Annotated in this window: 221 protein-coding genes, 1 tRNA gene, 1 other RNA gene and 3 pseudogenes (2 of these 226 running past the window's edge); 112 read left to right on the top strand and 114 right to left on the bottom strand. The window is 68.1% G+C overall.

The genetic code is table 11. From position 1 onward, the window contains the following. From ACWCPQ_RS09975 to ACWCPQ_RS09960, 4 genes are all read left to right on the top strand, one after another. Nucleotides 1-574 carry the 3' portion of a maleylpyruvate isomerase family mycothiol-dependent enzyme gene (locus ACWCPQ_RS09975; RefSeq protein WP_449896827.1) on the top strand. The gene continues 59 nt to the left of window position 1, outside the view, so 574 of the gene's 633 nt are visible here — the last part of the coding sequence; the start codon falls outside the window, past its left edge; it ends in the stop codon at nucleotides 572-574. Nucleotides 575-763: 189 nt separating this feature from the next. Then, nucleotides 764-1,834, top strand: coding sequence for a nicotinate-nucleotide--dimethylbenzimidazole phosphoribosyltransferase (gene cobT / locus ACWCPQ_RS09970; protein WP_449896749.1), 1,071 nt, complete (start codon nucleotides 764-766; stop codon nucleotides 1,832-1,834). A 25-nt stretch (nucleotides 1,835-1,859) separates the two neighbouring features. Then, nucleotides 1,860-2,609, top strand: a complete 750-nt coding sequence (locus ACWCPQ_RS09965; protein WP_449896825.1) for an adenosylcobinamide-GDP ribazoletransferase — start codon at nucleotides 1,860-1,862, stop codon at nucleotides 2,607-2,609. 109 nt (nucleotides 2,610-2,718) lie between these two features. Next, nucleotides 2,719-3,432: an MBL fold metallo-hydrolase gene (locus tag ACWCPQ_RS09960; protein ID WP_449896747.1), complete on the top strand. Its 714-nt coding sequence runs from the start codon at nucleotides 2,719-2,721 to the stop codon at nucleotides 3,430-3,432. Between the two features lie 62 nt (nucleotides 3,433-3,494). Here ACWCPQ_RS09960 and ACWCPQ_RS09955 read toward each other — a convergent pair whose 3' ends face one another. From ACWCPQ_RS09955 to ACWCPQ_RS09945, 3 genes are all read right to left on the bottom strand, one after another. Next, nucleotides 3,495-4,595, bottom strand: coding sequence for a branched-chain amino acid aminotransferase (locus ACWCPQ_RS09955; protein WP_449896745.1), 1,101 nt, complete (start codon nucleotides 4,593-4,595; stop codon nucleotides 3,495-3,497). A gap of 93 nt (nucleotides 4,596-4,688) precedes the next feature. Continuing rightward, nucleotides 4,689-5,783 (bottom strand): glycine cleavage system aminomethyltransferase GcvT, encoded by a 1,095-nt coding sequence (gene gcvT / locus ACWCPQ_RS09950; protein ID WP_449896743.1) that lies wholly within the window; start codon nucleotides 5,781-5,783, stop codon nucleotides 4,689-4,691. Between the two features lie 77 nt (nucleotides 5,784-5,860). After that, nucleotides 5,861-6,472 carry a GNAT family N-acetyltransferase gene (locus ACWCPQ_RS09945; protein ID WP_449896741.1) on the bottom strand — a complete coding sequence of 204 codons (612 nt, stop codon included), beginning with the start codon at nucleotides 6,470-6,472 and terminating at the stop codon, nucleotides 5,861-5,863. Nucleotides 6,473-6,571: 99 nt separating this feature from the next. On the opposite strand from ACWCPQ_RS09945, the gene ACWCPQ_RS09940 reads away from it, so the two are divergent. Then, nucleotides 6,572-7,369 (top strand): TetR/AcrR family transcriptional regulator, encoded by a 798-nt coding sequence (locus ACWCPQ_RS09940; protein WP_449896739.1) that lies wholly within the window; start codon nucleotides 6,572-6,574, stop codon nucleotides 7,367-7,369. Nucleotides 7,370-7,378: 9 nt separating this feature from the next. Beyond that, nucleotides 7,379-8,890: a leucyl aminopeptidase gene (locus tag ACWCPQ_RS09935; protein ID WP_449896737.1), complete on the top strand. Its 1,512-nt coding sequence runs from the start codon at nucleotides 7,379-7,381 to the stop codon at nucleotides 8,888-8,890. 285 nt (nucleotides 8,891-9,175) lie between these two features. Here ACWCPQ_RS09935 and ACWCPQ_RS09930 read toward each other — a convergent pair whose 3' ends face one another. Next, entirely contained in the window at nucleotides 9,176-9,526 is a 351-nt protein-coding gene (locus tag ACWCPQ_RS09930; RefSeq protein WP_449896735.1) for an oxidoreductase, read from the bottom strand. 255 nt (nucleotides 9,527-9,781) lie between these two features. Here ACWCPQ_RS09930 and sucB point away from each other — a divergent pair, with 255 nt between their 5' ends. From sucB to ACWCPQ_RS09895, 7 genes are all read left to right on the top strand, one after another. Continuing rightward, complete coding sequence (gene sucB / locus ACWCPQ_RS09925) at nucleotides 9,782-11,539, top strand: 2-oxoglutarate dehydrogenase, E2 component, dihydrolipoamide succinyltransferase (protein ID WP_449896733.1); 1,758 nt, start codon at nucleotides 9,782-9,784, stop codon at nucleotides 11,537-11,539. Between the two features lie 12 nt (nucleotides 11,540-11,551). After that, nucleotides 11,552-12,442 (top strand): TIGR01777 family oxidoreductase, encoded by an 891-nt coding sequence (locus tag ACWCPQ_RS09920; RefSeq protein ID WP_449896731.1) that lies wholly within the window; start codon nucleotides 11,552-11,554, stop codon nucleotides 12,440-12,442. Beyond that, complete coding sequence (locus ACWCPQ_RS09915; RefSeq protein ID WP_449896729.1) at nucleotides 12,439-12,963, top strand: N-acetyltransferase family protein; 525 nt, start codon at nucleotides 12,439-12,441, stop codon at nucleotides 12,961-12,963. The genes ACWCPQ_RS09920 and ACWCPQ_RS09915 overlap by 4 nt, the downstream gene beginning before the upstream one ends. Continuing rightward, entirely contained in the window at nucleotides 12,960-13,739 is a 780-nt protein-coding gene (gene lipB, locus ACWCPQ_RS09910; protein WP_449896727.1) for a lipoyl(octanoyl) transferase LipB, read from the top strand. The genes ACWCPQ_RS09915 and lipB overlap by 4 nt, the downstream gene beginning before the upstream one ends. 71 nt (nucleotides 13,740-13,810) lie before the next feature. Continuing rightward, nucleotides 13,811-14,833: a lipoyl synthase gene (gene lipA / locus ACWCPQ_RS09905; protein ID WP_449896725.1), complete on the top strand. Its 1,023-nt coding sequence runs from the start codon at nucleotides 13,811-13,813 to the stop codon at nucleotides 14,831-14,833. Between the two features lie 188 nt (nucleotides 14,834-15,021). Next, entirely contained in the window at nucleotides 15,022-15,627 is a 606-nt protein-coding gene (locus ACWCPQ_RS09900) for a hypothetical protein (RefSeq protein WP_449896723.1), read from the top strand. A 32-nt stretch (nucleotides 15,628-15,659) separates the two neighbouring features. Beyond that, the gene (locus ACWCPQ_RS09895; protein ID WP_449896721.1) at nucleotides 15,660-15,947 is read left to right on the top strand and encodes a putative quinol monooxygenase; all 288 of its coding nucleotides are present in this window, start codon (nucleotides 15,660-15,662) and stop codon (nucleotides 15,945-15,947) included. An 8-nt stretch (nucleotides 15,948-15,955) separates the two neighbouring features. On the opposite strand, the gene ACWCPQ_RS09890 is transcribed toward ACWCPQ_RS09895, so the two are convergent. Continuing rightward, complete coding sequence (locus tag ACWCPQ_RS09890) at nucleotides 15,956-16,684, bottom strand: nuclear transport factor 2 family protein (RefSeq protein WP_449896719.1); 729 nt, start codon at nucleotides 16,682-16,684, stop codon at nucleotides 15,956-15,958. Between the two features lie 120 nt (nucleotides 16,685-16,804). Between ACWCPQ_RS09890 and ACWCPQ_RS09885 the strand changes: the two genes are divergently transcribed. Together ACWCPQ_RS09885 and ACWCPQ_RS09880 are read left to right on the top strand one after the other, a co-directional pair. Beyond that, entirely contained in the window at nucleotides 16,805-17,422 is a 618-nt protein-coding gene (locus ACWCPQ_RS09885; protein ID WP_449896717.1) for a TetR/AcrR family transcriptional regulator, read from the top strand. Nucleotides 17,423-17,576: 154 nt separating this feature from the next. Then, nucleotides 17,577-18,650, top strand: a complete 1,074-nt coding sequence (locus tag ACWCPQ_RS09880) for a dTDP-glucose 4,6-dehydratase (protein WP_449896715.1) — start codon at nucleotides 17,577-17,579, stop codon at nucleotides 18,648-18,650. Nucleotides 18,651-18,690: 40 nt separating this feature from the next. Here the strand turns inward: ACWCPQ_RS09880 and ACWCPQ_RS09875 are convergent, their stop codons facing one another. Genes ACWCPQ_RS09875 through ACWCPQ_RS09865 form a run of 3 tightly spaced genes read right to left on the bottom strand, consistent with a single transcriptional unit; the run spans nucleotide 18,691 to nucleotide 21,206 of the window. Further along, the gene (locus ACWCPQ_RS09875; RefSeq protein WP_449896713.1) at nucleotides 18,691-19,614 is read right to left on the bottom strand and encodes an SMP-30/gluconolactonase/LRE family protein; all 924 of its coding nucleotides are present in this window, start codon (nucleotides 19,612-19,614) and stop codon (nucleotides 18,691-18,693) included. A gap of 6 nt (nucleotides 19,615-19,620) precedes the next feature. Beyond that, nucleotides 19,621-20,256, bottom strand: coding sequence for an NAD(P)-dependent oxidoreductase (locus ACWCPQ_RS09870; protein WP_449896711.1), 636 nt, complete (start codon nucleotides 20,254-20,256; stop codon nucleotides 19,621-19,623). Beyond that, nucleotides 20,253-21,206: an EamA family transporter gene (locus ACWCPQ_RS09865; RefSeq protein ID WP_449896709.1), complete on the bottom strand. Its 954-nt coding sequence runs from the start codon at nucleotides 21,204-21,206 to the stop codon at nucleotides 20,253-20,255. Before ACWCPQ_RS09865 ends, ACWCPQ_RS09870 begins: the two co-directional genes overlap by 4 nt. Nucleotides 21,207-21,284: 78 nt before the next feature. Here ACWCPQ_RS09865 and ACWCPQ_RS09860 point away from each other — a divergent pair, with 78 nt between their 5' ends. After that, nucleotides 21,285-22,154: a LysR family transcriptional regulator gene (locus ACWCPQ_RS09860; RefSeq protein ID WP_449896707.1), complete on the top strand. Its 870-nt coding sequence runs from the start codon at nucleotides 21,285-21,287 to the stop codon at nucleotides 22,152-22,154. Between the two features lie 138 nt (nucleotides 22,155-22,292). On the opposite strand, the gene ACWCPQ_RS09855 is transcribed toward ACWCPQ_RS09860, so the two are convergent. Further along, a complete protein-coding gene (locus ACWCPQ_RS09855) occupies nucleotides 22,293-22,682 on the bottom strand; it encodes a MarR family winged helix-turn-helix transcriptional regulator (protein WP_449896705.1) in 390 nt (129 codons plus the stop codon). Nucleotides 22,683-22,782: 100 nt separating this feature from the next. Between ACWCPQ_RS09855 and ACWCPQ_RS09850 the strand changes: the two genes are divergently transcribed. Further along, the gene (locus ACWCPQ_RS09850; RefSeq protein ID WP_449896703.1) at nucleotides 22,783-24,225 is read left to right on the top strand and encodes an MFS transporter; all 1,443 of its coding nucleotides are present in this window, start codon (nucleotides 22,783-22,785) and stop codon (nucleotides 24,223-24,225) included. Nucleotides 24,226-24,417: 192 nt separating this feature from the next. Next, nucleotides 24,418-24,924, top strand: a complete 507-nt coding sequence (locus ACWCPQ_RS09845) for a CAP family protein (protein WP_449896701.1) — start codon at nucleotides 24,418-24,420, stop codon at nucleotides 24,922-24,924. 216 nt (nucleotides 24,925-25,140) lie between these two features. Here ACWCPQ_RS09845 and ACWCPQ_RS09840 read toward each other — a convergent pair whose 3' ends face one another. Then, nucleotides 25,141-26,049 (bottom strand): hydrogen peroxide-inducible genes activator, encoded by a 909-nt coding sequence (locus ACWCPQ_RS09840; RefSeq protein WP_449896699.1) that lies wholly within the window; start codon nucleotides 26,047-26,049, stop codon nucleotides 25,141-25,143. A 130-nt stretch (nucleotides 26,050-26,179) separates the two neighbouring features. Here ACWCPQ_RS09840 and ACWCPQ_RS09835 point away from each other — a divergent pair, with 130 nt between their 5' ends. Then, nucleotides 26,180-26,767 (top strand): peroxiredoxin, encoded by a 588-nt coding sequence (locus ACWCPQ_RS09835; RefSeq protein WP_062998489.1) that lies wholly within the window; start codon nucleotides 26,180-26,182, stop codon nucleotides 26,765-26,767. A gap of 14 nt (nucleotides 26,768-26,781) precedes the next feature. Further along, a complete protein-coding gene (locus ACWCPQ_RS09830; RefSeq protein ID WP_449896697.1) occupies nucleotides 26,782-27,321 on the top strand; it encodes a carboxymuconolactone decarboxylase family protein in 540 nt (179 codons plus the stop codon). Nucleotides 27,322-27,508: 187 nt separating this feature from the next. On the opposite strand, the gene ACWCPQ_RS09825 is transcribed toward ACWCPQ_RS09830, so the two are convergent. Then, the gene (locus ACWCPQ_RS09825; RefSeq protein ID WP_449896696.1) at nucleotides 27,509-27,904 is read right to left on the bottom strand and encodes a hypothetical protein; all 396 of its coding nucleotides are present in this window, start codon (nucleotides 27,902-27,904) and stop codon (nucleotides 27,509-27,511) included. A gap of 351 nt (nucleotides 27,905-28,255) precedes the next feature. Here ACWCPQ_RS09825 and ACWCPQ_RS09820 point away from each other — a divergent pair, with 351 nt between their 5' ends. Then, entirely contained in the window at nucleotides 28,256-29,281 is a 1,026-nt protein-coding gene (locus ACWCPQ_RS09820; RefSeq protein WP_449896694.1) for an alpha/beta hydrolase, read from the top strand. 191 nt (nucleotides 29,282-29,472) lie between these two features. Here ACWCPQ_RS09820 and ACWCPQ_RS09815 read toward each other — a convergent pair whose 3' ends face one another. The 3 genes from ACWCPQ_RS09815 to ACWCPQ_RS09805 form a co-directional block, all read right to left on the bottom strand. Then, nucleotides 29,473-31,839: a protein kinase domain-containing protein gene (locus ACWCPQ_RS09815; protein WP_449896692.1), complete on the bottom strand. Its 2,367-nt coding sequence runs from the start codon at nucleotides 31,837-31,839 to the stop codon at nucleotides 29,473-29,475. A 247-nt stretch (nucleotides 31,840-32,086) separates the two neighbouring features. Further along, nucleotides 32,087-32,518, bottom strand: coding sequence for a hypothetical protein (locus tag ACWCPQ_RS09810; RefSeq protein WP_449896690.1), 432 nt, complete (start codon nucleotides 32,516-32,518; stop codon nucleotides 32,087-32,089). Between the two features lie 84 nt (nucleotides 32,519-32,602). Then, the gene (locus ACWCPQ_RS09805; RefSeq protein WP_449896688.1) at nucleotides 32,603-33,538 is read right to left on the bottom strand and encodes an AraC family transcriptional regulator; all 936 of its coding nucleotides are present in this window, start codon (nucleotides 33,536-33,538) and stop codon (nucleotides 32,603-32,605) included. Nucleotides 33,539-33,669: 131 nt separating this feature from the next. On the opposite strand from ACWCPQ_RS09805, the gene ACWCPQ_RS09800 reads away from it, so the two are divergent. After that, nucleotides 33,670-34,362 (top strand): NAD(P)H oxidoreductase, encoded by a 693-nt coding sequence (locus ACWCPQ_RS09800; RefSeq protein ID WP_449896686.1) that lies wholly within the window; start codon nucleotides 33,670-33,672, stop codon nucleotides 34,360-34,362. A gap of 102 nt (nucleotides 34,363-34,464) precedes the next feature. On the opposite strand, the gene ACWCPQ_RS09795 is transcribed toward ACWCPQ_RS09800, so the two are convergent. After that, nucleotides 34,465-34,857: a VOC family protein gene (locus tag ACWCPQ_RS09795; protein ID WP_449896685.1), complete on the bottom strand. Its 393-nt coding sequence runs from the start codon at nucleotides 34,855-34,857 to the stop codon at nucleotides 34,465-34,467. Nucleotides 34,858-34,953: 96 nt separating this feature from the next. On the opposite strand from ACWCPQ_RS09795, the gene ACWCPQ_RS09790 reads away from it, so the two are divergent. Continuing rightward, nucleotides 34,954-35,472 carry an AAA family ATPase gene (locus ACWCPQ_RS09790; protein ID WP_449896684.1) on the top strand — a complete coding sequence of 173 codons (519 nt, stop codon included), beginning with the start codon at nucleotides 34,954-34,956 and terminating at the stop codon, nucleotides 35,470-35,472. 63 nt (nucleotides 35,473-35,535) lie between these two features. Here ACWCPQ_RS09790 and ACWCPQ_RS09785 read toward each other — a convergent pair whose 3' ends face one another. Further along, entirely contained in the window at nucleotides 35,536-35,760 is a 225-nt protein-coding gene (locus ACWCPQ_RS09785; RefSeq protein ID WP_449896682.1) for a hypothetical protein, read from the bottom strand. A 36-nt stretch (nucleotides 35,761-35,796) separates the two neighbouring features. Further along, complete coding sequence (bla, locus tag ACWCPQ_RS09780) at nucleotides 35,797-36,702, bottom strand: class A beta-lactamase (RefSeq protein WP_449896823.1); 906 nt, start codon at nucleotides 36,700-36,702, stop codon at nucleotides 35,797-35,799. A gap of 484 nt (nucleotides 36,703-37,186) precedes the next feature. Here bla and ACWCPQ_RS09775 point away from each other — a divergent pair, with 484 nt between their 5' ends. Further along, a complete protein-coding gene (locus ACWCPQ_RS09775; protein WP_449896680.1) occupies nucleotides 37,187-37,834 on the top strand; it encodes a DUF4272 domain-containing protein in 648 nt (215 codons plus the stop codon). A gap of 19 nt (nucleotides 37,835-37,853) precedes the next feature. On the opposite strand, the gene ACWCPQ_RS09770 is transcribed toward ACWCPQ_RS09775, so the two are convergent. The 5 genes from ACWCPQ_RS09770 to ACWCPQ_RS09750 all read right to left on the bottom strand — a co-directional run bounded on the left by ACWCPQ_RS09770 (nucleotide 37,854) and on the right by ACWCPQ_RS09750 (nucleotide 43,396). Continuing rightward, a complete protein-coding gene (locus tag ACWCPQ_RS09770) occupies nucleotides 37,854-38,213 on the bottom strand; it encodes an ArsR/SmtB family transcription factor (protein WP_449896678.1) in 360 nt (119 codons plus the stop codon). Continuing rightward, entirely contained in the window at nucleotides 38,210-39,142 is a 933-nt protein-coding gene (locus ACWCPQ_RS09765; protein WP_449896676.1) for a ketopantoate reductase family protein, read from the bottom strand. The genes ACWCPQ_RS09770 and ACWCPQ_RS09765 overlap by 4 nt, the downstream gene beginning before the upstream one ends. Before the next feature lie 326 nt (nucleotides 39,143-39,468). Beyond that, nucleotides 39,469-41,778, bottom strand: a complete 2,310-nt coding sequence (locus ACWCPQ_RS09760) for an esterase-like activity of phytase family protein (protein ID WP_449896675.1) — start codon at nucleotides 41,776-41,778, stop codon at nucleotides 39,469-39,471. A 246-nt stretch (nucleotides 41,779-42,024) separates the two neighbouring features. Then, on the bottom strand, nucleotides 42,025-42,348 hold the full coding sequence (locus ACWCPQ_RS09755) for a hypothetical protein (RefSeq protein WP_449896674.1): 324 nt from the start codon (nucleotides 42,346-42,348) through the stop codon (nucleotides 42,025-42,027). A gap of 328 nt (nucleotides 42,349-42,676) precedes the next feature. Next, nucleotides 42,677-43,396: a DUF3558 domain-containing protein gene (locus ACWCPQ_RS09750; RefSeq protein WP_449896821.1), complete on the bottom strand. Its 720-nt coding sequence runs from the start codon at nucleotides 43,394-43,396 to the stop codon at nucleotides 42,677-42,679. Nucleotides 43,397-43,971: 575 nt separating this feature from the next. Between ACWCPQ_RS09750 and ACWCPQ_RS09745 the strand changes: the two genes are divergently transcribed. The 3 genes from ACWCPQ_RS09745 to ACWCPQ_RS09735 are packed head-to-tail and all read left to right on the top strand — an operon-like array spanning nucleotide 43,972 to nucleotide 46,222. Further along, the gene (locus ACWCPQ_RS09745) at nucleotides 43,972-44,508 is read left to right on the top strand and encodes a hypothetical protein (RefSeq protein WP_449896672.1); all 537 of its coding nucleotides are present in this window, start codon (nucleotides 43,972-43,974) and stop codon (nucleotides 44,506-44,508) included. A 17-nt stretch (nucleotides 44,509-44,525) separates the two neighbouring features. Next, nucleotides 44,526-45,764, top strand: coding sequence for a hypothetical protein (locus ACWCPQ_RS09740; protein WP_449896670.1), 1,239 nt, complete (start codon nucleotides 44,526-44,528; stop codon nucleotides 45,762-45,764). After that, complete coding sequence (locus ACWCPQ_RS09735; RefSeq protein ID WP_449896668.1) at nucleotides 45,761-46,222, top strand: hypothetical protein; 462 nt, start codon at nucleotides 45,761-45,763, stop codon at nucleotides 46,220-46,222. The genes ACWCPQ_RS09740 and ACWCPQ_RS09735 overlap by 4 nt, the downstream gene beginning before the upstream one ends. A gap of 11 nt (nucleotides 46,223-46,233) precedes the next feature. Here the strand turns inward: ACWCPQ_RS09735 and ACWCPQ_RS09730 are convergent, their stop codons facing one another. The 6 genes from ACWCPQ_RS09730 to ACWCPQ_RS09705 all read right to left on the bottom strand — a co-directional run bounded on the left by ACWCPQ_RS09730 (nucleotide 46,234) and on the right by ACWCPQ_RS09705 (nucleotide 51,135). After that, entirely contained in the window at nucleotides 46,234-46,908 is a 675-nt protein-coding gene (locus ACWCPQ_RS09730) for a hypothetical protein (RefSeq protein ID WP_449896666.1), read from the bottom strand. 195 nt (nucleotides 46,909-47,103) lie between these two features. Next, nucleotides 47,104-47,850: a hypothetical protein gene (locus ACWCPQ_RS09725; RefSeq protein WP_449896665.1), complete on the bottom strand. Its 747-nt coding sequence runs from the start codon at nucleotides 47,848-47,850 to the stop codon at nucleotides 47,104-47,106. Between the two features lie 85 nt (nucleotides 47,851-47,935). After that, the gene (locus ACWCPQ_RS09720; protein WP_449896663.1) at nucleotides 47,936-48,742 is read right to left on the bottom strand and encodes a hypothetical protein; all 807 of its coding nucleotides are present in this window, start codon (nucleotides 48,740-48,742) and stop codon (nucleotides 47,936-47,938) included. A gap of 5 nt (nucleotides 48,743-48,747) precedes the next feature. Beyond that, nucleotides 48,748-49,071, bottom strand: coding sequence for a hypothetical protein (locus tag ACWCPQ_RS09715; protein WP_449896662.1), 324 nt, complete (start codon nucleotides 49,069-49,071; stop codon nucleotides 48,748-48,750). Between the two features lie 101 nt (nucleotides 49,072-49,172). Continuing rightward, on the bottom strand, nucleotides 49,173-49,796 hold the full coding sequence (locus ACWCPQ_RS09710; RefSeq protein WP_449896660.1) for a hypothetical protein: 624 nt from the start codon (nucleotides 49,794-49,796) through the stop codon (nucleotides 49,173-49,175). Nucleotides 49,797-50,010: 214 nt separating this feature from the next. Continuing rightward, nucleotides 50,011-51,135, bottom strand: coding sequence for an FAD-dependent oxidoreductase (locus ACWCPQ_RS09705; RefSeq protein ID WP_449896658.1), 1,125 nt, complete (start codon nucleotides 51,133-51,135; stop codon nucleotides 50,011-50,013). Between the two features lie 81 nt (nucleotides 51,136-51,216). Here ACWCPQ_RS09705 and ACWCPQ_RS09700 point away from each other — a divergent pair, with 81 nt between their 5' ends. Further along, nucleotides 51,217-51,888 carry a TetR/AcrR family transcriptional regulator gene (locus tag ACWCPQ_RS09700; RefSeq protein WP_449896657.1) on the top strand — a complete coding sequence of 224 codons (672 nt, stop codon included), beginning with the start codon at nucleotides 51,217-51,219 and terminating at the stop codon, nucleotides 51,886-51,888. 103 nt (nucleotides 51,889-51,991) lie between these two features. Here ACWCPQ_RS09700 and ACWCPQ_RS09695 read toward each other — a convergent pair whose 3' ends face one another. Then, complete coding sequence (locus ACWCPQ_RS09695; protein WP_449896655.1) at nucleotides 51,992-52,840, bottom strand: methyltransferase domain-containing protein; 849 nt, start codon at nucleotides 52,838-52,840, stop codon at nucleotides 51,992-51,994. 411 nt (nucleotides 52,841-53,251) lie between these two features. On the opposite strand from ACWCPQ_RS09695, the gene ACWCPQ_RS09690 reads away from it, so the two are divergent. Then, a complete protein-coding gene (locus tag ACWCPQ_RS09690) occupies nucleotides 53,252-53,497 on the top strand; it encodes a hypothetical protein (RefSeq protein WP_449896653.1) in 246 nt (81 codons plus the stop codon). A gap of 190 nt (nucleotides 53,498-53,687) precedes the next feature. Here ACWCPQ_RS09690 and ACWCPQ_RS09685 read toward each other — a convergent pair whose 3' ends face one another. Then, nucleotides 53,688-54,014 carry a hypothetical protein gene (locus tag ACWCPQ_RS09685; protein WP_449896651.1) on the bottom strand — a complete coding sequence of 109 codons (327 nt, stop codon included), beginning with the start codon at nucleotides 54,012-54,014 and terminating at the stop codon, nucleotides 53,688-53,690. Nucleotides 54,015-54,066: 52 nt separating this feature from the next. Beyond that, entirely contained in the window at nucleotides 54,067-54,723 is a 657-nt protein-coding gene (locus ACWCPQ_RS09680) for a TetR/AcrR family transcriptional regulator (RefSeq protein ID WP_449896649.1), read from the bottom strand. Nucleotides 54,724-54,860: 137 nt separating this feature from the next. Between ACWCPQ_RS09680 and ACWCPQ_RS09675 the strand changes: the two genes are divergently transcribed. The 4 genes and pseudogenes from ACWCPQ_RS09675 to ACWCPQ_RS09660 form a co-directional block, all read left to right on the top strand. Continuing rightward, nucleotides 54,861-55,790, top strand: a complete 930-nt coding sequence (locus ACWCPQ_RS09675; RefSeq protein ID WP_449896647.1) for a zinc-binding dehydrogenase — start codon at nucleotides 54,861-54,863, stop codon at nucleotides 55,788-55,790. Nucleotides 55,791-55,985: 195 nt separating this feature from the next. Continuing rightward, nucleotides 55,986-56,834 (top strand): LLM class flavin-dependent oxidoreductase, encoded by an 849-nt coding sequence (locus ACWCPQ_RS09670; RefSeq protein ID WP_449896645.1) that lies wholly within the window; start codon nucleotides 55,986-55,988, stop codon nucleotides 56,832-56,834. Nucleotides 56,835-57,193: 359 nt separating this feature from the next. Beyond that, a complete protein-coding gene (locus ACWCPQ_RS09665) occupies nucleotides 57,194-58,696 on the top strand; it encodes a SulP family inorganic anion transporter (protein ID WP_449896643.1) in 1,503 nt (500 codons plus the stop codon). Between the two features lies 1 nt (nucleotide 58,697). Next, nucleotides 58,698-58,850, top strand: a pseudogene (locus ACWCPQ_RS09660) (MerR family DNA-binding transcriptional regulator); the annotation flags it as partial. 62 nt (nucleotides 58,851-58,912) lie between these two features. On the opposite strand, the gene ACWCPQ_RS09655 reads toward ACWCPQ_RS09660, so the two are convergent. Both ACWCPQ_RS09655 and ACWCPQ_RS09650 read right to left on the bottom strand, forming a co-directional pair. Next, on the bottom strand, nucleotides 58,913-59,923 hold the full coding sequence (locus ACWCPQ_RS09655) for an alpha/beta fold hydrolase (RefSeq protein WP_449896642.1): 1,011 nt from the start codon (nucleotides 59,921-59,923) through the stop codon (nucleotides 58,913-58,915). A 33-nt stretch (nucleotides 59,924-59,956) separates the two neighbouring features. Beyond that, nucleotides 59,957-60,982 (bottom strand): LacI family DNA-binding transcriptional regulator, encoded by a 1,026-nt coding sequence (locus tag ACWCPQ_RS09650; protein ID WP_449896640.1) that lies wholly within the window; start codon nucleotides 60,980-60,982, stop codon nucleotides 59,957-59,959. A gap of 163 nt (nucleotides 60,983-61,145) precedes the next feature. On the opposite strand from ACWCPQ_RS09650, the gene ACWCPQ_RS09645 reads away from it, so the two are divergent. The 3 genes from ACWCPQ_RS09645 to ACWCPQ_RS09635 are packed head-to-tail and all read left to right on the top strand — an operon-like array spanning nucleotide 61,146 to nucleotide 64,625. Then, nucleotides 61,146-62,024 carry a nitrilase family protein gene (locus tag ACWCPQ_RS09645; protein ID WP_449896638.1) on the top strand — a complete coding sequence of 293 codons (879 nt, stop codon included), beginning with the start codon at nucleotides 61,146-61,148 and terminating at the stop codon, nucleotides 62,022-62,024. Then, nucleotides 62,021-63,220, top strand: a complete 1,200-nt coding sequence (locus ACWCPQ_RS09640) for a hypothetical protein (protein ID WP_449896636.1) — start codon at nucleotides 62,021-62,023, stop codon at nucleotides 63,218-63,220. The genes ACWCPQ_RS09645 and ACWCPQ_RS09640 overlap by 4 nt, the downstream gene beginning before the upstream one ends. A gap of 22 nt (nucleotides 63,221-63,242) precedes the next feature. Continuing rightward, nucleotides 63,243-64,625, top strand: a complete 1,383-nt coding sequence (locus ACWCPQ_RS09635) for an amidase (RefSeq protein WP_449896634.1) — start codon at nucleotides 63,243-63,245, stop codon at nucleotides 64,623-64,625. 29 nt (nucleotides 64,626-64,654) lie between these two features. Here ACWCPQ_RS09635 and ACWCPQ_RS09630 read toward each other — a convergent pair whose 3' ends face one another. Both ACWCPQ_RS09630 and ACWCPQ_RS09625 read right to left on the bottom strand, forming a co-directional pair. Further along, nucleotides 64,655-65,218 (bottom strand): TetR/AcrR family transcriptional regulator, encoded by a 564-nt coding sequence (locus ACWCPQ_RS09630; protein WP_449896632.1) that lies wholly within the window; start codon nucleotides 65,216-65,218, stop codon nucleotides 64,655-64,657. Between the two features lie 302 nt (nucleotides 65,219-65,520). After that, nucleotides 65,521-66,225, bottom strand: coding sequence for a TetR/AcrR family transcriptional regulator (locus ACWCPQ_RS09625; protein WP_449896631.1), 705 nt, complete (start codon nucleotides 66,223-66,225; stop codon nucleotides 65,521-65,523). A gap of 141 nt (nucleotides 66,226-66,366) precedes the next feature. Here ACWCPQ_RS09625 and ACWCPQ_RS09620 point away from each other — a divergent pair, with 141 nt between their 5' ends. From ACWCPQ_RS09620 to ACWCPQ_RS09610, 3 genes are all read left to right on the top strand, one after another. After that, nucleotides 66,367-67,458, top strand: a complete 1,092-nt coding sequence (locus ACWCPQ_RS09620; protein WP_449896629.1) for a homogentisate 1,2-dioxygenase — start codon at nucleotides 66,367-66,369, stop codon at nucleotides 67,456-67,458. A gap of 88 nt (nucleotides 67,459-67,546) precedes the next feature. Then, complete coding sequence (locus tag ACWCPQ_RS09615) at nucleotides 67,547-68,731, top strand: serine aminopeptidase domain-containing protein (RefSeq protein WP_449896627.1); 1,185 nt, start codon at nucleotides 67,547-67,549, stop codon at nucleotides 68,729-68,731. An 80-nt stretch (nucleotides 68,732-68,811) separates the two neighbouring features. Then, nucleotides 68,812-70,023 (top strand): CaiB/BaiF CoA transferase family protein, encoded by a 1,212-nt coding sequence (locus ACWCPQ_RS09610; protein WP_449896625.1) that lies wholly within the window; start codon nucleotides 68,812-68,814, stop codon nucleotides 70,021-70,023. A 6-nt stretch (nucleotides 70,024-70,029) separates the two neighbouring features. Here ACWCPQ_RS09610 and ACWCPQ_RS09605 read toward each other — a convergent pair whose 3' ends face one another. Then, a complete protein-coding gene (locus ACWCPQ_RS09605; protein ID WP_449896623.1) occupies nucleotides 70,030-70,917 on the bottom strand; it encodes a hypothetical protein in 888 nt (295 codons plus the stop codon). Nucleotides 70,918-71,244: 327 nt separating this feature from the next. On the opposite strand from ACWCPQ_RS09605, the gene ACWCPQ_RS09600 reads away from it, so the two are divergent. The 6 genes from ACWCPQ_RS09600 (at nucleotide 71,245) to ACWCPQ_RS09575 (ending at nucleotide 78,355) form a co-directional block, all read left to right on the top strand. Then, nucleotides 71,245-71,628, top strand: coding sequence for a VOC family protein (locus ACWCPQ_RS09600; protein WP_449896622.1), 384 nt, complete (start codon nucleotides 71,245-71,247; stop codon nucleotides 71,626-71,628). Nucleotides 71,629-71,841: 213 nt separating this feature from the next. Further along, nucleotides 71,842-72,978, top strand: a complete 1,137-nt coding sequence (locus tag ACWCPQ_RS09595; RefSeq protein WP_449896620.1) for a hypothetical protein — start codon at nucleotides 71,842-71,844, stop codon at nucleotides 72,976-72,978. A 312-nt stretch (nucleotides 72,979-73,290) separates the two neighbouring features. Then, nucleotides 73,291-74,787 (top strand): NAD(P)/FAD-dependent oxidoreductase, encoded by a 1,497-nt coding sequence (locus ACWCPQ_RS09590; RefSeq protein ID WP_449896618.1) that lies wholly within the window; start codon nucleotides 73,291-73,293, stop codon nucleotides 74,785-74,787. A 47-nt stretch (nucleotides 74,788-74,834) separates the two neighbouring features. Continuing rightward, nucleotides 74,835-75,428, top strand: coding sequence for a hypothetical protein (locus ACWCPQ_RS09585; protein WP_449896616.1), 594 nt, complete (start codon nucleotides 74,835-74,837; stop codon nucleotides 75,426-75,428). Nucleotides 75,429-75,796: 368 nt separating this feature from the next. Continuing rightward, nucleotides 75,797-77,089: a cytochrome P450 gene (locus ACWCPQ_RS09580; protein ID WP_449896615.1), complete on the top strand. Its 1,293-nt coding sequence runs from the start codon at nucleotides 75,797-75,799 to the stop codon at nucleotides 77,087-77,089. 9 nt (nucleotides 77,090-77,098) lie between these two features. Continuing rightward, complete coding sequence (locus ACWCPQ_RS09575; RefSeq protein ID WP_449896613.1) at nucleotides 77,099-78,355, top strand: cation:proton antiporter; 1,257 nt, start codon at nucleotides 77,099-77,101, stop codon at nucleotides 78,353-78,355. A 28-nt stretch (nucleotides 78,356-78,383) separates the two neighbouring features. On the opposite strand, the gene ACWCPQ_RS09570 is transcribed toward ACWCPQ_RS09575, so the two are convergent. Next, nucleotides 78,384-79,553, bottom strand: a complete 1,170-nt coding sequence (locus ACWCPQ_RS09570; protein ID WP_449896611.1) for an acyl-CoA dehydrogenase — start codon at nucleotides 79,551-79,553, stop codon at nucleotides 78,384-78,386. Nucleotides 79,554-79,681: 128 nt separating this feature from the next. Between ACWCPQ_RS09570 and ACWCPQ_RS09565 the strand changes: the two genes are divergently transcribed. The 4 genes from ACWCPQ_RS09565 to ACWCPQ_RS09550 are packed head-to-tail and all read left to right on the top strand — an operon-like array spanning nucleotide 79,682 to nucleotide 84,345. Then, entirely contained in the window at nucleotides 79,682-80,464 is a 783-nt protein-coding gene (locus ACWCPQ_RS09565) for a hypothetical protein (protein ID WP_449896609.1), read from the top strand. Nucleotide 80,465: 1 nt separating this feature from the next. Then, entirely contained in the window at nucleotides 80,466-81,563 is a 1,098-nt protein-coding gene (locus ACWCPQ_RS09560) for a hypothetical protein (protein ID WP_449896607.1), read from the top strand. Then, nucleotides 81,560-83,038 carry a hypothetical protein gene (locus ACWCPQ_RS09555; protein ID WP_449896605.1) on the top strand — a complete coding sequence of 493 codons (1,479 nt, stop codon included), beginning with the start codon at nucleotides 81,560-81,562 and terminating at the stop codon, nucleotides 83,036-83,038. The genes ACWCPQ_RS09560 and ACWCPQ_RS09555 overlap by 4 nt, the downstream gene beginning before the upstream one ends. Continuing rightward, nucleotides 83,035-84,345 carry an AAA domain-containing protein gene (locus ACWCPQ_RS09550; protein WP_449896603.1) on the top strand — a complete coding sequence of 437 codons (1,311 nt, stop codon included), beginning with the start codon at nucleotides 83,035-83,037 and terminating at the stop codon, nucleotides 84,343-84,345. The genes ACWCPQ_RS09555 and ACWCPQ_RS09550 overlap by 4 nt, the downstream gene beginning before the upstream one ends. Before the next feature lie 116 nt (nucleotides 84,346-84,461). Here ACWCPQ_RS09550 and ACWCPQ_RS09545 read toward each other — a convergent pair whose 3' ends face one another. The 3 genes from ACWCPQ_RS09545 to ACWCPQ_RS09535 are packed head-to-tail and all read right to left on the bottom strand — an operon-like array spanning nucleotide 84,462 to nucleotide 86,482. Continuing rightward, nucleotides 84,462-84,944, bottom strand: a complete 483-nt coding sequence (locus ACWCPQ_RS09545) for a hypothetical protein (RefSeq protein ID WP_449896602.1) — start codon at nucleotides 84,942-84,944, stop codon at nucleotides 84,462-84,464. A gap of 54 nt (nucleotides 84,945-84,998) precedes the next feature. Continuing rightward, nucleotides 84,999-86,180, bottom strand: coding sequence for a WXG100 family type VII secretion target (locus ACWCPQ_RS09540; RefSeq protein ID WP_449896600.1), 1,182 nt, complete (start codon nucleotides 86,178-86,180; stop codon nucleotides 84,999-85,001). After that, on the bottom strand, nucleotides 86,177-86,482 hold the full coding sequence (locus ACWCPQ_RS09535; protein WP_449896598.1) for a hypothetical protein: 306 nt from the start codon (nucleotides 86,480-86,482) through the stop codon (nucleotides 86,177-86,179). The genes ACWCPQ_RS09540 and ACWCPQ_RS09535 overlap by 4 nt, the downstream gene beginning before the upstream one ends. Nucleotides 86,483-86,554: 72 nt before the next feature. Between ACWCPQ_RS09535 and ACWCPQ_RS09530 the strand changes: the two genes are divergently transcribed. The 5 genes from ACWCPQ_RS09530 (at nucleotide 86,555) to ACWCPQ_RS09510 (ending at nucleotide 91,972) form a co-directional block, all read left to right on the top strand. Beyond that, entirely contained in the window at nucleotides 86,555-86,995 is a 441-nt protein-coding gene (locus ACWCPQ_RS09530; protein WP_449896596.1) for a hypothetical protein, read from the top strand. A 105-nt stretch (nucleotides 86,996-87,100) separates the two neighbouring features. Next, nucleotides 87,101-88,417: a S8 family serine peptidase gene (locus ACWCPQ_RS09525; protein WP_449896594.1), complete on the top strand. Its 1,317-nt coding sequence runs from the start codon at nucleotides 87,101-87,103 to the stop codon at nucleotides 88,415-88,417. Between the two features lie 9 nt (nucleotides 88,418-88,426). Beyond that, nucleotides 88,427-88,705 (top strand): hypothetical protein, encoded by a 279-nt coding sequence (locus ACWCPQ_RS09520; protein ID WP_449896593.1) that lies wholly within the window; start codon nucleotides 88,427-88,429, stop codon nucleotides 88,703-88,705. A gap of 72 nt (nucleotides 88,706-88,777) precedes the next feature. Next, nucleotides 88,778-90,619 (top strand): protein kinase domain-containing protein, encoded by a 1,842-nt coding sequence (locus ACWCPQ_RS09515; RefSeq protein ID WP_449896592.1) that lies wholly within the window; start codon nucleotides 88,778-88,780, stop codon nucleotides 90,617-90,619. A 195-nt stretch (nucleotides 90,620-90,814) separates the two neighbouring features. Then, nucleotides 90,815-91,972: an FAD-dependent oxidoreductase gene (locus tag ACWCPQ_RS09510; RefSeq protein ID WP_449896819.1), complete on the top strand. Its 1,158-nt coding sequence runs from the start codon at nucleotides 90,815-90,817 to the stop codon at nucleotides 91,970-91,972. A gap of 4 nt (nucleotides 91,973-91,976) precedes the next feature. Here ACWCPQ_RS09510 and ACWCPQ_RS09505 read toward each other — a convergent pair whose 3' ends face one another. The 9 genes from ACWCPQ_RS09505 to ACWCPQ_RS09465 form a co-directional block, all read right to left on the bottom strand. Next, entirely contained in the window at nucleotides 91,977-93,599 is a 1,623-nt protein-coding gene (locus ACWCPQ_RS09505; RefSeq protein ID WP_449896591.1) for a polyamine aminopropyltransferase, read from the bottom strand. Nucleotides 93,600-93,603: 4 nt separating this feature from the next. Then, entirely contained in the window at nucleotides 93,604-94,029 is a 426-nt protein-coding gene (locus tag ACWCPQ_RS09500) for a DUF350 domain-containing protein (RefSeq protein ID WP_449896589.1), read from the bottom strand. A gap of 42 nt (nucleotides 94,030-94,071) precedes the next feature. Next, complete coding sequence (locus ACWCPQ_RS09495) at nucleotides 94,072-94,494, bottom strand: DUF4247 domain-containing protein (RefSeq protein ID WP_449896587.1); 423 nt, start codon at nucleotides 94,492-94,494, stop codon at nucleotides 94,072-94,074. Between the two features lie 51 nt (nucleotides 94,495-94,545). Then, nucleotides 94,546-95,139 carry a DUF4178 domain-containing protein gene (locus ACWCPQ_RS09490; RefSeq protein ID WP_449896585.1) on the bottom strand — a complete coding sequence of 198 codons (594 nt, stop codon included), beginning with the start codon at nucleotides 95,137-95,139 and terminating at the stop codon, nucleotides 94,546-94,548. A gap of 108 nt (nucleotides 95,140-95,247) precedes the next feature. After that, on the bottom strand, nucleotides 95,248-97,542 hold the full coding sequence (locus ACWCPQ_RS09485) for a hypothetical protein (protein WP_449896584.1): 2,295 nt from the start codon (nucleotides 97,540-97,542) through the stop codon (nucleotides 95,248-95,250). A 101-nt stretch (nucleotides 97,543-97,643) separates the two neighbouring features. Beyond that, entirely contained in the window at nucleotides 97,644-97,961 is a 318-nt protein-coding gene (locus tag ACWCPQ_RS09480; RefSeq protein ID WP_449896582.1) for a hypothetical protein, read from the bottom strand. A gap of 110 nt (nucleotides 97,962-98,071) precedes the next feature. Then, a complete protein-coding gene (locus ACWCPQ_RS09475; RefSeq protein WP_449896580.1) occupies nucleotides 98,072-98,377 on the bottom strand; it encodes a hypothetical protein in 306 nt (101 codons plus the stop codon). A gap of 73 nt (nucleotides 98,378-98,450) precedes the next feature. Continuing rightward, nucleotides 98,451-98,945 carry a hypothetical protein gene (locus ACWCPQ_RS09470; RefSeq protein WP_449896579.1) on the bottom strand — a complete coding sequence of 165 codons (495 nt, stop codon included), beginning with the start codon at nucleotides 98,943-98,945 and terminating at the stop codon, nucleotides 98,451-98,453. A gap of 155 nt (nucleotides 98,946-99,100) precedes the next feature. Further along, nucleotides 99,101-99,778 carry a class I SAM-dependent methyltransferase gene (locus ACWCPQ_RS09465; RefSeq protein WP_449896577.1) on the bottom strand — a complete coding sequence of 226 codons (678 nt, stop codon included), beginning with the start codon at nucleotides 99,776-99,778 and terminating at the stop codon, nucleotides 99,101-99,103. 115 nt (nucleotides 99,779-99,893) lie between these two features. On the opposite strand from ACWCPQ_RS09465, the gene ACWCPQ_RS09460 reads away from it, so the two are divergent. Continuing rightward, nucleotides 99,894-100,433: a TetR/AcrR family transcriptional regulator gene (locus ACWCPQ_RS09460; RefSeq protein ID WP_449896575.1), complete on the top strand. Its 540-nt coding sequence runs from the start codon at nucleotides 99,894-99,896 to the stop codon at nucleotides 100,431-100,433. A 63-nt stretch (nucleotides 100,434-100,496) separates the two neighbouring features. Here the strand turns inward: ACWCPQ_RS09460 and ACWCPQ_RS09455 are convergent, their stop codons facing one another. From ACWCPQ_RS09455 to ACWCPQ_RS09445, 3 genes are all read right to left on the bottom strand, one after another. Then, nucleotides 100,497-101,189, bottom strand: coding sequence for an ABC transporter permease (locus ACWCPQ_RS09455; protein WP_449896573.1), 693 nt, complete (start codon nucleotides 101,187-101,189; stop codon nucleotides 100,497-100,499). Next, on the bottom strand, nucleotides 101,186-102,037 hold the full coding sequence (locus ACWCPQ_RS09450; RefSeq protein WP_449896817.1) for an ABC transporter ATP-binding protein: 852 nt from the start codon (nucleotides 102,035-102,037) through the stop codon (nucleotides 101,186-101,188). The genes ACWCPQ_RS09455 and ACWCPQ_RS09450 overlap by 4 nt, the downstream gene beginning before the upstream one ends. A gap of 62 nt (nucleotides 102,038-102,099) precedes the next feature. Continuing rightward, a complete protein-coding gene (locus ACWCPQ_RS09445; RefSeq protein WP_449896815.1) occupies nucleotides 102,100-102,420 on the bottom strand; it encodes a GntR family transcriptional regulator in 321 nt (106 codons plus the stop codon). 214 nt (nucleotides 102,421-102,634) lie between these two features. Between ACWCPQ_RS09445 and ACWCPQ_RS09440 the strand changes: the two genes are divergently transcribed. Next, nucleotides 102,635-104,227 carry an FAD-binding oxidoreductase gene (locus ACWCPQ_RS09440; protein ID WP_449896571.1) on the top strand — a complete coding sequence of 531 codons (1,593 nt, stop codon included), beginning with the start codon at nucleotides 102,635-102,637 and terminating at the stop codon, nucleotides 104,225-104,227. A 7-nt stretch (nucleotides 104,228-104,234) separates the two neighbouring features. On the opposite strand, the gene ACWCPQ_RS09435 is transcribed toward ACWCPQ_RS09440, so the two are convergent. Further along, nucleotides 104,235-105,059 (bottom strand): cyclase family protein, encoded by an 825-nt coding sequence (locus tag ACWCPQ_RS09435; protein WP_449896569.1) that lies wholly within the window; start codon nucleotides 105,057-105,059, stop codon nucleotides 104,235-104,237. A 188-nt stretch (nucleotides 105,060-105,247) separates the two neighbouring features. Between ACWCPQ_RS09435 and ACWCPQ_RS09430 the strand changes: the two genes are divergently transcribed. Next, nucleotides 105,248-105,439: a helix-hairpin-helix domain-containing protein gene (locus ACWCPQ_RS09430; protein WP_449896568.1), complete on the top strand. Its 192-nt coding sequence runs from the start codon at nucleotides 105,248-105,250 to the stop codon at nucleotides 105,437-105,439. A gap of 82 nt (nucleotides 105,440-105,521) precedes the next feature. Here ACWCPQ_RS09430 and ACWCPQ_RS09425 read toward each other — a convergent pair whose 3' ends face one another. Together ACWCPQ_RS09425 and ACWCPQ_RS09420 are read right to left on the bottom strand one after the other, a co-directional pair. Then, on the bottom strand, nucleotides 105,522-105,827 hold the full coding sequence (locus tag ACWCPQ_RS09425) for a hypothetical protein (protein ID WP_449896566.1): 306 nt from the start codon (nucleotides 105,825-105,827) through the stop codon (nucleotides 105,522-105,524). A gap of 137 nt (nucleotides 105,828-105,964) precedes the next feature. After that, complete coding sequence (locus tag ACWCPQ_RS09420) at nucleotides 105,965-106,459, bottom strand: VOC family protein (RefSeq protein ID WP_449896564.1); 495 nt, start codon at nucleotides 106,457-106,459, stop codon at nucleotides 105,965-105,967. Between the two features lie 188 nt (nucleotides 106,460-106,647). Between ACWCPQ_RS09420 and ACWCPQ_RS09415 the strand changes: the two genes are divergently transcribed. Beyond that, nucleotides 106,648-107,760, top strand: a complete 1,113-nt coding sequence (locus ACWCPQ_RS09415) for a CHAP domain-containing protein (protein WP_449896562.1) — start codon at nucleotides 106,648-106,650, stop codon at nucleotides 107,758-107,760. Nucleotides 107,761-107,778: 18 nt separating this feature from the next. On the opposite strand, the gene ACWCPQ_RS09410 is transcribed toward ACWCPQ_RS09415, so the two are convergent. Next, a complete protein-coding gene (locus ACWCPQ_RS09410) occupies nucleotides 107,779-109,548 on the bottom strand; it encodes an oleate hydratase (protein ID WP_449896560.1) in 1,770 nt (589 codons plus the stop codon). Nucleotides 109,549-109,727: 179 nt separating this feature from the next. Between ACWCPQ_RS09410 and ACWCPQ_RS09405 the strand changes: the two genes are divergently transcribed. Next, a complete protein-coding gene (locus ACWCPQ_RS09405; protein ID WP_449896558.1) occupies nucleotides 109,728-110,018 on the top strand; it encodes a hypothetical protein in 291 nt (96 codons plus the stop codon). Nucleotides 110,019-110,118: 100 nt separating this feature from the next. Here the strand turns inward: ACWCPQ_RS09405 and ACWCPQ_RS09400 are convergent, their stop codons facing one another. After that, nucleotides 110,119-110,337 carry a DUF4287 domain-containing protein gene (locus ACWCPQ_RS09400; protein WP_449896557.1) on the bottom strand — a complete coding sequence of 73 codons (219 nt, stop codon included), beginning with the start codon at nucleotides 110,335-110,337 and terminating at the stop codon, nucleotides 110,119-110,121. Between the two features lie 195 nt (nucleotides 110,338-110,532). On the opposite strand from ACWCPQ_RS09400, the pseudogene ACWCPQ_RS09395 reads away from it, so the two are divergent. The 4 genes and pseudogenes from ACWCPQ_RS09395 to ACWCPQ_RS09380 all read left to right on the top strand — a co-directional run. Further along, nucleotides 110,533-110,818: pseudogene (locus ACWCPQ_RS09395) on the top strand (NADP-dependent oxidoreductase); the annotation flags it as partial. A gap of 477 nt (nucleotides 110,819-111,295) precedes the next feature. Continuing rightward, nucleotides 111,296-111,667, top strand: a complete 372-nt coding sequence (locus tag ACWCPQ_RS09390) for a hypothetical protein (protein ID WP_449896555.1) — start codon at nucleotides 111,296-111,298, stop codon at nucleotides 111,665-111,667. A 254-nt stretch (nucleotides 111,668-111,921) separates the two neighbouring features. Further along, nucleotides 111,922-112,518 carry a hypothetical protein gene (locus tag ACWCPQ_RS09385; RefSeq protein WP_449896553.1) on the top strand — a complete coding sequence of 199 codons (597 nt, stop codon included), beginning with the start codon at nucleotides 111,922-111,924 and terminating at the stop codon, nucleotides 112,516-112,518. A gap of 91 nt (nucleotides 112,519-112,609) precedes the next feature. Beyond that, nucleotides 112,610-112,972: a nuclear transport factor 2 family protein gene (locus ACWCPQ_RS09380; protein ID WP_449896551.1), complete on the top strand. Its 363-nt coding sequence runs from the start codon at nucleotides 112,610-112,612 to the stop codon at nucleotides 112,970-112,972. A 134-nt stretch (nucleotides 112,973-113,106) separates the two neighbouring features. Here ACWCPQ_RS09380 and glnA (ACWCPQ_RS09375) read toward each other — a convergent pair whose 3' ends face one another. Continuing rightward, nucleotides 113,107-114,543 carry a type I glutamate--ammonia ligase gene (glnA, locus tag ACWCPQ_RS09375; protein WP_449896550.1) on the bottom strand — a complete coding sequence of 479 codons (1,437 nt, stop codon included), beginning with the start codon at nucleotides 114,541-114,543 and terminating at the stop codon, nucleotides 113,107-113,109. A 258-nt stretch (nucleotides 114,544-114,801) separates the two neighbouring features. Here glnA (ACWCPQ_RS09375) and ACWCPQ_RS09370 point away from each other — a divergent pair, with 258 nt between their 5' ends. Beyond that, nucleotides 114,802-115,257 (top strand): RDD family protein, encoded by a 456-nt coding sequence (locus tag ACWCPQ_RS09370; RefSeq protein ID WP_449896548.1) that lies wholly within the window; start codon nucleotides 114,802-114,804, stop codon nucleotides 115,255-115,257. Nucleotides 115,258-115,294: 37 nt separating this feature from the next. Further along, complete coding sequence (locus ACWCPQ_RS09365) at nucleotides 115,295-115,663, top strand: YrdB family protein (protein WP_449896546.1); 369 nt, start codon at nucleotides 115,295-115,297, stop codon at nucleotides 115,661-115,663. 19 nt (nucleotides 115,664-115,682) lie between these two features. On the opposite strand, the gene ACWCPQ_RS09360 is transcribed toward ACWCPQ_RS09365, so the two are convergent. After that, complete coding sequence (locus ACWCPQ_RS09360; RefSeq protein ID WP_449896544.1) at nucleotides 115,683-116,417, bottom strand: DUF4191 domain-containing protein; 735 nt, start codon at nucleotides 116,415-116,417, stop codon at nucleotides 115,683-115,685. A 139-nt stretch (nucleotides 116,418-116,556) separates the two neighbouring features. Here ACWCPQ_RS09360 and ACWCPQ_RS09355 point away from each other — a divergent pair, with 139 nt between their 5' ends. Both ACWCPQ_RS09355 and ACWCPQ_RS09350 read left to right on the top strand, forming a co-directional pair. Further along, nucleotides 116,557-117,951, top strand: coding sequence for a M20/M25/M40 family metallo-hydrolase (locus ACWCPQ_RS09355; RefSeq protein WP_449896542.1), 1,395 nt, complete (start codon nucleotides 116,557-116,559; stop codon nucleotides 117,949-117,951). Nucleotides 117,952-118,148: 197 nt separating this feature from the next. Next, nucleotides 118,149-118,991, top strand: a complete 843-nt coding sequence (locus ACWCPQ_RS09350; protein ID WP_449896541.1) for an alpha/beta hydrolase — start codon at nucleotides 118,149-118,151, stop codon at nucleotides 118,989-118,991. A gap of 43 nt (nucleotides 118,992-119,034) precedes the next feature. Here ACWCPQ_RS09350 and ACWCPQ_RS09345 read toward each other — a convergent pair whose 3' ends face one another. Next, entirely contained in the window at nucleotides 119,035-120,480 is a 1,446-nt protein-coding gene (locus ACWCPQ_RS09345) for a neutral zinc metallopeptidase (RefSeq protein ID WP_449896539.1), read from the bottom strand. A gap of 217 nt (nucleotides 120,481-120,697) precedes the next feature. Between ACWCPQ_RS09345 and ACWCPQ_RS09340 the strand changes: the two genes are divergently transcribed. Further along, nucleotides 120,698-120,985, top strand: coding sequence for a hypothetical protein (locus ACWCPQ_RS09340; RefSeq protein ID WP_449896538.1), 288 nt, complete (start codon nucleotides 120,698-120,700; stop codon nucleotides 120,983-120,985). Nucleotides 120,986-121,103: 118 nt separating this feature from the next. Here the strand turns inward: ACWCPQ_RS09340 and ACWCPQ_RS09335 are convergent, their stop codons facing one another. Then, on the bottom strand, nucleotides 121,104-122,078 hold the full coding sequence (locus tag ACWCPQ_RS09335; protein WP_449896536.1) for a helix-turn-helix transcriptional regulator: 975 nt from the start codon (nucleotides 122,076-122,078) through the stop codon (nucleotides 121,104-121,106). Nucleotides 122,079-122,204: 126 nt separating this feature from the next. On the opposite strand from ACWCPQ_RS09335, the gene ACWCPQ_RS09330 reads away from it, so the two are divergent. Next, complete coding sequence (locus ACWCPQ_RS09330) at nucleotides 122,205-122,600, top strand: RidA family protein (protein WP_449896813.1); 396 nt, start codon at nucleotides 122,205-122,207, stop codon at nucleotides 122,598-122,600. 84 nt (nucleotides 122,601-122,684) lie between these two features. On the opposite strand, the gene ACWCPQ_RS09325 is transcribed toward ACWCPQ_RS09330, so the two are convergent. From ACWCPQ_RS09325 to ACWCPQ_RS09315, 3 genes are all read right to left on the bottom strand, one after another. Then, complete coding sequence (locus ACWCPQ_RS09325; RefSeq protein WP_449896534.1) at nucleotides 122,685-125,696, bottom strand: bifunctional [glutamine synthetase] adenylyltransferase/[glutamine synthetase]-adenylyl-L-tyrosine phosphorylase; 3,012 nt, start codon at nucleotides 125,694-125,696, stop codon at nucleotides 122,685-122,687. A gap of 165 nt (nucleotides 125,697-125,861) precedes the next feature. After that, nucleotides 125,862-127,199 (bottom strand): type I glutamate--ammonia ligase, encoded by a 1,338-nt coding sequence (gene glnA / locus ACWCPQ_RS09320; RefSeq protein ID WP_449896532.1) that lies wholly within the window; start codon nucleotides 127,197-127,199, stop codon nucleotides 125,862-125,864. 64 nt (nucleotides 127,200-127,263) lie between these two features. Next, entirely contained in the window at nucleotides 127,264-128,808 is a 1,545-nt protein-coding gene (locus ACWCPQ_RS09315) for an alpha/beta hydrolase (protein ID WP_449896530.1), read from the bottom strand. A gap of 175 nt (nucleotides 128,809-128,983) precedes the next feature. On the opposite strand from ACWCPQ_RS09315, the gene panB reads away from it, so the two are divergent. The 4 genes from panB (at nucleotide 128,984) to ACWCPQ_RS09295 (ending at nucleotide 132,218) form a co-directional block, all read left to right on the top strand. Further along, entirely contained in the window at nucleotides 128,984-129,838 is an 855-nt protein-coding gene (gene panB, locus ACWCPQ_RS09310; protein WP_449896528.1) for a 3-methyl-2-oxobutanoate hydroxymethyltransferase, read from the top strand. Nucleotides 129,839-129,965: 127 nt separating this feature from the next. Next, nucleotides 129,966-130,373, top strand: coding sequence for a hypothetical protein (locus tag ACWCPQ_RS09305; protein ID WP_449896526.1), 408 nt, complete (start codon nucleotides 129,966-129,968; stop codon nucleotides 130,371-130,373). Beyond that, nucleotides 130,373-131,344: a prolyl aminopeptidase gene (gene pip / locus ACWCPQ_RS09300; RefSeq protein ID WP_449896525.1), complete on the top strand. Its 972-nt coding sequence runs from the start codon at nucleotides 130,373-130,375 to the stop codon at nucleotides 131,342-131,344. The genes ACWCPQ_RS09305 and pip overlap by 1 nt, the downstream gene beginning before the upstream one ends. Further along, nucleotides 131,337-132,218 carry a CHAD domain-containing protein gene (locus ACWCPQ_RS09295; RefSeq protein ID WP_449896523.1) on the top strand — a complete coding sequence of 294 codons (882 nt, stop codon included), beginning with the start codon at nucleotides 131,337-131,339 and terminating at the stop codon, nucleotides 132,216-132,218. The genes pip and ACWCPQ_RS09295 overlap by 8 nt, the downstream gene beginning before the upstream one ends. A 112-nt stretch (nucleotides 132,219-132,330) precedes the next feature. Here ACWCPQ_RS09295 and ACWCPQ_RS09290 read toward each other — a convergent pair whose 3' ends face one another. Next, on the bottom strand, nucleotides 132,331-132,627 hold the full coding sequence (locus ACWCPQ_RS09290; RefSeq protein ID WP_245564098.1) for a hypothetical protein: 297 nt from the start codon (nucleotides 132,625-132,627) through the stop codon (nucleotides 132,331-132,333). Between the two features lie 431 nt (nucleotides 132,628-133,058). Between ACWCPQ_RS09290 and ACWCPQ_RS09285 the strand changes: the two genes are divergently transcribed. Then, complete coding sequence (locus ACWCPQ_RS09285) at nucleotides 133,059-133,448, top strand: hypothetical protein (RefSeq protein WP_449896521.1); 390 nt, start codon at nucleotides 133,059-133,061, stop codon at nucleotides 133,446-133,448. A gap of 116 nt (nucleotides 133,449-133,564) precedes the next feature. Here the strand turns inward: ACWCPQ_RS09285 and ACWCPQ_RS09280 are convergent, their stop codons facing one another. The 3 genes from ACWCPQ_RS09280 to rnpB form a co-directional block, all read right to left on the bottom strand. After that, entirely contained in the window at nucleotides 133,565-134,392 is an 828-nt protein-coding gene (locus ACWCPQ_RS09280) for an NAD(P)H-binding protein (protein WP_449896520.1), read from the bottom strand. Between the two features lie 40 nt (nucleotides 134,393-134,432). Then, the gene (locus tag ACWCPQ_RS09275; protein ID WP_449896518.1) at nucleotides 134,433-134,966 is read right to left on the bottom strand and encodes a hypothetical protein; all 534 of its coding nucleotides are present in this window, start codon (nucleotides 134,964-134,966) and stop codon (nucleotides 134,433-134,435) included. A gap of 234 nt (nucleotides 134,967-135,200) precedes the next feature. Further along, nucleotides 135,201-135,616, bottom strand: an RNA gene (rnpB, locus tag ACWCPQ_RS09270) — RNase P RNA component class A. 181 nt (nucleotides 135,617-135,797) lie between these two features. On the opposite strand from rnpB, the gene ACWCPQ_RS09265 reads away from it, so the two are divergent. Continuing rightward, nucleotides 135,798-136,691 (top strand): alpha/beta hydrolase, encoded by an 894-nt coding sequence (locus ACWCPQ_RS09265; RefSeq protein ID WP_449896516.1) that lies wholly within the window; start codon nucleotides 135,798-135,800, stop codon nucleotides 136,689-136,691. A gap of 80 nt (nucleotides 136,692-136,771) precedes the next feature. On the opposite strand, the gene ACWCPQ_RS09260 is transcribed toward ACWCPQ_RS09265, so the two are convergent. Beyond that, nucleotides 136,772-137,221, bottom strand: a complete 450-nt coding sequence (locus ACWCPQ_RS09260) for a DUF4870 domain-containing protein (RefSeq protein WP_449896514.1) — start codon at nucleotides 137,219-137,221, stop codon at nucleotides 136,772-136,774. Between the two features lie 362 nt (nucleotides 137,222-137,583). Here ACWCPQ_RS09260 and fabG point away from each other — a divergent pair, with 362 nt between their 5' ends. The 6 genes from fabG to ACWCPQ_RS09230 all read left to right on the top strand — a co-directional run bounded on the left by fabG (nucleotide 137,584) and on the right by ACWCPQ_RS09230 (nucleotide 142,185). Then, nucleotides 137,584-138,336 carry a 3-oxoacyl-ACP reductase FabG gene (gene fabG / locus ACWCPQ_RS09255; protein ID WP_449896512.1) on the top strand — a complete coding sequence of 251 codons (753 nt, stop codon included), beginning with the start codon at nucleotides 137,584-137,586 and terminating at the stop codon, nucleotides 138,334-138,336. Between the two features lie 226 nt (nucleotides 138,337-138,562). Next, nucleotides 138,563-139,045 carry an N-acetyltransferase family protein gene (locus tag ACWCPQ_RS09250; RefSeq protein WP_449896510.1) on the top strand — a complete coding sequence of 161 codons (483 nt, stop codon included), beginning with the start codon at nucleotides 138,563-138,565 and terminating at the stop codon, nucleotides 139,043-139,045. A gap of 56 nt (nucleotides 139,046-139,101) precedes the next feature. Then, nucleotides 139,102-139,500 (top strand): TOBE domain-containing protein, encoded by a 399-nt coding sequence (locus ACWCPQ_RS09245; RefSeq protein ID WP_449896508.1) that lies wholly within the window; start codon nucleotides 139,102-139,104, stop codon nucleotides 139,498-139,500. 2 nt (nucleotides 139,501-139,502) lie between these two features. After that, nucleotides 139,503-140,303 (top strand): molybdate ABC transporter substrate-binding protein, encoded by an 801-nt coding sequence (gene modA, locus ACWCPQ_RS09240; RefSeq protein WP_449896506.1) that lies wholly within the window; start codon nucleotides 139,503-139,505, stop codon nucleotides 140,301-140,303. Between the two features lie 32 nt (nucleotides 140,304-140,335). After that, nucleotides 140,336-141,139: a molybdate ABC transporter permease subunit gene (gene modB / locus ACWCPQ_RS09235; protein WP_449896811.1), complete on the top strand. Its 804-nt coding sequence runs from the start codon at nucleotides 140,336-140,338 to the stop codon at nucleotides 141,137-141,139. Next, entirely contained in the window at nucleotides 141,136-142,185 is a 1,050-nt protein-coding gene (locus ACWCPQ_RS09230; RefSeq protein ID WP_449896504.1) for an ABC transporter ATP-binding protein, read from the top strand. The genes modB and ACWCPQ_RS09230 overlap by 4 nt, the downstream gene beginning before the upstream one ends. Here ACWCPQ_RS09230 and ACWCPQ_RS09225 read toward each other — a convergent pair. Next, the gene (locus ACWCPQ_RS09225) at nucleotides 142,173-142,604 is read right to left on the bottom strand and encodes a hypothetical protein (RefSeq protein ID WP_449896502.1); all 432 of its coding nucleotides are present in this window, start codon (nucleotides 142,602-142,604) and stop codon (nucleotides 142,173-142,175) included. The genes ACWCPQ_RS09230 and ACWCPQ_RS09225 overlap by 13 nt on opposite strands. Nucleotides 142,605-142,726: 122 nt before the next feature. Here ACWCPQ_RS09225 and ACWCPQ_RS09220 point away from each other — a divergent pair, with 122 nt between their 5' ends. Further along, nucleotides 142,727-143,557: a helix-turn-helix domain-containing protein gene (locus ACWCPQ_RS09220; protein ID WP_449896500.1), complete on the top strand. Its 831-nt coding sequence runs from the start codon at nucleotides 142,727-142,729 to the stop codon at nucleotides 143,555-143,557. 52 nt (nucleotides 143,558-143,609) lie between these two features. On the opposite strand, the gene ACWCPQ_RS09215 is transcribed toward ACWCPQ_RS09220, so the two are convergent. From ACWCPQ_RS09215 to cobC, 4 genes are all read right to left on the bottom strand, one after another. Continuing rightward, on the bottom strand, nucleotides 143,610-144,773 hold the full coding sequence (locus ACWCPQ_RS09215) for a bifunctional RNase H/acid phosphatase (RefSeq protein ID WP_449896498.1): 1,164 nt from the start codon (nucleotides 144,771-144,773) through the stop codon (nucleotides 143,610-143,612). Between the two features lie 41 nt (nucleotides 144,774-144,814). Then, nucleotides 144,815-145,552: a zinc ribbon domain-containing protein gene (locus ACWCPQ_RS09210; protein WP_449896496.1), complete on the bottom strand. Its 738-nt coding sequence runs from the start codon at nucleotides 145,550-145,552 to the stop codon at nucleotides 144,815-144,817. Between the two features lie 115 nt (nucleotides 145,553-145,667). After that, nucleotides 145,668-146,837, bottom strand: a complete 1,170-nt coding sequence (locus tag ACWCPQ_RS09205; RefSeq protein ID WP_449896494.1) for a Nif3-like dinuclear metal center hexameric protein — start codon at nucleotides 146,835-146,837, stop codon at nucleotides 145,668-145,670. A gap of 85 nt (nucleotides 146,838-146,922) precedes the next feature. After that, nucleotides 146,923-147,966, bottom strand: a complete 1,044-nt coding sequence (gene cobC / locus ACWCPQ_RS09200; protein WP_449896493.1) for an Rv2231c family pyridoxal phosphate-dependent protein CobC — start codon at nucleotides 147,964-147,966, stop codon at nucleotides 146,923-146,925. A gap of 43 nt (nucleotides 147,967-148,009) precedes the next feature. On the opposite strand from cobC, the gene ACWCPQ_RS09195 reads away from it, so the two are divergent. Continuing rightward, complete coding sequence (locus ACWCPQ_RS09195) at nucleotides 148,010-148,516, top strand: low molecular weight protein-tyrosine-phosphatase (RefSeq protein ID WP_449896809.1); 507 nt, start codon at nucleotides 148,010-148,012, stop codon at nucleotides 148,514-148,516. Further along, nucleotides 148,516-149,382 carry an SURF1 family cytochrome oxidase biogenesis protein gene (locus ACWCPQ_RS09190; protein ID WP_449896491.1) on the top strand — a complete coding sequence of 289 codons (867 nt, stop codon included), beginning with the start codon at nucleotides 148,516-148,518 and terminating at the stop codon, nucleotides 149,380-149,382. Before ACWCPQ_RS09195 ends, ACWCPQ_RS09190 begins: the two co-directional genes overlap by 1 nt. Nucleotides 149,383-149,401: 19 nt before the next feature. On the opposite strand, the gene ACWCPQ_RS09185 is transcribed toward ACWCPQ_RS09190, so the two are convergent. Continuing rightward, nucleotides 149,402-150,373: a cobalamin biosynthesis protein gene (locus tag ACWCPQ_RS09185; RefSeq protein WP_449896489.1), complete on the bottom strand. Its 972-nt coding sequence runs from the start codon at nucleotides 150,371-150,373 to the stop codon at nucleotides 149,402-149,404. Between the two features lie 227 nt (nucleotides 150,374-150,600). On the opposite strand from ACWCPQ_RS09185, the gene sigJ reads away from it, so the two are divergent. The 4 genes from sigJ (at nucleotide 150,601) to ACWCPQ_RS09165 (ending at nucleotide 153,191) form a co-directional block, all read left to right on the top strand. Next, nucleotides 150,601-151,533 carry an RNA polymerase sigma factor SigJ gene (gene sigJ / locus ACWCPQ_RS09180; protein ID WP_449896487.1) on the top strand — a complete coding sequence of 311 codons (933 nt, stop codon included), beginning with the start codon at nucleotides 150,601-150,603 and terminating at the stop codon, nucleotides 151,531-151,533. Between the two features lie 63 nt (nucleotides 151,534-151,596). Beyond that, complete coding sequence (locus ACWCPQ_RS09175) at nucleotides 151,597-152,112, top strand: gamma carbonic anhydrase family protein (RefSeq protein ID WP_449896486.1); 516 nt, start codon at nucleotides 151,597-151,599, stop codon at nucleotides 152,110-152,112. Between the two features lie 183 nt (nucleotides 152,113-152,295). Beyond that, on the top strand, nucleotides 152,296-152,481 hold the full coding sequence (locus ACWCPQ_RS09170; RefSeq protein ID WP_449896484.1) for a hypothetical protein: 186 nt from the start codon (nucleotides 152,296-152,298) through the stop codon (nucleotides 152,479-152,481). Between the two features lie 65 nt (nucleotides 152,482-152,546). Then, nucleotides 152,547-153,191 carry a TetR/AcrR family transcriptional regulator gene (locus ACWCPQ_RS09165; protein ID WP_449896483.1) on the top strand — a complete coding sequence of 215 codons (645 nt, stop codon included), beginning with the start codon at nucleotides 152,547-152,549 and terminating at the stop codon, nucleotides 153,189-153,191. A 293-nt stretch (nucleotides 153,192-153,484) separates the two neighbouring features. Here ACWCPQ_RS09165 and ACWCPQ_RS09160 read toward each other — a convergent pair whose 3' ends face one another. The 7 genes from ACWCPQ_RS09160 to aceE all read right to left on the bottom strand — a co-directional run bounded on the left by ACWCPQ_RS09160 (nucleotide 153,485) and on the right by aceE (nucleotide 164,076). Continuing rightward, nucleotides 153,485-155,296, bottom strand: a complete 1,812-nt coding sequence (locus ACWCPQ_RS09160; RefSeq protein WP_449896481.1) for an Eco57I restriction-modification methylase domain-containing protein — start codon at nucleotides 155,294-155,296, stop codon at nucleotides 153,485-153,487. 333 nt (nucleotides 155,297-155,629) lie between these two features. Continuing rightward, nucleotides 155,630-157,063, bottom strand: a complete 1,434-nt coding sequence (locus tag ACWCPQ_RS09155) for an acyl-CoA carboxylase subunit beta (protein WP_449896479.1) — start codon at nucleotides 157,061-157,063, stop codon at nucleotides 155,630-155,632. 123 nt (nucleotides 157,064-157,186) lie between these two features. Further along, nucleotides 157,187-158,437, bottom strand: coding sequence for a KasA/KasB family beta-ketoacyl-ACP synthase (locus tag ACWCPQ_RS09150; protein WP_449896477.1), 1,251 nt, complete (start codon nucleotides 158,435-158,437; stop codon nucleotides 157,187-157,189). Nucleotides 158,438-158,447: 10 nt separating this feature from the next. Further along, the gene (gene acpM, locus ACWCPQ_RS09145; protein ID WP_449896475.1) at nucleotides 158,448-158,750 is read right to left on the bottom strand and encodes a meromycolate extension acyl carrier protein AcpM; all 303 of its coding nucleotides are present in this window, start codon (nucleotides 158,748-158,750) and stop codon (nucleotides 158,448-158,450) included. A gap of 127 nt (nucleotides 158,751-158,877) precedes the next feature. Further along, on the bottom strand, nucleotides 158,878-159,792 hold the full coding sequence (locus tag ACWCPQ_RS09140) for an ACP S-malonyltransferase (protein ID WP_449896474.1): 915 nt from the start codon (nucleotides 159,790-159,792) through the stop codon (nucleotides 158,878-158,880). A gap of 128 nt (nucleotides 159,793-159,920) precedes the next feature. Continuing rightward, a complete protein-coding gene (locus ACWCPQ_RS09135; protein ID WP_449896472.1) occupies nucleotides 159,921-161,255 on the bottom strand; it encodes a PucR family transcriptional regulator in 1,335 nt (444 codons plus the stop codon). A gap of 10 nt (nucleotides 161,256-161,265) precedes the next feature. Next, nucleotides 161,266-164,076: a pyruvate dehydrogenase (acetyl-transferring), homodimeric type gene (gene aceE / locus ACWCPQ_RS09130; RefSeq protein WP_449896807.1), complete on the bottom strand. Its 2,811-nt coding sequence runs from the start codon at nucleotides 164,074-164,076 to the stop codon at nucleotides 161,266-161,268. A 234-nt stretch (nucleotides 164,077-164,310) separates the two neighbouring features. Between aceE and ACWCPQ_RS09125 the strand changes: the two genes are divergently transcribed. The 4 genes from ACWCPQ_RS09125 (at nucleotide 164,311) to ACWCPQ_RS09110 (ending at nucleotide 166,050) form a co-directional block, all read left to right on the top strand. Continuing rightward, the gene (locus ACWCPQ_RS09125) at nucleotides 164,311-164,865 is read left to right on the top strand and encodes a hypothetical protein (RefSeq protein WP_449896470.1); all 555 of its coding nucleotides are present in this window, start codon (nucleotides 164,311-164,313) and stop codon (nucleotides 164,863-164,865) included. Nucleotides 164,866-164,994: 129 nt separating this feature from the next. Then, nucleotides 164,995-165,417 (top strand): DUF3052 domain-containing protein, encoded by a 423-nt coding sequence (locus ACWCPQ_RS09120; protein ID WP_449896468.1) that lies wholly within the window; start codon nucleotides 164,995-164,997, stop codon nucleotides 165,415-165,417. 62 nt (nucleotides 165,418-165,479) lie between these two features. Continuing rightward, complete coding sequence (locus ACWCPQ_RS09115; protein WP_449896466.1) at nucleotides 165,480-165,944, top strand: peroxiredoxin; 465 nt, start codon at nucleotides 165,480-165,482, stop codon at nucleotides 165,942-165,944. Nucleotides 165,945-165,975: 31 nt separating this feature from the next. Then, nucleotides 165,976-166,050: transfer RNA gene (locus ACWCPQ_RS09110), tRNA-Val, on the top strand. A gap of 616 nt (nucleotides 166,051-166,666) precedes the next feature. Here ACWCPQ_RS09110 and ACWCPQ_RS09105 read toward each other — a convergent pair. Next, nucleotides 166,667-166,936 carry a hypothetical protein gene (locus ACWCPQ_RS09105; RefSeq protein ID WP_449896464.1) on the bottom strand — a complete coding sequence of 90 codons (270 nt, stop codon included), beginning with the start codon at nucleotides 166,934-166,936 and terminating at the stop codon, nucleotides 166,667-166,669. A gap of 295 nt (nucleotides 166,937-167,231) precedes the next feature. Between ACWCPQ_RS09105 and ACWCPQ_RS09100 the strand changes: the two genes are divergently transcribed. Continuing rightward, a complete protein-coding gene (locus ACWCPQ_RS09100) occupies nucleotides 167,232-167,735 on the top strand; it encodes a nitroreductase/quinone reductase family protein (RefSeq protein ID WP_449896462.1) in 504 nt (167 codons plus the stop codon). Between the two features lie 236 nt (nucleotides 167,736-167,971). Here ACWCPQ_RS09100 and ACWCPQ_RS09095 read toward each other — a convergent pair whose 3' ends face one another. From ACWCPQ_RS09095 to ACWCPQ_RS09075, 5 genes are all read right to left on the bottom strand, one after another. Then, nucleotides 167,972-168,367: a tautomerase family protein gene (locus ACWCPQ_RS09095; RefSeq protein WP_449896460.1), complete on the bottom strand. Its 396-nt coding sequence runs from the start codon at nucleotides 168,365-168,367 to the stop codon at nucleotides 167,972-167,974. 131 nt (nucleotides 168,368-168,498) lie between these two features. Next, on the bottom strand, nucleotides 168,499-168,801 hold the full coding sequence (locus ACWCPQ_RS09090) for a hypothetical protein (RefSeq protein WP_449896458.1): 303 nt from the start codon (nucleotides 168,799-168,801) through the stop codon (nucleotides 168,499-168,501). After that, nucleotides 168,782-169,354 carry an RNA polymerase sigma factor gene (locus ACWCPQ_RS09085; RefSeq protein WP_449896456.1) on the bottom strand — a complete coding sequence of 191 codons (573 nt, stop codon included), beginning with the start codon at nucleotides 169,352-169,354 and terminating at the stop codon, nucleotides 168,782-168,784. Before ACWCPQ_RS09085 ends, ACWCPQ_RS09090 begins: the two co-directional genes overlap by 20 nt. Nucleotides 169,355-169,843: 489 nt before the next feature. Beyond that, the gene (locus tag ACWCPQ_RS09080) at nucleotides 169,844-171,097 is read right to left on the bottom strand and encodes an MFS transporter (RefSeq protein WP_449896454.1); all 1,254 of its coding nucleotides are present in this window, start codon (nucleotides 171,095-171,097) and stop codon (nucleotides 169,844-169,846) included. Between the two features lie 174 nt (nucleotides 171,098-171,271). Continuing rightward, on the bottom strand, nucleotides 171,272-171,889 hold the full coding sequence (locus tag ACWCPQ_RS09075) for a TetR/AcrR family transcriptional regulator (RefSeq protein ID WP_449896452.1): 618 nt from the start codon (nucleotides 171,887-171,889) through the stop codon (nucleotides 171,272-171,274). A 118-nt stretch (nucleotides 171,890-172,007) separates the two neighbouring features. On the opposite strand from ACWCPQ_RS09075, the gene ACWCPQ_RS09070 reads away from it, so the two are divergent. Then, the gene (locus tag ACWCPQ_RS09070; protein ID WP_449896450.1) at nucleotides 172,008-172,181 is read left to right on the top strand and encodes a hypothetical protein; all 174 of its coding nucleotides are present in this window, start codon (nucleotides 172,008-172,010) and stop codon (nucleotides 172,179-172,181) included. A 176-nt stretch (nucleotides 172,182-172,357) separates the two neighbouring features. On the opposite strand, the gene ACWCPQ_RS09065 is transcribed toward ACWCPQ_RS09070, so the two are convergent. From ACWCPQ_RS09065 to ACWCPQ_RS09050, 4 genes are all read right to left on the bottom strand, one after another. Beyond that, nucleotides 172,358-172,891 carry a DUF3145 domain-containing protein gene (locus ACWCPQ_RS09065; protein ID WP_449896448.1) on the bottom strand — a complete coding sequence of 178 codons (534 nt, stop codon included), beginning with the start codon at nucleotides 172,889-172,891 and terminating at the stop codon, nucleotides 172,358-172,360. A 95-nt stretch (nucleotides 172,892-172,986) separates the two neighbouring features. Next, complete coding sequence (locus tag ACWCPQ_RS09060) at nucleotides 172,987-173,817, bottom strand: serine hydrolase domain-containing protein (protein WP_449896446.1); 831 nt, start codon at nucleotides 173,815-173,817, stop codon at nucleotides 172,987-172,989. Between the two features lie 252 nt (nucleotides 173,818-174,069). Then, entirely contained in the window at nucleotides 174,070-175,200 is a 1,131-nt protein-coding gene (locus ACWCPQ_RS09055; RefSeq protein WP_449896444.1) for an NDMA-dependent alcohol dehydrogenase, read from the bottom strand. Nucleotides 175,201-175,505: 305 nt separating this feature from the next. Beyond that, nucleotides 175,506-176,570 (bottom strand): phosphotransferase family protein, encoded by a 1,065-nt coding sequence (locus ACWCPQ_RS09050; RefSeq protein WP_449896442.1) that lies wholly within the window; start codon nucleotides 176,568-176,570, stop codon nucleotides 175,506-175,508. 79 nt (nucleotides 176,571-176,649) lie between these two features. Between ACWCPQ_RS09050 and pabB the strand changes: the two genes are divergently transcribed. Both pabB and ACWCPQ_RS09040 read left to right on the top strand, forming a co-directional pair. Beyond that, nucleotides 176,650-178,137: an aminodeoxychorismate synthase component I gene (gene pabB, locus ACWCPQ_RS09045; protein WP_449896440.1), complete on the top strand. Its 1,488-nt coding sequence runs from the start codon at nucleotides 176,650-176,652 to the stop codon at nucleotides 178,135-178,137. A gap of 74 nt (nucleotides 178,138-178,211) precedes the next feature. Next, entirely contained in the window at nucleotides 178,212-178,601 is a 390-nt protein-coding gene (locus ACWCPQ_RS09040) for a hypothetical protein (RefSeq protein ID WP_449896438.1), read from the top strand. 5 nt (nucleotides 178,602-178,606) lie between these two features. Here ACWCPQ_RS09040 and ACWCPQ_RS09035 read toward each other — a convergent pair whose 3' ends face one another. Then, nucleotides 178,607-179,092, bottom strand: coding sequence for a hypothetical protein (locus tag ACWCPQ_RS09035; RefSeq protein WP_449896436.1), 486 nt, complete (start codon nucleotides 179,090-179,092; stop codon nucleotides 178,607-178,609). Nucleotides 179,093-179,181: 89 nt separating this feature from the next. On the opposite strand from ACWCPQ_RS09035, the gene ACWCPQ_RS09030 reads away from it, so the two are divergent. Next, nucleotides 179,182-181,188: a TerD family protein gene (locus ACWCPQ_RS09030; protein WP_449896434.1), complete on the top strand. Its 2,007-nt coding sequence runs from the start codon at nucleotides 179,182-179,184 to the stop codon at nucleotides 181,186-181,188. 51 nt (nucleotides 181,189-181,239) lie between these two features. Here the strand turns inward: ACWCPQ_RS09030 and ACWCPQ_RS09025 are convergent, their stop codons facing one another. Both ACWCPQ_RS09025 and ACWCPQ_RS09020 read right to left on the bottom strand, forming a co-directional pair. Then, on the bottom strand, nucleotides 181,240-182,688 hold the full coding sequence (locus tag ACWCPQ_RS09025; protein WP_449896432.1) for a DUF1254 domain-containing protein: 1,449 nt from the start codon (nucleotides 182,686-182,688) through the stop codon (nucleotides 181,240-181,242). A 95-nt stretch (nucleotides 182,689-182,783) separates the two neighbouring features. Then, on the bottom strand, nucleotides 182,784-183,077 hold the full coding sequence (locus ACWCPQ_RS09020; protein WP_449896430.1) for a hypothetical protein: 294 nt from the start codon (nucleotides 183,075-183,077) through the stop codon (nucleotides 182,784-182,786). Nucleotides 183,078-183,296: 219 nt separating this feature from the next. On the opposite strand from ACWCPQ_RS09020, the gene ACWCPQ_RS09015 reads away from it, so the two are divergent. Beyond that, nucleotides 183,297-183,572 carry a hypothetical protein gene (locus ACWCPQ_RS09015; protein ID WP_030524066.1) on the top strand — a complete coding sequence of 92 codons (276 nt, stop codon included), beginning with the start codon at nucleotides 183,297-183,299 and terminating at the stop codon, nucleotides 183,570-183,572. A 52-nt stretch (nucleotides 183,573-183,624) separates the two neighbouring features. Here the strand turns inward: ACWCPQ_RS09015 and ACWCPQ_RS09010 are convergent, their stop codons facing one another. The 3 genes from ACWCPQ_RS09010 to abc-f form a co-directional block, all read right to left on the bottom strand. After that, entirely contained in the window at nucleotides 183,625-184,815 is a 1,191-nt protein-coding gene (locus ACWCPQ_RS09010) for a macrolide family glycosyltransferase (protein WP_449896428.1), read from the bottom strand. Then, a complete protein-coding gene (locus tag ACWCPQ_RS09005) occupies nucleotides 184,812-185,420 on the bottom strand; it encodes a CatB-related O-acetyltransferase (protein ID WP_449896805.1) in 609 nt (202 codons plus the stop codon). Before ACWCPQ_RS09005 ends, ACWCPQ_RS09010 begins: the two co-directional genes overlap by 4 nt. A gap of 89 nt (nucleotides 185,421-185,509) precedes the next feature. After that, nucleotides 185,510-187,117 (bottom strand): ribosomal protection-like ABC-F family protein, encoded by a 1,608-nt coding sequence (gene abc-f / locus ACWCPQ_RS09000; RefSeq protein ID WP_449896427.1) that lies wholly within the window; start codon nucleotides 187,115-187,117, stop codon nucleotides 185,510-185,512. Nucleotides 187,118-187,271: 154 nt separating this feature from the next. Here abc-f and ACWCPQ_RS08995 point away from each other — a divergent pair, with 154 nt between their 5' ends. The 3 genes from ACWCPQ_RS08995 (at nucleotide 187,272) to ACWCPQ_RS08985 (ending at nucleotide 189,091) form a co-directional block, all read left to right on the top strand. After that, complete coding sequence (locus ACWCPQ_RS08995) at nucleotides 187,272-187,943, top strand: TetR/AcrR family transcriptional regulator (protein ID WP_449896425.1); 672 nt, start codon at nucleotides 187,272-187,274, stop codon at nucleotides 187,941-187,943. A gap of 133 nt (nucleotides 187,944-188,076) precedes the next feature. Then, nucleotides 188,077-188,766, top strand: a complete 690-nt coding sequence (locus tag ACWCPQ_RS08990) for a DUF899 domain-containing protein (protein ID WP_449896423.1) — start codon at nucleotides 188,077-188,079, stop codon at nucleotides 188,764-188,766. An 85-nt stretch (nucleotides 188,767-188,851) separates the two neighbouring features. Next, a complete protein-coding gene (locus ACWCPQ_RS08985; RefSeq protein WP_449896421.1) occupies nucleotides 188,852-189,091 on the top strand; it encodes a DUF6374 family protein in 240 nt (79 codons plus the stop codon). A 48-nt stretch (nucleotides 189,092-189,139) separates the two neighbouring features. On the opposite strand, the gene ACWCPQ_RS08980 is transcribed toward ACWCPQ_RS08985, so the two are convergent. Next, nucleotides 189,140-190,867: a BCCT family transporter gene (locus ACWCPQ_RS08980; RefSeq protein ID WP_449896419.1), complete on the bottom strand. Its 1,728-nt coding sequence runs from the start codon at nucleotides 190,865-190,867 to the stop codon at nucleotides 189,140-189,142. Between the two features lie 345 nt (nucleotides 190,868-191,212). Here ACWCPQ_RS08980 and ACWCPQ_RS08975 point away from each other — a divergent pair, with 345 nt between their 5' ends. After that, nucleotides 191,213-192,232, top strand: a complete 1,020-nt coding sequence (locus tag ACWCPQ_RS08975) for an NAD-dependent epimerase/dehydratase family protein (protein WP_449896417.1) — start codon at nucleotides 191,213-191,215, stop codon at nucleotides 192,230-192,232. Between the two features lie 147 nt (nucleotides 192,233-192,379). After that, nucleotides 192,380-192,868 carry a MarR family winged helix-turn-helix transcriptional regulator gene (locus ACWCPQ_RS08970; protein ID WP_449896415.1) on the top strand — a complete coding sequence of 163 codons (489 nt, stop codon included), beginning with the start codon at nucleotides 192,380-192,382 and terminating at the stop codon, nucleotides 192,866-192,868. Here ACWCPQ_RS08970 and ACWCPQ_RS08965 read toward each other — a convergent pair. After that, nucleotides 192,862-193,656 carry an acyl-CoA thioesterase domain-containing protein gene (locus tag ACWCPQ_RS08965; protein WP_449896413.1) on the bottom strand — a complete coding sequence of 265 codons (795 nt, stop codon included), beginning with the start codon at nucleotides 193,654-193,656 and terminating at the stop codon, nucleotides 192,862-192,864. The two genes, ACWCPQ_RS08970 and ACWCPQ_RS08965, sit on opposite strands and share 7 nt — an antisense overlap. Before the next feature lie 82 nt (nucleotides 193,657-193,738). After that, on the bottom strand, nucleotides 193,739-194,404 hold the full coding sequence (locus ACWCPQ_RS08960) for a TetR/AcrR family transcriptional regulator (RefSeq protein ID WP_449896411.1): 666 nt from the start codon (nucleotides 194,402-194,404) through the stop codon (nucleotides 193,739-193,741). Between the two features lie 160 nt (nucleotides 194,405-194,564). Here ACWCPQ_RS08960 and ACWCPQ_RS08955 point away from each other — a divergent pair, with 160 nt between their 5' ends. Genes ACWCPQ_RS08955 through ACWCPQ_RS08940 form a run of 4 tightly spaced genes read left to right on the top strand, consistent with a single transcriptional unit; the run spans nucleotide 194,565 to nucleotide 199,486 of the window. Beyond that, complete coding sequence (locus ACWCPQ_RS08955) at nucleotides 194,565-196,085, top strand: sodium:solute symporter family protein (protein ID WP_449896409.1); 1,521 nt, start codon at nucleotides 194,565-194,567, stop codon at nucleotides 196,083-196,085. 34 nt (nucleotides 196,086-196,119) lie between these two features. Next, nucleotides 196,120-196,860, top strand: coding sequence for a DUF1989 domain-containing protein (locus ACWCPQ_RS08950; protein WP_449896407.1), 741 nt, complete (start codon nucleotides 196,120-196,122; stop codon nucleotides 196,858-196,860). Further along, nucleotides 196,857-197,474: an urea amidolyase associated protein UAAP2 gene (locus tag ACWCPQ_RS08945; RefSeq protein WP_449896406.1), complete on the top strand. Its 618-nt coding sequence runs from the start codon at nucleotides 196,857-196,859 to the stop codon at nucleotides 197,472-197,474. Before ACWCPQ_RS08950 ends, ACWCPQ_RS08945 begins: the two co-directional genes overlap by 4 nt. Then, a complete protein-coding gene (locus tag ACWCPQ_RS08940) occupies nucleotides 197,471-199,486 on the top strand; it encodes a 5-oxoprolinase/urea amidolyase family protein (RefSeq protein WP_449896404.1) in 2,016 nt (671 codons plus the stop codon). The genes ACWCPQ_RS08945 and ACWCPQ_RS08940 overlap by 4 nt, the downstream gene beginning before the upstream one ends. Before the next feature lie 54 nt (nucleotides 199,487-199,540). Here ACWCPQ_RS08940 and ACWCPQ_RS08935 read toward each other — a convergent pair whose 3' ends face one another. The 3 genes from ACWCPQ_RS08935 to ACWCPQ_RS08925 all read right to left on the bottom strand — a co-directional run bounded on the left by ACWCPQ_RS08935 (nucleotide 199,541) and on the right by ACWCPQ_RS08925 (nucleotide 202,241). Beyond that, nucleotides 199,541-200,197, bottom strand: a complete 657-nt coding sequence (locus ACWCPQ_RS08935; RefSeq protein ID WP_449896403.1) for an isochorismatase family protein — start codon at nucleotides 200,195-200,197, stop codon at nucleotides 199,541-199,543. Nucleotides 200,198-200,276: 79 nt separating this feature from the next. Then, nucleotides 200,277-201,425 carry an isochorismate synthase gene (locus ACWCPQ_RS08930; RefSeq protein WP_449896401.1) on the bottom strand — a complete coding sequence of 383 codons (1,149 nt, stop codon included), beginning with the start codon at nucleotides 201,423-201,425 and terminating at the stop codon, nucleotides 200,277-200,279. Between the two features lie 9 nt (nucleotides 201,426-201,434). Next, the gene (locus tag ACWCPQ_RS08925; RefSeq protein WP_449896399.1) at nucleotides 201,435-202,241 is read right to left on the bottom strand and encodes an SDR family oxidoreductase; all 807 of its coding nucleotides are present in this window, start codon (nucleotides 202,239-202,241) and stop codon (nucleotides 201,435-201,437) included. 86 nt (nucleotides 202,242-202,327) lie between these two features. On the opposite strand from ACWCPQ_RS08925, the gene ACWCPQ_RS08920 reads away from it, so the two are divergent. Further along, a complete protein-coding gene (locus ACWCPQ_RS08920) occupies nucleotides 202,328-203,980 on the top strand; it encodes a (2,3-dihydroxybenzoyl)adenylate synthase (protein ID WP_449896397.1) in 1,653 nt (550 codons plus the stop codon). 47 nt (nucleotides 203,981-204,027) lie between these two features. On the opposite strand, the gene ACWCPQ_RS08915 is transcribed toward ACWCPQ_RS08920, so the two are convergent. From ACWCPQ_RS08915 to ACWCPQ_RS08880, 8 genes are all read right to left on the bottom strand, one after another. Beyond that, nucleotides 204,028-204,270, bottom strand: a complete 243-nt coding sequence (locus ACWCPQ_RS08915) for a phosphopantetheine-binding protein (RefSeq protein ID WP_449896395.1) — start codon at nucleotides 204,268-204,270, stop codon at nucleotides 204,028-204,030. 11 nt (nucleotides 204,271-204,281) lie between these two features. Then, nucleotides 204,282-205,121 carry a siderophore-interacting protein gene (locus tag ACWCPQ_RS08910; protein WP_449896393.1) on the bottom strand — a complete coding sequence of 280 codons (840 nt, stop codon included), beginning with the start codon at nucleotides 205,119-205,121 and terminating at the stop codon, nucleotides 204,282-204,284. Then, nucleotides 205,121-206,458, bottom strand: a complete 1,338-nt coding sequence (gene entS / locus ACWCPQ_RS08905) for an enterobactin transporter EntS (protein ID WP_449896391.1) — start codon at nucleotides 206,456-206,458, stop codon at nucleotides 205,121-205,123. The genes ACWCPQ_RS08910 and entS overlap by 1 nt, the downstream gene beginning before the upstream one ends. Then, on the bottom strand, nucleotides 206,455-207,453 hold the full coding sequence (locus ACWCPQ_RS08900; RefSeq protein WP_449896389.1) for an ABC transporter substrate-binding protein: 999 nt from the start codon (nucleotides 207,451-207,453) through the stop codon (nucleotides 206,455-206,457). Before ACWCPQ_RS08900 ends, entS begins: the two co-directional genes overlap by 4 nt. A 195-nt stretch (nucleotides 207,454-207,648) precedes the next feature. Next, nucleotides 207,649-214,770 carry an amino acid adenylation domain-containing protein gene (locus ACWCPQ_RS08895; protein ID WP_449896387.1) on the bottom strand — a complete coding sequence of 2,374 codons (7,122 nt, stop codon included), beginning with the start codon at nucleotides 214,768-214,770 and terminating at the stop codon, nucleotides 207,649-207,651. A 151-nt stretch (nucleotides 214,771-214,921) separates the two neighbouring features. Next, entirely contained in the window at nucleotides 214,922-215,785 is an 864-nt protein-coding gene (locus ACWCPQ_RS08890; protein WP_449896803.1) for an ABC transporter ATP-binding protein, read from the bottom strand. Between the two features lie 7 nt (nucleotides 215,786-215,792). After that, complete coding sequence (locus ACWCPQ_RS08885) at nucleotides 215,793-216,872, bottom strand: FecCD family ABC transporter permease (protein WP_449896385.1); 1,080 nt, start codon at nucleotides 216,870-216,872, stop codon at nucleotides 215,793-215,795. Then, the gene (locus ACWCPQ_RS08880; protein ID WP_449896383.1) at nucleotides 216,869-217,900 is read right to left on the bottom strand and encodes a FecCD family ABC transporter permease; all 1,032 of its coding nucleotides are present in this window, start codon (nucleotides 217,898-217,900) and stop codon (nucleotides 216,869-216,871) included. Before ACWCPQ_RS08880 ends, ACWCPQ_RS08885 begins: the two co-directional genes overlap by 4 nt. Nucleotides 217,901-218,469: 569 nt before the next feature. Here ACWCPQ_RS08880 and ACWCPQ_RS08875 point away from each other — a divergent pair. From ACWCPQ_RS08875 to ACWCPQ_RS08860, 4 genes are all read left to right on the top strand, one after another. Next, the gene (locus ACWCPQ_RS08875; RefSeq protein WP_449896381.1) at nucleotides 218,470-219,117 is read left to right on the top strand and encodes an MspA family porin; all 648 of its coding nucleotides are present in this window, start codon (nucleotides 218,470-218,472) and stop codon (nucleotides 219,115-219,117) included. A 65-nt stretch (nucleotides 219,118-219,182) separates the two neighbouring features. Next, complete coding sequence (locus ACWCPQ_RS08870) at nucleotides 219,183-219,845, top strand: MspA family porin (protein WP_449896380.1); 663 nt, start codon at nucleotides 219,183-219,185, stop codon at nucleotides 219,843-219,845. Between the two features lie 323 nt (nucleotides 219,846-220,168). Then, on the top strand, nucleotides 220,169-220,711 hold the full coding sequence (locus tag ACWCPQ_RS08865; protein ID WP_449896378.1) for a YaeQ family protein: 543 nt from the start codon (nucleotides 220,169-220,171) through the stop codon (nucleotides 220,709-220,711). Between the two features lie 54 nt (nucleotides 220,712-220,765). Beyond that, nucleotides 220,766-221,212 (top strand): SgcJ/EcaC family oxidoreductase, encoded by a 447-nt coding sequence (locus ACWCPQ_RS08860; protein WP_449896376.1) that lies wholly within the window; start codon nucleotides 220,766-220,768, stop codon nucleotides 221,210-221,212. A 13-nt stretch (nucleotides 221,213-221,225) separates the two neighbouring features. Here ACWCPQ_RS08860 and ACWCPQ_RS08855 read toward each other — a convergent pair whose 3' ends face one another. After that, complete coding sequence (locus tag ACWCPQ_RS08855) at nucleotides 221,226-222,845, bottom strand: PfaD family polyunsaturated fatty acid/polyketide biosynthesis protein (RefSeq protein WP_449896374.1); 1,620 nt, start codon at nucleotides 222,843-222,845, stop codon at nucleotides 221,226-221,228. 75 nt (nucleotides 222,846-222,920) lie between these two features. Continuing rightward, nucleotides 222,921-224,082, bottom strand: a pseudogene (locus ACWCPQ_RS08850) (SDR family NAD(P)-dependent oxidoreductase); its annotated part runs 9,833 nt beyond the window's last position; the annotation flags it as partial.

The following is a 224,082-nucleotide window of genomic DNA, read 5'->3' as shown; positions in this document are numbered from 1 at the left end:
ACTCGCCACCCTCACCCCGCAGCAGTGGGCGGCGCCGTCCCTGTGCGGCCGGTGGTCGGTGGAGGAGGTCGTCGCTCATCTCACCGCCGCGGCGAGTATCGGGCGGGCGCGCTGGATCCGCAGCATGCTCGGCGCCCGCTTCGATGCCGACCTGCACAATCAGCGGCGGATGCGTGAGTTCCGGGGTGCCGATCCGGCCGAAACGCTCGCGCGTTTCCGGGCCGCGGTCCCGAACACCGTCGCACCGTCCGGCCATACCCCGGCCTGGCTCGGTGAGGTCGTGGTGCACGGCACCGATATCCGGGTAGCGCTCGGATCGACCGGCACGCCCGCCGGTCCGGCGGTGACCGAGGTCGCCCGTTTCTTCGCGGCACGCGATTTCACGGTCGCCGGTCGTACTGCCACCGCGGGCCTGCGCTTACGGGCCACCGACGGCCCGTTCACCGTCGGTTCCGGGCCGGAGGTCGAAGGCACCACTCTCGCGCTGGTCATGGCGATTGCGGGACGTACCCGCTTCTGCGCCGAACTCACCGGCCCGGGCGTGGCGATCCTGCGCGATCGAACGGGTGCCTGATCCGGGAACCCGCCGTGTACCGCCTCTCGTGACCGGGCCGGGCCGGGCGCCTCGTGGCGAGCGGTACGCGCCGGGCAATATTGTCCGGAAGGTGGAACACCGCATTGTCCGGAAGGTGGTACTCGGCCACCGGGAGCGATCCCGCGCGGCCCGGCCCCCGCGACAGCACCCGATCGGAAGGCTCGAACAGTGACAGAGGGATTCGCACCCGTTGCCCCGCCGGATGCAGACGCCCGCGCGGCCGCCGAACAGCGGCAGGCGTCGCTCACCAAACCGCCGGGTTCGCTGGGGCGGCTCGAAGAACTGGGCAACTGGGTGGCCGCCTGCCAGGGGACGTGCCCGCCGAAACAGTTCGAACAGGCGCGGGTGGTGGTGTTCGCCGGTGACCATGGGGTGGCGCGGCACGGCGTATCGGCGTTTCCCAGCGAGGTCACACCGCAGATGGTCGCCAATTTCCGGGCGGGCGGCGCCGCCGTGAATGCGCTGGCCGGTATCGCAGGGGCCACCGTCCGGGTGGTGGATATCGCGGTGGACGCCGATACCGATCCGTCCGTGAGCACCCATAAGGTGCGCCGATCCAGCGGGGCGATCGACCGCGAGGACGCACTGACGGCGGAGGAGGTCGCCGCCGCGCTGGCCGCCGGAGCGGCGATCGCCGACGAGGAGATCGACAGCGGGGCCGATCTGCTGGTGGCCGGGGATATGGGGATCGGCAACACCACCCCCGCGACCGTACTGGTCGCGACCCTCACCGGGATCGAACCGGTCCGGGCGGTCGGCCGCGGCACCGGCGTCGACGACCATGGCTGGATGCGCAAGGTGGCCGCCGTCCGGGACGCCATGTGGCGGGTCCGCCCGGTCGCCCGCGACGGCGTCGAACTGCTGCGCGTCGCCGGTGGTGCCGATATCGCCGCCATGACCGGCTTCCTGGCCCGTGCCGCCGCCCGGCGCACCCCGGTACTGCTCGACGGACTGATCGTCACCGCGGCCGCGCTGGTCGCCGAGGATCTGGCGGCGGGTGCGGTGAACTGGTGGGTGGCCGCACACCGCTCCACCGAACCCGCGCATACCGAGGCCCTGACCAAACTGCGGCTCACTCCGGTGCTCGAATTGGATATGCGGCTCGGTGAGGGGTCGGGTGCGCTCACCGCACTGCCGGTCCTGCGGGCCGCGGTCGCGGCGCTCGCGGAGATGGCGACCTTCGCCGACGCGGGTGTCAGCACGGCCACCGAAACCGCCACTGTCGACCTCCACAAGTGAGCGGCCCGATGAGACCGCAGCGATGATGTCTGCGCTTCGTCTCACCTTCTCCTGGCTCACCGTGCTGCCGGTCCGCGGCCCGAGCGAGGTGGACCGCCGCGCGGCCGGGCGTGCCGTCGCGCTGGCCCCGGTGGTGGGGGCGGTCCTCGGTGTCGCTGCCGCGATGGTGCTCTGGATCCTGCATCCCGCGGGCGTCGCGGCCGGGTACGTCACGGTCGCGGTGCTGGCACTGCTGACCCGGGGTATGCACCTGGACGGTCTGGCCGATACTTTCGACGGGCTCGGGGTCTACGGGTCGCCCGAACGTGCGCGTGCGGTGATGAAGAGCGGTGGGGCGGGGCCCTTCGGAGTGGCCGCGATCGTCGCCGCCGCCGGCGTCCAGGCCGGCGCGTTCACCGCGCTGGCGGGCACGGGCCACTGGGCGGCGGTCGTCACGGCGGTGGGGCTCGGGCGCGTGGCCGTGGTCGCGGCCTGCCGCCGCGGCATCGAACCCGCCCCGGATACCTGGTTCGGCGCGATGGTCGCCGGGACCCAGTCCCGCCCCGTCGTACTCGGCTGGGTCGCGGCGGCCGTGGTGGTGTCGGCCGGGGCGGTACCGGAGCTGCCGTGGGCCGGCCCGCTGATCACGCTGGTGGTGCTGGCCGCGGCAGTTCGCCTGGCCGATCACGGTGTCCGCCGGATCGGCGGACTCTCCGGCGACCTGCTCGGCGCGGCAGTCGAACTCACCACCGCACTGGCCGCAGTGGGGTTCGCGGTCGCCGCCAACACTGTCTGAGTCGGAAACCTCGGTCCGGTCCACAAAACCCGCACCTGCTGATGTCACCTGACCTCGAGATTGCGAACGCAGCGTCTCACCGAACCGGTGCTCCCCATAAGGTGGAGCTATGTCAGCCGAGCGCCTCTACTTCCGTCAACTTCTGGCAGGCCGGGATTTCGCCGTGGGCGATCCGATCGCCACGCAGATGCGCAATTTCGCCTATCTGGTCGGTGACCGGGACACCGGCGAATGTGTCGTCGTCGATCCGGCCTACGCCGCCGGCGATCTGGCCGATATCGCCGAGAGCGACGGACTGAAACTGTCCGGGGTACTGGTCACCCACCATCACCCGGACCATATCGGCGGCAGCATGTTGGGGTTCACCCTGCGTGGTGTCCGGGAACTGCTCGAACAGACCACCGTCCCGGTGCACGTGAACGATCAGGAAAAGACCTGGGTCGCCGAGGTCACCGGTATCGCCCCGAGCGAGCTCACCGGCCACGGACACGGCGACAAGCTGAGTGTCGGCGCCTTCGAGGTCGAGTTCTTACACACCCCGGGCCACACCCCCGGCAGCCAGTGCTTCCTGGTCGACGACAAGCTCATCGCCGGCGACACCCTGTTCATCGACGGTTGCGGGCGTACCGATTTCCCCGGCGGTGACTCCGACACCATGTTCCGCAGCCTGCGCTACCTGGCGGATATGCCGATCAACCCGGAGGTCTACCCCGGGCACTGGTACTCCCCGGATCCGCACGCCGCGCTGGACACGATCCGCGACAACAACTATGTGCTGCGCCCGCGATCGCTGGGTGAATGGCACGCCCTCATGCCGGGCTGATCACTACCCCGGGCACCGGGCCCCGGGCTCGGTGCCCGGGCGTCCCCGGTTCGCCGAACCGCTCAGAGCACCCGCATCCACTGGTGCACATCGGCGAAGGTACCGCGCTGGATACCGGTGAGCGTGTCCCGCAGCGCCATGGTCACCTCGCCGGGCTCCCCACCGCCGACGGCGAATTCACCGTCGGGCCCGCACACCGAGCCGACGGGCGTGATCACGGCCGCGGTACCGCAGGCGAAGACCTCGGTGATCTCACCGGATTCCGCGCCGGCACGCCACTCCTCGACCGAGATCTTGCGCTCGGTCACCGGATAGCCGGAGTCGGCGGCCAGGGTCAGCAGCGAATCCCGGGTGATACCCGGCAGCAGCGACCCGGACAGTTCCGGGGTCACCAGCCGGGCATCGGATCCCGACCCATAGACGAAGAACAGATTGTTCGTACCCATTTCCTCGACATAGCGACGTTCGACCGCGTCCAGCCACACCACCTGATCGCAACCCTTGGCGGTCGCCTCGGCCTGCGCGAGCAGCGAGGCCGCGTAGTTACCGGCAACCTTGGCCTCACCGGTACCACCGGGCGCGGCCCGCACGTACTCGGTCGACAGCCACACCCGAACCGGTTTCACACCGCGCGGGAAATAGGCGCCGGCCGGGGAGCCCAGCAGCAGGTACTTGTAGGCCGAGGCCGGTTTGACCCCGAGCCCCGATTCGGTGGCGAACATGAAGGGACGCAGGTACAGCGACTCCTCGCCACCGGCCGCGGGAACCCAGTCCGAGTCGACTTCGAGCAGCTGGCGCACCGATTCGATGAACAGTTCCTCGGGGAGTTCGGCCATCGCCATCCGGCGCGCGGACCGGCGGAACCGGGCCGCGTTCGCGTCGATCCGGAAACAGGCGATCTGCCCGTCCGGCTGCCGGTACGCCTTGAGCCCTTCGAAGATGGCCTGGCCGTAGTGGAACACCATGGTGGCCGGGTCCAGGGTGAGCGCACCGTAGGGTTCGACGACCGCGTTGGTCCAGCCGTCGGCCTCGGTGTAATCGATGGTGACCATATGGTCGGTGAAATAGCGGCCGAATCCCGGGGCCGACAGAATCTCCTGTACCCGCTGCGCCGGGGTGGGCGCAGGATGAGGGATACGGGCGAACTGTGCAGCAGCGGTCATGACCAGCAGTCTATGTCCTGGGTCGTGCGCCGGACCCGCGGTGGTCCGTTCCGCGCCGCCCGCCCGGTCGCCACCCGGCCGGGCCCGGCCGTCTCAGTTGGTGTGTGCCTCGACGAACGGGGGCCGTACCACCGTGCAGCGCAACGACCGCCCGCGCACGTTCACCGCGACCTCGGTACCGGCCTGCACCGCCGGATCCAGCAGCGCCAGCGCGATCCCGAGCTGCCGGGTCGGTGAGAAGGTGCCGGAAGTGGTGACCCCGACCTTCGCACCGTCGACCAGCACATCCTGGCCCTCACGCGGGATACCGCGGTCGAGCGCCTCCAGACCGAGCAGGGTCCGGCGCGGACCCGCGGCTCGTTCGGCCTCGAGCGCGGCCTTGCCCCAGAATTCCGGCTTGGCCCAGCCCACCGCCCACGAGGCACGGGCCTGTACCGGCGTGATCTCGGCCGACAGCTCGTGTCCGTGCAGTGGATAGCCCATCTCGGTGCGGAGCGTATCGCGGGCGCCGAGGCCGGCGACCTCGCCGCCGACCGCCCGCACCTGGTCCACCAGCGCCCGGAAGAGCGCCTCGGCGCCGTCCCAGCGCGGCAGCAGTTCGTAACCGTGCTCCCCGGTGTAGCCGGTCCGGCACACCCGCACCGGCTGTCCCGACCATTCGGCGTCCGCGAACGCCATATAGGACAGGTCGTCGGGCAGGCCGAGCGCCGTGAGCACCTCCGCCGATCGTGGTCCTTGAACAGCGAAGACGCCGTATTCGCGGTGTTCCCCGGTGACCGTGATCGACTGCGGCGCGGCCGCCGCCAGTTTCTCGACCACCGCGGCGGTATTGGCCGCGTTCGGGACCAGGAAGATCTCGTCGTCGCGGACGAAGTAGGTGATGAGGTCGTCGATCACCCCGCCGTCGGCGGTGCAGCACAGGGTGTACTGCGCACGGCCGGGCCCGATCCGGCCCAGGTCGTTGGTCAGCGCGGAGTTCACGAATTCGGCCGCGCCGGGGCCGCGGACGGTCGCCTTCCCCAGGTGACTGACATCGAACAGCCCCACCGTCTGCCGGACCGCGGTGTGCTCGGCGACGGTCCCCGCGTACGAGACCGGCATCTCCCAGCCGCCGAACGGTGCGAATTTCGCCCCGAGTTCGACGTGTACTCCGTGGACAGGGCCCTGCTGCAGCTCGGCGTCGTTCACCCGGCGAGCTTATCCCGGCGGCGGGGAGGATCGGTCGCCCACCGCCGCGACACCTGTCACCGGCCCCGACGGTGCGCTCAGGCCTCGAACCACATGGGGATCAACGTCGGACCGTCCCCCGGCAACGTGTGGGTCGCACCGGTACGGACGAAACCCTGGCGCGTGTACAGCCGTGACGAACGTTCGGTGCTCGCCTCCAGGTACGCCGGGAGTCCGGCCGCACTGAACTGCCGGGTCCGTTCGGTGAGGATCGCGGCGCCCGCGCCCCGGCCCCGGAACTCGGGCACCGTGATGATCAGTTCCAGGTAGCTGTGCGGGAATCGCCGGGGATGCTCACGGGCCAGCAGTTCGGTCACGTAGGCCGACCGCTCCAGGGGGCGCAGTTCCGGTGCCCGGTCCGCATGCGACCGGGCGGTCGCGGCGTCGGCGATCAGCCGGTCGGCCGAGCTGAGCCGCTGCCAGATCGAGATCGCCCAGATCTCGTCGTCCCCACCGGCGACCCAGATCTCGTCGTCGCGCAGGCCGCGGTCGATGATCTGCGGAACCCACTCGTCGAGGAACTGATCCATCGGATAGTCCCGCATGATCCACTCGGTGACCGCCTCGTCCGGAGTCGCCTCCCGGAACGCTTTCGTCAACGGTTCGAGATCGCTCGCCCCGGCCCGCCGTACGGTCAGTTCCGTTCCCATACCGCCTCCTGTGAATGGTGTTCCTGATAGCGAACTTATGCGGCTGATCAGTGTGAAACCACTATTTCGTCACGGTATTTCGTGTGATGGAATCGAGTGGTGACAGTGTGCGTGAGTTGCGGCGGCGGCCTCCGGCAACCGGATCGGGGTCGACGTCGGCGCTACTGTTCCCGCGCCTGCCAGGCCCGCGCCTACCGGGCGCGGCGCCGGGCACCGGTGCTGCCCCGGCAACCACGCCCGCGCCGGTTGTCGGCACTCGCCATCACCCGCGCGGCGGTGGCGATGGCCGACCACGCCGGCACCGACGGTCTCACCATGCGCCGCCTCGCCGGCGACCTGGGCGTCGCGACCGCCGCGCTGTATCGGCACTTCGGCGACCGCGAACAACTCCTGGTCGCGATGACCGAGCTGGTACTCGCCGAAACACCGCCTCCACCGGCGGAACTGACCGGATGGCGAGCCCGGCTCAGGTACGAAGCGACCCAGGAATGGCAGATCTACCGGCGACATCCGTGGATTCTCACGGTGCTCGCACGAGTCCGGCCGCCACTCGGTCCCGCCCTGTTCGACACATTGGAGCGAACGTTGGGCGCGCTCGACGAACTCGAGCTGTCCAGGACGCAGCTGCTGTCGGCGTACCTGAGCTATTCCGCACTGGTACAGGGACTCGCCTTGTTGTGGGTCTCGGAACGGACCGATCGGATCGGCGGCCCGGGCTCGGCGGCGGCCCCGGCCGAACTGGCCGCACTCATCGACCCGGTCGCCCGCCCGTCCCTGCACAAGGTGTTCGACCCGGCCGGTCCCGGGCCGGTGCTGGATTTCGACGAACTACTCGCCGACGCGGTGGACATGCTGCTCGAAGGCGTCGCGGCGCGGCAGGCGGGGTCCACCGAATAGCCTGGGGCAATGACCGCAGTCGCAGATCGTCCGCTCGGACCGGAATTGGCACGTACCCAGACCATCGAACCCGGTACCGATGTCCTCGTCATCGGCCTGGCCACCACCGATGACGGTCCTGTCCTCGTACCCGCAGACCTCTTCGGCGACGTGCTCGGCACCGACCTGCGCACCCTGCTGCTCGACCAGTTGACGGCCGTCGGCGCGACGGGCAAGGCCGAACAGCTGATCCGTATCCCTGCCCCCGCCGGGCTGGACAATGCTGCCAGTGTGCTGGCCGTCGGGCTCGGCACTGCCGCCGATATCGACGCCGAGCAGGTCCGGCGCAGTGCCGGCGTGGCCGCTCGTTCGCTGACCGGGGTCGCACGGGCGGTCACCACGCTGTCCGGGGTGGACATCGGTGCCGCAGTGGAGGGTTTCTACCTCGGCGCGTATTCGTTCACCCCGTTCCGGTCCGCCAAATCCGCGCCGAAGCCGGAGGCCGCGCCGCTGGCCCGCGTCGAACTGCTCGTCCCGGAACCGGATTTCGGCGGCGACGCCCTGCTGCGGGCCCAGCTCACCGCCGAGGCGGTGGCCACCGCCCGCGATTTCGTGAACACCCCGCCGAGCCATCTGTATCCGGCGGAATTCGCGCGCCGCACGGCGGTGCTGGCCGAGGGTGCCGGCCTCGAGGTCGAGATCCTCGATGAGAAAGCACTGGAAGAGGGCGGTTTCGGCGGGGTACTGGGGGTTGGCAAGGGATCTTCCCGTCCGCCGCGTCTGGTCCGTCTCGTCTACCGGGGCGGTGACAAGAAGGTCGCGCTGGTCGGTAAGGGAATCACCTTCGACACCGGCGGTATCTCCATCAAACCGGCCGCGAACATGGAGAACATGACCTCGGATATGGCCGGGGCCGCGGCGGTCGTGGCGACCACACTGCTCGCCGCGCGACTGAGCCTGCCGGTGACGGTCATCGCGACGGTACCGATGGCGGAGAACATGCCGTCGAGCACCGCACAGCGGCCGGGTGATGTGCTCACCCAGTACGGCGGCACCACCATCGAGGTCACCAATACCGATGCCGAGGGCAGGCTCATCCTGGCCGACGCGATGGTCCGCGCGGGCGAAGACGACCCGGGCTATCTGATCGACGTCGCCACCCTCACCGGCGCCCAGCTGGTGGCGCTGGGTACCCGGACCCCGGGCGTGATGGGTACCGACGAGTTCCGTGACCGGGTCGCCCGGATCTCCCAGGCGGTCGGCGAACACGGCTGGCCGATGCCGCTGCCGAAGGAATTGCGCGCCGATCTGGACTCCAAGGTTGCCGATATGGTCAACGCCTCCGCACACCGTTGGGGCGGGATGCTGCTGGCCGGAACCTATCTGAAGGAATTCGTCCCGGCCGGCGTCGAGTGGGCACATATCGATATCGCGGGCCCCGCGTACAACACGGGCGGGCCGTTCGGCTACATCGGTAAGGGCGGCACCGGAGTCCCGGTGCGCACTCTCATCGCCGTGCTGGAGGATATCGCCGCCGAGTAGCCGTCCGGCCACGGTTTGCCGGGCGATCGCACCGGCGCACAGCAAACACGACGAGCAGCGGGGTCGCGCGGTCGGCTCAGGAGGCGGCGGCGCGATCCCGGACTGCGGCCCGGAGCCCGGCGGCCGGCAATCATCTGCGCTCACACCGGCTCGTCCGGAAGACGACCGGCCGCGCCGAACGGGTCCGGTGCGGGGACGGGCTCCGGTGGTGACCGCTACCCGGCGGTCACCGAGCCGATCCCGTATCCGTTCCCCGCCGAGCGTCCGGAGTACCGAAGACGCTCGCTACTCGTCGAGTTCACGCTCGGTGGCGCGTTTGCGCTCGATCCGCCGGCGCGCGTCGTAATCCCGCATACGCTGCGGATATCCGGTGCGGCCGACATCGTAGACCGGAATTTTCAGGTCCCGGGAAAGGCGCCGGGCACCGCGTTCGCCGACGATCCGCCGGGTCCATTCACCATCGGCGGCAACCAGCACTACAGTGACATCGGTCACAGTGGTTTCGGGTTCGACGAAGGCTTCCACGCCCGCGTGTGTGCGCACCCACTCGCGCAGGTAACGGGCTTCCGTGCCGGAACCGGCGGAAACGTCCCTGCGCCCGGCCGTGACACGGCGGATACGGTCCAGCAAACCCACTGCCGCCGACCTCCTGTTCGTCACCCGAATTCCGCCGAATCCGGCGGTCATTCCATGGTGCCAGCTACCAAAATTGGATGCCCTCCGGTAAACGCGTCGCGCGGCGAATGCAAGGATGGTGGACGGAACAACAACCACACGGATCTCCGGCGCCGCGCAGAATGAACGCCGGCTGGAATACCGCCGCGACCCGCGGCAGGATCCACCGGAACGAACTGTTGTAGACCCGTCGAGCAGTTAGAGGAGTCAACGGACATGGCCTTCTCCGTCCAGATGCCCGCTCTTGGTGAGAGCGTCACCGAGGGAACGGTGACACGGTGGCTGAAGCAGGAAGGAGACACGGTCGAGGTCGACGAGCCGCTGCTCGAGGTCTCCACCGACAAGGTCGACACCGAGATCCCGTCCCCCGCGGCGGGTGTGTTGACGAAGATCGTCGCCAAGGAAGACGACATCGTCGAGGTAGGTGGCGAACTGGGTGTCATCGGTGACGCCGGCGAGGCGCCCGCGCCCGCCCCGGCTCCCGAACCGGCCGCCGCCGAACCCGCGCCCGCCGAACCCGCGCCCGCGCCCGCCGAACCCGCACAGGAAGCCGCTCCGGCACCCGCCCCGACTGCCGCGCCCGCCGCCGGCTCCGCGGCGTCCGGAACGTCGGTGAAGATGCCGGAACTCGGCGAATCGGTTACCGAGGGCACCGTGACCCGGTGGCTCAAGGCGATCGGCGACGAGGTCGCGGTCGACGAACCGCTGCTCGAGGTCTCCACCGACAAGGTCGACACCGAGATCCCGTCCCCCGTCGCGGGCACCCTGCTGGAGATCACCGCCAACGAGGACGATGTGGTCGAGGTCGGCGGACAGCTCGGAGTGATCGGCTCCGGCACCCCGGCGGCCGAAGCAGCTCCGGCCCCGGCACCCGCACCCGCGCCCGAACCGGCACCCGCGCCAGAACCCGCACCGGCTCCGGCTCCGGCTCCGGCTCCGGCTCCGGCTCCGGCTCCGAAGCCTGCCCCCGCACCGGCGGCCGCAGCTCCCGCCCCCGCCGCCCAGGCTCCGGCTGCCTCCGGTAACGGCGCCACCCCGTACGTCACACCCCTCGTCCGCAAGCTGGCCGAGGAGAACAGCGTCGATCTGTCCTCGGTCACCGGTTCCGGTGTCGGCGGCCGGATCCGCAAACAGGACGTGCTCGCCGCCGCCGAGTCGAAGCAGGCTCCGGCCGCCGCACCGGCGGCCGCCGCGCCCACCGCGGCACCGGCCCGGGCGGCCGCCGCGGCTCCCAGCCCCGCGCTCGCGGCGCTGCGCGGCACCACCCAGAAGGCCAACCGGATCCGGCAGATCACCGCGACCAAGACCCTGGAATCGCTGCAGACCACCGCGCAGCTCACCCAGGTGCACGAGGCCGATGTCACCAAGATCGCCGCGCTGCGCAAGAAGGCCAAGGCCGATTTCGCCAAGCGTGAGGGCGTGAACCTCACCTTCCTGCCGTTCTTCGCCAAGGCCGTGGTGGAGGCGCTCGGGGTACACCCGAACGTCAACGCCAGCTACGACGCGAACAGCAAGGAGATCACCTACCACGCGTCGGTGCACCTGGGCATCGCGGTGGACACCGAGCAGGGTCTGCTCTCGCCGGTGATCCACAACGCCAGCGATCTGTCGCTGGCCGGTCTGGCCCGCGCCATCGCCGATATCGCCAACCGGGCCCGCAGCGGCGGCCTCAAGCCCGACGAGCTGGCCGGTGGCACCTTCACCATCACCAACATCGGCAGCCAGGGCGCCCTGTTCGACACGCCGATCCTGGTGCCGCCGCAGGCGGCGATGCTGGGTACAGGTGCCATCGTGAAGCGCCCGACCGTGGTCACCGACGAGTCCGGCAGCGAGTTCATCGGTGTCCGCTCGATGTGCTTCCTGCCGCTGACCTACGATCACCGCCTCATCGACGGCGCGGACGCCGGCCGGTTCCTCACGACCATCCGGCACCGCCTGGAAGAGGCGGCGTTCGAGGCCGATCTCGGCTTGTAAGGGGCGACAACGATGTCGGTTGTGGTAGCCGGTTCGTCCGGACTGATCGGAACCGCGCTCGTCGCGGCGTTGCGCCGCGACGGGGAGCAGGTGATCCGGCTGGTCCGGCGGCCGGCCGCCGCGCCCGACGAACGTCGCTGGGATCCCGCGCAGGGTGAACTCGACCCCGGGATCTTCGACGGGGTCGACGCGGTGGTGAACCTGTGCGGGGCCGGTATCGGCGACAAACGCTGGACCGGCGCGTACAAACAGTTGCTCCGGGACAGCCGGATCACGCCCACCGACGTCCTCGCGACGGCGGTGGCCCGGGCCGGGGTACCGACACTGGTCAACGCCAGCGGGGTCCACTACTACGGTGACACCGCCGACCGGGCGGTCGACGAAAGCGGTCCGGTGGGCACCGGTTTCCTGCCCACGCTGTGTCACGACTGGGAAGCCGCGACCCACGCCGCCACCGCGGCCGGGACCCGTACGGTCCTGCTGCGCAGCGCGGTCGTACTCACCGGGGCCGGCGGGATGCTGCCGCAACTGCGAACGCTGTTCCTGCTGGGTCTCGGCGGCCGGCTCGGCAGCGGCCGTCAATATCAACCGTGGATCTCGCTCGACGACGAGATCGGTGCCATCCGGCACGCTCTCACCGAAGAGTCGGTGCGCGGGCCGCTCAATGCCGTGGGCCCGGCCCCGGTCACGAATGCCGCGTTCACCCGAGCCCTCGGAAAGGCCCTGCACCGGCCGACGCCGCTGTTCGTCCCGGGTATCGCGCTGCGCGCGGTGATCGGTGAGTTCGCGGAGGAAGCGATTCTGCACAGCCCCCGCGCTCTGCCCCGGGTACTCGAGGAGACCGGCTACGAGTTCCGTCACGCCACCGTCGGCGCGGCGCTGTCCGCCGCGGTGGGCCGATGACCGGATCGGCCACCGTGGTCCGGGACGCCCGGACCGGCGATCTACCCGCGATCCTGGAGATCCACAACCGTGCCATCGCCGAGACCACGGCCATCTGGGACGACGAACCCGTGGAACTCGACGAGCGCATCGCCTGGTTCCGTAACCGCACCGAGCACGGCCGCCCGGTGGTGGTGGCCGAAGTGGACGGTGAACTCGCCGGATACGCCAGTTACGGGCCGTGGCGGCCCAAGTCCGGCTATCGGCACACCGTGGAGAACTCGGTCTATATCGCCGACCGGTTCCAGCGGCGCGGTATCGGCGCGACCCTGCTGGCCGAGCTGATCGCGCGCGCGGAGAAGGCCGGTGATATCCATGCCATGGTCGCGGCCGTCGAATCGCGCAACACCGGTTCGATCGCCCTGCACGAGCGTTTCGGCTTCCGAACGGTGGGCGTACTGCCGGAGGTGGGCCGCAAGTTCGGCCGCTGGATGGATCTGACGCTGATGCAGCTCACGGTGGAGATGAGCGTAACGTCATGAATGTGAACAACACCCGCACCGCAACCCGGTCGGCCCGCTACGACAGCACCCCCGTCGACGTGCGAGAACTGGGTCTCATCGACTATCAGCAGGCGTGGGATCTGCAACGTGAGATCGCCGCCCGCCGCGCCGACGGCGCCGGGGCCGACACCCTGCTGCTCCTGGAACACCCGTCCGTCTACACCGCCGGCCGCCGCACCGAAGAGGCCGATCGGCCCACCGACGGCAGCCCCGTGATCGATGTGGACCGCGGCGGCAAGATCACCTGGCACGGGCCCGGCCAGCTCGTCGGCTACCCCATCATCCGGCTCGCCGAACCGATCGACGTGGTCGATTACGTCCGGCGCCTCGAACAGGCACTGATCCGGACGGTCACCGATCTGGGCGTCGAATGCGGGCGGGTCCCGGGCCGGTCCGGCGTCTGGCTGCCCGCGACCGGCCTGCTGCCGGAACGCAAGATCGCCTCGATCGGGATCCGGGTGCAACGCGGGGTCACCCTGCACGGTATCTCGTTGAACTGCAATCCCGATCTCGGCGCGTTCGGCGCCATCGTCGCCTGCGGTATCCGCGATGTCGGGTCGACCAGCCTGAGCCAGGAGCTCGGCCGCGAGATCACCGTCGCCGAGGCCGCGCCACGTATCGCCGAATTCGTCCCGGCCGCGCTCAACGGCGAGATCCCGGTCACCGAGCACGATATCCCGCGGGCCGCCACCCCGGCCGACGCGGACCACGCCGCCGCCACCGCGGCACGCGATCCGAAAGGTGCCACAGCATGAACGAGTCAGGCCGGGAGGCGGCAGCGCAGCGTAACCATGGAGGGCCCTCGCTCATGCCCAATGGACGCAGCATGACCTCCGCCCAAGCCCCTGCCGGCCGCAAACTGCTGCGGATCGAGGCGCGAAACGCCGAGACCCCGATCGAACGCAAACCCGGCTGGATCAAGACCCGCGCCACCATGGGCCCGGAGTACACCGAACTCAAGGGTCTGGTGAAACGCGAAGGCCTGCACACGGTCTGCGAGGAAGCGGGCTGCCCGAACATCTTCGAATGCTGGGAGGACCGCGAGGCCACCTTCCTCATCGGCGGCGAACAGTGCACCCGGCGCTGCGATTTCTGCCAGATCGACACCGGTAAGCCGTCGCCGCTGGACCGCGACGAACCGCGCCGGGTCGCCGAGAGCGTCCAGGCCATGGGCCTGCGCTACTCCACCATCACCGGTGTCGCCCGCGACGATCTGGCGGACGGCGGCGCCTGGCTCTACGCCGAAACCGTGCGCGCCATCAAGAAACTCAACCCGAATACCGGCGTCGAACTGCTGATCCCGGATTTCAACGCGAAGCCGGATCAGCTGGCCGAGGTCTTCTCCTCCCGCCCCGAGGTACTGGCCCACAATCTGGAGACGGTGCCCCGGGTGTTCAAGCGGATCCGCCCCGCTTTCCGCTACGAGCGCTCGCTGGAGGTGCTCACCGCGGCTCGCGCCGACGGTCTGGTCACCAAATCCAATCTGATCCTCGGTATGGGCGAGACTCCCGAGGAGGTCACCCAGGCCATGCGCGACCTGCACGAGGCGGGCTGCGATATCCTCACCATCACCCAGTACCTGCGGCCCTCGCCGCGCCACCATCCGGTGGACCGCTGGGTGAAACCCGAAGAGTTCGTGGAACATTCGAAGGTCGCCGAGGAGATCGGTTTCGCCGGAGTGATGGCGGGCCCGCTGGTCCGGTCCTCCTACCGCGCCGGTCGGCTGTATGCCCAGGCGATGACCCACCACGGCCGCCCCATTCCGGAGGCCATGACGCATCTCGCCGCCGAAGGCACGGCCACTCAGGAGGCCGGCGCCGTCCTGGAACGGTTCGGATCCAACGTCTGACCGCCCCGTCCGGTGGTGGATTCCGCTGAGCGGGTCGGCCACCGGACGTGCGGCTCACACCTCCATCCGAGCTCGGATCTGCCGGCACAACCCCGGCACCGCCGCCTCCACCATTGCGCCAGAACCTCACTCGAAGTCGTCGAGCAGACGATGTACCTTCGTGAGCGAGGTGAGAAAGGCTGGTCGGTGTGAAATTCGGTCTTACGGCTCATCCCGAGATCGAGCCGGGGGCGCCGCACCATCTCGTGTTCGCCGAACGCCTGCCGGATATTTGTGCCGCGCACGGCCGAGACCAGGTGCATCGGCGAGAAGAGCAGCTGACCTTCTATAGCACGCGCGGTGGCGGCAAGCCGGTCGTGCTGTTTCGCCTGCTGCTGCGGATCGCCCAGATCTGGCGGTCGGACTCGATGTCGCGCACCCAGCCGGACATCATCCTGCACGGCGATTGGCCGGTCTGTTCGGCCTGCCTGGCTCCTAGCCGGATCCAGCGCGCGATCGGAACCGGCCTGATCATGCTGGCTGTACTGAACATCGCGACGATCGTCCTGCTGATACTCGCCCAGGTCCGCCCGCCGTCCTGGCTGGTCTTCGCTGCCTTCCCCGGCTGGATACCGTGCGGCCTGCTGGTGGCCATGGCGCTGTTCCGCCGCGGCGAAACATTTGTCCGGGCGCGGATCTCCCCCGACCTGACAGCGGCCGAGATCGTCACCGATCCCCGATTCGACGCGGCTACCGAAGCACGGCGTGGGAGTTCTGGTGCCACCGATGAATCCGGTGCCGTCGACCGGTCGTAGCTGATACCACCCGACTACCTACGGAGGACTCAGTGTTGATCGTCGCCGGTCATCTCATAGTCGATCCACCGGCTCGCACCGCCTACCTCGCCGACTGTCGCGAGGTGGTCGATCAGGCACGCTCGGCGCCGGGCTGCCTGGATTTCGCAGTGAGCGCAGATCTCACCGATCCCGCGCGGATCAATATCTTCGAACGCTGGACCGATCGGGAATCGGTGGCGACGTTCCGCGGCGCGGGTACCGGCTCCGAGCAGAATGCGGCGATCCGCGGCGCGTCGGTGGCCGAGTACGATATCGGGGAAATCCGTTCGCTGACCTGACCGCCCGGCTAGAACTTGATGCGCTGTAGTAGCGCAGGGATCTTCGACGCCGACATCAGCGCCCTGAACTGCCAGCTGTCGTCGCGCGGCAGTATCCCGCCACGCTGTGTGACGTCGAAGGCGTCGTAGAGGGTTTCGCCCTCCTCCATCAGTCCGTCGGCGTCGAAGTGGTAACGGTCGACCGCGGGACATTGGATGAAGCGACCGTTGCCGTAGAGCACCGGGGCGCTGTCGTCGTAGGGGTAGAGCCGCAGCGGCCCGTCCCAGTGACCGCTGCCGATATAGCGGATGACGACGCGCACCAGCCCTTCCGGGGTGACATCGAGATACACCTGACCGGGCAGTGGGTCGTAGCGCCAGTCCGGGATCGCGTCGAAGAAGGCGAAGTTGTACTTCACGAATTCGTCGATCCCGACGATGGTGCGCCCGAAGGTAGTGACATCGGTGTAGCGGACGTCCGGCGCGTACAGCTCGTGGTTCAGGCTCATATCCCGGACCAGGAAGCTCCACCAGTATTTTTTCGCCCATTCCATGAGCCAGGACAGATCCTGGCCGAGCTTGCCGTAGAACTCCAGTTTCCGCTCGAAGTCGGCGAACCATTCTTCGGTGGTGGACTGCAGTTCCGGTTCCGGGATCACCCGGATCGGTACCGCGCGGTTCGCGTCGAGAAATTCGGGGGCCGGCCTCGCGAGGCGAGGACGGCGCAGGGCCTGTTGGAACTGTTCGTCACTGAACACGACACGAACCTTCCGACGAGCGCGGCCCGGGCCGCGGCGAGAATTCAACTTGAATCGTATGATTCATGTTGAATCATGCGATGTCAACGAATACCGGGAGACCGATGCGAGGATGAACCGGTGAACGCACCGAAGCTGTGGCGCGGGCAGACGCTGGACGCCAGATCCGCCGAACGTCGCGAACAACTCGTGGACGTGGGATTTGAGTTGCTCGGCACCGGTGGATCCGCCGCGGTCACGATGCGGGCGGTGACCCGGCTGGCCAATCTGAGCCCGCGCTATTTCTACGAGAGTTTCGAGGACCGCCGGGCACTGGTCGTCGCGGTCTACGACCGGCTGGAGGCCGAACTCCTCAGCCGGTTGCGCACGATCGACACGAGCGGTGATCTGCATTCGACCGTCCGTTCGGCACTGCGGATCTGCGCCACCTACTTCGAACAGGATCCGCGCCGCGCCCGGGTCCTGCTCCGCGAACCCCTCACCGACGACGCCCTGCGCGCCCACAGCGCCGACCGACTGCCCGGCTTCCTGCGAATCGCGGTACCCGCGCTGGGTACGCAGGCCGGTGCGCTGATACCCGACAGCGATGAAACCTTCGCGATCATCGGGACCGCGCTCGGCGGCGCCCTCGTCGCGCTCTACGTCGACTGGATCGACGGACGTCTTCCGGTACCGCGAGACCATCTGGTCGAGACGGCCACGGCCATCGTGCTCGCGCTGGCGCAGTCCCGCCCCTGAAGCGGCCCCGGGACCGTCCGGCCGAATCCCACTGCCCGGCGAGGACACCCGGACCGGGCCCGGTCCGCCGCTCGGCGGTGTCCGCGCCGGATTCCGCCCGGCCGGGCCGCGGACGGTCCCGCACCGGCCGCGCCGCCCTCTAGGATCGGACCCCATGCCTGTCTATCTCGTCACCGGTGCCGCAGGATTCATCGGGGCGAATTACGTACACCACCTGCTGGCCCAGGAACCCGGCGCCCGGGTCGTGGCCGTCGACTATCTCGGTTTCGCCGGGAACATCGCCAATCTGGCCTCGGTATCGGACCTGCTGGTGTTCGAGAACGCCGATATCGCCGATCAGGAGGCGATGGCGGCGATCTACCGGCGTCACCGGCCCGATCATGTGGTGAACTTCGCGGCCGAATCACACAACGATCGCGCGATTCTGGACCCGACCACGTTCATGCGCAGCAATGCGCTGGGCGCGCAGGTGATGGCGGAATGCAGCAGGCTGTTCTCGGTCCGGTCGCATCTGCATGTCTCCACCATCGAGGTGTACGGCGAACTCGCCGGCGATCGGCCGTATTTCACCGAGCGCAGCCCGCTGAACGCGAAGACTCCCTACAGCGCGGCCAAGGCCGCCGGCGACCAGATGGTCCGCGCCTATATGGCGACCTATCCCGATCTCGACATCCGGATGACCCATTGCGCCAACAACTACGGGCCCTTCCAGCTGCCCGAGAAGCTGATTCCGCTGGCTGTCACGAATCTGCTGCGCGGCCGCAAGATCCCCGTGTACGGGGACGGGGAACAGTCGCGGGATTGGCTGCACGTGGCCGACCACTGCGACGCCGTCCATCGGGTCCTGCATGCGGAACTCGATCCGATTCCGGCGGCGGCGCGGACCGATCCGGGACTGCTGCCGATCTTCGATATCTCGGCGCGCTGCGAAGTGACGAATCTGGAGATCGCGCACTACATCTGCGCGGCGCTGGACCGCGATCCCGCCGAATGGATCGAGCACATCCCGGACCGGCCGAACCACGACCGCCGGTACCTGATCGAGCCGGTCAAGATCGAAGCCGAACTGGGGTGGCGGCCCACCAGGGAGTTCGCGGCGGGTATCGCGGAGACAGTGGCCTGGTACGTCGACAATCCCTGCTGGTGGCAACAGGCCATCTCGGCCAGGGGTGAACTCGGATTCGATTGGAGCAGGCTCGGCCCGTCCGCCGTGGGCCCGGCGCGATGAGCCGTCCACCCGCGCGGCCGGACGCGCGCCCGAGGAAGAATCACCCGCCGAGCGTGACGATATCGTAGGTGGTGTCGGGCCCGGCGGGTGTGGTGAACCGGGCATTGGGCAGGTAGAGACGCTCCTCGAACGCGGCCACCGTCGTCGGGATATCCAACCGCGCATCCCGCAGGCGCCGTACGACTGTGCCACGTGCGCCCGTACCGTCCAGCACCACCACCGCGACCGCGCCCAGCCGGTTCTGCACGACCAGCAAACTACCTTCGTGCCAGAGCATTCCGTCGCCGTAGAGCACCGTTTCGGGGCCGAGGTCGATTACTTTCGCCGCACCCGTCGCCGGGTCGACGCGGTAGAGCCGCCCGGTGGCCGACTGCACGAGAATCAGCGCGGCACCGTCGGGCGTGGCGACGATCCCGTTGGCATTGATCGCCCCGGCCACGAACTCGATATCGCCGTTCAGCGGCAGCCGCACCACCCGGCCGGGTGACGGCAGCGCCCCGGCGGGGCCGAACGGGAGGTGGTACAGCACCGACGTATGCGAATCCGTGAACCACGCACCCTCAACTGTGAACACCACATCGTTGACGAACGAGTCCGCCGACCCGAACCGGTAGCGGGCCAGCACTTCACCCGTGCGGGTGTCGATGACGCGGGCATCTCCCCCGGCACCACCGGCGACGAACAAGCGGCCCTGTGGGTCGAGCGCGAGGCCAAGCGCCGGGGTACCCGGCCCCGGACTCAGGACCGCACCGCGGCCGGTCCGCAGATCCACTCGGTAGATGCTCCCGTCGAGCCGCGATCCGAGGTAGGCGACCGGCGCGGATCCGATCGCGATACCTTCCGGCGCGAACCCGGCGGGTAGTCCGATCGTGGCCGGAAAGGACTGCCGTTGCGCACACCCGGGCACGGCGAGTGCGGCGGCGAGCACCGTGAGCGAGATTCCGATCTCGAGAATGCGGCGCATCCCGACCTACCGGTAGCCGACCGTGAAATGCCGGACATCGAGGGAATTCTCGAGTTCGTCCAGTATCGCCACGGCGAGATCCTCGGCCGAGATACGGGAATGTCCGGCAGCATCGGTCAGGAGCGTGGTGGTGCCGCGCCGGTACGTTCCGGTACGCGATCCGGGTTCGAGGACGGCGGGGGGACTCAGATAGACCCAATCGGCCGGATGGTCGCGGCAGGCCGCCAGTTGCGCGACACTGGCGGCGGCGACGGCCCGGATGGGCACGGGGACGTATTCGGGACTGTCCAGAACCAGCCGTCCGGGTTCCACCGGGTTCCACAGGGGCGCGGCACCACCCACGACGAGGACGCGAACGCCGATGCCCGCCGCGGCGTCGAGCAGTGCGCGGGTGGTTGCGGCCACACCGTGTTCCTGTCCAGGGACCGGCCGGGTCGCGACCACGACAGCGTCCGCGCCGGCGAACGTCTCACGCATCCGGGCGCGGTCGTTCGCATCGCCGTGGACCATGGCCACCCCGGGCGGTATCGCGCCCGGACGCCCGTTCCGGATGACGGCGACCGGATCGTGTCCCCGGCGGGCGGCTTCGGCGACGACCCGGGAGCCGACCATACCGGCGGCGCCCACGACAGCGATCTTCATCGGGAGATCTCCTTCGTTACGAGAGTGGGAAATGTGCCGGGCCGGCGCACCGGCGCGGGCAGCTGGCCTGCCACTATCGCGGCCAGCGAGAGGCCGAATCCCATGAGCTGGACCGCGCCGAGCGTCTGGCCGAGCAGGACGGCACCGAGCGCGGCGGCGACCAACGGCGAGAACAGGGTGAGGATCGCGACGGAGTTCACCGGGAGCGTGGTGACACCGCGGAACCACAGGACATAGGCGACCAGTCCGCCGAACAGGCCGAGCCACAGGTATCCGAGAGCGGCCGGCAGATCGATCGACGGCGGCGCGCCCTCGGCGAAAATCGTGAGCGGAAGCAGGAACACCCCACCGGCGGTGAGTTGCCATCCGGCGAAGGCGGTCGGTGTGACCCCGGCGGGCCGTCCCCAGCGTTTGGTGAGCGTAAGCCCCAGGGCCATCGACGCCGCACCACCCAGACCGGCGGCGACTCCGGCGGCGTCGAGACCCGCGGCCGGTCCGAGTATCACCAGGCCCACACCGGCCAGTCCGATCGCGCCCCACGCCATCCGCCATGCCGAAGGGCGCTCGTGCAGGACTGCCACAGCCAGCACCGCGACGACGAGCGGTTGTGCGGCCGCGAGGGTGCCGGCGACACCGCCGGGCAGTCGTTCGGCCGCGATGAACAGCAGCGGGAAGAACAGGCCGATATTGAGCACTCCGAGGATCGCGGCCTTGCCCCACCAGGCACCACGCGGCAGTGTCCGGGTGATCACGAGGGCGATCAGCCCGGCCGGCAGTGCCCGCAGCAGACCCGCGAACAGCGGATACCCGGCCGGGAGGAGTTCGGTGGTGACGATATAGGTCGTGCCCCAGGCGACCGGCGCGAACGCGGTGAGTACGGCGCGGGACAGGTCGCTCCCGCGGGATCCACCGGTCCCACCGAAAACCGTCTGTGCGACTGAACTTTTCACAGTCGAAGTGTCATCCGGAAAGATCAATGAGTCCAACACATGTTTGTCACTCCATCGATCTCGATAGAAGATCGATCCATGGAGCTCCAACAACTGCGTTACGTCCTGGCGGTCGCCGAGACGAACAACTTCACCCGGGCCGCCCAGCGCTGCCTTGTCGTCCAGTCCGCACTCAGTCACCAGATCGCCCGACTGGAAAAGGAACTCGGCGCGAAGCTGTTCGAACGCACCAGCCGACGGGTCCGGCTGACGCCCGCCGGGGAAGCATTTCTCCCGGCCGCGCGTCTCTGCCTGGATGCCGCCGAACGCGCCGCCGCGGAAGCCGCCGCGGCTGTCGGCGAGGTTCGCGGCCGGCTCGCGGTCGGGCTGATCCCCTCGGTCACCGCCGTCGACCTGCCCGACGTCCTCCGCGAGTTCCGGGCCCGGTACCCACATGTGCGCATCAGCCTGCGGGTGGGCGCCAGCGACGAACTCACAGCGCAGGTCCGGGAGGGTGCGCTGGATGTGGCGTTCCTGGGATTACCGACCACTGTGCAGCCGCACGGGGTCGCCGGCCGTGAACTGGCCCGTGACCGGCTGGTCGCTGTTGTCGCTCCCGAACATCCACTCGCCCGCGAGACATCGGTCGACCTGTCGCGGCTGTGCACCGAAACCTTCGTGGATCTACCGGCCGGGACGGCCGGGCGCGCCCAATCGGACCTGGCGTTCACCGCCGCCGGCCTCGACCGCGATGTCGCCTTCGAGGTGTCCTCCGCGGACTACATAGCCCGGCTGGTCGAAAAGGATCTGGGTGTGGCCATGCTCCCCGCCGCGTATGTCCCCCAGCTCACCGGTGTGGTGACGATCGAAGTCTCCGACGCACCGGCCCGGGTCGAACACCTCGTGTGGAGCCGGACCACCCATAGCCCGGCCGCCGCCGCCTTCCTCGGCATTCTGGACGACGCATAACGCCCCGATCGCAGTCCGCCGCCCCGCCGGTTCGCGGATCTTCGCCGCGCGGCCGGAGGTCTGCGACCGTGTCCGTGGGCCCGTCGGCCACCTCGGCGGCTCCGTGGCTCACCGCCCGGCCGGGCCCACGCCGCGAATTCACCCCAAATGCTTGCGCAGCACTTCCAGATGGGTCGGGCGCGCATCCTCGAGCCGCGCGCGGCCCTCGGCAGTGAGCGCCAGGAAATTGGCGCGACGATCGAAATCACAGGCGGCACGCTGCACCAGTCCGGCCTTCTCCAGCCGGGTCACCGTACGCGAGAGCGCGCTCTGGCTCAGGTACATCTCGGCCTCGATATCCTTCATCTTGACCTTCTCCGCCTGCTCCGCACCGCAGCGCCCGCCGAGGACCTGCAGCAGTTCGAACTCGCTGAGCCCGAGTTCGTGCCGCGCCTGCAGCGCGTTCTCCAGATCACACGATGTGACGTGGTAGCGACGCAACGTTTCGGACCACTTCGCGCAGACATCGTTGTCGGAGTCGTGGTACATGAGCCGAGATTATCATGTCAAGTCATTTTATGCCCACGCATTACATGAGTAAGCATTACATGCGTTGACATTCAATGCTCGTGCATCTAAGTTCTACCGAGTGACTCTCACCGCAACCACCCCGCAGAACCTCGCTGCCGCAACGGCCGCCGCCCCGGCCGCCGGCCGCTGGGGACCCAAGTTGTGGGCGATCCTGTTCGTCGCCGGACTGGCGATGTTCCTCGACGCGCTCGACGTCTCCATGGTCGGCGTGGCACTCCCCTCCATCGGCCACGACCTGGGCCTGGACACCTCCGCACTGCAGTGGATCGTCAACGGCTACATCCTCGGCTACGGCGGTCTGCTACTGCTCGGCGGACGAGCGGCCGATCTGCTCGGCCGCCGCCAGGTCTTCCTGACCGCTCTCGTGGTCTTCGGTATCGCCTCACTCGTCGGCGGGCTCGTCGACGCAGGCTGGCTGCTGATCGCCACCCGGATCGTCAAGGGCGTGGCCGCAGCCTTCACCGCACCGGCCGCCCTCTCGATCATCACCACCACCTTCAAGGAAGGTCCCGATCGCAACCGGGCCCTGTCGATCTTCACCATCTTCGGCGCGACCGGATACGCCTCCGGGCTGATCGTTTCGGGCCTGCTCACCGGTATCGATTGGCGACTCACCTTCTATATGCCGGTGGTCGTCGTCGCCGCGGTCATCGTCGCTGCCTACTTCGTGGTGCCGCGCACGATCGAAAAGGAAGAGGGCCGAATCGATTTCACCGGCGCCGCCCTGCTGACCGGCGGTATGCTCGCGGCGGTCTACACCATCGTCACCGCCCCGGAGACCGGTTTCACCGCCACTGTCGTCGCGACCACGATCCTCGCGGTCGGTCTGCTCGGCGCGTTCTTCGTCACGGAGAAGCGAGTGAGCCATCCGCTGGTGCGGCTGAGCATCTTCCGGGTGAAGTCCATCGTGCGGGCCAACCTCGCTGCGCTGGCCATCTTCGGCTCCTACCTCAGCTTCCAGACCATCGTCTCGCTGTACCTGCAGAACACCCTCGAATGGGAGCCGCTGCAGATGGCACTCGCAATGGCGCCGACCGGCATCATCGTCGCCATCCTGTCCCCGATGGCCGGTAAGTTGATCGACCGGTTCGGCACCGGTCCGATGATCCTCGCCGCGCTCACCTCGTTCGTGGCCGGCTACATCTGGTTCCTGACCCGCGGCGGCAGTCCCGAACCCGCCTACGCGGTCGACTACCTGCCCGCGTTCCTGCTGCTCGGCCTCGGTTTCGCACTCGGGTTCTCCGCGGTCATGTCGCAGGCCACCGAAGGTATCGCCGACCACGAACAGGGCCTCGCCTCCGGCTTGGTGCAGACTTCGTTCCAGATCGGCGGCGCGGTGGTGCTCGCCATCGCGACGGGCCTCATCAGCGGCGCCGCCACCGACGGTATCGACGGCTACCGGCCCGGGCTCTACCTGGTCACCGCGGTCGCGGCGGTCGGCCTGCTGGCCTCGGCCTCGGCACTGCTGGCCCGCAAACAGCCTGTCGCCGAACTCGCGTAGCGGTTCTGCGGAGCGGGAGAACGGGGTCGCCGATCAGGCGGCCCCGTTCTCGGCGCTGGGGGGACCTCGGCCGATCGGCCACACTACGACGGTTGATCATCCGCCCGCAGAGCCGGTGCGCCGCGCGGTCGGGCGCCACCGGGACTTCGCGGGCCACTACCGGGTAGGAGTTCGATGAGAAATCTCTGCGCAATGATCGCCGTTGTTGTGACGGCCGCCGTGATCACGACATTACCGACGGCCGCTCCGGCGCGGGCCGAGACGTTCGCCGACCGCGCGCTGTCGCTGCACAATCAGCATCGGGCCGACTACGGCGCCGCTGCGCTGCAATGGGATTCAGCCCTCGCCGCGGACGCGCAGAAGTGGGCCGAGCGCTGCGAATTCGTCCACTCACAGGCGGACGGAAAATACGGGGAGAACCTCTACGCCGGCGGCGGGGCGGATGTCACCGTCGATCAAGCGATCCAGGCGTGGATGGCCGAGGCGCAGCAGTACGACTACGCCGACCCGGTGTTCTCCACCGCGACCGGCCATTTCACCCAGGTGGTGTGGAAGTCGACCACGAAGGTCGGTGTCGCGATCGCCGACTGTCCCGCCGGCGCGATCTTCGATATGCCGTCCAAATATGTCGTGGCGCGTTACGCCCCGCCCGGGAACGTTACGGGCGGGTTCGAGCAGAACGTGGGACGGCACGTCTAGAAGCAGCCCACCACGGACCGGACGGCCCCTGCTGCCGACGGCGACATGCTCGGGAGTTGAGGTCGATCGCCCGGAACCGCCCGTCCCGCGGTTCCGGGCGCAACCCGGCAGCGGGCCGCCCTTCACGCTGCCGGCCGCGGGGAACAACCGTGCGTGACAACCCGAGTACCCGATCCGACCGGTCCGTCGCGCTGCCGCCGCGAGCCGGCCGGCTGGTCAGAACGGCCGCTGGGTGCGGATTATCTCCGCCAGGTAGGCGTAGTCGTCGGCCCGGCCGCTGGACGCCCGGAACACCAGGCCCAGGGTGCGGCCGGGTGCGGGGCCGGTGAAGCGTGCCGTGTCCAGGGCACCGCGACCGGTTTCCGGCACGACCGCCATCTCCGGAATCAGCGTGGTCCCGAGCCCGCCCGCCACACACTGCACCACCGTCGACAGCGATGCCGCGCGGGTGTCCCCGGCCGCGCTCGGATGGATATCCGCGGAGCGGCACAGTTCGAGGGTCTGGTCGCGCAGGCAGTGGCCTTCGTCGAGCAGCAGCATCGGTAGCGCGTCCAGGGCGGCGGGTTCTATATCGGTACGTCCGGCCAGCTCGTGCCCGGCGGGCACCACCAGGACGAATTCTTCGGTGTATAGCGGTATTTCGACCAGCCCGGAGGTTTCGGTGGGCAGGGCCAGGACCGCGACGTCGAGTACGCCCGCCCGCAGCTCGTCGAGCAGGCGGGCGGTCTTGTCCTCGATGACCTGCGGGGTCAGCGCGGGGAGTTTGCGCCGCAGCGTCGGCAGCACTGCCGGGAGGAGATAGGGGGCGGCGGTCGGGATGATGCCGATACGCAGCACGCCGGTGAGGATGTCGCCGGTGGCCGCGGACAGGAACCGGTCCGCGGCTTCGAGGGTCGCTGTAGCCGCGGGGAGCAGCCGCGCACCGGTCGCGGTCACCAGGACGCGCCGGGTGCTGCGTTCGATGAGCTGCAATCCGAGCCCGTTCTCCAGTGCGGCCAATGCCTGCGACAACGTGGGCTGGCTCACCTCGAGCCGGGCCGCGGCGGTGCCGAAGTGCCGGTATTCGGCGACCGCCACGAACGCACGCAGCTGTGACAGGGAGGGCTGATAAGACTGATCGGGCACACCTATCAGTCTAGTGCCACTCATCACTTTTGCCTTTTGCCGGCAGTTCGGCAAGATTACTTACGAGCTTTCGCCCTACCGGCTGGAAATCGACCAGCCGACATCACATCGACTAGAAGGAGATTCGGGCATGCCCCTGCTGACCATCGGCGACCAGTTCCCCGCCTACGACCTCACCGCGGTGATCGGCGGTGACCTGTCCAAGGTCGACGCGCAGCAGCCGGACGACTATTTCACCCGGATCACCAGCGCCGACTACGCGGGCAAATGGCGGATCGTGTTCTTCTGGCCGAAGGATTTCACCTTCGTCTGCCCGACCGAGATCGCCGCGTTCGGCAAGCTGAACGAGGAGTTCGCCGATCGTGACGCCCAGGTGCTCGGGGCGTCGGTCGACAACGAGTTCGTGCACTTCCAGTGGCGGGCCCAGCACGAAGACCTCAAAACCCTGCCCTTCCCGATCCTGTCGGACCTGAAGCGCGAACTGGCCGCCGCCACCGGTGTGCTCAACGCCGACGGTGTCGCCGACCGGGCGACCTTCATCGTCGACCCGAACAACGAGATCCAGTTCGTCTCCCTCACCGCGGGTTCGGTGGGCCGCAATGTCGACGAGGTGCTGCGGGTGCTGGATGCGCTGCAGTCCGACGAACTGTGCGCCTGCAACTGGAAGAAGGGCGACCCGACCATCGATGCCGGCGAACTGCTGGCGGCGAGCGTCTGAGATTCGGAGAACCTGTGAGCATCGACAATCTGAAGGCTGCGCTACCCGAGTACGCCAAGGACCTGAAACTCAACCTGTCCTCGATCAGCCGGACCACCGTGCTGAACGAACAGCAGTTGTGGGGCACCCTGCTGGCCGCCGCCGCCGCGACCAAGTCGACCTCGACGCTGCGCGAGATCGCGGCGGAAGCGGCCGACACACTCTCCGCCGAGGCCTACGATGCCGCGTTGGGCGCCGCCTCGATCATGGGTATGAACAATGTGTTCTACCGGGGCAAGGCGTTCCTGGACGGGAAGTACGACGATCTGCGGGCCGGACTGCGGATGCAGATCATCGGCAACCCGGGCGTGGACAAGGCCGATTTCGAACTCTGGTCCTTCGCCGTGTCGTCGATCAACGGCTGCCAGCACTGCCTGGAGGCGCATGAACACGCGCTGCGCGAAGCGGGTGTCTCGCGCGAGGTGATCTTCGAGGCGCTGCGCGCCGCGGCCATCGTGGTCGGGGTCGGGCAGGCCGTGCAGTCGACCGAGGCACTGGCGACCGCTTCGGTCTAGCGGTTCACCGATTCGCCCCGGGCGGGGCGCAATGATCGACCCCGATACCGGGGCGGCGCGGGATTCTCCGCACCGCCCCGGTCCCGTAGGGGCCACCTGTCACCTCACGATCGGGCGGGCCGGACGGTCACGGAACCGGCCCGCTCTGCTCTCGGCGAATCGCGCGGATCAGCGCCACCGGTGACGATCAGTTCCCCGGCGGTGCCGGCGCGAGCGAGGCACATGCCTCGAAGGCTTCCGCCTGGCCCTCGGGGAGGTCCGGCGGCTGCGGATGCCCGGAGGGCGGCGTGCCACCCGGCGGCATCCCACCCGGCGGTGGTCCACCCGGCGGCCCGTTCGGCCGATCCCCGGCCGGCGGTTCGGGCATATCCGACGGAAGCTGGGCACCGTGCTGTTCCAGGCATTCACGGAATTCAGTGGGCGAGCCGTCCGGCGCCGCGGCCGTGCTCTCTGTCGATGTGGCGACCGTGGTGGTCGGGGTGGTGGATTCGGTTGTCTCGCTACCACACGCGGTGGCCAGCAGCGCGAAACCGATCGTCACGCACCCTGCGATCACCCGGCCGGCACCAGCTCTTCTCGGCACGATGTCGTCGATCCTTTCCTCGACCGGGCACCGTCCGGGCGCCCGCGTCGAGCGGAACGCTAATCGCCCGCACCACCTGGCAACAGATGAAAGCAGCTATCTCCCAGCATATTCGAAGCAACCTGCCAGGTTCGGGACCGATCCACCGCGCTCTCCGGGCCGGGGGTACCGGCAGTGGCAGGTGTTCGGCGCCTCCCGATCGTGTGCCAGGCGATCACACTGGTGTCCGGAAAAAGTTCGGCAACGGACCAAACCGGACACGCGTCCCACACGAACTTCCTCTCGATGCCGTTCCAGGCGCCGAGGCCATCCGGCCACGGCCGACGACGAGTACACGAGAGGTTCACTACTGTGAGTGCACGCCGATGGACACGTACGAACGCGCTGCGCTGGGGGTTGGCGAGCGTGCTGGCCGCCGCCGGACTGGTGGGCACGGCCGGACCCGCCGCGACAGCCCCGGACACGGCGCACGTGGTCTCCGCGGAGAACGTGAACGACCGGCAGCAGACCGTGACGGTCTTCTCCCCCGCGATGAACAGGCCGATCCCGATACAGGTCATCCGCGCCGCGGACCGCTCGGCACCACGGCCGACGCTGTATCTGCTCAACGGTTCGGGCGGCGGCCCGAACGAGAGCGGATGGGATGTGCAGACCGACGCTTTCAGCTTCCTGAGCGGCAAAGATGTCAATGTGGTGACCCCGTACGGCGGCAGCAACTCCTACTACACGGACTGGATCCGCGACGACGCGGTCCTCGGCCGCAACAAATGGCAGACCTTCTTGAACGAGGAACTACCGCCAGTCATCGAACAGTTCCTGGGCGCCAACGGCGATCGCGCCCTGGCCGGTGTCTCGATGAGCGGCACCTCCGTGCTGAACCTGGCCATCGCCAAACCCGGTTTCTGGAAGAGTGTGGCCTCCTACAGCGGTTGCGCCCAGACCTCCGACCCGGTCGGGCACGAATTCGTCCGGCTCACCGTGGAACTGTGGGGCGGTGGGCAGAGCGTCGAGAACATGTGGGGCCCGCAGAACGGACCGCTGTGGCGCGCCAATGATCCGCTGGTCAACGCGGACCGGCTGCGCGGCACCCAGGTGTATCTCAGCACCGGCAGTGGAATCCCGGCGGCTCCGCACGACACCCCGTTCGACCGGCGCGTGCAGGAGGGCCGGATCCCGCTGCCGGTGCAGCTCGCCTTCGGCGGCCCGATCGAGGCGGCCATCCGGTACTGCACGGTGAACCTGACCAACCGGCTGCGCGAACTGAACATCCCGGTCACCCTGGACGACCGGCCGGTCGGCACCCACTCGTGGGGCTACTGGGAGGACGACCTGCGTACCTCCTGGCCTTTCCTGGCACAGTCGATCGGCGCCCGGTAGACCTGTCCGGCGAGGGGCGGCACTCCGGCCGACCCCACCCGCCGCCGGATACCGCGGCGGGCAGGACAGCGGCGAGTACCGGACCCGCTGATCCGGCAACTGCGCGATCCGCCGGCAGCGGTGCGATTCGCGGATCTCGATGTGGCCGTCGACCGCCGACGGCCACGATCGGCGATGCCGCTGCCCGCGACTCAGAAGAGGCGCAGGTTTCCGACGTAGACCCTGCCGCCGATCGCCACGGGATCGAACTCGCTCGAGATCTTCCAGACCTCGCCGTTGCTGTCCCACACCTCTAGCGTCCGGTCGCTGCCGGTCGGATCCGCGGCCACCGCGATCCGGCTTCCGTCGGTGCCGAGTTCGGGGCCCTTCGGTAGATAGCCGGGAACGACATAGTCGCCGGTGTACGCGTCGACCACTCGGCCGGTATCCGAGGTCTCGATCAGATTCCCGATACCGTGCAGTGGGACCGGCTCGGCATAATCGTTCGCACCGTACGACTCGTTCTGCCACAGAACGGTTCCGCTGCGCGGGCTGATTCCCGCGTATGTCGTCTTGTTCTCGTCCGTCTGGATCACGGTCGGCACCGACGTCTCGGGGAAACCCTCGTCGGCGCTGTACGGGCGCCCGCTCGGCCGCCAACCCGCCGGCAGATCCGCTGTTCTGGTGCCGGCCCGGTCGAAGACACCCGCCGGTTCCGATCCCTCGGCGACGACGAAGCCGTCGATGAAGACATTCCAGTCGGTCGATTCGATCTCCTCGACGGTGTCGCGGCGGAAGATCTCCTTACCGTCCTCGAGCCGGATCACCCGGAACTCCCACTTCGACAGCGGCTGCGCCGGATCGGGGGCCGAGGTGATCACCGCCAACCGGACCAGCCCGAATGCCTCGATCGAATGCCGGGGTTCGCCGGAGGGCCGGGTCGCGGTGCCGCCGGTCCCCTGGACCGGTGGGAGCTCCCGGCCGTCCACCCCGATCGAGCGCAGGGTGGGCGATTGCGGCCGATCCGGCCGGTCCACGAAGACGAAGCGCTCCCCGGCGGCGATCAGCTCGCCGACATCCCCCGCGGCGGTGACGGTGCCGGCGATCCGGTTCGCGCCGAGATCCACGATCACCACCTGATCGGTGTCCTCCGACGAACGTTCGAGATGACATGCCGCCGCCGAACGGCGTTCGCTGACGACACATTCTCCGAGCCTGCGCTGTGTGGTGTCCAGCAGCAGGGGTTCGGTACCGGCGCGGAGCTTGCCGGTGCCCGCATCGATCACGTCCAGGTAGTCGACGGTGCCGCCACCGTCGAGATAGTAGTTACGGCCGCGCAGGACGATCTCGGAATCGCCACCGACCAATTCGGCAGGGCTCGGGTAGGACCCGGGCGGACCCGGTATCTCCTGCATGGTCCAGATCGGCGTATCCGGTCGCTGCTGGAGTGACGGCAGAATCGGCGTCACCGGCCGGCGCGGCAGTTGCGCGGCTTCCTCCGCACCCGCCTGGTTCGAGAGTGCCCGGTATCCCAGGACGGCGGCGACGGTCAGCACCACCGCGGCCAGGATCGACCCGACGACCAGCAGCACGGTGCGATCGCCGGACGGAGGTGGCGCAGGGCTCGGGCCCGGCGACGACGACGGCGGCGGCGGATAGCCCATGGGATCCGGGCGAACGACAGTGGCCGCGTAGCGATCGGCCGAAGCGGGAGCCGGGACACCATGTCCGGCCTGCGGATGTGCGTAGACTGCTGTCGCGGCGAGCGCCTCGCCGAGTGCCTTCGCGAACTCCTTGCTGGTGGGAAAACGATCGCCCGGGCTCTTCGCCATCGCCCGCCCGATCACCGAATCCACCTGCGGCGAGAGATCGAGCCGCTGCGCGCGCACGCTCGGGACGGGCTGCTGGGCGTGGGCCATGATCACGGCGACAGGGTTCGTGCCGGGAAACGGCTTCGCACCGGTGAGGAGATGGAAAGCGGTGGCGGCCAGTGAATACTGATCCGAGCGCGGATCGATCGCCAGTCCCTGCATCTGTTCCGGCGAGGCGTAGGCGACGGTGCCGACAGTCAGGCCTGTCCCGGTGAGATCGGAGGTTTCCGGCCCCATCCGGGCGATCCCGAAATCGGTCAGCAGATAGTGACCGGTGCGCCCCAGCAGGATATTCGCCGGTTTCACATCGCGATGGACCAATCCGCGCGCACCCGCGTAGTCGAGTGCGTCGGCGACCTCGGTGATCGCGCGGGCGACATCGGAGGCAGACAACCCACTCGCCGCGGCGGTGAGCGTCGCCGACAGGTCGACACCGTCGATCAGTTCCAGGGCGATCCACAGCCGTCCATCGAATTCGCCACGGTCGTGCACGCTGACGATCCCGGGATGCGACAGCGACGCGGCGAGATCGGCCTCGCGTTCGAAGCGGCGCCGGTACGAATCGTCGCGGGTGAATTCCGCGGCCAGCACCTTGATCGCATCCGAACGCGGCAGCCGCGGGTGCCGGGCGACGTAGACCTCGCCCATCCCGCCGGCGCCGAGAAGACGCTCGATGGTGTATCCGGCGAACACTGCCCCCGATGCCAAAGCGGCCACTGTCCGAACCCTCCGATACCGATGTCAGCCGATCACACCGTATCGGGAGGGTTTCGGCAACTCTGTGGCCAGTGCGAGGCCAGCCCGGTGACCGGCCTCGCCCGGTGCGCGTTCCACGGAATCGAGGATCACCGGGGCCGGCGATCATCGTGCCCCGCCGTCGGGCGACCGAATCCGCCGGGCAGCTTCCGTACCCGCCCGGGAGCACAGAACATCGCATCGACCGGTGGTGGATCGCCTAGGGCAGCCGCTGGCACGAACTGCCGGTGTCGAGCCCCTGTCCCGGCACATCGACTTCGATGTACTTCGCCGACGTGTACTGCCCCGGCGTGAACTGCTGGGCGGTGATGTTCTGCCGGCCGGTGTATTTCGGCGTCCACTCGAAGGTCGCGGTCCCGTTCTCGGCGTGATAGACGGCCTGCCCCAACCGCTCTCCGTTACCCGGGACATTTCCACCGCTGTTGATGATGGTGACCTCACCCGCCTCGGACGGCGGCGCGTCGACTGTCGCCGTCACCGTGTAGGAGCAGCCGGTCAGCAGCCCCTCCGGCCCGGCGGCGACATCCACTCCGGTAACGGCCGCTCCGGCGCCCGGTGCTGCGTACACTGCCGCGACGCCCAGGGCGCCGAGCACGGCGGTGAAGCCGAAATGTCGGATATTGCTGTGCATATCGAACCTTTCGTGATCTTCGGTCGGACCCTCCGACCCTCTCACACGCGGCCGGGGCCCGCCGGACGGTGCGCGGCGGGCGGCTCAGGCTCCGACGTCGACGGTGGCACGAAAATCGCTCGGCCGGATGCCCCGGTGTCGTTTGAACGCGGCACTGAATCCGAATGCGTCCGCGTAGCCCACGGCTTTGGCCACCTGCGCCACGGTCAGATTGCGATCGGCCAGCAGTTCCTCCGCCTCGTCCATCCGGCATTCGGTGAGATAGGCCAGCGGCGACTGTCCCATGACCTCGGAGAACCGCCGCGCGAACAATGCCCGCGAAACCCCGGCCTCGGAGGCCAGCGACGCGACTGTCCAGCCGACGGCGGGCTTTCCGTGTATGGCTTCCAGCGCCGGACCCACCACCGGATCGGACGGCCCCCGATACCAGCCCGGTGCGCCCGCGTCCTGCCCCTCGAACCAGTCACGCAGCGTGCACACCAGGCTCCAGTCGAGCAGCCGGTCCATCAACGCCTGTGCGCCGGCCGGTCGGCGCGCGGCGTCCGTGGCCACTGTCTCCATCCACGCGCACACCTCCACATCGTCGGATACCACCAGCACCGGTGGTATCGCACGTAGCAGGCGTTCGTGGCGCCGGCCCGATGCCCGGTAGGCACCGACGATCAGCGCGGTCTCACCGGCCGGGTCGTCGCCCCAGCGACCGTCGTCGAGCGCGGCATCGCATTTCACATCCGGTGCGAAACAGGCGACCTCGTATTGCTCGTGCGGCAGATCGACCGTATCCGCGTGGTCGGCGAAGAGAAACGGTTCCGGACCACGCACGATCGCGGTGTCCCCGGCCACGATCCGGCGCTCGATCCCACCGGGCAACAGCAGAGTTCCCGCTCCGCGCAGCACGGTGATCATGGTCAGCGGTGCGCGGTCGGCGAATCGGATACTCCACGGCGCTTCCAACACCGCGTTGGTGAGTACGGCACCTTCGGCACGGATACCGCTCAGCAGTGCGCTCAAAGGATCCACTCCACCGAGAATAGACGAACTCCTATCGGATATAGATCTTTACCCATAGATCGTCCATCAGTTGCGGTGTGGAATGGGACAGGATCGCATACCGAGAGCATCCGGAGAACCGGATCGAGATGGAGGACCCCGTGCCGCACCCCACGACCGACGATGCCCCGACCACCCGCACCGCCCTCGTCGTCGTCGCCCACCCGCGCCGCGACTCGCTCACCGCGCATATCGCCGAACTGGCCGCTCGCCGGCTCACCGCGGCCGGCTACCGCATCGACCTGCTCGATCTGCACGCCGAGAACTTCGACCCTCGGATGATCGCCGCCGACCTGCCGGAATGGGGTAACCGGGACAAGACCTATTCCCCCGATGCCGAAACCCATATGCAGCGCATCCTCGCGGCCGATGTGATCGTGCCGGTGTTCCCGGTGTACTGGATGCAGGTCCCCGCGATCCTCAAGGGCTGGATCGACCGGGTGTGGAACTACGGATTCGCCTACGGTCGCAGCAGGCCCCGACTCGCAGGTAAGCGGATACTGTGGCTGGGCCTGGCGGGCGCGGCGGACGACGACGCGGTCGTCGAACTCATGCAGCAGGCACTCAGCACCCAACTCGACGACGGCATCGCCTACTACTGCGGCTTCGCACAGTCGTCGGTCGGGCTGCTGCCCGGCGCGGAGGAGAAACGGCAGCGCCTGGACGACGCGGGCAATCTGCTGCTCGACGAGGCCCTGACCGGCGCGGTCCGCGATGCCCACTACGCGGAGCTGGAGAATCGGGCGCTGGGCTTCGTCGATGATTTCCTCGCCGTAGAACAGGTCCCGGCCTGACTGCAGCGGATACCGGCTGGGTCACCGCAGCACCGCGTGACCCGGCCGCCCGACGCTCCGGATCATCGATACCGCCTGCCGAGCCGAACACCCGCCCAGCGCTCACTCTTCGGCCGATACCGGTGTACCGATGATCCATTCGTGGCCGAACGGATCACGCACCCTCCCCTGCCGCACCCCGTACGGTTGGTCCGCCACCTCGAATACGATCTCGCCCCCGGCATCCACCATCCGCCGCGCGAGGCCGTCGGGATCGGCCGACACAGTGGTGAGGAGCAGTCCGCGGCCGCCGAGCCGCAACGGGTCGTGATCGAATTCGTCGGCGTCCTTCAGCTCGAATACCGCCCCACCCGGAAGTCCGAGCGCGGCGAATACCACTCGACCGGCCGCCGCGTGCCGCTGCCGGACAGCGGCGCCGAACGCTTCGCGGTAATAGCGGATCGCGTCGTCGGCCCCCTCGACGATCAGTTTCGGGGTGATCTGCTCAATGCTCATACGGAGAGTATGCGCAGGTCCGCCCCGCACCGGCTTGGAGATTTGTCGCCTGGGTGCCGGCCGCCCGAACCGGCGCCTTCCTGCGACGATGGCCCGGTGGAAAAATTCCTGGTGCTGGTGAACGGATTACCGGGTTCCGGCAAATCGACGCTGGGCGCGGGCCTGGCCCGGGCACTGCCGGCGGAGTTCCTCTCGAAGGACGCCGTCAAGGAGGCACTCGCGGGCTGCGTCACCGGGATCGACACCGCCCGCGAACTCGGCGGGATCGCGATGGACACCGTCTGGGCCCTGGCCCGGGCGATACCGGGCAGTGTGGTCGTGGATTCCTGGTGGTTCCGGCCGCGCGATCTGCGGTTCGCGCAGGCCGGGGTCGCGCGGGCCGCACCGGACCGGTTGCTCGAAATCTGGTGCGATGTACCGGCCGAGGTCGCCCGGGCGCGGTATGCCGGGCGGCGGCGGGCCGCGCTGTATCGGGACGAGCAGCGGCTGGCCGTGGACTGGGATGTGTGGGCCGCGCGGGCGGAACCGCTGGGACTCGGCACCGTACTGACGGTCGACACCACGCGGCCGGTCGATTACGCGGACCTGGCCGGAACGGTACTGCGCGGCCGATAGCCCCCGCACACCGTTCCGGTCCCGGTCACTTCCGGCGTTCTCGACTACCTTCGAGGCAGTCGCTCAGAACGGCTGGCCCTGCAGGAGCGCGAAAGCGCCCGCGATGAAGAACAAAGGGATGAACAGAGCGGTGGCGACCGGGTCGCCGTTGAGATAGCCCTGCCGAATACCTTCCAAAGCTGCTGCGGAACCCGAATTCATATCAGCTGACCCTTTCGCTGTGTCGTTGCTCGACAGAGCCCACAGTACTGACTCGCACGAGACCGCCATTACCACCAGCGATAGCATCAGCACACCACCGGGACCGGCCGCACCGCGGGCCCGTCAGCCGGCCGGGCTGGTTCCGAGCGCTTCCACAGCGGCCCGGGCGGCGGCGGCCACCAGAGCATTGGCCGGTTCGGCATCCTGCTGGGATCTGGTGGTGAGCACCGCGATGACCAGTGGGGCCCGCCCCGGCGGCCAGGCTACGGCGATATCGAGTGCGGACCCGTAGGCCGGGGAGCCGGTCTTGTTGCCGACGGTCCAATCGGCGGGCAGCCCCGCGCGGATCCGATTGCCGCCGGTCGCGCTGGCGACCAGCCACGAGGTCAACTGCGCGCGTTCGGGTTCCGCGAGGCTCTCGCCGACGACGAGTGCGCGGTAGTCGGCGGCCAGCGCGGCGGGGGTGGTGGTGTCGCGTTCGTCGCCGGGGATCGCGGTGTTCAGCTCGGTTTCCCAGCGGTCCAGTCGCGAGGTGTCGTCACCGAGGCTGCGGAGGAACGCGGTGAAACCGGCGGGTCCGTCGAGCAGTTTCAGAATCTGATTGCCGGCCGTGTTGTCGGACACCGTGATGGCGGCCTCGCAGAGGGCGGCCACCGTCATTCCGGTGTCGACATGCTGTTCGGTGACCGGTGAGTTCTCGACGAGATCGGTGCGCGGATACCGGATCACCCGGTCGAAGAATCCCGACGACAGCGGATGCCGGTGCAGCAGGGCTCCGCAGGCGAGGCCTTTGAACGTGGAAGCCATCGGGAACCGCTCACCGTCACGGTAGGCGACGCTGCGACCGTCGGCGGTATCGACCGCGAACACCCCCAGTCGCGCGTCGTGTGCGGCTTCCAGGTCGGCGAACTGTTGTGTCGTCACGGCCTGACCGCCAGCATCTGCCGGTGCGGTCGCGACCGTGGTGCCGGAGCCGGTATCGCATGCGGTTGCCGCCGACAGCGCCGACACCGCCAGTGCGACGGCCACGAATCGGCGGCGATCGACCGAGAAGAGTTGAACGAGTGCGGAGAATTTCACCCCCGCAGCAGATCACCCCGGCGGCGAACGAGACCAATACTCAACTCCCCCGCAGACAGGTCGGACCCGATATCACTGCAGCTCAGACGGCCTGAAAGCGTCGGAACACGCACTGCTTCCCCGCTCGGCCGGCAGCGACGCGAGATCGGAGCGCCGCAGGGCGCCTACCAACAGGTGGGGCGTTTGCGTGGACAGCTCTCCGCGGCACCCGCCATTTGCATCCGACGGCGGGGCGCGAAAAACTGGCGGCTCGACCGTAGGCGCAGCGAGACGAGTAAAACAGCTGAGCGACAGCGCTTTCCGCGAGTCACACGGATTCGGCGCCTGCACCGCGGGTGGCGAACCAGGCCCTTCGGCAAACCTGTCGCCCGGCCCTTCACCCGAACCGTTCCCCAGCGGCTCGGTGACACAGAGTGCAACGGAGAGGAATCCGATGATCCTGTCGACACAGGACCGATTGAAACAGCACGGGCTGGAAGTGGACTCACTACCCGAGATAACGGAGATCTTTCCCATCCGCCTTCGCGATCCCGGCGAGTTGGCCGAACGCACCCTCGCCCTGCACGCACTGCTCGGCATCATCTTCCATCCGGAGCCGAGAGAGATCTCGGAATGGCTGCGGGCAGAGGATTTTCTGCAGAAGTTGACCGAGCGAGAGAAATGGGCCTTCGCACTGACCGAGCTGCCCGAGGACGAGATGCGGTGGCAGCAGACTGCTCTGCAGTCGAACCTGCTGACCTGGCGAGCCGAGTCTCTGTATGTCCTGCTCTGGGCCTCCGGAAGAGTTCCGAGTCTCGTCGATGCCGGCGAAAGGATGGACGGTTCACTGGTCGCCGAGCATCTACCGACGCTGGGCCGGCCCCTGCAGCCGTTCATCCACGAAGCCGGCCTCCGTCCCGGCCGGGAGATACTCACGGAACTGCACTATTACTTCTTCCTGAATCACTTCATGGAGGATGTGTACGAGCAAACCGGAGAGATAATCGGCGACCTGGATCCCATGCTGACAGCGGAACGGTTCCGTGCTTTGCATTGGATCTCCTGTGCCGACCAGTCGGAATGGGATGCGGACGAGGAGTGATTCCGCGCCGCCCCCCGGATCACGCCCCGGCCCCCGGACGTCGATCCGCACCGGGCTGATCCGCACACGAGGTGATCTGGTCCACGAGTTCGCGCAGCGGGGCGAGGAGATCGGTCAGTTCGGCGCCGTTGAGCGTGTAGAACCGGAGGGTGCCGCGCCGTTCGACGGTGAGCAGTCGCGCCGACCGCAGAATTTTCAGGTGATGCGAGACGGCCGGTTGGGAGAGACCGAGCTGCCCGGCGATCTCGCCCACGCTGGCCGCCCCGCCGGCTTTCAGCAGCAGAGCGATGATCGCCTGCCGCCGGTCGTCACCGAGCGCGGTGAACAGTGGCTGGCATTCGGTGAACGTGCCCAGCAGGCTTTCCGCGGTGGGGGTCACGGCGTCTCCCGAGCGGACAGACGGTTCCGCAGCTCACGCAGACGATTCACCGGCAACCCCCGGGTTTCGCCCTCGGCGATCCACCCGTCGAGCATCAGCCTGGTCTGATCGGCCACCTTGGTGAAATGGGCTTCCAGGTAGCGGTCCAGATCGAACGGGAGCAGCACCCGCAACATCCGCAGCGCCCCCCGTGCCACCCATTTCGGTACACGGACCCGGTGGGCCCGGGGTTGCGCGGCGACCACCGCCGAGGCTTCGGCACCGGCCTCGACCGCCGGTCCCATATCGGCGAGCAGAGCGGGCAGCGACCAGTCCGCTGCTTCCAGCGCGGCGATACCGGGCACCATCAGTGCGGCGACGCGTTCGCCGGTACCGGCGCGGGCGGACCGGCGAGCGCGCAGGCCACCGGCGCGCAGCGCATCTACCACCGCCCCCGCCCGATCCGGGTCACCGAGCACCGTCAACGCCGAACCGGGTGGCACCCAGTACGCGATCCCCGGCGCCGGTACCTCACCGGTCAACGGCGCCGAGTAGGCGAACAGAGACGGCACCACCTGCACGATCCGCCCGGCCGGCCACACTCGCTCCAGCACGGCCCGATCGTGCAGATCCTGTCCGATGGTGACCACGGTCGTGTCGCCGACGACGTCCCGCAGAGCGGGCAACCACGACCCACGCAGCGCGGTCGAGGACACACACAACCAGACCATGTCCCAAGGCCCGTCCGGGGTTTCGGCATCTACGCCCGCGGGGCGCAGCCGCTCGGCGACCGGTCCACCGAACCGGCGCAGTCGATACAGCGTGCGCCCGGTGCCACCCCAACCGGTCCGGCCGGGCTTGACCAGATAGTTCACGCTCGCCCCACCGAGCCCGAGCCGCAGCCCGAAAACCTGACCGAGCGCACCGTCGCCCACCACCAGGATCCGCATCCGTCCTCCATCCAAATATTTAAATGGAAGAATATATGATCCCCGCTCCCCTTGCTTCCGAAAGGACGATGCCCCCACGGCCCCGAGGCCGCACCGAGGGACGACGAGATCCCTGCGAGCTCAGTCGCCGAGCAGCGTCTCCCACCTCGAGTAGGCGCCGAAGCCACGGAAGCGGCGGGAAATGAGGTCCCGCCCGCAGACAGGTCATCGATCAGGCCGGCGGCAGCCGAGATCCGAGGAGCGGATCCGAGTGGCGCCGACCTCCGCACAGTGACCACCCGATCTCGCCGCCGGACTTCGCGCCCGGCGACGAGATCGACACCGAATCATCCGCCGAGGGCGGACCCGGCCGGACCGAGATCCAGGAACACCGTTTCACCGTTGGCGTCGTCCAGGCCGTCGTTATCGGTGACCACGTACAGGTTTCCGTTACCTCCGACGGTGACCCCCTCGACCTTCTCCTGGACGAAACCGTTGGTCGCCCGCAGATCCGGCAGCAGATCGTGGACCAGTTTCTTCGGCAGGACCGCCGGAGCTTTCCCCGCCTCGGCCACCCCGCCGCCGGTGGGGATCTCGACCCGGTAGACAGCCTTCCGTGCCGCGTCCGGGCCGTTGAGCTTATCGCGTTCGAGTACGAGCAATCCGCCGTCGTGGACCACGATTTCGGACAAACCGATCCAGTCGCCCAAGGTGTCGGTGCTCTCCAACCGGTAGCCGAACCACTCCCACCGGCCGTCCGCGTAGCGGCCGATCCGGGCGACCCCCAACGGGTCGCCTTTCAGTTCCCGCTGCAGGACCACCCAGACGGCGTCACCGTCGACGGCCACTCCTTCGAGTCCCTGACCACCCAGCCCTGCCGCGATATCCGCGGGCAACGCGACACGCTCTTCGATACCGCCGTCGGCTGCGGCGAACACGAGTTCGTTCCCCGTGCCCTCGTCACCTTCGACAGCCAGCACGAACCCGCCTTCGGGGCGAGCGGAGACGCCTTCGATATCGAGGGTCACCGGCGCACCGTTCTCGGTGATCGGGATCTGTTCGTCGACGACAGCCGGCTTCCGCGACGTATCGACGCCGAGGACCCGCGCCGGCCCGTAGGCGATATCGGTGGCGGTGAACAATCGGTTCTCGTCGGCGGGGTCGGCGGACAAGGCGCCGAGCGCGCCCCAGCCGATCGGCGCGCTGCCGGCTTCCGCGGAGACGATCGACGGGAATACCGGGGTGCCGGCACTTCCGGTGAACGCCGCACCGTAGCCGTAGATATTCACCGCCGCCCGCACCCGGGCCTCCGCGTCATCGGTTTCCGACGCGACGACCAGCAGATCCCGCTGCGGGACCGGCACGATACCTTCGGGCCCGGGTGTCGTCGGCAGGACCTGGACGAACTTCGGGTCGGTGACATCGCCGAGGTCGTAGACCGCGACGAAGTTGCTGCGTTCGGAGGCGACCAGAGCGGTGGGACGCCCGCCGATCTCGGTGATCGCCAGACCCTCGGGCTCCGGGCCCTTCGCCTCGGCCCGGCCTTCGTTGTGCAGACCGATCTGCACCGCCAGCCGCTCGAACGTATTCCCGGCATCCCACACCACCGCACCATAGGCGGCGTCGAAGATCGACCAGCCCCGGGTGCCACCCTTCCAGTCGCCTTCGTCGGCAGTGGCCAGATGGCCGTCGCCGATCCAGCCGATCGCGTCGGGCTCCCGCGGAGTCTCCGGGATGGAGCCGGTCTGCTCCAGCTTCCCGTCCTCGGCAGTATCGATTCCGTTCACCGCGACGGTCCCGGCGTCGAAGATCGACGACACCGCTCCCGTCTTCCCGTCGATCACGGCGATCCCATTGTTCTCCTGCAATGTCACCGCGACCTGTCCGCGAGAGTTGATGGAGACATATTCGGGTTCGAGATCCTCCGGGGTGTCCAGGCCCGCGGCACGCGCGGCCGCCACATCGAAATCGACCCTGCGCGTTTTCCACCGGTCCGGGACCCCGTCGAGATCGATCAGCTGGACGAACCCGGTCGGCGGCTGCGGCAGATCGCCCTCCTCGCCGCCGGCAGGGGTGAACTCCTCGTCACGCTGATTCTCCATCGCGACCGCGGCGAACGACCCGTCCGCACTGACCGCGATCGAATCCGGTTGACCACCCAGATCGATACTGTGCACCCTGGTACGGTCGCCGACCCGCACCACATCGAGGCGACCCGACGGTTTCGTGGAATCGCCGCCGGTCGTATCGACGACCACCAGCACGTACTCGCCATACGCGATCACCGAGGTGGGTTGATCGTCGGCATGGCCGAGTTCGGCCAGCGACAGCGTGCCCGACCCGGCCGGCTTCGCCGGATCGCGGATATCCAGGAACCCGATCCGTTTCGCCGTGGCATCGGTGTAGATGAGGGTGTTGCCGTCGGGCGTCACGGTGGAGATCTCGGCCCCGGTCTCGGTATCGACCGGCTCCCCGGCGGGCCGGTTGGTGTACACCGGATAGGTGGCCAGCCGGTGGTAGCTCGCCGCGGCCGGCGGGTTCCACTCGACCGGCGACCCGTCCCCGCCGGGCTCGTCGCTCGTGCAACCGGCTGCCAACAGCGCCACGGCAGCGGCCACGGCCACGGCCACGACCCGGCTCGGGTTCGACGTCGTCATAGATCCTCTGCTTCACACACGACACGTATCCGCGCCAGCTTGGCGTCATCGGATGAGCTACCGGCAACCGATCGGCAACGCCCAGGAAGCGGACAAACGTCCAACTGAATTGGAACAGCTCGATCGTGACGACGGCGAACTCTGTGAACTACCGGCATCCCTGCGACCAGCGGCGGTGCCGGGGCCCTCGACTGCGGAACGGAACGCCACCGGCCACCGCTTCCGCGCCGCTCGACTGCGGACCGTCTACTGCGCTGCACCAAGGGCTGCGGCGATCCGGGCGATATCCAGATCGACCACGACATCGTCACCGTTCCACACCCCGCGGTCGCTGATCGCCAGCCCGATCAGGGCCAGCTCCGCCGCGTCATCACGCAATGCGGCCTGTTCCCAGCTCTCTTCGCCTGTATCGTCCGACTCGTCTCGATTCCACGCGGCCATCGCGGATTCGGCCATTGCCCGGGATAAGCGGACCTTCACCCGCCCGACCTCTCGGCCGAGATGGGCACCGATCGCCCGGAGCACCTGCCGATCCGCCGCGTACCGCGCGTACTGATCCTGGTCGTCCACGCCCCGAGCGTAAGCAGGCAGGCCGATCACTCGAACTCGGCCACATCGTCATGCCCGCCGGATCAGCTCTGCGACGCGCAAACATCCAGGCCGGCATCGCGCGTCTCGTGTCGGCACACCGAAGCCACCTACGAACAGGACATGGACGATCTCTTCGACCTGAAGTATCGGGATTCTCACCGATACCGGCGACCGCCCTCTGCTGCCCGTCGAATCCACTGGGTTCGGGCCCGACCGCCAGTTCGATCAGCCGGATAACGCGGAGCCGGACCACGCCGTGTCGACCGAAGCGAAGCCTGTCGTAGCGGTTCTGTACCCCGCACGGACCTCACTCGTCGAGCGCGCCGGCCAATACAGTTGCGGCCTGGCGGATCTCACCGCAAGGGTCCGGAGCCTCAGCCGTTCCGGGAGCTGCCGTCAATGTGACACCGAATGTCCCGTCGGGCGCTCCGACAGCGGCATCGCACGCCGGCAACGTCGTCCCCGCCACCCGGTAGACAACCGCGGGACGACCGTTGATCGGCCCGGAATCGATAACCTCATGGTCTTTGTCTCCGCCGACTTCGGTGACCGATTCGGTGCTCGTGGTGATATTGAGCGACATAGTCGGCATTTTTTCGCCATTGACGGTCGAGTAACGACGGAAGCTGCAGCCGATCTTCGTCAAGAGCGAACTGCCGGTGATTTCTGCAGCCTGTCGTTGACGGCTCCCGGGGTCGAAACCCACCTGGTCGATCAATGAATCCTCGACTTCGAAACACGGATCGAATGCGACCTCTCCGGGCACGGCATTTCCAGGTGCCGGTGGCACGGACACGCCGATACCCTCGGATGAGGGAGTGGGAACAGCGGACGATTCGATAGCGGACGTAGCCGAGTTCGATGGGGAGGTAGGTTCCGATCCCGCCGATTCGGAGGAGGCACACCCGGTGACCAAGCCGGCTACGGCGACCAAACCGACAGCCGCGGCTGGAACAGCGCCGGAGAAGTACCGATGGGGAACGTGATGCCCCCGGCTGTTCGTCCTGAATGAGCACCTGCGCAGCATCACGAACCTACTGTCCCCACTTATCCGGCCGGCTGAATCGACGACGGCAGCCGACGACTCCCACCAGCGAGTCCACCGGAGTGTATTAAAGAACCGGACGACTCGGGCACACTGCCTGCCGCCACAGTGTTATCGTCCGACACGTACTCGAGATGGATCCAAGGGGGGTTGGTGGTCGCGAACCACACCGGGCGGCGTCGGCCGAATGCGCCGACTGTGGCACTCCGAGCAGATGATCTCGTTTCCGGCTGCGCCTGCGCGGCATCGTGAAGAGCCGAGACCTGTCCACCCGCGTCGCTGCCTTCCTGCGTGACTTCCGCCGACGCGGGCCTGCGAAGAGCGGGCGAATCCAGGCTCTCCGCCTTCTGATCGCGATCGTTGTCGCTGCCTGCATCATGGTGTTGGTCTCCCAGGTCGGAAACCCTCTCGTAAAGAACGAGAAAGGGACCGTCGACAACGCCACTGCGTGGAGCCCGCCGCCGCAGATCGGCCCGACAGATCCGCCGCCACCACCGGATCATCCACGTCTCGAGCCGCCGATGATGACTCCGGTCCCCGAGGGGGATCCGCAGCCGGTGCCGACCAAGTACGGGCTCACCTACACGGTGCCGTCCGGAAATGGCTGGCGACCCAGCAATCGCACAGTCGTGGGCTACTCCGATCCGACCGGGCGAGGAACGCTCGTCACCTACGGAGCCGTCAGCGACTACGGCGCACACTACTGCCCCGATACGGACACTTCCTCCTTGGCGTTCATCGGAGCCCGCGGTCGAAATGGCGTGGACGTCGCGACGGCCGCACGCCAGGAGATCGAGAAAACACCGGAGCTCTTCGCGACCCCCGGTGCCCACGCTCCACACGTCGAAGTGAGCCTGCCGACCGAATTGAACCTCGACGGCCGGCCGGCGGTCCGGTACACCGCCTCGGTTTCCGCACTGCCGCAACTTGCCTCATGTGATCCGGTGGAAACGGAGTTCACCGTCGTGGCCACACCTGCACCTGCAAACGCGGAAGTCGCGGTCTTCGTGATCCGCCGACATATCGGTCTGACGGATGCACTCAGCGAGAGCGCAGTCGACGACATCATCCGAACGATTCGAGCGAGCAAGTAAGGGCAAGGTGTAAACAATTGGTAGAGGGGTTCCGGGCGAACGCCGGCGAGATCGCCGGGATGGGCAACCTCATGGAGGATATCGGCAAGGATGCCTGGAAGGCCGCCGACTTCATTCACAAAGAGGGGCCGCCCGCCGAATGGCTGAATGCGGAGATCATCAACGGTCTGCTGGAACCTTTGCGGTCGTTCTCGGAAACCACCCGGATGCGTATGCTCAGCATCGGAACGACGACCGCCGACAGCGCACTCGCGTTACGCGACGCCGCCTGGCTCTACGTGGACCAGGACAACCGAACCTATGAGGCGCTGAACCGGCAGAAGGTCAATCTACTCGCCCCGGATCAGGAAGTTCCGGCGCTCGCCGAACAGGAAGCGGTGGGCGCGACCAATGCTTTCGAAGGCGCAGTCGCGTACCCGAAACCGGAGAACGTACAGCTAGACCCGCCGACGGCGAACAAAGAAGAGTTGATCGGCCTCATCGGGGACGTCGCGCCGCCCCTCGGAGCCGTGAACGACACAGTGAAGCGCCTGACCAAGGCCGCCGGCAAGGAGTTCGATCCGCTGGGTGAGGCTTTGAAGCCCATTCCGGGAAACTGGACCGAGATCCGAAGAATCGGTGAGGCGTACAAGATTGCCGGTCAGGCGCTCGAGGCATGTGGAAAGAATCTCGAGTCGGGTGTCAAGCGGGTCGACGCGTATTGGGACGGCCAGGCAGCCCTCGCGTTCAGCGACTGGTCTGCCCGCCAGATAGCGGCGATGAAATGGGAAGGCCCGACGGGTCGAATCATCTCCGAGGGCCTGGGAGCAGTCTCGGATGAAATTCGCAACGCGATCCGAAGCGTGCTCACCTGGCTGTGGGAGATGCTCGAAAGCCAGGTGAAGATCGATGGCATAACGGATGCCTTCAAGTTCGCCTTCAAGAAGATCCCGGTCGTGGGCTGGACCGCTCAGATCACCGAACTGGCATTCAAGATCAAGGACATCATCGAGCGCGCGGTGAATTTGGTCGATCAGATCAGGAAGTTGGTCGAGGCGGTGCAGAAATTTCTCGAGGTGCTTCGCGATCCCGCCCAATTTGCCCGTGACCAGGCCAATCAGAAGTTCGAGCAATTGGTGGAACCGTTCGCCAAAGGTGTCAAGGCAGCGGACATCGTGAACGACGCCAGACTGGCGGCCGACCTGTCCCAGACCACCAACCGCCCAGGCGAGTCTTATGACGTGGGCACCGGACAACAACCGTGGGCGAACGGATGAAACCGCACAGCTTTTCCGATCGCAACCCGGATGTCGACCCAGCGGTCGAGGCCGCCTACCGCAAGTTGCTGGGTGCCGTCGACGACCTACGGACCGCGCGGATTCGCATGGACGAATTCGATATGCAGGCCTTCCTCGACGCGCCCACCGAGGTCACGGAAGAATTCATGCGAGCACTGGCCGTGCGGCCGGGCGCCTCGCCGGAGCTCACCGACTATTGGGTGCGGGTACAACGTGGTGAGTGTCAGTGGTCCGAAATCGAGACCTGGGCTCAACCGCTTCCGCCGGAGGTAGTCGAGATGAAGTCGTCGGACCGGTTCATCTGGAATTGGAGCGCGGCACCTCCGTTGTCCGAGACGCCGCCACTGCGTCCACGATCCGATCCCGGCACCGTCGGCCCCTCTGATTGGCCCGACGACTTCGACGACTATCCGGATGGGCGGTCTTGGCTTGTTTGACGCGTGCCCTACTACTTCCGGAGTTCGTCCATCACCTGTCGTACCTGGGCTTCGGCGACAGTGGCGAGGTCGTCCTTGGTGCCGCCGACGACCTGCAGCGTGACGGATACATCCAGGTTGGCGTCGCGCACCTCGAGTTGATACACCGAGGCCACCCACGAATAGGCCGTGGACGATCCCTCCGACCAGTAGTAGTGGGCTTCTTCACCGATACCGGTGACCGCTCCCTGTTCCCTGTCCGTACCGGTGGTCTCGGGCCCGAGCGGTAGTTGGATCGGCTGGATACCCACCGATGGTTGCTCATCGACGGTCGCGATGAGCGCGATCGATGCCAGCTTCGACTCGTCGGCCGATTTGTTCTCGGCCGAGCATTCGAGCATTGTTATCGGCCCGTTCCGGGTTTCCTTGTGCTCGGGCTGCGCTCCCATCGGCGGTACCCACTGTTCGATCACGGAGATATCGACGACATCACACGAGTTCGCCACCTCTTTCGCGGTGTACCCGGCATCGGCGGAGTGCCGGGACAGCAGGACGGCGGCTACGCCGGCCAGCGCTACGGCGGCGAGGGCGATGCCGGCAATGATCCACGGTCGCTTACTGCGGGGTGCCGGTGGTTGCGGGTAGGACGTGGGCCCGGCCGGCCCATACGGATAGGGCGTGTTCGGCGGTATGGACGGCTCTGCCACGGTCGGCCTTTCGATCAGATCCCGGTGACGTCGGGGAATTCAATGAAATCATCCATCGGCCGACCCTGTTCGCGGATCCGGTCCATCGGGGCCGGATCGGCGGGATCGTCACTCGGACAACGCGTTACCGGCCGGGCGGAGCTCGCGGCCCGGTCCCGGCGAACGGCCCACGCGAGGTAGCGGCAGCGCGCGGTGTCAGATCGCGGCCTCCGCCAGCTTTCTCTTGTGTTCGACGATCCGCGCGGCCACTTCACTGTCCGGAACCTGTTCCGGTACTTCCCCCTTGACGATTGCCGGTGTCCGCGCCCGTATCCGAGCGCAACAATCGACGATGTCCTGTGCGATATACCTCGGATCGGCCCGAACAGCCCAGTCCGGGTCGATAGTGATCGAGATCAGTTGCGAGCGTTTCGCGACCACGGTGATTCCCGGTTCGCCGTGCGGGCCGCATCCCGGTCCGTGGGCCGTGTGTACCGGCTGGGCGAACAATTCGTTGTACAGCGCCGTGTACTCCTGGTCGGTGCGGGTCCGCAGGAGCAGGGGTGCGGCGTCGCGCAGGGACGGGATGGTCGCCGGCGGAATCGTCCCCGACTCGATCAGGGCGAGCGTCATCTCCTGGATCGTATGCCGATAGGCGTCCATGATCGAACGGCCGTAGTCACCCGGCGCGAACATGTCCTTCCACGCCGGCTTCAGCGTTATGGACACCGGTAGGCGGTCGAGTCCGCACTTCACCTCCACCAGTCCGGACGGGGCCGACGGTACGCGCGCACGTTCGGGCCCACTGGGTTTCGGAGGCGGTGGGGGTATCGGCGGCGCGGGGGCCGGCGCCGGCCGGGGCGGTGCAGGCCGGGAGTTCACCACCAAGGGCTCTTCGTCCCAGAATTCATCAGGGTCGTCGTAGTGGTTGAAGAATCCGCCGTTGAAGTCCTGCGGTGACATCGCGGCCCCTATCGAATCGGGCTACTGCGGCAGGGAAAGCGGCACACTGCCACCGTCTGGGCGGGGCAGGTGCCGACCGTATCGATCAGCCGTCGGCTCCGTCCTGCTTCCAGCCGTCGTCCTTGTTGTCGAACTCTTTGGTCTGGGTGCCGGGCCATACCGTCGTTCTCGTCGGATCGACGGCCAGCCCGGTCGCGTCGTTCACCATACTGCTGAGGGTGTTCGAGGCGATCCGAACCTTGACGTTCACCTCGATGAAATCGGTGAAAGCCGCCACGACCAGGTCGACGGCCGCGACCACCGCCGAGTTCAGATTGTTCACCGTCCAGACCAGCGCGGCGCCCGCTGTCGCCTCCGACTCGGCCAGACCGACAGCGAGTTCGGCCAGCATCGTGCCGACGTTCTGGATGACATTCGAGTAGAGCGTGCGACCCTCTTCGGCGATCGCCAGCATCTGATCGTTCATCTTCTGGCACTGCGCGGTGACCGCCGTCATTGCCGCACCCTGCGCCGTTTTCGACGCGTTGAATGCTTTGTAGGCGCTTCCGTCCCAGTTACCGTCCATATTGAAGGAAATATCGTTGACGCGGGCATTCACGGCCGATACCTTCGTGCCGACATCGAGCCATTTGGCCGCATAGTCCACGAAGAGCCACGGGGCGAACATTCCCTCGACGAACTCCTCGAGCTTCGCCAGCAGTTCTTTCAGCTTTTCCTGGATATCGTCGCGGGTATCGGTCAGCAGCAGATACGACGCGAGACTGATCACTCGGAGCTTGTCGAATTCGCCGTTGAGACGGTCCGGGACCTCCTTCACCTCGTCGATCTTGGAGAGGAGATCGTCACGGATTCCGGCCAGTGCGTCTTCGGTGAGAAGGGGATACTCGGTCATCGGATCTAGGAACCCATCTCTCCGGCGACCTTGTTGAGCGCCTCCTGGTTCTGAGATTCCTGATCAGCGAAGCTCACCGCGGTGGCATGCAGCGCGTTTCCCATCTGGTCGGCCGCGCCACCGGCCTGGTTCAGCAGGTCCTGAAGGTGGGCGGCGGCCTTGCTGTAGGACTGCCACGCGCCGATGAACAGAGCACCGAACTGCACCTGGGTGTATTTCAAATTGTCGATCGATTGCGCTGCTTCCCGCAGTTGCGGGCCGGCTTCGGTCAGCCAGCATTTCGATGTCGCCTCGAGCAGATCGAGATCTGTCTGCAGGTCACGTGCCATGTTGTTCCGTCCTCGAGTAACTGTCACCGGTCGGCGGCAAGACGATCAACCCGTTCCGATCGGATTTCTCGAAGCGATCCCCGCCCGAATTTCTGCCCGCCTCATGTCACGACGGCACCCAGATCCACGGCCATGGCCTGCGCGATCGCCCGGGCCCCGGGCGCGAGTTCGGCGATCTCGGCCGACCGATCGCTCCCGTCGGGCCGGGTGGTGAAGTCCGACCCGTCGACCGTGACGCTGACAATGGCGTTGGCGGTACGGAACATCGTCACCGCCGTAGCGGACGAACCCTCGACCGCACCCTCGAAGGATTCGTCGCCGATACCGGTCGTGATCCGGCAGTCGACACTCGCGCAGGCGGTGTCGAAGTGCCGCTCGGCGGCTTGCAGCGCACTCGCGCCCACCTGCAGGGCGATCCGCAGATGGATCACGCGCCGGCTCGGCGGATCGGTCGACGGGGAAGCGGCCGGCGCGGCCGCGGCCGCGTAGATCGCTCGGCATTCTTTCGTGGTGAGGTCGGGCGACGTCGACGGCGCACCTGTCTCTTCGAAACCGACCGCGTCACTGAACAGTTCACCGGTGTAGGCACGAACGGCATCCGCCGCCGGGGCCGCCATCTCGGTGCAGGAGCCCGCGATCCCCCGGTATACCGGCTCCGATGCGGAAGTCCCCGGCCCGTCCGTTCCGCACCCGGCCAGCAACCCCGTCACGGCGACCGCGCTCACCACAATCGACCGTGGCCCGCGAAAGCGCCCCATACCCACCACCATCACAACAAGAATGTGTCGAGGTGACCCGATATCCCCCCGGTTGTCGCTGCCGACACTAACCGGCCACGCAAGTGGCCCGCAACCGCATCGGGCCGGCGAATCCGCACCGCCGAGCCCGGCCGCAACCGCACAGCGCTCCGATCAGGAACGCTCCGCGCGATGCGGGCCGCTACCCGGTTCCGCCGGTCAGGAAATCGACGAGCGCGGACGGCGCACGGTCGCCGAGGCAGAGTTCCAGTACCTCCCATGCCTGCGCGTAGGCCGGCCCGCTGCGCGCGAACAGTGCGGTCTCGTACGCGGCGAGGGCCGCCTCGGCATTCCCGGGATGGGCGACGATCGCCTGTGCGAGTTCGGCGCCGTCCAGCATCGCCAGGTTCGCGCCGTCGCCCGACGGTGGCATGAGATGCGCGGCGTCACCGAGCAGTGTCACCCCGGGAACCCGGTCCCAGCGGTGCCCGTCCGGGAGGGCGTGGATCATGCGCGGGACCGGCGCGGTGTCGCCGGCGGTGATCAGCGCCGTCAGTTCCGGTGCCCATCCGTCGAATTCGGCCGCGATCCGGACGACCGCGGCGGGATCGGCGAAGTCGATACCGGCGATCCATTCGGCGGGCCGGTTCAGCTGGATGTAGGTGTGCAGGACATCGCCCGCCTCGCGGTGCGCGACGATTCCCTTTCCCGGGTTCAGTGCGTACATCGCGCCGGCACCGACCGCGGCGGCCGTCGTGGGATGCCGTTCACCGGCATCGAAGAGATAGGTCTCGACGAAGGTCGTGCCGATGTACTCGGGTACCGCCGCGGACAGCAGCGGCCGGATCTTCGACCAGGCGCCGTCGGCACCGACGAGGAGGTCGGTGGTGACTGCCGCCCCGTCCGCGAAGACCAGTTCGTGCCGGCCCGCGCCCAGCGACCGGACACCGGTGATCTTGTGGCCCCATCGGACCGTTCCGTCGGGTAGGGAGTCCAGCAGGATCCGGCGCAGGTCGCCGCGCAACACCTCGGGACGTCCACCGGTACCGTCGTCGGGCTCGTCGAGCAGGACGGTGCCGGACCGGTCGAGCACACGTGTGGCCGCGCCGCCGCGATGGATGATCGCGCGGAATTCGGCGGTGAGACCCGCCGCCTCGATCGCGACCTGTCCGTCGTGCTCGTGGATATCGAGCTGTCCGCCCTGCGTGCGGGCCCGGGCGGCGGGTTCCGCCTCGTAGACGGTCACGGGTATGCCGTGGATGTGCAGGACGCGGGCGAGGGTGAGGCCGCCGAGGCCCGCGCCGGCGATCGTTACAGGTGTCGTCATCGTCTTCTCCTTCCGTGATTTCTGGAACGCCGTTCCACAAACACTGTGGAACGGCGTTCCAGATATGTCAAGATGGAGCGTATGGCGACCAGGACACAGCGCGGCGCACGCCGGGCGAACGCACTCTCGAAAGAGCGGATCGTCGAGGCCGCGATCGAGATCCTCGACACCGAAGGCGAGAACGCGCTCACCTTCCGCGCGCTGACCGCACGCCTGGCGACGGGTAGCGGGGCGATCTACTGGCATATCGCGAACAAGGACGAACTGCTCGCGACGGCGACCGACGACGTCATCACCCGAGTCGTGACCGGGGCCGCCGAGGGAGTGCCGCCACCCGCGGCGATCCGGGCCATCGCCTCGGGACTGTTCGACGCGATCGATGCCCACCCGTGGGTGGGCACCCAGCTCGCCCGTGAGCCCTGGCAGGCCGCGATCCTGCGCATATTCGAAGGAATCGGCGGACAACTCCGGGCGCTAGGCGTTGCGGAGGAGGCACAGTTCGACTGCGCGTCCGCGCTGGTGAGTTACATCCTCGGCCTGGCGGCCCAGTACGCCGCGGGCGCTCGGCTGCTGTCACCGGATACGGACCGTTCGGCCTTCCTGGCGACCGTGGCCGCGCAATGGACCCGGCACGACCCGGCCGAGTACCCCTTCGTGCATTCGGTGGCGGCACAGTTGCCCGGGCACGACGACCGCGAACAGTTCCTCGCCGGTATCGACCTCATCCTCGCCGGTATCGCCACCCTCGGGTGAGCGGCCCGGCCGATCGCCGATGCCGCGGCCCCGGGCCACACGAAACCGGCGACACCACCCGCGCCCGGGCTCCGCAACATTCTCGCGGGACCCCCACCAGGAGTTATCTGCCCGGACGATGTCCGAGCACAGCGAACATGGTCACCGACAGGTGATAGTCGCCGGTCGCTATACCGGCTTCGAGCGCCGCGATCAAATCGGCACGCTCCTGTTCGGTGACCACCTCCCGGGCCAGAGCACTACCGCCCACCTCGTCGAACATCGGGCGGGCGGCGGCCGGATCCCAGATCACCGCCTCCGAACCCATATCGTCGATCTCGAATCCGGCCGCGGCGAGCAGGCCACGCAGCAGCCGGCCGGACCTGGCATTCGGCGTGGCCTCCAGCATCGCGGCGACCATCCGGGCGACCACTCCGGAATCGCCGGGGTGCAGGATCGCGGTCTGCCAATCGCTGTCGATCAGCACCACCCGGCCGCCGGGCCGCAGAACCCGGGCGATCTCCGCGGTCGCGGCGGCCGGATGGTCGAGATGCTGGTAGACGCGCTCGCACCGGACCGCATCGAAATGATCGTCGCCGAACGGCAGCCGGTAGGCATCGGCCTCCACGAACCGGCACGGTATCGCCGCCGCGACCGCCCGTTCGCGCGCCACCGCGAGCATCACCGGATTGGGTTCGACGCCCACGGCCTCCCCGCCGGACCCGACCCGGCGGGCGAATTCCAGCACCTCCGAACCGGTCCCCGAGCCGATGTCCAGGGCCCGTTCCCCCGGACCGACCGCCAGCGCTTCGTGCGCCCAGCCGCGCATCCGCCGGATCCCGGGCAACGCGGCCTGGAGATCGAGGGCGGTGACGAGCAGAGCCGTCGCATCGGAGCGGGACGCCCGCTCCGATGCGATCGCGTCCAGATGGAACGACGGCGTCCACGCCGGCTGCTCTTGTTCGCTGGACATGAGTCTCGACCGTAGCGGGAGTACAGCGCCGTACCGCGCCGTGCCGATATCGGTTGGGTGGAGGTTCGCGCCGGAGCCCGAGATATCGGCCGCGGGAGATCACGGCAGCAGCACGGCGGCGGGGGCGCGGCCGACCGGGACCGGGTTCGGTGGCGGCTCCACAACGAGCGGATCCACCCGGCACTCCGGGTTTACAGCGACCTCGCAGAGCGCCGATCGAGCGGATCACCCGCGGGCGGCACCGTTTCGCCTTTCCGCGATTGCCGGTCCACCATCAGGGAAGCGAAACGTTCGCGCCTCTAATCTGTTGAGAGAGAGTGAATCTCGTTGTAACACTCTCGCACGACCCGAACATGTGACAGCGTAACGATCCTCGTCCCCAATTGTGGGGACACCAACGAAAGGAACACTGTGAGATCCAGATTCAGCACCTTCGCCGCCGCCGTCTCCATCGCCGCGGCCGGCGTGGGCGTGGCGGCCGGTGCCGCATCCGCCACCCCGCTGCCGCTGACCGATGCGGCACCGGTGACCGACCCCGATTCCGGCACCGGCGCAGCCACCGGTTCCGCCGATCAGCTGCTTCCGGTGCTGCTGCCGCTCCTGCTGAGCGGTTCCGCCGGCGGCGACGCCGCGGCCGGTGCAGGCGGCGGCGCGTAAGAGGAACACCCGTACGTCTTCCCGTCGATATCGCGGCCCCTGTTCGCCGGGCGTGGCCGCTCCGGTGAGGACGTAGTGCACCACCCGAATCTGCGTAGGCTCTGGACAGTTCGTCCACAGCCGCCGGTCCCGGAAAGCTCACAGCTTTCCGGGACCGTTTCTTTTCCGGCCGATATGGACGCGATTCGCCTCAGTCGGGGCACCCGAGCACTCGCAGCAGACCGGTGCGCAGCGCGTGCGTCGCGTCGGCTTCGCCCGTCCGGCCGCCGCGGCTCGCCTCGGCCGCCGCGTGCGCGAGCTGGACGGCCACCGCGACCAGCCAGTCCACCGACAGCTCGGCATCGAATTCACCTTCGCAGGATTCGTCACCGAGGAACTGGAACACATCGACGCAGTCACCGCCGTCACGGTCGATATCGACGCCGATACCGTGACTGTCACCCACATCGGCGATCTCGACACCGCGTCGTTCGTACGAACTCGTCGCCGGCTCGTAACTCCCGACTGCTCGAGCCACCGCGAGGGCCGACACCACGGGCCGAACACGTCCGGCGGATCCCGGCCCGCGGCTACCGGTCGCGGATGACAGGGCGGGGCGCCGGAGTCATGGCGAGCGCGTCGGGGACGGCGGCGAAGACATCACGTACCCGGCGCGCGAGTGCGGCGGTATCGGTTTCGCGGGCGCCGTCGCTCCACACGTCCAGGGCACGATGGAACGCGGCGACCACGATATCGAGCGCCAGCCGGGGACGCGGATCGGCGGGAAGGCCGATATCGAATCGGTTGTGCAGGATCAGCAGGGCATCGCGGACCGTCCGGTCACAGAACTGAAGGTTGTTCGCCGCCATGGCGGGCGTGGACTGCGCGAGCCGGTGACTGCGGGCGGCGCGGTCGGCCCAGCCGTCCGGCGGCATCCGGTCCAGCGCCGCCAGCACACTGCCCTGCACCGTCCCGTACAGCGTTCCGGCGGATTCGCGGGTCGCGAGGTCGTCCAGGAAAGCGGCCCAGAGATCCCGCAGGGGGGCCATGGCGACGTCTTCCTTGCTGGTGAAGGTCCGGAAGAAGGTGCGTTTGGAGACTTCGACGGCATCGCAGAGTTCGTCGAGCGTGGTGTTGTCGAACCCGTTCTCCGCGAACAGTTCCAGGGCAGTGTCGACCAGCGCCTGCCGGGTGCGTTGTTTCTTGCGTTCCCGCAGCGGCGGCCGGTCGCGCGCAGCGTCAGCCATGGTCACAGAGTAACCACCTCACGCCCCCGGTCCGCTATCGCCCCTTGACGCCATTTGCCACTTAGTGGCATTTTATCTCGGAGGCCGTGGCGCACTCGGCTCCACCGGATTCCTCATGACTCGAAAGGTGCGGTCATATGCGCGCATTGGTGATCGATCGTTCCGCTCCGGCGGGATTACGTCTCGGCGAGGTCGCCGATCCGGAGCCCACCCCGCACCAGGCGGTGATCCGGGTGACCGCGACATCGCTCAACCACGGCGAGGTCCGGTTCGCGCGCGGCGACGCACCGCAGGGGTCGGTACCGGGCTGGGACGCGGCCGGGATCGTGGAGCACGCCGCCGCCGACGGGTCCGGGCCGGCCGCCGGTACGCCGGTGATCACCCTCGGCTGGGACGGCGCCTGGGCGCAATACCGCGCGGTCGACACCGATCTGATCGGGACGGCACCGGGCGGCGCGGAGCCGGCGCAGCTCGCCACGATTCCGGTCGCCGCCACGACAGCGCTCCGCGCCCTGCACCGGCTCGGCCCGCTGCTCGGACGCCGGATACTGATCACCGGAGCGACCGGCGGCACCGGGCGGTACGCGGTCCAGCTCGCCCGGCTCGGCGGCGCATACGTCGTGGCGGCAACCGGCGATCCGGCCACCCACGGCCCGAGCCTGCGCGAACTCGGGGCCGACGAAGTCGTCACCGGCACCGGCGATCCGGCCACCCCGGTCGACGGCGCGATCGATCTGGTCGGCGGTGCCCATCTCGTCGACGCCTACCGGCGCCTCGCCGAGGGCGGGACCGTGGTGGCGGTCGGTCATTCGGCGGAAGCGGACGAAACGTTCCCGTACGGAGCGTTCTTCGGCGACCAGGGACGGCACGACCGGTCGGTCACCTCGTTCTTCCTGCTGGGATGCGCCGATCTCGGCCGGGATCTGACCTGGCTCGCCCAGCAGGTCGCCGGCGGCACACTGCAGCCGAATATCGCCTGGCAGGGCGAGTGGACCCGATTCGGCGAAGCGGCCGAGGCACTGTTGTCCCGTCGCCTGCACGGTAAGGCCGTCCTGGAAGTGTTGTGATCGCGGTTCCGCAGGCGCGGAATCCCGTCCGGACGACCCATCGTGCTTGCGACGGCCGGTTTCCCGCCCTATAGTCGCCATCAATCGATCGGTGCTCTCCAGAAGTACAGCCGCAGAGCGGGAGCCCGCGTCCGCACGAATCCGGACGATGAGTGGGCGGCACTGTTTGCCCACCCGTTTTCAGGAGGAATTTCCGTGCACATCGGACTCGGATTGCCCATCGCCGACCCCGCCGCCCTGCTCGACTGGGCCCGGCGCGCCGACGCGGGGCCTTTCTCGACACTCGGCCTGCTCGATCGCCTCGCCTACGACAATCCCGAACCGCTCGTGGCGCTGTCGGTGCTCGCCGGCGCCACCACCCGGGTGCGGGTGCAGACCGAGGTCCTGCTCGCCCCGCTACGCGATACCGCGCTGCTGGCCAAACAGGTGGCCACACTGGACCGCATGTCCGAGGGCCGACTGGTGCTCGGCCTCGGTGTCGGCGGTCGCGCCGACGATCACGCCGCGGCGGGTGTCGATCTGGACCACCGCGGCCGCCTGATGGACGAACAACTCCCCCGGCTACGCGCGCTGTGGTCCGGTGAACCGTTCGGCGCCGAATGCGGTCCGATCGGTCCCGCCCCGGTCCGGCCCGGCGGGCCACCGATCCTCATCGGCGGCTTCCGGCCCGTGGCGCTGGCACAGATCGCCCGCTGGGGCGACGGGTTCCTCTCCGCGGCGCCGGCGCAATGGTGCGAGGGACTGTTCGACTCGGTCCGCCGGTCCTGGCACGAACACGGGCGGGCGGGCGAACCCCGGATCGTCGCCCAGGTGAACATCGCGATCGGACCGGCAGCCGTGGTCGACGAGGCCCGGGCAGCAGTCGGCGCGTACTACGAGTTCAGCGGCTGGGCGGAGAACACGGTGTCGGGGATGTGTACGACACCGGCGGAGATCCGGGCCGCGATACGGCAGTTCGCCGATCTCGGAGCCGACGAAGTGATGCTGTATTGCTACGGCACCGATCCGGAACAGGTCGACCGCCTCGCGGATCTGGTCGGCTGATCGGTTCCCCGATCGCGATCGGTGCGGACACCACGTCCGGCCGCACCGATCGCGGTCCCGGTCGCACGATTGCCGTCGCGCCGGCCGGGCTCTGCCGCGGGCCGGCGCCGATGGCCCCAGGTCTGCCGGTGCGCCGAGGCTGCCGGAGACCACTGAGTTCCCCGCCACTCCGGTCGGCAGCAGGTGGGAGCCTCCCCTTACGGGAAGGTAGAGTTGCCGCGCCGAGTGCTCGCCGACCGCAGATGTCCGGCGGACGTGGCCGGTTGCCGGTTCCCGGACCCCCGCATCCACCCGGCCTCTTCCGGTAATTCCCGCGGTGCACCACCGGCCCGCGCGCTCGGCGAACGGAGTCAGCCACAGTGTCGACGGCACACCCCACCGACCGTCCCGGAACGGTGTTCGCGGCACTGCGCAGCCCGAAACAGTTGCGCACCGAAGTACTGGCCGGGCTGGTGGTGGCGCTGGCGCTCATCCCGGAGGCGATCGCTTTCTCGGTGATCGCGGGGGTGGATCCGCGAGTCGGACTGTTCGCGTCTTTCACCATGGCCGTCACCATCGCCTTCACCGGTGGTCGCCGGGCCATGATCTCCGCGGCGACCGGTGCGGTCGCGTTCGTGGTCGCGCCGGTGGTACGTGACCACGGCCTGGACTATCTGCTCGCCACGGTGATCCTGGCGGGCGTACTCCAGATCGCCTTCGGCGCGACAGGAGTGGCGAAGCTGATGCGGTTCATCCCGCGCAGCGTGATGGTCGGCGTGGTCAACTCGCTCGCGATACTGGTCTTCCTCGCCCAGCTCCCCCAGCTGATCGGTGTCCCGTGGCTGGTGTATCCGCTGGTTGCCGCCGGAATCGCGATCATCGCGCTGCTCCCCAGGCTCACCGCGGCGATACCGGCACCGCTGGTGGCGGTGATCGTGCTCACCGCCGTCACAGTGGCATTCGGCCTGCACGTGCCCGATATCGGCGGGCAGGGTGAACTGCCGTCGGCGCTACCGATCCCGATGGTTCCGCACGTGCCGTTCGACATCGGAACATTGCGGATCATCGCGCCCTACGCCTTCGCGATGGCGGTGGTCGGACTGCTGGAATCGCTGATGACCGCCAAGCTCGTCGACGACATCACCGATACTCCGTCCGATAGGACGCGCGAGAGCTGGGGGCAGGGCGTCGCCAATATCGTCACCGGTTTCTTCGGCGGCCTCGGCGGTTGCGCGGTGATCGGGCAGACCGTGATGAACGTGAAGGTCTCCGGCGCCCGTACCCGTATCTCCACCTTCCTGGCCGGTATTTTCCTGTTGATCCTGGTGGTCGGTCTGGGTGGGCTGGTGGCACGGATCCCGATGGCGGCCCTGGTGGCGGTGATGATCATGGTGTCGATCACCGCGATGGATTGGCATTCACTCGCGCCCGCGACCCTGCGGCGGATGCCGATCGCCGAAACCGCGGTGATGCTGCTGACCGTCGGCGTCACCGTGGTTACCCACAACCTGGCCTACGGCGTGGTCACCGGTGTCGTGACGGCGATGGTCGCCTTCGCGCACCGGGTCGCGCATTTCACGGAGGTCGTCCCCGTGACCACCACGGATCACGACGACACCACTCGCGTATACAAGGTGCGCGGCGAACTGTTCTTCGCCTCCAGCAACGATCTCGTCCACCGATTCGACTACAGCGGCGATCCGCCCAATATCGTGCTCGATATGTCCGAAACCCATATCTGGGACGCCTCCACGGTGGCCACGCTGGACGCCGTCACCACCAAATACGCCGCCAAGGGCAAACGAGTGGAGATCCTGGGCCTGAATCCCGCCTCGGTCGCCCGTCATCAGCGGTTGTCGGGCCATCTGAACAGCGGTCACTGAGATGGGCGCCGACGGCCGTTATCTGCAGATCGGCCAGTTGGCAGCGCGAACCGAGCTGTCCCTCGAGACCATCCGGCATTACGACGAAGTCGGGCCGGTGCAGCCGTCCGCACGGTCGACGGGCGGGTTCCGGCTGTACACGGCCGCCGGCGTGGTGGGCGTACGACAGCGCCGAACGGCTGCGCCGCCAGCACCGGTCCGTTCGGTCGCTCCCGATCAGGCCGGGGTTTCCAGGAGCTGCCGCACCTGCTGCCCGATCACCTCGGCACCCGCCGGGTCGACGCCGCCACCCGCCTGGTGCCCCCACACGCTCCGGATGGTCAATGCCTTCCCGTTCGGGATATGAGCGGCCGCCGCTGCCTCGTCCTCCGGCGGGAAGTACAGGTCGGTATCGCAGGCCAGCGACACGAGCTGCGCCTCGATCGCAGCGAGCGCGCCGTGGAGATCGCCGCCGAACCGAGGGCTACGCGAGACATCCCCCGTCATCCACGTATCGAGCTGGCTGAGCACATCGCCCACATCGAGTCCGGCGAAATTCGCGATCCAGAATCCGTCGGTGGTCTCCTCCGGCGAGTCGAAACCGAGTGCGCGGTACTCCTCCTGGCGATGGAACGCCTGCGAGAAACCCCAGGCGGCGAATACTCGCGCGAAGGTGGCCAACGCGGCGTGGGACGGGATCGCCGGTACGCCCGCTTCGTTCGCCGGCGAGGTGAGGGCCGCGCGCAGGCTGTCGACAAAGATCCGGCCGTGTGCCGGTGTGCGCGGCGCGCCGCAGTACGGAAGGGCCCGCCGGACCATACCGGGGTGGTCGACAGCCCATTGATAGGTCTGCATGGCCGCCATCGAACAGCCGAGGACGAGCGCCAGTTCATCGATACCGAAATGCTCTGTGACGAGCCGGTACTGGGCTTCGACGTTGTCCCGCATGGTGATACTGGGGAATCGCGGGCCGTCGAAGGGCGCCGCGGTGTTCGACGGCGAGGAGGAGAGCCCGTTTCCGAAGGTGTTCGGAACGATCACGAAATAGTGGTCGGTATCGACGGGGCGGCCCGGACCGATCAACCATTCGTTGGATTCGTGGGTTCCCGCGAACCAGGTGGGGAACACGATCGCGTTGTCCCGGCCGGGAGCGAGTTCGCCGTAGGTCGCGTACGCGAGAACCGCCGCGGGGAGGACCGCGCCGTTCTCCAGCTCGAAATCGGGCAGGACGAAGTGCTGGACAGCCATGATCTGTTCCTCGTTGTTCGGTGATGAATGGATCTATCGGGGAGGACCGAAGTCCGACGATGACCGGACGACCAGTTCCGGGGGCAGGGCACGGCTGCGCGGGGTCTCCCCCGCGATTATCCGCGCCAGAGTGGTCACGGCCTCGCGGCCCATCGCGTGCATATCGGAATGCACCGAGCTCAGCGGGACCGCCAGGTGGCGGGCGATGGAGATATCGTTGAAGCCCACCACGGCGAGATCGGTACCCACGGTGCGCCCGTGTTGCCGGGCCGCCGACATGGCACCGATCGCCGCGAAATCGTTCACGGCGAATATCGCGGTGATCTCGGGCCGGATCCGCAGCAGCCGATCTGCTGCCTCGGCGCCGGACTCGGCGTCGAAACCGCAATGCGCCACCAGTTCTTCCGGGATCGGCGACCCGTATTCGGTGAATCCGTCCGCGAATCCGGCGCGCCGATCGTCGCCGGTGCTGGCATAGGGCGCGGCCGCGACCACGCCGACGGTGCGGTGCCCGCGAGACCACAGGTGTTCGGCTGCGAGCCGGCCGCCGAGGTGGTCGTCGCAGGTGATCGAGATATGTCCGGGTGCCCGGCGATTGACCAGTACATAGGGGATCCGGCGGCGGCGCAGCTCGCCGGCGACCGCGCCGTCGAGCCGGGAATCGCCCAGGATGATCCCGTCGACCCGGCGGGAGAGGGCCAGCTGCACCTTCTGCTCCTGGATCGCCGGATCGTCGAAAGTGTTGGTGACGAACGCGGAGAGCCCGATCTCGGTGGCGGCCTCGTCGATACCCTCATAGATGGTCGACAGGACCAGGTCCGACAGGCGTGGCACCAGCGCGGCGATCTGGTTGGTCCGCTTCGTGCGGAGCCCCGCACCCAGTGGGTTGGGCCGGTAGTCGACCTCTTTCGCATAGGCCCGGACTCGTTCGACGGTTTTCGACGAGGCCGCTTTCGCGCCGTCGGCGGCGGAGGCGTTCAGAATCCGCGACACCGTGGAGACATGCAACCCCAGATCGGCGGCGATCTGCTGCAGGGTCGCGGGGCGCTGGTTCGGCATCGGCAACGGGTCCTTCTCGAGTCTTGACAACATGTCGTGGATCACATTAGCGTTCCGAGGACCTCCAACCCAAACGTTTGTGTTTGCCTCGACAAGTTAACCCAAACGTTTGGTCAATGGCAATAGTCCGCCAGCAGTTTCGTCAGCCGAAAGAGTCGATGCCATGACAGTCAGTCCGGTGACCATCGCCGTAGTCCAGTCCGATCCCCAGGTCGGCCTCGAACATCGGGAGAAGAATCTCGCCGCGGGTCTCGCGGCCGCGGAAACGGCGGCAGCCGGCGGCGCGAATCTCATCGTGCTGCCCGAACTGTCCTCCTCTGGCTACTCCTTCACCGGTCGCGCCGAAGCGTTCGCACACGCCGAACCGGTCGACGGGCCGTTCATCGACGCCTGGATCGAATTCGCCGCCCGGCGCTCGGTGTACGTCGTGGTCGGCTTCGCCGAACTCGACGAAGTCCGGTTGTTCGACACCGCCGCGCTCATCGGCCCCACCGGCCTCATCGGCACCTATCGCAAAACCCACCTGTGGAACCAGGAGAAACTCTGGTTCACCCCCGGCGATCTGGGATTCCCCGTCTACGACACACCTATCGGCCGCATCGGAATGCTGATCTGCTGGGATATCTGGTTCCCCGAAGTGCCGCGCATCCTCGCCCAGCAGGGCGCCGACATCATCTGTTCCAGCAACAACTGGGTCTGGACACCGCCCCCGCTGTTCGACGAAGCGGGCCGGTGCATGGCCGACTACCTGACGATCACCGCCGCCCACACCAACAATGTGTTCATCGCCGCGGCCAACCGTGTCGGCCTCGACCGCGAAGCCCGGTTTCTCGGGTGCTCGATGATCGCCGGGACCAACGGCTGGCCCCTCGCGGAGATCGCGGGACCGGAGGAGACCACCATCGTCTCCGCGTCCGTCGATCTGATGGCCGCCCGCAGCGCGCCGATCTGGAACGACCTCAACGATCTGCACCGGGACCGTCGGACCGACCTCTACGATCCGATGCTGGGATACACCCGCGGCGAGAGCTTTCCGCGATGAAGGGCCCGGTGCCGGTACGCGCGCTGAGTGGTTCCCGGCACGGTGCCGCCCTGGGCGCGGCGGCCGTGGCCGCGCTGTCGGTATCGGTAGTGGCGGCACTTCCGGCCCTCGCCCGCACCGCGTCGGACGCCGAACTGCCGCGCTGGTTCGACGACGTCCTGTCCGGTGCCCGGAACATCGGTGGCGCTCTCCTGCGCGACCTCGCCGACCCGGTGTTCTACGGGACAGCGGCCGCCGGACTGCTCATGCTCGCCGGTGGCGCGTTCGCGCACGCCGTCCGCGACCGGGATGTCACCTGGAAAGGATTCGCCGTAGCCTGCGATTCCGGACTCTGGGTCTGGACGGTGTCGGCGGGGCTCCTCGCCCTCGTACTGAGCCATCTCGCGTGGGGCTGGACCCGGTCTGCGGACACCCCGTGGCAACCGCTGTTCGTGGCCTTCGTCTCGGTGACGCCCGCGGTCGTACTGATGTACGGGAAGGGCTGGCGGGTCGCGCTGACCGCCGCGGTCCTCGGTGCGGGGTGCACCGCACCGGCCGCGATCGCCGCCGCGACCTATATCTGCGCGCCCCTGGGTATTCCGCCCGTTGCCGGTTTCACCGCTGCGATGTCGGTCACCGCGTACGCCGCGTTCGCCCTGTGCCGCCGGCTGCCCTGGCTGGATGCACAGTCGGGTTCCTATTCGAATCCGACCGCACCGGACGCGACGGGCAGTCCCCCCGGACCACCGCGACCGCAGTCGGCGACCTGGATTCTGCGCCGGGTCCTCGCCGATTTCACCGAGGCACCGTTCTTCGGCAACGAATGGGCCGGGGCGGGACTGATCGCCGGAGGCATTCTCGCCTATCTCGCGATACAGCCCAGCGAGGGTCTTCCCGGGCTGTTTCCGCAGATCCTGGGCGCGCAGCTGGTCGCCGGTACGCTGTCGGTGATCATCTGGCGGCACCAGTGGCGGGTCCACGGGTGGTATCCGAGTTTCGTACCCATCGTCTCCGTGGCACCCGCCGCCGTTATCGCCTTCGCGGCAACGCCGGTCCCCACCGGGATCGCTGTACTACTCGGTGTGCTCGCCGGACCGCCGCTGGCCTTCCGTCTCGGCGAACTCGTCCCCCGCCATGTGCACCGATTCGTCGGATGCGTCGGCTCGATGGCGATCTGCACGGCCGCCATCGTCCCGGCCGTCGGCCTGTTCACCTGAACCGGAGAGGAACACCCACGCCATGAGTTCCGCGAATACCCCGCTGCGCGAGCCGAACACCCGCGCCCCCGCACTCTCCGTCCGCGATTCGGCCGCCGGGCTGCGCTCCGGTTCGATCACCTCGACCCAACTCGTCGAGCGGGCCCTCGCCCGGATCGACGCGGTGAACGCCGGGATCAACGCCTTCACCTACGTCGACCGGGCCGGAGCGCTCGACCGGGCAGCTGCCGCGGACCGGGAAATCGGCGCCCGCGGCCCGCGCGGACCGTTGCACGGAATCCCGATCGCGGTCAAAGACGTCATCGACGTCGCCGCCATGCCGACCGAATGCGGCTCGGCCCATCTGGCCGGGAATATCGCCGCCGCTTCGGCACCCGTCGTCGCACGACTCGAAGAACTCGGCGCCGTCGTCCTCGGAAAAACCGTCACCCACGAGTTCGCCTACGGGCCCACCGGAGATATCTCGGTCACCGGCCCCTCGCGCAACCCCACCGACCCCAGCCGGATGACGGGCGGCTCCAGCGGTGGCAGCGCGGCGGCGGTCGCGGCCGGGATCGTCGCCCTCGCGGTCGGCACCGATACCGGTGGATCGTGCCGCGTCCCGGCCGCCCTGTGCGGGATCACCGGTTACAAACCCCGGTACGGGCGGTACCCCACGCAAGGAGTGTTCCCACTGGCGCCCGGGCTCGACCACGTGGGATTCCTGTTGGCCGACCCCGCCGACATCCACATCTTGGACCGGGAACTCGGATCGGAACCGACGGTCGCACCCCCCGCGACCGGACCGATCACGGTCGGCTGGCTGGATCCGGCCGCCCTCGGTCCGGCCGACCCCGCACTGGTCGACCGCTGCCACTCGATCCTTTCCGAGCTGGCGGCGGCCGGGGCCGTTCGCCTCGTCGCGGCGCGGCTCCCGCAGCCGGGGCGACTCCGCGCGATATTCGAGACGATCCAGAGCTTCGAGGTGAGCGCGGTACACGAGACCATGATGAGAACCAGCCCCGAGCGCTATCAGCCCGACACACTGGACCGGCTCCGGAGCGCCCGGGACGTGACCCCGCAGGACTACGCGCGGGCGCTCGCCGCGCGCCCGGCAGCCGTCGCGGAAGTCGCCGAACTGTTCGACGGCGGGATCGATGTCCTCACTACGATCACCACCCCGATCACGGCGCCGGTTATCGGCGAGCGGCTTTCGCGGATCTCCGGTGACCTCGTCCCGACCAAGAAGGCGTTGCTGTCGATGACCGCAGTCTGGAATCTCGTCGGCGAGCCCGCGATCAGTGTCCCCGCGGGGTACATCGATGGGTTACCGATCGGAATGCAGCTGGTGACGCGGCACTCCCCGGGGCCGATGATCGAACTCGCATCGGCCGTTTCCCCGGCCGCGGCCGGGGACATCGGCTGAGCCGGCTCCGCGCTGGTCCGGGCGTGCCGTCAAGAACGCAGCAGGAAATCGACCAGAGCCGCCCGGTCGCCCGCAGCCGCCCGCCCGGTACGCGGCGAGTTCGACAGGTGCAGGGCGCCGATCCCCATCGCGAACAGCCACTCCGCGCGCCGGGTCGCGGTGTCCGGGTCGAAACCCCGGTCCAGGAACGCCTGGCGTACCGCACGGCGTGCCCGCCGATCCGACGCGCGCGTGCTCGCCGCCGCGCGGGAATCGGACCGGGCCCATTCCCGCATCGCACGTTCCAGGGTCCAGTGCCCCGGGCTGGCCAGCAGTGCCATCATCGCGATCAACCGCTCCCGCGGAGGCTCGGCACCCAGCGCGTCCATCCGGCGGTGTTCCCGGTCGCGCCAGCCGCCCCAGGAGGTCACCAACGCGTCCTTGAACGCGGAGATATCCGGAAAGTGATGATAGAAGCTACCTTTGGTCACGCCGAGCCGTCGGCACACCTCGTCCAATTTGAGCGCCCGGAAGCCCTCTTCGGCCAGAACGGTGTATCCGGCCTGTAACCAGTCGTCGACCGTCAGCTGAACGGCACCACGCGCCCGCGCCATCGCGCCAGCTTATCGCGGTGTGCCGGATCGGCAGGTATCGGCGCCCGCGACAGGAACCGGATCGATGCGACCGATCCCGATCGGCCCGGGCTCCGGTTCCCGGGCCGCCACGATCGGACTCGACAACAGTCACTGCCCGTTCCACTTCGGCCGCGTTCCCGAGTAACCCTGTCGGCAGGTGCGCAGGGCGGTCGGGCACCGAATTTCCCGCCGCGCGAGCCGCAGCGACGGCTCGCGATGCGGGCGGGCCCTCGACACGCGCCCGGCTCCGCTGTCGGCGGCTCGCGGTACCGACGGTGAAATCATCGGCTGCCGAGCCGGTCCGCACCCGAACGAGCGGCGCGGGCCTCGATCCCGGCGACGATGGTGTCGGCGACCAGGCGCGCGTGCCGGCGCACGGCCCGCTCGGACCGCGGATCGGCCGGAGCCATCCGGGTGGCCAGCGGAAGCAGTGCGAAGGGTGCGGTGGCGCCGTGAGCGATGAGAAAGTGCAGGGTGCGCAGATCGTTGCGGTTCAGGATCTGCTGCTGGATCAACGGTTTCAGCGGTTCGGCGAGCAGGACCAGCATCGGTTCGATGTGGCGGTCGTAGAGATAGGTCAGGCGGGGGCCCTCGATGGCCGATTCCATACTGATCAACCGGACCACATCGGGGTATTCGGCCTGGAGTACCAGGAAGCGGATGATCCCCGCCCGGAATTCCTCGAGCGGGGGTAGATCGTCGCGTTCGGGGCGGATCCTCAGCAGCGTCACCGCATTGGCGAAGATCCAGTCCACTACCGCGTACCACAGTGCTTCCTTGGTCCCGAACCGCTGATGGATCAGGTTGTGGCTCACCCCGAGTTCCCGGTTGACCGCCGCCACCGACGCCCCGGCGAATCCGTCGCGCGCGAAAACCCGCAGGGCGGCGGTCAGGATCTCGTCCGCGGACGCCGGTGAATCACCGGCGGGCGGCCGGCCCCGGCCTTTGCGCGGCCCCCGTGGTTCCGATGTGACCTCTGCGTCCATGAACCGGATTATATTGACAGCTATCAATTTCTCTGCGAGGGTGACAGCGATCACAAAGCTGCGCGGTGTGGCGGATCGCGGAGGGGCGGCCCCGGTCGCCGTCCATGGCCGTCGCGCGCCCGAGGAGGACGGGATACTGCTATGGAATCCTTTGTGCACCTTCGGAAAGGCGTGACGCCCGACCGGCTGCACGCCGATCTCGACGGCCTCAAGGACGATGAACTGGGTCGCGGCGGATTCACCGGGCGCACCGCCCAGCTCTACCGGCGCAACGAACCGATGGGGTTTCGCGCGCAGGGCCCGCTGGCCCCGGTCGACGTCCTCGCCGACGCGCTGGCACCCACCGATTCGACCGATCCGGCCGGATCGCCGCTGCTGCTGTTCTCCAATGCCGATTGCCGGATCCTGTTGAGCCGGCGCGCCCAGGAGATGCCCTTCTTCGCGCGCTATATCGACGGCGATCTGCTCTCGTTCGTGCACAAGGGAACCGGTCTGCTGGAGACCGAGTTCGGGCCGCTGCGCTACCGCGAGGGCGATTGGGTCTACATCCCGAAAGCGTGCACATTCCGCCAGGTGCCCGACAGTGAAACGACCTGGCTGATGATCGAGGCCACCGAGGAGTTCCGGGTACCCCCGGCGGGCCCACTGGGCCGGCACTTCCCCTTCGATCCCAGCCGGATAGTCGTGCCGGAACCGCAGGCCATGGACGACGACGGCCGCGACGAGTACGAGATCCGCCTGGTACACCGGGGCGGTCCGACTTCACTGTTCTACCGGCATCATCCGCTCGACGTGGTGGGCTGGCAGGGCGACAATTTCCCGTTCACGTTCAATATCGCCGACTACAACGTCGTTCTGTCCGATACCGTCCACCTACCCGCCACCGTGCACCTGTTCATGCAGGCCACCGGCGTGTACGTGATGAACTTCCTACCGAAACGGGCCGAATCGGCGCCGGGCACCGAAACCGTCCCGTGGTACCACCGCAACGCCGACTACGACGAGATCGCGTTCTTCCACGGCGGTGACATGTACGGCGTGCCGATGCCGCCGGGCCTGATCTCCCATGCGCCGCAAGGCGTTCACCACGGTGCGCCGGAGAAGATGCGCGAGCGCGCCCGCCGCAAACGCGAGGAGATCACCCGGATCGGCTGGACCACCATCGCAGTCGATACCCGCCGTCGGCTCATCCCCTCCCCCGAGGTCATGGCCGGCAACCTCGGCGCGCATTGAGGGTCCGGCACCGACACCGCCCGGACGCGGCGCAGCCGGGGCCGGCGGCCACCGTTCGGAAGCACGAAAAGCGAAGGCAGGCAGCACGATGTCCCACCATGTCGAACGCGTCCCGTACGTGGTCGCATACGCCAACACCTCCGGTACCCGGGACGCTTACGGTGGTCTCACCGAAATGGTCACTCTCGACTCGATCCTGGTGAAACCCAGGGATGTCCCGTCGGACACCGTGCTGGTCCTCATGCACCCCGTATCCAGCGGTACCTACCTGCCGATCGTCACCGCGCTCGCCCGGGCCGGGCATCACATCATCGTCTGCAACAGCCGCTACCGCGGCGCCGACGCGGCCCTGCTCATGGAGAAAGTGGTGCAGGACCTCGGGGAATGCGTCCGCGACGCCAAACAGCGGCTCGGGTACGGCAAGGTGGTACTGGCCGGTTGGAGCGGCGGCGGATCGCTCTCGGTGTACTACCAGCAGCAGGCGCAGCACCCGACCGTGACCGCGAGCCCGTCCGGTGACGGACCCGATCTCACCGAACTCGGGCTGATCCCGGCCGACGGCATCCTGCTGATGGCCGCCCATATCAGCCGCCATCACACCCTCACCGAATGCCTGGATCCGTCGATCCTGGACGAAGCGGATCCGGCCCGCCGCGACCCGGAACTCGACCTCTACCACCCGGACAACCCCGAACAGCCGCCCTACAGCGCCGAATTCGTGACGCGGTATCGGAAGGCACAACACGACCGCAATCGGCGGATCACCACCTGGGTGAAGGAGAAACTCGCGGCGATCCAGGCTTCGGACCGTCCGCAGGACGAGTTCTGTTTCGTCGTGCACGGCACCATGGCCGACCCCACCGTGCTGGATTCCACCCTGGACCCCAACGACCGCGAACCCGGTGAGTCGTATCTGGGCGAACCGCAGGAGGTCAACACCGGCGCGTTCGGCCTGGCCCGGTTCACCACCCTGCGCAGCTGGCTGTCGCAGTGGAGTATCGACGACGCCCGCGGCGACGCGGTGGCCTGCGGTCCGGATATCGCGGTGCCCACGCTGGTTCTCTACAACGCCGCCGACAATGTGTGCACGCCGTCGCACGCCCACCGAATCTACGAGGCACTGGGCTGCGCGGACAAGGAACTGCACGAGATCCCCGGCGCCAACCACTACTACCTGGGCCCGGACCAGCGTGAACCGCTGGCGAAGGCGATCGCGCTCGTCGACGACTGGCTACGCGCCCGCGGTCTGGGACCCGAACGACCGAACACCTGAACGGCCCGGTTCCGGTGCGCCGGGGCCGGGCTCGGCGCCCCCTCGATTCGATACCCGGCCGCCGGGGAGATAATGCCGCGATGGACTCCGCGACAACAGGTGCTCTCGACGGTATCCGGGTGCTCGAGATCGGCACATTGATCTCCGGCCCCTTCGCCGGCCGCCTGCTGGGTGATATGGGCGCCGAAGTGATCAAACTCGAACCCCCCGACGCCCCCGACCCGCTGCGTACCTGGGGTCAGGCCGAACTCGATGGCCATCATTTCTTCTGGACGGTGCACGCGCGCAACAAGAAAGCGGTCACCCTGAACCTGCGCGAGGACGCGGGCCGGGATCTGTTCCTGGAGCTCGCCGAGCGTTCCGACATCATCGTGGAGAACCTGCGGCCCGGCACGCTGGAGCGGTGGGGTCTCGGCTACGAGGTGCTGCGGGCGCGCAACCGCGGCATCATCCTGGTGCGGGTCTCCGGTTACGGGCAGACCGGGCCGGAAGCGGGTAAGGCCGGATACGCCTCGGTCGCCGAAGCGGCCAGCGGACTGCGCCATATGAACGGTTTTCCCGGCGGCCCGCCGCCCCGGCTCGCGCTCTCCCTCGGCGACAGCCTGGCCGGGATGTTCGCGGCCCAGGGCGCCTTGGCTGCGCTGTACCGGCGCACCGTGACCGGTGAGGGGCAGATCGTCGACGCGGCCCTCACCGAAGCCTGTCTCGCGGTCCAGGAATCCACCATCCCCGATTACGATATCGGCGGCGTGGTCCGCGGCCCGTCGGGAACCCGGCTGGAAGGTATCGCCCCGTCGAACATCTACCGGACCGCCGACGACAGCTGGGTGGTGATCGCGGCCAACCAGGACACGGTGTTCCGCCGGTTGTGCGCGGCGATGGACCGGCCGGAGCTGGCCGGCGACGAGCGATTCGCGAACCATACCGCCCGCGGCCGCAATCAGGACGAACTCGACGCGATCATCGGCGAGTGGGCGCGGCACCGGCAACCCGGGGAGATCATCGCCACCTTGAGCGAGGCCGGGGTGATCAGCGGGCCGATCAATACAGTCGCCGAGGTCGTCACCGATCCGCAGCTCAACGCCCGGGGCATGATCGCCGACCACTACGACGAACGGATCGGGCGGAAGGTGAAGGGCCCCGGCGTGATCCCGGTGCTCTCCGCTACGCCGGGGACCATCCGCAACGCCGGATCGGCTCGGCCGGGACAGCACAACGACGAGATCTACAGTGGATTGCTCGGGAAATCCGGGACCGAGGTGGCGGCGCTACGAACCCGGGGCATCATCTAGGCAGCGTCACCGGAAGTAGGACGCGTAGTCGGCGAACGGAACCCGGCCGGTGGGGCTCGCTTCGACGGCGTCGACGACCGGCGCGGGGATGGGAGCCCAATAGGCGGGCATCAGGGCCGCCAGGGACGGGTTCAATATGTAGATCAGGGCGAAGTTCACGATCCACAGCGGCGGCGCCATCGACATGCCGACCACGGTGCTCACCCCGTCCTTGCTGTTGGTCACCAGTTGCGCCGGGCCCGAAATATGTTGTGCCGCGAATCCGTAGGCGGCCTGCACCGTATAGGCGGACCGGTAGAGCGCGGCCAGGGTGCGCAATGCGTCGTTGTTCCGCAACCAGGTGCCGATATATCCGCCGGGCGCGAGCAAGGTGTTCACCTGCCGGGTAGGCGCATCCGCGTTGGCCGGGCTCTCCAGCAGTCCGCCCGGGTTCACATACAGTCCGTAACTCGCCGGCACCGACGGCGTGCGCTGCCCGTTCACCTGGGAGTAGACGGGGCGGCCGACCGTATCGGTGAGTATCTCGACGCATGCGTCGATCACGTCGGCCGCCGCACGGCTCCCGCCGACACCACCACCGGTGCTGAGATCGTGATGCTGGTGCTCGGTCAGCGCGTCGGCTCTGCCGAGACCCACCTGAGCGGCGATCGCGTCGGCCGCCGCCTCGCCGAGCGGCTGGTTGAGCTGATCCGGGCCGGTCAGCCGCGGCGGCGCCACATGCTCATAGGCGGGTGCACCGGCGAAAGGTATCGCGAACCCGGTGTCCCCGGTCCGGTCCGCGGTTCGCCGACAGCCGTCCGGGTAACCGCCGAGGTGAGCAGGAGCGCGCCGATCAGGGCCGGTATCGCGAGGGTCCACCACGGGGCGGAAGAACCACACCGACGCCGCGGGCACGCCGATCGTGTGCTGTGCATATGTCTACCTCTCGGAGCATCGTCGGATGAGGTAACACCAGCTTCCGAGCCAGTCGAAGCCGTGACCGTCGCTGTGTCGAGGCCCGCGGCGATTCGCCACGGACGGTGCGTTCCCATCACCCGGCAGTAGTCACCACCGGCGGACCGTTTGTGGCGCCGGATTCCGGCGTCACGGACCCCGGCGGTGTCGGAATCCGGCGTTCACCGGCAAATATCGGGACCGGGTCCGGCGGGCCGGTGCACGATCGGACGGGTAGAAAGCCCGTCGCCGGGTGGCCGCGGCCGCCCGCTGTGCTCAGGAGGACCCGTGCTGACCGCACTCCCGATCCGATATGTCGCCGATGTCGAAGCGTCCCGCCGTTTCTACGCCGGACTCGGCCTGCGATCCGGTGCCGAGACCGGATTGTCGGTCTGGACCCAACTCGACGCCGATGCCGGCGCGGTGGGCGTCCACGATGCCGCGGTCTCGAAGGGCCGTCCACCGGGCACGGTCGAACTGGGTTTCGCCACCGACGAACCGCTGGAAACGGTCGCCGCCCGCCTTCGTGCCGCCGGGTACACCCCGGAACTCGTCGAGGAGGACTTCGGACGCAGTCTGCGGCTGATCGACCCCGACGGTGTCACGATCCAGATCCAGGAACTGGACACCGAGGTCATGCGCAGCTCGGAGGCCGCTCTCCGGGGTCGGTGAACCCGGCGTGCACATCCGGTCGGCCGGCGATCCGCTGGTCCCGGATGCGCGAGAGCGGGTCCTCCGACGATGTGGGGCAGCTATCATCGGATGGCGGCCGAACCGCCATGCGGCACAGTTCCATCGGCGACGATCGGCCGGATGCGTGTCGGCCGCTTCGGGCGATCGGCGCTGAGCCGGCCGTCTTCCAGCCGGGCGATAGAAGAGTGACGCATGACCAGATACGCGCATTTCGTAGGTAGCCTCCCCCGTGAGTTGATGACAGGAGGCGATCGTGGCGTCCTGGACTGGTTCGCGGCCCATACCGGCGGTCATCCCGTCACCGCGATCCCCTGTGACCTGGACCCCGATTGGATCCTGGCCTATCTGCAGGATCTCGGAACCCGCACCGACGCGCTGGAGGTGCTGCGGCCGGGCGGATTCGACGGATACGCCGATTTCCCGACCTACGGTGTCCGGGCCGGTCGAACTCTCGAACCGCGCGATATCTCGATGAACCGGATCGAACGGATCGACCGAGTGGTAGCGGCCTTCGAATCGTTTCTACGCGACCGGCCCGAACTGGCCGGAACCAAGCTCCAGCTCAGCCAGCCCCATCCACTGGATCTGGCCATGTTCGTACACGCCGGTGGTGCGGTGGCCGGTGGGCTACCGATCGGACTGGCGTTGCGCCGGTCGAATCTGGCACTCGCCGCGCTGCGGCAACTCCCCGTCTATACCGAGGCCGTGCTACAGGAGATGCGCGAAGTCCGCCGCCGGCACGGCGATCTGATCGCATGGCAGGTGGAAACGCCGATCTCGCTCCTGGGCACGGTGAAAGCGCAACAACTGGGTGCCCTCTGGGCGCTGGCGCCGGTTGTCGCCGGACAACTGGCCGGATTCCTGGCGAAGGTACACGAGATCGATCACGAGCACGGCATCGATTCGGGGACGATACTGCACCTGTGTTACGGCGACTACCAGCACGAAAGCTTGCTCAGCCCGCGGAATCTGGCACCCGCCGTCGCCCTGCTCAACCATACCGGCCGCCGTCTCGCACAACACGGAGTGCCCGTTCCCCCGGTACATATCCCGTGTGCCTACGGCTCCCATCCCGCGCCGGTCGAGCCGGAGTTCTACGCGCCGCTGCGCAAACTCGGACCCGCGTGGCGGGTGATCGCCGGCGTCGTCTCCACCGACGACCCCGACCGGAGCGCCCGAGCGCTGTCTCTCTTCGAAAAGGCCCGCGAAACTCCCGCCTACGGGGTGGCCGCCGCGTGCGGCTTCGGCCGTAATACGGCCGAGGAGGCAGAACAGGGTGCCGCGACCATTGTGTCGCTCGTCGGGGCAGCGCAGAGCAGCTCCGGCTGATCGACCGGGATACCCGGCGGCGGCGAGATTCTCCGGATTCGGATGCTCTGCACCCGGCCGCGGTTCGGTGCGGCCGGGTGATCCGATGCGGCCGGAAGGGTACAACAAGTGCGACAGTTGTTGTCGCTCTTGACTGTATGTGCATCTCGATCGTGCAGATGCACGCGCAATTGTGCGTTCGTTGATACACTTTTTCAGGCGCCACTCTGTTCGAAACCACCAGCGGCATCGCGACTCCGGGCCATGGACCCCCGTCGGTCCGGCCGCCGGTGGCGGACCTCATGGTTCGTTCAGTTGATCCAGGAGTCAGTTATGGCGCACGATCCGCATGTTCTCGTCATCGGCGGAGGCCCGGCCGGGTCGACCACAGCAGCCCTGCTCGCGCGAGCAGGTATCCGGGTAACCCTTCTGGAACGAGATACCTTCCCCCGCTATCACATCGGTGAGTCACTACTGGCCTCGGTATTGTCGACGCTTCGCCTGTCCGGTGCCTACGACAAGGTCGCGGCGCACGGATTCCAGGTGAAACGGGGCGGCTACTTCCAGTGGCAGGACGACACCTGGCTACTGAACTGGGCGGCGCTGGTGGATGCCGAGGCATGGTCGTGGCAGGTCGACCGTGCCGAATTCGACGAGATCCTGCTCCGCAACGCCGCCGACCAGGGTGCCGAGGTGATCGAAGGCGCTACCGTGCGACGCGTCGTCTTCGATGACGACGATCGCCCCACCGCGGTCGAATGGGCGGCCGCCGGCGAAGACCTCGTCCGTACCACCGAGTTCGACTTCCTGGTCGACGCCTCGGGCCGGGCCGGGCTGCTGGCCAAACACTTCAAGATGCGGCGGGTGCACAACGGGTTCCGCAATATCGGGATCTGGTCGTACTGGACGGGCGCCCGGCTGCACCCGGACAGTCCGGAAGGAGCGATCAATGTCGTATCCACCCCGGAGGGCGGCTGGTTCTGGAACATTCCGCTCGCCGGCGGGAAGAACAGCGTCGGCTATGTGATCTCCACGAAGATCGCCGCCGAGCGGATCCGCGAATACGGTTCCCGGGAAGCGTATTACCACGCGATCATCGCCGACACACCAGCGATGCAGAAGCTCGTCGACGGCGCGGAACAAATTGCCGAGGTACGGGCCGAGCAGGATTATTCCTATGTATCGGACCGGCTCTGCGGGCCCGGGTACGCGCTGGTCGGCGATTCGGCGTTGTTCCTCGATCCGCTGTTGTCCACTGGTGTGCACCTGGCCACCTACGGCGGACTCACCGCGGCCGCCTCCATCGCGACCTTTCTGCGTGGTGAGATGAGCGAAGCCGATGCTCTGGCATTCCACGAATACACCTATCGACGGGCCTATGAACGGTTCCTGACGTTGGTATCCCGGATGTACAAGGACTACATCGGCTCCGAGGAGTACTTCGCGCACGCGAGCACCCTCACCGAGGAACACAGCGGTGATACCGACGAGCAATCCTTCACCCGGATCATGGCGGGCCTGACCGATGTGGAAGAGACTTCCGGCGCCCAGGCCCGAACGGCGACCAGCACCATCGTCGATGAAGCCGACGGTTTCCGCGACGAGGACTACGCCGAGGGCACGAATATCAAATATATGGGCCATCTCGATATGTCCCCGGTGTGGAACATCTGGCGCGATCCACTCGGCGCCGACACCACGATGGGCGATATCCGTATCACCACCACGCCGGTGCTCGGTCTCACCACCGGTGCACGCACCGACGCCGAAAAGGATGCCGTCGCCCGTCCGGTCCTGCCACCCCGCGCCGGCGGGGACGCGGCCGACTGACCGAGAGTTCGGAGCGTTCGCATGAGTACCGGTCGGCGGGGGCGGCAGTGACCGCTGGGCCCCCGCTTCCCGGGGCGCCGGCGGCATACCCGTCCGGCGGCCCGGGGTTCCGAGATCCGCTGACCCGGATATTGCTCGCCAACGACGGCTACACCACTCCCGTCCTGGAGGCGCTCGTCGACGCCGACCTGGGTATCCGGGTCGTGTCTCAGCACGATCTGGATGCCGCCGGACTGCCGGACACAGTGCTCGACGCGCTCTGTCTCTCGGCGCGGGACCGCGTGCTCGTCCGGAGATCCCGGCTGATGCACGAGGAGCTGACCGTATCGGTCAACTACGTCGTCGCCACGTGCGGACGTGCGGCAGGCTACGGGTTGGACGATTCCGGCAGTCCCATCGGGCGCAGTCTGATGTCACGAGGTATCGCGCAGCGCCGCCGGATCCTCCGGGTCGGCCTGGCCCAGTGGCCCGACGGCCGCCTGTGCGCGGCGCGCGCCTACGTCCTGCTCCTCGACCGGCCGCTCTGCTACATCCGCGAAATGTTCAACCCGGCAATAGTTTCGGCCGAACACGACTCCGGTATCGGCGAAAACCCGTACTGGAACGACGAACCCGGATCCTGGCGGGCGGCGTTGGACTGATTCGACCCGCTCCCAGCATTCACCCAGCGATTGCGACCTCGCCTGCGCGGACTATAGTTCTGCACCGAACTGACGGAAGGCACGCATGAAACAGGCTGTCGCTGCGACAATCCCGCGGACCGGATCGATCACCACCGGCGGCACCCGCGGCGAATTGCTCGGAGCAGCGATATCCGTCCGCCGATCGACCGGTGCATGAGCGAGACGGGCACGAGTCGACCGCACCGGGAGTCGCCGTGGCCGTCGGACCCGTCGGTCCGCCCTGTAGTCGGTGGGATCGTGGGCGAACAGCCGGAGCGCATGAGTCCGCACGACAGGTTCGCGCCGAAACCGATCTCGTTCGAGTCCCCGTAACTGGAGTCATACCCTTGTCCACACCACGCCGTATCCCCGTATCGCAGTCGTCGATCGTCACGGGGGCCTATTCCGCGGGTCCCGGCCCGGTCGCCGAACCGCCGAATCCGCGATACCCGATGTATACCCAGGAGTTCGCCACCGACCCGCACCGGGCATACCGCGAGATGCGGGAGCGGTTCGGGGCACTGGTTCCGGTGGATCTGGCCCCCGGAGTCCCCGCCACCCTGGTGATCAATCACAAGATCGCCGTACGGATCCTCAACGACCCCGACCATTTCCCGGCCGACCCCCGATACTGGCAGGAAACCGTTCCGCAGGATTCGCCGGTGCTGCCGATGATGAAGTGGTTCCCGGCAGCTCGCTACAACGTCGGTGAGGCCCACACCCGCTATCGGCAGGCATCCGCGGACAGTATCGACGGTGTGGACCTCAACGGGTTGCCGTACACGATCGAGCGTATCGCCACGCCGCTGATCAACGAGTTCTGCGAAAACGGCACGGCCGATCTGATGAACCAATACGCCTTCCCGCTCGCGCTGGAGATCATCAATCACATCTGCGGCTGCCCCGACGATATCGGCAGACGGATCGCGGCGGGTATGGCCGCGCGATTCGATACGGTCCGGGCCGAGGAGGGCATGGGGATACTCAAATCCGCTCTGCTGGAACTGATCCAGCTGAAACGCGATCGCCCCGGCGACGATGCCACCTCCCGTCTCGCCGAACACACCACCGGGCTCGACGATGTCGAGGTCTTCGCCCAGCTGATGAGTTTCTACGGCGCCGGGTTCGAGGCGCAGCGCAACCTCATCACCAACGCACTGCTGCTGATGATCACCGAACCGCAGTACGGGCCCGGGGACCGCTTCGGCGGAAACCTCTCGACCGACGATGCCATCGACAACGTCCTCTTCAACGATCCGCCGATGGCCAATTTCTGCACGACATATCCGCGCCAGCCCATACCGGTCGCCGATACCTGGCTGCCCGCCCACCAGCCGGTCGTCATCAGCCTCTCGGCCTGCAACAACGACCCCGAGATCCGCAGCGACCTCGACACCCCCGGTGGCAGTTTCGTCGGCAACCGATCCCATCTGGCCTGGAGCGTGGGGCCGCACGCCTGCCCGGCCCAGTCACTGGCCCGCACCGCGGTACGCAGTGCGATCGATATCGTTCTCACCGCCATCCCGGACCTCCGCCTGGATAGCCGGCGGGCGCTGGTGTGGCGGCCGGGCCCGTTCCACCGGGCTCTCGCCGGGTTGCCCGTCGCTTTCGAGCCCGCGCCCCCGCTGCCCGAGATGTAGGCCGGCCGAATGCCCAGCCACACCATGGTTTTCCTGCTGACCGATCTCGTCCTCATCATTGTCGCCGCGCGCCTGCTCGGCGCGTTGGCCCGGCGGCTCGGCCAGCCGGCCGTTATCGGCGAGATCGCGGCCGGGATTCTGGCCGGGCCGACTGTCCTCGGTGCCGGACTCTCGGAGGCCGTCTTCCCGGTAGAGGTCGGGCCGCAGCTCAGCGCGCTGGCCGATATCGGCGTCGTGATCTTCATGTTCCTGGCCGGACTGGAGATCGACCGCGAAAGGTTCGGTGGGCAGGGCCGGTCGATTCTGGCGGTGGCGATATCCGCGTTCGTCACGCCACTGGTGCTCGGGAGCGCCATCGCGTTCTGGCCGCTCGCTCGGCACCACGACGGCAACGAACTCACGTTCCCGCTCTTCGTCGGTTGTGCGCTGGCGGTCACCGCCTTCCCGGTATTGGCGCGCATTCTGCAGGACCGTGGACTGTTCACCACACACCTCGGCCAGCTCGGCCTGGCCGGTGCGGCAGTGGTGGATGTCTTCGCGTGGTGTGCGCTTGCGGTGGTGTTCGCTTCCGCCCGGCCGGAGTCCGACGATCATCGGAGGCTGCTGCTGATCGTCCCGCTCGTGGCGGTGCTGTGGTGGATCGTGCGCCCGGCCCTGGCGCGCGCCGTGACCAGCGAACGTGCCGGGACGGTGACCGTCCTGATCGGACTCTGCGGGGCCATGACCACTGCGGCCGCCACCGAATGGATGGGGTTGCACCTGATCTTCGGCGCCTTCCTGTTCGGTGTGATCTTCCCGCGCTCGCAACGGCCCCGGGTCGAATCGGGCGCACAGCTGGTGAGCAGCCTGTTCCTCCCGGCCTTCTTCGTGGTCGCGGGGCTGCGGGTCGATCTGAGCGGCCTGGACCGGGCCGCACTCGTCGAGGCAGCGGTGATCCTGGTCGCCGCAGTCGTCGGCAAAATGGGTGCAACCTATATCGCTGCCCGGCTGTGCCGGCTGGACCGGCGCACCGCGGGTGCGCTGGCGGCACTGATGAACACGCGCGGCCTGACCGAACTCGTCATCCTCAATGTCGGGCTGACGCTGCACGTCATCGACACCCAGCTGTATTCCGTCTTGGTGCTGATGGCACTGATCACCACCGCGATGACGGGTCCGCTGCTGACCTGGTTCGGCGTCCGGCGACCGCCACCGCCGGAGATCGACGGGGAAAGACCCGGAGCACCGCCGAACGGTGAGCGTTCGACTCCGGTGGCACCGGCCTGAGAATCCCGTGGGAGAGGCGGTGCCGCGCTCAGAGCATGGCCGCGCGCGGGACCTGGAGACCGATCGCGGTGGCACCCGCGAGTTCGCGAGCGGTGTCGTAGTCGAAGACCACATGCCCGCTCAGCACATCGACATCACGTTTGAGCCGCTGCATCGGATGTCCGGTGAAATGGACGCTCGCGCCGGATGCCTGCAGCAGGTCGCCGATGACCGCCCGGGATTGGGCGACGATATGCGCCGCGGCCAGGCGGGCTTCGGCCCGCACCGGCACCGGCACGGGTGTTCCGGCGTCCAGTAGGCCCTCGATCTCGGCGACCGTATCGTCGAGCAGGCCGTGTAGCGCGCGCAACCGGACCCGGGCCTGCCCGAGGTGGGCCTGCGCCATCGGCTTGTCCCGTTGCCGGGTGCCGCCCTCGTAGAGGATGCGGCCGGCCAGCCGCTCGGCGTAGACAGCGGTGGCCCGCTCGGCGGCACCCAGGGCCGGCATCGACGCGGCCAGCGAGAGCGCGGGCACCAGCGGCCACCGGTAGGTGGTGGAATCGTGCAGCCGGGCCCCGGGGGTGTTGCCGCTGTAGATATCGAGCACCCGGACCAGCCGATGGTCGGGGACGAGCAGATTCTCGATCACCACGTCGTTGGAGCCGGTGGCGCGCATCCCCTCGGTATGCCAGACGTCCTCGACCACGACGCCTTCGGCCGGGAGCAGCGCGAGCGCCAGGTAGAGGTCGTCGGTCGGCCCGCAGAGGGCGCCCACCATGATCCAGTTGCCGTGCATCACGCCGGTCGCCCACGACCACCGGCCCGAGAGCCGTACTCCGCCGTCGGCGGGGACACCCCGCCCGGTCGGCGCCAGCGGCGCCGGGCACAGGAACGGGCCGCGACCGTACCCCTCTACCTGGGCCGATTCGGGGAACAGCGCGAGCAACCAGTTGTGCAGCGCGTAGAAGCCCAATGTCCATGCGCTGGAGACACATCCGTGCGCCATCCGGCGGATGGGATCGAGTACGGCGGGGAACTTCTCCTCCTGCCCGCCGAACCGTTTCGGCACCAGCGCGCCGAGAAATCCCGAAGCCACCGCGTCGGCGACCGTAGCGTCGGGCAGCCTGCGCATTTCCTCGGCCGGCCCGGCCCGCTCGGCCAGTGCGTCGACAAATTCCTGATCTATTCCCAATGCGCAATTCGACCCCGCCGCAGTCATATTCGTCACGCTAACATACCCAAAAGTATGGCGTGGAGCTCTCCGCGAACCCGTTCCGGCGCTCGACATACACCGGCAAATACTGGCATTCACTGGACTTCCCTGGAATTGCCACCTACATTCACCCCATGCCCACCGCCGAGGCGCTGGAACAGCGCATAGCCGAGTTGCGCGCACAGGTGCGCCGTGCCGCCGGATCCGGAGACCGGACCGCGGCACGCCGGCTGCGCGCCGAACTACGCGCCGCCGAAACGGAATGGGACGCCGCGGTTCTCGGCGCACCACCGCGGCCTGCCCCGGTCCGGCAGTCCGCGGCGGCGGTACCGGTTCGTGAGCATGTGCACCGCGCGCTCACCCTGCTCTCCGTACCCGCCGCCCCGAAGCTGGTACTCGCGGTGCACGACGCGTTCTTCTCGGGAGAACTCGTCGCGGCCCGGCTCACCAGCCTGCGCCGCGACGAGGAACGTTCCTTCCGGGCCGCACCGTACGCCCGGCCGTACTATGTCTGCGCCGCCATGACCACCGATCTGCTGGCCCCGGCGCGCGGGCTGCTGGCCGTGAGCACCTGGTCGCTACCGCAGCGTATGGTCGGGCCGTTGAGTCCGCGGGTGGACCTGCTCACCGGGGCGATCCGGTTGGCCCGGTACATGACCGACCACGGGTGCACTCCGGCCGGGCAACGGGTGCTGTGGCAGCTGGCGGTGTCCATTCCCGGGGCGACATCCGGGTCGGTCATCGACCCGGATGTCGTGCTGGCGGCCGCGGAACGCGAACTAGAGGTGCACAGAGAAAACGACATACAGCAGCGGGCCGACGCCGCGGAGCGGGCGGTGCGGCAATTGGCGGATCCCGCAGCGCAATTGTTCGGCGTTCGGCTCGCAGTGGCCGGCCGACGACGGAACGAGGCCTGAGATGACGCTCGCGGAGCACACCCTGACCACCCGGCTCGACGAACTGCGCGGCGACGCGCCCGCCACCCGGCACAATGCCCGGACCATCGCCGCGCTCACCGCCAACCCGGGCTGCGCGCGCCGGGCGCTACTGGACGCCGCGGCCGTGGACAAGACCGTGATCGCCCGGGAACTGGGCTTCCCGCCCAAATTCGGGCAGTCGCCCTTCGCGATCACCCGCGGCAACACCTTCGAGGCCATGGTCAAGGCGCACGGCTGTGCCGAGCTGCTGCGGCTGTTGCGCGAGGAGCTGGAACTGACCATCCCGGAGGTCGGCTACCACGATCTGGAAACAGTCGGCGACAACGCGAGTAATTCGGTGCGCTACCAACGCACCGGGCAATTGCTGGGGCAGGCACTGACCTCCGGTCAGGGGACGTTGTTCGATCATCCGATGCTGCGTCTCGAAATCGCCGGTGCCACCGCCTATCTGGAACCCGATGTGGTGGCGCTGCAGATAGGCGGGCTCTTCCACGTGGTGGAGATCAAATCGTTCGCGGTGGTCGACGGGCAGGCCGATCCCGCCCAGGTGGCCTCGGCAGCCCGGCAGTCCGCAGTGTACGTACTGGCGCTGCGGCAGCTGCTGCGCGACCTCGGACATTCACCGGACCTGGTCGCACACAGCTCGATCCTGGTGTGCGCCAAGGACTTCACCAACCGCCCGACCGCGGCACTGGTGGATCTTCGCAAACAACTGGCGGTGATCGGGCGGCAGTTGTCGCGACTCACCTCGATCGATGCGCTGCTCGATCTCGTACCGCCGGGTGCCTCGTTCACACCCGGCGAAGAACTCGCGAGCACGGTCGCGGCGATACCGTCGCGGTACGCGCCGGAATGTATGTCCAGCTGCGAACTGGCGTTCGCCTGCCGGTCCGAGGCCCGGGGCCAGGGTTCGGTGGACACCCTCGGCCGCGGGGTCTGCGACGACCTCGGCGGTATCGACAACCTGGACACCGTATTGGGCCTGGCCGAGGGCACGCTCGATCCCGGCCCCGAGCACGCCGATATCGCGGAGATGCTGCGCCGGGCGCGGGCCCTGCGCCTGGAGGTCGCCCGATGAGCGTGCTCAGCGCGCTGGCGAAAGTGACCGCGGCCCGCACCGGCCGCGCCGAACCCATCGCCGACCGGCGGCACTACCACCTCTCCGCACGGCCCCTGGTCCTGGTGCCGCTGCGGCTGGCCGGTGAAGCGGCGGCACCGCTGGCCGTCGCCCTCGGATCGGCACCCCATGATGCGACGGTGCTGATCGTGGCACAACCACGCGACCGGGTGCTGCGGCTGCGGTTCATCGAACACCTCGCCGACCGGGTGCTGCCCTATGTCTCGTCGTTCTGCGAGGACGCCGAGGAACTGACGGTCAAATCGACCGGCGAGGCCTATCTGCGCTATCTGGACGCACCGCAGTTGCTCCTACCGAATCCCGGCGGCGCCGAATTCCTGCGGCTGCTGGGCCGCTCGGTCCGGTTCCATCGCACCGAAGGCGACAACGCCGTTCCGGAAACACTGCCGCTGCTGGGACGCTGGCTCACCTGGTTCGGCGATCGGTCCGATTTCCCGGGGTCGAGCGTCTGCCTTGCGATGACATCGGTGCTCACCACGCACTGGGCATCGGGACAGTCCGCCCTCGAGGACGGTAACCTTGCCGCCCTGCTCGGCTGGATCGATCCGCCCGCCGGTATGACCGGTCAAGAGGCGGCCGCCCGCGCCGAGGACCCGCTCCTGTTCCCACCGGCCGGACCGGCCACCGATCCCGGTTTCGACAACGAGGAACTGGCGCCGCTGATCGCCGCGTACGACAGTGCCGAGCACGAATGGGCGAAAGTGATCGCCGCCGAACGACTCGAACAGGCCTTGCGCGGCCAGCTGGAACCGACCTGGCAACTGATGTGGCGGGCGGTGGAACTGCTGCGCGATCTACCGGAGGGCGCGAGCGTGGAGAAGCGGTGGACCGATGATCGCGGCGCGTTCTCCTGGTTCGCGGCCGATATTCCCGAGGGATTTCCGCAGGCCCGTCGTGATTCGGCGGTCTCGGCGACTCGTCGGCTGCTCAAACAGGAACAGGCCCTGGACACCTTCCAGGCGCAGCGCGCCTTCGACGATCCCCGCGTGCTCATCGAATACCGGCTGGTCGGCGAGGCGTTCCAGGGGACGGTCAGTGACTGCGAACCGGAGCGGCGAGCGAAACCGAAATCGCGCGAAGTGCCGCGACCCTACCTTTGGGTGCACACCGCCGACCCGTTCCGGGCACGGATCGGCGAAACCCTGATCCGGATCGACCGGCCCGCGCAGAAGGCCGAGGTCGTCGCGGTCGACGAGGATGTGATCCAGCTGGAACTCATCAGCGGTATGGGCCAGGGCAAGAACCCCGCCGTCGGCAGTGTGCCCGAGGAAGGGGACGCGATCGGCTTCGCCCGCTTCTCCCCCGGCGGTTTCGGCGGTCCGCCCGCCAAACTCCCGCCCCGCGAGGAGACCCCGTGGACCCACGGTGGGCCGCCGCCCGAACCCGCCGCCGAACTCGCGGAGGAGTGGTCGTGAGCACCGCGGACCAGGTGGTCGGCCGGATTCTGGCCGACCTCGACAATGCCGCCCATCGTGCCCTGGTCGTGGATTCCCCGCCAGGCGCCGGTAAATCCACGCTGGTCGTGCGTGCGGCCCGGCAGTTGGCCGCCGCCGACGACGAACAGCGGATGATCGTCGCGCAGACCAACGAACAGGTCGACGACCTCATCGACCGTCTCGCCACCGCCGACCCCGCGCTGCTCATCGGCCGCCTGTCCGCCGGCGACTATCGCCGCAGCGCCCGGATCGACCGCGATAACGTCGAGGTCGCCAACCGTCCCACCGACCTGGAGAAATGCGCGATCGTCATCGGTACGGCCGCTAAATGGGCCACCCTCGACGAAGGCCGTTGGTCCTACGCGATCGTCGACGAGGCATATCAGATGCGCTCGGATATGTTGCTGCGCATCGCCAACCGCTTCGAACGCGGCCTCTTCGTCGGCGACCCCGGCCAGCTGGATCCCTTCGCCACCGTCGACGGTGACCGCTGGGCCGGTCTGTCGTGGAATCCGACCATGAGCGCGGTGGCGGTGATGCTCAACCACAATGCCGGAATTCCGGTACACACCCTGCCGGTGTCGTGGCGGCTGCCGCCCTCGGCGGCCTCGGTGGTCTCCTCGGCGTTCTACCCGTTCGCTCCCTTCGCCGCCGGTACCCGGCCCGAGCAACGTCGGTTCGAGTTCACCACCCGCGGTATTCGCGGCCCGGCCGACGATGTACTCGACGAAGCCGCCGCCCACGGCTGGGCGTATTACGAACTGCCCGCCCGGCATACACTGCGCACCGACGGGGAAGCGGTGGCCGCCATCGCCGATCTGGCCTGCCGACTACTGGAGCGCGGCGGCGTCGCGTATTCCGAACACGGCACCCGCCCGGTCGACGCCACCCGGATCGCGGTCGGCACCGCACACCGCGACCAGGCCCAGGCCGTTCGCGACGCACTCGCCGGAACAATCGCCGAAACGGTCACCGTCGATACCGCCAACCGGCTCCAGGGCCGCGAATACGACGTCACTGTGATCCTGCACCCGCTGTCCGGACGCCGCGACGCGGGCGCGTTCCACCTCGAGGCCGGCCGGTTGTGCGTCCTGGCGTCCCGCCATCGGCACGCCTGTATCGTCGTGGGCCGCGCCGGAATAGGTGAACTCCTCGACGCCCACCCCTCGGCCGAACCGGTCTATCTCGGGGTTCCGGTGAAATTCCCCGACGGCTGGGAGGCCAACCAGGCCGTCCTGGGCAGGCTGGCCGAACACCGTATCGCCGCCCCGGTCCGCCCCCGCTGAGCAAGAGGTGCCGCGGATCGACACTATGATGCCTGCGATCGGCCGGGAGGCCACGGAGGAGATCACCACGGCAGCGACTACTGCCCTACACGGTGAGCCTGCCCCGAATACGGTCGCTAGCCTGCTTCTTCTATGTTGAGGAACCAGATGCTTGAAGGAGCCTCGGTGAAGGGGTCCTTTTCCGATTCCTCCTGTGGTGTGACCGCAGAATCCGGAGTCGCGTACTTGTTCCGTCCCACACCGTGCCTGGGATGTTTGTCCACATAGGCGCCCACTGCCTCGTCGCCCTTGACGAAGACCTGGACCGCGGAATCGGAGCCGCCCGGCAGACCGCTCCAGTATGCGTCAGTACCGAGAGCCGCATTGATTTCGTCGCTGTCAACCGGTGAATAGAACGTATACATCCGGTCCCAGGATTCGAACGGCAGGTCTGTTGCAGCGATCACATCGCCGAGACGCGCAGGGGTGCGTGCGTCGAGGACATGCTGGAAGGCGGCGTTGACCGTCGAATCGTCCTGGACGACTTCCACCCGATGAAACAGAAACCCGCACCCCGAAGCCAAGAACAGGACCACGGATGCCGATGCCACAGCTGTCACCGGGATCCAGCGTCTACGGTTTGAATTTCGCACTCGAATCCTCTACAAATCCCTTTACTTGGGCGACGGGCTGTCGTCGGGGACCGGCGAACCGGGCAAGAACTTCGGCCTGCTGTCGAGATCACTCGAGTCGACCGTCTGCCCGATCGGTACATCGTCGGACCAACTCAGTTGCCGTTCCTGATTTATGACGACGGTATCCCCCCTGCCCACAGCCTCTTTGACGAGATCCTGCAATTCTTCCGGGCTGGCATCCGGGTTCTGCAGCGCTATAGTGCGTCCGATCTCATTGTTGTACAGGTCCATCGCTTCACGAACAGAGGCGTTGTCCGGCCTGCCCTCGTGCTTGAACGTATACTCCTTCGTCCAGTCTTCCCCGAACTCCCTCGTCATCAGCGCATTCCAATACGCGTGGCGGAAGGCATCGGTCTGATCGTCCTGTTCCAGGTCCCCCTCGAACATTCCGTTCGCGGTGTCCTCTGCCTCCGTCATGATCCGATAGAAACGGATCTTGTCTCCCATACTCAGGTTGTCCAGCATCTCGGCTTCGGCGGCGGTGACCTCTTTGGCCTTGCCGGTCGGACCGGCAATCAGACCGAGCAGCCCCTCTTCGGGCCATGTGACCATCCCGCCTGGATCCGCCTGCGCCTGGTATTCGGTGACGATCGCTTCCAGCTCCCACCCCGGGGGCAGCTTGACGTTCTCAAAGGCCTTGTCCAGGGCGTTGCGGACCGTTTCCGCGGCATCCGCGGCGGCACGCAGGGCGGGTTTGATCACATCCTCGTGTTTCTGGGCCTGCTTGTAGAGCACCGAATGCGCGATCTGCCAGCTCATGGTCCCGAGTTCGGCCTGCACCCACGCCAGCAGTTCCTTGGTGTAACCCACATCGCCCTGCTCACCGACCACGAACCGTTCCTTCTCGGCCGTGTCGATCGCGTTGACCGCGGTGGTCTTGGCCGCCAGCAGGGACGGTCCGGCCTGGGTGGCGACGGTACCCGCCTGCTCCAGCGCGGTCACCACGGAGGAGAGGGACGTTCGGGTCTCCTCGCCCTTCACCCGCATGGCGTCGGCGGCGTCCCCGCGCCAGAATCCCGGCGAATCCGCGAGCTGACGTGATACCGCGCCGTGCTCGGTGAGCGTGGTTTGCGCGGCCTGCGTCCATTCTTGGCCCTGCTGCCCCAGCGAAGCGGTATCCCACTGCCGAATCTGCGTTTTGGTGGGCGGCAGCGAACTCATCGCGGCGGCTCGGCGGCGCCGGCGACATTCGCGGCGTTCTGCCCCTCGGTCTGCAGGAAGGCCGCGATATCGGCCCTGGCCCCATCGCTGATCTCCTGGACCCTGGTGCCGGCACCGCGAGTGGCGGCACGGGCCCGGAATCCCGCCAGCATCACCGAATGTCCCAATCCGGAGCCGGGCAGCGCCGTCTCGATCTGCGCCACGAAACCCTCCGTCGGTATCCCGTCCAATACGGTCTTGGACTGGCCGAGGGCACCGATCATCCCCTCCGTCGCAGGCACATCGACGTACAGATCGGACAACTGAGACCTCCCCTGACGGGTTGCTACGCTAGCACAGTAACAATCCGTGTCAGTGGGGGAAGCGAGCTCCGTGTGCCACCGAATCCCGGCGATATCGATCCGCTCAGCGGACAGCTGGAAGCGGTCCAGCGTGCCCTGCTGACCGATTCGGCCGACGCCGGACGCTACGGAGTATCGGTCCGGGTCCGAGCCGACGGCGCACTCGAATCCGTGCGGATCGATCAGAATGTCACGCCCTACGGCGAAGCGTTGGGCGAGCTCATCACCCAGTTGGCCCGGGAGGCGCTCGAACAGGCGCGGGACAACGTGCGGGTCCACCTGGACACGCTCATCGCGGATCCGCGAATCGCCGAGGTGGCCGAATCCCTCGGTGACGCAGTCGATAAGCCGCGCCCGGTCCCCCCTCCGGCGGCGGCCCGACCGGCCCGCTTCGCCGACCCGGACGACGAGCTGTCCGAGGAAGAACTGATCGAACTGAATCAGCGGCGCAATCAAGGTTTCTTCCGCGCCTGACCACCGGCTGCCCGGGGTGCGGCGGTCGCCCACCGGGACGAACCCCTCGTCCGGCCACCCCCCGACCGTTTGCTGTCGGTGCGCCGCAGGGGCAATATGGCCCGCATGCGAGTCGTGATCGAGCTCCGCCCCTCAGCCGAACAAGTCTCCGCCGCAGCCGATTCCGCGGCCGGAATCTCCGCGAGCGCCATCACCGGCGAAATTCCCGGATTCGGTGTCGACGCCGGTTACGGACCGGTGGTGATCCCGGCAGGGACTCCGGCGACGTCGCGCACCGCACGCGGGGACGGCGGCTCGTATCTGGTGCGCGGCGAGATCCCCGACGGCGATCCGGCGGCGCGTACCGCGGTGGCGCAGGCGCCGGGAGTTATCGGTGTCTACGCGGACCCGGTGATCGAACCAGTGCTCACCTGCGGCGATACCGGGCCCGTCGGTACCTGGAAAGATGTCGCCGGGCTGCTGGGCCGCGACGAGCTCACCGCCGCCGGCCTCACCGGCGAGGGCGTGGCCGTGGCGGTCCTGGACACCGGGATCAACGCGGCGGCGGTGCAGCGGGTCAGCGGTACCACCATCGCGATCGACTCAGCGCGCAGCTGGAACCCCGCGGGAGTCACCGGCGAGGCAGGCCGCTTCCCGGTGGACCACGGCACCATGTGCGCCTTCGACGCGCTGATCACCGCGCCGCGGGCCACCTTCCTCGATATACCGCTGCTGCAGAGCACCCGGTCCGGCGGAAGCCGGATGGACGGTCTGCTCTCCGACGCGCTGGCCGCATTCGCCCACCTGCGCACCGTGCTCACCGCACAGCCCGCGGACCGGCGCGCCCTGGTGGTCAGCAACAGCTGGGGGTCGTTCGCACCGCAGTGGGATTTCCCGGTCGGCGACCCCGGCAACTACTCCGACAACCCCGATCACCCGTTCAACGTGATCGTCGCCTCCCTCGACGCGGCGGGCGCCGATATCTTGTTCGCCGCCGGAAACTGCGGTCGCGACTGCCCCGACGGCCGTTGCGCCTTCCCCGACCGGCCGATCACCGGCGCCAATTCGCATCCGGGTGTCCTCTCGGTCGGGGGCGTCGACACCGGTAGACAGCGGGTCGGGTATTCGTCGCAGGGTCCGGGCCGGCTGTCCGACCGCAAACCCGATCTCTGCGCGTACTCCCATTTCCTCGGGTCCACGGCCTTCGGCGCGGATACTCCCGATACCGGTACCTCGACGGCGTGCCCGGTCCTCGCCGGAGTCGTCGCCGCCTTCCGGACCCGGTGGTCCGCGGCCGAGGTGCCGCCGGCACGATTGCGGGAACTGTTGCGCACCACCGCGGCCGACGGAGCCGCCGCCGGGTTCGACTACGACTACGGATACGGGATCGCCGAACCCCGAGCGCTGCTCGCGGAGCTGCAGAAGGTCGCGGCCCGGGCGTAACCTGGGGAGATGCCACTGCTGACGGTCACTCTTGCGCCGGGATCGGTACTGGCCGACGCGCTGCGGGAGCTCGGTCTGGGCGAGGCCGAGGTCGATCGCGAATACGGGCTGATCGCCCTCGATCCCGATACCGGCCGGTTCGCGCTCCGGGTAGCCGCGAGCGCGGCCGCCCGGCTGACCGATACCGCGGCCACGGTGTTCGCCGATCCTCCCGTCGAACCGCTGCGCCCCGAATCCATGGGGCACGACGAATCCGGCGGTGATAGAAAACCCCTCCTCCCTGGGTGATTCCACCCTCATCCGAGGTATCGGGGTGCTGTGATCGGGCACAGGATGTGGTATCCGTTGCTCGTGGAAGGTGTGGAAGGTACAGAGTTCGGTCGTTACCGACTGCTCGATCCACTGGGGGCGGGCGCCATGGGGGAAGTACACCGCGCCTACGACACCGGTACCGAGCGCATGGTGGCGCTGAAGGTGCTGTCGAAGGAATTCGCGCAGGACACGACCTATCGCCGACGGTTCCAGCGGGAAGCCCAACTGGTGGCACGGCTACACGAACCGCATATCGTGCCGATCCACGATTTCGGTGAGATCGACGGCCGTCTGTTCCTGGACATGCGCCTGGTGGAGGCACCCAACCTGGCGACACTGCTCGCGGACAACGGTCCGCTGGACGCCGCCGAAGCCGTCGCCGTGATCGCCCAGATCGCGGCGGCCCTCGACGCCGCGCACACCGGCGGCGTGGTGCACCGCGACGTGAAACCGTCGAACATCCTGGTCACCCCGGACGGTTTCGCCTACCTCATCGATTTCGGGATCGCCCGCAGCGGCCAGGACACCACCCTCACCCGCGCCGGGACGATGATCGGCACGCTGGCCTATATGGCCCCGGAACGCCTGACGCTGGACCGGATCGACGCACGCTCGGATGTGTACTCCCTGGCCTGTGTGCTCTACGAATGCCTGGCCGGGACGAAACCGTATCTCGGGGACAGCGTGGAACGGCAGATCGCCGCGCATCTCACCGACCGGCCACCGCTGCCGTCGGCGGCCGGAGTGCCGCCCGCATTCGACGCGGTGATCGCCGCGGGCATGGCGAAGGATCCCGACGACCGCTACGGGTCCGCGGGCGAACTCGCCGCCGCCGCCCGGCAGGCCCTGCTACCGGCCGGCCCGCCGGTGGGTGATGCCCCGGCGGGCGACCCGCGACACGACGATCCTCCGTCGACCTCGACCCCGCAGACCGGCATCACATCGGCGGATACCCCCGCGGCGGACCCCGCTCATACCCCGGTGGTGGACCTGGCGCCCATCGATACGCCCCTGGGCAGTATGCGGCCGGCCGCCTCCCCTCCCGCCCGCTCCGGGCCTTCGGTGCCGAGGGTGTTCCGTGGCAGAACCGCGGTCGCGGTAGCCGCACTGCTGCTCGTCGTGGCGGGTGGCTCGGTACTGGCCCTGACCCGCGAGGGATCCGCAGTGGTCACCGACGCGCCGGAAACCACGCCACCGCCGGCGGTATCGGTCACCGTGGCACCGGGCGCTCCCGCGGCCGAAACCGAGCCGGCTCCCGGACCCCGTCTCCCCGCGGAACCGGACGCGCCATCGGTCACCGGTACGGTTCCGGTGGTTCCGGCCGCGCCACCGGTGGTACCAGAGGGCACTGTCGCGGAGAACGTACCCCCCACGCCCACGGGTGATCCGGTGGATCAGCCCCACCCCGTCCCGCCGTTGCCGACCACGAGTGTCGCCGCGCCGACGACGGTCACCACTACGACGACCACCGAAGCCTCCCCCACTCCGACCACGACCGATCCGACCACGCCGTCCACCACCACATCCGGCGGCACCACCACGACGGCCCCGCCGGAATCCACCGGTACCGGAGAACCGACCGGTTCCGCCGCGGCAGGCGCGATCACCGGAGACCGTGGCAGTGCGATCACCACGTCTTCCGCACACGTCCCCACCTCCGACCCGATCGCGTCGTCGGCGCCGGGCTCCGCTTCCGTCCCGGCCGCCACCCGCCCTCCGGCATCCTCCCCGGCATCGGCGCCCGCTCCCGCCCCGGCGTCCTCCCGGGTGCCGGTGCCCGGCGCGGCCCCCGCTTCCTCGGTGCCGACTCCCACTCCCGCTCCGGCCGGCACCTCGGTGCCCCCGTCCACGCGGCCCGCCCCCACCTCACCGACCACCACCGGCCGCTGACCCCGCACACCGGCGGCATCCTGCGGCGGAAGAACCCGGGGCCATCCGCGCATCACAGCCCATCGACCCCGGTCACGATGCACCTCCCATGGGCCACTGCGCGCCGCTGCGGCCGAGCGCTTCGGTGGCCGCCGAGCGGATCGGAACCGGCGGCGGCGATAATCGTGCCGGGCAGCGAGGTTCGATCCGGAGGTGATGATGGTCGCGAACCCGATCGGCGCCGATCGCCGCGCGGTGGTCGTGGGTGCCGGGATCGCGGGCCTCACCGCTGCCATCGCGCTGCGGCAGCGCGGGTGGCGAGTCGAAGTCCTGGAGAAAGCCGACGCGCTGGAACCGGCGGGGTCGGGGCTGAGCCTGTGGCCCAACGGCCTGCGCGGTCTCGATGTGATCGGCGTCGGCGCCGAGGTGCGGGAACAGTCCCTGGCAGCCACCGAGGGCGGGATACGCGATACCGCGGGGCGTTGGCTGTCCCGTACCGATATCGCCGAACTCCGGCACCGCTACGGCGATCTGGTGGTGATCCATCGGACGCGGCTGTCGGAGATCCTCCAGGCCGCGCTCGGCACCGGTCCACGATTCGGCCACACGGTCGAGGCGGTGGAATCCACCGAGGGCGGCGTCCGGGTCCGGCACAGCTCCGGGACGGCCGAGGCCGATCTGGTGCTCGGCGCCGACGGTATCCACAGCACGATCCGGGCCGCTCGTTGGCCGCGGGCCCGGCCGCCGATCTACGCCGGTTACACCGCCTGGCGGACCATCGTCGCCCCGGCCGAGCCGGTGCGTTCCGGCGGCGAAACGCTGGGCCGCGGGCAACGGGTCGGTATCGCACCGCTGCGCGACGGCCGGGTATACATGTTCGCCACTGCGAATCTTCCGGCCGGACAGCGCTGCCCGGACGACGAACTCGGTGAGGTCCGGCGCCGGTTCGGCTCCTGGCACGATCCGATTCCGGCACTGCTGGACGCGGCCGAACCGGCAGCGATACTCCGGCACGATATCTTCGAACTGCCGCCGCTGCCCACCTTCGCCCGCGATCGTGTCGTACTGCTGGGCGACGCCGCGCACGCAATGACCCCGAACCTGGGCCAAGGCGCGAATCTGGCTGTCGAGGACGCCGTCACCCTGGCGGCCCTGCTCGACCGGATGGATGTGCCCGCCGCGCTCGCCGAGTACGACCGGGTGCGCCGCGCTCGCGTGCAGCCGCTGGCGCGACTGTCCCACCGGATGGGCGCCGCACTGCAACTCGCCTGGCCGGCAGTGACACCGGTGCGGAACACCGTGCTGCGGCTGGCCCCGGATGCCGCCGCCCTGCGCGCGCTCGGACCGGTACTGTCCTGGGAACCACCCGCCTGAACCGTTACACCCACTCTTTCCGGGCGAGGTCCAGGATCGTCGGATGCATCAGGGTCGAGGGTTGTTCACCGGTGTCCCGGCGGTCCGGGGCGAATACCGTCGCCGCCGGCAGGCTCTGTTCGTCGATCGAGCGCAGCGGGGCCGGTGGATCGAGTGCGAGTCGCGGGTCGGGAGCGTGGGTCGCCTGGACGAACCCCCAATCACCGAAGCTCGGCACATCCACGTGATACGGCAGGGTGTTCAACCCCGACGTACGTATCGTGGCCGCGATACACCAGTACGAATGGGGGGCGAAGAACGGCGACCCCGCCTGCACCACCATGGTGCCGCCGGGCGCCAGTACCCGGGCGGTCATCGCGTAGAACTCGGTGGAATAGAGCTTGGCCATGGAGGTCTGGTCCGGGTCGGGCAGATCGACGATCACCGCGTCGTAGTCGGCGGCGGCGGTCCGCAACCAGGTGAACGCGTCGGCGGTGACCGCGTGCACGCGCGGGTCGGCGAAGGAGTTCCGGTTGAGTTCGGTGAGCCGCGGATCGGTACGGGCGAGCTCGATCACGGCCGGATCCAGTTCGACCAGCGTCACCGATTCCACATCGGGATATTCCAGGATCTCACGCAGCGCGAGACCGTCGCCGCCGCCGACGACCAGCACATCGCGGCGCGGCCCGGCGAGTGTCGGATGCACCATCGCCTCGTGGTACCGGTATTCGTCCACCGAGGAGAATTGCAGGTCACCGTTGAGGAACAGCCGGGTATCGCGTGTTCCGAACGGTGATACCGATTCGGTGAGCACGATCTTCTGGTACTCGGTCTGCCGCTGCCAGACGATCGGATACGCGAACAGCGCCTGCTGGGCCGTGGCCTCGAACCGGTCGGCGTAGACATAGCTGCCGACCAGTACCGCGGCCACGAGCAGAGTCACCGCGGCGAAGGACGCCTTCACCACTTTCGACAGATCGGCACGGAACCAGACCAGCACCAGCACGAGTCCGGCCACCGCGTTCACCACGCCGACGATGAGACTGCCGCGGATCTGCCCGAAAACCGGAAGCAGCAGGAACGGGAACGCCAGACCGCCGAGTAGCGCGCCCACATAGTCGGCGGCGAACAGATCGGCGACCGCGCTACCGGCCGCCTGTTTCCGGATCCGCTGCAACATCTCCATCAACAGCGGGATCTCGGCGCCCACCAGGGCCCCGATCACACACGACGCCGCCACCAGCGCCGTCGTGTACAGATCGAGCCAGGCGTACGCGGCATACAGGCCGAGTACCGAAAGCCCGCCCGCCAGCGCCAGCGCCAGTTCGACCGCGACAAAGGCGACCGCGGCCGACTGCCGTAACGGTTTCGCCGCCAACGCACCGGCTCCCATCGCGCAGACCATGACACTCAGCGTGATCGATGCCTGGGTCGCGGTGTCGCCGATCAGATAACTGCCGAGGGTCACCAGGGACAGTTCGTATACCAGCCCGCAGGCGGCACAGACGAAAACCGTGATGAGCAGCGCCGACCGAGCGAAACGACCGGGAACGGGCGGCTGTCCGGACCCGGTGTGCTCGGACTGCTCGGACTGCTCGCCGTCCACCGGTGCGGACGCGACGGTTTCCGCAGCGGACTCGACCCTCACCTGCTCAGGTGAGGGCCGACGCGACCACGGCCGCGACCGCGATATGGACCGCCGCGCTCACCCAGACACCCGGATGCAGCTCGGGTTCGTTCACCACTCCCCGGAACTCCCCGGGCGTCGTGAATTCCAGCAGCAGGAAGGCCAGTGCCATCGCTACCAGGCCGATGATCCCGTACACCGCGCTGGTCACCAGCGCCTGGCCGATCGCACCGTCGGAGGTCCAGATGGCAGTGGCGACGATGATCCCTACACCCAGCATGTTGGCGGCGACCAGGAGCGCGGCATTGCGGTTGCGTTCGACCCAGATCTGATGACGCAGATTGCCCGGCGTGAGCACATCCACGAGAACGAATCCCAGCACCATCAGGACGATCCCGAGGCCGGAGTAGGCGGCCGCGGCGCCGGCTTGCGCGGGCAGGTCTTCGAGCATTGTTTCCTCCTGTACGAGTGGATCCGGGTGGGTACCCGGCGGCTACTTTCCCTCGCCGGAACCGCCGCCGCGGAAACCGCTGTTGTCGCTGGGCCATCCGAAAGCACTCACCGCGCTGTGATGGCGCCGGTGCCCGTTCCGGTAATCGTCCAGCAGGATCTTGGACCCGGTCCCGTTCGGGGAGACCGCGATGATGTCGTCCCGGTACTGCAGATAGGTGGTGGCGCCGGCGGTGCGCCGGTCCAGCTGCCGCACACCCCGGGTGATCTCGTCGGCGGTGGCCGCCGGGGATTTGTTCGACGTGTACGCGAGCCCGTTGTTCGCTTCGTCGAGTTTCGTGGCGCGGCTGTAGTGGGAACCGACATACGACCGGACACCGGCATCGTCGTCATCGGACCCGCATCCGGACAGCATCACCGTGAACATCACGCAGACGGCAGCGACCAGCCAGGACTTACGACTCACTGAAACCCTTCCCCCGTCCGGCGCACAGACCCTCCGGTACCGCAGCCGTCCTCAGTTCGGCGACTGCGGGTAGATCATAATCGCACTCCGGTGGAGCACCTGCCCGACTGCGGCTTCCTTTTTGCCCGATTCTCCGAAATCTTCGAACGAGAGCCGGGTGTCGTCGGCTGCCACATAGTCGTGATAGGCCACGCTGCCGGAAGGGGTGAGACCGGTGGTCGCCTCGCTCACGTACTGCGCATGCCCCGATTCGTCGAGGCGGAAGGTCTTCCCGTCGTGCTCGATCTCGTTCCCGCCCGCCGCCGGCACACCCGGGGTCTCGGTCCACAGCACCAGTTCGAGATCCGGGTCTTCCTCCACCGACAACCATTTGCGGGTGCCCCGGGCGGTATCGAGCAGATGCTCATTCCACTGGTAACCGCCTTCTTTCAGGCGCAGCGAACCACGGACGGTGTAGGTCTCACCGAAGATGTCGACGATATCGCCCGCCTTCAGCGTCCGCGGGTCACCGCGCAGCGCATCGGAATCCTTGTCGGCGAACGGATCGACCGGGCCGGGCGCGGCGGTCGGCTCGTTTTTCTTGCGTACCGTCAGGTACAGCGCGACTCCCGCCACGACGAGCACAACGATGAGCAGGACGAGCAACAGCGCGGTGATGGCGGCCTCCCTCTGACGATCTCAGCGGGAGACTAACATCCGCCGCCGGAGCCGACAGGTCGGCCGGGCGCGCAACCGTGCGCCCGGCCGACCGCCTCATGTCGACTTCGGCTCCTGCGGAGCCTGGACCGACGGTGGCGCCTGCGGGGTCGACATGGTGACCGTGGGTTTCGGCAATTCCGTCGGCGCACCCGGAGCCTGTGCGTCCGCCTGTCCCAAACCGTGCGGGCGGAGGAACTGTTCGAACTTGCCGTGCCCCAGACTGTCGAGATCGGCGTTCTGGTCGAGCCGGACCAGCTTGCCGCCCTCCCAGTACTGCGGACCCGACCCGTCGTTGATCACGACAGCGCTGTGACTCTGCCACTTGATCACATCGCCCGTCTGCAGCGGTCCTTGGACCGGCTCCCATGTACCGCCCATGCTCTGCGAGGCCTGGGTGCCCTCGTAGGCGGTGAACGCGTTGAGCGCCGGGTTCCCCTGCTGCCGTTGCAGCGCGTCGGAGACGGCCTGCGGCACTTTGATCGTCGTCGAACCGTCGGGCATCTTGTAGTCGACCATCGCGCCGGGCGTGGTCACGACCGGCGGAGCACCGGTATCGGTGGGAGCGGCGACAGCCGGCTGGACTCCGGGGCCCTGATCGGTCCCCACCGGAGCGACACCCGGCGACGTCTGAGTGGGACCGGGAACCTCGCGACCCTTGCCCCGCGGATCGTCCTTGTCCTTGTCCTTGTCGTCTTTGTCCTTACCGTCTTTATCCGGTTGGTTCGCACCGTTCATCATCTGCGAGAGCATGGGAAGCATCGCGAGGCTGCTCATATCCGGCATACCGCTGCTCGGCGACGCCTGCACCGCGGGCTGGACCTGGGCACCACCGCCGGTCTGGCCGGCGACCGGGTTCTGCCCGTTCGTGCCGATGGTCTTCTGATCGCCGGTACCGGTGGGATCGGTTGTCTTGTCCTTCTCCCCGTTGCCGAGTATCTGGTCGTACTGTTTGTTCAGGTCGTTCAGCGCTTGATCGGTGTTCGCTGGAGTGTTGGCGGGAGTGTTGGCCGGGGTGTTCACCGGGGTGTTCACCGGCGTATTGACGGGCGTGTTCACCGGCGTATTGACGGGCGTGTTCACCGGGGTATTGACCGGGGTGTTCACCGGCGTATTGTTCGGCGTATTGTTCGGCGTATTATTTGGCGTATTGTTCGGCGTATTGTTCGGTGAATCGGCGGGCGGTTTATCCGATTCAGGATCGTTCCCCTGATGCCACTTGCCGTCGTCCAGGATTTTCTTCGCATCCGAATTCCGTTCGGCAAGCGCCTCCATGTCTTCGGCATATTTGTTGACCCTGGCCGTACACTCCGCGACACCACGAGAAATGATTTCGATAAGTTCTAGTTCCTCGACGATATTCTGGATACCGATATCCTTGAGGTTCGTCTTCTTGTCTTCTTTCGCCAATTGCTCATTGACGGCGTTTTCTTTCGAGGTGAGTTCGGCACTAAGGGATCCCGCTACGGATTTTTGATCGTCCGCCTTGTCGAACTTATAGCTCCCGGTGAGGCTGAGAGCCATCGCACCGTTTATCTCCTGAACTTTATCGAACACCGCTTTGTAGGCCTCGTGATTATTGCGGTCGATGATCAGGACCTTATCTCCGAAAGCCTTGTCGATCTCTTCCCAATCAGTCAGCAATTGGCCCAGCTTGAACGACGCATCCTGCTTGGCTTCGCTCGTCTGCCCTTCACCGACGAGGGCATCACGAAATGCCTTGTCGAGATTGTCGTCCAGATGCTTTTTCTTACCCTCGGGATCCAGGAGATATTTCGGCTTGTTGATATCTCCGGTACCCATCTGTCGACTGAGCCATTCCAACTGATCATTGGCGAGGGTAATGATATCGATCAGATTGGCCGACGGCCCCACCCCGAGCTTCGCACTCGGAGTCTCGATACGCAACGGAAAGTCTTTGTACTCGGCGTACAAATACTCGGTTTTGTCTCCGTCACCGTCTTTGTCTTCTGTATCCTGATAGCGGAGTTTGCTGGAGTCCGGCGGTTTATAATCCTCACCGTATGTATCGGTGATAGAATCCAGCTTATCAGCACGATCGGCGTCGTCGTCTTTTTTTCTGTCGTCACCGGGCTTGAAGGTCTGATCTTCGCCGTAGCCGTCGTGCTTTTCCTTGTTATAAGCCGTACCATCTGCGGTGACCAGATACTCCGGCTTACCGGCCTCGAGGGTGCGGACTACTATCCGATCGCCGGTCCACGGGTCGATCTGACAAAGCAGTACCTCCTTGCTACCCTCTTTCTGTTCATAGTAGTAGCCCGATGTGGGTTGCGTTTCCGGGGTATGACGTTCACCGTCTTTCCCATATACGTAGTAATTGGTATCGGCCATTACCCGACCCCCTCAACATCGAGAACTACGCCGTTCATACCAATTGTCTCCCACTCAGGGTTGTCGCCTTTTACACCGAACTCGACATCTGCACACCCTCGCTACACAGCCTCCGGCCCACGGGGCACTCCGCCCTTGCCATCGAGATCAGCTTGCTCGAACTTTGTCAATCCGGTGTAACCGGTGTTCGCTACAGCCTCGAATCCGGACCCGAGCCCCTTCCAACCCTGCTTACGCAGCTCCTGCCCCTCCGGAACGGTGACCGCAAACCCGTGAACGCCCAGGCCGGCGCCCTGGTACAGCAGGCTCAAGAAGTCTCCGTCGCCTTCGGCATGCTCATTGACACCGGGAACAACATTCTGAGCCTTATCCGAGCTGCCGCGTAGATCATCCGGCACATGTTCGAAATTGGTTCCCACGCCGCTGGATCCTTCCTGTCGTTCTCGAAGGTCAATTGTCGTATATCCCCACTACCGGGGATGCCTATACGATTGGCACCGGTCCCGGTACCGTCGCAACGGACGCAGCTTCAGAGCCCCTCGCCGAACTCGGCCGCTTCCGCCCGGCGGTAATCGGTCTCGCTCGGTAGTCCGCGAGCTTCCGCCGCGTGCGGCAACATCCCGTCGTCCAGCAGCACCCGCCGCCGCCCTACGTCGGACTTCATTCGCGCGAGACGAGCCAGTCGGACGATCTCGGCAGCCAGCCAGGCATCGGACTGCTCGGCGATCTCGTCGCCCAGGTGCAGCCCGACAATGATCCCCGCACCATCGCACGCCACCCCGACCGAGTAGTCCGGGTTGAATACCTCGAAGATCTGCTGCCGACTCGAGGCCACCGATGATCCGACCGTGTCCACCGCATTCACCCCCGGCCACACTCGGCCGCGAAGCCGGATCGTCGATACTCCGTCACCGCCGCCGAGGTACCCATGGCGCCTTGGGCATATGAGGCCACTCGGTCTCCTCGATGGCCAGTTCGTGCTGCCGGGCAGCGTCGAGCGTGCTCTCGCGAATTGCGGCCATGATATCGGCGGCCAAAGCCCGGTTGTCGGCGGAGTGCGCGATAGTACCGGGAGCGATGTACATATCGGTCAATCGGAGCGCGCCGTCCACTTCCGGAATCACCCGACCACTCGGGGAAGGCCGTCGGACGCGGATCCGGTGAATCCGTTCCAGCATGTCGGCAACGGCGTGTGTGATCGCACGCCCCCGAGCGATGACCTCGATGGTCTCGGGATGCCTCACGCCGAGCCTCCGATCGAACAGGCAAGCCGGTGCCGAGCGAGCGATACAGGAGATTTCGACGACCAGGCTTCGGGGGCCGATGCCGGATGCCGTCCGGCACCGCGCGAAACCGGCTGCAACAATCGCGGCAAAACTCCTCCTCCCGCCGACGATGGTCATTCAATCTTGCACATCGTCACATGAATCTCCACCGATGGGAAGCGGTTCGACCCTCCACGGCATGCACGAACCGGACCATTGGGACCCCCCTTCCGGGAAGCGGAGCGCACGGACAGCGGGCCGGCGCTGGTCGCCGTGAGCTCCCTACCGCCGACCTAAGGCCGACCCGGCTTGAGCGCGATCGCGATACCGGTCATGCACTTTCCCGCGGCGTAATCGACATCTACGAAACCGACCGAACGCAACCATGGCGCGTAGCGACGGATATCGATGGTGTCGAAGGGATCACCGTCGCTGCGGTGACCGGCGGATCGCCCGAACAGGAACCGCAGCCACGGCGTCGGGCGGGTATCGGCGAGCAACACCCGGCCTCCTGGACGCAGAACCCGCCACATCTCGGATATCGCTGCCGCACGGTGCTCCTCAGGAATGTGGTGCATGACGAAAGTACAGGTCACCACGTCTACGGACGCATCGGGCAGAGGGAGATCCTGCGCCGGGGCCTGAATATAACGGTGATTCGGACGGTCGTCACGACGATGGTTGTAGTCGACTGCCACGGCGGACGGGTCGATACCCACAACACTGCCCCGCGACCCCACCCGGGAGCCGAGGGCGCGGACGAGTTTGCCCGGACCACACCCGATGTCGACAGCGTCGTCTCCCGGGCTCGCTCCGCTCACCCGGGCCAGTTCGGTGAGCAGTCGACCGTGCCGCCCGAGAAACCACACGGCGGTGAAGAGGTTGTAGCGGCGCATACCCTCGATGACCAATCCGGTATCCGGGTCGTCGACGAACATCGGTGTGCGTGCCGGTGAAGTGGAAGAAGTCATGGTTTCATCGTCTGCCGCGAGGTCGGCGGCGACCAGAATCAATAGTGCCGGATCCGTCCGATTCGGCACAGAACCGGCCGAACTGTCCGACACCCGACACTGCGGAAAGAGGCGTATGACAACACCGGATCGACGGGTGCGCCGTACCCGTGACTCGCTGCACCGGGCACTCATCGAGTTGATGATGGAACGGACCTACGACCGGATAAATGTCAGTGACGTGATCACACGGGCCGATGTCGGCCGGTCCACCTTCTACTCCCACTACCGCGACAAGGACGAGCTGCTGGTGGTGAGTTGTGCCGATTACCTCCGGAAGGAGATCGCGCGAACATCTTCGCGAGGGCCGTGGACTCCGGTCCGGGTGATGCTCGGGCTCGCTGCGGGACATCCGGAGGTGTACCGGCCGCTGATCGGTCCGAAGGCCTCGATCACCGCATTACGCGGCTACCGGCACAGTATCGCGACGATTCTGCGGGAGTATTTCGCCGAGCAACAGGGTCTGCGGGTGGACGAGCTCACCGTCACCACGGTGTCGTGGGCGCTCGTCGGCCTGCTCTCCGCAGTAGCCGACGCGACGGATCCGGTCCCGCCCGAGACGGCTTGGCGGCACTTCGAAACCGTGTTCGCCGAGCGGCTGCTTCGCGACGAGTAGGGATTGAACACAGGGCATGAGCAGTCCTGCCCACCGCCCGCGGACCGGACTCCAACCCGGGGGTCAGGCCGTCGCGCGCCGGATCGCGGCCCACGCACCGGCCAGCGCGGCCAGTGCGACCACCGCGGGCAACACCACCATCGGCACCACGCGCGGTGTGTCCACGAACCAGGAACCGACCTCGGGCCACCACCGTTGCCAGGTCACCAGGATCGCGGCGACCCCGCCGACGAGCAGAACCACTACACCGGCGGTATAGAGGCCGGTGACCCGCCAGCGCTGGTAGATCGCGCCGAGCAAGAGGCTGACGCAGGCGACGAGCCCGAGGAACGCCGCGTAGGTGGCCAGCTGGGTCAGCCGGTTGTCGGTGAAATCGGCCGGGAGACCGAACATCTCCATGCGCACTCCCCAACCGTCGGTGTGTTCTTCGATGACGGCCAGCACCCACAGCAGCAGCGAGATACCGGCCACCTGCCCGGCGCCGATCAGGACGGTGGCGTTGAAGAAGTCGCGGCGGGTGACGCCGAGGCCGAGGGCGAACGGGAAGGTCTGCGTCATCGCACTCATGTAGAAGGCCATGGTCACGCCGAGGATCGAGTAGATACTGCCGGTCGTGTTCGCGTCGGTGGCGTCGATGAGGGCGAAGATCACCCACGGGATGGCGAAGGCGGCGGTGAGGATCGCCAGCGGCCAGGCGATCAGCAGCGGCCAGGCCACGGTGTGGATCCGGGATACATCGAGCGCGCGGGCGATCATGAGTTGTCCTTGCCGTGCAGGGGTGTGGTTTCGACGATGAACTGCTGGAGCGAGACCGGTTCCACGAGCAACCCCAAGGTTTTCGCATTCCGGGTGTCCGTGGCGTTGTCGGTGGTGCGCAGCAGGACCCGACTCTGGGTGCCCAATGATTCGCGGCGCAGCTCCGGCCTGCCCGCGACGAATCGGTCGATATCGGGAGTCGACCCGGTGACTGTGAGGGCGGAATCGCGCAATTCGTCGGCGGACGCGTCGGCGACGAGCCGGCCCCGGTCGAGCAGCAGTACGTGTTCGAGCAGGTCGGCGACTTCGTCGATCAGATGTGTGGAGAGCACTATGGTGCGCGGGTGCTCGGTGTAGTCGGCGAGCAGCCGGTCGTAGAAGAGCTGCCGGGCCACCGCGTCCAGGCCGAGATACGGTTCGTCGAAGAAGGTCAACGGGGCGCGCGAGGCCAGGCCGACGATCACCCCGAGCGCGGAGGTCATGCCGCGGGAGAGTTTCTTGACCTTACGGTCGGTGGGCAGATCGAAATCGGCCACCAGTGCGCGCGCGAAGTCCTCGTCCCAGTTCGGCAGCAGATACCGGGCGGCGCGTAGTACGTGCGCGACCTTGTAGTCGGCCGGGTACGCCTGACTCTCCTTGATGAACGACACCGAGCGCAGCACCTCGGTGTTCTCGTGCGGAACCGCGCCGTGTATCCGGACCTCCCCCGAGGTCTGGAACATCTGACCGGTGAGCACCTGCATGAGTGTGGTCTTCCCGGCGCCGTTGCGGCCGAGCAGACCGTAGACGGTGTTCTCGCGCAGATCGAAGCTCACCTCGTCGAGTGCGGTGACCGCACCGAATCGCATGGTGACCCCGCGAGCGCGAGCGAGGACCGCGTTGTCGAGCGCCGGGTCGATGAAGGTCGTGTTCACCGGGTTCCCTCCCGTTGGTCGAGCAGCGACTTGAGTTCGTCGATGCCCATACCGAGTTTGTCGGCCTCGGCGATGAGCGGGTCGATGTACTGCTGGGCGAATCGTTCCTTGCGCCGCAGCCGCAACGCCCCGCGCGCACCGGCGGTGACGAACATGCCGATTCCTCGTTTCTTGTACAGAATCCCGTCCGACACCAGCTGGTTCAGCCCTTTGGCCGCTGTCGCCGGGTTGATCCGGTGGAAGGCCGCGAGCTCGTTCGACGACGGCGCCTGCGCCTCTTCGGGGAGTGATCCGTCGACGATCGAGTTCTCGACCATCTCCGCGATCTGCAGGAAGAGCGGCTTACCGTCCACGAGCACCGGCCTTCACCTTCCCTGGTTGAGTGGTTCATTACTCATGTAATGAACCATAGAGCCCCATCGGGCATCGCACAAGCGGAGCGAACCGGCGCTCGCTGCGGCGCGCGCCGATCCGCTGCCGATACACCCGGCGACCGCGGAATCCACAATGAAAGCCCCTGGTGGCACTACCGTGATCACGCGAACATCCGATCGACTACCAGGGGTCGATGAAGTGCTGTCACGCCGGAAGCTTTTCGCCGCGGCCGCGCTCGGTGCCGCCACCGTGGGCGCCGGGGGCCCGCCCGTCCATGCCACGCCCGCTGTCCTACCCGGCCAACGTGAGTACCGGACACTGGCCATGCGCGGCTACAACCGGCGCTTCGTGGCCCGGCCGCGCCGGATCCATCTCCCGGCCGACGCGGAGGAGGTCCGGCAGGCCGTGGCGAATTCGGTCCGGGACGGCCTCCGCATCGCCGCCCGCTCCGGTGGTCATTGCTTCGAGGACTTCGTGGACAGCGCGGATACCCGGTCGCTGATCGATCTCCGCGGGCTGAACCGGGTCGATTGGGACTCCCAGCACCGCGCGTTCTCGGTCGGCACCGGACTCACTCTCGAACGGCTGTACACGGAACTGGCGCGCTGGAATGTGACCGTGCCGGGCGGGATCTGCCGGGCGGTCGGCGTCGGCGGGCATATCAGCGGTGGCGGGTACGGCCCGCTCTCGCGCAGGCACGGCCTGGTGGCGGATCATCTGTACGGGGTGGAAGTGGCGACCGTCGCGCGCGACGGCAGTGTCGGCCTGATCACGGCGACCAGGGACGGGCCGCACGACGACCTGTGGTGGGCCCACACCGGTGGGGGTGGCGGCAATTTCGGAATCGTCACCCGATATCTGCTGCGCTCCCCCGGATCCGACGGTTCCGACCCGGCGATCGCGCTACCGCGGCCGCCGCGTTCGATGCTGAGCACCACGCTCACGCTGCCCGTGACCACCGAGGATTCCTTCCTCCGGTTCATGGGCAATTATCTGGATTTCTACGCCCGGTATCGCGAACCCGGCAACCGGTTCGACGGCCTGTACGCACCGATCAGCTTCCGACCCCAACTGACCGGTCTGGGCGAGATGCTGATCATCCAGGCCGCCGACGGACCGGATGCCCGGGGTCTGATGGACGAATTCGTCTCTACCGTCTGCGCCGGTGTGCGACCCGGTGCGATAGTCGGCCCCGTGGTCGAACGGTCCTACGCCGATACCGTCGCCCAGGTCTACTACGCCGGTACCGCGGATCCACCGCGCGTCAAGACCAAGGCGGCGTATCTGCGCCGGCCCTACAGCGCCGACCAGTTGCGAACCTGCTACCGGCATATCGTCTCACCGGCTTTCGTCGGCGAATCGTCACTGGAATTCCTGCCCTTCGGCGGCGCCGTCAATGCCGTCGCCCCCGGCGCCACCGCGATGCCGGCCCGCGATTCGTTCATGAAGATGCTCATCCACGCGTCCTGGCGGCTACCCATCGACGACGACCGGCATATCGGAGTGGCCCGGCAGTTGTATCGCGAGGTGTACGCCGATACCGGCGGAGTGCCGGTACCCGGCGCGGACAACGGCGGCAGCTATATCAACTATCCCGACCCCGATCTGGCCGATCCGGAATTCAATCGGTCCGGTATCCCCTGGCACGCCTTCTATTACGGCGCGAACTACCCGCGACTCCAGCAGGTGAAAGCACGGTGGGATCCCCACGATGTATTCCGGCACCGGCTCTCGGTCGAGCTGCCCTGAACCCGGATCAGGTCAGCGCGAACACACGGCAAGGCCCGCCGGTGCCACCCACATGTTTGGGCGCACCGACGACAACGGTGGCACCGGCCGGCGGCGCAGACGCAAGATTCGCGAGTAGTTCGACTCCGTAGCGATCGGAATCGAGAATGGCGGCGTGGGCGCCGAAATCCGGGTCGGCCGCCCGGTCGAGACTCAGGGTGTCCACGCCCGCACCCACGATTCCCCTTTCGCTCACCAGGAATTCGGCAGTCTCCGGGGCGAACCCCGGCGCGTGCGGTGTGCCGGCACCGTCGAGGTTCACGAACGCGCCGGGAACCTCCAGCCGACGTTCCCATCCCGAATACATCGCCACGAACGCGCGCTCCGGAATCGGGCCGTGCCGCGACTCCCAGGCGGCGATATCGTCCATGGTCACCGCCGCGTCCGCATCGGCGCCGGCCCGCGCACTGATATCGACCACCACCAGCGGAGCGACCAGGTCGCGCGCGGCGATCTCCGCGGTGGACTCGGTGCCGCGACGGTGGGTCGGCGCATCCACATGGGTGCCGGTGTGCTCCCAGTACGCCAGCAGGTTCTGGTCGAATCCGCCCGCCGCCTCCCAGGCGACCGGAACCATCGAGAACGGCGGTACACCGGGCCACGTCGGGGTCCGCGCACTGAGCGCGTGGGTCAGATCCACGACACCGCCCCCGGCGGCCCGGGCGGGCGCCGCGGGTAGGGCGGCACCCAGCGCGACCGCCGCCCCGGCGGCCCGGAGGAAGGCACGCCGACCCGGGCGGGGCAGGTCGTCGGCGGCGGCACGGAGGTCGCGGATGATCTGTGGTGTGCACATTTCGCGGGGAGCTTATTCGAGGCCGGGCCCGATATCGGCGTATGCCACGCGCGATACCGAAATCGTCCGGTGGGATTTCCGCCCGCGACCGGCGGAAGGCACAGCGACCGCCGCGGCCCGTCCGGCGAAACCCTGCACGCCACCCGGGATCCGGGCGCCCGGACGATACGCCCGGGTAGATTCACGGCGTGACCACCGAGGATCGTGGACCTGTCTTCGACGGCGTGCGGATCGGCAGGCCGGCGACCGGCGCGCTGATCGATGCGGGTTACCGCACGATCGGCGAACTACCCGAACGACTCGACGAACTGCTCGCGCTGCACGGCGTCGGACCGCGGGCGATCCACCTCCTGGACCGGGCCCGGCAGACCGGGCGGTGAGATCGCGCCGACGGGAAATCGCACGGACCGGCCGGTAGTGGCCGACCGCCGTCCCGGCGGCAGCGGCGGTCCGCCGCGCCGTTCAGAAGACGCGCGGGTAGGAGAGGTCCGGCCACGGCGGTCGCCGCAGCACCGCGAGAGCGGCGATCACGGCGGCGAGCAACCCGATCCATTCGCCGAGTTGCGCTATCCGGTTGACGTCCACCGCCGGAACCCAGGTGGCCGCGCTGTCGCGAACGACGAAGATCCCCGCGGGCCGCATCGCCGAACCGGGAAAACTGCCGCGACGGGAAACGGTGATGACGATGGCGCCGTCTGCTGTCTCGAACGGTTCCCCGTATACGGGCGTATCGACCGCGGCCGGACCCAGTCGTTCCCGAATCACCATGTGTACTACTCCGATTCCTCGTACCGGCGCGCACCGGGACCGGTGCGGTGGTCTCCGGAAGACTACGGTGCTCCGCGCGGCACCGGTGTCGATCCACGTTCCGATCGGGATGACACGAGTTCCGGCCGGACCGCGTATCAACTCAATACGACGGAACCGTCCGGGTCGATCCGCCACGCGGGGTTGTGGGCGATTTCCCAGACGACGCCGTTGGGGTCGGCGACATGACCGTTGAACACGCCGCCGAACTCGCTTTCCGTGGGTTGTTTGAGCATGGTGCCACCCGCGGCGGCCATGGCGTCCACCGTTTCGCGCACTTCCTCGCGACTGCCGACATTGTGTGAAAGGGTCAGACCCGATACCGGGGCGCGGTCGGAACCGTCTGAGATATCGGCGTTGAACTTGTCCGCGTGGAAGAAGCCCAGTACCAGGCCGGGGGCGATCTGGAAGAAGATGATCTCGTCCGGCACATCGAGCAGCGGCTCCCAGCCGAGTGCGTCGACGTAGAACCGCCGGGCCGCATCGAGATCGGCGGTCGCGATCGTCAAGAAGTGCGCCTGCTGTTTCAACGGAACCTCCCTGCGTCGGATGTCCGATCCTAACGAGGTGGCCGGTGCTGCGAGCTGGTTCACTCACCGATCGTTTCGTCACCGGCTGCCCGGTGCGGTAGGGCACGGTCGGCTCCGGTGGCCGCCGGAGCGTATTTCTCTCTGCCGGGAATGTCCGTAAATCGTGCTATAACGCATTGATATGCGGCTCCGCGCCGTGACACCCGATATCCGTTGTCATTGCTGTACGGCCGGCGCAGAGAGAGCATCAGATGAGTCCGACCACCGTCGAAAAGCTCGAGATCGTCCCTCTGCCCCATCCCCCCGGGGCGAGCCCCGGGCTGAATGCCGTCATCAACGCTGTCGAGGAGCACATCAACCGGTCGATACTGCTGCTGGCCTCGGGCGATCCGGGCAGCGCACCGGATTTCACCCAGTGGATCGACGACAAGAAGTTGCCGGGTGAGGACGATCTGGCGAAGACGACGAACAAGTCCGGGATGATCGACAAGTACAACGCCCGGCAGGGGGACGTGAAGGGCCTGACGACAGACCTCGACCAGCGGAACCAGAAAATCAACGACTCCCAGGTCGCCGCGTTCAACACCTCCAACACGACCTACAAGGAGATCACGACGATCGTCGAGAAGTTGCGCGGAGAACTTACGGACGCTCCCCCGCCGGTGACGACGAAGGAGAATCCGGTCCCGCATCTGACAGCCGACACGGAGATCCATCTGCTCTCGGTCCTGTTGAACGCGGCCGAGCAAGTACACGATGAACTCGAAGGCGCGGTGAACACCGTCGACAACCAGGCTCGCCAGATCGATGGCTCACGGCCGTCGGTTCCGCGTGGTTACGACTACAACAACGGTGGGATGCCCGCGGCCACCAACGCCTACCGGCCGCCCAGCGTCAGCAATGCCAGTTACCGGATCACCGATCCGAACGATCCGGTGGGCCGGGCGCTCGCCGTGGCGAGCGGAGAACTCGGGACCCGGGAGACGGACGCCGCATTCGCCGGGAAGCCCTACAACAACGGCAGCGCGTGGTGCGCCGCGTTCACCAGCTGGGTGTGGAAGGAAGCCGGCTACGACGTGTCCTGGACCGACTTCGACTATGTGCCCGCCGTCTGGAACGACGCCGCCGCAATGGGTTTGCAGAAGTCGACGGCCCAGGCCCAGCCGGGCGATCTGATCGTGTTCGACTGGGAAGGCGACGGCACTCCCGACCACATCGGAGTCGTGGAATCGGTCAGTGGTGGAAAGATCAACACCATCGAAGGCAATTCCAGCGATTCGGTGGCCCGCCGGAGTTACGGAATGAACTCCGGAAATGTCGTCGGTGTCATCAACCCACCGCCCACCGGCTCGGACCGGGTGTAGCGGTCATCGGATGAAGTCTCAGCGCTTCTCCGCGACGAGGCCGAATTCTTCGAGTAGTTCACCGATCTCGGTCGACTCCAGCTTGCGCAGAAAGTAGTCGCGCAGGAACGCCGGACCCGGAATATCCACCGCTTCGCCGTCGCGCAAACGGGTGGTCGCGGCCAGCAGTGTCCGCACATCGTAGGTGGAGTTGAAGACCTCGGGCACCCCGCGTTCGATATCCAGCAGCCGGTAGGCCGCTTCCATACCGGTGCGCACCGAGTATTCCGTGGTGAAGATGCAGTCCCGCGAGGTTTCCGCGAACTGGCCGATGAAAGCGAAGTTCACGGCCTTGTCCGGGACCACGTCCGGGCGGTCACCCGCGTGCCGGGGCATGAAGAACGAAGTGACATAGGGCATCATCACCGGAACACATCTCGCTCCACGCGCGGCCAGCTCGGGAATCTCGTCCTCGGGCACACCCAGGTGATACAGCCACTCCTGCGTGATCTCCTCGCCGGTGCACTCCTGCATCGGCTTCCGGACGTAGTCGCCGGGGGTGTCGACGAACAGCGAATACACCCAGACGACGATCTGATCGGACGGCTGCTGTTTGAAATGCGGCTGGCGATTCACCGTCCAGCTCATCAGCCAGCTCGAATCGCGAACCGTGACGATTCCGCCGGTGACGACCCTGCCGCTGAACGGGTCCCGCTTGCAGATCCGCCGGATGTGGCCGGGAATTCGCGCGTCGAGCGTGGTGACGGTCGCCGATTCCCATTTGGTCTCCGGAATATGGCCACCGAACACGTCGGGGTGCCCGAACGCGGGATCCTTGGCCGCGATCCGCCGCCACAGCTCCCAGGCCGGGGCCGGGCCCTCGTCGAGTTTCGCCGGGGTGTGATGATCGCCGTTGTTCGAATTCTCGGTGAGTGATCCGATAGTTGCCAGGACCAGGTCGTTTTCCTCCAGCTCGACCCCGCCCGGCACCCCCTCGGCGACCCAGCGGATGCGCGTCGCCTGCTTCCGGTCGGCGGCGAGATCGAATTCGATATCGGTGACCTCGGTATCGAACCGGAAGACCACCCCCCGGTCCAGTAACCACCGGTACAACGGCAGTACCAGCGATTCGTACTGGTTGTACTTGGTGAACTTCAGCGCGGAGAAATCCGGCAGCCCCCCGATATGGTGGATGAACCGGTGCAGATAGAGCTTCATCTCCAGCGCGCTGTGCCATTCCTCGAATGCGAACATGGTGCGCCAGTACAGCCAGAAGTTGCTTCCCAGGAAATCCGGACCGAATACTTCGTCGATCCGCTTACCCTCCATCTCCTCCCGGGTCGCCAGGAACACCGTCACGATGTCCTTCTGCGCCTTCTCGTTCAGGGTGAACAGCCCGTCGGTATGGGCGTCCTCGCCGCGGTTGCAGGTAGCGCGCTGCAACGAGGAATTGGGATCGTCCTTGTTCAGCCAATAGAACTCGTCGAGCACGCTGGCCCCGTCGATCTCGATCGAGGGAATCGATCGGAACAGGTCCCACAGGCATTCGAAATGGTTCTCCATCTCGCGTCCGCCACGGATCACGAACCCGCGCTCCGGTTCCTTGATCCCGTCCAGCGCACCGCCGGGGAGCTTCAACCGCTCCAGAACGGTGATCCGCTCCCCCGGCATCTGCCCGTCGCGGATCAGGAACGCGGCCGCCGACATGGAGGCCAGACCCGCCCCCACGAACCATGCCGTCTTGTCGTCGACACCCGCGGGTTTGCGGGGGCGAGCGAATGCCTCGTAGTTACCACTGCTGTAAAACACGATCGCGCTCCCTGGGGTCGGTTCGTGCTCGCGGCTGTGCGTGGTTCCGCAGCACACGGTATGCGCGCGGGTACACCGGCGCATTCGTGTCGACCCGATCGAGACGGTCGCGAAACCGAATGCTGACCCAGGGTCGCGATCCCGCTCCGGCGATCTATGCGTATACGTATACTTCTTTTATGGATCCACTGAGCCTCGCAGTCGGGGCCGGCCTCATCGCAATCGGCTGGATAGGTGGCCGATTCGGGTCGCGGCGACGGGCCGGGTCGGGAGCGAAGCTCATAGCCCGCTGCGGCTGCGGGCACGACCTGGCGCTGCACGACCGCGAGAGCGGCACATGTCATGCCGAACTCTCCCGGCGGGGCATGCACGGCCTGCGGGAATGGGTCGGCTGCAAATGCCGCCGCTACACCGGCCCCATCCCGCTGGAAGAAGTCTTCAGCCCACCGATCCTCCCACCGGAGTCGTGAGCACGGTCCGCTCCGGCGGGAGCGGACCGACAGCGATGCGGATAACCCGCAGCACCCCTCGTATGTGCCGGCGCTCCCGCCGCGACCCGGGCGAACCCGATCAGGCAACCGCCCATTTCTCGGGATGGAGGTGGTGCTGTACGAGTGCATTGGCATGCCCGTGCCCGAAACCGTGCTCGCTCTTCAGCAATTCGACGAGTTCCTTGTGCGCGGTCAGCCCCGACGCGCGCAGGACGGTCTTCCACTCCTCGATACCGCGCCCGTACTTGGCCTCGATGGACGGGAAATAGGACGCGGGGCCCTTCGGGGTGGTCGCCATCTTCGATCTCCTTGCTGGTTACGAACTCGGTAGGTGAGACGGGAGTTCCACCGAGATCTCATCGCCCGCGCCGCCTGTGTGTCGTGAGTCACGCGCAAACTGTTACCTCTGGACTGCGAGACTGGCGACGCGATATCCCGAGGCGAGATCGGAGCGGTCTGTGAAGGCAGCTCATTTCAGCCAGTTCGGCGGCCAGGGGTCCTCGGCGTTACCGCGGTCCCACTCGCTCGGGTACGCGGCACCCACGTGATCGGCACCGTGTACCCCGGCGAACGGCGAACCACCGGTACCTGCGTTCGCTGGGCGCCGAACCTGTCACCTACGGAGCGGGTCTCGTCGAACGGGTACGCGCACCCGCGCCCGACGGAGCACTCGACGTCGCCGGGAGCGGTGTGCTTCCTGAACTCGTCGAACCACCGGCGCCCCGGAGCGGGTCGTGACGATCGCCGACTTCGCGGGCGCCTGGGAACACGGCGTGCGCGGCAAACTCGTACTGGTGGTGGAGGGCGGGTGCGGCGCAGCCGAGTCCGTCCGTGGCTTCGGGCTGAGCCGACGCGCTGAACAAGGCGCATTCCCATGCCTGGCCGGTCTCCGGGGAGGCCTGCCCCGGAAGGAATGAACAATGGCAGAGTGCGTATCTCACGCCGACTGCAGCCACAGTCGCGCTCCGGAGCGACGTTCGATCCGGCAGTGGTCGCACATCCTACGCTCCGATCGAGCCCACACCGCCGCAGCGAGGTGAACCGCCGAACCGGCAAGGACCCGCGGTCACTTTTCTCGAACCCTCCACCCGGGATCCGGGCCGCACCGGCAGGCGACCTCGTGAACAGGAGCGCTTTTCTCGACCGCTGGGCAGATCCACCATGCGCACCATAGTCGAACTGACGTCCAGCCTGACGACCAGATCGACGCGTCTTTTCCGAAGCGAACAGATGCCGTTGCCGGCAAAGTCGATACGGTGACCGGCGCGCTCCGAACGGCCGGCCATGAATACGCCGGGCTCGACACCGCTCTGGGCAAGCAGCTCGATCACGGTCGAGCGGAAGGCGATGGATCCGGTTTTCACGATCCCGATTACGAGGTGGATGTGCCCCGTTCGGCACCACCGTATTCGACCGTACCGATGAAGCAGGAATACGTCGGCGAGGACAAGAAGGGGAACCAGATCTGGGGAAAACGGCGTGTGCGGTACTTCGACGAAGCCAGGCGACAGAGATTTCTCGTGACAGTAAAGGACGGATTGATTTCTCTACGATTCCCGCGGGAAACCACTCAGCACCACCGACGGCGGCTGGGGAAAAACCCACCACGCACTGATAGTAATGGATAGGCACGGCCGCATATTCGTGTCCAAGCAAGATAAGCCGGGCAGCTTCCATCACTCCAGCATGGTGGCCGGCGAGCCCGTCGCGGCGGCAGGAACAATTATTGTGCTCAACGGGGTTGTGCTAGAGGATCACCGACGCGAGCGGGCACTACAGGCCCGACAGAGGACATACGCTGCAGCTGATCCACAGATTGCAGGACCTGGGAGTGGAGAAGTTCCGCCCGGATATGATCGTTCTGACATCGGAGAAGTAGCATATGCCCGGAGACGAAGACGATTGGCACAGTATCGTCCGTGCCCTGTTCTACCACATTCAGTTCGAACCGCTGCTCGACGAATCCACAGCAAGGGGGGTTGCGGAAAATCTACTGAGAGACCCCCTCTGGGATCTGTCACCGGACGAGGAGCACAGGATACTCTCCGCTGGACTACGCCTCGGATACCCCTTGCCGACGTCGCATTCGGCAAAGAATGGAGAGCGAGAACTGCGGAACTTTCTCGAAATGACCGTCAGGTGCATGGATGAGATGCGGCCGTGGCCGGTACCTCCCTTCCGCCGCCTCCCGGAAGAGCGGCTCGGGGATTTCGTATCGCTGATTCCGATCGCCCGGACAAATCGACCGGTGAATGATCTCGAAGAGCAGATCGGACAATTATTCGACTACGAAGAAAGCTACGGAGAATTCCTGTTGGTACAGCTGGAGCCGGGCATCGAAGTAGGACTTCTCAATTCGCTGGGTTCTCCGGACGAAACAGCCGATATCGTCAGTACCGGACTCGGCGTCACCCCGGCAGAAATACTCGACCGACTGGCAGAGGCAACGGGGTTGGCGCGCAAGGTTTTCGAAGACTAGCTGTTCATGCACTCCAGGAAGGGCACGCGCCGCACCGGAGCGAACTCGAGGAACTGAGGGAGAGTGGGCGGGCTCTGGCAAGGTAGGTGTCATGGAAAAAACCTTGCGGGAGGCAGAACGGCGGCTTCAGGCTGCGCAGCTGGCCGGGGATGTCCAGACGCTGGAACTGTTGCTCGATGAACGGCTGATCTTCACCTTCGGCGCGGACACGTTCACCAAAGCCGATGATCTCGAGTTGCACCGCACCAGAGCCCAGGTCGTCGACCGGCTCGAGGAAGAACAGCTGAACCTGCTCGTGGAAGGAACAACCGGGGTGACATGGTTCCTCGGTGCAGTCGAGGGCAGCGTCCACGGAACGCCGTTCGCGGCCAGGATGCGTTACACCCGCACCTGGACGCATGACGATACCTATGGCTGGCGGGTGGTCGCTGCACACGCCTCGGCAGTCGAATAGCTTCCCCGAAGCCACCGGGATCGAAGACGAGTCCACCCGCCGAGTGATCGCGTCTGTGATCACTGAGCGGGTGGACTCGATCCCACGCACTGCGTACCGAAGGGGCTATTCAGCCCTATTCGTGCAGGTCGGGCTTACACGTCGAAGTAGAGCTCGAACTCGTACGGGTGCGGCCGCAGGTTCACCGGGGCGATCTCCTGCTCACGCTTGATGCTGATCCAGGTGTCGATCAGGTCCTCGGTGAAGACATTGCCCTCGGTGAGGTACTCGTGATCGGCCTCGAGGCGGTCGATCACCGAAGCCAAGCTGGTGGGGGCCTGCGGGATGTTCTTGGCCTCCTCCGGCGGGAGCTCGTAGAGATCCTTGTCGACCGGGGCCAGCGGCTCGATCTTCTTCTTGATGCCGTCCAGGCCGGCCATCAGCATGGCGGCGAAGGCCAGGTACGGGTTGCCCGAGGAGTCCGGCGCGCGGAATTCGATGCGCTTGGCCTTCGGGTTGTTGCCGGTGACCGGGATGCGGACCGCGGCGGAGCGGTTGCGCTGCGAGTACACCAGGTTGATCGGGGCCTCGTAGCCGGGGACCAGGCGGTGGTAGGAGTTCACGGTCGGGTTGGTGAACGCCAGCAGCGACGGCGCGTGGTGCAGGATGCCGCCGATGTAGTGCCGGGCCAGATCCGACAGGCCACCGTAACCGGCCTCGTCGTGGAACAGCGGCTTGCCGTCCTTCCACAGCGACTGGTGGGCGTGCATACCCGAGCCGTTGTCACCGAACAGCGGCTTCGGCATGAAGGTGACGGTCTTGCCTTCGGCCCACGCGGTGTTCTTGACGATGTACTTGAACAGCTGCAGATCGTCGGCCGCGCTCAGCAGCGTGTTGAACTTGTAGTTGATCTCGGCCTGGCCGGCGGTGCCGACCTCGTGGTGGCCGCGCTCGAGCTCGAACCCGGCGTTCTGCAGGTTGGTGGAGATCTTGTCGCGCAGGTCGACATAGTGGTCGTAGGGGGCGACCGGGAAGTACCCGCCCTTGTTACGGACCTTGTAGCCGCGGTTCGGGGTGCCGTCGGGGTTGGTGGCCGCGCCGGTGTTCCAGGAGCCGGAGATGGACTCGACCTCGTAGAAGGCGCCGTTCATACCGGAGTCGTAGCGGACCGAGTCGAAGATGTAGAACTCGGCCTCGGCGCCGAAGTACGCGGTGTCGGCGATACCGGTGGAGCGCAGATACTCCTCGGCCTTACGGGCGATATTGCGCGGATCGCGCGAGTAGGACTCACGGGTGAACGGGTCGTGCACGAAGAAGTTCATGTTGATCGTCTTCGCCGCACGGAACGGGTCCAGCTGCGCGGTGCCGAAGTCGGGCAGCAGCAGCATGTCGGACTCGTCGATCGACTGGAAACCCCGCACCGAGGAACCGTCGAAGGCGAGGCCTTCCTCGGCGAGGTCGGCGGTGAAGGCCTTCGCCGGGATGGAGAAGTGCTGCTGCACACCGGGCAGATCGCTGAAGCGGATGTCCACGTACTCGACATCCTGATCCGCGATGTACTTGATGACCTCGTCGGCCGTGCTGAACGTCACTTAGTTCTCCTTACGGATAGATTCCCAGCCAGTATCGAGTGCAGGGCGTCGCGACCCGACGCTATGGACAGGGTGTTTCCCGCTAGTCAAGAGTGTGTTTCGCCAGTGTTACACGTCGTGTCGGCGGGGTGTCCTGGGCCACGCCACGAACAGCGGGTTCGTATTCTGCCCGGTCCCGGGCCTCCGACCGGCGGTTGTGCCGGGTATGCCCGGATCCCGGGCCGGAGCGTACGCGGCGGCTCGGCTTATCCTGGGAGCATGGCACGTATCACCGGCTCTTGGCTCTCCGGACCTCCCGTCGCCCCTGGTAAGGGCGGCGCCGACGATTACGCCGGGGCCGAGCTGGGGTTGCCGCGCGAGGGTGCCGGGTCGCTGCCGGGAATGTCTCGCCGCATCCTCGCCATGCTGGTCGACTGGTTCATCGCGGTCGGGATCTCGGCGCTGATCGCCCAGGGTGTACCGGCCTCGTCGGTGAACCTGCTCCTCTGGTTCGTCATCGGCGTCGCGGCCGTGACACTGTTCGGGTTCACCCCGGGGCAGTACTTCCTGCGGGTCCGGGTGATGCGCGTCGATACCGAAGCACCTGTCGGGTTCCTGCGGGCGCTGGGGCGTCAGGTGCTGCTGGTCTTCGTGATCCCCGCGCTGTTCACCGACGCGGACGGGCGCGGTATGCACGATCGCGCGACCGGGACCGCCGTGGTGCGCTCCCGCTGACCCGCCGGCCCGCGGTTTCGGCCGTTAAGCTCGTGCGGTGTCACTGAATCCGGTCCTGCTCGGACTCCGATTGCTGCTGGAAATCGTCGCGCTGGTTTCGGCCGGAGTGCTCGGCTGGCGAGTGACGGACGGGCCGGGACGCTGGTTGCTGGTAGTGCTGCTCCCCGTGATCGCGGCCACGCTGTGGAGCGTTTTCGCGGTACCGGGAGATCCGAGCCGGTCGGGGGAAGCACCGGTCGCCGTACCCGGAGCGGTGCGGCTGCTCGTCGAGTTCACCGTCCTGTTCGGTGGCGCGGCCGCGCTGTGGTTCGCCGGGTTACCGCGGCTCGCGCTGGTGTCCACGGTGGTCCTGCTCGTCTATCACGTCCTCGCCTACGACCGGGTGCTCTGGCTGCTGCGGCACTGAGCGACCCGGCCCGCGGCGGTCAGCGGCGGCGGATGGTGCGCTGCATACCGCGCATCTTGGCGTTACCCGGCATCGGGCCCTTGGGCATCGCCGGACCACCGCGCGAGCTCAGGGCACTGAGGCGGCCCTCGATCAGGTCGATCCGCTTGGTGTCGATATTGCGCGGGAGCTTGGTGAGGTAACGCTGCAGTTCCTTGAGCGGGACCTGTCCTTCGTCGTTGCCGATCACCACGTCGTAGATGGGGGTGTCGCCGACGATACGAGCGGTGCGCTTCTTCTCCTGGGCGAGCAGCGACCGCAAACGCTGCGGTGAGCCCTCACCCACGAAGATCACACCGGGTAGCCCGATCACGCGATGCACCGCGTCGAGCTGGGTGGTGGCGGCGATTCCGTTGCTGACCCGCCATTTGCCCTGCAGGTTGTCCAGTACCCAGGCGGCGGCACCGGCCTGGCCCTCGGCTTTGCCGTAGACCGATTTCTGTACCCGGCGACCGAAGATGATGAAGGCGAACAGCAGACCGAGCAGCAGGCCCAGGGGCAGCAGGAACCACTGCAGACCGAAGAGGAAGCCGATCCCGAACAGCACCAGGGCGGTGACGACCACCGCGCCGATCATCAGCGGCAGCAGCAGTTTGTCCTCTTTGCGCTGCATCTGGAACGCCTGCCAGATCTGCTGACGACGTTCCTTCGACTGTGCTTTGCGCGCGGCTTTCGCCGCGGCCTTCGCCTCTTTGTCGGGCTTACCTGCTGCCATGGCTCCCAGAATAATGCCCGGCCCGCAACGCCTCGGCCACGGGACGGACTCCCGGCCCCGCACGAGGCGGCCGGGTCCCGATCCGGACATCCCGCCCACGGTGCGGGCCCGCTGTTGTGTGGGCGAGGAGAATACAGGGATGCCCACCGATCTCGAGGCCCATCCGGCGACCTGCGGCCCGGTCGACGATGCCACGGCGGAGCGTCTTGCCGCGGCCCTGCGCTGCGTGACCGTGTCCCGGGAGGTCCCGGAGACCGGTGCCGGAGGTGCGGCCGACGCGGAATTCGAGCGACTCGCCGCGCACCTGGAACGCTCGTTCCCGCGGGTACACGCCGAGCTGGAACTGGAACGGTTCGGGCACAGCAGGCTCTACACGTGGCGGGGTGTGGATCCCACACACACGGCCGCCGTACTGCTGGCGCACCAGGATGTGGTGCCCGCCGACGATCCGGGTCCGTGGACCTATCCCCCGTTCGCGGGTGTGGTGGACGAGGAGTTCATCTGGGGTCGCGGCGCGATCGACGACAAGAGCCGGGTCCTGGCGATCCTGGAGGCCGTGGAGTCCGCGCTGGCCGACGGTCGCCGGCCGCGGCACACCGTCCATCTGGCATTCGGCCACGACGAGGAGGTGTTCGGGAACGACGGCGCGGTACGGATGGCGGCCCGGTTACGGGAACTGGGCACACACGCCGACCTGCTGCTGGACGAGGGCGGGGTCGTCACCGAGGGCATCGTCGAGGATGTGCCGGTCCCGGTGGCCACGATCATGCTCGGCGAGAAGGGCTACGCCACGGTCCGGTTGTCGGTGGCGGCGACCGGCGGCCACTCGTCGATGCCGGGCCGGCAGACGGCCGTCGGGCGGCTCGCCCGCGCCGTGGGCCGGATCCAGGACCGTCCGATGCCGCTGCGGGTGACTCCGGTGGTCACCGATATGCTCGCGCGGCTGCGCCCGCATATGCCGGCGGCAAAACGCCGGCTGCTCGGTTTCGCCGGGGTGGCGGGCCCGGTGATCACTCGGATCATGGCCGCGACACCGCAGACCGAGGCGCTGGTGCGCACCACCACCGCCCCGACCGTGATCCGCGGCGGGGTCAAGGCCAACGTGCTTCCGCAGCAGGCCGAGGCACTGATCAATTTCCGGATCCTGCCGGGCGATACGGTCGAATCGGTGCTGGCGCACTGCCGCCGGACCGTACGCGACGATCAGGTCGTGGTCGAACTGGTGGGGATGTCGTCGGAACCGTCACCGGTCACCGGCCCCGGGCCGCAGTTCGATCTGATCGCGCGACTCACCCGGCAGGTGGTGCCCGGTGCGGCGGTGACCACCGGCCTCGTCCCGGGTGCCACCGATTCCCGCCACTACGACGATCTGGCCGCGACCCGCTGCAATTTCGCGCCCATCCGGCTCACCGCCGCGGATCTGGAGCGGATACACGGAAACGACGAGCGCTTGTCCCGCGTGAACTACGCTCGGCTGATCGACTTCAACCGGCGCCTGATCACCGCGCTCGCCGAGCCGGACCGGGCCCGCTGAACTCACCCGAGTACGTCAGGAGCCGCGACCATGCGATACTGCGATACTGCGATACCTCCGCCTTCGCTCCGGCCTCCGCGGAACGCATGCACCGAGTTCGGGGGAGGTTCGATGATGCGATACCTCCGCCTTCGCCGCGGCCTGCGCGGAACGCATGCACCGGGTTCGGGGGAAGATCAGTGAACGGTGGTGAGGGGGTGCGTGTGGGGCGTGGGGAATTCGAGCACGCCGGGAATCGGCTCAGCCGGCGTTCCTGGGTACCCGCGACACCGGCCCGCGGGGTCGTGGTGCTCGTGCACGGGGTAGCAGAGCATTCGGGACGCTACGAGTACGTCGCGCGAACCCTGGCGGCGGCCGGGTTCGCGGTGTACGCGTTCGACCATGTGGGACACGGGGAATCCGCGGCCGCCGGGTCCCGCGCGAATATCGGATCGGTCGACAATGCCGCGGACAATGTGGTGGCCCTGCTCGATCTGGCCCGGGCCGATCATCCCGGAGTACCGGCCTTCGTGATCGGGCATTCCATGGGTGCGCTGATCACCCTGTACCTGGCCACCCGGGCACCACTGGACGTGGCCGGGGTGGTGGTGTCGGCGCCACCGCTGATCATCGACGCGGGTAACCCGGCACAGCGGCTGCTGGCGCCGGTGCTCACCCGGCTGGCACCGAACCTGGGTGTGCTGAAACTCGATTCGTCGCAGATCAGCCGGGACCCGGACGTGGTCGCGGCCTACGACAACGACGCCCTGGTGTTCCGCGGCAAACTGCCCGCCCGCACGGCGACCGAGATCCTGACGGCCGCCGGGACCGTTCTGGACCGGTTGCCGCAGCTACGGGTTCCCACGCTCGCCCTGCACGGGACCGGTGATGCCATCGCCGCCCCGGCGAGTACGGACCGGATCGAACAGCACGCGGGCACCACCGATCTCACGGTCCGCCGCTACGACGGCCTCTACCACGAGATCTTCAACGAACCCGAGCGCGACGAGGTGCTCGCCGATGTGATCTCCTGGCTGGACGCGCGGGCCGCCGCCGAGTGACCTCCGCCGGAGCCCGGTACCGGCAACCGGGTCCGGCGCGCGCCTACGCGTATTCGGCGAGGCAGGCGCTCTCACCGTCGAGTACACCGAGCCGGAACGCATCCAGCCGCAGATAGCCCTCGGGGACGACCGCACCGTTGACATCGCCGGCCGCGAACCCGTCGGACAGCAGACCTGATACCGCCTCGTCCAGATCACCGGCGGACAGTCGCGGATTGCTGTTCTCCCGGCTCAGCGCGGTGGTGACCACACCTGAGAGACACGCGGTGCGCAACCCGGCGCTGTCGGCGCCGGTGAGCGAGAGCTGTTTGCTGTTCTGGTACGCCAGGGTGTAGCGGGAGATGAACACGACGAACGCGTTGTAATCGCCGGCGACGACCGCCGACAGCGGTTCGTCCTCGGCGCCGGTCTCGCCCGCCAGCTCGGCCAGCGCATCGACATCGGTGCCGATGAGATCGGTGACCGGGCAATACGCGACAGGCGCGGCGGAGGTGGCGTCGGTGCAGCGGGCGGGTACGCCGTCGTAGTCGTAGTCGGGGGTACCGGAGACCGGCAGGATATCGGCCAGAGCGGTGGCCATATCGCGCAGTGAATCCTCGGTGATGTCCAGCTGGAGATACTCCTCGTCCGGCTCCTCGAAGGTCACCGGCAGCCCGGCCCGGCGCTGCTCGATCTCCTGTTCGTCGATCCCGGCGCAGGCTCCGGCACCGTCGGTGTAGCCCATCTGCACCGCGGTGACCCGTTCGAAGGCACTGCCGTGCACATTGTCCGGATCGTCGGGATCACGGTCGCGTACCGCGACCGTGGCGCCCAGCACACCGTTGAGACCCTCGGTCGTGTTGAGCGTGAAATGCCGGGAATCTCCCTCGGCCACATACCGGAGGAATACTCCGGCGAGGCAATCGGCCTGCTGTTCGGTGACCAGACCCGGCGAATCCTCGGTCGCTATTCCGGCGGGTATCTGCAGGGCGTGCCCGTATTCATGGGCGAGCACCATCACCACCGCCATCTCGCCGAACTGTTCGACCAGTTCCGGTAACAGCACCCCGCGATCCCAGCCGATGGTCTCGTCGGCACCGCAGTAGGCGGCATTGACCAGTTCGTGGGTGCTCATACCGCAGAATTCGATCGAATCGCGTTCGGCGGCGTCCCCGTCCCAGGACACGAGCTCGGCGACCGGCCGGAACTTCCCCGGAAAGGTCGACGAATAGTTCTCGGTCCAGAACTCCTCGATATCGGCGACAGCGTTGAGCGCGAGCCGGTCCGTTTCGCCGCCGTCACCGTTGGTGGCCTGCCGGCCGCTGTCGGGCACTCCTTCCCGGGGGCCGCTGGGCCCCGTGCTGGTCGTGGCACCCGTGATCTGCCACGGGTTGGCCGCATCCACCGCCCGTTGCGTCGAATTCGCCGCCGAACACGCCGACAGCGCCGATACCGTCAATATCGCTGCAGCCACCGCGCCGGCCAGCCGTGACCATCGTGTCCCGGTCATATCCGCCTCCCCGTTCCGAACCGGGCCCCGGGCCCGGCATCGCCCGGATCGCGAACCCGCCGCACCGGACCGAGGATCATCGAATCACAAGGCGGACAACGGCGTACAGCGAAGAAATGCGGGCGATCAGTCCATTCTGCGGTATAGGGCTCGGCGGCACGGCCGTTAGCACTCGACCCGGCCCTAGACTGGTCGGAGTACTTCGCGAGGAGGTCCGGTGTACGTCGAGGAATTCCGCTCACCCGGCGCGTTGACGGCCGCGGTCGCCGAGGAACTGGCGTTCTGCCTGCCCGGCTGCACGTCACGGGTCACCGTGGCGGCCGACGATCGCTCGGTGAACCTACCGGTACTCCCCTACTGCTGGACCGAACTCGGAATCCGGCGGGACACCCGGGTGACGATCACCGCCGCGGACGGTTACCGCCCGGCCGATCTGGAGGACCGGCGGGTACTGCAGGAACTGGTCACCCGGTTCCTGGCCCTGACCTCACCGGTCGCCCGCTGAGGGGGCCGGTTCCGCCGTTCGCCCGATCCGCGAAACGGGCACATCGTGCGGTGTGCCCGCGCCGCCGGGGTGCGCGGCGGTCCGGATCGCACCGGCGGCGGCTCGCGGCGACAACCCGTCAGGACGACTCCCGGTAGCGGGCGGCGATCGCGGCGGCGCGGTCGTACAGAGATCTGCGCAACGACACCGGGGCCAGGACTTCCGCATCGGTGGTGAGCTGCCACAGTGCCCATTCGGCGTGCCGGGCGTCCTGGAACGTCAGCTCCAGGCGGAGCCAACCGTCCGCGTCGGTTTCCTCGGTGCGCACGGCCAGTGCCGTACCCACCAGTTCCGCCCGCCGCGCCGGGGACACCCGCACCAGAACGGCCGATATGTCGCCGTCGTTCCGGAACCGCGTACTGCGTTCCCGCCAGGCCAGATCCAGATCGACCCGGTCCGGTCGCTGGGCCGGTTCGGGGAGTTCCTGCGCGGCCGACACCCGCGACAGACGATAGGTCCGGTCCGCGCCGGACCGAGTGGCCAGCAGGTAGCCCAGGTCGCGGACGACGACCACGCCGATCGGGTCGACAGTTCGCCACTTCGGGGCCTGATCGACTGCCGCGTAGTGGATGCGCAGCTTGTGACCGGCGAGCACCGCGCGCCGGATCTCGGCCAGTACCGGCGCGGGTACCTCCTCGACGGCCGATCGGCGCGACAGCAGATCGGTCGCCGGCTCGATGAGCAGCCGCTCGGCCACCTCGGCCGCGGTGTCCCGATAGCTCGCGGGTAATGCGTCGACCACCTTGAGCATGGCCGAGGCGAGCGCCGAGCCCAGCCCGAACGCCTGTGCGCCACGCCGTGACCCGGCGACCAGCAGAGCGAGCGCTTCGTCGTGGTTCAGCCCGGTGAGCTCGGTCCGGAATCCGGGGAGCAGTGCGAAACCGCCGTGCCTGCCGCGTTCGGTGAACACCGGGATGCCGGCCGCGGACAACGCCTCGATATCGCGCAGCACCGTGCGGGTGGACACTTCCAGTTCGTCGGCCAGTTCGGCCGCGGTCAGCCGACCGCGCTGGCGCAGCAGCAGCACCAGCGCCACCAACCGATCGGCCCGCACCGAAAAACCCTATCGAATACCTGACACAGGGTGTCGTGATTTCCCGGCAGGCTTGCCGCCACGGCGTCCCGAGGCACGACTGTCCGGGCCGACGGTACTCGACAACCGAACGGAGCTGATGTGGAAGTGCAACGAACTGCGGTCAACCCGGTGACCTGGTCGGCGGCGATGGGATTCGACCAGGGTGTGCTCGTCTCCGGGCACACCCGAACCCTGTACTGCTCCGGGCAGACCGCCATGAGCGACGACGGCGAACCCCTGCATATCGGTGATATGGGGGCGCAGCTGGCGCTGAGCCTCGACAATGTGGAGGGGGTGCTCGGCGCGGCCGCCATGTCCCTGGCGAACCTGGTCCGGCTCGACATCTACACCACCGACGTCGATCTGCTCCTCCGGCATTACGGGGTACTGGCCGCGCGCCTGGGCGCTGCCGGGGTGGCGCCGGCCACCACGCTGCTCGGGGTCACCCGGCTGGCTGTCCCCGGTCAGCTGGTCGAGCTCGAGGGAACCGCGATCGGGTGATCGGTGTGCACCGCCTCCGGCATACCGCCGGCGGCGGTGCACAGCACGACCGCGATCTTCTCCCCGCGCGGCACCCGGTGGCCGTCAGACGCCGAAGACCCGCTCCACCACTGCCCGGGCCCGCCGGGTGACCCGCAGATAGTTGTCGAGGAACTCGCCGCCGTCGTCGTTCGGCCAACCGGCCACCTTCGCCACGGCCGACAACGTCGTTCCCGGACCCGGCAACTGGTCGGAAGGTTTACCGCGCACCAGGACCAGCGCGTTGCGGGCCGCGGTCGCGGTGATCCAGGAGCGGCGCAGCAGATCGACGTCGACCGGGTCCAGCAGATCCGACTGTTCGATGACATCGAGCGATTCCAGGGTCGAGGTGTTGTGCAGGGCCGGGATCTCGTGCGCGTGCCGCAATTGCAGCAACTGAACGGTCCATTCGATATCGGCCAGGCCACCGCGGCCGAGCTTGGTGTGCGTGGCGGGATCGGCGCCGCGTGGCAGTCGCTCGGAATCGACCCGCGCCTTGATCCGGCGGATCTCCCGGACCGCGTCGGCGGATACGCCACCGGCCGGGTAGCGCACATCGTCGATCGTGTGCAGGAAGCGCAGGCCCAGCTGCTGGTCACCCGCGACCTGGTGGGCGCGCAGCAGCGCCTGCACCTCCCACGGCTGCGCCCACTGGTGGTAGTAGGCGTCGTAGGCGGCCAGGGTACGCACGAGCGGACCGCTGCGGCCCTCCGGCCGCAAACCGGCGTCCACCTGCAGGGGCGGATCGGTACTGGGGGCGCCGAGCAGTTTCTGCACCTGCTCGGCGATACCGTTGGCCCATTTCACGGCGACATGCTCTTCCTCGCCGGGACGCGGATCGCAGACGAACAGCACATCGGCGTCGGATCCGTACCCGAGTTCCATTCCGCCCAGCCGGCCCATCCCGATCACCGCGAAATCCGCGGGGGCGGGCGCGCCCCGTTCGGCCACACTGGCCCGGATCACCGCGCGCAGCGACGCTTCCAGTACCGCCACCCACACCGCCGACAGCGCCGCGCAGACCTGCGGCACATCGAGCAGGCCCAGCAGATCCGCCGAGGCCACCCGGGCGAGTTCGTGCCGGCGCAGCGAGCGCGCGGTCGCGACCGCGCGCTTGGGATCGCTGTATCGGTCGGCGGCGGTGAGGATCCCGCCTGCCACCTCGACCGGCTGGGTGCGTAACAGCAGCGGCCCGTGCGGGCCGTCCGCGTACATGCGAATGGTCTCGGGAGCGTTGATCAGCAGGTCCGGCAGGTACGCCGAGGAGCCCAGCACCATCATGAGGCGCTGCCCCACCGCGCCCTCGTCCCGCAGCACCCGCAGATACCAGTCCTGGTCCACCAGCCCTTCCGACACCCGCCGGTAGGCGAGCAGACCGGCATCGGGGTCGGGGGTTTCGCCGAGCCATTCCAGCAGGGTCGGCAACAGCAGCGCCTGGATCCGGCCCTTGCGAGATACACCGCTGGTGAGGGCGCGCAGATGGCCCAGCGCGTGTTCGGGCGCGGCGTACCCGAGGGCGGCGAGCTGCCGGACGGCGGCGTCCGGGCTCAGTCGCAGGGCGTCCGAATCCAGCCGGGCCACCGATTCCAGCAGCGGCCGGTAGAAGAGTTTGGTGTGCAGGCGGCGGATCCGCCCGGTCTGCCGGCGCAGCTCGACCTGCAATACGCCGGCGGCGTCCCGTTTACCGTCCGGGCGGATATGAGCGGCCCGCGCCAGCCAGCGCATCCCCTCCTCGTCGTCGGCGGCGGGCAGCGTATGGGTGCGTTTGAGCCGCTGCAACTGCAGCCGGTGCTCGAGCAGGCGCAGGAATTCGTAGGAGGCCGTGAGGTTCGCGGCGTCCTCCCGGCCGACATAACCGCGCGCGGCCAGCGCGGCGAGAGCTTCGACGGTTCCCTGGACATGCAGCTTCGGATCGACCCGGCCGTGCACCAGTTGCAGCAGCTGGACCGCGAACTCCACATCGCGCAGGCTGCCGCTGCCGAGTTTGAGTTCGCGCTCGCGCAGTTCGGCGGGTACCAGATCCTCGACCCGGCGGCGCATCGCCTGCACATCGGGGACGAAATCCGGTCGTTCGGAGGCGGTCCACACCAGAGCGTCGGTGGCGGACCGGTACTGCTCGCCCAGTTCCAGGTCTCCGGTCATCGGCCGTGCCTTGAGCAGGGCCTGGAACTCCCACGTCCGTGCCCACCGCTGGTAGTAGGCCAGATGGGATTCCAGCGTGCGCACCAGCGCACCGGCCTTGCCCTCCGGCCGCAACGCGGCATCCACATCGAAGAACGCCGAGGAACCCACGGTCATCAGTTCGGCGGCCAGCCGGGTGGCGACGGCGTCGGCGGGCTCGGCGACGAACACGATATCGACATCGCTGACGTAGTTGAGTTCGCACGCGCCGCTCTTGCCCATGGCGATCACCGCCAGCCGCACCGGGCACGGCTCGTCCTTGCACACCCTGGCCACCGCCACCGCCAGTGCGGCGGTGAGCGCGGCATCGGCGAGCGCGGTGAGCTGGCGGCCGATCTGCTCGTAGGGGATCACCGGCTCGTCCTCGACGGTCGCGGCCAGATCCACCGCGGCCAGCAGCATGAGCTGATCGCGGTACCGCTTCCGCAGCGCCGCGACCACTTCCGGACCGGATTCGCCGGCCCGGAACAGCATCGGCGCGGCATTCGGCCCGGACTCGGGTTCGGCGGAAACCACCGCGAGCAGGTCCGCGATCAACTCGTCGCGATCGGGCAGTTCCGCGCGGCGCAGCAACGTCCAGCATCCCGGTTCGGCGACCAGATGATCGCCGAACGCGGTGGAAGCGCCCAGCAGGGCGAACAGCCTGCCGCGCAGCATCCGCTCGGCGCGGATCGCCGAATCCAGTTCGGCCCAGTCGTTTCCGAGCGCCTCGGACAATCTGATCAGCGTGTTCAGCGCGAGATCGGCGTCCGGCGACCTCGACAGCGACCACAGGACCGGAATGCTCTCGACGTTGTCCCAGCCGAGGGTTTTCAGCGAGGCGGCGGCCGTCGGTTCGAGCAATCCGAGACGACCGGCACCGGGGACGGCGGACCGAGCAGACGGTGGGCGGACCATGAGCTCAAGGTACCGACTACCGAGCCCCGTGTGTGCCGGACCCCTGGCTCGCGCACGAGGTCATCGGAGCCGTGCGCACCGGCCCCGGGTTCGGACCGGACGGAGGTGTGGGTCCGGACCGCACACACCCTGACCGGCCCGGTCACATACCCGGATGAGCCGCGCTCAGAGACCCAGGTATTCGCGCAGTTCGAACGGGGTCACCTGGGCCCGGTAGTCCGCCCACTCCCGGCGCTTGTTGCGCAGGAAGAAATCGAAGACGTGCTCACCGAGTGTTTCGGCGACGAGTTCGGACCGCTCCATGGCGTGCAGCGCCTCGTCCAGGGTGCCGGGCAGCTCTTTGAAGCCCATGGCGCGCCGTTCGGCCGCGGTGAGCGACCAGACGTCGTCCTCGGCCTCGGCCGGCAGTGTGTAGCCCTTCTCGACGCCCCGCAGGCCCGCGGCCAGCAGTACGGCGAAGGACAGGTAGGGATTGCAGGCCGAATCGGGACTGCGGATCTCGACGCGACGCGACGACGATTTGTTCGGGGTGTACATGGGCACCCGGACCAGCGCCGACCGGTTGGACCGGCCCCACGACGCCGCCGTGGGCGCCTCGCCACCGTGGATGAGCCGTTTGTACGAGTTCACCCACTGGTTGGTGATGGCACTGATCTCGTGGGCGTGCTCGAGGATGCCCGCGATGAAGGCCCGGGCCGTGGTGGAGAGGTTGTCCGGGTCGTCGGGATCGGAGAACGCGTTCGCCTCCCCCTCGAACAGGCTCATATGGGTGTGCATGGCCGACCCCGGGTACTGAGCGAAGGGTTTGGGCATGAACGTGGCGCGCACGCCCTCGTCGATCGCGACTTCCTTGATCAGGTACCGGAAGGTCATCACATTGTCGGCCATCGACAGCGCGTCGGCGTAGCGCAGGTCGATCTCCTGCTGGCCGGGCGCGCCCTCGTGATGGCTGAACTCCACCGAGATACCCATGGATTCGAGGGCGTCGATGGCGTGCCGCCGGAAGTTCGGCGCGGAATCGTGGACGGCCTGGTCGAAGAAGCCGCCCGTATCGGCGGGCACCGGGTCCACACCGTCGGGCTGGTTCTTCAACAGGAAGAATTCGATCTCCGGATGCACATAGCAGCTGAACCCGACGTCGCCCGCCTTGTTGAGCTGACGCCGCAGCACATGGCGCGGATCGGCCCACGACGGCGAACCGTCGGGCATGGTGATATCGCAGAACATCCGGGCGGAATGCTGATGGCCCTTGCTGGAGGCCCAGGGCAGCACCTGGAAGGTCGACGGATCGGGCCGGGCCACCATATCGGCCTCGGAGATCCGGGCGAATCCTTCGATGGCGGATCCGTCGAACCCGATGCCCTCTTCGAACGCCCCCTCGAGTTCGGCGGGTGCGATGGCGACGGACTTCAGATAGCCCAGTACGTCGGTGAACCAGAGACGTACGAAGCGGATATCCCGCTCTTCGAGCGTCCGCAGCACGAATTCCTTCTGGCGATCCATGACCGCGAGAGTAGGCACCTGGCGTTAAATCCGTGTTACATGACGCGCTGCGCTGTGTGTCGGGTCAGCAGCGCAGTCCCTCGGCCGGGGTGTCCAGGTCCACCAGGTAGCTGATGACCGCGTCGTCTACGCAGGTCGCACCGCCGTTGAGGACCACGGTATGGCTGTCACCCTCATGGGTGATCAGTGCCGCACCGAGCTGGTCGGCGAGGTCGACACCGGCCTGATAAGGGGTGGCCGGGTCCCCGGTGGTCGACACCACCACGATCCGGGGCAATCCCTGGACGGAGATGTCGTGCGGGCGGCTGGTGTTGGGCACCGGCCAATCGGCGCACAGTTCCAGCGGCGCCGCCCCGGTGCCACGGCCGTCGTCCAGGAAGGGGGCGGCCCGCCGATACTCGGTGTCCTGGCGACCGGCGACCGCCCGATCGGTGACCCGTGGATCGTCCACACAGCGAATCGCGTCGAAGGCATCGGTGAGATTGCTGTAGGTGCCGTCGTCGCGGCGGCCGTTGTACATATCGGCGAGCTGCAGCAGGGTGTCGCCGCGCCCCTGCGACAGCTCGGTGAGACCGACGGTGAGAACCGGCCAGAAATCCGCCCCGTACAAGGTCTGCTGTACGCCGGTGATCGCGTCGTCGTAGCTGAGGCCGCGGGGGTCGGTGGTGGCCGCCGGCGCATTCCACAGCGGATCGACCAGCGCGCGGAAACGCGGAACCGCCTGGGCCGGGTCGGTTCCCAGCGGGCACTCCGGGGCTTGCGCGCAGTCCGCGGCGTAGGCGTCGAAAGCCTTCTGGAAACCGGCGGCCTGCCGCAACGATTCGGCGACCGGATCCTGCGAAGGGTCGATGGCGCCGTCCAGAACCATGGCACGCACATTGCCCGGGTACTTCTCCGCGTACGCCGAGCCGAGCCGGGTGCCGTAGGAGTAGCCGAGATAGTTCAGCTCCGGATCGCCCAGCACTGCCCGCAGGATATCCATATCCTGAACCACCTCGCGGGTCCCGACATGGGCGAGGAATTGCGAACCGGTACGGGCCACGCACCGGTCGGCGTACTCCCGGTTCTCGGTCTCGGCTTCGCCGATACCTTCCGGAGTGTTCGGCACCGGAAGTTCGGCCCGTTCCGCGTCGGCCTCCGGCGGGGTCAGGCAGTCGATCGCCGGAGTGGAGGCACCCACCCCGCGTGGATCGAACCCGACCCGGTCGAACCGGTCGGCCAGTTCGGTGCCACCGCCCAACATGACGGTGGACAGCCCGGACATACCCGGACCACCGGGGTTGATCAGCAGCGATCCGATCTTGGACCCGGTGGCCCGCATCCGGGACACCGCCAGCTGCGCGGTCGGCCCGTCGGGGTCGGCGTAGTCGACCGGGACCTCGACCCGCGCGCACTGCGCCGCCGGTGGCAGCGCCTCACCGGGTTCGGTAAAGCCGGCACAGGGCTCCCAGGACAGTGTCTGGGTATAGAAACGACTCAACTCGGCCGGGACCGGCGCGGGTGGGGCCGGTTGCTCCCGGGCCTCGTCCGCGCATCCGGCGACGAGTACCGTCGCCGCCGCCAGCACACCCGCCAGCACACCCGCCAGCACTCCACACCCGCTCCGCACCGGCGCAATGCTAGCGGGACAGGGCACCGCTCCTGGGGATGTGACGAATCGCACCTGGTGGCGGGCTTAATTCGAGCTCGGGCGGGGGTGCACACTGGAAGGCGTCAACCAGACCCGGGGACCCGGTCAGGGCCTCGAGGAGACGAAAGGGACGATGATGTCCGTATCATCCGGCATGCCCGATTCCGCAGCGGAGACGCCCGTCTACGGTGCCACCGCGGCAACGAAACCGGCCCGCCGCCCCACCCGCGTCCAGCATCTACAGCAGATGAAGGCGACGGGCGAGCGCTGGGCCATGCTCACCGCCTACGACTACTCCAGTGCCCGCCTCTTCGACGAGGCCGGTATTCCGGTCCTGCTCATCGGCGACTCCGCCGCCAATGTGGTGTACGGGTACGAGACGACTGTGCCCATCACCACCGACGAGTTGATCCCGCTGGTCCGGGGCGTGGTCCGAGGCGCCCCGCACGCGCTGGTGGTGGCGGATCTACCGTTCGGCAGCTACGAGGGTTCCCCGGAACAGGCACTCGCCACGGCGACCCGGTTCATGAAGGAGGGCGGCGCGCACGCGGTGAAACTCGAGGGCGGCGAACGTGTGGCCGATCAGATCAGGATGCTGACCGCCGCCGGTATCCCGGTGATGGCTCATATCGGCTTCACCCCGCAGAGCGTGAACACGCTGGGCGGTTACCGAGTCCAGGGCCGTGGGGCGGGCGCGGAGGGGCTGCTCGCGGACGCGATCGCGGTACAGGCCGCGGGTGCTTTCTCGGTGGTGATGGAGATGGTTCCGGCCGAGGTCGCGGCCCAGGTCACCAGCAAACTCGGTATTCCCACCGTCGGTATCGGCGCCGGTGCCGACTGCGACGCCCAGGTCCTCGTCTGGCAGGACATGGCCGGGTACACCAGCGGGAAGACCGCCAAGTTCGTGAAGCGTTTCGCCGCGGTCGGCGATGTGCTGCGCGAGGCGGCCGCCGCCTACGCCGACGAGGTGCGCCAGGGCACGTTCCCGGGTCCGGAACACAGTTTCTGACCCGTAGCAGGTCTCGGAGCGGGCACCCACTCCGGCGCGGGATGGCAAACTCGGTATCGACGGTTTCGACTCGAGGTCAGAGGTACTGATGCGGCGACGCGCTTGGACAACACGGGGTGCTCTCACGGTGGCGGGAGTTGCCGGAGCGGTACTGCTCACCGGCTGCGGCGGGGTGCAGACCGGTTCGCCGGACACCTCCCCGGCCGCTTCCGCCGCCTCCGCGACCGGCACGGCGACCAAGAGCAGCGCCGCACCCGCCGCCCCGCTCGAGATCCCGGACAAAGCCGCCCAGAACCTGTGCGACATGATGCGGCCGGAGCTGTCGAACTGGCGCGTCCAGGGTCCGACGCTGGGCCGGATCGGCCTCAACGCCATGGTCCACGAATGGGCGCTCACCAACGGCGGTATCAATGCGCAGGTCCTGGGTGACAAGGCCGTGGTGGACCGGGTCACCACCGAAACCTGTCCCGATGTACACACCGAGGCGGTCCAAGCGCTCGAACTCCCCGACCTGGCCTCCGGCCTGGCTTTCTGATGCGCCCGCTGTACCCGCCGATCGAACCCTACGAGCACGGCATGCTCGCAGCCGGTGACGGCCAGGCGGTGTACTGGGAGACCAGCGGTAACCCGGACGGGAAGCCCGCCGTGTTCCTGCACGGCGGACCGGGCGGCGGCACCTCGCCGCGCAACCGCCGGTACTTCGATCCCGACCGCTACCGCATCGTGCTGCTGGACCAGCGCGGCTGCGGCCGCTCGACCCCGCATATCGCCGACGGCGCGGACCTGTCGGTCAACACCACCGCGCATCTGATCGCCGATATCGAAACGCTGCGCGCGGAACTCGGGATCGAGCAGTGGCTGGTCTTCGGCGGCTCCTGGGGTTCGACCCTGTCGCTGGCCTATGCGCAGCAGTACCCGCAGCGGGTCACCGAACTGGTGCTGCGCGGCATCTTCCTGCTGCGCCGCAAGGAGATCGACTGGTACTACAACGGCAGTGCCGGCTACGTCTATCCGGACGAGTGGGAGAAATTCCTGGCCCCGATCCCAGAAGCCGAACGCGGCGGCGATCTGGTGGAGGCCTACCACCGCCTGTTGAGTTCGGCCGATCCGCAGATCGCGACCGCGGCGGCGGTCGCGTGGACCACCTGGGAGAGCGCGACCAGTTCGCTGCGGCCCGATCCGGCCCGGGTGGCCGAAACCTCCGATCCCCGTTTCGCGCTCGCCTTCGCGCGGATCGAGAACCATTATTTCCGGCACGGCGGTTTTCTCGACGAGGCCCAGCTGCTGCGCGATATCGACGTGATCGCCGGTATTCCCGCTGTGCTGGTGCAGGGCCGCCACGATATCGTCTGTCCCGCGGTCAGCGCGTGGGACCTGCATCGCGCCTGGCCGGGGTCGCGCCTGCACATCGTCGACGACGCCGGACATTCCGCGAGCGAACCGGGGATCGTCCATCACCTCGTCGAGGCCACCGATACCTTCGCGGCGGTGGAACACCATGGATGACAAGCCGATCGAAGCGGGCTCCGCACTCACCGAGGCCCTGCGCGCTGATATCGAACGCCTGCTGACCGCTGAACCGCAGGTGCGGGCCGACGCTGACGATTCGGTCCACCAGATGCGGGTGGCGACCCGCCGGTTGCGCAGTGTGCTGCGCTCCTACCGGACGCTGCTGGAACCGGACGCGGACAACCGGATGCGGACCGAACTCGCCTGGCTGGCCGGAATATTGGGGGTGGCGCGGGACGCGGAGGTGCGTGCCGAACGATTTGCCGAACTGCTGGATCGCCACGCCGACCCCGAGTCCGCGGCCCTGGAAGCCACCCGCGATCGCCTGGTGCGCACCGAGCGCGACCGGTACGCCACCGCGCACGATGCGGTGCTCACGGCGTTGGACAGCGACCGCTACCGCGCGATGCGACGTGAGCTGACGGAATGGGGTCACACCCCGCCGCTGCGGGATACGGCTTCGGGCGCACCGGCGACCGAGGTGTTCCGGACGGTACTGGGCAAGGATCGTAAGCGAGTGCGCCGCCTGGTCCGCTCCGAGCCGACCGTGGCACCCGCCGAGCGGGTGGAACTACTGCACGATATCCGCAAGAGCGCCAAACGTTTACGGTATTCGTGCGAGGCGGCCACCGCGGTCCTCGGCGATTCCGCCGCGCACCTCGGTAAACGTGCGAAGAATCTCCAGACCGTGCTGGGCGATCACCGCGACGCGGTCGAATCGTACGACGCGCTGCGCGCCCGGGCCGCCGAAGCGCATACCGCCGGCGAGGACACCGCACTGTTCGAAACGCTCGCCGACGCCGAGGACACCGCCGCCGGGCGCTGCCTGGCGCAATATCCCGCCGCCGCGGCCGCCATCGATACGGCCTGAGCAGGTCTCCGTGAACCGTTGCGGCACAACGGTTCACGGTCGGCATCGGAAGAGCCGGGCCGGCGCCGGGTTGCCCCGGTACCGGCCCGGCGGTACTGAAATCCCGTAGGAACTATTGCAATGCCAGCATCGAGCCGCTCAGTTCGTGCAGCGGTCCGAATACGGTGAAAACCACCCGGCCGTTCGGCTGGGCGGCGGAAACGGCCGCGGCCGCGTCCAGCGCCTGACCGAACGACGGAGCCGACGGATGCGGAATACCCGCCACCATCTGCCCGATATTGTTCTGATCCACCCAGCGCGTATCCGCCGGGCTGAGGTCTACCCGCACTCCACCGGGCAGCGGTGTCACCGCGACGGCACCGGCCGAGCCGGCGCCCACGGTAGCGAGAACAGATGCGGCCCCGGCCATCAAAGCTCCGGTTGCCAAGGAACGTGCTACCCGCATATGTGTTGTGACCTGTCTTCCGATAGGTATGAATCGGCTCGTTCGTGAACTCCAGGGCACCGAACAAGCCTGCCGACCCCGCCCACTTTATGACGGCAATCACCATTTATGCCAGTTCTACACGAATCCCGCCGGAAAAGATCGCGGCCACCGAGCAACTGATACTGTGGCGAACCGTAAGCGTCCGACTACATCCCGAGCTGGAGTTTCATCACGTATGTCCACTCTCATCTATGACTATCTGCTCCCCCTCATCGGCCCGCAGCAGGCCACGGCACTGGCGCAGATGCTCGTGATCGGTCCCTCGGCCTGAGTAGCCGCTGGATGAACGTCGTCCCCCGCCCGGCGGGGGACGGTGTCCATCTCGCGGAGTTGGCGGAGTTACCATCCCGGGGGTGAACAGACCTCTGTCCCTACTCGCCGCCGTCCTCGTCGCGGCCCTACCGGCCGTCGCCGCCTGCGGTGGCGATACCGCGGAAACCGCAGCGTCCGCTCCGGCGACGACGGCCGCGACGAGCCCCGATACCGCGCAGATCGACCAGGTGAAGGCCGGTTCGTTCGTCATCGGGTTCCGGGGCGCGTTCCCCGGTCTGGCCGAAGGGCGAGACGATCCGGCGCTCGCCGCGATCTTCACCGAGACATGTGCCGAAATCCGGGCCGGCGATCCGGATGACGAAGTGGTCTCCACATTGACCGGGCGGCTCGCGATCGGCGACACCGAACCGACCGAACCCGAAACGCAGGCCGTGTATCAGATGATCGCCGTCATGTGCCGGGACCGGTAGCTCCGCGGTAATCCGCGGCCCGATGAATTCCGTAGGTCGGCAACGGCCGTGGAATTCACCGGACGAAAGATCATCGGCGGCGAATCCCGGTCAGGGCGAAACAGAGAATTTTCCGATCAGTGACCGGGACGGGTCGCGCCGAAGAATTCGGCGGCGTAGCGCGCCGCCCATTGCGTGAACGTCGTCGCGGGCCGTCCCAGAATTTCTTCGGCGACCCGATTGGGCGGCAACGTGTGCCCGTCCAGGCCGACGAGCACATTGTCGACATACCATTGCGCGTTATCGCCCATCGCCGGTCGCAAGGCGCGAACGGTCTCCTCTCGGGAGGCGCGTAGGAATCCGATCTCGCGGCCCAGTGCGGTGCCGATCTCACGCACCAGCTCCGCCCGGCTCAATTTCTCCGGACCGGTGAGCGCGTACGCCCGGCCCAGATGCCCCTCCTCGGTGAGAGCGGCCGCCGCGATTGCGGCGATATCGTCCATGGCGATCGGGGTGCTGCCGATATCGGGATCGGGTTCGCGCACCGTCCCCGTCGCACGGATCTGCTGCGCCCACATCCCGGTGTTCTCCATGAAATCCCCGGGCCACAGATGGGTCCAGCCGATCCCGCTGCCCTCGACCGCTGTCGCGATGGCACCCCACCAGCTGTCCGGCTCGCCGGACAGGTCGACGATATGGCGCATGCCGGCGGCCCGGGCCGTCTCGACCACCTCGTCCACCCCGTCCTGGATCGACGCCAGATACATCCGGTCCACCCCCTCGAACGCGGCCGGCAATGTCGCGGGTCTGCGCAGATATCCGCGGACCGCCTCGACTCCGGCCGGCAGCGCCGCCTTGGCCGGATCGACAGTGAGCGCGCGGATATCGGTCGCGCCCCGCAGCAGCAGCTGATCGACGACTTTACGGCCGATATTCCCCGTGGCACCGGTGACCAGGATCTTCATCGGCGTTCCCGTCCGGCTCGGAGTTCATCGGCGAACCGGTTCACCGGCGGAACTCGGAGAAATCGCCCTGCCAGATCACACTGCCGGCGGTCACCACCGCCGATTTCAACTGCGCCTTGGTCACTTTGTACGCATGCTTCACGGTCTGGCGGCTGCCGGGCGGGATCGAACCCTGCACCCCGTCACCGAACCCCTCCGACGGTGACTTGACATGTTGGGCCGGGGTGCCCGCGTCCCCGTACACCACAGTCGGGATCGTCCAGTTGCGGCCGCTCCACACGTCGTCGGTGATGTTCTCGATCTGGAGGGTGATCACGGTGACCGGGCCCTCCTGCGAGTTCACCTCCTCCACCGACGTGATGGACGCCGCCAAACCGGACTGGCCGACCGCGGTTTCGGTCGGAGTGTAGAGTCCGCGCGTCTTCGTCGCCGGGGGCACAGTCGGCGCCCCGGCGTCGGCGCTGGCCACAACCGTCATGGGCTGGCCGGTGGGCGTGTCGTCGCTGCCGCAGGCCGATAGTGCGCACACGGCGACGGCCCCGACTGCGACGGCGGCGAATTGTCTGGCTCTCATCGTGTTTCCCTGGTGATGGTACGGGGCACTCGGCGGCCGCCGCTGTGAAACAAAGATCGTACGCCCGGCTTCCCCACTCCGTTCGGCGCCCGCGGGAACCCTTTCGGACAGGAGCACACCCGGGCGGCCGGCCGCGATGCGCGGACCAGGGACGGGATTCCGGCGCCGTCGGAAGGCACGCGACCGTGCCGGCGAACGGGATACCGACCGGCCGGTGGCGGGCGGGAGAGCGGGCGGATGAGCCGGCCAGTAAGCCGGATCCTGTCCCCGGTTCGCACCGGGAGGCGGCCATCCATCTGGGCACACCGTCGCCGGGTACCTCGAGCGGTCCACCCGCAGGCTCGGGCGAGCAGCCCTCGAACACCTGCGCAACCGCACCGCGAGGTGCGATCTTCGACCTTGCTCCGGGCGGGGTTTACCGAGCCGCCCCGGTCACCCGGGGCGCTGGTGCGCTCTTACCGCACCGTTTCACCCTTACCGCACGGCCCTCGCGGGCCGTGGGCGGTCTGTTTTCTGTGGCACTGTCCCGCGGGTCACCCCGGGTTGCCGTTAGCAACCGCCCTGCTCTGTGGAGTCCGGACTTTCCTCGGCACCGAGCGTGGCACCACTGGGGTGCCCGTTCCCGGCGCCGCGACCGCCCGGCCGGCTCATCCGGGGCAACAGAGTACTCGGTGCCGCTCGGCGACGGTCCACCGCGACCTGCTCATGGCCGGTCCGGGCACGGCGGGCCACCTCGCGGACCTGCTGCGCCGGAACCGGCCGAATCCCCCGGTGCTGTCTGCCGTCCAGCCGGGCGGACAACCCACCGCTGGTGACAACTCGGTACCGTCCATGATCATGGAGCGTGTCGAGGTCGGATTCCCTTCGGGGGGTCAGAAATGTGCCGGCTGGTTATATCTACCGGCCGGCCCGCCCAAGCCTCGCCCCATCGTGGTGATGGGGCACGGGTTGGGGGCCAACAGGGAAATGGGACTGGATCGGTTCGCGCGGCGGTTCGCCGCGGCGGGAATGGGGGTGCTGGTCTTCGACTACCGGCATTTCGGGGGCAGCGACGGCGACCCTCGGCAGGTGGTCAATCTGGCACGGCAGCGCGAGGACTGGACCGCCGCCGTAGCCTACGCTCGCACGCTGCGTGGTTTCGATGCGACCCGCATCGCACTGTGGGGCACCTCGCTGGGCGGCGGGCATGCCCTGTCGGTGGCCCCGGACGATGCCTATATCGCGGCAGTAGTGGCGCAGGTGCCGTTCGTCAGCGGATTCTCCTCGGGCCTGGCGAAAGGCCTGCTGAGCTTTGTGAAGGTGGGCTTTCTCGCGGCGTCCGATCTGGTGTTCGGCACGATTGCGCGCAAACCGGTCCAGATCCGGTTGGCCGGGCGTAAACGTGCCACGGCCATGATGACCGGTTCGGATGTCCCGGGCGGATTCGGGCGGCTGGCCGAGGAGAGTCCGAGCTACCGGCCGAAGATCCCGGCCCGGGCCGCCTTCTCGATCTTGTTCGACCGCCCGGCCCGGCATGTGAAGGAGTTGAAGATGCCGGTGCTGTACGCATTGTGCGACAACGATTCGATCACCCCGGTGAAACCGGCGCTACGGGCCGCCGGCAAGACCAAACACGCAGTGGTGAAGCGGTATCCGGCAGGACATTTCGACCTGTATTTCGATGAATTGTTCGAGCAGACCGTCTACGACCAGACCGAGTTCCTGACGTCGGTACTGCGTCCCTGACCGTCGGTACCGGATACCACTGCGCCCATCCGGTACCGCAGGCGTGTTCCCGGGCCGGTGCACCGGCCCGGGAACACCGGTCACTTCACGAGCGAGAGGTTGAACGGGTACTTGTACTCGCGGCCGTTGTTGGCCGCGATCCCGGCGAGTACCGAGAACACGATGCCGGCGATCCAGACGATCGGGAACAGCAGCAATCCGATCAGCACGATCATCAGCACCGCGGACACCACATAGGCGATGGCCAGCACGATCTGGAAGTTCAGCGCGTCCACCGCGTGCCGGCGCACGAACTCGTCACGGTCCTTGTACATCACCCAGACGATGAGCGGTGCGACGAAACCGAGGACGATACCGCCGAAGTGCGCCAGCATGGCCCAGGTCTTGGCATCGGACGGGGAAACCGGCGCCTGATTCGCACCGTAGGCCTGCCCGCCCGGGTTGTAGGCCGACGGCTGGGCGCCGGCGGGCGGCTGCGCGGAATAGGGTTTGCCCGTAGCCGGATCGTACGGGGACTGCGGTGTGGTCATGTCATTCCAAACTGCCTGGTGAGTGGGGTGCTTCGAGAATAGATGGCGCACTACCCATTTGGGGAGTGCGGGAAACCCACACCTAGGTGAATTATCGGACAGGGCCCGGCGGGGAGAAGCGCTCGGGACTTCCCCGGCACCGGACCGTGCCACCCACACCGCTGAGCCGATTCGGCCGCCCGCGCGCCCGCAGGCGACGTGCCCTCCGCCGCGCCACTCGCCGGTAGCGCACCCGTCACCTGCACTGTCCCGTCCGCACAGCGCCGACGCGGAGATCTTGTCCGGCCGCCCCCTCGATCCGCGACTCCGCACGCTGTTAGATGGCGTAAGAACAGCCGACCACACGAGAGGACTTCGCACTGATGACCGAGAGGATCGCAGTAGTATCCGGCGCCGCCCGCGGAATCGGGGCCGCCATCGCCAAACGACTGGCTTCCGACGGCATGCGGATAGGCGTGCTGGACCTCGACGAATCCGCCTGCGCCGAGACCGTCTCGGCGATCGAGAGCGCCGGCGGGCAGGCGATCGCGCTCGGTGCCGACGTCAGCAAGGAGGATTCGGTGAACGCCGCGGTCGAGCGGCTGGCCGGAGAACTGGGCGCCCCCACCGTCGTGGTCAACAATGCCGGCGTCCTGCGCGACAACCTGCTGTTCAAGATGAGCGTCGACGACTGGGACACCGTCCTGGGTGTCCACCTGCGCGGCGCCTTCCTGCTCACCCGGGCCGCACAGAAATACATGGTCGAACAGAAGTGGGGCCGCATCGTCAATATGTCCAGCACCTCGGCGCTGGGCAACCGCGGCCAGGTGAACTACTCTGCCGCGAAGGCCGGTATGCAGGGCTTCACCAAAACTCTGGCCTTCGAACTGGGCAAATACGGAGTCACCGCCAACGCGATCGCCCCCGGGTTCATCGTCACCGATATGACCGCGGCCACCGCCGCGCGGGTCGGGGTCGATTTCGAGGACTTCCAGAAGGGCGCCGCCGCGCAGATCCCGGTGAACCGCGTCGGCTATCCGGAGGATATCGCGCATACCGCGTCGTTCCTCGCCAGCGAGGGCGCGGGGTTCGTCTCGGGACAGGTCATCTACGTCGCGGGCGGTCCGAAGGACTGATCGGGCCGGACGGCGGGCGGGGCACCGGCGGTCCGGACCGTCCCGCCGTTCGCGGCATCCGGCCGAGAACGATCGGGATCACGGCCGCACTGTTGCACCGCCGTGCGGCAGCGGGTTCGGCACCGCGGCCGGATTTCCCGGCTCTTACCTGTGGTTCACCCGCACCCTCCGGCCGGAATTCGGTAAACGCCTTGCCGCACAGCCGGAATCCCCCGAACATCTGGTGATGCGGATACGACGGATCGGGCCGGCGGACTGGCGGATCGCACGGGAGGTTCGATTGGACGCCCTGGCCGGTTCGGCGCCCGGGACCTTCTCCACCACTCATGCGGAAGCGCTCGCGTGGACGGAGGCGCAGTGGCGAGCGTGGACCGAACGCCGATACCCGCTGTTCGTCGCCGAATCCGCTTCCGGACCGGTGGGTTCGGCGGGGGTGATGGTCGAGGCGGACGGACCCCTGCTGGTATCGATGTGGACCGCGCACCGGGCGCGCCGGACCGGAGTATCGGACGGACTCGTCCGCGCCGTGATCGACTGGGCGGCCGCGGCCGGACACCGGACCCTGCGGTTGTGGGTCGTGGACGGGAACCGCCCGGCCGAGCAGCTGTATCTACGCAACGGGTTCACTCGCACCGGCGCGCGCAAACCGTGCGCCGAGGACGATCCCCGCCCCGAAAGCGAGATGATCCTGCCCGTGCCGGCCGGTTGAGAGGTTTGCCCCTTTTCCCGCTTTTATTCCGCATATCCGGCTATATACTCCCAACCGTGACGTATCTGCGGGTCAAGGAAGCCGCCGGGCTGCTCGGTGTCAGCGATGACACCGTGCGGCGCTGGATAGATCAGGGACGGCTTCCGTCGGTCCAGCTGAAGAACGGGCGCAAAGGTGTCCAGGGCCGCGACCTGGCCGAATTCGCGCGGCAGCATGCGGGGGCGCCCGAACCCGGGGTGACCGTGGCGGCATCGGCGCGCAATCGGATGCGCGGCATCGTGACCCGGGTGGTCACCGATACGGTCATGGCGCAGGTGGAGATGCAGGCCGGACCGTTCCGGCTGGTCTCCCTGCTGAGCCGGGAATCGGTGGACGAACTCGGGATCGAAGTGGGCAGTGTGACGGTCGCGTCGGTCAAATCGACGCATGTGGTGGTCGAGATTCCGGAGAGCTGACGATGAGAACAGCAGTAGGGCGCGTACTGCGCTGCCTGGCCCCGGCCGCCGTGCTGGTCACCGTACTGGCCGGCTGTGCCGGTGAGGATTCCGGCGGTGATTCCGGCAATGCTGCGGCAGACGGAATCACCGGGACCGTCACCGTCTTCGCCGCCGCTTCGCTCACCGAAACCTTCACCACGCTCGGCGAACAGTTCGAGCAGACGCATCCCGGGGTCGACGTGGTGTTCAGTTTCGGCGGCAGTTCGGCACTGGCCGAGCAGATCGGGCAGGGTGCGCCGGCCGATGTGTTCGCCTCGGCGGCACCCCGCAATATGGAGCAGGCGATCGCATCGGGTGCGGTCACCGCCGGACCGATCACCTTCGTCCGCAACCGCCTGGAGATCGCGGTGCCCACCGGCAATCCGGGCAGTATCAGCGGTCTGGCCGATTTCGGCCGGCCCGAACCCCGGATCGCGTTGTGTGCCGAACAGGTGCCGTGCGGGGCAGCAGCCGACAAGGTCTTCGCCGCGGCCGGGGTGACCCCGCAACCCGACACCCGGGAACCCGATGTGAAGGCGGTACTCACCAAGGTCACCCTCGGCGAGGTCGACGCCGCTCTGGTGTACCGGACCGATGTGCGCGCCGCCGGCGACAAGGTCGCCGGCATCGAGTTCCCCGAATCCGACGATGCGATCAACGACTATCCGATCGCACCGGTGGCGGCCGCGCCCAACCCGGCCGCGGCCGCGGCCTTCGTCGATTTCGTGATGTCCCCGCAGGCTCGATCGGTCTTCACCACGGCCGGTTTCGACACCCCGTGACCATCGACCCGGTGCGGCGCCGGACCACGGCACTGCGCCGGCGGCGGGCGGTACGCGGGCGACGGCCGGTCGTTCTGGTCCTGCCCGCCCTGCTGGGTCTGCTGTTCCTGCTCATACCGCTGGCCGGGCTCCTGATCCGGGCACCGTGGCAGCAGCTGCCGGAGCGGTTGTTCAGCGCGGAAGTCGCCCAGGCCTTGCGGCTCTCGCTGGTGTGCGCGAGTCTGGCCACCGCGCTGTGCCTGCTGCTGGGTATACCGCTGGCCTGGCTGCTCGCCCGCGGCGATCTGCCGGGGCGCGGGCTGGTGCGGGCGCTGGTCACCGTGCCGCTGGTCCTACCGCCCGTGGTCGGCGGTGTGGCATTGCTGCTGGTCCTGGGCAGGCGGGGCCTGGTGGGGCGTTACCTGTACGACTGGTTCGGTATCGCATTGCCGTTCAGCACCCCGGGTGTCGTGGTGGCGGAGGCCTTCGTGGCGATGCCGTTCCTGGTGATCTCGGTGGAGGGCGCGCTGCGCGGTGCCGACCCACGCTACGAGGAGGCCGCGGCCACCCTCGGTGCATCGCGCTGGCTGGCGTTCCGGCGCGTGACCCTGCCCTCGATCCTGCCCGGGGTGGTGGCCGGGACGGTGCTCTGCTGGGCCCGCGCCCTCGGCGAATTCGGTGCCACCATCACCTTCGCCGGTAATTTCCCGGGTAAAACCACCACCATGCCGCTCGCGGTCTACCTGGCACTGGAAACCGATCCGGCCGCGGCGATCGTGCTGAGCCTGGTGCTGCTGCTGGTCTCGGTGGTCGTGCTCGCCGCACTGCGGGAACGCTGGCTGCGGGCGGTGCTGTGACCCTGACCGCCCGACTCCGGGTGAGCCGTGGCGCTTTCTCGCTGGACCTGGATCTCGACCTGGCACCCGGTGAAGTCGTCGCGCTCCTGGGCCCCAACGGCGCCGGCAAGACCACCGCCCTGCGCGCGCTGGCCGGACTGACCCCGCTCACGGCGGGGTCGATACGACTCGACGACCGGGTGTGGGACGCGCCGCCGCGCGAGTTCGTTCCACCCGAACACCGTTCGGTCGGGGTCGTCTTCCAGGACTACCTGCTCTTCGCCCATCTCGACGCACTGGAGAACGTCGCCTTCGGATTGCGCGCGCGGGGGGTGCGCCGGGCGGCCGCCCGCGAGCGGGCCGCGCGCTGGCTGGACCGAGTGGGGCTGGCCGACTACACACACGCCCGGCCGCGCGCCCTGTCCGGTGGACAGGCCCAGCGGGTCGCGCTGGCCCGGGCACTGGCCGTCGAACCGGGACTCCTGCTGCTGGACGAACCGCTCGCGGCGCTGGACGCGGCGACCCGGGTCCGGGTGCGTTCCGAGCTCGCCCATCATCTCGGCGATTATCCCGGCCATACACTGCTGGTCACCCACGATCCGCTCGACGCGATGGTCCTCGCCGACCGGCTGGTCATCGTGGAGGACGGGGCGCTGGTCCAGCAGGGCCCACCCGGGGAGGTCGCCCGCCGGCCCCGCTCCGATTATGTCGCGGACCTGGTGGGGCTCAACCTGTTCCGCGGAACGGGTTCCGGCACGGTGGTCCGGCTCGACGGGGGCGGTGAACTCACCGTCGCCGAACCCGCCACCGGACCGGTACATCTCACCTTCGCGCCGTCGGCGGTCGGCCTGCATCCCCAGCGCCCCGACGGCAGCCCGCGCAACATCTGGCCGGTGACAGTGGCCGGCCTCGAACAACACGCCCATACGGTGCGGGTCCGGCTCTACGGAGCGGTCCCGGCGCTGGCGGATATCACCCCGGCCACCGTGGCCGATCTGCGGATCCGGCCGGGATCGGAGTTGTGGGCCGCGCTCAAGGCGACCGAGATCCACTGCTATCCCGCCTGATCCGCGGTCGGCTCGAAGATCCGGCGCAGGCCCACGTATTCCAGCGCCGCGAACGCTGCGACGACAACTGCGCCGACGAGGAAGAAGACGACGCCGAAGCCGGTGAGATCGAGCAGACCGGTGAACGGCAGAGCCAGCAGACCCACTACCGAGACCGAGTTGACCACCACGACCCCGCCCGCGTGCCGGGATGAGATCGCCGGGTACCCGGCGATGAGCAGCAGCGCCAGCGCACCACCGAGCATGGCGACACCGAAGGGCACAGACCACGAGGTCGGCAACCCCAGCGGACCCCGCAGCGGCACGGCACCGGCGAGCATCAGGACGCCGAAGGCGCCCGTTCCCCAGCCGTCCAGTCGCAGGGTACGGCGGAGCAGGTCCTCGGTGGTCGCGGGCGCGGACAGTGTCACGGTGCTCATGGTTCGGCTGCCTCTCGGATCAGGAAGATCGTGGTGCTCCCGACCGTGCCGCGGCGCGGTCGGCGATTCAATGACCTCGGAGGTCATGGCCGCCACGAACCGATCGCCGATACGATCACGAGGTGGAGCAGCGTAGCGACGGGAACCCGGCGCGGATCGGCGGCCTGCTACGGGAGTGGCGACAGCGGCGACGGCTGAGCCAGCTGGATCTGGCGCTGGCGGCGGGCTCCTCGGCCCGGCATCTGTCGTATCTGGAGACCGGGCGTTCGGCGCCGAGCCGGGATATGGTGCTGCGCCTGTCGCAGACCTTGGATGTGCCGCTGCGGGAGCGCAATACGCTGCTCGTTGCCGCCGGATACGCGCCCGCCTACCACGAGAGCGATCTCGACGACGAGTATCTCGCCTCGGCGCGGGCGGCATTGGAACATATGCTCGCCGCGCACGAGCCCTATCCGGCGGTCGCGGTGGACCGCTGGTGGAATGTGGTCACCGCCAACACCGCACTGACCGTGCTGACCGACGGTGTCCCCCCGGAGCTGCTGGCCGACCGGCCCAACGTCTATCGGCTGGTTCTGCATCCGGCGGGTCTCGCCGCCCGGCTCGCCAATCCGCGCCAGGTGCGCGCCCAGCTGCTGGAGCGACTGTCCCGGCAGGCCGACACCACCGGTGACCCGCGGCTGCGCGCGCTCTACGACGAAGTCAGCGCCTATCCGGTGGTCGATACCGGGAGTCCGGAAAACCACGGCACCGATCCGGGCCCGTTCCAGGTGCCGATCCGGGTGCGTACGCCGCACGGCGAACTCTCACTGTTCGGCACCATGGCCACCTTCGGCGCGCCCGCCGATGTGACCCTGTCCGAGCTGGCGGTCGAGTTCTTCTACCCACTCGACGAGTTCACGGCACAGTTCCTCCGCACCCGTGCGGCGGCACTCACCGCGGGCGCCACTGCCTGATCCGGCGTGCGCCGGGCCCGGCCCCGGCCCGGCGCCGCGTCCGGTCACCCGCTCAGAGGTAGCTCGTATCGTTGACCAACCGGACCGACGATCCGCCGTCCGGATAGAACTCCGCAAGCGAGAGCGACGCCAGGTCCAGATGCAGGCGGTAGAGCAGCGACGGCCCGACTCCCAACGCCAGCTGCAGCAGCGTCTTGATCGGCGTGACATGGCTGACCACGACGATATTCGCGCCCGGATACCGGGTCACCAGATCGCGGCGCACCGCCTCCACCCGTTCCCGGACCGCGTCGAAACTCTCTCCGCCGGGAGCGGGCAGCGACGGATCCCCGAGCCAGCGCGCGTGCAGATCGGGGTCGCGTTCGGCGGCCTCGCGGAACGTCAACCCCTCCCATTCGCCGAAGTCTGTTTCGGTGAGACCGTCGACCACCCGTACCTCGATCCCGAGCGCCGTGCCGGCCGCCTCGGCGGTTTCCCGGGCCCGGCCCAGCGGTGAGGTGACGATGGCGGAGATATCGCCCTTGGCGGCCAGCATTTTCGCCGCCCGGGTGGCCTGTTCCCGGCCGACCGCGGTCAACGGCGGATTACCGCGACCGGAATAGCGACGCTGCACCGACAATTCGGTCTGCCCGTGGCGCAACAGCAGCAGCCTGGTGGGCCGGCCGGCCGCACCGGTCCAGCCCGGGCCGGCTCCGGACAACCGCGCCGAGGCGCTGCGCGAATCGCCACCCGTATCGGCGGCCGCCGCTGGTGGTGCGGGCCGGGCCGGCGAAGCGGGTTCGGCCGCGTGGATCTCCTGGACCAGCTTGCCGTCGTCCATGGCCTCGTTGGCCAGCCGATCGGCATGGGAGTTCTCGGCGCGCGGTATCCAGCGGTAGGTCACCTGCTCGAAATCCGCGGCCAGCCGGCGGGCCCGATCGGCGAGCGGGATCAGCGCCGCGTGCTTGACCTTCCAGCGACCCGACATCTGCTCGACCACGAGCTTGGAGTCCATCCGTACCGAGACCACGCGCGCGCCGAGTTCGGCGGCTGCCTCCAGTCCGGCGATCAGCCCGCGGTACTCGGCGACATTGTTGGTGGTGACACCGAGAGCCTCCCGGCGTTCCGCGAGCACCCTCACCCGGTCCGCGTCGAACACCACCGCCCCGTAGCCCGCCGGTCCCGGGTTGCCCCGGGATCCGCCGTCGGCTTCGACAACGACCTCGCGCACGCTCATATCGGCCTCTCGCTCCCGCTACTCCGCTGTCCGGCGCGGTCTCACAATCCGGATTCTTTGGTCCGCACCAGGACTGCCCCGCATTCCGGGCATCGCACCACTACATCGGGAGCGGTTTTCGCGATTCGGGCGATCTCGCCGCGGTCCAGTTCGATCCGGCAGGCGCCGCAGCGCCGGGCCTGCAACAGTGCCGCGCCGATACCGTGGCCGCTGCGCTGCCGGTCGTAGATGCTCAGCAGTTCTTCCGGGAAGGCGCCGACCAGCCGCTCCCGGTCGGTTTCGCAGCGGCGCTGGGCGACGTCCAGATCGGCGACAGCCTCGTCGCGGCGGTCGCGCGCGGTGGCGAGCTCGGTTTCGGTCCGATCGAGGCGGGCACCCGCGTGTTCGTGATCGGCGGCGGAGGCCTCCCGGCGTTCCATCACCTCGAGCAGATCGTCCTCGAGCACCGACCGGCGGCGTTCCAGACTCGCCAGCTCGTGCTGCAGCTCCGACAGCTGTTTCGCGCCGACCGTGCCCGCTTCCAGCACGCCGCGGTCGCGGTCCTCACGTTTGCGGACGGCCTCGATCTCGCCCTCGAGTTTGCGGATATCGCGATCGAGATCGTCGAGCACGATCTCCACGGCCACGGCGGCGTCCTTGTGCGCGTTGCGTTCGGTCTCGAACCGGTCGACCTCCTGTTGTTCGGGGAGAACGCTGCGCCGGTGCGCGATCCGGGTCAGCTCGGTGTCGACCTCGGCGAGACGCAGCAGTTGGGCCTGAATCGATGGTTCGACATTCAACGCGAACGAACTCCCTGCACACTGTGGACGGATAAGAACGTCCACCGTACTCCGCGGAGCCGGGGCGGCGTCGCCGACCGGTCCGAACCCGCGGACCCGGTAGTCCGCTCCACGGTCAGCCGCCGCAGCCGACCGTCCACGGGTCGGTCCGCACGCTGGAGACCCGGGTCTCCAGCTCCGGAAGCCCGTCCCGGACCACGGCGGCGGCCTGCGCGCACCACGGGAACTCGGTGGCCCAGTGGGCCGCATCGATCAACGCGGGACCCGAACGGCGCAGATGTTCGTCGGCCGGATGATGGCGCAGGTCGGCGGTCAGATACGCGTCGACCCCGCGGCGGGCCGCGGTATCGAGCAGCGAATCACCCGCGCCACCGCAGACCGCGACCGTGCGCAGCAGCCGGTCCGGGTCGCCCGCGGCGCGGACACCCCAGGCTGTTTCCGGCAGCGCGGAGGCGGCGCGGGCGGTGAACTCACGCAATGTCAGCGGCTCGGCCAGGGTGCCGATCCGGCCCAGACCCTGGTTCCCGGTCAGTGCGGCCCGTTCGGTCACGTGGTAGGCGGGTTCTTCGTAGGGGTGCGCCGCCCGCAGCGCCGCGAGCACCGCCGCGCGCGCTGCGGGCGGGGCGACCAGCTCCAGCCGGTCCTCGGCCGGCCGGGCCAGCTCACCCACGGCCCCGATCGCCGGGTTCGCACCGTCGAGCGGACGGAACTGGCCGGTCCCGGTGACCCGCCAGGCAGCTTCCCGATAGTCCCCGGCCCCACCCGCGCCCGCGCCGAACAGTGCCGCCAGCACCGCGTCGGCCTGCTCCGGCGGCACCTGAACCGTCCATTTGTCCACAGCGGGCACAGGTTTCGGGTCCAACGGTCCCGTCACGGTCAGCCCGAGCGCGGCGGCCAGGGCGTCGGAAACACCGGGGTCGGCGGAATCGGCGTTCGTATGCGCGGTGAACAGCCCACAACCCGAGCGGATCAGCCTGTGCACGAGGGACCCTTTGGGCCGGTCGGCCGACACACTGTCCACACCCCGCAGCAGCAGCGGATGATGGGCCACCACAGCCTGGGCACCCCACCGCACCGCCTCGTCCACCACGGCCGCGGTGACATCGACGGTGAACAGCACCCGCCGCACCGTCTCGGCCGGATCCCCGCACACCAGGCCCACCGAATCCCACGGTTCGGCCAGCCGCGGCGGATAGGCCGTCTCCAGCGTCGCGACGAGTTCGGCAAGGGTGGCCACGGCGCACCTTCCTCTCGGGAGCTCTCGGGGTTCGTCGGCGACAATCATGTCGCGCGCCTATCGTCGTGGCATCGTCGGTGCACCCACCGCCGGTGGTACCGGTCCGCGGTGGCACCGGCCCGGATCCGACCGGCTAGACCAGCCGTCCGGCATTTCCCAGCGCCGCCACCAGCCGTTCGACATCATCCGGCGGCCGGACCGCGACCCGCACATGCCCCTGCCCCAGGCCCGGGAACGTATCGCAACGCCGCACCGCGATTCCGTGACGGCGCAGATATTCGCGCAGTATCTCGCCGCGTTCCACCTCGAGCAGCAGGAAGGGGGCGGCGGCCGGGGTCCGCACCGCCACCCCGGCACCGGTCAGCCGCGCGACCATGGCGGTCCGGTGCGCACCGATCTCCATCGCTCGCGCCGCGGTCTCGGCGAGGGCGCGCGGCGAGGCGGTGGCGGCGATCGCGGCGAGCTGCAGAGTGCCGACCGGCCAGTGCGCCCGGCCCCGGACCAGCTGCTGCAGCACCTCGGGCGCCCCGAGTAGATACCCGCAGCGCAAACCGGCCAGCGCCCAGGTCTTGGTGAGGCTGCGCAGGACCAGCAACCCCGCGCCCGCCTGCGCGGCCAGCGACTCCGGTTCGCCGGGCACCGCGTCCATGAACGCCTCGTCCACCACCACGATCCGCCCCGGTCGCAGCAATGCGCGCACGACCTCCGCCGGATGCAGTACCGAGGTGGGGTTGGTGGGGTTGCCCAGCACCACCAGATCGGCTTCCTCGGGGATCAGGGCCGGGTCGAGGGTGTAGGGCGGTTCCAGCAGCACCCGGTGCACCGGGACACCGGCCTCGCGCAGGGCGAGTTCGGGCTCGGTGAACGACGGGTGTACTACCGCCGCCAGCCGCGGCGACAGGCGCGGGAGCAGGGCGAAACCCTCCGCCCCGCCGGCCAGCGTCAGCACATGGTCGGGCGCGACCCCGTGCCGGGCGGCCACGGCTTCCCGGGCGTGCCGCTCGTCCGCGGCGGCCGGATACCGGGCCAGCGAGTCCAGGGCGGCGGCCAGCCGGTCGCGTAACCAGCGTGGTGGCGCGGTGCCCTGGACGTTCACCGCGAAATCGAGCAGACCCGGCTGGGCTTCCACGTCACCGTGATGACGCAGCCCGGCGAAATCGACATGATCGGTGAGCATGAGACGCACCCTACGTGGCGCGCGGGCCGATCGACCCGCCAGAATGGCTGTCGTGGGTGAGCTGCACATATCGTTCGTCTGTACCGGCAATATCTGCCGGTCGCCGATGGCGGAGAAGATCCTGCTGGGACATCTGTCCCGGGCCGGGCTGGACGGCCGGGTCCGGGTGAGCAGTGCGGGCACCCACGACTGGCACGCCGGGTCCGAAGCCGATCCGCGCACCACCGCCACCCTGCGCCGCCACGGCTACCCCACCGGACACCGCGCCGCCGGATTCGGCGCCGCGCACGCCGATGCCGACCTGGTCGTCGGGATGACCACCGAACACGACCGCACCCTCGCGATCCGCGGTATCCCGAATGAACGGCGCAGGTTGCTGCGCAGTTTCGATCCGGACGCCGACGGAACCGATGTACCCGATCCGTACTACGGCGGCACCGAGGAATTCGAGCTGGTGCGCGCGCAGATCGAGGCCGCGGTCCCGGGGCTGCTGGATTGGGTGGACGCGGCGCTCGCCGCGCGCACCCCGGTCACCGGCGGTGCCGCCTGATGCGCCGCCTGGCCTTTCTGCTGCGTCCGGGCTGGCTGATCCTGGCCGTGGTGGTGGTCGCGTTCGCCTATATGTGTTTCACGGTGCTTGCGCCCTGGCAGCTCGGTAAGAACGAGACCACCTCCGAACGCAACCAGCTGATCGCGGATTCGGTCCACGCCGATCCGGTGGCGGTCACCGATGTGCTCGACGGCAGCGCGGCGGGCGCGGCCACCGAATGGCGGAAGGTTTTCGCCGAGGGCAGCTTCGTACCGGATTCGACCGTGCTGGTGCGGCTGCGTCATCTGGACGGCGCGCCCGGTTTCGGGGTGCTGTCCGCGTTCACGCTCACTGACGGCCGCACCCTGCTGGTGGATCGCGGGCTGGTGGCGGCGGTCGACGGATCACAGCCGCCGCCGATCGAGCCGGCGCCCACCGGCGTACAGCGGGTCGAGGGCCGGGTCCGGGTCTCGGAGAACATCGATCCGCAGCGCGCGCCCGCGGTCCAGAACGGTATCCCGCACGTCTACTCGATCGATGTTCCGCAGGAGACCACCGTTCTCGGTAGCCCGCTGACCCCGCTCCCGGTCGGTGATCGCGGCGCCTATCTGCAACTGTCCGACGACCAGCCGGGCGCTTTCACACCGGTTCCGCTCCCCCAGCTCGATGCCGGTCCCTATCTGTCCTACGGGCTGCAATGGCTGGCCTTCGGCATCATGGCGCCGCTGGGGCTCGGCTATTTCGCCTGGGCCGAAATCCGGGAACGCCGCAAACAACGCCCGGCGGCGACGACCCGATCAGGTTCCACCGAGCCGAGCACCCACGCACCCGAACCCGTCACCACCGAAGCCAGGCTGGCCGACCGTTACGGTCGCGAACGACCCTGACACCGGCGTCCGAGCCTTCCTACCTGCTCCGGTGCCCGGCCCCCGCGGACCGGGCCCGCATCCGGTCCCACAGCACCGCGCTCAGCGGCGCGATCACCGCCGCCGAAGCCACCGCCGCGTACTGCACCAGTTCCGACAGCCGGACCGCCCGGCGCAGATCACCGACCGCGGGCGCCGGCCCGGTACCGAGTTCCGGACGTTGCTCGACCCCGTGCGGGTATTCGGTACGCCCGCCCAGCCGGATTCCGAGCGCCCCCGCCGCCGCCGCTTCCACCACTCCGGCGTTCGGGCTGGGATGCCGTCGCGCATCCCGGCGCCAGGCCCGCAACACGGCGCCGGGGCGGCCACCGACCAGCGGCGCCACTGCCGCGGTGAGTACGCCGGTCACCCGGGCCGGAAGCAGATTCGCCAGATCGTCGGCGCGCGCGGCCGCCCAGCCGAAATGCCGATACCGCCGATTGCGATAGCCGATCATCGCGTCGAGGGTATTGACCGCCCGATAGCCCAGCAGCCCGGGAACCCCGCCCACCGCACCCCACAGCAGTGGCGCGACCGCGGCGTCGGAGGTGTTCTCCGCGATCGATTCCAGTGCGGCCCGGGCCAGCCCGTCCGCGTCGAGTGCCGCCGGATCGCGCCCGCACAGTGCGGGCAGCAGTTCCCGGGCGGCGGCCAGATCGCCGGATTCCAGCCGGTCGGCCATCATCCGCCCGGTCCGGGCCAGACTCGTTCCGCCCAGGACCGTCCAGGTCGCGGCGGCCACCGAAATAGCACCGCCCCGCCGCAGCGCGGCGCCGAGTCCCACGACCGATCCCACCAGCACCAGTTCGTGGACCACCCCCGCCCGCCGGTGATCTGCGTAGCTCACCGATTCCAGCGACGCGGCCAGCATCCCGAACCCGGCCACCGGATGCCCGCGCCGGGGGTCCCCGGCCGCCCGATCGATGGCGAAGCCGATCAGCAGACCCGCCGCGGTCGAAACACCTCTGCGCACCGGGTGAGCGTATCCAGCGATGATGCCGTGCCCGTGCCGGGGACGACCCGGTCCCGGAATTACCCCGGCCGGTACCGATGTTGGCAGGATCGACCGGGAAGCGGCCGATACCGCTACAACCGGACCGCCGGCGGCCGCTCGCCCCGATGTCACACATCGGGGGCCCGCATCGTCGACCCGGTGAGACCGACGCCCGATCACGGGCCACGACCGAACGGGGAACCGCAGTGACCGACCGAGATGGAGCCACCGATCTGGCCCGGCGTTTCGAGGAACTGCGCCCCTACCTGCGCCGGCTCGCCTACAGCACGTTGGGCAGCCTCGCCGACGCCGACGATGTGGTGCAGGAGGCGTGGTTGCGGCTGCAACGGCAGCAGGCATCCGGGGATGCACCCATCGAAAATCTGCAGGCGTGGCTGACCACGGTGACCGGACGCCTGGCGCTGGATCAGCTCGGCTCGGCGCGGATGCGGCGCGAACAATACGTCGGCGAATGGCTGCCCGAACCCGCGGTCTCGGACTGGGAGGACCCCGCCGACCGGATCTCCCAGGACGAACGGGTCACCATGGCGCTGCTGGTGGTGTTGGAATCGCTGTCCCCGGCCGAGCGCACCGCGTTCGTCCTGCAGGACGTGTTCGGGATGTCGGGGCCCGAGGTCGCCGAGGTGGTGGGCCGCACCCCGGCCGCGGTCCGGCAGCTGGCCTCGCGGGCCCGCAAGCGGGTCGAGGACGGAACCCCGCGTTTCCCGGCGTCGCCGGACGAACAGGAGAAGGTCGTCTCGGCGTTCTCGGTGGCCTGGCGGTCCGGCGATATGAGCGCCCTGCTGGGCGTGCTCGACGAACGGGTGACCCTCACCGCCGACGGTGGCGGCAAGGTTCCCGCCATCCGCAAACCGGTCGCGGGCGCCGAGCTCATCGCCAAGATGCTGCTCGGCTGGTACCACCTGCCCGCGGCCGAAGGCGGCTGGGGCCGGACGATCGAGGTCAACGGGATGCCGGGTCTGCTGGTGTTCGACGGTCAGCACCACGGGGTCTTCTCGTTCACCGTCGACGCGGACCGGATCACCGCCATCCACGTCGTCCGCAATCCGGACAAGCTGCGTGATCTGCCCGCCGATGCCGATGCCGAATGGATGCTGCGTGCGCCGGGCGAGGACTGAGGCCGGGTTCCCCGGTCTGCACCACGTCTGCGAGCGGCGGATCGAGCGCGTTAGGTTGCGTGTATGAGGATCGAAGTCAGCGGGCACCGGCCCGAGGTCGACGCCACCGCCTGGATCGCGCCCACGGCGAACGTGATCGGCCGGGTGAAGCTCGGAGCCCAGGTCAGTATCTGGTACAACGCGGTGCTGCGCGGTGACACCGAACTGATCACCGTCGGGGAGCGCAGCAATATCCAGGACGGCTGCGTACTGCATGCCGACCCGGGCTTTCCGGCCACCGTGGGCGCCGGGGTGTCGGTCGGGCACAACGCGATCCTGCACGGTTGCACCATCGAGGACGACTGCCTGATCGGGATGGGCGCGACCGTACTCAACGGCGCGGTGATCGGCCGGGGCAGTTTGATCGCCGCGAACGCGCTGATTCCGGAGGGCGCGCAGATCCCGCCGGGGTCGCTGGTGGCGGGGGTCCCGGGCAAGGTGCGCCGCGAACTCACCGCCGAGCAGCAGCGCGGTGTGGAACTCAATGCCATGGTCTATCTGCACCATATGGCCGAGCACCGGACAGCGAAGGAGATCTGAGCCGCTTTGCGCCGGCTATCCCCGGACACGCTATTGGACAAGCGTCCAGTAGGTGACTGATAGGATGGAACCAACGTATCCGGGGAGACGGGCGGACCCGAAACCCACTGTCCCGCAAGGCGTCGACGTTTCGGACGACCCGTACACGTGGGCACGGTGAGGTGCCGGCAGGAGGTATGACGGGTGGCGTGCGAGCAGTCCGGGACGCGCCGGTCGACCGGAGAGGTCAGCGTGGCCGATATCGCCGCGCAACCAGGCGGAATCGAGGCGCTGCGGCGCCGGGTGCACGAACTACGTTCCAGCGGAGTCGATTTCGCGGCCAACGCGATCGAACACGAGATGGCCGAACTCGATCTACCCCGGGAGTGATAACCGGCACGAAACCAATGCGCAGGTCACCCCGTGCGCCGGACGTCGGATACAGTGTGGAAACCATGCCGCCCGTACCGCCGATTCTGCAACGCATCCTTGCCGAACCCCCCGCCGACAGCGGGAAAGTGCTCGACAGCGCGTTATCGGCATTCCTGGACTTCGGGATCAAACGCACCAGCATGGGCGAGATCGCCCGCCGCGCCGGGATCAGCCCCGCGACCCTCTACCGTCGCTTCGAATCGAAGAACGACCTGGTGGAAGCCGTAACAGTGCGCGAAGCACAGCGTTTCGTCGCCAAAATCGACAACCGGGTACGCACGGTGGCCGGCTCCGAGGATCAACTCGTGGAGATCTTCGTGGCCTTCATCTCCGCCATCGCCGGTAACCCACTGCTGATCCGGCTACTACGCACCGAACCGGACCTCGTACTCCCCCGGCTCACCACCGAGGCCGGACCCATACTGGCCGTCGGCCGTACCTACCTGGCGGCGAAACTGCGAGAACTGAACGAAAACGGTACCGATTTCGACCCCGACCCGGTCGCCGAGATCATGGCCCGCCTCGCACTGTCACTGGCACTCACCCCCGACGGACTCATCCCTGTCCAGGACGAAGCAGCCGGCCGCGAATTCGCCCGGCGCACCCTGCTCCCCATGGTCCGTGTCGATGGCGGCGCCTCCGGCGCCGCGGGGTCGGGGCCCTTGTAACCCGACTTTGTGGTGAGCCCGCCCTCGTGCTGGACTCTCCCCTCATGATGGGCCACACCTCCGGCGGGGCTGTCGGGACCTGGTGACCCCGGTTCTTCGGTCCGGCGATCGGTCGCTGTGTTCCTTCGCTCCGTCGCTCCGGGACCGGGGCGGGCGGCGACTGCGCAGCGGGCGCCGCATCCGGTGTGCGCCGGAGGCTGTTCGGGGGCATCGGCCCGACGTGGAGGGTTCATCATGTCTGTGGACCGGCGCTCGGTGACGTGGCCCGGACGCTTCGGGTGTGCACGGCCGTCTCACAGGGCAAAAGCCCGGTGGACCAGTTCGTTCAATTCTTCCTGCCCGGCCGGGCCGGTCTCCGGTTCTTCGGCCAGCGTCCGCACCCGGCAGACGATCGCAGCCGCGGCCGGCGTGCCCGGATCCGGTAGCGGCAGCCGGGATACGTACTGGGTGATCCAGCGCCGCCGCCCGGAATAGAGACGGTTACCGCAGACCGCGTCGTAATACCGCAGCCCCAGCGACGAATTGGCGACCCCCATGATCAAACAGGCCAGATCCTCGGCACCCGCGTCCCCGCCGAGATCCGCCAGCGAGATCCAGTAGCAGTCACCGTTGACCACCGCACCGGAGCGATCCAGCGCGAACCGCGGCCGGTCGCTGATATCCGGGAACACCACCTTCGGAATCCGCCACAGATGCGGCCGCTGCGGCACCCAGTGCTCGAACCATTTCCGGCCCGCCGCGGTGAGGTAATCCCGGGCGGCCAGCACCTCCCGATGCTGTTCCAGATAGGCCGCAGTGCGCGGATATCGCGCCAGATCCACCGGGACCCGGCGGGTCCGCGTGAGGTCGTAGGGATACAGCACCCGTGTCTCGCGTGCCCGCTCTATCCGCCACGGACGCAGATCGTGGTGGGTGATGAGGTCTCGCAGCAGTTCCGGTTCGGCCGCCGGGTCACCCCAGTGCGCCGCGATGAACACCTTGTCCGCGTTTGTCTTGATCCCCACCCGGATTCGCCCGAGGTCGCCGAAGGTCCGCCACATGCGCTCGGAGACCCCGCGCAGCCACTCGTCGTCCCCCACCCGGGACATCCGCCATCCCACCGATACGGCCGCCGGACCCGGCTCGGTCGCCAACCGCCCCACCGTCACCGCGAACCTGCGGCCCTGCCGCCACACTGTCGCGTCGGCGGCGCGACCGAGTGCCGCGAACAGTTCCAGATCAGCGTCCGCCGCCGCGACTGCCGGCCCACCCGGGTGCGCTCCGGAAGCGCCACGCGCCACGGTGCCCGGCAGTCCCACTTCCGGCCCCCACCCCACCGGAGCCGGCCCGGCCGACGGGTGTTCCGGCCGGTCCGAGCGGCGCGCGCCGGCGATCTCGGCATCCGGGACATCCCCGGATTCCTCCTCGTAGACCGACACGTAGCGGCAGTCCCCCCGCTCCCCGGCCCGCACAGCTATCGTCACCGCCGGCAATACCGCTGCCTCGAACAGCTTGGTATCCCCCAGGTCGTACAGTTCCACCGGCGTCAGATCGGCCAGCAGCAGCCCCCGGAGATTCGCACCCGCCTTGGTGGTGAGGAAACGGTTCGCGCACAGCAGACCGAGCACCGCGCCCGGGGCCATCAACCGCGGCAGCGCCGCCACGAACGGATGGGTGAGATCGATCCGGCCGCGCAACCCGAACTGTCCACGCAACGCCTGTGCGGCCTCTCCGCCCAACTGCTGAGTGCGAACATACGGCGGATTCGCGATCACCGCGTCGAAAGACGCCGCGGGCAACCGCGCACAATCGGCCAGAAAGTCACGCTGCCGCCATTGCGCAACCACTCCGGTCGCCGCGGCCCGCCGCCGGGCGAGCGCCAACCCGGCCGGGTCCAGGTCGTAACCCACGAGTTCCACCGGCGTCCCCGGCAGCAGTCCGGCCAGTGCGTCCCGGATTGCGAACAACAGTTCCCCGGACCCACAGGCCGGATCCAGAACCCGCACCGGCCCGGCCGAGTCGATCCGCGCGGCCACCCGGCCGGCCAGGAACCCCGCAAGCGTCGCGGGCGTGTAATGCCGACCATGACGTTTGCGCTCGCGAGCCCCCGCTCCATCGCGTCCCATCCGCGTATTGTCGTCGACCGCGCCCCCTTACCAGACGCTTTCGGAGGAAGTGCGCTCTGTGGGCGCGGGGTTCTGCCCCGACCACGACCGACCCCACAGCGAGTCCATATGCCGACCCGGCCGTCGAATGCCGACACAACCCGCACGCGTCGAGATGCTTACGAGACACCTCAAAGGGTTGAGGCCCGTCTCGCCCTTGGCCGGAGATGCTCAACGGTCGCATTCCACGGACGGCCGACCGCACGTCGCATGAGCCGAAGGCTCGAGTCTCGAGGACGAAACGGCGAGACACCAGGGGGCCTCAACCCCGCGGCGCCGGAGGCGCCGCCGAAATCACAAGGGAATGTTCTTGTGATGGCTGGGCCGGCACGGCGCGGCCGCCAATGCTTCGGCGATCTTGCTGCGCGTATGAGCCGGATCGATGACCTCGTCGACGACCCCGATCGCCACTGCCCGGTCCACCCCGCCCGCAATGGCTTCGTGTTCGGCGGTGAGCCGCTCGTGCAGTGCCTCGCGCTCTTCCGCGGGGGCGGCGGCCAGGGCTTTCTTGTGCAGGATGCCGACCGCGGCTTTCGCACCCATCACCGCGACCTCCGAACCCGGCCACGCGTAGACCGCGGTGGCGCCGAGCGCGCGCGCGTTCATCGCGATATAGGCGCCGCCGTAGATCTTGCGGGTGACCAGGGTGACCCGCGGCACCCGGGCTTCGGCGAACGCGTGCAGCAGTTTCGCGCCGCGCCGCACCACGCCGTCCCATTCCTGGCCGACACCGGGTAGGTAGCCGGGGACGTCGGTGATCACGACGAGCGGGATACCGAAGGCATCGCAGAGCCGGACGAACCGGGCCGCTTTCTCGGCGCTCTTGGAGTCCAGGCACCCGCCGAGCCGCAGCGGGTTGTTGGCGAGGACACCGACAGTGCGACCGGCCAGCCGGCCGAGACCGGTCACCATGGAGCGGGCGTAGCCGCCCTGCAATTCTTCGAAGCTGGATTCGCCGTCGACATTGTCGAGCAGCTCGTGGACCAGCGGTTTGACATCGTAGGCGCGTTTGGCCGAGGCCGGCAGTAGCGCCAGCAGGTCGACATCTCCGTGTTCGGCGGCGCGCAGGTCGAATTCGCCCTGTTCGGCGAACATCGATACCAAGCGGCGGGCGCGGTGCACGGCGTCGGCTTCGTCATCGGCCACGATATGGGTGACACCGGACTTCTTCCCGTGGGTTTCCGGGCCGCCGAGCGTGACCATATCCACTTGTTCACCGGTGACACTGCGCACCACGTCGGGACCGGTGACGAAGACCCGGCCCTCGGGGGCCATGATCACGATATCGGTGAGGGCGGGGCCGTAGGCCGCGCCGCCGGCCGCGAAGCCGAGTACCACCGAGATCTGCGGCACCCGGCCGGAGGCACGAACCATCGCTTCGAAGACCAGACCGACCGCATGCAGGGCCTCCACGCCTTCGGCCAGCCGCGCGCCACCGGAATGCCAGAGACCGACCACCGGCGCACCGGACTCGATCGCGGTGTCGATCGCGTCGACGATGTGCTTGCAACCCTCCACACCCATGGCACCACCCATCACGGTGGCATCGGAGCAGTAGGCGACGGTACGCACGCCGTCGACCTCGCCGACCGCGGCGAGCACGCCCGACCTGTCGCGGGTGTGCAGCGGCAGCACGGTCCCGGGGTCGAAGAAGCGCTGGAGTCGCCCGAGTGGGTCACGCGGATCCGTCGCGGTTTCCTGATGGCGGGCCGGAGCGATAATCGTCATCGCGTTCTCTCCTCGATGATGGGTGACCGACACACCGGCCACGGGTGTCCGAAAGACCGGACGGGGCCGCCCGGATGAACCCGGCGGCCCCGTCTGTGGGTCGTCGAACTACTCGGCAGGCAGCTAGGCCCGACCGAAGGCGAGCGCGACATTGTGCCCACCGAAACCGAACGAGTTGTTGATCGCGTACTCGATCTCCTGGCGGCGGGCTTCGCCCTTCACCACGTCGAGGTCGATCTCGGGATCCTGGTTTTCCAGGTTCAGGGTGGGCGGCACGATGCCGTCCCGGATGGCCATCACGGTGAGCACGGACTCCAGCGCACCGACGGCGCCGATCGAGTGTCCGAGCGCTGATTTGGGCGCGTAGACCGAGGCGTGGTTGCCGACGGCCTTGTTGATCGCCTTCGCCTCGGCGGTATCGCCGATCGGGGTGGCGGTGGCGTGGGCGTTGATATGGGTGATGTCCTGTTTGGACAGACCCGCGGTCTGCATGGCCCGGGTCATGGCGCGGGCGGCGCCCGTGCCCTCGGGATCCGGTGCGACCAGATGGAAGCCGTCGGAGGTGATACCGGCGCCCAGCAGGCGGGCGTGGATGGTGGCACCACGGGCCTTGGCGTGCTCTTCGGTCTCGATGACCATGAGCGCACCGGCCTCGCCGAAGACGAACCCGTCACGATCCTTGTCGAAGGGACGCGAAGCGCCCTTCGGATCGTCGTTGCGGGTGCTCATCGCGCGCATCATCGTGAACGCGGCGATCGGCACGGCGTCGATGAAACCCTCGACACCGCCGGTGACGACCATATCGGCATCGCCCATGACGATCATGCGCCATGCGTTGGCGATGCCTTCGGAACCCGACGAGCACGCCGAGACCGGAGTGACCACTCCTGCCCGGGCCTTCAGCTCGAGACCGACGACGGCAGACGGCCCGTTCGGCATGACCATCTGAACAGCGAGCGGCGAGATCTTGCGATAGCCCCCGTTCTTCAGCTTGTCGACCGAATCGATGAGCGCGTCACCGCCACCTAGTCCAGTGCCGATGGCCACACCCAGTCGCTCCGGATCGACCTCCGGACTGCCCGCGTTGCGCCAGACCTCGCGGCCGAGCACGGTCGCGAGCTGTTCGACGTAGGCCATCCGGCGGGTTTCGACCCGGCTCAGCAGCGTATCCGGACGAACCTTCAGGTGGCCGCCGATACGGACCGGCAGATCGTATTCCTCGACGAAGGAATCCTCGAGAACGTCGATACCGCTCTCGCCGTTGAGGAGACCCTTCCACGTCGCATCGACGTCACCCGCGATCGACGTGGACGCCGCCAGGCTCGTGACGACGACGTTCGGGAAGTTCCCGTTCAAGGTGGAAGGAGTGGTCACGGTGTCGGCCCTACTCGGCGCTGTCGAACTTGGCCTTGAGCTCGGCGGCGGTGTCAGCGTTCTCCGCCTCGAGCTTCTGGATGTAGTTGACGGCGTCGCCGACCGTCTTCAGGCTGGCCAGATCTTCGTCCGGGATCTTGACCCCGTACTTGTCCTCGGTCTGAACCGCGATCTCGACCATGGACAGCGAGTCGATGTCCAGGTCATCGACGAAGGACTTCTCGATGGTCACCTCGGAGGGTTCGATACCCGTAACCTCTTCGATGATCTTGCCGAGTTCCTCGACGATTTGTTCCTGGGTCAGAGCGGCCACTTCGTGGCTCCCTTCTAATTTTCTCGTGTAGGGCTTACATATTTCTTCGGGCCGGATCGGTGTACGTGTTACGCCGCTCCGGTGCCGTGCTCCCGTGAGGTTCCTCGGAAACACAGCCGTAGGCAAGCTAGCCGGAGCTCGTGAGCTCGGCCAGCGCGGGGATGTCCTCGGGGGTCTTCAGCGCCAGGTTGGGGGTGCCTTTGAGCTCCCGTTTGGCAATACCGACGAGTGTTCCCGCCGGTGGCAACTCCGCCACCGCCGAGACGCCGGCCTGCCGGACGGTTTCGGTGCACAGGTCCCACCGGACGGGCCGGGTGACCTGCGCGGCGAGCTTAGCCACCGCGTCCGCGCCGGACTCGACCGGCTTACCGTCGGCGTTCGACAGCAGCGGGCGAACCGGCTCGTGCGGGGTGATCTCGGCGATCGCCGCCGCCACCGCCTTCTGCGCGGGAGCCATGAACTCGGTGTGGAACGCGCCCGCTACCGGAAGCGCCCGTACCCGGGCCTTCTCCGGCGGGTTCGCGGCCAGTTCGGCCAGTGCGTCCAGACGCCCCGCCGCCACGATCTGTCCGGTGGCGTTGCGGTTGGCCGGGACCAGTTCCAGTTCTTCGAGCCGTGCCAGCACAGCGGCCTCGTCGCCGCCGAGCACCGCGGACATACCCGTGGGCTCGAGCGCGCACGCCTTCGCCATTTCGGCACCGCGGATGGCTGCCAGCGTAACTGCTTGGTCGGCGGAGATCACGCCGGCGACCGCCGCGGCGGCGAGTTCGCCCACCGAGTGGCCGGCCACGATGGTGTCGGCCGGTACCCGCTTGTCACCGATCTCGGCGAAGGCGAGCAGCGCGGCGGCGACCACCAGCGGCTGGGTCACCGCGGTATCGGTGATCTCTTCGGCGGTCGCTTCGGTCCCGAGCCGGATCAGATCCAGGCCGGATTCCTTCGACCACAGTGCGAGGCGGTCACGAGCGCCGGGCAGATCGAGCCAGGGCGCGAGCATGCCGGGTGTCTGAGAGCCCTGTCCAGGGGCGAACAACGCGATCACGTACCTAAGAAAACACTGTGAGACCGCATTTGCGAGATGTCGACGTGACTAGAGCTTTCGGACAGCTTTTGTATGGTCTCCACAAAAGCCCGCGTGGGGTGTCCGGATCGACCGAATCGGGGTGCGCGTTACAGCCCGTCTTTGTCCACTGGGACAAAAGAGTCGTCTGATGCTTGTGACGATGATTCGTTACGAGTTCGTGTCAAACGACCGACTGTGGCGGCGATTCGTAACACATACGCATCCCGCGGATTGAGCGGATCGCGACCGGTTACTTCCCCGATCCGCTTCAGGCGATACCGCACCGTATTTGGATGAACGTACAGTTGACGCGCGCACATCTCGACCGCGCCGCCGCATTCCAGGTAGGCATCCAGGGTGTCCGCCAAGGCAGAACCGGCAGAAGCCAACGGAAGGACAAGGTACTCGACGAGCGCGTCGACCGCAGCTCGATCACCGAGCAGAGCCCGTTCGGGCAGAAGTTCCATGGCGTGGACCGGACGCGGCGCCTCCCGCCAGCCGATCACCGCCTCCATCCCGGCCAGCGACTCCAGCGCGCTGCCGTGCGCGGCACCCAGGGTCCGCATCGTCGGCCCGATCACCACGGGACCGTCCGCGAACGCCTCGGTGAGCAGATCGTCCATGAACGGTGAGGCGTGCAGAGCATCGCCGAGCGGACCGCTCACCACCATCACCAGGCGCGCGCCCTGGACGGCCGCGAGCGCGGCCCGCCCGTGCCGGGCCGCGATCGTGTGCACCGCGCCGACCACCGAAACGCCTTGATCGCGCGGCGGAGTACCCACCAGCACCGTAGCCGGGGCCGTCGCGTCCCAGTTCAGCGTCGCCGCGCGCGAGAGCATGTCGGGGCCGGTGTCACCACGCACCACCGCGTCCACTACGAGCGCCTCGAGCCGGGTATCCCACGCACTCCGGGATTCGGCCGCGCTGGCGTACACCGAAGCGGCCGCGAAACCGAGTTCACGCCCGTATCTCAGTACCGCCTCGGTGAGCGCGACCAGTTGCCGGTCGTTGCGCGCCAGTGCGGGCAGCCACTGTTCGAAGAACTCCATGGCCACCCGGACCATGTCCACGGTCTGGCGCAGCGTCAACCGCCGCGCCAGATCCTGCGGAATGACCTGGAAGGCGTCCAGGCTGAACCGGATATCACTGTCCGGGTCCTGGAGCCATTCCAGGAAGTTGACCACCGCGGTCTGCACCAGCATCTGGACGCCCGCGCGCTGCGCGGCGTCCAGATCGGCGAAGAACGGCAACCGATCCTGCATCGACCCCACGGCTTCGGTGGACAGCCGACCGGAGAACTGCTTGACGCGCTTGAGCAGCGTATCCGGCAAGGGGTCGCGGTTCTGCCGGTTCGGCGACAGGGCACCGGTCGGCAGGTACACCTCGTGCTCGTTGGAGCCTTCGGTGACCCGGCGCGGACGCGGTGGTCTGCGTTCGATCATCGAACCGCCGTCACTCCGCGTCTCCGGCCCCGCCCGCGGTGAACTCCGGAGCCGACGCCACATCGTCGATCCGGTACCGGGCGGCGGCCTCGGCGGCCTTCGCCGGATCCAGCGTGCCGATCCGGCCCAGACCGGCCAGTGCGGCGACCACGATGGACTCCGCGTCGACGTTGAACACCCGGCGGGCGGCGGGCCGGGTATCGGAGAACCCGAATCCGTCGGTCCCCAGCGTGGTGAAATCGCCCGGGACCCACTTGCGGATCTGGTCGGGCACGGCGCGCATCCAGTCGGTGGCGGCCACGAACGGCCCCTGCGCGTCGGCCAGGGCGCGGGCCACGTAGGGCTGCCCCGCGTCCTCACCCGGATGGTGCAGCGCCTCGATCTCGAGTTCGAGGGCTTCCCGGCGCAGCTGACCCCAGGAGGTCACCGACCAGACATCGGCGGCCACCCCCCAGTGGTCGGCCAGCAACTGCTGGGCCCGCAGGCCGTCGGGCACGGTGACTCCGGAGACCAGGATCTGCGCCCGGACATCACCGGCGCCACCCTTCTTGTACAGGTACAGCCCCTTGAGCAATCCGTCGACGTCGAGCCCCTCGGGCTCGGCCGGCTGCTGATAGGGCTCGTTGTACAGGGTGATGTAGTAGAAGATGTTCTCCCCGCCGAACCCGTCCACTCCCGGTGTTCCGCCGTACATCCGGCGCAGGCCGTCGCGCACGATATGGGCGATCTCGAAGGAGAACGCCGGATCGTAGGACACCACCGCCGGATTGGTGGACGCCAGCAGCAGCGAATGGCCGTCGTTGTGCTGCAGACCCTCACCGGTGAGGGTGGTCCGGCCGGCCGTCGCGCCGAGCACGAAGCCGCGGGCCAGCTGGTCGGCCGCGGCCCACAGACCGTCACCGGTGCGCTGGAACCCGAACATCGAATAGAAGATGTAGAGCGGGATCATCGGCTCGCCGTGCGTGGCATACGAGGTGCCGACAGCGGTGAACGACGCCGTGGAACCGGCCTCGTTGATGCCCTCGTGCAGGATCTGCCCGACCGAGCTCTCCTTGTAGGCGAGCATCAGTTCCGCGTCGACCGAGGTGTAGAGCTGGCCGTTGCGGTTGTAGATCTTCAGCGAGGGGAACCAGGAGTCCATACCGAAGGTCCGGGCCTCGTCCGGGATGATCGGCACGATGCGCTTGCCGATTTCCTTGTCGCGCAGCAGTTCCTTCATGAGCCGCACGAGAGCCATGGTGGTGGCGACGTTCTGCTTGCCCGAGCCCTTGCGCACCGACTTGTACGCCTCGTCGCCGGGCAGTTTCAGCGGTTCGATGTTCGTCCGCCGCTCCGGCAGGAACCCGCCCAGCGCCTTGCGCCGATCCAGCATGTACTGGATCTCCTTGGTCTCCGCGCCCGGGTGGTAGTACGGGGGCAGGTACGGATCCTTCTCCAACTCCGCGTCGCTGATCGGGATGCGCTGCAGATCGCGGAAGTCCTTGAGATCCTGCAGGGTCAGCTTCTTCATCTGGTGCGTGGCATTGCGGCCCTCGAAGTGCTTGCCGAGGGTGTAGCCCTTGATGGTCTTGGCCAGGATCACCGTCGGCTGGCCCTTGTGCGCCAGCGCTGCCGCGTAGGCCGCGTACACCTTGCGGTAGTCGTGCCCGCCGCGCTTGAGGTTCCAGATCTCCTGATCCGACAGGTCCTGCACCAGCGCCTTCGTGCGCGGGTCGCGGCCGAAGAAATGGTCGCGGACGTAAGCGCCGTCGTTGGCCTTGTAGGTCTGGTAGTCGCCGTCGGGCGTGCTGTTCATCAGGTTCACCAGCGCACCGTCACGGTCGGCGCCCAGCAGCGCGTCCCACTCCCGGCCCCAGATCACCTTGATCACGTTCCAGCCGGCACCGCGGAAGAACGACTCCAGTTCCTGGATGATCTTTCCGTTACCGCGAACCGGGCCGTCGAGGCGCTGCAGGTTGCAGTTCACCACGAAGGTCAGATTGTCCAGACCCTCCAGGGCCGCCACATGGGCGAGGCCGCGCGATTCGGGTTCGTCCATCTCCCCGTCGCCCAGGAACGCCCACACATGCTGATCGGAGGTGTCCTTGATCCCGCGGTCGTGCAGGTAGTGGTTGAACCGCGCCTGGTAGATGGCGTTCATCGGGCCCAGGCCCATCGACACCGTCGGGAATTCCCAGAAATCGCTCAGCAGCCGCGGATGCGGATACGAGGGCAGGCCCTTGCCGAGGCCCCCGTGGCTGTACTCCTGACGGAAACCGTCGAGTTGATCGGTGCTCAGCCGGCCCTCGAGGAATGCACGAGCATAGATACCGGGCGAGGCGTGACCCTGGATGAAGATCGAATCGCCGCCGCCGGAATGGTCCTTACCGCGGAAGAAATGGTTGAAGCCGACCTCGTAGAGCGCCGCCGAGGACGCGTAGGTCGAGATATGGCCGCCGACACCGATACCGGGACGCTGCGCGCGGTGCACCATGATGGCCGCGTTCCAGCGGATCCAGGCCCGGAAGCGCCGCTCGGTCTCCTCGTCACCGGGGAACCAGGGCTCGTTCTCGGTCGGAATGGTGTTGACGTAGTCGGTGGACGTCAGCGCGGGAATGGAGACCCGGCGCTCGCCGGCGCGCTCCAGCATCCGGAGCATGAGATAGCGGGCCCGGCCGGGACCCTCGCGGTCGAGCATCTCGTCGAAGGACTCGAGCCATTCGCTGGTCTCCTCCGGGTCGATATCCGGTAGGTAGGACGCCACTCCTTCACGAATCACACGGACTCGGCCACCGGGCGGTACGCCGTTGGCGTCGCGAGGGGTGGGAGCGGAACCCGGCACAGCGGATTCCGCCGGGACGCCAGAGTGGATCAGATCGGTCAAAACTGCTCCTCGTACAGGGGGTGGTCGAGCTGATGGCTGCGGTGACCCCGAGTGGCCCGCTGGTGTGCTGACCACTCGTGACGACTTTTCCGGGCGCGCCCGCATCCTCGCGTGGCGCGTCCCACATCATCATGTCAGTCCTCGATCCAGTACCGTGCGACAGGCAGCGGTTACCGAGGAGTCGGGAGGACGATGGAAGGGCTGGACCCGCGCCGTGTGGGCCTGGTGTGCGCCGCGGCGGCACTGGTGGCCTGCGCGACCGTCGCCGGCTGCGCACAGCAGGTGGAGGGTGTCGCGACGCCGAACGCCGCCGAGGCGACCGCCTATCGCGCCTATGCGTCGTCCTCGTCCGCCGCCGCCACGTCGTCGCAGATCGCGGCCTCCCGGGACAAGGCCATCTCCGACAACTGCACCCTCTTCCCCGGCACCACCGGTGTCGGGGTGACCGAATACAACGAGTTCGTCGACGCGCACGACAACAATGCGCCGGATTACGACGCAAAACGTGACAGCGCGGTCACCGCGCTCGACGACGCGGCCCGGCAGGTCGAAGGCGGCGTGAACTCTGCGGGCGCCCAGCTGCCCGAGGAGTTGAAGACGAAATTCATCGCCTACGTGGACGCCGCGCGCGCCCTGTCCCAGGCCACCCGGGAGATGACCTACACCTCCCCGGTGGGTCCGCTCAACGATGCGAGCAAGCGTGTGAACGACGCGCGCAACGCGGTGCGCGATGCCTGCCCCAGCTGACCCGTATCGCCCGTCACCAGGGGTTTCCCGCGACATCGAAAATTCGATCTACCCGATCGGCTTGCGTTAGGGCCGATAACCATGTTCGCTTGCAGATATCTGTAGTCGGGAGTTGAGGAGGACGCCACCGTGGTCGCCGCGGCGGAGGATCAGAATTTCGCGCAGAAGCTTGGCATCACCCACGGCATGGTTGTCCAGGAGCTGGGTTGGGACGAGGACACCAACGACGACCTGCGGGCCGACGTCGAGGAGACCTCCGGCAGTGAACTGCTGGACGACGACTCCGACGAGGTCATCGATGTCGTCCTGCTGTGGTGGAGGGAGGGGGACGGAGACCTGGTCGACGAGTTGATGGAGGCGATCGGCCCGCTCGCCGACGACGGCTTCATCTGGGTGCTCACCCCCAAGACCGGTAACGACGGCCATGTCGATCCCAGTGAGATCGCCGAGGCCGCCCCCACCGCCGGTCTCACCCAGACCTCGGCCATCAAACTCGGCGAATGGTCGGCGAGCCGTTTGGTGCAGCCCAAGGCCCCCACCAAACAGCGCTGAGCCGCCCACAGCTGTCCGCGCGCCCCGGTCCGGGGTGCGCGGCCCGAGATTCGGAGGATCCCATGCCCCTCGAGGTCGGCACCCAGGCGCCGGAGTTCACCCTCAAGGACCAGAACAATCAGGAAGTCTCGCTGTCGGACTACCGCGGCGACAAGAACGTCCTGATCGTTTTCTACCCGCTCGCTTTCACCGGCATCTGCCAGGGCGAGCTGTGCAAGGTCCGCGACGAACTGCCGCGCTTCCAGAACGACAACACCGAGATCCTCGCGATCTCGGTGGGTCCGCCGCCCACTCACAAGATCTGGGCGGCCGAACAGGGCTACACGTTCCCGCTGCTGTCGGATTTCTGGCCGCACGGCGCGGTCGCCCAGGAGTACGGCGTCTTCAACGACACCACGGGCTTCGCCAACCGCGGCACCTTCGTCGTGGACCGGGAGGGAATCATCCGTTTCGCGGAGATGAACGGCCCCGGAGAGCCCCGTGACCAGGCGGCTTGGGAGAAAGCGCTCGCCGCGCTAGATTCATAGACCGTTACCCCCGGACGATGTCCGGGGGTCCGGGCGTATAGCTCAGTGGTAGAGCTCTGGTTTTACACACCAGCGGTCGGGGGTTCGAACCCCTCTGCGCCCACCAGGAACACCCAGGTAATCAAGCCGGAAGGGCATCGCCGTCGTGCCCCACGCGGTTTTCGTGGGGCTTTGCGGGGCACTCCGCGACGTTGGGGCAACGTGGCGGTACACCCCTTGGGCTGGTCTCACGATGTGATCACGCAGCGGGGCCCTACCCCTGGCCGAAGTGGGCGGCATGTCCATTCGGCCGGACGGCCATCAGCGCGAAATGCGGTATGTGAGTGCGTTGCATGACAACCACCCGCCGGGTCGGGCGGAGCCGGGCGAGTCGATTCACTCGATGAGCGGTAGCGCACGGATCGCTGCTGAATCAACGAACTCCTCCGATGTGGACCGTGCTGACGCCGTCACCGACGACGACGTCGGGCCCGATCCGCTCCCGGCGACCGATGGGCGGTTTGGGGCCCATTTCGCAAGCGACGATTCGGTACCGTCGTTGGGGGCCGTCGTAAACCGTCGTAAACCGTAGAGCGTCCATCGCTCGGATCGACCTCGCATCCGCCTCTTGTAAACGGCATGACCGGACATTCCGGAGAACGCCCGTTCGCTCAATGGCTCGGATCGACCAGCATCCTCAATTCGGTACGAGCGTGCGTTCGGGCGATGCCAGGATGGCATGGTCAGTCAGTTCGGAGAAGTAGGCGTGTTCGTGTGCGCAGGGGGTGGCGTAGGGGCGACCGCAGTTGCCGAGTGAGCGTGGTGCAGACGTCGAAGAGCGCTCGCCGCCGGAAATGCGGGCCGGCCTCGGCGGCGGCGTCCGCAGCGAAGAAGGTGTGGAGCTGCGGGTCGTCTTGCGTGATCCGGCAGTGCTCGGGATAGTCGCGGAACTGGTTGGCCCGGAACGCCTCCAGCGTCGGCGCGCTGATCCGCATACTGATCAGCGCTTCCAACGCCTGTGTCAGTTCGGTGCCCTGGTCGCCGGTGGCGGCCGGATCCCGGGCGGGGCCGCTGTTCCGGCACCGGCTCCCGCCGCGTCAGCGGCGGGGAACCGCCGGACCGGCGATTCGGCCTTCCGCATGAGCCTCAGGCGTGCCCGGCGGCGGCGCGTCCGACAGCAGCGGCAGCGCGCGGCGGTGCAGGTGATCTCGGATCGGCGTACTCGCTGATCGCGCCTCAGGGGCCACAAAGGCATGTATTTCTCGATTCAGGACAGAAACTGGCCTATATTCGCGGCACACTCTGATCATGAGCGAAACCGAAGCGACTCCGAATCAGACCGACATCACCGACTACGACGATCCGAACGCGCCGTGGAACCAGGCGTGGGATCAGCAGGGCAGCATCGCCGGCTGGAACGATGACGTGATCGAGGAGTTCCGGAAGAACTCGGGGAAGGTGGGCGGCGCTTACGCGGGCGGGGACCTCATCCTGCTCACCACCACCGGCGCCAAGAGCGGCAAGCGGCACACGACTCCACTGGGCCCCATGTACCGCGGCGACACCATGTTCGTGAGCTCGTTCATCGAGGACAAATACCCGGCCTGGTGGTACAACATCAAGGCGAATCCGCAGGTCACGATCGAGCTCCGGGACAAGACCCATCAGGCGACCGGCAAAGTGCTCGAGGGCGCGGACTACGACGAGTTCGCGGCCTGGGCATTGGCAAACAATCCCCTGCTGGCGGACTTCCAGTCCAAGGTCGACCGGCCCATGCCGCTGGTGGTGCTCACCTTCGACCGCGAGGGCTGAGCGGCTCCCGGCAACGGATACGCGGTACGGCGTCGCGCCCGGGCCTTCGGTTCCGCGCCCGGTGACCGGCGTCGTCGGGTTGCTGCACGGGTGCCATATCCAGTGCGCCCGAGGCCTGAGCGTCCCCCTCTTGCCGCACGATCCGAGCGGATTCGGTGCTGCCCGTGCCAGGCCCGGCACGGGCAGCACATCGGTCCGGGCGATCGCGCTGCCGCCGGACGCCCGGCGGCAGGGCCTCACACCTCGATATCGAAGCCGAGTTCCACATCGCACGCGGCTTGCCCGCCGCGGATACCCCAGCTCTCGGTCGGTATATCCCGCACGACGATGGTCACATGGTCCCGGGGTATGCCGAACGCGCCGAGGCGATCGACGATTTCGCAGTAGAGCCGCCGCTTCGCCGCCACCGTACGCCCGGCGAAACAGTCGACGGTCACCAGTGTGTAGTGCTCGGGCGAGGACAGCGCCGGGGGCACCGCGAACCGTTCCGGCTCGTGAACCACCAGCCGGACATGTTTGTCTTCCGGCGGAATCCCGAACGCCGCGACCAACGCGCCGTGCACGGCCTCGATGAGAGCGGTCTCGATATCCCGGTCATAGTTTCTACGCACTTCGACAAGAGAGCTTGGCACAGAACACTCCTACCGTCGGTGTCCCTGGAACACCAGCACATTCGGCGTACCTGCCGTGCCCCGCACGGCTTCCCCGGGCCGGGCAGGCCGAAGCCCCAGGGCATCGACCGGCCCGGCCCGGGTCCGCGGTATCAGGCCGCGATCTTCTCGCGACGCTCGTCGCCACCGGCGACGGTCAGCGTGCACCGATCCCCCGCGCAGGAGCGTTGCAACCGCCCTCGCGAAACGGTCTGCATCAGCCCGACCGCCCAGCAGGTCGGGCACCCACGCAGCGCGAAAATGCCCAGCGGCAGCAGTATCAGTCCGAGCGGCCCGACGACGGGGATCAGCGCGACCGAGCCGATCAGCGCACCGAACCCCACCACGCCGCGTACCAGGTGCTCGGACAAGGAAGCACTCGCGAAATCGGGACGGTCAGATCGTGTTCCGGTCATGATTTCCTCCCTGAGCCGGGTCGGATGCCCGGAGTGTTTCCCGGACCACTGCCCGGGCGCGGTGCAGCCGCGACTTCATGGCCGCCGTGCCGATACCCAGCGTCTCCGCGGTCATCCGGCCGCTGTAACCCTGGATATCGCGCAGAATGAGCACGCGACGGTGATCGGGAGGCAGCGTAGCGACCGCGGCCGCTACTCTGCCCGCTTCCAGCCGTCGCAGCACCTCGTCCTCGGCCGAGGCCGTTACGGCGATGTCCCGCGGCGGTGTGTGGTCCAGCGGCCTGCGCCGCGCACGCCGCAGGCATTCGTTGCGGACGATGCGGAACATCCACGACGCCAGTGCGCCCGAGGCCCTGAGCATCCCGATCTTGCGGTACAGAATGATCAGAGCCTCCTGCGCCGCGTCCTCGGCATCCTCCGGGGTGGCGCACAGCGAGCGAGCGAAACGCTGGACGTTCGGGTGGGAGCCCGATACCAGCGCGGCGATCGCGTCGACGTCACCGCCCTGCGCGGCCACGACCAGTTGTTCGCCGGGCCAGTTCGCGTCAGTCACGTCCACCTCGTTTGCGCTTCATGACGTACATGCACGTGCAGAGCAATACCAGCCCGACGGCGATACCGGTACCGATGATCACGACAACCTCCCTATCTCGTCCCCGCGTCGACGGGGACCTATATAAGAGGCGCGGCACGGAGAAAGGATTCAGCCCACGTCGCCCTCGTGTTCGGTCCACTAGCGGGACGACAACCCGAACCGGACGGCGGCGTCCGGGAACCGGACAGTGGAGGCAGCCGTCCGAAGTAGTCGAGCGACAGAACGACCACGGCTGCCGAATCGGCAACATTTCTGTCATGGGGATTTTCGGGAGAGGGCCGAGTCGGTGACCATTGCCGATCGAGACAACACCGTCACCACGATCACCACTTGATGACCTCATTCCGGTGACCGGGCCGCGGTATTCCTTGCCGACGCCGGTCGCCCTGCGACGGGATCGGGGGTTCGGCCCTGCCGCCGACGGATGGACACGGCTGTCGCCGCCCCTCAGGCTCGCGCGTAGTCGAGTTCGGCTTCCGTCTTTTCCGGGGCCGGCGCGCGGTCACCGTGGCGCAGATACGGGGACCTCAGCGCCGGGGCGATCGCGACGACCGCCAGAATCGCCAGCACGACGCCCAGTACCAGTGGCGCACGCAGGCCGAACGCGGGCACCAGGCTCGAACCGACGGCCGAACCGATGATGACGCCGAGCGTGATGAAGGATGTGTGCACCGTGTTCACCACCACGCCGGTGCCGCCCGCGCGCTGGACCCGGACCGCCATGGCCGGGTTCATCGTCACGCCGACCAGTCCGATGCCGAGCATGAACAGTACCGCCGGCGGCCGGGAGCCGGCACAGACGGCGAAACCGGCCAGGAACACGATATTCAGCAGGGTGCCGATCAGGAGTGTGGCGACCGTGTGCCGATCCGCCAGGCGTCCCACGATCGCGTTACCCACCACCGTCGCGGCACCGTAGGCGAGCAGTAGCAGCGGGACCGCGCCCTCCCCGAATCCGGTGAGCCGGGTGAGAACCGGGGCGAGGAAGCTGAAAACGGAGAAGGTCGCGCCGATGATCAGGGTGCTGGAGAGCAGCGCGAGGACCAGCTGGGGGCGCCGCAGCGCCCGTAGTTCGGCGGCCGGTGAAGGTGCCGGATCGTCCTCGGTGACGGCAGGGCGGTCGGGTTCCCGGACGAAGGCCAGGGTGAGTGCCGCCGCGACCGCGGTCAGGATGGCCACCGCCCAGAACGCGGCCTGCCAGCCGAACCGGCCGCCGATAAAGGTGGCCAGCGGTAATCCGAGCAGCGTGCCCAGCATGAGCCCGCTCATCGCGACGGATACGGCCCGGCCACGGAACTGTGTGTCGACGAGCCGCAGGGCGAGTGAGATCGCCAGGCCGAAGAATGCCTGCGCGGCGATTCCGGTCACCACGCGAGCCACGAGCATCACCGGATACGAGGGGGCCAGCGCGGCCAGGAGATTCCCGCTGAAGAAGATCGCGAAGACGACCATGAGCGCGGGCCTCGGCGGTATGCGCAGCAGGGTCAGCACGAGAAGGGGTCCGCCCAGTGCCATGGCGGCGGCGAATACCGTGACGAGATAACCGATCTGCGCCAGTCCGGTGTGCAGGCTCTCGGCGAGCTGCGGCATGAGTCCGGCGACGGCGAATTCGCTGGTGACCATGGCGAAAATACCCACGGCCAGCACGTAGACCGCGATCGGCACCACCGGGGTGCGGGCGGACGACGGAGTCGGTATCACAACAATCTCCCAATTTGTAACGAACGTTCTAAAATTCGGGCAGGGGCGGTGCGGACTCGACGAGCAATCCTCACGGGGGGATGCGACTCACCGGCGCCGGAAGAGTCGGCGACTCATTTTGTAACGAACGGTTCAAAACATGCGCATCCGAAAATCCCGATCGCCTCATCCGATTCAGCCGCCCGCCCGGCCCGGTCGCAGCGCACGCACCGCCGCCGCGACGATCTCGTCGCACCACGGGGCGGCGACCCGGCCCTGCGACGAGACCCGCAGACCCGCGACAGCGGAATTCACAAAGGCCGCAAGCCCTTCGGCGGACACACTCGTGGTGACCTCACCCGTCGACTGCCCCATCCGCAGCACCGCGGCCAGCAGCGCCAGGCGCGCGGTCGTATCCCGGCCGATCCGTTCGACACTCCCCACGTGATCGGGGTCGTCGGCCAGTTCGGTCACCGTGTTCACCGCGAGACATCCGCGCGGAGCGCCGGACGCCGCCCGCTCCGCTTCTTCGTCCACGACCGCCCGGAGCATCATCTCGATCCGTTCGATCACCCCGCGATCGGAATCGCCGATCATCTCCTCGGTGCGTGCCAGCGTCCGGCCCAGATATGCCTCGAGGCACACTGCGAACAATTCATCCTTGCTGCCGAAGGTGTTGTAGAGGCTGCTGCGCCCCAGACCTGTTGCACGGCATAGATCTTCGGCAGAGGTGGCATGCAATCCGGCGCGCCGGAACTGACGTGTCGCGGCGTCGACGACCTGTTCCCGATCGAAGCTGCGAGGGCGTGCCATGCGCTCACCGTAACTCATTATGTAACGAACTGTCCATAACCGACCCGGCGGCAGCCTTGCCCCGAAAGGCTGGACATCGGCCGTTACCCGGCGCGGCGCGGTTGGCGATCACGGGTCGATGAGCAAGGTCACGCTGTCGACCGAACTACCGATCCCCGCCCGGGACGCCTGTCCGCCGGCGCAGCTCCCGGAACTGTTCGCATACGTCGTCGCACCGCTGCTCCGCGGGTTTTTCCCGACGAGATCGAACCGGGCGCCACCGGCTCGGCACGGTGGTGGTGGTTCGGCGTGATTGCGAGAGGTCGAGTCCGAGGACGGATGGCGCGGACCGGGCATCCGGCTGTTCGTGCGGCTCGTGTTCCGGCACCTTCAGCGCCGCCGGCGGGAACACCGGCCGTCGCCGCGACCAGATGAACAGGCCCGCACCGGCCCTGACGGCCGGAGCGATCCCCTCCAGCGAAAACGAGTTCAGCCGACCTCGCGGCGCAACCAGGTGACCTCGGCGCCCTCACTGCCGGTCCGATAGACCTCGAGATCGGCGTCCCACGCAGTGCCCAGGGCTCGATCGAGCTCGCCCGCCAGATCGAAGCTCGAATGCCGGCCCAGTTCTCGATCGGCCCGGAGCAGGACCCGCAGCCGCATCTCGCCGACCATCACATCACCGTTGGCACTGGTGGAACCGTGCCACAGGCCCAGGGCAGGCACGAAACTGTAGCGCTCACCGTCGACACCCTCGCTGGGATCCTCGGTCACCTCGAAGCGCAGCACCGGCCAGGAGCGTAGCGACTGCGCGATACGGGACGCGGTACCGGCCGGGCCCACCCAATCGGTCGTCGCGCGCAGCTGGCCGGGCGCCGCGGGCTGAGCGGTCCAGCGCAGACAGGCGGGGACACCGAGCGCGTCCGCGAGGGCCCACTCGATATGCGGGCACAGCGCGGTGGGCGACGAGTGGATGTACACCACACCCGCCGTTGCCTCCGCGTATCGGGACGATGCGCGCACCACGTACACCTCCGGTTTCGACGATTCTCGTCTTCCCCAACGGTCCGTCGAAAAGGCGTTGCCCGAGTGTACTCGAGTGCTCGGTGTTACACGTGTTACTTCTCTGCCGTGTTGCGCGCGAGCGTCGTCTCCGCAATGACCGAATCGCTGAACGGAGGCCATACTTCACGCGACCAGTCACCGAAATTCTCGTCGCTCAAGGCCGCACAGGCCACGTCGTGGCGCGGGTCCACCCACAGGAATGTCCCCGATTGGCCGAAATGACCGAACGTCGCGGGCGAGTTGGTGGTGCCGGTCCAGTGCGGCGATTTACCGTCTCTGATCTCGAAGCCCAGGCCCCAGTCGTTGGGCCGTTGCGAACCGAAGCCCGGCAGGACACCGTTGCTGCCCGGAAACTGGACGGTGGTGGCCTCGGCGAGAGTCTGTGCCGAGATCAGTCGTGGTTCGAGGAGTTCGCCGGCGAAACGCAGCAGATCGGCGAGGGTGGACTGGGCACCGTGCCCGGCCGACCCGGCCAGCTCCGAATCGGACATACCCAGCGGTTCGAATACGGCCTCGCGGAGGTATTCCGGAAACGGGATACCGGCCTGCTCGGTGACAGCATCGGCCAGCAGTTCGAACCCCGCACTCGAATAGATCCGCTTGGCGCCGGGGCGGGCGAGGATATCGGTGGTATCGAAGGCCACACCGGAGGTGTGGGCGAGCAGATGACGGACGGTCGAACCGGGCGGTCCGGCAGGCTGATCGAGCTCGATCGCCCCCTCTTCCACGGCCACCAGCACCGCGTACGCGACCAGGGGTTTGGTGACCGAGGCGAGCCGGTAGACCCGATCGGGTTCGCCGGCCGACCACCGGCCGTCCCGGGTGACCACACCCGCCGACGCATGCCGGACCGGCCATTGCTGGATCTGCTCGAGTGCGCGCACACCCCGAGGTTACGAGACGGAACCGGTCCCACGGAATCCGCCCGGCAGGGGTTCGTGCGGGCCGGCTCGCCACCCGGCCCCGGATCCGCCGGAAACACGCTGCCGCGGCGCGGAAGAGCGCCACCGGCCGGCGGAAATCCGAGGCGCCGGCGTGCCGCGTTCGGCCGGATACCGGCCGGTGCCGGCGGGCCGGGAAACATCCGGCCCGCCGGGGGCACACCGCCCATCCGCCGGTGACCCGGCGGGGCGATATCAGCGATCCGCGTCCGTGTACTTGATGATGCCGCGGATGTTCTTGCCGTCGAGCATGTCCTTGTAGCCCTGGTTCACATCCTCCAGGGAGTAGCTGCGGGTGACCATATCGTCCAGGTTCAGCTGACCCGCCTTGTACAGCGAGAGCAGCCGCGGGATGTCCTGGCGGGCATTGCCGCCGCCGAAGATGCAGCCCTTGACCGTCTTCTGGAGCATGGACAGCAGGAAGCTGTTCAGCTTCACGTCGAAGGAGTCCATCCGGCCCATCGAGGTGACGACCAGCGTTCCGGCCTTCGCGGTGAGGATCAGGCCCTCTTCGATGTACTCGCCCTGCATCTCCCCCATGGTGAGGATGACCTTGTCGGCCATCCGGCCCTCGGTGGCCTCCATCAACGGCACGATGGCGTCGGCCATGCTGCTGTAGGTGTGGGTGGCTCCGAACTTCTTGGCCTGTTCCAGCTTCCACGGGTTCGGGTCGATCGCGACGACCTTCTGCGCACCGGACAGCACCGCGCCCTGCAGCGCGCTCATCCCGACACCACCGATGCCGACGATGGCCGCCGTATCGCCGGGGCCGATATTGCCCACATGGGTGGAGGAACCGAAACCGGTGGGCACCCCGCAGCCCACCAGGCAGGCGACCTCGAACGGGATCTCGGGATCGATCTTGACCACCGAGCTGTAGTGCACCGTCATATACGGCGAGAACGTCCCGAGCAGGCACATCGGGATGACGTCCTTACCGCGGGCCTGGATGCGGTAGCTGCCGTCGCTGATGGACTGCCCGGAGAGCAGGCCCATACCGAGATCGCACAGGGCCATATGGCCCGCCACACAGGACGGACAGCGGCCGCAGGCGGGGATGAACGACAGCACCACGTGATCGCCGACGGCGAGATCGGGCGGGGTGCCGGGGCCCAGCTTGGTGATGACGCCCGCGCCTTCGTGTCCGCCCATGGCCGGGAACGACGGCATCGGGGTGGCACCGGTGACCATATGGTGGTCCGAATGGCACATTCCGGCGGTTTCCAGCTGGATCTGTACCTCACCGGCGCGGGGATCGCCGAGTTCGATTTCCTCGACCGACCACGGTTCGTCGATCCCCCAGAGGATCGCGCCCTTCGTCTTCATTCGTGTCCGACCTCTCGCATGCGCGGGCTTTCATGTGACAGCCTCCACAGTACGATACGAACTGGAACACGTTCTAGTGGTTTGGAGAAGATTTTCCGGGGAGAACTGGTCGATCGACCATTCCGGCGCGGCCGGCGGTATCGATCCACCACCGACCGCATCCCGGAGAGCTCCCGAATCGTCCGCTTCCACTGCCGATGCTCCCCGCGCGCCGGTCCCCGCCGATGAGTCGGGAGATACGACCGGAGCTCACACCGGCGGGTGCGACCCGGCTCCGGAACCGGCCGAAATAATGAAACCTGTTCTCACTCCATGAGTCCGCGCGCCCGCGCGAAGAGCTCCAGCGTGTTGGCGTGCAGGAAATCGCCGACCTTCTTCGGTGCCTTACCCGCGAAGGACCGCGCGTAGGTGCCCTCCAGCACTATGCCGAGCTTGAAGCAGGCCAGCACGGTGTACCAGGTGACCGCGCTCAGATCACGGTCGGAGAACTTGCCGTAGTGCTCGATCATCTCCGCACTCGTCGGCAGCGAACCGGCCTCGCCCAGTTTGCCGATCAAGGCCGCTCCGGACGTGCCCGGTTCCGGCCGGGTCGCGATCTGCCAGCCGAGGTCCAGCAGCGGATCACCGATCGTCGACATCTCCCAGTCGACCAGCGCCGCGACCTCGGGCCGCTCGTAGGAGAACATGATGTTCGCGAGATGACAGTCGCCGTGCAGGATGCCTGGAGTCCATTCGGCCGGGCGATGCCGCTCCAGCCAGTCCGCCACCGCGTCGAGACCGGGAATCTGCGGGCCGGGGTACCCCTCGTTCGCCGAATACGACTCGAGTTCGTGCATCCAGCGGCCGACCTGGCGTTCCAGAAAACCCTCCGGCTTGCCGTAGTCGTCCAGGCCCAGGGCCCGGTAGTCCAGCGCGCCCAGCCGGGCGATGGCTTCGACCGCCGACAACCCCATCTGCCGCCGGGCCTCGGGGTCCTCGGCGAAGGGCGCGGGTAGTTCGGTCTGCGGATTGAACCCCTCGATCGGCTCCATCAGGTAGAAGACCGCACCCAGTATCGACTCGTCCAGTTCGGCGGCGATCACCCGCGGCGCGCGGACGTCGGTATCGGCCAGCGCGCCCAGCAGCCGCGCCTCACGACGGATCACCTCGTTGCTCTTGGGCCGCAGATGCGCGGGACCACGGCGCAGCACATAGTCGCGCCCGCCCCGGGTGAAACGCAGCATGATGTTCTGCGTTCCGCCGCCCAGCGCCTTCACCCCCTGGAACTCACCGCCGGTGAGCCCCCGCTCGTCCATCCAATTTCCGACCACGGTGAAGTCGACGTGCTCACGATCCACGCCTACCGGCTGCGCAACAGACATGCCTGACATTGTGCCCCACCCGCCCGGACAAACTGCAGGCAACCGACAACAGTTCGATGCCCGGCCGCGGCGTAGGGTTCGGACCACGATGTCTTCCGTTGTGACCCTCCAGCACCGTGTACTCGAGCGGGCCGTGGACACCGAAGCGGCCTTCCTGCGGCTGTACGGTACCTCGGCGACCGCCTTCTGGCTCGACAGCGAGCATGTGGAACCGGGGCTGGACCGGTTCTCCTTCCTCGGCGACGCCGCCGGGCCGCTGGGCGAGGTGGTGCGCTACCGGGTCGGCAGCGGCGCGGTCACCGTGCGCACCGGCGACGGCCGGGTCCGCCGGGAACCGGGCACGATCCTGGACTACCTGGCGGCGGCCCTGCGCACCCGGTCCGTGGCGCTACCGGAGGCCCTGCCGTTCGATTTCGCGGGCGGCTACGTCGGATACCTGGGCTACGAGGTCAAGGCGGACTGCGGCGGGTCCGCCGCGCACCGGGCTCCGGCCCCCGATGCCCAGTGGATCTTCGCGGACCGGGTGGTGGTGGTCGACCATCTCGCCGGACGCACCCATCTGCTGGCACTGGCCGGCACCGATCCGTCCGGAGCATCGGGCGAGGACGCCGCCCACACCTGGCTGCGCACCACCGCGGCGGTGCTGGAGACCCTGCCCACCTGGTCGAACCCGCCCCCGGTCACCGGCGAGCAGGACACCACCGGCCTCGCGGACCATCTGGTCCGGGGCCGGACCCGCTATCTGCGCGATATCGCCGACTGCCACAGCGCACTGCGGTCGGGCGAATCCTACGAGATCACCCTCACCGACCAGCTCACCTTTCCCGCCGCCACGGCGGGACTCGACGTCTACCGGACGCTGCGCCGGGCCAACCCCGCCCCCTATTCGGCCTACCTGCGGTTCGGCGATCTGGAGATCGCCTGCTCCTCCCCCGAACGTTTCCTGAAGATCGACCGGAACCGCGTCGTCGAGACCAAACCGATCAAGGGCACCGCCCGCCGCGACCCCGATCCGGTCGTGGACGAGCGATTGCGCCGTGCGCTCACCGAGGACGCGAAGACCCGGGCCGAGAACGTGATGATCGTGGATCTGCTGCGCAACGATCTCGGCCGCGTCTGTGAGATCGGCAGCGTCCGGGTTCACGAACTGCTGGTCACCGAAACCTATTCGACCCTGCACCAGCTGGTCTCGACCGTCCGCGGCACGCTGCGCCCCGAGACCGGCGTCGTCGACTGCCTGCGCGCCTGCTTCCCCGGAGGCTCCATGACCGGGGCACCCAAGATCCGCACCATGCAGATCATCGACGCGCTCGAGACCCGGGCGCGCGGGGTGTACTCGGGGACGATCGGATTCCTCGGGCTCGGCGGCACCGCCGATCTCAATATCGTCATCCGTACGGCGGTGCGCTACGGCGGACGCTGGCAGATCGGCGCCGGCGGTGCGATCGTGCTGGATTCGGTGGCCGAAGCGGAATACGAGGAGATGCTGCTCAAGGCCGCCGCGGTATACCGGGCGCTGGCAGCTGAACCGGCCGTCGCGGCCGCGCGATCCACGGCGGTCCCGGCGGCCGGTTGACCACCCGGGTGAGAAGTCCTGCGGCCCAGGAGAAACGACCGACCCGATCCCGCGAACAGCGCGACAATGGAGCGATGGCACAGCTCTGGGTGAAAACACATGGTGGGGACTGGCTTCGGGCCGACCAGATCATCGAGATCGGCACCGAATCGGCGCGGGAACGCGGTCCGAACGACGGTGCGGGCGCAGTGGAGGTGGTGGCCCGGCTGGCGGTGACGACCGGCAGCGGACAATGGGACTACGACCGGGGCAGCGGCACCGTCGGACCCAGTGTCCGGGTGCTGGGCCGCTACCCCGGCGCGGAGACCGCCGAACGGATCGCGGATCAACTGGTGCTCATCCTGCTCAGCGCGAACAAGAACGCGCAGATCACCTTCGACGACGAGGAGGTCCGGGTCCGGCCGGCGCACGACCGCACCGGCCCGGACGCTCCCTACAACGGCCGGGCACTCGATACGGCCTGACGAGCTCAGGACCTGCGCCGGGACCGCTTCTTCGGTTCGGGTTCGGGTTCGGGGGGTTCGGGCGCGCCGAGACCGGCCATCCGGCCGAGCCGGCCGACGCCGGGCAGTCGCGACAACGCGCCGAACAGATCCTCGCCCAGCGCGATCAGGGCCTCCAGTCGCGGCAGCAGCCGGTCGTAGGCGGCGAACGCGGGGTCGGCGAGGGCAAGAGTGCGGTCGAGCCGGTCGATGGTGGCATTGAGCCGGTCGACCGCGGTGGTCAGATTGTCGATCACATCGGGCAGTTGCGCCGCGAGCTGTGCCGAGGCGGGCGGCAACCGGACCGCCGCGTCGAACGCCTGCCCGGCGGTGAGCTGAGCGGCTTCGAGGGCTTGGCCGGCCGCGGACTGCGCGGCGTCGACCGCGGACTGCGCGGCCGCGAGTACATCGGCGGGGGTGGGCACTCGCCGGGATCCCGGCTTCTTGTCCCCCGGCTGCCCCGGATCGGTCATGTGCACAACTCTGCCGCATCTCCCCCGAAAACCGCTACGACCAGCACATCTGCGGGCGTGTCGGCACTACGTGGCATAGTTCGACGGCGATGGAACTGAGCAAGGGCGCCAATACGCCGATCCCGACATCCCTTCTGGCCGTGGTGATCTCCTGGCGGTCGGACCATGTGGTGGACGCGCATGCCCTGTTGCTGGGCAGTGACGGGTCGGTGCGCGGCGATCGGGATCTGGTCTTCTACAACGCACCCCGCCACATCTCCCAGGCCGTCACGCTCGACCAGGACCCGGATCCGGGCACGGCCCGGCTGAGCGTATCGCTCCCGCGGACCGAGGCCGAGGTGGACCGCATCGTGGTGTCGGGCTCGGTGGAAGGTGCGACCTTCCCGGAGCTGAACGGGCTCACACTCACCGTTTTCGCGGTCGACGGCCCGGTCGCGGTGTTCACGGTCGACGATTCGGAATCGGTTTCGGCCATGATGTTCGGCGAGTTCTACCGCCGTGACGACGGTTGGCGGTTCCGGGCCGTCGGACAGGGCTGGGCCGCCGGGATGGCGGGTCTGGTGACCGAGTTCGGAATCCAGGTCGACGACGGCCCCGGCCGGACGACACCCCCACGCCGTGGCGCCGATCCCGGAACGAGTTCGTCGCGAACTCCCGCCGCGGCGGCCGCGGACCGGCCTGCCGCATCCGGAGCCGACCCCGCGGACCTGCGGACCGCTGTCCTCGACCGGCCCGCCGCCGGTGATCGCCGCGCCGCCACAGCGACCGATGACCCGCACCGCCCCGGGACCCGGCCACCCGCCGCCCCCGGCACCCCGGACCGGACCACCGCACGCCCGAACGGCACGACCCGCGCGCCCGCCGCGGCGCATCCCGGCAACGCCCGCTACCGCCTCGACGAAACCCCGGATGCCACGGCTCCCGCCGCACCCTGGGACCGCTTCGCCGAGCCGCAGCCCACCCGGCAACTCCCCGGCACGGTGACACTGCGCCGGCTCGCCACCACCGAACCGGTGCGTCTGCCCGCACCCCCGGATCCCGCCCGCGCCGACTGGTATCGCGACCCCGAGGATCCCCTGCGACTGCGCTGGTGGGACGGCGAGCAATGGACCGCCGAACGGCGTCCGGCCGGACGGCCGGACGCCCACGAGTGCGAGCGCTGCGGCGCGCGCCGCCGTCGCCGGGTCTTCGGCGGACATCATCGGTGTACCGCCTGTGCCACCGAGACCGAGGAATTCCTCATCCACTGGCATACCCGGGCCGCCCGGTTGCTCGCCACCTCCGGACCGCGGGGCCCGGAATGGGAGGATTTGTGGGCTTCGCTGCGCTACCAGCGCATCGATGCGGCCGCGGCGCGTGCCGCACTGGAACCGGCGGCGCGGCAATATGTGGAACGACGGGTCGCGTTCGCCTTCGCCGACGGACAGATCTCGGCCGCGGAATACGACGATGTGGAGTACGCGATCACCGATCTCGGCCTGGCCGGGCCGCTGATCGACGAGCTGCGGTCGCGGATGGGCCGGGGGCGGGCGCTGTCCCGGCTGCGGGAGGGTGATCTACCCGCGATCGCGACCCCGGATCTACATCTGGACGCCGAGGAACTGGTCTACCTGGATATCGCCGCGACCCATATCCGGGAGCTGGCCCGCGGGCCCAAGCACACCGAGGGCCGGTTGATCGTGAGCACCAAGAAGTTGCGTTTCGTGGGTGCGGGCGCGGGGGTCGAACTGCCGTGGTCCCGGATCGTCTCGGTGGCGGCCGAATACGACACCGTGGTGGTCGCGGCCACCTCGGCGCGTGGCGGCGCGATCTTCGCCGTGGCCGACCCGGAATACCTCGCGGCCGCGCTGGAGGGGGCACTGCGTATCGCCAAACGCCTCGTCCTGGCACCGGGCCAGCGCGATTCGCGCAGTATCTCCCAAGAAGTGAAGGCGGAGGTGTGGCAGCGCGACGGCGGCCGCTGCGTGGAATGCGGGGACAGCCACTATCTGGAATTCGATCATGTGATCCCGCTCAGCCGCGGCGGCGCCACCAGCGCCGCGAACCTGCAGATCCTGTGCCGCGGCTGCAATCGGGCCAAGGGCGCCAATATCTGAGCCCGGGCCACGGGCCCGGTCCTGGACCGGCCGAGGTACGCGGTGACCGGTCTAGGGCACCAGCGGTGGTGGAAACCAATTACCGTCCAGCACCCTCGGCTCCGGATCGTATACCCGCAGGACCAGGGAGAACTGGCCCTGCTCCGGAATCGGCAGCCAATTGGATCGGGGTACTCCGGGGCCGGGGTCGGCAGCCTGAACCGCGAACTCCAGCGCTCCGTCCGGCGCGAATTCCGGCGCCACGGTATGACCCACTGTCTGGATACCGGCGGGGTTCTGCACGAGGAAGCCCTCGGCCCCGTACGCGGTGAGCGACCAGAAGGTCTGTGTCGGTGGCGCCTGCCCCGGAGGGAACCGCAGCGTGAACTCCAGGGGCACACCGCTGTCGTCGGCCTGCTCGAACAGCGCCGGATACACCACGGCCTCGGCCACATTCGCGCCGACTCCCCGCTCCGCGGTCGAAGCCCGCAACAGGTAGTCGGTGCCGTACCGGCCGAGGCGCATATCCAGAAGCCAGCCGTCGCGCATGACGGTACCGGGGTCGACATAGGCGGCCAACTTCTTCTTCGCCGCGTCGACTCCCGCGTCGAGTTCACCGGTGCTCACCCCGTCCGGCGAGCCGCCGGGACGAATTCCGATGGTGCCGAACCGGCGCATGGCGGGTTCGTCGGCGGGAGCCGGCGGGTTGTCCTCCATCAGCTCGCACAGCTTCTCGAAATACGCGCGGGACGACATCTGCGCGACCGGGTCCTGCCCCACCGATTCCGACCAGTCGCCCGGATCCGGAATGGTCTCGGATTCGGTGGCCGCCCGCGTGTTCCATGCGCTCAGTGGGGCGAGCCGCAGCTGCGCCTGGATATCGCGTACCGCCCGCACATCCGCCGATCCCCGCACCTCGATCCGCCCGTACAGCCAGGCATCGCGAGTGGGCACCGGCAGTTCCACCACGCCGGGCGGCAAACTCCCGCTCCATTCGGGCCCGGTCACCGCGTAGGTGTACGGCGGTTCCGTACCGGGCGGGGCCTCCGGCGCCAGATTGCGTGGCGTGTGGGCGGTATTGGACCAGGCGTCGAGCACCTGCATCACCCAGCGCCGGTCCCGGATATCGGGCACTGCGAAGAGCACGGGTTCCTTGCGCAGATCCAGCCATGCCACCGAGTACAGGTTGTCCAGGTCCACCCGGACGACACTGCGTTGACTCGCATCCGGTATTCCCGAACTGTGCTGGAAACGGTTGACCGCGACAGCGCGCAGGGCCCGGGTGCGAATGGCATCGATGAGGATCATCGGGTAGCCGAAGACGTACGCGTCGGCGGCCACCTCACGCCGGTCGGCGGGTGAGCCGGACGGCTCGATCCGGCTTCCGGATTCGCTACCCCCGCAGGCCGTCAGTCCGGTGACCGCGATCAGGCCGAGCAGCGAACGCCGGGTCATTCGCGACGGGTCGGCCACCGGTGGGTCCGTGGTGTCCGGAGCTACCGCGGCGGGCACATCGCGCATCGACATTCTCCCTGCTCATCGCTGTCGGAAGGACTGCCAGCAGGATACGCGGAGATAGCTGAATCGTAGCGGACGCGCGGACGGCGCGGCCGCTCTCAGATGGACAGGACGGTGTTCATGATGGTACCGGCACTGGTGGCGACGACACCGCCGATCATCGCCGAGGCCACCATCTTCGGCGATTCCATACCGCCGCCCGACCACTTCTCCCAGGCGAATTTGGCGCCCGCGAAAATAATGCTGATCGTGCCCGACAGAATGGCCAGCCAGGTACCGTACCGGAGGAACTGATCGATCTTGTCCGCCAACGGCGGCCGCTCCGGAGTGGGGTCGCTGACCTGTGCGTATACCGATACTGCGTCAAAGACCGACGCCGCAATGCTGCTCACCGTCTGCTCCCTCGCCGATGCCGTGCGGGCCCACGGCCCCGCCTCCATCATCCAGACCGGCACCCGCACAGCGCAAGTTCTTGCCGCGCAGCGACTTTCACGCTATAACCGCTGGTGACCAGAAGACCTACCCCGACCTGGGATTACTGCGATCGACCCGGCGAGCGGTTACGATGCGTTAGCGTTCCCGCCCACCCCGAAACAAGAGTGAGCTGCGAGATGATACTGGCCGCCGTGACCGACACGCTTGCGCAAATCGGTAACCCCACACCCGAAGCACCCCCCATCTCGGACAAATTCCTGCAACTGGTCAGGTATCTCACCTGGTTCGTGTTGCTCGCCGGAATCTGCGCGATCATCTACGCCGGCGGCAAGTTCGCCTGGGAGAAATGGTCCGGCGGCGGTCTGGAATCCCCGAAGATGGTGGCCGGAGCCATGATCGGCGGCGTCATCGCCACCAGCGCCGGTACCATCATGAACGCCGTGATCGGCTGATCCGGCGCCGCGGTCCGCACCGTGCTGGTCGGCCCCCGGTCGCCGGGCATCCTCAGCGCAGCAACGACTCGATCAGATCGACAGCGCGCATCGTGCCGCCCTCGCCGCGCGCATCGGCGCGCAACCGCGCGGACCGCTCGGCCACCGCGGCGTCACCGGCGAGATCGACCAGAGCCGCCCGCAGGTTCTCGGGAGTGGCCTCGCTGGTATCGATACGACGGGCCACACCCAGTTCCACCAGCCGATCGGCATTGAGGAACTGTTCGGCCGCCTGCGGTACCGCGATCATCGGGACACCCGCCAGCAGGCCTTCGCCACACCCGCCCATCCCGGCGTGTGTGAGGAAGACGTCCGCCTGTTCCAGGATGGCCCGCTGCGGGACCCAGGAGTGCACTTCGACATTGGCCGGGACGGCACCGAGTTCTTCCGGGTCGGTGTGTTTTCCGATCTGCAGGACGATATGCCAGCCCGGCAGGTCACCGTAGGCGCGCAGGCACTGCCGGTAGAACTCCGGCCGGTGGGTGTAGGCCGAGCCCAGCGAGATCAACAGGACATTGTCCGCCGTGGCCGGGCGGGCCCAACTGCCCTCGGGACCGTCCGGGCCGAAGCACGGTCCGACAAAGGTCACCTTCGCGGTGTCGACCCGGTCGGCGTGCGGTTGCATCGCCCGCGGTATCAGGGCCAGCGCTCGGCCGGGCAGACCGGAGAAGGCGTCCACATCGGTGGTCACCGCACCGCATTCGGCGAGCCACCCGGCGAATTTCGCCCGGTGGGCGTCGGCGCCCGGCAGTTGCCGCAGCTGCGCCGCGACCTCCTGCTCGTAGCCGTCCCAGCCCACGAAGGTCGGAGACACCTGGAGCACCGGACGCCCCTGCGCCTCGGCGAGAGCCCGCGCGGCATACGCCCCGATGTCGTACATATAAAGGTCGGCCGGGTCGTCCCGGTAGGCGGCGGACAGTTGCGGCAGGGCGGCGACGGCATCGTCGAGGAAGAGGTCCATCGTGGCGATCGGGTCGTCGGGCCAATCGTTGTCGGCGACCGGCAGACCGGAGACACAGGGCACGAATTCGGCACCGGTGGCGGTGAGCAGATCGGCCACGACCGGATCGTTGGCGCAGGTCACACGGTGGCCCCGGGCGACCAGTTCGGCGATGATCGGCAGACTCGGCAACACATGACTGACGATCGGGATACCGGCCATCGCGATATGGGCAGGGTGGGAAGGCATGGTGGTTCCACTCATTTCAGGTCGGCGGCGGCGGTTTCGAGGTCGGCGATACTGCCCGACATGACCGCGCGCACATGGTCGGTGATGTGTTCGACGGGCCAGTCCCACCAGGCCACGGCCAGCAACCGGGCGATATCGGGCTCGTCGTAGCGGGACCGGATCAGCCGGGCCGGATTTCCGCCGACGATCCCGTAATCCGGAACATCGCGGGTGACCACGGAACCGGCCGCGACGATCGCGCCGTGGCCGATCCGTACCCCGGGCAGCACCGTCACCCCGTTACCGAGCCAGACATCGTTGCCGACGACGGTGTCGCCGCGGTTCGGCAAGTCGGTGAGCAGGTCGATATGGCGGGACCACGCGCCGCCCATGGTCGGGAACGGGAAGGTCGAGGGGCCGTCCATGCGATGGTTGGCGCCGTTCATGATGAACCGCACGCCGGTCGCCAACGCGCAGAACTTCCCGATGATCAGTTTCTCCGGGCCGTAGTGGTAGAGGACATTGCGGGTTTCGAACGCGGTGGGATCGTCCGGGTCGTCGTAGTAGGAGAACTCGCCGGCCTCGATCAGGGGCGAGGTGAGCAGCGGTTTCAACAGCACCACGCGCGGCTGCCCGGGCATGGGGTGCAGTACGGACGGGTCGGTGGGCAGCGGGTCGGTTCTTTCGGGCACAGCGGAACTCCTTCGGTGAATATGTGATCGAGAGCGGGTCAGACGGTGACCGACGCCCGCAGGGCGAGCTGGGCACCGCCCCAGCGGGCCCGCAGCCGGCGATCGTGGCTGACGATCACGACGGCGCCCGGGTAGTCGGCGAGCGCGGTTTCGAGCTCCTCGACCAGGCCGGGCGAGAGATGGTTGGTGGGCTCGTCGAGCAGCAGCACATCGGCGGGTTCGGTCACCAGCCGGGCCAGTGCCAGGCGCTGCCGCTGTCCGGTGGACAGATTCTCGACCCGGGTGGTGAGCCGGGACCGGTCGAACAGGCCCAGGGCCAGCAGTCGTTCGGTGTGTTGCCCGGCCGCACCCGCGCGACCGCGCGCGAACGCGGCCAGCAAGGTCTCGCCGGGCCGGGCGGGAGGTGGTTCCTGCGCGAGACAACCGATCCGGCCACGGCGGGTGACGGTACCGGTGTCCGGTACGAGCGCGCCCGCCAGGACCCGCAGCAGGGTGGATTTACCGGCCCCGTTCGGACCGGTCACCAGCAGGCGGTCGCCCGCGGCGACGGTGACGGTGGTCCGCTCGAGCCGCCCCGGAACCGCGATATCGGTGGCCTCCAGCACGACCCCGTGCCCGTTTCCGGTCCGCAGTGCGGGCGCGAAACGCAACGGCTCCGGCGGCGGCGGCACCGGGTCGGCGAGCAGTCGGCGCAACCGCTCCTCGGCATTGCGGACCCGGCCGGCCAGCGACTGCTGCACCCGGCCGCCCGCCCGGTCGTAGGCCATCTTGTTGTTGTCCTTCATGGCCCGGCCCGGCGCGACCCGGCGGGCCGTGGTGGCCGCTGTCTCGCGGAGCCGTTCGATATCGGTCTGCCATTGCGTGTGGGCCTGGATCCAGCGCTGTCGCGCCGCGGCCTTCTCGGCGCGGAACCCGGCGTACCCGTTGCCGTATCGGACGACACAGCGCCGGTCCGCGTCGACCTCGAGCAGCGAGGTGGCGACCCGTTCGAGGAACACCCGGTCGTGGGATACCGTCACGGTGGTACCGCGCCGGGTGCGCAGATGATCTTCCAGCCAGGTCAGGGCGTCGTCGTCGAGGTGATTGGTGGGCTCGTCGAGCAGCAGCACCTCGGACCCGGCCGCCAGTACCGCGGCCAGCCGCAGCCGGACCTGTTCGCCACCGGACAGCCCACCCACGGTGCGGTCCCGGGCGACCAGTCCCAGTCCCAGCCCGTGCAGGGCACGTTCGACCCGGGCGTCGGCGTCGTATCCGCCGCGCAGTTCGAAAATCGTGGTCAGTTCACCGTATTCGGACATCGCGGCCTCGTCGCCCGCCGCCATCGCGGCCTCGAGCCGGCGCATCCGGTGCTCCATCGCGCGCAGTTCGCGCAGGGCCCGGTCGATGACCTGCCCGACGGTGGTGCCGCCCGGCAGCTGTTCGTCCTGGGCGAGGTAGCCGACACCGCCGTCGGCGCAGACGACGATCTCGCCGCTGTCCGGTCGCTCGCGGCCGGCGAACAGCCGCAGCAGCGTGGATTTACCGGATCCGTTCTCGCCGATGATCCCGGTGCGCTCGCCGGCGGCGAGCGAACAGGTCACCTCATCGAGAACGATCCTGCCGAGAAAGGATTTGGTGACCGCGTGCGCGGTGATCTGGGTTGGCATGGACACACTCCGAAGCATTCGCATACGACGCGATCCCGGCGGACCGCAGGACGGGGTGAACACTTCGAATGAGCATCGGCTACCTCACTAGTGCGACGACTGTTGCATTAGCATGGTGCCACAGGCCGAACCGTCGAGCAACCGGATGAGCGAGATGACTTCCCCACCGAGCGATATCCCCACCCCCGCGCCGCGGCCGGGGGGCCGGACCGCGCGAATCCGCGCCCAGGTACTCGAAGCGGTACACGCGGAACTGACCGAGCACGGTTACGACGCACTCACCGTGGATACGGTCGCCGCCCGCGCCGGCGTGCACCGCACCACGGTCTACCGGCGCTGGCGCGATATCGGCGGCCTGCTCAGCGATGCGATCGCCGCCGCGGCCGATATCGACTGGCACCCGCGCGACACCGGCTCCCTGCACGGCGACCTGGCGGCACTCAACCAGGAGATCCAGGATTCGATGGCCGAGCAGCCGTCCATCGCGGCGGCACTCATCGCGGTCTCGTTCCGCTCCGAAGAGGCCGCCCGGGCCCTGCGGCGGCTGTGGGAGGACCGGTACACCCAGTCCGAGATCATCATCGACCGGGCGATCCGGCGCGGCGAGATCGCGCCACCGATCGACGCGCGGGCGCTGCTGATCACCGCCACCGCACCGCTCTACCACGAGCTGACGCTGCTGCGCACCCCGCCCGATCCGGACCTGCCCGACCGCGCGGCCGGAGTCGCGACGCTGGCCGCACGGGCCGGCGCCTTCACCGGCCCCCGGCCCACGTCCGCGGCTCGATCCGGCAGCGGACCGGTCGCCCGGGGGCCAGCCGGCTGACAGCCCGCACCACCGGTGGCGGATCGGCCGGACGGGCGAGGTGGGAAATACCGACGGTCCCGATGAATTCGGCGATCGGACGGAGTCTGCACTGACGAACCCGCACACCGTGTCAGCGATCAGTGAGGATCTCATGAGCAGCAATGCCCTGCCGCCCGTCGTCGACGCCGGGGACTGGCAACACCACCTCGACGCCCTCCGCGCCCGGGAGAAGGCGGCGACCCGCGAACTCGACGCCATCGCCGCACAGCGACGTGCGCTGCCGATGGTCGAGCTGCCCGGCTACACCCTCGAAGGCGAGAACGGGCCCGTTCGCCTGGCCGATGTATTCGACGGGCGCGCGCAGCTCATCACCTACCACCACATGTGGTTCCCGGGCGAGACGTGGCAGTGCGGCGGATGTACCGGGTTCACCGCACAGTTCACCCGGCTGGAGTTCCTGGACAACTACGACGCGCAGTTCGTGATCGTCACGCAGGGACCGATCGACGAGGCGCTGGCCTACAAACACCGGGTCGGCAATCGGATGACCTGGTACTCCACGGCGAACAGTTCGTTCGGTGCGGATGTCGGCGCACCCGCGGGCGGCGGGTTCGCCGTGAATGTCTTCCTGCGAGACGGCGATACGGTGTATCGCACCTGGCATACCGACGGCCGGGGTACCGAGCAGCTGAGTCACAGTTTCGCGCTGATCGACCTGCTGCCCTACGGCCGCCAGGAGCAATGGCAGGACTCCCCCGAGGGATGGCCGCAGTCGCCCACCTACAGCCGCTGGAGTTCGGCCCGGGACATCGCCGCCCACTACGGCGACCCGGAGGCCTGAGCGCCCGAGACGGCGGAGCGGAGGCCGCCGGACGACCCCCGAACTTCTATCGAAAATATGTTCGAATTCCGGTACGGTTACGCACATGCCCGAACTCGCCCCCATCCCGTTCGCCCGGCTCAATCTCGAACAGGTACGGGAACGACTCCTCGCCGCGGCAGCCTTCGGCGAGGACCTCTCCCCCGATCAGCTCGAGGCGCTGGCCGGCAAACTCAGCACCGGCCTGAGCATCTACATCGAGGCGACCCAGAACCGCGCACCGCGCACTCCCCGGTCGGCGGCATCCGGCCGGGCGTGCCTGGACTTCCGCGGGCATCTGCGCTGACCCCCGGCCCGCGCGCGACGCGGGCCGGGGAACACCGTCGCTACCGGCTCACCGATCGCCGTCCACCGGTTCACCGTCCACGATCTCGATGGGCGAGGTGACGAGTTCGAACTCGCCGTCGTGCTTGGCCACACCCTGCAGCACCGCACCCTCCACCAGTTCGACGCCCAGGTTCTCCCGGACGATGATCGGATCGCGCCGCACATCGCGATAGAGCGAGACGCACATCAGCACCATCACGACCATGAACGGCAGCGACACCACCGTGGTCAGTGCCTGCAAACCGGTCAGCGCCCCGCTGAGATCGTCGGAATCGGCGATCACCAGCATGATCGCGGCGACCGCGCCGGTCGCGGTACCCCAGAAGATCACGGTGAGCCGGGACGGTTCGATACTGCCCCGCTCCGACAGCGTGCCCATCACGATCGAGGCGGCGTCCGCACCGGAGACGAAGAAGATCCCCACCAGGATCATCACCAGCACGGTGGTGATCGCGGTGAGCGGATACTCCTCCAGCAGGTGGAAAAGCGCGAAATCGGGGTTCACGCTGCCGTCGGCCTCGGTGAGATCGTGGGTATCGGTCTGCTGCCGGATCGCGGCCCCACCGAAGATCACGAACCACACCAAGCTCACCAGACTGGGCACCAGCAGCACACCGGCCACGAACTGCCGGATGGTGCGACCGCGGCTGATCCGCGCGATGAACATACCGACGAAGGGGGTCCACGAGATCCACCACGCCCAGTAGAAGATGGTCCAGCTCGACAGCCACGCCTGCATCTCCTCGCCGCCGGTTATCCCGGTACGCGAGGCCATGGTCGGCAGGTCGGCGATGTAGTCGCCGACCGCGGTGGGCAGGAAGTTCAGCATGAACAGGGTGGGCCCGGCGATGAAGACGAAAACCGCCAGGATCACCGCGAGGACCATATTGATATTCGACAACCACTGGATACCGCGCGCGACACCGGAGACCGCGGAGACGATGAACGCGACGGTGAGAACGGCGATCACCACCACCAGCCCGACCTTGCCCACGGTGTCCATCCAGCCGTTGAACTCGAGACCGGCGCCGATCTGCAACGCTCCGAGCCCGAGCGAGGCAGCCGAACCGAACAGCGTCGCGAAGATCGCCATCATATCGATGGCCTTACCGCCCCAGCCGTCCGCGTGCCTGCCGAGCAGCGGGCGGAACACCGAGGAGAACAGCTGCGAACGACCGCGCCGGAAAGTGCCGTAGGCGATCGCGAGACCGGCGACGGCGTAGATGGCCCAGGGATGCAGGGTCCAGTGGAACAGTGTGGTCGCCATCGCGACCTCGGCGGCCTGCGGGCTGCCGGCTTCGGCGGTGCCCGGCGGCGGAGAGGTGAAATGGGTCAGCGGCTCCGCGACGCCCCAGAACATGAGGCCGATTCCCATTCCCGCGCTGAACATCATGGCGATCCATGACACTGTCCGGAATTCGGGCTGCTCACCGTCGGCGCCGAGTGGGATCTTGCCGTACCGACTCAATGCCAGCCAGATCACATAGACCACGAACGACGTCGCCACCAGGACGAACATCCAGCCGGTATTGGTGATGACCCAGGACTGGGCGTTCGAGGCGAAGGTGGCCAGACTGTCCTGATCGATGATGCCCCAGAGCACAAAGGCCACCGACCCGATCGAGGTGATCCCGAAGACCAGCCAGTCGAGGCGGCGCCCCGAGGGTTTGTGTCTCGGCAAGCCCGGCAAGTCACCGTTGTATGTAGCGGGTTTCCCGCCGGTGTCGATCGCCATGGACGAGTCCTTTCAGATCGCACTTGCGTCCGGCGGCGGACCACACGCGTCGTGCGGACCAGCCGTGGACTCGACTCCTCCGCGCAACCGCGACCGCATCGCCGAACGGGATGTACCGGGAAAAACCGTACTCGCCCCGGATGCGGCGGCTGCGCCGAACACGTAACGGTCCGGTGGCGCGCCGGATCCAGCGTCGTGTAAGGCAGCCCGGGACCGGGTCGGGCAGACACTTGTCCATATATCAGTCCGGTCGATTGACCGGTTCCCTCTACAGGCTTCGCGCACTCTTGCGACACTCGTACCCGGACCGACGATCCGCACGGCCGGAACAGGAGGCGAACCGGTATGACCGAACCGGCGAAACTGGTGGTGGGAGCGTCCGGATTCCTCGGCTCACACCTGACCCGCCAACTGGTCGAATCGGGCTCGCCGGTCCGCGTCCTGGTGCGCCGCACCAGCGATATCCGCGCGATCGCGGATCTGCCGGTGGAGATCCACTACGGCGATCTTTTCGACGACGACGCCCTGCGCGCCGCGGTCCGCGAGTGCGATGTGATCTACCACTGCGCCGTGGACACCCGGGCCTGGCTCCGCGATCCCGAACCGTTGTTCCGGACCAATATCGCGGGCCTGCGTCATGTGCTCGACGCGGCCTGCGCCGCCGGACCGGCGAAATTCGTCTTCACCAGTTCCGCCGCCACGATCGGTCGCCGGCCGGGCGGCATCGCCGATGAAACGGTGCCGTTCGACTGGCCCCGGCTCGGCGGCCCGTACGTACGTTCCCGGGTCGAGGCCGAGAACCTGGTACTGCGCTACGCGACCGAACGCGGTCTGCCCGCGGTCGCGATGTGCGTCGCGAACACCTACGGCCCCGGCGACTGGCAGCCGACCCCGCACGGCGCCTTCGTGGCGGCCGCCGCACTGGGCAGACTCCCGTTCCGGTTCACGGCCACCGGATCGGAATCGGTCGGGATCGAGGACGCGGCGCGGGCGTTGATCCTGGCGGGCGCGGCCGGGCGCCCCGGTGAGCGCTATATCGTGGCCGAACGCTATCTGACCAATGCCGAACTGCTCACCGCGGCGGCCCACGCGGTGGACCGCGAACCGCCACGGGTCGCCGTTCCGCTGCCGCTGCTCTATCCGGCGGCCGGGATCGCCTCCGCCGCGGCCCGGTTGCGCGGCCGCGACAGCCGGTTCACGGTGACCTCGGTGAACCTGATGCACGTCATGTCCCGGATGGACCACGGCAAAGCCGAGCGAGAGCTCGGCTGGAAACCCGAACCCGTCCTGGACGCGGTGGCCCGCGCCGCCCGGTTCTTCGTCGAGCGCCGCTCCCGGCGCAGCGCGAGCGCGCGGCCCGGCTGACGATCTCCGCTCCGGATGCACGCCGCAGGCGAGTTGCACCGTACATACGATGTGTATGATGCAACTCATTCCCAGCCGCGTGGTATAACGACTGGCGGGACGCCCTCCGAGCCGCCACGGCATCCGAGAACGAGCAGGACACCCGCCATGGACAAACCCACGCATCTGATCGAGTTCGAGACAATGCTCCTGGGTCGGCACAGCCTCAACGCCCATCTGCGCCGGCCGGACCACCTCGAGCGTAGTGCCTATCTGGTCCTGCGCCGGTTGCGGATCGAAGGTCCCATGTCCATCGGCGAACTCAGCGAGGCATTCGGCCTGGACACCTCGACGGTGCACCGGCAGACCGCGGCCATGCTCAAGGCCGGCCTGGTCGAACGTATCCACGACCCCGAAGGCGGGGTGGCGCGCAAGTTCCGGATCACCGATGAGGGCGAGCGGCGGGTCCTGGCCGACCGCGACTACAACATCAACGCACTCGACCGGCTGCTGGGCGGCTGGAGCGACGAGGATGTGCGGACGTTCGCGGGATATCTCGAACGGTTCAACACCGACCTCGAGGCCCGGGAGGCGCGCCCTTGGCCCCGGCCCTCACGTACCGAGCGGTCGTCCCGACCTCGGCATCGGGATCAGTAGCGCCGCATATCGACCTGGCGGCGCACATTCGACACCGCGGTCACCACCGCCGTACCCAGCGGACCGCTCCGGTCGTAGAGGGTGGTGGTGCCGACCGAGACGCCCGCGTAGGCGACCTGATCCTGGGCCAATACCCCGATACCCGGTCCCACCGGGAGCCGGGCGAGCGTCAGCGTGACGTCGGAGTTTATGTAGCCGACCCCGGCAGTCCCCCAGTTGCACATGAGGCTGGCGGCATCGCCGGCCATCCCGGCCCGCTGGAGCGGGGTCACCGGTTCGCCCGCAACCACCGGCAGCATGTTCTGCCAGATCGCTTTGCGTTCGGCGTTCTGGGTGGCGGCGAAATCGGGGGTCCAGTCGCCGTCGCCGCTCTTGAACAGCGGATGGGCACCCGCCTCCGCGGCATCGGGGGTGCCGGGAACCGGGTAGTCGTGCGGCGGCTGCCAGAGTTCCCCGCCGGGCACCTCACCGGTGCGCAGGTACACCACGGTGGCCCGCGTGCGCACTTCCCCGCGCTGCAGCAGTTCGGCGTCGGCGACGCAGATCCGCTTCCCCTCCCGGACCACCACGCTGCGTACGGTGGCCGCTTCGTCGACGACCGGACGGAAGAGATCGACGGTCATCCGGGCCGGTACGAACTCCTCGCCCGGCGATCGCGTCTCGAGTTCGCGCGCCAGCAGCCCGCAGATCGCCGGACCACTCACCTGAGTGGGACTCCAGCTGGACATGGCTACCGGGGCGGGCAGATACTGCTCACCCTCTCTGGTGAAGAACGCGAACACGTCCATCGGCCCCTCTCGTGCGAACCCGTACGCAGAATTACAACACGTTCTAGTTTCTCGAGCACACGAAGGGGCCGGTAGCCGCGGTTCAGACCCGCAACTCCCGGGCCAGATCGTCGGCCGCGACCCGGACTCCGGCCGGATCAGCAGGGCAGCCGAGCACCCGCAGGACCGCTTCGGCGATCGCCCGGCGGGTCTCCTCGGGCACTTCGCCGGCATCCGATCGGATATTGATCACCGTCTCCACCGAACGGAACGGAAGGACCCGGGCCTCGGGCACCCCGGACGGACCGGCCGCGACCACCACCTGTTCGGCCAGTCGCTCGTAGCTCGCCCGCAGCGCGTCGCGTCGGTGCCGGAATCGTGCGAACCGTTCACCACGCAGTTCGGGCAGGAAATACAGGGCGCCGATATTCCAGCGAGCGTCGCAGAGCTGGCCGATATCGAAGCGGGCCAGCACGTACAACCGGACGGCGGCCGGTTCGGGCCGGTCCACCAGGCGTTCGGCGAGTTCGGCTGCGGCCGCGACGGTCTCGCCGAGCAGGGCGTCGAGGATATCGTCCTTGGCCGCGAAATGGTGGTACAGCGAGGCCTGCCGGATACCGACGGCTTCGGCGATGACCCGGGTGGAGGTGCTGCCGTAACCGTTGGTGGTGAACAGTTCGGCTGCGGCATCGAGGATTTCGGCGCGCGGGGTCTGCCCCTGGCGGCGGCGTGGCGCGAGACGTGGGCGGCCCGGACCGAGTTGGGTCATGGATCCATTGTCGCCGACCGGCGGCGCGACCCGGGAGGCATATTCCTGTCACTTGATAGAAATATGGGCAACGCAGACGTTACCCGCGGCACCGATACGGATACATCGCCGTCACCACCACGGCATCGGCCCGGGGAAAACTTTCATCCGATAGATATTCGTGTCGGATGAAGGGCCCCCGGCCATGATCATTCTCGGAATCGCGATCAGCGTGCTCGCGGTAATCGGCATCGGCCTGCTGGTCGCCCGCAAGGTGGACGGCGACAGCGTCAATTTCCTCGTCGCCGGGCGGTCGCTGGGGCTACCGCTGGTCGCGGCGGGCCTGATGGGCCAGGCCGTCGACTCCAACGCCACGCTCGGAAACACCGATCTGGCCGGTTCGCTCGGCTTCTGGGCGGGCGCCTCGCTACCGCTCGGCCTCGGTCTGTGCCTCCTGCTCACCGGGCTCTTCTTCGCCCGGCCGATGAACCGGATGGGTCTGCTCACCCTGCCGGATTTCTATCGGATCAAATACGGACGCGGGGTCGAGCTCAGTGCCTCGATCCTGATGATCTTCAGCTTCTGCATCCTGCTCGCGGGCAATCTCGTCGCCGGGGGCTTCCTGTTCGAACGTTTCCTCGGAATCCCCTACACCGCCGGGGTCCTGCTCATCGTGGCGATCGTGATGACCTACACGGTGACCGGCGGGATGTTCAGCGACGCCTACACCGCGCTCGCCCAGATGGTGATCACCGTGATCGGCTCGCTCGCCCTGCTGATCTGGGTGGGGTCGACCTACGGGATCCACATTCCCGACGGTATGGGCCCGTTCGACTTCGGCCAGCTCGGTGACAGTTCGCAGGGCGCGGTGGTGAACTGGGCGACGCTGATCGCGCTCGGAATCGGCGATATCGTCGCCATCGATTTCATGCAGCGCATCTTCTCGGCCCGCTCCCCCGAAATCGCCCGCCGCGCCTGCTTCGTGGGTGCCGCCGGCACTGCCCTGGTCGGAATCCCGTACGCCCTGGTCGCACTCGCCACCACCGATCTCACCGGTTCCGGCGACGGGCCGCGACTGCTGTCCCTGCTCGACGATCACGCTCCGGCCGGACTGGCGATCCTGGTGCTGTCGGCGATCGTCGCGGCCTCGTGCTCCACGGCCAACGGCGCCATCCTCGGTACGGCCTCGGTGGCGACCCGCAATGTGGCCGGGCGCATCGAACGCGCCGACGCCGCCGGCCGGGACACCCTGCTGCGGGATGTACGGATCACCATGGTCCCGGTGGTCGCGGTGGCGATCTTCTTCGCGATACAGGTACCGCAGACCGGCATTCTGCTCACCCTGGCCTTCGATCTGATGCTCGCCGGGCTGATCGTCCCGTTCGTCGCCGCCCACCTCACCACGCGGATCACCACCGCGGCCGCGGTGGCGGCCATGGTCGCCGGACTCGGCGTCCGGCTGATCCTGTTCGTGCTCACCCCCACGATGTACGGGGTCCCGAACACGGTCCTGCACATCGACAATTCCCTGATCGGACCGGGTTTCGACGGCTGGCCCACCTTCTTCGGCTTCCTCGCCTCACTGCTGGCCTTCCTCGGCACCCTCGCCGTCCAGCGTCTGCGCGGACGCACCGAGACACCGGCCCACGAGACACGACCCGCGTCGCTACCGGTTCCCGAACCCGTCGTCCAGCACGGCTGATCCCCCTTCCGTACCCCGACGAGCAAGGAAAGCCATGTCACCCACCACTGCCTCGACGACCGGCGCCCGCGCCCAGGCGACCGCCACCACGGCCACTCCGGCACTGCCGGACGGAGTTCGGCTCGACGACACCACCTGGACCGTGCGGCTGCCACCCGGTGGCCACACCAGCACCGTGCTGGGGCGCGGCACCCGGCTGCGTGTCGCCGATCCGCACGGCGCGGCCTGCGCGCATCTGTTCCTGCTGCGCGCGGAAGCTCCCTGGGAGCGGCTCAATATCGCCGACACCGTCAAAGTCCCGTGGCAGGCCTATCTCGGAACAGGGCATCCGCTGCTGTCCGATCAGGGCCGGTTACTGGCCACCGTGGTCGCCGATACCTCGGGCCGGCACGACACACTGTGCGGTCCCACTCGCGCAGGCCGGCTGCTACTGGAGCGCGCCGCCACCAAACACGGTCTGTCCCCGCGCGATATCGGCCCGACACTCTCGCTGTTCCGCGGGGTGCGGGTGGGCGCCGACGGCACTCTCGCCACAACCGGGTCGGCGGGAGCGGGCGCCTATATCGACCTGATCGTCCAGCTGCCGGTGACCGTACTGGTGGCGGCCGCCGGGCACCCGCTCGACGATTCCCCGGTCACCGAACTCGATCTGGTCGCCTGGCCGGGCGACCGTGCCGCGGCGGCCGCCGCGAACAACGACCCGGAATACCTGCGGGCCGTCGAGAACACCGAGCAGGCCTGGTCGGCCGCCCGTACCCGACAGGAGTGGATATGAACACCGCCGCCGCGACAGTCGTACTCGACGAAACGGTTCCCGCCCGCGCGCCGTGGTCGGCGATCGTGCGGGCCGGTGAACGGCTGGACATCATCGATCTGCACGGCAACCAGGCGGTCGACTGCCTGCTCTACTCCGCCGCCGATCACACCGACCGGTACAGCGCCCAGGCCACGGTCACCGCGCAGCGCAATATCTTCCTCACCACCGGCAGTGTGCTGCGCACCGACGCGGGCACCGCGCTGATGACGGTGATCGCAGACGAGGTCGGCAATCACGACACCATCGCCGGAGCCTGCTCCCGGGAATCCAATACGCTGCGCTACGGCCACCACACCCGCCACCAGCACGCCTGCGTGGAGAACTTCCTCGTGGAGGCCGCGAAATGGGGTATGGGCAAACGGGACCTGGTGTCCAATATCAACTGGTTCATGAACGTCCCGGTGGAACCGGACGGAACCCTGGGCATCGTCGACGGCAGGTCGGCTCCGGGCAAGACCGTATCGCTGCGCGCCGAGATCGACACCTTGGTCCTGGTGTCGAACTGCCCGCAGATCAACAACCCCTGCAACGGTTTCGATCCCACCCCCGTACGCATGGTGGTGACCCGGTGACCGCGCCGGTGGCGCTCGCCCCGGCGCCCGAGCCGGCGGCCGCCGGAACTCACGGTGCCGTGGTCGAGCGCCCGGGCCTGCTCACCACCGTGCAGGACTGGCCCGGCCGGACCGGCTACTGGCATGTCGGAGTGCCGCCGTCGGGTCCCATGGACGATCTGTCCTTCCGTCTCGGCAATCGCGCTCTGGGCAACTCCGAGGGCGCTGCCGGACTGGAATGCACCATGGCGGGACCGGCGTTACGGTTCGCCGAACCGACCTGGGTCTGCGTCACCGGGGCGCCTGTCACCGTGACGGTGGCCGGACACCCTGTGCCACTGTGGCGCCCGGTTCTCGTGCCCGCCGGCGAACTGCTCGACATCGGATCCGTCCGCGGCCCGGGAATGCGCTGCTATCTCCTGGTCTCCGGCGGCCTGCGGCTGCCGCCGTACCTCGGGAGCAGCGCCACGTTCACCCTGGGTCGTTTCGGCGGCGTGGCCGGGCGCGCACTGGCCGCCGGCGATGTCCTGCCGGTCGGGCCCGCGCCCGGCCCGCCCACCGGGGCCGTACCCGGCGGCGAACAGCCGGTACTGACCCACGACTGGGAGATCGCGGTCACCGAGGGCCCGCACGGGGCGCCCGAGTTCTTCACCCGCGCAGATATCGACACGCTGCACAACACCACCTACGAGGTGCATTTCAACTCCGACCGCACCGGGGTGCGGCTCATCGGGCCCAAACCGCGCTGGGCCCGCCCCGACGGCGGCGAAGCGGGTCTGCACCCGTCGAATATCCACGACACCGCCTACAGCGTCGGCGCGCTCGATTTCACCGGTGACACACCCATCCTGCTCGGCCCCGACGGGCCCAGCCTCGGCGGTTTCGTCTGCCCCGTGACGGTGACCGCCGCCGAACTGTGGAAACTCGGCCAGCTGTGCCCCGGCGACCGGGTCCGTTTCGTGGCCGTACGCGCGGACCGGACCGCCTCGCCGCACGAGCTCGGTGCCGCGCGCCGCGCGGGCTGGCCGATCGTATTGTCGCGCGGCGGTGACGGGGACGACGGGGTGCTGCGGCAGGCGGAGACGGCGGACGGTACGCCGGTGACCTATCGCCGAGCCGGTGACGACGGAATCCTCGTCGAATATGGCGCCATGACACTGGATCTCGAACTTCGGGCCCGGGTGCACGCCCTGTACGAGAGCCTCCGGGCCCGCGGCGAACGGGGTATCACCGAGCTCACCCCGGGGGTCCGCTCGCTCCAGGTCCGGGTCGACCCGCGTGCCCGCGGTATCGGTTCGGCGCTGGACATGCTGACCGAGATCGAAGCCGGTCTGCCGGCCGCCGACGATCTGGTGGTACCCAGTCGCACCGTGGATCTACCGCTTTCCTGGGACGATCCGGCGACCCGGGAGGCCATCACCCGGTATATGCACGGTGTGCGTGCCGACGCCCCGTGGTGCCCGTGGAATATCGAGTTCATCCGGCGGATGAACGGGCTCGATACCGTCGCCGAAGTGTTCGACACCGTCTTCGCCGCGGAGTATCTGGTCCTCGGACTCGGGGATGTGTATCTCGGTGCGCCGCTGGCCACCCCGATCGACCCCCGGCACCGGCTGGTCACCACCAAATATAATCCGGCCCGCACCTGGACCCCGGAGAACGCGGTCGGTATCGGCGGTGCGTACCTGTGCATATACGGAATGGAGGGGCCGGGAGGCTATCAGTTCGTCGGCCGGACCACCCAGGTCTGGAGTCGGCGAACCGATACCGGGACACCGTGGCTGCTGCGGTTCTTCGACCGGATCCGCTGGTACCCGGTGAGCGCGGAGGAACTGCTCGACCTGCGTGCCGATACGGCCGCCGGCCGCGGCGAGATGCGCATCGGGCCGGGTGAATTCCGCCTCGCGGAGTACCGCCGGTTCCTGGCCGACCAGGCGGATTCGATCGAATCGTTCCGGACCCGGCAGTCGGCCGCTTTCGCGGCCGAGCGCGAATCCTGGCGCCGCTCCGGCGAACTGGGTGAGACACGATGAGACGCCCGGCTCCACACAGCCATCGGCCGGAGGCGCCGGGCGCCCACTCCGGGATCAGGCCCCCGAAGCGACCACCGCGGGTTGCAGCTGGTTCAGCATTTCGTCGGTACCGAGCACCATGCCGCAGCGGCGGGCGGTGTACTTCAGCGCGATCGAATGCTCTTCACGGCTGAAATCGGCCACCGCGTCGTACGCCAGGAACGCGTGGATATCGTTCATGAACGCCTCGGCGGCGCTGAGCATACAGCCCATATGGGCATACACACCGGTGACCACCAGCTGGTCCCGATTGCGGTAGCCGAGCAATTGGCGCAGATCCGTGCGCTGGAACGCCGAATAGCGCCATTTGGTGACCTGGATGTCCTGCTCGGCGGGCGCCAGTTCGGCGAGTACCTCGGTCTCCGGCCCGTCCGACATACCGGTGCCCCAGAAATCGGCGAGCAGTCCGCGCCGGTCGGGATGCTGGTCGCCCGGTTGCATACTGTAGATCACCGGAATGCCCAGTTCGTGGCACCGGGCGCGCAGCCGGACGATGTTGTCGATCATCGTCCGGGCCGGATCGCGATCCAACTGATAGGCATCGAGGAAGTAGTTCTGCATGTCGTGGATCAGCAAGGCGGTGCGATCGGGATCGAGTCGCCAACCGACTCTGTTGGTGATCTCGTCTTCCGACGACGGCATCGCATAGGGCGCGATCGGCTGCATGGGCATGTCCAGAACTCCTCATCTTCTTGTGGCCCGCAACCTTCTGGTGGGCTGCGGGTCCTGGCGCAGTAGCGAAAAGGGTCGGTCAGGGCACCGCCGCGGGACGGCCGGCCACTCCCAGCGGGCCCAGGACCCGCTGCAATTTCCCGGTGGTCTCGGCCAGTTCGTCCTCCGGATCGGATTCCGCGACGATGCCGCCCCCGGCGTAGGCCACCAGGGTCCGGTTGTCGGCGGCGAGTTCCGCGCAACGGATGCTGACCATCCACTCGCCGTTACCGTCGGCGTCACACCAGCCCACGGCGCCGGCGTAGAAACCGCGTTCACCCTCGAGCTCCGCGATCAGCCGGGCGGCGGCGGCAGTCGGAGTACCACAGATCGCCGGAGTGGGGTGCAGCGCCGCGGCCAGTTCCAGCGCCGACGGCCCCCCGGCCGCAACGGTCGCGCTCAGGGTGGTTCCGAGATGCCACATGGCAGGTGTCTCGGTGAGGTCGGGGCGGGCGGGAGTGCGCACATCGATGCACCGGTCCCGCAGTACCCCGGCCACATGGTCGACCACATAGCCGTGTTCGTGCTGATCCTTCGCCGAGCCGAGCAGCGTCTCGGCGGCGATCCGGTCGGCCAGGGGGTTCTCCGGTACCCGCCGGGCCGAACCGGCCAGCGGGTGGCTGGTGACCTCGGTGCCGATGCGTCGCACCAGGATCTCGGGGCTGGAGCCCACCAGATGGCGGCCGGTGAACAGGCCGCCGGCCGCGGTCAGGTCGACCAGGTAGCCGTTTCCGGCGGGGTCGGTGGAAACCAGTAGATCGAGCAGATCGGCCGCGCGAACGGTGCGATCGGCGCGGGCCCGCACTGCCCGGGCCAGGACGACCTTGCGCAGCGGGTTGTCGGGGTCGGCCAGCAGGCGTACCGCGGAACCCACCCGGCGCTGATGTTGCTCCGGTTCCGGAAGATGCTCGGTGACCGAGATATCGGGTGCGGTGACCGCACGTGCGGTTCGGGGGCCGTCGGTCACCGAGATCGTCTCGGGCGCCCAGAGCGCCGCGGGGGCACCGGGCCGGAACGGGAGCGCTCCGACTATATGGTTCACCCGCCGCGCACGCAGTTGCGCGACGGCTTCGGCGGCGCTGTGGAAGACACGCCCGCCGGCAGACGCGGTCACGGTGCGCTGCGGCCGGGACAGGACAAAGGCGGGATCCGCGGGATAGGCGGGGTTCTCGGCGTTGATGATGATCATCCTCTCGTGTCACATATCCAGCGTTGCGCCGCCGTCGACCCGCAGGTCGTGCATGGTGATGTGGCGCGCGGCGTCGGAAACCAGGAAGCGGACGGCGGCGGCGATATCGGCGGGATCGGCGATCCGGCGCAACGGGATGCCCAGCCGGTAGTTCTCGGGGTCACCGTCGAGCAGGCTCGCTCGTCCGGCCGTACCGAGACCGCCTGCGTCGGAGTCCGCGTACATTCCGCGCAGCATCGGGGTGTCGGTGGACCCCGGGGAGACCAGGTTGACCCGCACTCCGTGCGGCGCCACCTGGAGCGCGAGTGAGCGGGTGAATGCCGTGGCCGCGGCCTTCGCCGCACCGTAGGCGGCGAGATTCACGCGGGGGACGGTGGCGGAGTTGGAGGAGACGACCACTATGGATCCGCGCCCGGCGGTGACCATTTCGCGGGCCGCGCGCTGGGCCACGTACACCGCGCCGTTGGTGTTGACGGCGACGCAGCGCTGCCATTCGTCCGGGGAGGTGTCCAGTGCCGATCCACCGATCATCGATCCGGCGGCGTGCACGACCACCCGGGGGGTGCCGCGTTCGGCGAGTTCTTTGTCGAAGGCCGCCGCGACGACTGCCGCATCGCTCACATCGACCTCCGCCGACGTGACGCCGGTGTCCTCGTAAAGCTGTCCGAGCCGTGCGGCGACCTCGTGTACCCGGGAGTCCCGGTCCCACAGGGCGATATTCGCGGAATCGCCGGCGAGTTCGTATGCGATCGCCGCGCCGATTCCCCCTGCGGCTCCGGTGACGATGACCCCTTCGCCCCACTGCTTCGTGCCCATTAGGTTAGCCTAACCTGAAGTTACACCGTAAGGCCAGCATTCCGGTGTGACGTGCAACAAGATCGCTGATCGGAAAGAGGTGCTCCATGCAATCACCCGCCCTCCCCGGTTTCACACCGTGGCCGCCGGACCTGATCGATCACTACAGAGCCGAAAAGCTCTGGACAGGTGAAACATTCGGAGACCTGCTCACGGCGCGCGCCAGCGCGCACCCCGAGACGATCGCGGTCGTGGACGCGGCGAACCGCTGGACCTACGCCGAGCTGGACCACCGGTCCCGGTCGCTGGCCACCGGATTGGCCCGGATGGGAATCCGCCCGCACGATCGCGTCCTGGTCCAGCTGCCCAACCGCGCCGAATTCGTCGAAGTGGTCTTCGCGCTCTTCCGGCTCGGTGCGCTGCCGGTCTTCTGCCTGCCCGCACACCGGGAAGCCGAACTGATCCCCATCGCCACGGCGAGCGGTGCGGTGGCGATGATCACCTGCGCCGAACATCAGCGTTTCGACCATGCGGCGCTTGCGGATACGGTCCGGCGCGAGGTCGCGACCCTGCGGCACGTCCTGCTGGTCGTCGACGACACCGCCCACGAATTCGCCGAGGGCGCAGCCGACCTCGCCGACCACCGGGACGACCCCGGCGACCTGCCGGAGGTCGACGCCGGCGATGTCGCGTTCCTGCAACTGTCCGGCGGCAGCACCGGCATCCCGAAACTCATCCCCCGCACCCACGACGACTACCTGTACAGCGTCCGCCGCAGCGCCGAGATCACCGGACTGGGGCCCGATACCGTCTACCTGGCGACGCTGCCGATCGCGCACAACTTCCCGATGAGTTCCCCGGGCATCCTCGGCGCGCTCTACGCGGGCGGCACCGTCGCCATGACACCCGATCCGACCCCGTCGACCGCGTTCGCGGCGATCGAACGTTTCGGTGTCACCATCACCGGCCTGGTGCCGCCGCTGGCGCGCCTGTGGGTCGAACGTGCCGAAAAGGGCGGCGAGCTGCCCGATCTGTCCAGTCTGCAGGTCGTCCAGGTGGGTGGAGCCCGCTGCCCCGACGAACTCGCCCGGCGGGTCGGCCCCGCGCTGGGGGTGACCCTGCAGCAGGTGTTCGGGATGGCCGAGGGCCTGGTCTGCTACACCCGGCTCGACGATCCGATCGACGCTGTGGTCGCCACCCAGGGCCGGCCGATGTCGGACCACGACCGGATCCGGATCGTCGACGACGCCGACGAGGAGGTCGCGCCGGGCGCCGACGGGAACCTGATGACCCAGGGGCCGTACACCATTCGCGGTTACTACGACAATCCCGAAGCCAACGCCCGTAGTTTCACCGCGGACGGCTGGTACCGCACCGGCGATATCGTCGCGCTGCGACCGGACGGGAATCTGGTGGTGAAGGGCCGGGCGGGCGACTGGGTCAACCGCGGCGGTGAGAAGGTTTCGGCCGAGGAACTCGAGGCCCATCTGCTGGAGCATCCCGGGATCCGGGACGCGGTGATCGTGGGCACGCCCGACCCCGTACTCGGACAGCGCATCTGCGCCTTCGTCCAACCGCTCGACCCCGCGACCCCACCCACGCTGACCACGGTCCGTACCTTCGTGCGGGAGCGCGGTATCGCGGCCTGGAAGATGCCCGACGCGGTGGTCACCATCGCCGAATTCCCCGAAACGGGAGTGGGCAAGACCAGCCGCCGCGATCTGCGCCGGCTGCTCGCCGAGGGTCATCGCGCCCCATGACCCCCGGTGTCGCGAACCGCGCCGTACGCGCGGTTCGCGGCGCCCGGTCACGGGCACAGCACCTCCAGCCAGGACCCCAGAACGGGGTCACCGGCCAGCAGCAGCGGGTCGACGGTCTCGTGTCCCTCGGATCGCCACTTCTCCACCAACTGCATGATGCGCACCGAATCCAGTCCGGCGTCGAGCAGATTGGTGTCGGTGGACAGTTCCGCCGGCGCGACGCCCAGCAGATCGGCCACATCGCGGATGAAACTGTCGCGGTCGGCCACCGCCGTAGGCTCGTTCGTCATCTCTGTCCTCCTCATTCTTCGCGGTCGAAATCCGCGACTCCGTGCTTCCAATAGCCCGCGATCAGGCAGTCCTTCGCCGGGACACCGAGTTCGCCGCGGATCCATCTGCGGATCGGCCGCAACTGCCCGGCCTCGCCGGCGACCCAGGCGTACACGTTCTGCCCATCGGGCACCGTGACGGTGCGGATCGCCTTCTCCAGCAGATCGCCGGTCCCGGCGCGGGCATCACCGCGGTGCAGCCACCGCACCTCGACACCGGACGGTGCGGCCAGTTCGATCTCCTGGCTCTCGTCGACCACCTCGACGAACACCCACCCCGCCTTGTCCCGCGGCAGCCATTCCAGCCACCGGGCGATCGCGGGCAGCGCGGTGATATCGCCGGCGAACAGATAGTTGTCGTAGGCGGTGGGCACCACCACCCCACCGGGCGGGCCCGCGATATGGATCCGGATACCCGGCCGGGCTGCCAGCGCCCAGTCCGAGGCGAGACCGCCGGGGTGCAGCGCGAAGTCGATATCGAGCTCACCGGCGTCGCGGTCGAGGCGGCGTACCGTGTACTCCCGCGAGATCGGCCGCGGCGCGGGCCAATCCAGCGACAGGCCGTCACGGATCGGCAGCCGCAGCGTGCCGTCGGTGTCCGGGAACACCAGCCGCACATGCTCGTCGGGCACATAGCTGTGGAATCCGTCGAGTTCCGGACCGCCGAAGGTGATCCGGATCAGACCGGACCCCACCGTGGCGGTACGGATCACCTCCAGTTCACGCAACCCGATCGGATAGCCGACCTTGGCCCCGTGCGAACCGGCGAGTACCTCGGCGATCCGTTCCCGGTACGCTCCGCGATCCACCATCACACACCGTCCTTCTTCTCCACGACCACGTTCCCGGCAGCCTTCTCCTCGACCACGTTCCCGGCCACCGGAACCTGGGCCGGTGGCGGGGGCGGCGGCGGCCCGCCCGCGGGCGCGGTGAGCCGGTACAGCGGCCACACGAGCACCAGGGCGAAGACGAACAGCACCAGTACGGCCGCGCCGTAGACCACCAGCGCGGTACCCGGAGCGACGAGGTTGCCGATCACACCGGCCGCCATCGAACCGACCGCGGTGCCGGCCACCGACTGCACCATGAGCAGTCCCGACATCCGGCCGCGCATCTCTTCCGGCGCGTTCTGCTGGAGCACCGCGTAGCGCAGGATGCCGTTGACGGCCCGGGCCACACCGAATGCGGCCAGACCCAGGAAACTCCACGCGGCCTGCGGCCAGATACCGGCCATGACGACGCCGAGCGGCATGACTGCCAGCGAGGACAGCAGGACCAGGCCGTTGCGCCGGGCGCGGCCGATCCAGCCGCTGGTGAGCGAGCCCAGGACCGCACCCGCGCCGGGCGCGGCATAGAGCAGGCCGAGTGTGGCGGGCCCCGCGTCGAGGGCTCGATCGGCGAAGGCGGGCAGCAGCACCAGGGGTCCGCTGACCAGCATAGCGAGCAGACCACTCAACAATACAGCGCGAATAATATTGTGCCGCATTGCGAAAGAGATCCCGTGGCCGAGTTCGACCAGCGGATTGCGGATCTCGCGGGCCGGCGGCGGCGCCGGCCCGATGGCCCGGACCAGCGTCACGGTGCCCACGGTCGCCGCCGCCGCGGCGAAGAACGCGAACGACACCCCGATCTTCGCGATGAGCACACCGGCGACGGCCGGGGTGATCATGGTGCCGAGATCGGAGGTGAGCGTGGTCAGCGCCCCGGCCGCGGGGACCTTCTCCCGTGATACCAGCATCGGCACCAGCGCCATCAGCGCCGAGCCACTGATACCCCCGGCCAGTCCGTCGGTCACGGCCGCGGCGTAGATCACCGTGAGGAACGGATCGGGCAGCAACGCATTGATTCCCAGCGCCAGGAACGCCAGTCCCGCGGCCGACCGGGAGAAGGAGATCACGGTACGCCGGTCGTACCGGTCGGCGATCACGCCCCCGCCCAGACTGCCGGCGAACAACGCGACCGCCATCGCTGTGGACACCCCGGCGACGTGCAGACTCGAACCGGTGAGCTGATAGACCTGCACCGGCAGGGCCACCATCAGGAGGCCGATACCGAGAACAGAGACCAGTCGCGCACCGAAGGCACAGCGAAACCGCCGGCTCTCCCGCAGCGGAGAGGTATCGATGAGGAGGCCGGCGGGGGCTTTCAATTGAACTTCTCCTGGATCAGGTCGAGGGTGTTCATGACGCCGCGGTAGTCCGGCCGGTAGCTGGTGGCCGGAAGTTCGTAGACCAACTTGTCCTTGAACGCGGGCAGCTGGGCGTACAGCGGATCCTTCGCGAGATCGGCCGCGCTCTTGGCGCCGCTGAGCGGGACGACGAACAGGACAGGCGCGTCCACGACCTTCGTCAGCAGTTCGGGGCTGAATCCGAACCAGTCGGCCGACGGATTGACTTCCGGGTTACCGGCCTTGGCCAGAACCTTGTCGTCGGCCTGGAAGCCGAGTTCGGCCAGCAGGGTCGGCAGCGCGGCGTTCGGCAGGATCATCTTCGGCTGGCCGTCGGCGGCGGACTGGAAATAGCCGATCTGCTGCCCCGGAACATCGATGGCCGCGGAAACCTGCTTCACCTTGTCGTCGTAGGCCGAGATCAGGTCGGCGACCTTGTCGGCGCGGTTCACCACATCGGCGATCTGCTTCAGCTGATCCTGCCAGCCGGTCACATTGCCGGGCAGCAGGACCGTCGGCGCGATCGCGCTGAGCTGGTCGTAGGCGTCCACCGACTGTTTTGCCGGGAAGCCCTGTCCGCCACCGATGATCAGATCCGGTTGCGCCGAGGCGACGAACTCGACGTTCACGGCCTGGCCCACCGGCACCATCTGGGTGCCCTGCTCCTTCGCGGCGTCGGCCCAGGTCTGCGGGAAATCGGCATTGCGGCCGCTGACGCCGAGCACTCGCGGATCCGCCGCGGCGACCGGAACATCCAGGTCGTAGAGGTAGCCGGCCAGCGCGCCGTTGAGTACCACGATCCGCTGCGGATCCGCGGGCACCTCGATCGTGCCCTTCTCGGTCTGGATCGGACGGGTCCCGGATGCGGCGGCGGGCTCGGTATCGGAGCTGCAGCCGGCGACCGCGACGACCGCGACGAACAGACCGACCACAAGACGTAGCCAGGCCGCGAAGCGGCTGTGGGATAACAGCGACATAGGTGTTCTACTTTCTTTCTCGAACCGCCGGGGCACCGGATGGTGCCGCGGCGAAGTCTCGGCGTCGAAGACGCGCCGTGTACCAGCGTCGAAGACGCGCCGTGTACCAGCGTCGAAGACGCGCCGTGTACCAGCGTCGGGGACGCGCGATGTGCCCGGCGCCGGGAACGCTCGGGGTGCTCACCGGACGCACGGTCAGGTCCGCAGGGCCGGTTCGGTATCGAGCAGGGCGGCGACCTCCGACCAGCCGTCCTCGGAGACGATTCCGAAATGGGTGTAGGGCAATCGGCGCGCGGTGATCCGGGCACCGGCGGCCCGCCAGCCCGACAGCTGGGCGGCGACCCGCGCGGCATCGTCCTCGCCGCCGGGATCGGCCGCGTACAACGCCATCGGCCCGGCGTATCCGGGGGTCTCGGAAACGGTGACCAGGTGCAGCAGCTCACCGGCCGCGGCCCGGATCCGGGCCGCGAGATCGGGGGCGTCCTCGGGTAGTTCCGGCAGCAGTGCGGCCAGCCGGGCCGGGTCGGTGAGGGCCTCGCTCGCCTGTTCGGCCAGATTCGCCAGCGGATGGGAATCGACCAGTCCGACGAACGCGACCTCTTCACCACCGCCGGTGAGCGCGGCGGCGATCGCGTGCACGATATTGCCGCCCAGTGAATAGCCGAGCAGGTGATAGGGCCCGGCGGGCTGGATCTCGCGGATGGTCGCGAGATACCGCGCAGCGAGTTCGTCCAGGTTCGCAGCACCCGATTCCACACCGCGCAGCGCCGGCAGCTGCAGTCCGACCAGTGGGCGGTCGGCGCGCAGGCGGCGGGCCAGCGGCGTGAACTGCCAGGCGGTTCCACCGACCGGGTGAACGCAGAACAGCGGTTCGGCCGACCCGCGCGTCCGCAGTTCGAGCACATGATCGAGTCGCCGGCCCAGCATGGCGATCTCTTCGGAGGGTAGGTCGATTCCGGTGTCCCGCGGCAGTTCGGCAGCCCGCGGTTCCACGTCGATCGCAGTGCCCTCGATCCGCGCTGCCAGGGTGCGGGCCGTGGGAGCCTCGAAGATATCGTCCACGACGACCTCGTGGCCCGCCCGGCGCAGTCGGCCGACCAGCCGGACCGCGGTGAGCGAATGACCGCCCGCGGCGAAGAAATCGTCGTCCGGCCCGACCGCCGCGACGCCCAGCACCGCCGCCATGGCCGCGAGCACCGCCCCGGTGACCGCGGGCAGATCCGGGTCCACGAGCGCGGGCGCGGCCGCCACCGGCACATCCACCGGATATTCCGGCACCGGAAGCGCTTTGCGGTCCAGTTTGTCGCTGATCGTCATCGGGATCTCGTCGAGTTCCACGAAGGCCGCCGGAATCATGTACTCCGGCAGGGTGTCGCGCACCGTCGCGCGGACCGCGTCGACGTCCAGGGCGGCTCCGGTGCGAGTCCGCAGATACGCCACCAGGCGCTGATCGCCGGGATTGTCCTCCCGTAGGATCACCGCCACCTGGGCGATCTCGGGGCGGCGCATGATCGCCGATTCGATATCACCGAGTTCGATGCGCTGACCACGCAGTTTCACCTGGCTGTCGACGCGGCCCACATACTCGAGTTCACCGTCGGCGCCCCAGCGCACCAGATCTCCGGTGCGGTACATCCGTTCGCCGTTACCGGCCGGATCGGCGACGAAGGTCCGCGCGGTCTGCTCCGGCCGGTGCAGATAGCCGCGGGCGAGCTGGATACCGGTCAGGTACAGCTCCCCGACCGATCCGAACGGTACGGGCAGCAGGGCGTCGTCCAGTACCCGTACCCCCGCGCCACCGGGCGGTCGGCCGATCGGCACCGTCACCGTATCGGCGTCGTTGCTCGCGTGATAGGTGATGCACACCGCGGCCTCGGTGGGACCGTAGAGGTTGTTCACCCGGGCTCCGGTCGCCGTGCGGAAAGCGCGGGCGGTCGACGGCGGCAGCGGTTCGCCGCCGGTGAATACGCAACGCAGCGCGGCGCAACCGGAAAGGTCGCTCTCCTCGGCCGTGGTGGTGAGCATGGACGAGGTCATCTGGATGGCGGTGACCCCCTCGTCCGCCATCAGACGCGCCTGGTAGTAGGGGTCGCGGTGACCGTTGGGCTTCGCCACCACGATCCGGGCACCCACCAGCAACGGCAGGAAGATCTCCAGCAGTGAGGCGTCGAAAGTCGCCGGGGTCCGGTACAGGACGGTATCGCCCACCCCGAACCGATGCTGTTCCTGCAACCAGGCGAAGGTGTTCACGATGGCCTCGTGCGGCACCGTCACCCCCTTGGGCACCCCGGTCGAGCCCGAGGTGAACAGCAGGTAGGCCGCGTTCTCCGGGCGCAGCGGCGCGAGCCGGTCGGCATCGGTGAGTGCGGTATCCGCGAATTCGGCGGTATCGAGGGTGTCGATGGATACGACGGGCGCCCGGCCGGTTTCGTAGGCGTCGGCGGTCGTGGTCAGCACCAGCGCGGCGGCGGCGGTCGCGAGGATGGTGTCCACTCGTCCGGCGGGCTGCCCCGGATCGACCGGCAGGTACACCCCACCGGCCCGGCAGATCGCGTGCGCCGCGATCACCGAATCGGCGCCGCGCGCCATGGCGACGACGACCACGGTCTCCGGCGCGATACCGCGTGCGACCAGCCACCGGGCCAGCCGATTGACCCGTGCCCCGAATTCGCGGTAGCCGATCGTCGCATCGGCGACGGTGATCGCCGGCGCGACCGGATCCGGTGCGGTGCGCGGACCCCAGTCGGCCATGGTGGACCCGCGGGTGTCCGGATGGCGAGTGGCGGCCAGCACTGCTCCCGCCGTGGCGCCGGGATCGGCCACGAGGGTGGTGAGCACGGACCCGAGCCGCGCGGCCAGCCGCTCCGCGGAATCGGCGTCCACCGCACCCGGATCGTGGTGCAGCATGAGGCGGAAGCTGTCACCGGGCAGGGCCGTCACGGTCACCGGATAGTGGGTGAGACTGTGCACGGTGACACCGGCCACCCCGATTTCGTGCGAGTCGTTGCCCTGGACACCGGTTTTCGGAAAGTTCTCGTAGACGACGAGCGTGTCGAACAAGCGGCCGATCCCGGCCGCCCGCTCGACGGTGGCCAGGCCCAGATAACCCTGGTTCTGCAATTCGAGTGTGGTCCGCTGGAATTCGGCGAACTGCCCGGCCACCGGAGCGCCGGGATCCAGGGTCATCCGGACCGGCACGGTATTGCTGAACAGCCCGACCATCCCCGCCACCCCCGGCAGCTCGCTCGGCCGTCCCGACACCACCGCGCCGAACACCACGTCGTCCCGGCCCAGCTGCTCGGCCAGCACCAGTGCCCAGGCACCCTGCAACAGGGTGTTCATGGTCAGCCCGTTGGACCGGCCGAACGATTCCAGCGCGGCCGCGGTATCGGCGGCCAGCGGCACGTTCAGGCCCACCGACGCCGACCGCGGCCCGGGCGCACCGACCAGGCTCGGCGCGGACAATCCGCCCAGATACGCGCCCCAGAGCCGGATCGCCGCTGCGCTGTCGCGGGCGGCGAGCCACGCCAGATAGCTCCCGTAGTAACCGGGTTCGGGCAACTGCTCACCGTGGTAGCGGGCGAGCATCTCGCGGAGCACGATCGGCACCGACCAGCCGTCGGCGAGGAGGTGGTGGGCCGTGAGGACCAGCCGGTGCGTGGTATCGGCCACCCGGATGAGCAATGCGCGCAGCAGGGGCGGTTCGGCGATATCGAAGGTTTCCGCACCGGCCCGGTTTTCCAGCTCCAGCGCCGCCTCCTCGGCGGCCGCGGCCGGCCGGTCGCGCAGGTCCTCGACCCGCCAGGCCACCCGCGGTTCCCGGGGGATCACCTGTACCGGCTGGTCGAACTGCTCGTAGCGGAACGCCGCGCCCAGGTTCGGATGCCGGCGCAGCACGGTCGCGAACGCCGCGCCCAGCCGATCCGGATCCACCGGACCGGACAGTTCGAAACGGGCGGTGAGTGTATACACATCGGCCGCGCCGTCCCGCAGTGCGTGGAACAGCAGACCCTCCTGCAGCGGCGACAACGGCAGTACGTCGGCGATCGGACCGTATGCGGCGGCGAGCTCGGTGGCGCCGTCGGGCGGGAGCACGATCGAGACGCTGTCGGCGCGCGGCGTCCGCGCGGTACCGGAATCCGCTGCGGGGTCGGCGGTTCCGGCGGCCGCGGCGAGGTCGGCGAGACTGCGGCGGGTCAGCAGGTCCTGCGGGGCGAGAATCAGTCCGCGCTCCCGCAACCGGGTGCAGACCCCGATCGCGGTGATGCTGTCGCCACCGGCGCCGAAGAAATCGTCGTCGATATCGACGGTATCGCTGCCGAGCAGTTCCGCGACCACCTCGGCCACCGCCTGTTCGGCCGGTGTGCCGGGTTCGCGACCGCCGGTCGGCTCGGCCGGTTCGGGCAGCGCGGTGCGATCCACCTTCCCGTTCACTGTCCACGGCAGTTCGTCGAGCACGACGATGCGGGTCGGAACCATGGCGTCGGGCAGAGATTCGGCCAGCCGGTTGCGCAGGCGGGCTCCGAGGTCCCCGGGTCCGGTGGGCGCGTCCGGCGAATCCGGTGCCGCGACGATGTATCCGATCAGGCTCGCGCGCCCGGCGATATCCCGGATATCCGCGGCCGCCGCGGCCACCTCCGGCAGCCCGCTCAGCGCGGCTTCGACCTCACCGATCTCGATCCGGTGCCCGCGGATCTTCACCTGGGCGTCCGCCCGCCCGGCGTAGAAGTAACCGCGACCGGGGACCCAGCGGGCCCGGTCGCCGGTGCGGTACATCCGCGACCCCGGCGGACCGAACGGGTCGGCCACGAAACTCTGGGCGCTGAAACCGGGCCGGCCCAGATAGCCCTGTGCGATCCCGGCACCCGCGAGGTAGAGCTCGCCGGGCTGTCCGTCCGCCACCACCTGCAGGCCGTTGTCCAGGAGATAGGCCCGCACCCCCGGGAGTGGGACACCGATATGCGGATCCGTACCGTGCACCGGCGCGCCGATGGCGTCGACGGTGGCCTCGGTCGGGCCGTAGAGGTTGACGGCGGTGATCCCGGAACGCTGCACCTGCTGCCACAGATCGGGTGGGCACGCCTCCCCGCCGAGCACCAGCAGCCGCGGCGCGAGTTCGGCCAGTCCGTGGGCGAACAGCGCCGCGGCCAGGGTCGGGGTGCCGTCCACGACGTCCACGCCGTCGGTGCGGAAGGCCGCGACCAGCGCCGCCGGATCACGCCGGATCTCGCTGTCGTACAGATGGATCCGGTGCCCGTCGAGCAGCCACAACAACGGATCGAGTGCGGCGTCGAAAGCGAACGAGGTGGTGTGCGCGACCGTCAGGCGGCGGCCCGCTGCGCGCGCCACGGTTTCGGCGTATATCCCGTCGCGGTGCCCGGCCACCAGCTGGGCGAGGGCGGTGTGATCGATCACCACGCCTTTCGGCGTGCCTGTCGAGCCGGAGGTGTAGAGAACGTATGCGGGGTGATCGCCGCGGATCTGCCCGGTTTCGGCGGTGGTGAGCGGCGCGTCCGGGTAGTCGCGCAATGCGTCGAGAACCGGTTCGCTGTCGAGTTCGACGGCCGGGCAGACGAGTTCGGCGGCCAGTGCGGAATCGGTGAGTACCAGGACCGGGGCGGCATCGTCGATCATGGTCTGCAGCCGGGGTACCGGATGTTCGGGATCGAGCGGCAGGTAGGTACCACCGGCTCGCCAGACCGCGAGCAACGCGACCACCAGATCGACGGTGCGCGGCAGGGCGACCCCGACCGGCCGGCCCGGTGTCACACCCCGAGCTCGCAGATACCTGGCCAGCCGATACACCCGGCCACCGAGTTCGCCGCCGGTGTAATGCCGTGTCCCACCGACCAGAACGGTGCTGCCGGCGTATTCCGCGACCATCCGGTCCACTGCGGCGGGTACCGATTCGGTGGCCACCGCGGCCGACGGACCGGCACGGCCGGCGAGCAACCGCTCGCGTTCGTCCCGATCGATCAGCTCCAGTGTCCCGACCGCCACCTTGTCCAGTTCGGTGAACGCCTCGACGACCCGCACCAGGCCCGCCACCCGGCGGTAGGCGGTCTCCGGATCATTGGTCCGCGCATCGCATTCGAAACCCAGCAGCACCGACTTGTCGGGCAGCGGGGTCACGACCAGGCCGAGATCCTCCGGCGGCCCACCGGCCACATTGCGCAGCACGCCCTCGGCACCGTCGAAATCCAGGGCGAAGTCGAAGACCTTGAGGTTCATCCCGATACCGTGCAGCAGTTCACCCGCTCCGAAACCGCTGAGGTCGCGGGCCAGGTCCGCACCGCTGTAGCGCTGATGCCGGCGCATCTCGCGCAGGGTCTGCGCGACCCGCACACCGAGTTCGCCGACGGTGTCGTGGGCGTGTACCGGCAACCGCAGCGGCAGGACGTTCACCGCCATCGCGGGCGTGCTCAGCGCGACCCGGCCGACCCGGCCCATCATCAGCATCGACAGCACCACATCGGAATTGCCCAGCAGCCGCTGAACATAGGCGGCATAGCAGGCGATGAGCCCGTCGGCCCAGGTGATCCGGTACCGCTCGGTGCAACCGCGCAGCCGCTCCAGCGTCTCCACCGGCAGGATCGCCTCGGCGCGGAGGGTGCGCTCCACCGCACCGCCGAGGGCGGTACCGCGCCCGTCCAACGAGGGTGCGGGACTGAGCTGTTCGCGCCAGTAGCGCTGGTCTTGCGCGAATTGCTCGCTGTCGCGGTAGTTCTGTTCGTCGGCGACCAGGTCGGCGATCGCGCCGAAGGTCGCCTTCGGCGGTTCGCCGCCCCTGCGCAGGGCGGTGTAGTGCGCGGCGACGCGCCGGGACAGCAGTGCCGCGCTGTAACCGTCGACGATCAGGTGGTGGTACAGCTGCACACACCACACCTCGGAGTCGGTGAGCCTGATCAGCGTGTAGTTGTAGAGCCGCCGGTCGACCATGCCGCGGCAGCGCTGCGCCGCCTGATGACGTTCCAGGGCCACTGCCTCGTGGGCGAGCGAACGGGGTTCGGCGGCACCGCGCAGGTCGATCATCGGTTGCAGGACCGCCGGCTCGTCGCAGACGAATTGCCTTGGGCCGGTATCGGTATCGCGGAAACGCAGCCGCATGTTCTCCGCTTCGGCCACGGTCCGGCGGATGGCCTCGGCCAGTGCCGTCACGTCGATCGGGGTGTCACCGGAGATCTCCAGTACCTCGCCGACCAGATAGCGACCGGATTCGGGGTCGAACTGCTGTGCGTTCCAGATCCCCAGCTGCGGACCGGTGAGCGGTAATCCGGGATCGCTTGCCCTCGAGGCGTCCTGCACTGCCGCCGGCACGGCAACTCCCTTCGCTGTGAACCACTTTCGGTGGGGTGCCGATGCCCGCCCCTTATCCGCGGGCACGACACACAACCACAGTTGAGGTTAGCCTAACCTTTACTGAAGGGAAATATCTACCAGGTACGAATTTTGTCCTAGTTTGCCTTGTTCAGACCGTGCGGACCGCCTGTTCGGCCAACGGAACCACCAGCGGGGTGCCCGTTTCCGGGTCGTCGATCACCCGACAGCCCAGGTCGAAGACCTTTTGCACGAGTCCGGCGGTGACGATCTCGCGCGGCGCCCCGGCCGCGACCACCGCGCCGTCGCGCATGGCGACGAGATGATCGGCATAGCGGAACGCGTGATTCAGATCGTGCAGTACCGCGACGATCGTCCGGCCGGTCTCCCGGTTCAACTCGCGGCACAGATCCAGCAGCTGGATCTGGTGGGCGATATCGAGAAAGGTCGTCGGCTCGTCGAGCAGCACGATCGGCGTCTCCTGGGCGAGCACCATCGCGATCCACACCCGCTGCCGCTGACCGCCGGAGAGTTCGTCCACCAGCCGCCCGGACAGTTCGGATACACCGGTGGCCGCCATGGCCGCCGCCACCGCCTCCTCGTCCCGGCGCGACCACTGCCGGATCAGCGACTGGTGCGGATATCGCCCCCGGGCCACCAGATCGGCGACGCGGATTCCCTCCGGCGCGGTCGAGGTCTGCGGCAGCAGCCCGATCCGCCGGGCGACCTCCTTGGCCGGATAACTGCCTATCTCCTTGCCGTCCAGCAGGACCGCGCCGGATTCGGGTGCCAGCAGCCGCGAGAGCGCCCGCAGCAGGGTCGATTTCCCGCATGCGTTCGGGCCGATGATGACGGTGAAGGTGCCGTCGGGAATATCGACGGTCAGTTCGTCACTGATCACCCTGTTGCGGTAGCCCAGCCGGAGCCGGTCGGCCCGGAGCCGCGCCGTCGCGCCGGGATCCGGCGCGACCGCGGTCGCCTCGGCGGTGCTGTGCTCGAGTTCTTCGTCCACGATGATTCCCTCAGTTCCGTCGGGCCTCGGCCACCAGCAGATAGGCCAGATACGCGCCGCCGACCGATGCGGTGACCACGCCGACCGGCACGCTCGTCGGCGCGAACAGCCGCCGCGAGATCCAGTCACACGTCACCAGCAGCAGCGCCCCCATCGCCGCCGCCGGCAGCAACGCGGTCGTCGGGGTGCGGGCCAGGCGCCGGCCCAGCTGCGGTGCCGCCAGCGCGACGAATGCGATCGGACCCGCCACCGCGGTGCCCACCGCCGTGAACGCGACACTGAGCACCGTCAGCACCAGCCGCGCCCGGCCGACCCGGATACCGAGCGCGCGCGCCGCGTCGTCACCCAGTTCCAGCACCTGCAATCGATACGCGGCGGGGATCACCGCAACGGCCAGCAGTGCCAATACGATCAGCGCCGGACCGATCTCGTCCCAGGTGAGCCCGTCCAGCGTCCCGACGCCCCACGCGGCCGCCGACATCGCCTCGTCGAGATCGGCGCGCAGGATGAGCCAGGTATTGACCGCGGCCATCATCGCGCCGACACCGATACCGACGATGATCAGCCGGAAACCCTTGACGCTCTGCCGGAACGCCAGCAGGAAGATCGCGAGCGCGGTGAACAGGCCTCCGCCGACCGCCCCGGCCGCGGTGGCGTAGTAGCCGCCACCGGACAGGATGACCAGCAGCGCCCCGGTGTAGGCGCCGGAGTTGAACCCGACGATATCGGGACTGCCCAGCGGGTTACGGGTGACCGACTGCAGAATCGCGCCGCTGATCCCGAGCGCCGCGCCGAGCACGAGCGCCATGAGCACCCGGGGCAACCGCCATTCCCGCACAACGAGTTCGTCGCCGCCCACTCCGGTACCGAGCAGCGCCCGCAGTACGCGGTCCGGCGGGATGGCGAAATCGCCGGTGCCGAGCGCGAGCAGCGCCACCACACAGGCGGCGACCAGCAGGACGACCGTCACCACGAGGCCGCGCACCCCGATCCGGGTGGTCACACCCCGCAGGCGCAGCACCCGGACCGAACGGCCGAAGTCGACGGTGGAGGCGACACCGAACCGCGACGTCTTGCGCACAGTGGTCACGACTGCCTCATCTCCGAGCGACGGGCCAGCCAGATCAGCACCGGCGCGCCGAGGAACGCGGTCACCACGCCGGCGGACAGTTCGTCGGGCGGGATGGCGACCCGGCCGACCACATCCGCGAAGAGGACCAGCGCGGGCGCCAGCACGAGCGAATAGGCGACGATCCAGCGGGTATCGGGACCGACGATCCAGCGGGCGATATGCGGCACGGCGAGCCCCACGAAGGTGATCGGGCCGACCGCCGCGGTCGCGGTGCCACAGAGCAGGATCAGGGCCAGCGCGGTACAGGCCCGGGTCCGGTTGACGTGCACGCCCAGCGCGCGGGCCAGATCGTCGCCGAGTGCCACGGCGTTGAGCGATCGGGCGGCGACGAAGGCCAGGATCGTTCCGGCCACGATGAAGGGGGTCGCACCGGCCAGCACATCGTAGCCACGGCCGGTCAGCGCGCCGGCGTCCCACTGGCGCATCTTGTCGAAAGCGGTCGAGTTCAGCAGGATGAGCCCCTTGGTGACTCCGGTGAGCACGGCCGTCACCGCGACACCGGCCAGGGTGAGCCGGATCGGATCGGTCCCGCCGCGGCCGACAGTGCCCAGCCGGTACACCAGTACCGACACCACGGCGGCGCCCGCGAAGCCGAACCAGACGTACGAGGAGATGCCGTCGGCGCCCAGATAGGCGACGGCGACCGCGATGGCGAAGGCGGCACCGGCATTGATTCCGAGCAGTCCCGGATCGGCCAGCGGGTTGCGGGTGAGGCCCTGCATCAGACAGCCCGCGACCCCGAGTGCGCTACCCGCGAGCAATCCGAGCAGCGTGCGGGGCAGGCGGTACTCGCTTATCACCAGGTCGTCCGGCGATCCATCGGGGGCCCACAGTGCACTAATGATTTCCCTGATCGGAATATGGGTTACCCCGACCACAAGGCTGAGTATGCAGGCGATTACCAGAACGACGATTGCCAGCAACCATCCAGACCACCTGCGGACACCCACATGTGTGTGGTATTCATAGGACGAACCGGCGGTCATGAGGCGGTGTCACATCCTCTGTGCATCGAATCGTCCCCTTCCCGGCCCGTATGACGTAGGTCACTGTCATCGCTCACAAAAATCGTTAGCAACCCTTTATAGTGAGCGAAGGCTAACCTAACTGAATACCGGCTGGCAACAGAATGCGCCGACACCGCACCCACGGTGTCCGCGAGCGGTGTTCGGCCCCCGACCGGGGTGAGCGGCCCGCCGGCGCAACGACGCACGAGCGAGAGGTGTGAGGGATGTGGACTCCGACGCTGCTGACGCCCGCGCCTGCCTTCCCCCTCGCCGCACAGTTTCCGGTCGAACCCGACCGGGTTGTAAGAAGATGGACAGGGATGAGGGATAGATGACGCAGCCATTCGTCACCTGATCGCCCAGGAAGACGATCTGACACCGCCGGTGGGTTCTTGGCCACCGGATTTCACCTGCGATTGAGCAGAAACCCCCCGAACCGTGGCTTACGCGCGTGCGCGAAAAGCCCGGGGATCACTGCTGCCGTTTTCGCCGGGCGGCACCGTCCGGCCGAAATACGGCGACAAATCGCAAAACCATGAGGGAAAACGATGAACATCAAGTCGATTGCTGCCACCGCGGCGATGACGGCGGCGGCGGTTATGGGCGTCGCCGGAGGCATGGCGAATGCCGATACCTTCGTACCGCTGCCCGGCGGCGAAAAGCTCGGACCCGGCGTGAAATTGAGCCGTGTGGACGAGAGCGCAGTCATCTCGCCGTCCCTGTCCGCCAACGGCGCCGGCCGGGTGGCCTGGCTGAGCGGCCGCGTCTTCGCGGACGTCAGCCAGACCCCGGAAGGCACCCCCGGCCCCTGGAAGGGCCCGACCAACGCCCCCGGCACCAACAACTCGTCCACCCACGGCGCCTCCCGCGTCAGCGCCGGGTACATCGTCGGCTGCCAGGTCAGCATCGCCGACAACGCGATCTCGGCCGGCCTGTCCGCCAGCCTGAGCACCTCCAGCCTGGGTGCCAGCGGCTCGCTCGGCCTCAAACTCGGCCCGGGTGAGGTCAAGTTCGTCAATGTCGAGGGTGTCGATATCCCGAAGCCCGGCGTCTACTGGGTCGATTACAAAGACGTCGAAATGAATATCGAGGGTTGCGCCGGATACGCGCAGGCGCGTTCCTACGCCGTGGTCGAGATCATCGGCGACCACTATTCGAAGACCACCCTGTACGGAGCTCCGTTCAGCATCGGCTGACGCACGTCGTATCTGGTCGATCAATCCGTCGCTGAACGGAATTCTTTTCCGAGAGGGAAACTGTCATGTCTGTCATCAAGAAAAGCGCCGCACGGGTCGCCGGCCTGGCGGCCGCGTCCGTCGCCGCGGTCGGCCTGCTCTCGACCGGCGCGGCCAATGCCGACACCTTCGTCCCGCTGCCGGGTGCGGAGCTGAACCACACGCTGCCGAACGGGCTCAACATCACCGCCCGGATCGCCAACGAGTCGGCGACCATCAACCCCTCGATGGGTTCGACCCCGCTGCACCGCAACGCGTGGGTCTCCGGTAGCGCGCAGGTCGAGGTGCACGGTCCGCACAAGGGCACCAAGATCACCCCCGGCTATGTCGTGGGCTGCCAGGTCGATATCAGCGGTGGCGCCGCCAACGGCGGTGCCGGGCTCACCCAGTCGGGTGAGAACCTGAGCGGCAACCTCAGCTCCGGCGCCAACCTGACCCTCGGCCCGGGTCAGGCCACCTCGTTCCTGCTGCTCGATATCGAGAAGCCGGACGTCTACGGCGACGAAGGCCATACCTTCGCCGTCAAGTTCACCGGTAAGGACGGCTCGGTGACCTGGACGGATTCCACCATCGGCCTCAACGGCTGCGCTGGTTACGCCCAGGCCCGCTCCTTCGTGCGGGTCGAGACGACCACCGATCAGGGCATCTCCGAGTTCCGCGTCTGGGGTCAGCCCTTCAGCATCGGCTGATCGGGTCCAGCCGGATTCGTTCGACGGCGACAGCCCCGGCCGCACGGCCGGGGCTGTCGCTGTGCGCGCCCGGCCGGTGCGCGCGTCGCAGACCCCACGGGCCCACAGCGCCTCGCGCGGCTCGGCGCATTTGCGCCTCGACACCACTGCGTCCCGGTCCGTTCGCTCGGCCTGTTTGTGACACTGCACAAAAACACCTGGATTGCCGCATCCGGCGATCCGGCCGTCCGCTCGGGACAGCGGCCCGGGCACACCCCGCCACCGCGGCCGGTGCCGAACGCCGAGCGGGCCCGCCCGGCCGCGTTCACTAAGCTGACTCTCCTATGGCTACCGGCGCGACTCTGCACACCGTCTCCCTGCACCTGTCCGATATCGACCGGGGTGTCTACCAGGAGCTGGACCTGCGGATGGCCCGGCATCCCTCGGAGACCACAGAATTCCTGATCACCCGACTACTGGCCTACTGCCTCGAATACACCGACGGCATCACCTTCAGCGACGGCGGGGTCTCCTCCACCGACGAACCGGCGGTCCTGGTCCGCGATCTCACCGGCCGGATCACCGCGTGGATAGAGGTCGGCGCCCCCGATTCCGACCGCGTGCATCGCGGCAGCAAACTGGCCGGCCGAGTCGCGGTGTACACCCATCGTGACCCCGCCAAGGTGCTGGCACAGCTCACCGGTAAGCGGATCCACCGCGCCGAGACCATTCCCCTCGTCTCCTTCGATCGCGCCTTCGTAGCCGCCGCGGCGGCAGCCCTGGAACGCCGCAACACCGCCACGGTGTCGGTCACCGAGCGCCAGCTCTACCTCGAACTCAACGGAACCTCGCTCAGCACTCCGGTCGAGGAACGACTCCTCGGATAGGTCCGGTCCCCGGCCGCTTGACTTCAAGGTTAGTTCAGGTTTCACAGTGGTGGCATGGACGCGGACGACGAACGGAACATCAGGGCCACCCTGGCGACTCATACCGAACTGTGGGTGCGCCACGAGATGCACCGGTGGGGAACATATTTCACCGCGGATTCGGATTTCGTCACCCATCGCGGGATCTGGTGGCGCTCGCGCGAGGCGAACGTGCGGGGCCATCTGGACGTACCGGAGTCGGTGATCGCGCAGAAACGCGGATACACGCAGGAGATCGTCGCGCTCGACGAACTGGCACCGGGCGTCGTACTCGCGCACACCCGCTGGCACTGGCCCGGACACATCCTGCCCGGCGCGGCCACTGCCGAAGACCGATGGGGATACATCACCCTGGTCCTGGTCCACCGCGACGGCTCCTGGCTCATCCGGGCGGCACACAATACGCGGGCGAACGGACTGGACGACTTCGCCCCGCGACGATCCGCCGCCGGAACCGGATGACTCGGAGCGGATGTCACCCCCGAGCCGCCACCCGATAACCGATCGTCGGGAACACCCGGTCGACCCCGAGCCGGCCGGCCGCGTCACGCCGGGTCAGGACGGCGGCACCGCGCATCAGATTCTCGGCGATCTCCACCACACCCGGGCTGCCGATATCCGGGCCGGCCCAACGATTGAACGCCCCCAGCGCCGGACCGCACCACAGCTGGAAATCACCGCGGCGCTCGACCTCGCCCTCGGTGGCCCAGCGAGTGGACATACCGAGATACCACCGGAAGCACAGCGCCATCCGGTGTTTGCGGTCCCGCTCGGCGCGGGCGAGCTGCTTGGGATCGCGTTCCTGCCAGAAATCCCTGGTCTGCGCCCAGATCTCGTCGACACTCGCGCCGAAGATCTCGGTCTCGAGCTTCTTCAGATCCGCCGGGCTCAATTCCTCCAGGCCGGGGTGGGCGGTATAGCGGTCGTAGAGCCACTGAGCGCGGGTCCAGAAACGACTCCCCTTCTTCAGCACCTGCACCCGGGCGCCGATCTCGAACATATCGGCGGCGGGAGCGGTGGTGAAATCGGCGATATCGGCCGCCGCGAGCAAGGTTTTCGCCGCCGCCGACAGATCGGCCTCCGGGGCGAGCTGGTTGATCGAACCGGTGAGCACATAGTCCGCGCCGAGCGCGAAGGCGGCGGCGACCGCCTCGGGGGTGCCCAGGCCGCCCGCGGCACCCAGCCGGACCTGCCGGTCGTATCCGTACTGCCCGGAGATCTCGGCACGCAGGGCGATCATCCGCGGCAGCAGTGCCAGCAGTGGGCGGCCGTCGGTATGACCGCCACTGTCCCCCTCCACCGTGAGGTCGTCGGCGACCGGGATCAGCGCGGCCAGTTCGGCTTCGGCCGCGGTCAGCTGCCCGGCAGCGACCAGTTTGCGCAGGATCTTCTCCGGAGCGGGCGCGAGAAAAAGGCGCGCGACCTCGGGCCGGGACACCTTCGCCATGATCTTGGTGGGGCGCTGGATCCGGCCGTCGGGACCCCGGTGCAGCCCGGACGCGGCACACCGCACGACGGCCGGGGTGAGCCCCATGAACGCCGATGCCGAGATGGCCGGCACCCGGTGTTCGAGCAGCAGGGCGGCCGTGGCCTCCTCCAGTTCGGGTTCGCCGGGATTGTGCAGGAGATTCGCCCCCCACGGCAGACCGTCGAGCTGCCGGGCCAGCTCGGCCACCGTCCGCTCCACCCGGGCGAGGCTCAGCCCACCGGTGCCGAAGAAGGACAGGATCCCGGATCGCGCGGCGGCGGTGACCATCTCGGCGGACGCGATCCCCCGGGCCATCTCGCCGACCACATACGACAACCGCACCCCGTACGCCCGCCGGAACGCCGCCGAACCCAGCGTCGTCACGGCGCACGGTTCGACAGTTCCGAGCACCGGATGGTCACCGGCCACCGCGTCGGCGGCCGGGACGAGCCGTCCATCCGCCGCCGGTACCGGCTCGGCGTCCGGTGCGACCACGAACACCCGCCGCTCGAGCTCGTCCAGCAGTTCCGCGGCGGCACCGCCCACCACCTCCGGATCACGCAGGTACAGGTCGTGGGCGTCGGCACGCGACCCCGGCAGGGTCGGCGTGGGGTACGGGGAAGACATGGTCGAATCCTTCGATCGGGGTGATGCGGGGTACCGCGCGGGTGGGGCCGGTCGCGCCGGCCCCACCCGGCCGGTTCATTCCGCCGTGAGCTGCTGGTCGATCAGCGCGAAGAGTTCCTCGGCACTGGCCTGTTCGACCGCGGCCTGGTCGACACCGGTATCGGCCTCGGATTCCGGCAGGGCGTCGGCCAGTAGTGCGCGCAGGCCGTCGGCCAGCCGCGACCTGTCCTGCGCGGACGGGAGGTTCACGAACATGGTCCGCAGTGCATCGAGCTGGTCGTCCACGGCCGACCCGTTCGATGCCACCGGAGCGGCGGCGGCTGCCTCCTCGACCAGGGAGCGCAACATGCCCGCCACCGCTACAGCGGTCGGATAGTTGAACACCAGCGCATAGGGCAGGGTGACCCCCGCGGCCTCCGCCAGCCGGTTACGCAGTTCCACCGCGGCCAGCGAATCGAATCCCATTTCCTGGAAGGGCGTTTCGGGATCCAGGGCTGCGGTGTCCGAATAGCCCAGCACCGCCGCGGCATGCGCACGCACCACATCGAGAACCACTGTGTCGCGCTGTTCCTCCGGCACCTCGGCCAATCGTGCGGCCAGCGCATTGCCACCGGCGCCCGGCATCTCGGGTCCGGACTCCCGCCGGGCCCGGGGTACCGGAACCAGGGCGGCGAGTACGGCGGGCAGGCGGCCGTCGCGGGCGCCCGCCGCCAGTGTCGGCCGGTCGAAATCGACGCAGACGGCGGTCGCCGCATCCGTGGCGACTGCCGCGTCCAGATAGGCGGTCCCGGCCGTATCGCTCAGTGGTGCGATACCCATCCGGCGCAGCCGGGCCACCGCGGCCCGGTCCAGCGCCCCCGTCATCCCCACTTCCTGGCTCCAGGCGCCCCAGGCCACCGAGAGCGCGGGCAGACCGGCGACCCGGCGTTCGTGCGCCAGTGCGTCCAGGAAGGAGTTGGCCGCCACATAGTTACCCTGCCCGGGAGCGCCGAGTACCCCGGCCACCGACGAGAACACCACGAATGCCGCCAGCTCGGAGCCGCGGGTCAGCTCGTCCAGATTCAGCGCGCCGTCGACCTTCGGGGTGAGTACCCGGTCGACCTGCTCCGCGGTCAGCGTATCGATGGTGGCGTCGTCGACGACTCCGGCGGAATGGATCACCGCGGTCAGCGGATACTCGGTACCGACGGAATCCAGGACGGCCGCCACACTCGCCCGGTCGGCGACATCGCAGGCG

The sequence above is a fragment of the Nocardia sp. NPDC001965 genome (genome assembly GCF_053594175.1).
Note: the sequence above shows the minus strand (reverse complement) of the source record. Positions and strands in the feature narration are given on the sequence as shown.

What these genes read in the sequence shown, in the direction of transcription:
- ACWCPQ_RS09965 (WP_449896825.1), top strand. Translation starts at nt 1,860, where the DNA reads ATGTCTGCGCTTCGTCTCACCTTCTCCTGGCTCACCGTGCTGCCGGTC.
- ACWCPQ_RS09960 (WP_449896747.1), top strand. Translation starts at nt 2,719, where the DNA reads ATGTCAGCCGAGCGCCTCTACTTCCGTCAACTTCTGGCAGGCCGGGAT.
- ACWCPQ_RS09955 (WP_449896745.1), bottom strand. Translation starts at nt 4,595, where the DNA reads ATGACCGCTGCTGCACAGTTCGCCCGTATCCCTCATCCTGCGCCCACC.
- ACWCPQ_RS09945 (WP_449896741.1), bottom strand. Translation starts at nt 6,472, where the DNA reads ATGGGAACGGAACTGACCGTACGGCGGGCCGGGGCGAGCGATCTCGAA.
- ACWCPQ_RS09935 (WP_449896737.1), top strand. Translation starts at nt 7,379, where the DNA reads ATGACCGCAGTCGCAGATCGTCCGCTCGGACCGGAATTGGCACGTACC.
- sucB (WP_449896733.1), top strand. Translation starts at nt 9,782, where the DNA reads ATGGCCTTCTCCGTCCAGATGCCCGCTCTTGGTGAGAGCGTCACCGAG.
- ACWCPQ_RS09920 (WP_449896731.1), top strand. Translation starts at nt 11,552, where the DNA reads ATGTCGGTTGTGGTAGCCGGTTCGTCCGGACTGATCGGAACCGCGCTC.
- ACWCPQ_RS09915 (WP_449896729.1), top strand. Translation starts at nt 12,439, where the DNA reads ATGACCGGATCGGCCACCGTGGTCCGGGACGCCCGGACCGGCGATCTA.
- lipB (WP_449896727.1), top strand. Translation starts at nt 12,960, where the DNA reads ATGAATGTGAACAACACCCGCACCGCAACCCGGTCGGCCCGCTACGAC.
- lipA (WP_449896725.1), top strand. Translation starts at nt 13,811, where the DNA reads ATGACCTCCGCCCAAGCCCCTGCCGGCCGCAAACTGCTGCGGATCGAG.
- ACWCPQ_RS09880 (WP_449896715.1), top strand. Translation starts at nt 17,577, where the DNA reads ATGCCTGTCTATCTCGTCACCGGTGCCGCAGGATTCATCGGGGCGAAT.
- ACWCPQ_RS09875 (WP_449896713.1), bottom strand. Translation starts at nt 19,614, where the DNA reads ATGCGCCGCATTCTCGAGATCGGAATCTCGCTCACGGTGCTCGCCGCC.
- ACWCPQ_RS09870 (WP_449896711.1), bottom strand. Translation starts at nt 20,256, where the DNA reads ATGAAGATCGCTGTCGTGGGCGCCGCCGGTATGGTCGGCTCCCGGGTC.
- ACWCPQ_RS09860 (WP_449896707.1), top strand. Translation starts at nt 21,285, where the DNA reads ATGGAGCTCCAACAACTGCGTTACGTCCTGGCGGTCGCCGAGACGAAC.
- ACWCPQ_RS09855 (WP_449896705.1), bottom strand. Translation starts at nt 22,682, where the DNA reads ATGTACCACGACTCCGACAACGATGTCTGCGCGAAGTGGTCCGAAACG.
- ACWCPQ_RS09845 (WP_449896701.1), top strand. Translation starts at nt 24,418, where the DNA reads ATGATCGCCGTTGTTGTGACGGCCGCCGTGATCACGACATTACCGACG.
- ACWCPQ_RS09835 (WP_062998489.1), top strand. Translation starts at nt 26,180, where the DNA reads ATGCCCCTGCTGACCATCGGCGACCAGTTCCCCGCCTACGACCTCACC.
- ACWCPQ_RS09810 (WP_449896690.1), bottom strand. Translation starts at nt 32,518, where the DNA reads ATGCACAGCAATATCCGACATTTCGGCTTCACCGCCGTGCTCGGCGCC.
- ACWCPQ_RS09795 (WP_449896685.1), bottom strand. Translation starts at nt 34,857, where the DNA reads ATGAGCATTGAGCAGATCACCCCGAAACTGATCGTCGAGGGGGCCGAC.
- ACWCPQ_RS09785 (WP_449896682.1), bottom strand. Translation starts at nt 35,760, where the DNA reads ATGCTATCGCTGGTGGTAATGGCGGTCTCGTGCGAGTCAGTACTGTGG.
- ACWCPQ_RS09775 (WP_449896680.1), top strand. Translation starts at nt 37,187, where the DNA reads ATGATCCTGTCGACACAGGACCGATTGAAACAGCACGGGCTGGAAGTG.
- ACWCPQ_RS09765 (WP_449896676.1), bottom strand. Translation starts at nt 39,142, where the DNA reads ATGCGGATCCTGGTGGTGGGCGACGGTGCGCTCGGTCAGGTTTTCGGG.
- ACWCPQ_RS09760 (WP_449896675.1), bottom strand. Translation starts at nt 41,778, where the DNA reads ATGACGACGTCGAACCCGAGCCGGGTCGTGGCCGTGGCCGTGGCCGCT.
- ACWCPQ_RS09750 (WP_449896821.1), bottom strand. Translation starts at nt 43,396, where the DNA reads ATGCTGCGCAGGTGCTCATTCAGGACGAACAGCCGGGGGCATCACGTT.
- ACWCPQ_RS09735 (WP_449896668.1), top strand. Translation starts at nt 45,761, where the DNA reads ATGAAACCGCACAGCTTTTCCGATCGCAACCCGGATGTCGACCCAGCG.
- ACWCPQ_RS09725 (WP_449896665.1), bottom strand. Translation starts at nt 47,850, where the DNA reads ATGTCACCGCAGGACTTCAACGGCGGATTCTTCAACCACTACGACGAC.
- ACWCPQ_RS09720 (WP_449896663.1), bottom strand. Translation starts at nt 48,742, where the DNA reads ATGACCGAGTATCCCCTTCTCACCGAAGACGCACTGGCCGGAATCCGT.
- ACWCPQ_RS09715 (WP_449896662.1), bottom strand. Translation starts at nt 49,071, where the DNA reads ATGGCACGTGACCTGCAGACAGATCTCGATCTGCTCGAGGCGACATCG.
- ACWCPQ_RS09705 (WP_449896658.1), bottom strand. Translation starts at nt 51,135, where the DNA reads ATGACGACACCTGTAACGATCGCCGGCGCGGGCCTCGGCGGCCTCACC.
- ACWCPQ_RS09700 (WP_449896657.1), top strand. Translation starts at nt 51,217, where the DNA reads ATGGCGACCAGGACACAGCGCGGCGCACGCCGGGCGAACGCACTCTCG.
- ACWCPQ_RS09695 (WP_449896655.1), bottom strand. Translation starts at nt 52,840, where the DNA reads ATGTCCAGCGAACAAGAGCAGCCGGCGTGGACGCCGTCGTTCCATCTG.
- ACWCPQ_RS09680 (WP_449896649.1), bottom strand. Translation starts at nt 54,723, where the DNA reads ATGGCTGACGCTGCGCGCGACCGGCCGCCGCTGCGGGAACGCAAGAAA.
- ACWCPQ_RS09675 (WP_449896647.1), top strand. Translation starts at nt 54,861, where the DNA reads ATGCGCGCATTGGTGATCGATCGTTCCGCTCCGGCGGGATTACGTCTC.
- ACWCPQ_RS09655 (WP_449896642.1), bottom strand. Translation starts at nt 59,923, where the DNA reads ATGGCTGTCCAGCACTTCGTCCTGCCCGATTTCGAGCTGGAGAACGGC.
- ACWCPQ_RS09650 (WP_449896640.1), bottom strand. Translation starts at nt 60,982, where the DNA reads ATGCCGAACCAGCGCCCCGCGACCCTGCAGCAGATCGCCGCCGATCTG.
- ACWCPQ_RS09645 (WP_449896638.1), top strand. Translation starts at nt 61,146, where the DNA reads ATGACAGTCAGTCCGGTGACCATCGCCGTAGTCCAGTCCGATCCCCAG.
- ACWCPQ_RS09640 (WP_449896636.1), top strand. Translation starts at nt 62,021, where the DNA reads ATGAAGGGCCCGGTGCCGGTACGCGCGCTGAGTGGTTCCCGGCACGGT.
- ACWCPQ_RS09635 (WP_449896634.1), top strand. Translation starts at nt 63,243, where the DNA reads ATGAGTTCCGCGAATACCCCGCTGCGCGAGCCGAACACCCGCGCCCCC.
- ACWCPQ_RS09630 (WP_449896632.1), bottom strand. Translation starts at nt 65,218, where the DNA reads ATGGCGCGGGCGCGTGGTGCCGTTCAGCTGACGGTCGACGACTGGTTA.
- ACWCPQ_RS09625 (WP_449896631.1), bottom strand. Translation starts at nt 66,225, where the DNA reads ATGGACGCAGAGGTCACATCGGAACCACGGGGGCCGCGCAAAGGCCGG.
- ACWCPQ_RS09620 (WP_449896629.1), top strand. Translation starts at nt 66,367, where the DNA reads ATGGAATCCTTTGTGCACCTTCGGAAAGGCGTGACGCCCGACCGGCTG.
- ACWCPQ_RS09615 (WP_449896627.1), top strand. Translation starts at nt 67,547, where the DNA reads ATGTCCCACCATGTCGAACGCGTCCCGTACGTGGTCGCATACGCCAAC.
- ACWCPQ_RS09610 (WP_449896625.1), top strand. Translation starts at nt 68,812, where the DNA reads ATGGACTCCGCGACAACAGGTGCTCTCGACGGTATCCGGGTGCTCGAG.
- ACWCPQ_RS09595 (WP_449896620.1), top strand. Translation starts at nt 71,842, where the DNA reads ATGACCAGATACGCGCATTTCGTAGGTAGCCTCCCCCGTGAGTTGATG.
- ACWCPQ_RS09590 (WP_449896618.1), top strand. Translation starts at nt 73,291, where the DNA reads ATGGCGCACGATCCGCATGTTCTCGTCATCGGCGGAGGCCCGGCCGGG.
- ACWCPQ_RS09575 (WP_449896613.1), top strand. Translation starts at nt 77,099, where the DNA reads ATGCCCAGCCACACCATGGTTTTCCTGCTGACCGATCTCGTCCTCATC.
- ACWCPQ_RS09570 (WP_449896611.1), bottom strand. Translation starts at nt 79,553, where the DNA reads ATGACTGCGGCGGGGTCGAATTGCGCATTGGGAATAGATCAGGAATTT.
- ACWCPQ_RS09565 (WP_449896609.1), top strand. Translation starts at nt 79,682, where the DNA reads ATGCCCACCGCCGAGGCGCTGGAACAGCGCATAGCCGAGTTGCGCGCA.
- ACWCPQ_RS09560 (WP_449896607.1), top strand. Translation starts at nt 80,466, where the DNA reads ATGACGCTCGCGGAGCACACCCTGACCACCCGGCTCGACGAACTGCGC.
- ACWCPQ_RS09555 (WP_449896605.1), top strand. Translation starts at nt 81,560, where the DNA reads ATGAGCGTGCTCAGCGCGCTGGCGAAAGTGACCGCGGCCCGCACCGGC.
- ACWCPQ_RS09540 (WP_449896600.1), bottom strand. Translation starts at nt 86,180, where the DNA reads ATGAGTTCGCTGCCGCCCACCAAAACGCAGATTCGGCAGTGGGATACC.
- ACWCPQ_RS09525 (WP_449896594.1), top strand. Translation starts at nt 87,101, where the DNA reads ATGCGAGTCGTGATCGAGCTCCGCCCCTCAGCCGAACAAGTCTCCGCC.
- ACWCPQ_RS09520 (WP_449896593.1), top strand. Translation starts at nt 88,427, where the DNA reads ATGCCACTGCTGACGGTCACTCTTGCGCCGGGATCGGTACTGGCCGAC.
- ACWCPQ_RS09510 (WP_449896819.1), top strand. Translation starts at nt 90,815, where the DNA reads ATGATGGTCGCGAACCCGATCGGCGCCGATCGCCGCGCGGTGGTCGTG.
- ACWCPQ_RS09500 (WP_449896589.1), bottom strand. Translation starts at nt 94,029, where the DNA reads ATGCTCGAAGACCTGCCCGCGCAAGCCGGCGCCGCGGCCGCCTACTCC.
- ACWCPQ_RS09485 (WP_449896584.1), bottom strand. Translation starts at nt 97,542, where the DNA reads ATGGCCGATACCAATTACTACGTATATGGGAAAGACGGTGAACGTCAT.
- ACWCPQ_RS09470 (WP_449896579.1), bottom strand. Translation starts at nt 98,945, where the DNA reads ATGACCATCGTCGGCGGGAGGAGGAGTTTTGCCGCGATTGTTGCAGCC.
- ACWCPQ_RS09465 (WP_449896577.1), bottom strand. Translation starts at nt 99,778, where the DNA reads ATGACTTCTTCCACTTCACCGGCACGCACACCGATGTTCGTCGACGAC.
- ACWCPQ_RS09460 (WP_449896575.1), top strand. Translation starts at nt 99,894, where the DNA reads ATGACAACACCGGATCGACGGGTGCGCCGTACCCGTGACTCGCTGCAC.
- ACWCPQ_RS09455 (WP_449896573.1), bottom strand. Translation starts at nt 101,189, where the DNA reads ATGATCGCCCGCGCGCTCGATGTATCCCGGATCCACACCGTGGCCTGG.
- ACWCPQ_RS09450 (WP_449896817.1), bottom strand. Translation starts at nt 102,037, where the DNA reads ATGCGATTCGGTGCGGTCACCGCACTCGACGAGGTGAGCTTCGATCTG.
- ACWCPQ_RS09445 (WP_449896815.1), bottom strand. Translation starts at nt 102,420, where the DNA reads ATGGTCGAGAACTCGATCGTCGACGGATCACTCCCCGAAGAGGCGCAG.
- ACWCPQ_RS09435 (WP_449896569.1), bottom strand. Translation starts at nt 105,059, where the DNA reads ATGTGCACACCACAGATCATCCGCGACCTCCGTGCCGCCGCCGACGAC.
- ACWCPQ_RS09425 (WP_449896566.1), bottom strand. Translation starts at nt 105,827, where the DNA reads ATGGTGATTCGGGAACGACTGGGTCCGGCCGCGGTCGATACGCCCGTA.
- ACWCPQ_RS09415 (WP_449896562.1), top strand. Translation starts at nt 106,648, where the DNA reads ATGAGTCCGACCACCGTCGAAAAGCTCGAGATCGTCCCTCTGCCCCAT.
- ACWCPQ_RS09405 (WP_449896558.1), top strand. Translation starts at nt 109,728, where the DNA reads ATGGATCCACTGAGCCTCGCAGTCGGGGCCGGCCTCATCGCAATCGGC.
- ACWCPQ_RS09400 (WP_449896557.1), bottom strand. Translation starts at nt 110,337, where the DNA reads ATGGCGACCACCCCGAAGGGCCCCGCGTCCTATTTCCCGTCCATCGAG.
- ACWCPQ_RS09385 (WP_449896553.1), top strand. Translation starts at nt 111,922, where the DNA reads ATGCCCGGAGACGAAGACGATTGGCACAGTATCGTCCGTGCCCTGTTC.
- ACWCPQ_RS09380 (WP_449896551.1), top strand. Translation starts at nt 112,610, where the DNA reads ATGGAAAAAACCTTGCGGGAGGCAGAACGGCGGCTTCAGGCTGCGCAG.
- ACWCPQ_RS09370 (WP_449896548.1), top strand. Translation starts at nt 114,802, where the DNA reads ATGGCACGTATCACCGGCTCTTGGCTCTCCGGACCTCCCGTCGCCCCT.
- ACWCPQ_RS09360 (WP_449896544.1), bottom strand. Translation starts at nt 116,417, where the DNA reads ATGGCAGCAGGTAAGCCCGACAAAGAGGCGAAGGCCGCGGCGAAAGCC.
- ACWCPQ_RS09355 (WP_449896542.1), top strand. Translation starts at nt 116,557, where the DNA reads ATGCCCACCGATCTCGAGGCCCATCCGGCGACCTGCGGCCCGGTCGAC.
- ACWCPQ_RS09345 (WP_449896539.1), bottom strand. Translation starts at nt 120,480, where the DNA reads ATGACCGGGACACGATGGTCACGGCTGGCCGGCGCGGTGGCTGCAGCG.
- ACWCPQ_RS09325 (WP_449896534.1), bottom strand. Translation starts at nt 125,696, where the DNA reads ATGGTCCGCCCACCGTCTGCTCGGTCCGCCGTCCCCGGTGCCGGTCGT.
- glnA (WP_449896532.1), bottom strand. Translation starts at nt 127,199, where the DNA reads ATGGATCGCCAGAAGGAATTCGTGCTGCGGACGCTCGAAGAGCGGGAT.
- panB (WP_449896528.1), top strand. Translation starts at nt 128,984, where the DNA reads ATGCCCGATTCCGCAGCGGAGACGCCCGTCTACGGTGCCACCGCGGCA.
- pip (WP_449896525.1), top strand. Translation starts at nt 130,373, where the DNA reads ATGCGCCCGCTGTACCCGCCGATCGAACCCTACGAGCACGGCATGCTC.
- ACWCPQ_RS09295 (WP_449896523.1), top strand. Translation starts at nt 131,337, where the DNA reads ATGGATGACAAGCCGATCGAAGCGGGCTCCGCACTCACCGAGGCCCTG.
- ACWCPQ_RS09290 (WP_245564098.1), bottom strand. Translation starts at nt 132,627, where the DNA reads ATGGCCGGGGCCGCATCTGTTCTCGCTACCGTGGGCGCCGGCTCGGCC.
- ACWCPQ_RS09280 (WP_449896520.1), bottom strand. Translation starts at nt 134,392, where the DNA reads ATGAAGATCCTGGTCACCGGTGCCACGGGGAATATCGGCCGTAAAGTC.
- ACWCPQ_RS09275 (WP_449896518.1), bottom strand. Translation starts at nt 134,966, where the DNA reads ATGAGAGCCAGACAATTCGCCGCCGTCGCAGTCGGGGCCGTCGCCGTG.
- ACWCPQ_RS09265 (WP_449896516.1), top strand. Translation starts at nt 135,798, where the DNA reads ATGATCATGGAGCGTGTCGAGGTCGGATTCCCTTCGGGGGGTCAGAAA.
- ACWCPQ_RS09260 (WP_449896514.1), bottom strand. Translation starts at nt 137,221, where the DNA reads ATGACCACACCGCAGTCCCCGTACGATCCGGCTACGGGCAAACCCTAT.
- fabG (WP_449896512.1), top strand. Translation starts at nt 137,584, where the DNA reads ATGACCGAGAGGATCGCAGTAGTATCCGGCGCCGCCCGCGGAATCGGG.
- ACWCPQ_RS09250 (WP_449896510.1), top strand. Translation starts at nt 138,563, where the DNA reads ATGCGGATACGACGGATCGGGCCGGCGGACTGGCGGATCGCACGGGAG.
- modA (WP_449896506.1), top strand. Translation starts at nt 139,503, where the DNA reads ATGAGAACAGCAGTAGGGCGCGTACTGCGCTGCCTGGCCCCGGCCGCC.
- ACWCPQ_RS09225 (WP_449896502.1), bottom strand. Translation starts at nt 142,604, where the DNA reads ATGAGCACCGTGACACTGTCCGCGCCCGCGACCACCGAGGACCTGCTC.
- ACWCPQ_RS09215 (WP_449896498.1), bottom strand. Translation starts at nt 144,773, where the DNA reads ATGAGCGTGCGCGAGGTCGTTGTCGAAGCCGACGGCGGATCCCGGGGC.
- ACWCPQ_RS09205 (WP_449896494.1), bottom strand. Translation starts at nt 146,837, where the DNA reads ATGATTGTCGCCGACGAACCCCGAGAGCTCCCGAGAGGAAGGTGCGCC.
- cobC (WP_449896493.1), bottom strand. Translation starts at nt 147,966, where the DNA reads ATGCTCACCGATCATGTCGATTTCGCCGGGCTGCGTCATCACGGTGAC.
- ACWCPQ_RS09195 (WP_449896809.1), top strand. Translation starts at nt 148,010, where the DNA reads ATGGCTGTCGTGGGTGAGCTGCACATATCGTTCGTCTGTACCGGCAAT.
- ACWCPQ_RS09190 (WP_449896491.1), top strand. Translation starts at nt 148,516, where the DNA reads ATGCGCCGCCTGGCCTTTCTGCTGCGTCCGGGCTGGCTGATCCTGGCC.
- ACWCPQ_RS09175 (WP_449896486.1), top strand. Translation starts at nt 151,597, where the DNA reads ATGAGGATCGAAGTCAGCGGGCACCGGCCCGAGGTCGACGCCACCGCC.
- ACWCPQ_RS09165 (WP_449896483.1), top strand. Translation starts at nt 152,547, where the DNA reads ATGCCGCCCGTACCGCCGATTCTGCAACGCATCCTTGCCGAACCCCCC.
- ACWCPQ_RS09160 (WP_449896481.1), bottom strand. Translation starts at nt 155,296, where the DNA reads ATGGGACGCGATGGAGCGGGGGCTCGCGAGCGCAAACGTCATGGTCGG.
- ACWCPQ_RS09155 (WP_449896479.1), bottom strand. Translation starts at nt 157,063, where the DNA reads ATGACGATTATCGCTCCGGCCCGCCATCAGGAAACCGCGACGGATCCG.
- ACWCPQ_RS09135 (WP_449896472.1), bottom strand. Translation starts at nt 161,255, where the DNA reads ATGATCGAACGCAGACCACCGCGTCCGCGCCGGGTCACCGAAGGCTCC.
- ACWCPQ_RS09125 (WP_449896470.1), top strand. Translation starts at nt 164,311, where the DNA reads ATGGAAGGGCTGGACCCGCGCCGTGTGGGCCTGGTGTGCGCCGCGGCG.
- ACWCPQ_RS09115 (WP_449896466.1), top strand. Translation starts at nt 165,480, where the DNA reads ATGCCCCTCGAGGTCGGCACCCAGGCGCCGGAGTTCACCCTCAAGGAC.
- ACWCPQ_RS09100 (WP_449896462.1), top strand. Translation starts at nt 167,232, where the DNA reads ATGAGCGAAACCGAAGCGACTCCGAATCAGACCGACATCACCGACTAC.
- ACWCPQ_RS09090 (WP_449896458.1), bottom strand. Translation starts at nt 168,801, where the DNA reads ATGACCGGAACACGATCTGACCGTCCCGATTTCGCGAGTGCTTCCTTG.
- ACWCPQ_RS09075 (WP_449896452.1), bottom strand. Translation starts at nt 171,889, where the DNA reads ATGGCACGCCCTCGCAGCTTCGATCGGGAACAGGTCGTCGACGCCGCG.
- ACWCPQ_RS09070 (WP_449896450.1), top strand. Translation starts at nt 172,008, where the DNA reads ATGAGCAAGGTCACGCTGTCGACCGAACTACCGATCCCCGCCCGGGAC.
- ACWCPQ_RS09055 (WP_449896444.1), bottom strand. Translation starts at nt 175,200, where the DNA reads ATGAAGACGAAGGGCGCGATCCTCTGGGGGATCGACGAACCGTGGTCG.
- ACWCPQ_RS09050 (WP_449896442.1), bottom strand. Translation starts at nt 176,570, where the DNA reads ATGTCAGGCATGTCTGTTGCGCAGCCGGTAGGCGTGGATCGTGAGCAC.
- pabB (WP_449896440.1), top strand. Translation starts at nt 176,650, where the DNA reads ATGTCTTCCGTTGTGACCCTCCAGCACCGTGTACTCGAGCGGGCCGTG.
- ACWCPQ_RS09040 (WP_449896438.1), top strand. Translation starts at nt 178,212, where the DNA reads ATGGCACAGCTCTGGGTGAAAACACATGGTGGGGACTGGCTTCGGGCC.
- ACWCPQ_RS09035 (WP_449896436.1), bottom strand. Translation starts at nt 179,092, where the DNA reads ATGACCGATCCGGGGCAGCCGGGGGACAAGAAGCCGGGATCCCGGCGA.
- ACWCPQ_RS09030 (WP_449896434.1), top strand. Translation starts at nt 179,182, where the DNA reads ATGGAACTGAGCAAGGGCGCCAATACGCCGATCCCGACATCCCTTCTG.
- ACWCPQ_RS09025 (WP_449896432.1), bottom strand. Translation starts at nt 182,688, where the DNA reads ATGCGCGATGTGCCCGCCGCGGTAGCTCCGGACACCACGGACCCACCG.
- ACWCPQ_RS09015 (WP_030524066.1), top strand. Translation starts at nt 183,297, where the DNA reads ATGATACTGGCCGCCGTGACCGACACGCTTGCGCAAATCGGTAACCCC.
- ACWCPQ_RS09010 (WP_449896428.1), bottom strand. Translation starts at nt 184,815, where the DNA reads ATGAGTGGAACCACCATGCCTTCCCACCCTGCCCATATCGCGATGGCC.
- ACWCPQ_RS09005 (WP_449896805.1), bottom strand. Translation starts at nt 185,420, where the DNA reads ATGCCCGGGCAGCCGCGCGTGGTGCTGTTGAAACCGCTGCTCACCTCG.
- abc-f (WP_449896427.1), bottom strand. Translation starts at nt 187,117, where the DNA reads ATGCCAACCCAGATCACCGCGCACGCGGTCACCAAATCCTTTCTCGGC.
- ACWCPQ_RS08995 (WP_449896425.1), top strand. Translation starts at nt 187,272, where the DNA reads ATGACTTCCCCACCGAGCGATATCCCCACCCCCGCGCCGCGGCCGGGG.
- ACWCPQ_RS08990 (WP_449896423.1), top strand. Translation starts at nt 188,077, where the DNA reads ATGAGCAGCAATGCCCTGCCGCCCGTCGTCGACGCCGGGGACTGGCAA.
- ACWCPQ_RS08985 (WP_449896421.1), top strand. Translation starts at nt 188,852, where the DNA reads ATGCCCGAACTCGCCCCCATCCCGTTCGCCCGGCTCAATCTCGAACAG.
- ACWCPQ_RS08980 (WP_449896419.1), bottom strand. Translation starts at nt 190,867, where the DNA reads ATGGCGATCGACACCGGCGGGAAACCCGCTACATACAACGGTGACTTG.
- ACWCPQ_RS08975 (WP_449896417.1), top strand. Translation starts at nt 191,213, where the DNA reads ATGACCGAACCGGCGAAACTGGTGGTGGGAGCGTCCGGATTCCTCGGC.
- ACWCPQ_RS08970 (WP_449896415.1), top strand. Translation starts at nt 192,380, where the DNA reads ATGGACAAACCCACGCATCTGATCGAGTTCGAGACAATGCTCCTGGGT.
- ACWCPQ_RS08965 (WP_449896413.1), bottom strand. Translation starts at nt 193,656, where the DNA reads ATGGACGTGTTCGCGTTCTTCACCAGAGAGGGTGAGCAGTATCTGCCC.
- ACWCPQ_RS08960 (WP_449896411.1), bottom strand. Translation starts at nt 194,404, where the DNA reads ATGACCCAACTCGGTCCGGGCCGCCCACGTCTCGCGCCACGCCGCCGC.
- ACWCPQ_RS08950 (WP_449896407.1), top strand. Translation starts at nt 196,120, where the DNA reads ATGTCACCCACCACTGCCTCGACGACCGGCGCCCGCGCCCAGGCGACC.
- ACWCPQ_RS08945 (WP_449896406.1), top strand. Translation starts at nt 196,857, where the DNA reads ATGAACACCGCCGCCGCGACAGTCGTACTCGACGAAACGGTTCCCGCC.
- ACWCPQ_RS08935 (WP_449896403.1), bottom strand. Translation starts at nt 200,197, where the DNA reads ATGCCCATGCAGCCGATCGCGCCCTATGCGATGCCGTCGTCGGAAGAC.
- ACWCPQ_RS08930 (WP_449896401.1), bottom strand. Translation starts at nt 201,425, where the DNA reads ATGATCATCATCAACGCCGAGAACCCCGCCTATCCCGCGGATCCCGCC.
- ACWCPQ_RS08925 (WP_449896399.1), bottom strand. Translation starts at nt 202,241, where the DNA reads ATGGGCACGAAGCAGTGGGGCGAAGGGGTCATCGTCACCGGAGCCGCA.
- ACWCPQ_RS08920 (WP_449896397.1), top strand. Translation starts at nt 202,328, where the DNA reads ATGCAATCACCCGCCCTCCCCGGTTTCACACCGTGGCCGCCGGACCTG.
- ACWCPQ_RS08915 (WP_449896395.1), bottom strand. Translation starts at nt 204,270, where the DNA reads ATGACGAACGAGCCTACGGCGGTGGCCGACCGCGACAGTTTCATCCGC.
- ACWCPQ_RS08910 (WP_449896393.1), bottom strand. Translation starts at nt 205,121, where the DNA reads ATGGTGGATCGCGGAGCGTACCGGGAACGGATCGCCGAGGTACTCGCC.
- ACWCPQ_RS08900 (WP_449896389.1), bottom strand. Translation starts at nt 207,453, where the DNA reads ATGTCGCTGTTATCCCACAGCCGCTTCGCGGCCTGGCTACGTCTTGTG.
- ACWCPQ_RS08880 (WP_449896383.1), bottom strand. Translation starts at nt 217,900, where the DNA reads ATGACCGCCGGTTCGTCCTATGAATACCACACACATGTGGGTGTCCGC.
- ACWCPQ_RS08875 (WP_449896381.1), top strand. Translation starts at nt 218,470, where the DNA reads ATGAACATCAAGTCGATTGCTGCCACCGCGGCGATGACGGCGGCGGCG.
- ACWCPQ_RS08870 (WP_449896380.1), top strand. Translation starts at nt 219,183, where the DNA reads ATGTCTGTCATCAAGAAAAGCGCCGCACGGGTCGCCGGCCTGGCGGCC.
- ACWCPQ_RS08865 (WP_449896378.1), top strand. Translation starts at nt 220,169, where the DNA reads ATGGCTACCGGCGCGACTCTGCACACCGTCTCCCTGCACCTGTCCGAT.
- ACWCPQ_RS08860 (WP_449896376.1), top strand. Translation starts at nt 220,766, where the DNA reads ATGGACGCGGACGACGAACGGAACATCAGGGCCACCCTGGCGACTCAT.
- ACWCPQ_RS08855 (WP_449896374.1), bottom strand. Translation starts at nt 222,845, where the DNA reads ATGTCTTCCCCGTACCCCACGCCGACCCTGCCGGGGTCGCGTGCCGAC.